At 61.3% G+C, this 226,188-nt stretch carries 220 protein-coding genes, 1 tRNA gene and 18 pseudogenes (2 of these 239 running past the window's edge); 103 read left to right on the forward strand and 136 right to left on the reverse strand.

Translation table 11 applies throughout. From position 1 onward, the window contains the following. The 3 genes in view from U0023_RS23670 to U0023_RS23680 are tightly spaced (at most 59 nt apart) and all read left to right on the forward strand, a layout consistent with a single transcriptional unit that may run on beyond the window. Positions 1-664: the 3' portion of a hypothetical protein gene (locus U0023_RS23670; RefSeq protein ID WP_009488619.1), read on the forward strand. Its footprint begins 26 nt before the window's first position; 664 of the gene's 690 nt are visible here — the last part of the coding sequence; its start codon lies beyond the left edge, outside the window; it ends in the stop codon at positions 662-664. 59 nt (positions 665-723) lie between these two features. Beyond that, entirely contained in the window at positions 724-2,673 is a 1,950-nt protein-coding gene (locus U0023_RS23675) for a LodA/GoxA family CTQ-dependent oxidase (RefSeq protein WP_245272817.1), read from the forward strand. After that, positions 2,674-3,786, forward strand: coding sequence for a tryptophan 7-halogenase (locus U0023_RS23680; protein ID WP_009488617.1), 1,113 nt, complete (start codon positions 2,674-2,676; stop codon positions 3,784-3,786). Between the two features lie 876 nt (positions 3,787-4,662). Here the strand turns inward: U0023_RS23680 and U0023_RS23685 are convergent. From U0023_RS23685 to U0023_RS23700, 4 genes are all read right to left on the reverse strand, one after another. Continuing rightward, on the reverse strand, positions 4,663-4,929 hold the full coding sequence (locus U0023_RS23685) for a hypothetical protein (RefSeq protein WP_009488616.1): 267 nt from the start codon (positions 4,927-4,929) through the stop codon (positions 4,663-4,665). Positions 4,930-5,004: 75 nt separating this feature from the next. Then, complete coding sequence (locus U0023_RS23690; protein ID WP_009488615.1) at positions 5,005-5,493, reverse strand: Hsp20 family protein; 489 nt, start codon at positions 5,491-5,493, stop codon at positions 5,005-5,007. Between the two features lie 314 nt (positions 5,494-5,807). Further along, positions 5,808-8,357, reverse strand: coding sequence for a PAS domain S-box protein (locus U0023_RS23695; protein WP_009488614.1), 2,550 nt, complete (start codon positions 8,355-8,357; stop codon positions 5,808-5,810). Positions 8,358-8,574: 217 nt separating this feature from the next. Next, a complete protein-coding gene (locus U0023_RS23700; RefSeq protein ID WP_322883825.1) occupies positions 8,575-9,432 on the reverse strand; it encodes a LysR substrate-binding domain-containing protein in 858 nt (285 codons plus the stop codon). A 112-nt stretch (positions 9,433-9,544) separates the two neighbouring features. On the opposite strand from U0023_RS23700, the gene pyrF reads away from it, so the two are divergent. The 8 genes and pseudogenes from pyrF to U0023_RS23740 all read left to right on the forward strand — a co-directional run. Continuing rightward, positions 9,545-10,471: an orotidine-5'-phosphate decarboxylase gene (pyrF, locus tag U0023_RS23705; protein ID WP_210160973.1), complete on the forward strand. Its 927-nt coding sequence runs from the start codon at positions 9,545-9,547 to the stop codon at positions 10,469-10,471. A gap of 129 nt (positions 10,472-10,600) precedes the next feature. Further along, positions 10,601-11,959: a metallophosphoesterase family protein gene (locus tag U0023_RS23710; RefSeq protein WP_009488611.1), complete on the forward strand. Its 1,359-nt coding sequence runs from the start codon at positions 10,601-10,603 to the stop codon at positions 11,957-11,959. A gap of 39 nt (positions 11,960-11,998) precedes the next feature. Beyond that, positions 11,999-12,814 (forward strand): inositol monophosphatase family protein, encoded by an 816-nt coding sequence (locus U0023_RS23715; protein WP_009488610.1) that lies wholly within the window; start codon positions 11,999-12,001, stop codon positions 12,812-12,814. Next, positions 12,811-13,410 (forward strand): hypothetical protein, encoded by a 600-nt coding sequence (locus tag U0023_RS23720; protein WP_009488609.1) that lies wholly within the window; start codon positions 12,811-12,813, stop codon positions 13,408-13,410. The genes U0023_RS23715 and U0023_RS23720 overlap by 4 nt, the downstream gene beginning before the upstream one ends. 184 nt (positions 13,411-13,594) lie before the next feature. After that, positions 13,595-14,440: a hypothetical protein gene (locus U0023_RS23725; RefSeq protein WP_009488608.1), complete on the forward strand. Its 846-nt coding sequence runs from the start codon at positions 13,595-13,597 to the stop codon at positions 14,438-14,440. A gap of 573 nt (positions 14,441-15,013) precedes the next feature. Beyond that, positions 15,014-15,235: pseudogene (locus U0023_RS23730) on the forward strand (IS6 family transposase); the annotation flags it as partial. 540 nt (positions 15,236-15,775) lie between these two features. After that, on the forward strand, positions 15,776-17,035 hold the full coding sequence (gene ltrA / locus U0023_RS23735; protein ID WP_009488605.1) for a group II intron reverse transcriptase/maturase: 1,260 nt from the start codon (positions 15,776-15,778) through the stop codon (positions 17,033-17,035). A 60-nt stretch (positions 17,036-17,095) separates the two neighbouring features. Continuing rightward, positions 17,096-17,548 (forward strand): annotated as a pseudogene (locus U0023_RS23740) (IS6 family transposase); the annotation flags it as partial. Here the strand turns inward: U0023_RS23740 and U0023_RS35605 are convergent. The 3 genes from U0023_RS35605 to U0023_RS23750 form a co-directional block, all read right to left on the reverse strand. Then, a complete protein-coding gene (locus tag U0023_RS35605; RefSeq protein ID WP_154660861.1) occupies positions 17,513-17,755 on the reverse strand; it encodes a GIY-YIG nuclease family protein in 243 nt (80 codons plus the stop codon). The pseudogene U0023_RS23740 and the gene U0023_RS35605 overlap by 36 nt on opposite strands. A 39-nt stretch (positions 17,756-17,794) precedes the next feature. After that, a complete protein-coding gene (locus tag U0023_RS23745) occupies positions 17,795-18,505 on the reverse strand; it encodes a hypothetical protein (RefSeq protein ID WP_009488603.1) in 711 nt (236 codons plus the stop codon). A gap of 339 nt (positions 18,506-18,844) precedes the next feature. Then, positions 18,845-20,311: a hemophore-related protein gene (locus tag U0023_RS23750; protein ID WP_009488601.1), complete on the reverse strand. Its 1,467-nt coding sequence runs from the start codon at positions 20,309-20,311 to the stop codon at positions 18,845-18,847. 438 nt (positions 20,312-20,749) lie between these two features. Here U0023_RS23750 and U0023_RS23755 point away from each other — a divergent pair, with 438 nt between their 5' ends. The 3 genes from U0023_RS23755 (at position 20,750) to U0023_RS23765 (ending at position 24,387) form a co-directional block, all read left to right on the forward strand. After that, positions 20,750-21,871 carry an AAA family ATPase gene (locus U0023_RS23755; protein WP_040637710.1) on the forward strand — a complete coding sequence of 374 codons (1,122 nt, stop codon included), beginning with the start codon at positions 20,750-20,752 and terminating at the stop codon, positions 21,869-21,871. Then, positions 21,864-24,107 carry a S8 family peptidase gene (locus U0023_RS23760; protein WP_009488595.1) on the forward strand — a complete coding sequence of 748 codons (2,244 nt, stop codon included), beginning with the start codon at positions 21,864-21,866 and terminating at the stop codon, positions 24,105-24,107. The genes U0023_RS23755 and U0023_RS23760 overlap by 8 nt, the downstream gene beginning before the upstream one ends. Positions 24,108-24,255: 148 nt before the next feature. Then, entirely contained in the window at positions 24,256-24,387 is a 132-nt protein-coding gene (locus U0023_RS23765) for a hypothetical protein (protein ID WP_280940633.1), read from the forward strand. Positions 24,388-24,428: 41 nt separating this feature from the next. Here the strand turns inward: U0023_RS23765 and U0023_RS23770 are convergent, their stop codons facing one another. The 4 genes from U0023_RS23770 to tnpA form a co-directional block, all read right to left on the reverse strand. Further along, positions 24,429-24,860 carry a type II toxin-antitoxin system VapC family toxin gene (locus U0023_RS23770; protein WP_009488593.1) on the reverse strand — a complete coding sequence of 144 codons (432 nt, stop codon included), beginning with the start codon at positions 24,858-24,860 and terminating at the stop codon, positions 24,429-24,431. A gap of 91 nt (positions 24,861-24,951) precedes the next feature. Beyond that, a complete protein-coding gene (tnpC, locus tag U0023_RS23775) occupies positions 24,952-26,514 on the reverse strand; it encodes an IS66 family transposase (RefSeq protein ID WP_009488592.1) in 1,563 nt (520 codons plus the stop codon). A gap of 61 nt (positions 26,515-26,575) precedes the next feature. Continuing rightward, entirely contained in the window at positions 26,576-26,929 is a 354-nt protein-coding gene (gene tnpB / locus U0023_RS23780) for an IS66 family insertion sequence element accessory protein TnpB (protein ID WP_009488591.1), read from the reverse strand. Then, positions 26,926-27,411 (reverse strand): IS66-like element accessory protein TnpA, encoded by a 486-nt coding sequence (gene tnpA, locus U0023_RS23785; RefSeq protein WP_009488590.1) that lies wholly within the window; start codon positions 27,409-27,411, stop codon positions 26,926-26,928. The genes tnpB and tnpA overlap by 4 nt, the downstream gene beginning before the upstream one ends. Positions 27,412-27,485: 74 nt before the next feature. On the opposite strand from tnpA, the gene U0023_RS23790 reads away from it, so the two are divergent. The 4 genes from U0023_RS23790 (at position 27,486) to U0023_RS23805 (ending at position 30,581) form a co-directional block, all read left to right on the forward strand. Beyond that, positions 27,486-28,196: an IS6 family transposase gene (locus U0023_RS23790; RefSeq protein WP_009488589.1), complete on the forward strand. Its 711-nt coding sequence runs from the start codon at positions 27,486-27,488 to the stop codon at positions 28,194-28,196. Positions 28,197-28,631: 435 nt separating this feature from the next. After that, the gene (locus U0023_RS23795; RefSeq protein WP_154660860.1) at positions 28,632-28,844 is read left to right on the forward strand and encodes a hypothetical protein; all 213 of its coding nucleotides are present in this window, start codon (positions 28,632-28,634) and stop codon (positions 28,842-28,844) included. A gap of 175 nt (positions 28,845-29,019) precedes the next feature. Then, a complete protein-coding gene (gene repC / locus U0023_RS23800; RefSeq protein ID WP_322883826.1) occupies positions 29,020-30,174 on the forward strand; it encodes a plasmid replication protein RepC in 1,155 nt (384 codons plus the stop codon). 155 nt (positions 30,175-30,329) lie between these two features. Beyond that, positions 30,330-30,581 (forward strand): WGR domain-containing protein, encoded by a 252-nt coding sequence (locus tag U0023_RS23805; protein ID WP_009488586.1) that lies wholly within the window; start codon positions 30,330-30,332, stop codon positions 30,579-30,581. A 30-nt stretch (positions 30,582-30,611) separates the two neighbouring features. Here U0023_RS23805 and U0023_RS23810 read toward each other — a convergent pair whose 3' ends face one another. Both U0023_RS23810 and U0023_RS23815 read right to left on the reverse strand, forming a co-directional pair. After that, entirely contained in the window at positions 30,612-30,815 is a 204-nt protein-coding gene (locus U0023_RS23810) for a hypothetical protein (protein ID WP_154660859.1), read from the reverse strand. Between the two features lie 508 nt (positions 30,816-31,323). Continuing rightward, positions 31,324-31,599: a hypothetical protein gene (locus U0023_RS23815; protein WP_009488480.1), complete on the reverse strand. Its 276-nt coding sequence runs from the start codon at positions 31,597-31,599 to the stop codon at positions 31,324-31,326. Between the two features lie 552 nt (positions 31,600-32,151). Here U0023_RS23815 and U0023_RS23820 point away from each other — a divergent pair. Then, positions 32,152-32,760, forward strand: coding sequence for an IS21 family transposase (locus U0023_RS23820; protein WP_009488479.1), 609 nt, complete (start codon positions 32,152-32,154; stop codon positions 32,758-32,760). A gap of 135 nt (positions 32,761-32,895) precedes the next feature. Then, positions 32,896-33,036, forward strand: coding sequence for a type II toxin-antitoxin system mRNA interferase toxin, RelE/StbE family (locus U0023_RS35610; protein WP_407667441.1), 141 nt, complete (start codon positions 32,896-32,898; stop codon positions 33,034-33,036). A 175-nt stretch (positions 33,037-33,211) separates the two neighbouring features. Here the strand turns inward: U0023_RS35610 and U0023_RS23830 are convergent, their stop codons facing one another. Both U0023_RS23830 and U0023_RS23835 read right to left on the reverse strand, forming a co-directional pair. After that, positions 33,212-34,864: a type IV secretion system DNA-binding domain-containing protein gene (locus tag U0023_RS23830; protein ID WP_322883827.1), complete on the reverse strand. Its 1,653-nt coding sequence runs from the start codon at positions 34,862-34,864 to the stop codon at positions 33,212-33,214. Positions 34,865-34,866: 2 nt separating this feature from the next. Then, positions 34,867-35,226 carry a hypothetical protein gene (locus U0023_RS23835; RefSeq protein ID WP_040638016.1) on the reverse strand — a complete coding sequence of 120 codons (360 nt, stop codon included), beginning with the start codon at positions 35,224-35,226 and terminating at the stop codon, positions 34,867-34,869. 156 nt (positions 35,227-35,382) lie between these two features. On the opposite strand from U0023_RS23835, the gene U0023_RS23840 reads away from it, so the two are divergent. Then, positions 35,383-38,004, forward strand: coding sequence for an AAA family ATPase (locus U0023_RS23840; RefSeq protein WP_322883828.1), 2,622 nt, complete (start codon positions 35,383-35,385; stop codon positions 38,002-38,004). A 255-nt stretch (positions 38,005-38,259) separates the two neighbouring features. Here U0023_RS23840 and U0023_RS23845 read toward each other — a convergent pair whose 3' ends face one another. From U0023_RS23845 to U0023_RS23885, 11 genes are all read right to left on the reverse strand, one after another. Then, complete coding sequence (locus U0023_RS23845) at positions 38,260-39,396, reverse strand: hypothetical protein (RefSeq protein ID WP_009488475.1); 1,137 nt, start codon at positions 39,394-39,396, stop codon at positions 38,260-38,262. A 414-nt stretch (positions 39,397-39,810) separates the two neighbouring features. Further along, complete coding sequence (locus tag U0023_RS23850; protein ID WP_009488473.1) at positions 39,811-40,761, reverse strand: nucleotidyl transferase AbiEii/AbiGii toxin family protein; 951 nt, start codon at positions 40,759-40,761, stop codon at positions 39,811-39,813. Beyond that, entirely contained in the window at positions 40,748-41,599 is an 852-nt protein-coding gene (locus tag U0023_RS23855; protein ID WP_009488472.1) for a type IV toxin-antitoxin system AbiEi family antitoxin domain-containing protein, read from the reverse strand. Before U0023_RS23855 ends, U0023_RS23850 begins: the two co-directional genes overlap by 14 nt. Before the next feature lie 172 nt (positions 41,600-41,771). Beyond that, positions 41,772-43,259, reverse strand: coding sequence for a peptidoglycan-binding domain-containing protein (locus U0023_RS35615; RefSeq protein ID WP_407667442.1), 1,488 nt, complete (start codon positions 43,257-43,259; stop codon positions 41,772-41,774). Between the two features lie 34 nt (positions 43,260-43,293). Further along, positions 43,294-43,464 carry a peptidoglycan-binding protein gene (locus U0023_RS23860; protein WP_195904126.1) on the reverse strand — a complete coding sequence of 57 codons (171 nt, stop codon included), beginning with the start codon at positions 43,462-43,464 and terminating at the stop codon, positions 43,294-43,296. A gap of 620 nt (positions 43,465-44,084) precedes the next feature. Continuing rightward, positions 44,085-45,146 carry a His-Xaa-Ser system radical SAM maturase HxsC gene (gene hxsC, locus U0023_RS23865; RefSeq protein WP_210160972.1) on the reverse strand — a complete coding sequence of 354 codons (1,062 nt, stop codon included), beginning with the start codon at positions 45,144-45,146 and terminating at the stop codon, positions 44,085-44,087. A gap of 118 nt (positions 45,147-45,264) precedes the next feature. Further along, positions 45,265-46,743: a His-Xaa-Ser system radical SAM maturase HxsB gene (hxsB, locus tag U0023_RS23870; RefSeq protein WP_009488468.1), complete on the reverse strand. Its 1,479-nt coding sequence runs from the start codon at positions 46,741-46,743 to the stop codon at positions 45,265-45,267. Next, positions 46,743-47,063, reverse strand: coding sequence for a His-Xaa-Ser system protein HxsD (gene hxsD, locus U0023_RS35620; protein WP_040637708.1), 321 nt, complete (start codon positions 47,061-47,063; stop codon positions 46,743-46,745). Before hxsD ends, hxsB begins: the two co-directional genes overlap by 1 nt. A 301-nt stretch (positions 47,064-47,364) precedes the next feature. Further along, entirely contained in the window at positions 47,365-47,625 is a 261-nt protein-coding gene (locus U0023_RS23875; protein WP_083861233.1) for an excalibur calcium-binding domain-containing protein, read from the reverse strand. Between the two features lie 61 nt (positions 47,626-47,686). Next, positions 47,687-47,944, reverse strand: a complete 258-nt coding sequence (locus tag U0023_RS23880) for a hypothetical protein (RefSeq protein WP_009488466.1) — start codon at positions 47,942-47,944, stop codon at positions 47,687-47,689. Beyond that, the gene (locus tag U0023_RS23885) at positions 47,941-48,840 is read right to left on the reverse strand and encodes a DNA/RNA non-specific endonuclease (protein ID WP_009488465.1); all 900 of its coding nucleotides are present in this window, start codon (positions 48,838-48,840) and stop codon (positions 47,941-47,943) included. Before U0023_RS23885 ends, U0023_RS23880 begins: the two co-directional genes overlap by 4 nt. 894 nt (positions 48,841-49,734) lie before the next feature. Between U0023_RS23885 and U0023_RS23890 the strand changes: the two genes are divergently transcribed. Then, entirely contained in the window at positions 49,735-50,142 is a 408-nt protein-coding gene (locus U0023_RS23890) for a site-specific integrase (protein WP_009488463.1), read from the forward strand. Then, complete coding sequence (locus tag U0023_RS23895) at positions 50,126-50,536, forward strand: tyrosine-type recombinase/integrase (protein WP_009488462.1); 411 nt, start codon at positions 50,126-50,128, stop codon at positions 50,534-50,536. The genes U0023_RS23890 and U0023_RS23895 overlap by 17 nt, the downstream gene beginning before the upstream one ends. Before the next feature lie 67 nt (positions 50,537-50,603). Here the strand turns inward: U0023_RS23895 and U0023_RS23900 are convergent, their stop codons facing one another. From U0023_RS23900 to msuE, 12 genes are all read right to left on the reverse strand, one after another. After that, a complete protein-coding gene (locus tag U0023_RS23900) occupies positions 50,604-51,038 on the reverse strand; it encodes a PACE efflux transporter (protein ID WP_009488460.1) in 435 nt (144 codons plus the stop codon). A 152-nt stretch (positions 51,039-51,190) separates the two neighbouring features. Next, complete coding sequence (locus U0023_RS23905; RefSeq protein ID WP_009488459.1) at positions 51,191-51,445, reverse strand: WGR domain-containing protein; 255 nt, start codon at positions 51,443-51,445, stop codon at positions 51,191-51,193. Positions 51,446-51,461: 16 nt separating this feature from the next. Continuing rightward, complete coding sequence (locus U0023_RS23910) at positions 51,462-52,151, reverse strand: hypothetical protein (RefSeq protein WP_009488458.1); 690 nt, start codon at positions 52,149-52,151, stop codon at positions 51,462-51,464. 305 nt (positions 52,152-52,456) lie between these two features. Further along, the gene (locus U0023_RS23915) at positions 52,457-53,287 is read right to left on the reverse strand and encodes a MetQ/NlpA family ABC transporter substrate-binding protein (protein WP_009488457.1); all 831 of its coding nucleotides are present in this window, start codon (positions 53,285-53,287) and stop codon (positions 52,457-52,459) included. A 44-nt stretch (positions 53,288-53,331) separates the two neighbouring features. Further along, positions 53,332-54,741 (reverse strand): LLM class flavin-dependent oxidoreductase, encoded by a 1,410-nt coding sequence (locus U0023_RS23920; RefSeq protein WP_009488456.1) that lies wholly within the window; start codon positions 54,739-54,741, stop codon positions 53,332-53,334. A gap of 40 nt (positions 54,742-54,781) precedes the next feature. After that, the gene (locus tag U0023_RS23925) at positions 54,782-55,354 is read right to left on the reverse strand and encodes a HupE/UreJ family protein (protein WP_009488455.1); all 573 of its coding nucleotides are present in this window, start codon (positions 55,352-55,354) and stop codon (positions 54,782-54,784) included. A 106-nt stretch (positions 55,355-55,460) separates the two neighbouring features. Next, a complete protein-coding gene (locus U0023_RS23930) occupies positions 55,461-55,991 on the reverse strand; it encodes a cupin domain-containing protein (RefSeq protein WP_322883829.1) in 531 nt (176 codons plus the stop codon). Between the two features lie 106 nt (positions 55,992-56,097). After that, complete coding sequence (locus U0023_RS23935) at positions 56,098-57,057, reverse strand: ABC transporter substrate-binding protein (protein ID WP_009488453.1); 960 nt, start codon at positions 57,055-57,057, stop codon at positions 56,098-56,100. A 12-nt stretch (positions 57,058-57,069) separates the two neighbouring features. Further along, entirely contained in the window at positions 57,070-58,173 is a 1,104-nt protein-coding gene (locus tag U0023_RS23940; protein ID WP_009488452.1) for an LLM class flavin-dependent oxidoreductase, read from the reverse strand. A gap of 15 nt (positions 58,174-58,188) precedes the next feature. After that, positions 58,189-59,040, reverse strand: coding sequence for an ABC transporter ATP-binding protein (locus U0023_RS23945; protein ID WP_009488451.1), 852 nt, complete (start codon positions 59,038-59,040; stop codon positions 58,189-58,191). Between the two features lie 4 nt (positions 59,041-59,044). After that, positions 59,045-59,851, reverse strand: coding sequence for an ABC transporter permease subunit (locus U0023_RS23950; protein WP_009488450.1), 807 nt, complete (start codon positions 59,849-59,851; stop codon positions 59,045-59,047). Next, complete coding sequence (gene msuE / locus U0023_RS23955) at positions 59,848-60,456, reverse strand: FMN reductase (RefSeq protein WP_009488449.1); 609 nt, start codon at positions 60,454-60,456, stop codon at positions 59,848-59,850. Before msuE ends, U0023_RS23950 begins: the two co-directional genes overlap by 4 nt. 253 nt (positions 60,457-60,709) lie before the next feature. On the opposite strand from msuE, the pseudogene U0023_RS35910 reads away from it, so the two are divergent. From U0023_RS35910 to nadC, 6 genes and pseudogenes are all read left to right on the forward strand, one after another. Next, positions 60,710-60,994 (forward strand): annotated as a pseudogene (locus U0023_RS35910) (helix-turn-helix domain-containing protein); the annotation flags it as partial. Next, a complete protein-coding gene (locus U0023_RS23965; RefSeq protein ID WP_245272828.1) occupies positions 60,976-61,719 on the forward strand; it encodes an IS630 family transposase in 744 nt (247 codons plus the stop codon). The pseudogene U0023_RS35910 and the gene U0023_RS23965, both read left to right, overlap by 19 nt. Before the next feature lie 486 nt (positions 61,720-62,205). Beyond that, the gene (locus U0023_RS23970; RefSeq protein WP_009488443.1) at positions 62,206-63,192 is read left to right on the forward strand and encodes an NUDIX hydrolase; all 987 of its coding nucleotides are present in this window, start codon (positions 62,206-62,208) and stop codon (positions 63,190-63,192) included. A gap of 158 nt (positions 63,193-63,350) precedes the next feature. Beyond that, a complete protein-coding gene (gene nadA / locus U0023_RS23975) occupies positions 63,351-64,343 on the forward strand; it encodes a quinolinate synthase NadA (protein WP_009488441.1) in 993 nt (330 codons plus the stop codon). A gap of 9 nt (positions 64,344-64,352) precedes the next feature. Next, on the forward strand, positions 64,353-65,948 hold the full coding sequence (locus U0023_RS23980) for an L-aspartate oxidase (protein WP_009488439.1): 1,596 nt from the start codon (positions 64,353-64,355) through the stop codon (positions 65,946-65,948). Further along, positions 65,945-66,820, forward strand: a complete 876-nt coding sequence (nadC, locus tag U0023_RS23985; RefSeq protein ID WP_009488437.1) for a carboxylating nicotinate-nucleotide diphosphorylase — start codon at positions 65,945-65,947, stop codon at positions 66,818-66,820. Before U0023_RS23980 ends, nadC begins: the two co-directional genes overlap by 4 nt. A gap of 305 nt (positions 66,821-67,125) precedes the next feature. Here nadC and U0023_RS23990 read toward each other — a convergent pair whose 3' ends face one another. From U0023_RS23990 to U0023_RS35635, 19 genes and pseudogenes are all read right to left on the reverse strand, one after another. Then, positions 67,126-67,257, reverse strand: a complete 132-nt coding sequence (locus U0023_RS23990; RefSeq protein ID WP_009488435.1) for a hypothetical protein — start codon at positions 67,255-67,257, stop codon at positions 67,126-67,128. A 276-nt stretch (positions 67,258-67,533) separates the two neighbouring features. Beyond that, on the reverse strand, positions 67,534-67,797 hold the full coding sequence (locus U0023_RS23995; RefSeq protein ID WP_009488433.1) for a hypothetical protein: 264 nt from the start codon (positions 67,795-67,797) through the stop codon (positions 67,534-67,536). Beyond that, positions 67,794-68,006 carry a hypothetical protein gene (locus U0023_RS24000; protein WP_009488431.1) on the reverse strand — a complete coding sequence of 71 codons (213 nt, stop codon included), beginning with the start codon at positions 68,004-68,006 and terminating at the stop codon, positions 67,794-67,796. Before U0023_RS24000 ends, U0023_RS23995 begins: the two co-directional genes overlap by 4 nt. Before the next feature lie 76 nt (positions 68,007-68,082). Next, a tRNA-Ile gene (locus U0023_RS24005) sits at positions 68,083-68,158 on the reverse strand. A gap of 59 nt (positions 68,159-68,217) precedes the next feature. Further along, positions 68,218-68,895, reverse strand: coding sequence for a CYTH domain-containing protein (locus U0023_RS24010; protein WP_009488429.1), 678 nt, complete (start codon positions 68,893-68,895; stop codon positions 68,218-68,220). Positions 68,896-69,134: 239 nt separating this feature from the next. Beyond that, entirely contained in the window at positions 69,135-69,266 is a 132-nt protein-coding gene (locus U0023_RS24015; RefSeq protein WP_009488427.1) for a hypothetical protein, read from the reverse strand. After that, entirely contained in the window at positions 69,263-69,892 is a 630-nt protein-coding gene (locus U0023_RS24020; RefSeq protein WP_052600395.1) for a hypothetical protein, read from the reverse strand. Before U0023_RS24020 ends, U0023_RS24015 begins: the two co-directional genes overlap by 4 nt. Continuing rightward, a complete protein-coding gene (locus U0023_RS24025; RefSeq protein WP_040637705.1) occupies positions 69,849-70,100 on the reverse strand; it encodes a hypothetical protein in 252 nt (83 codons plus the stop codon). Before U0023_RS24025 ends, U0023_RS24020 begins: the two co-directional genes overlap by 44 nt. Next, entirely contained in the window at positions 70,084-70,446 is a 363-nt protein-coding gene (locus U0023_RS24030; RefSeq protein WP_009488419.1) for an integration host factor subunit alpha, read from the reverse strand. Before U0023_RS24030 ends, U0023_RS24025 begins: the two co-directional genes overlap by 17 nt. 305 nt (positions 70,447-70,751) lie before the next feature. Continuing rightward, positions 70,752-71,033, reverse strand: coding sequence for a hypothetical protein (locus tag U0023_RS24035; protein ID WP_052600394.1), 282 nt, complete (start codon positions 71,031-71,033; stop codon positions 70,752-70,754). Positions 71,034-71,049: 16 nt separating this feature from the next. After that, positions 71,050-71,386 (reverse strand): annotated as a pseudogene (locus U0023_RS24040) (transposase); the annotation flags it as partial. Positions 71,387-71,490: 104 nt separating this feature from the next. Beyond that, a complete protein-coding gene (locus U0023_RS24045; RefSeq protein ID WP_009488415.1) occupies positions 71,491-72,138 on the reverse strand; it encodes an RraA family protein in 648 nt (215 codons plus the stop codon). Further along, positions 72,135-72,932, reverse strand: coding sequence for an HpcH/HpaI aldolase family protein (locus U0023_RS24050; protein WP_009488413.1), 798 nt, complete (start codon positions 72,930-72,932; stop codon positions 72,135-72,137). Before U0023_RS24050 ends, U0023_RS24045 begins: the two co-directional genes overlap by 4 nt. Before the next feature lie 11 nt (positions 72,933-72,943). After that, complete coding sequence (locus tag U0023_RS24055) at positions 72,944-73,774, reverse strand: carbon-nitrogen hydrolase family protein (protein ID WP_009488411.1); 831 nt, start codon at positions 73,772-73,774, stop codon at positions 72,944-72,946. Between the two features lie 61 nt (positions 73,775-73,835). Next, positions 73,836-74,834, reverse strand: coding sequence for a DctP family TRAP transporter solute-binding subunit (locus tag U0023_RS24060; RefSeq protein WP_009488409.1), 999 nt, complete (start codon positions 74,832-74,834; stop codon positions 73,836-73,838). A 38-nt stretch (positions 74,835-74,872) separates the two neighbouring features. Continuing rightward, the gene (locus U0023_RS24065) at positions 74,873-76,153 is read right to left on the reverse strand and encodes a TRAP transporter large permease subunit (protein WP_009488407.1); all 1,281 of its coding nucleotides are present in this window, start codon (positions 76,151-76,153) and stop codon (positions 74,873-74,875) included. Then, complete coding sequence (locus U0023_RS24070; RefSeq protein WP_009488405.1) at positions 76,150-76,731, reverse strand: TRAP transporter small permease; 582 nt, start codon at positions 76,729-76,731, stop codon at positions 76,150-76,152. The genes U0023_RS24065 and U0023_RS24070 overlap by 4 nt, the downstream gene beginning before the upstream one ends. Positions 76,732-76,920: 189 nt before the next feature. After that, complete coding sequence (locus U0023_RS24075) at positions 76,921-77,667, reverse strand: FadR/GntR family transcriptional regulator (protein WP_009488403.1); 747 nt, start codon at positions 77,665-77,667, stop codon at positions 76,921-76,923. Positions 77,668-78,015: 348 nt separating this feature from the next. Next, positions 78,016-78,462, reverse strand: coding sequence for an aldehyde dehydrogenase family protein (locus U0023_RS35635; protein ID WP_083861231.1), 447 nt, complete (start codon positions 78,460-78,462; stop codon positions 78,016-78,018). Positions 78,463-78,901: 439 nt separating this feature from the next. Between U0023_RS35635 and U0023_RS24080 the strand changes: the two genes are divergently transcribed. Continuing rightward, entirely contained in the window at positions 78,902-79,642 is a 741-nt protein-coding gene (locus U0023_RS24080) for a FadR/GntR family transcriptional regulator (protein WP_009488401.1), read from the forward strand. 75 nt (positions 79,643-79,717) lie between these two features. Then, positions 79,718-80,623, forward strand: coding sequence for a 5-dehydro-4-deoxyglucarate dehydratase (gene kdgD, locus U0023_RS24085; protein ID WP_009488399.1), 906 nt, complete (start codon positions 79,718-79,720; stop codon positions 80,621-80,623). Positions 80,624-80,670: 47 nt separating this feature from the next. Here the strand turns inward: kdgD and U0023_RS24090 are convergent, their stop codons facing one another. Next, positions 80,671-81,411 carry a FadR/GntR family transcriptional regulator gene (locus tag U0023_RS24090; protein ID WP_009488397.1) on the reverse strand — a complete coding sequence of 247 codons (741 nt, stop codon included), beginning with the start codon at positions 81,409-81,411 and terminating at the stop codon, positions 80,671-80,673. 443 nt (positions 81,412-81,854) lie between these two features. Here U0023_RS24090 and U0023_RS24095 point away from each other — a divergent pair, with 443 nt between their 5' ends. The 9 genes from U0023_RS24095 to U0023_RS24135 all read left to right on the forward strand — a co-directional run bounded on the left by U0023_RS24095 (position 81,855) and on the right by U0023_RS24135 (position 92,142). Beyond that, positions 81,855-82,322: a RidA family protein gene (locus U0023_RS24095; protein WP_009488395.1), complete on the forward strand. Its 468-nt coding sequence runs from the start codon at positions 81,855-81,857 to the stop codon at positions 82,320-82,322. Between the two features lie 56 nt (positions 82,323-82,378). Beyond that, complete coding sequence (locus tag U0023_RS24100; RefSeq protein WP_040637700.1) at positions 82,379-83,119, forward strand: amino acid ABC transporter ATP-binding protein; 741 nt, start codon at positions 82,379-82,381, stop codon at positions 83,117-83,119. Positions 83,120-83,160: 41 nt separating this feature from the next. Beyond that, the gene (locus tag U0023_RS24105) at positions 83,161-83,829 is read left to right on the forward strand and encodes an amino acid ABC transporter permease (protein ID WP_009488391.1); all 669 of its coding nucleotides are present in this window, start codon (positions 83,161-83,163) and stop codon (positions 83,827-83,829) included. 9 nt (positions 83,830-83,838) lie between these two features. Next, positions 83,839-84,489: an amino acid ABC transporter permease gene (locus tag U0023_RS24110; protein ID WP_009488389.1), complete on the forward strand. Its 651-nt coding sequence runs from the start codon at positions 83,839-83,841 to the stop codon at positions 84,487-84,489. Positions 84,490-84,589: 100 nt separating this feature from the next. Further along, positions 84,590-85,372: a transporter substrate-binding domain-containing protein gene (locus U0023_RS24115; protein ID WP_245272815.1), complete on the forward strand. Its 783-nt coding sequence runs from the start codon at positions 84,590-84,592 to the stop codon at positions 85,370-85,372. A gap of 185 nt (positions 85,373-85,557) precedes the next feature. After that, entirely contained in the window at positions 85,558-87,648 is a 2,091-nt protein-coding gene (locus U0023_RS24120) for a hydantoinase/oxoprolinase family protein (RefSeq protein ID WP_009488385.1), read from the forward strand. Positions 87,649-87,662: 14 nt separating this feature from the next. Then, entirely contained in the window at positions 87,663-89,300 is a 1,638-nt protein-coding gene (locus tag U0023_RS24125; RefSeq protein WP_009488383.1) for a hydantoinase B/oxoprolinase family protein, read from the forward strand. 92 nt (positions 89,301-89,392) lie between these two features. Further along, positions 89,393-90,943 (forward strand): aldehyde dehydrogenase (NADP(+)), encoded by a 1,551-nt coding sequence (locus U0023_RS24130; protein WP_052600392.1) that lies wholly within the window; start codon positions 89,393-89,395, stop codon positions 90,941-90,943. Continuing rightward, positions 90,940-92,142, forward strand: a complete 1,203-nt coding sequence (locus U0023_RS24135; RefSeq protein WP_009488379.1) for a pyridoxal phosphate-dependent aminotransferase — start codon at positions 90,940-90,942, stop codon at positions 92,140-92,142. The genes U0023_RS24130 and U0023_RS24135 overlap by 4 nt, the downstream gene beginning before the upstream one ends. Before the next feature lie 801 nt (positions 92,143-92,943). On the opposite strand, the pseudogene U0023_RS24140 reads toward U0023_RS24135, so the two are convergent. The 3 genes and pseudogenes from U0023_RS24140 to U0023_RS24150 all read right to left on the reverse strand — a co-directional run. Beyond that, positions 92,944-93,249, reverse strand: a pseudogene (locus tag U0023_RS24140) (transposase); the annotation flags it as partial. A gap of 415 nt (positions 93,250-93,664) precedes the next feature. Next, positions 93,665-96,637, reverse strand: coding sequence for a Tn3 family transposase (locus U0023_RS24145; RefSeq protein WP_009489589.1), 2,973 nt, complete (start codon positions 96,635-96,637; stop codon positions 93,665-93,667). 154 nt (positions 96,638-96,791) lie between these two features. Continuing rightward, entirely contained in the window at positions 96,792-97,112 is a 321-nt protein-coding gene (locus tag U0023_RS24150) for a helix-turn-helix domain-containing protein (protein ID WP_009489590.1), read from the reverse strand. Between the two features lie 126 nt (positions 97,113-97,238). Between U0023_RS24150 and U0023_RS24155 the strand changes: the two genes are divergently transcribed. The 4 genes from U0023_RS24155 (at position 97,239) to U0023_RS24170 (ending at position 99,125) form a co-directional block, all read left to right on the forward strand. Then, positions 97,239-97,781: a helix-turn-helix domain-containing protein gene (locus U0023_RS24155; RefSeq protein ID WP_009489591.1), complete on the forward strand. Its 543-nt coding sequence runs from the start codon at positions 97,239-97,241 to the stop codon at positions 97,779-97,781. 14 nt (positions 97,782-97,795) lie between these two features. Beyond that, the gene (locus U0023_RS24160) at positions 97,796-98,353 is read left to right on the forward strand and encodes a transposase (RefSeq protein ID WP_009489592.1); all 558 of its coding nucleotides are present in this window, start codon (positions 97,796-97,798) and stop codon (positions 98,351-98,353) included. An 85-nt stretch (positions 98,354-98,438) separates the two neighbouring features. Then, positions 98,439-98,693 (forward strand): hypothetical protein, encoded by a 255-nt coding sequence (locus U0023_RS24165; protein ID WP_040638032.1) that lies wholly within the window; start codon positions 98,439-98,441, stop codon positions 98,691-98,693. 171 nt (positions 98,694-98,864) lie between these two features. Further along, positions 98,865-99,125 (forward strand): SWIB/MDM2 domain-containing protein, encoded by a 261-nt coding sequence (locus tag U0023_RS24170; RefSeq protein ID WP_009489594.1) that lies wholly within the window; start codon positions 98,865-98,867, stop codon positions 99,123-99,125. A gap of 79 nt (positions 99,126-99,204) precedes the next feature. Here U0023_RS24170 and U0023_RS24175 read toward each other — a convergent pair whose 3' ends face one another. Both U0023_RS24175 and U0023_RS24180 read right to left on the reverse strand, forming a co-directional pair. Then, the gene (locus U0023_RS24175) at positions 99,205-99,675 is read right to left on the reverse strand and encodes an HU family DNA-binding protein (RefSeq protein ID WP_009489595.1); all 471 of its coding nucleotides are present in this window, start codon (positions 99,673-99,675) and stop codon (positions 99,205-99,207) included. A 254-nt stretch (positions 99,676-99,929) separates the two neighbouring features. After that, entirely contained in the window at positions 99,930-100,301 is a 372-nt protein-coding gene (locus U0023_RS24180; protein WP_009489596.1) for a hypothetical protein, read from the reverse strand. Between the two features lie 545 nt (positions 100,302-100,846). Here U0023_RS24180 and U0023_RS24185 point away from each other — a divergent pair. Next, a complete protein-coding gene (locus U0023_RS24185) occupies positions 100,847-101,833 on the forward strand; it encodes an IS481 family transposase (RefSeq protein ID WP_009488371.1) in 987 nt (328 codons plus the stop codon). 105 nt (positions 101,834-101,938) lie between these two features. On the opposite strand, the gene U0023_RS24190 is transcribed toward U0023_RS24185, so the two are convergent. Next, positions 101,939-103,144 carry an IS701 family transposase gene (locus U0023_RS24190; protein ID WP_009489597.1) on the reverse strand — a complete coding sequence of 402 codons (1,206 nt, stop codon included), beginning with the start codon at positions 103,142-103,144 and terminating at the stop codon, positions 101,939-101,941. 126 nt (positions 103,145-103,270) lie between these two features. Between U0023_RS24190 and U0023_RS24195 the strand changes: the two genes are divergently transcribed. Together U0023_RS24195 and U0023_RS24200 are read left to right on the forward strand one after the other, a co-directional pair. Next, positions 103,271-103,693: a helix-turn-helix domain-containing protein gene (locus U0023_RS24195; protein ID WP_009489598.1), complete on the forward strand. Its 423-nt coding sequence runs from the start codon at positions 103,271-103,273 to the stop codon at positions 103,691-103,693. Beyond that, the gene (locus tag U0023_RS24200) at positions 103,582-104,232 is read left to right on the forward strand and encodes an IS630 family transposase (protein WP_245272872.1); all 651 of its coding nucleotides are present in this window, start codon (positions 103,582-103,584) and stop codon (positions 104,230-104,232) included. The genes U0023_RS24195 and U0023_RS24200 overlap by 112 nt, the downstream gene beginning before the upstream one ends. A gap of 87 nt (positions 104,233-104,319) precedes the next feature. Here the strand turns inward: U0023_RS24200 and U0023_RS24205 are convergent, their stop codons facing one another. Then, entirely contained in the window at positions 104,320-105,015 is a 696-nt protein-coding gene (locus U0023_RS24205; protein ID WP_009489600.1) for a response regulator transcription factor, read from the reverse strand. 333 nt (positions 105,016-105,348) lie between these two features. Further along, positions 105,349-105,690: a hypothetical protein gene (locus U0023_RS24210; protein ID WP_009489601.1), complete on the reverse strand. Its 342-nt coding sequence runs from the start codon at positions 105,688-105,690 to the stop codon at positions 105,349-105,351. A 787-nt stretch (positions 105,691-106,477) separates the two neighbouring features. Between U0023_RS24210 and U0023_RS24215 the strand changes: the two genes are divergently transcribed. Then, positions 106,478-106,918 carry an acetyltransferase gene (locus tag U0023_RS24215; protein WP_009489603.1) on the forward strand — a complete coding sequence of 147 codons (441 nt, stop codon included), beginning with the start codon at positions 106,478-106,480 and terminating at the stop codon, positions 106,916-106,918. Positions 106,919-106,920: 2 nt separating this feature from the next. Here U0023_RS24215 and U0023_RS24220 read toward each other — a convergent pair whose 3' ends face one another. Further along, positions 106,921-107,199 (reverse strand): hypothetical protein, encoded by a 279-nt coding sequence (locus U0023_RS24220; RefSeq protein ID WP_040638035.1) that lies wholly within the window; start codon positions 107,197-107,199, stop codon positions 106,921-106,923. 721 nt (positions 107,200-107,920) lie between these two features. Between U0023_RS24220 and U0023_RS24225 the strand changes: the two genes are divergently transcribed. Then, entirely contained in the window at positions 107,921-108,157 is a 237-nt protein-coding gene (locus U0023_RS24225; protein WP_009489606.1) for a hypothetical protein, read from the forward strand. Between the two features lie 740 nt (positions 108,158-108,897). Then, positions 108,898-109,233 carry a DUF6894 family protein gene (locus tag U0023_RS24230; RefSeq protein ID WP_009489608.1) on the forward strand — a complete coding sequence of 112 codons (336 nt, stop codon included), beginning with the start codon at positions 108,898-108,900 and terminating at the stop codon, positions 109,231-109,233. A 74-nt stretch (positions 109,234-109,307) separates the two neighbouring features. On the opposite strand, the gene U0023_RS24235 is transcribed toward U0023_RS24230, so the two are convergent. From U0023_RS24235 to U0023_RS24260, 6 genes are all read right to left on the reverse strand, one after another. After that, positions 109,308-109,730 carry a hypothetical protein gene (locus tag U0023_RS24235; RefSeq protein WP_040638036.1) on the reverse strand — a complete coding sequence of 141 codons (423 nt, stop codon included), beginning with the start codon at positions 109,728-109,730 and terminating at the stop codon, positions 109,308-109,310. Positions 109,731-109,846: 116 nt separating this feature from the next. Then, complete coding sequence (locus U0023_RS24240; RefSeq protein ID WP_009489610.1) at positions 109,847-110,098, reverse strand: ParB N-terminal domain-containing protein; 252 nt, start codon at positions 110,096-110,098, stop codon at positions 109,847-109,849. 732 nt (positions 110,099-110,830) lie between these two features. Next, complete coding sequence (locus U0023_RS24245) at positions 110,831-111,877, reverse strand: IS630 family transposase (RefSeq protein ID WP_009488659.1); 1,047 nt, start codon at positions 111,875-111,877, stop codon at positions 110,831-110,833. Positions 111,878-112,104: 227 nt separating this feature from the next. Then, on the reverse strand, positions 112,105-112,707 hold the full coding sequence (locus tag U0023_RS24250) for a hypothetical protein (RefSeq protein ID WP_009488660.1): 603 nt from the start codon (positions 112,705-112,707) through the stop codon (positions 112,105-112,107). Between the two features lie 295 nt (positions 112,708-113,002). Further along, positions 113,003-113,569 carry a response regulator gene (locus tag U0023_RS24255; RefSeq protein WP_009488661.1) on the reverse strand — a complete coding sequence of 189 codons (567 nt, stop codon included), beginning with the start codon at positions 113,567-113,569 and terminating at the stop codon, positions 113,003-113,005. A gap of 367 nt (positions 113,570-113,936) precedes the next feature. Continuing rightward, on the reverse strand, positions 113,937-115,199 hold the full coding sequence (locus U0023_RS24260) for an IS256 family transposase (RefSeq protein WP_009488662.1): 1,263 nt from the start codon (positions 115,197-115,199) through the stop codon (positions 113,937-113,939). Positions 115,200-116,254: 1,055 nt separating this feature from the next. Here U0023_RS24260 and U0023_RS24265 point away from each other — a divergent pair. Continuing rightward, the gene (locus tag U0023_RS24265; protein ID WP_009488665.1) at positions 116,255-116,539 is read left to right on the forward strand and encodes a hypothetical protein; all 285 of its coding nucleotides are present in this window, start codon (positions 116,255-116,257) and stop codon (positions 116,537-116,539) included. A gap of 198 nt (positions 116,540-116,737) precedes the next feature. After that, positions 116,738-116,887, forward strand: coding sequence for a hypothetical protein (locus tag U0023_RS24270; RefSeq protein ID WP_245272819.1), 150 nt, complete (start codon positions 116,738-116,740; stop codon positions 116,885-116,887). A gap of 117 nt (positions 116,888-117,004) precedes the next feature. Here U0023_RS24270 and U0023_RS24275 read toward each other — a convergent pair. Further along, a pseudogene (locus U0023_RS24275) lies at positions 117,005-117,463 on the reverse strand (IS6 family transposase); the annotation flags it as partial. On the opposite strand from U0023_RS24275, the gene U0023_RS24280 reads away from it, so the two are divergent. After that, entirely contained in the window at positions 117,450-117,659 is a 210-nt protein-coding gene (locus U0023_RS24280) for a hypothetical protein (RefSeq protein WP_322883867.1), read from the forward strand. The pseudogene U0023_RS24275 and the gene U0023_RS24280 sit on opposite strands and share 14 nt — an antisense overlap. A 744-nt stretch (positions 117,660-118,403) precedes the next feature. Here the strand turns inward: U0023_RS24280 and U0023_RS24285 are convergent. Continuing rightward, positions 118,404-119,141 carry a sigma-70 family RNA polymerase sigma factor gene (locus U0023_RS24285; protein WP_009488670.1) on the reverse strand — a complete coding sequence of 246 codons (738 nt, stop codon included), beginning with the start codon at positions 119,139-119,141 and terminating at the stop codon, positions 118,404-118,406. Between the two features lie 440 nt (positions 119,142-119,581). Next, on the reverse strand, positions 119,582-119,953 hold the full coding sequence (locus U0023_RS24290) for a DUF6894 family protein (protein WP_154660869.1): 372 nt from the start codon (positions 119,951-119,953) through the stop codon (positions 119,582-119,584). Between the two features lie 516 nt (positions 119,954-120,469). Here U0023_RS24290 and U0023_RS24295 point away from each other — a divergent pair. The 3 genes from U0023_RS24295 to U0023_RS24305 all read left to right on the forward strand — a co-directional run bounded on the left by U0023_RS24295 (position 120,470) and on the right by U0023_RS24305 (position 121,524). Continuing rightward, positions 120,470-120,868 (forward strand): PRC-barrel domain-containing protein, encoded by a 399-nt coding sequence (locus U0023_RS24295; protein WP_009488674.1) that lies wholly within the window; start codon positions 120,470-120,472, stop codon positions 120,866-120,868. Positions 120,869-120,972: 104 nt separating this feature from the next. Beyond that, positions 120,973-121,191 carry a hypothetical protein gene (locus U0023_RS24300; RefSeq protein ID WP_009488675.1) on the forward strand — a complete coding sequence of 73 codons (219 nt, stop codon included), beginning with the start codon at positions 120,973-120,975 and terminating at the stop codon, positions 121,189-121,191. A gap of 33 nt (positions 121,192-121,224) precedes the next feature. Beyond that, entirely contained in the window at positions 121,225-121,524 is a 300-nt protein-coding gene (locus U0023_RS24305) for a DUF2188 domain-containing protein (protein ID WP_009488676.1), read from the forward strand. Between the two features lie 139 nt (positions 121,525-121,663). On the opposite strand, the gene U0023_RS24310 is transcribed toward U0023_RS24305, so the two are convergent. From U0023_RS24310 to U0023_RS24330, 5 genes are all read right to left on the reverse strand, one after another. Next, positions 121,664-121,873 (reverse strand): hypothetical protein, encoded by a 210-nt coding sequence (locus U0023_RS24310; protein WP_040637725.1) that lies wholly within the window; start codon positions 121,871-121,873, stop codon positions 121,664-121,666. A gap of 14 nt (positions 121,874-121,887) precedes the next feature. After that, positions 121,888-122,337 (reverse strand): hypothetical protein, encoded by a 450-nt coding sequence (locus U0023_RS24315; protein WP_009488678.1) that lies wholly within the window; start codon positions 122,335-122,337, stop codon positions 121,888-121,890. 148 nt (positions 122,338-122,485) lie between these two features. Continuing rightward, positions 122,486-122,722, reverse strand: coding sequence for a hypothetical protein (locus U0023_RS24320; RefSeq protein WP_245272820.1), 237 nt, complete (start codon positions 122,720-122,722; stop codon positions 122,486-122,488). A 682-nt stretch (positions 122,723-123,404) separates the two neighbouring features. Beyond that, positions 123,405-124,115 carry an IS6 family transposase gene (locus U0023_RS24325; protein ID WP_009488681.1) on the reverse strand — a complete coding sequence of 237 codons (711 nt, stop codon included), beginning with the start codon at positions 124,113-124,115 and terminating at the stop codon, positions 123,405-123,407. A gap of 186 nt (positions 124,116-124,301) precedes the next feature. Beyond that, complete coding sequence (locus tag U0023_RS24330; RefSeq protein WP_009488682.1) at positions 124,302-124,556, reverse strand: DUF2171 domain-containing protein; 255 nt, start codon at positions 124,554-124,556, stop codon at positions 124,302-124,304. 257 nt (positions 124,557-124,813) lie between these two features. On the opposite strand from U0023_RS24330, the pseudogene U0023_RS24335 reads away from it, so the two are divergent. Beyond that, positions 124,814-125,511, forward strand: a pseudogene (locus tag U0023_RS24335) (IS6 family transposase). 219 nt (positions 125,512-125,730) lie between these two features. Here the strand turns inward: U0023_RS24335 and U0023_RS24340 are convergent. From U0023_RS24340 to U0023_RS24400, 13 genes are all read right to left on the reverse strand, one after another. Next, positions 125,731-125,976, reverse strand: coding sequence for a hypothetical protein (locus U0023_RS24340; RefSeq protein WP_154660870.1), 246 nt, complete (start codon positions 125,974-125,976; stop codon positions 125,731-125,733). A gap of 409 nt (positions 125,977-126,385) precedes the next feature. Next, positions 126,386-126,664: a formate dehydrogenase subunit delta gene (locus U0023_RS24345; protein WP_009488685.1), complete on the reverse strand. Its 279-nt coding sequence runs from the start codon at positions 126,662-126,664 to the stop codon at positions 126,386-126,388. Then, positions 126,625-127,503, reverse strand: a complete 879-nt coding sequence (gene fdhD / locus U0023_RS24350; RefSeq protein WP_195904131.1) for a formate dehydrogenase accessory sulfurtransferase FdhD — start codon at positions 127,501-127,503, stop codon at positions 126,625-126,627. Before fdhD ends, U0023_RS24345 begins: the two co-directional genes overlap by 40 nt. Beyond that, positions 127,490-130,333, reverse strand: a complete 2,844-nt coding sequence (fdhF, locus tag U0023_RS24355) for a formate dehydrogenase subunit alpha (RefSeq protein ID WP_009488687.1) — start codon at positions 130,331-130,333, stop codon at positions 127,490-127,492. Before fdhF ends, fdhD begins: the two co-directional genes overlap by 14 nt. A gap of 12 nt (positions 130,334-130,345) precedes the next feature. Then, positions 130,346-131,902, reverse strand: a complete 1,557-nt coding sequence (locus U0023_RS24360) for a formate dehydrogenase beta subunit (protein WP_009488688.1) — start codon at positions 131,900-131,902, stop codon at positions 130,346-130,348. Then, positions 131,899-132,375, reverse strand: a complete 477-nt coding sequence (locus tag U0023_RS24365) for a formate dehydrogenase subunit gamma (RefSeq protein ID WP_009488689.1) — start codon at positions 132,373-132,375, stop codon at positions 131,899-131,901. Before U0023_RS24365 ends, U0023_RS24360 begins: the two co-directional genes overlap by 4 nt. A 145-nt stretch (positions 132,376-132,520) precedes the next feature. Beyond that, positions 132,521-133,105 (reverse strand): S-(hydroxymethyl)glutathione synthase, encoded by a 585-nt coding sequence (gene gfa, locus U0023_RS24370; RefSeq protein WP_009488690.1) that lies wholly within the window; start codon positions 133,103-133,105, stop codon positions 132,521-132,523. Positions 133,106-133,283: 178 nt separating this feature from the next. Next, positions 133,284-134,396: an S-(hydroxymethyl)glutathione dehydrogenase/class III alcohol dehydrogenase gene (locus U0023_RS24375; RefSeq protein WP_009488691.1), complete on the reverse strand. Its 1,113-nt coding sequence runs from the start codon at positions 134,394-134,396 to the stop codon at positions 133,284-133,286. Positions 134,397-134,533: 137 nt separating this feature from the next. Beyond that, the gene (locus U0023_RS24380; protein ID WP_009488692.1) at positions 134,534-134,896 is read right to left on the reverse strand and encodes a hypothetical protein; all 363 of its coding nucleotides are present in this window, start codon (positions 134,894-134,896) and stop codon (positions 134,534-134,536) included. Positions 134,897-135,010: 114 nt separating this feature from the next. Beyond that, positions 135,011-135,220 (reverse strand): hypothetical protein, encoded by a 210-nt coding sequence (locus U0023_RS24385; protein ID WP_009488693.1) that lies wholly within the window; start codon positions 135,218-135,220, stop codon positions 135,011-135,013. A gap of 139 nt (positions 135,221-135,359) precedes the next feature. Next, the gene (locus U0023_RS24390) at positions 135,360-136,100 is read right to left on the reverse strand and encodes an ABC transporter ATP-binding protein (RefSeq protein WP_009488694.1); all 741 of its coding nucleotides are present in this window, start codon (positions 136,098-136,100) and stop codon (positions 135,360-135,362) included. Then, on the reverse strand, positions 136,088-136,852 hold the full coding sequence (locus tag U0023_RS24395; RefSeq protein ID WP_009488695.1) for an ABC transporter permease: 765 nt from the start codon (positions 136,850-136,852) through the stop codon (positions 136,088-136,090). Before U0023_RS24395 ends, U0023_RS24390 begins: the two co-directional genes overlap by 13 nt. A 1-nt stretch (position 136,853) precedes the next feature. Next, positions 136,854-137,801: an ABC transporter substrate-binding protein gene (locus U0023_RS24400; protein ID WP_009488696.1), complete on the reverse strand. Its 948-nt coding sequence runs from the start codon at positions 137,799-137,801 to the stop codon at positions 136,854-136,856. A 288-nt stretch (positions 137,802-138,089) separates the two neighbouring features. Here U0023_RS24400 and U0023_RS24405 point away from each other — a divergent pair, with 288 nt between their 5' ends. From U0023_RS24405 to U0023_RS24415, 3 genes are read left to right on the forward strand one after another with little or no spacing between them, the layout of a single operon-like run. After that, positions 138,090-138,851, forward strand: a complete 762-nt coding sequence (locus U0023_RS24405) for an ABC transporter ATP-binding protein (protein ID WP_245272821.1) — start codon at positions 138,090-138,092, stop codon at positions 138,849-138,851. Beyond that, complete coding sequence (locus U0023_RS24410; protein ID WP_009488698.1) at positions 138,848-139,690, forward strand: ABC transporter permease; 843 nt, start codon at positions 138,848-138,850, stop codon at positions 139,688-139,690. The genes U0023_RS24405 and U0023_RS24410 overlap by 4 nt, the downstream gene beginning before the upstream one ends. Positions 139,691-139,705: 15 nt before the next feature. Further along, positions 139,706-140,305, forward strand: a complete 600-nt coding sequence (locus tag U0023_RS24415; RefSeq protein ID WP_009488699.1) for a hypothetical protein — start codon at positions 139,706-139,708, stop codon at positions 140,303-140,305. A gap of 141 nt (positions 140,306-140,446) precedes the next feature. On the opposite strand, the gene U0023_RS24420 is transcribed toward U0023_RS24415, so the two are convergent. The 6 genes from U0023_RS24420 to U0023_RS24445 all read right to left on the reverse strand — a co-directional run bounded on the left by U0023_RS24420 (position 140,447) and on the right by U0023_RS24445 (position 146,903). Beyond that, complete coding sequence (locus U0023_RS24420) at positions 140,447-141,301, reverse strand: substrate-binding domain-containing protein (RefSeq protein WP_009488700.1); 855 nt, start codon at positions 141,299-141,301, stop codon at positions 140,447-140,449. Then, entirely contained in the window at positions 141,270-141,740 is a 471-nt protein-coding gene (locus U0023_RS24425; protein WP_322883787.1) for a c-type cytochrome, methanol metabolism-related, read from the reverse strand. Before U0023_RS24425 ends, U0023_RS24420 begins: the two co-directional genes overlap by 32 nt. 171 nt (positions 141,741-141,911) lie before the next feature. After that, entirely contained in the window at positions 141,912-143,786 is a 1,875-nt protein-coding gene (locus U0023_RS24430) for a methanol/ethanol family PQQ-dependent dehydrogenase (protein WP_009488702.1), read from the reverse strand. Positions 143,787-144,100: 314 nt separating this feature from the next. Then, positions 144,101-144,403 carry a hypothetical protein gene (locus U0023_RS24435; protein ID WP_154660872.1) on the reverse strand — a complete coding sequence of 101 codons (303 nt, stop codon included), beginning with the start codon at positions 144,401-144,403 and terminating at the stop codon, positions 144,101-144,103. Positions 144,404-144,664: 261 nt separating this feature from the next. Beyond that, positions 144,665-145,612 carry a YVTN family beta-propeller repeat protein gene (locus tag U0023_RS24440; protein WP_245272830.1) on the reverse strand — a complete coding sequence of 316 codons (948 nt, stop codon included), beginning with the start codon at positions 145,610-145,612 and terminating at the stop codon, positions 144,665-144,667. Between the two features lie 61 nt (positions 145,613-145,673). After that, positions 145,674-146,903 carry an ABC transporter substrate-binding protein gene (locus tag U0023_RS24445; protein WP_009488705.1) on the reverse strand — a complete coding sequence of 410 codons (1,230 nt, stop codon included), beginning with the start codon at positions 146,901-146,903 and terminating at the stop codon, positions 145,674-145,676. 329 nt (positions 146,904-147,232) lie between these two features. Here U0023_RS24445 and U0023_RS24450 point away from each other — a divergent pair. The 3 genes and pseudogenes from U0023_RS24450 to U0023_RS24460 all read left to right on the forward strand — a co-directional run. Then, positions 147,233-147,373 (forward strand): annotated as a pseudogene (locus U0023_RS24450) (IS6 family transposase); the annotation flags it as partial. Positions 147,374-147,377: 4 nt separating this feature from the next. Then, positions 147,378-147,605 (forward strand): annotated as a pseudogene (locus U0023_RS24455) (IS5/IS1182 family transposase); the annotation flags it as partial. A 1,000-nt stretch (positions 147,606-148,605) separates the two neighbouring features. Beyond that, the gene (locus U0023_RS24460; RefSeq protein ID WP_009488708.1) at positions 148,606-149,574 is read left to right on the forward strand and encodes an IS5 family transposase; all 969 of its coding nucleotides are present in this window, start codon (positions 148,606-148,608) and stop codon (positions 149,572-149,574) included. A gap of 53 nt (positions 149,575-149,627) precedes the next feature. Here the strand turns inward: U0023_RS24460 and U0023_RS24465 are convergent. From U0023_RS24465 to U0023_RS24480, 4 genes and pseudogenes are all read right to left on the reverse strand, one after another. Continuing rightward, positions 149,628-149,777, reverse strand: a pseudogene (locus U0023_RS24465) (trehalase-like domain-containing protein); the annotation flags it as partial. A gap of 6 nt (positions 149,778-149,783) precedes the next feature. Then, positions 149,784-150,581, reverse strand: a complete 798-nt coding sequence (locus U0023_RS24470) for an SDR family oxidoreductase (protein ID WP_009488709.1) — start codon at positions 150,579-150,581, stop codon at positions 149,784-149,786. A gap of 136 nt (positions 150,582-150,717) precedes the next feature. Beyond that, positions 150,718-151,236, reverse strand: coding sequence for a DUF1612 domain-containing protein (locus U0023_RS24475; protein WP_245272822.1), 519 nt, complete (start codon positions 151,234-151,236; stop codon positions 150,718-150,720). Further along, positions 151,131-151,856 carry a hypothetical protein gene (locus U0023_RS24480; protein ID WP_009488711.1) on the reverse strand — a complete coding sequence of 242 codons (726 nt, stop codon included), beginning with the start codon at positions 151,854-151,856 and terminating at the stop codon, positions 151,131-151,133. The genes U0023_RS24475 and U0023_RS24480 overlap by 106 nt, the downstream gene beginning before the upstream one ends. Positions 151,857-152,280: 424 nt before the next feature. On the opposite strand from U0023_RS24480, the gene U0023_RS24485 reads away from it, so the two are divergent. The 3 genes from U0023_RS24485 (at position 152,281) to U0023_RS24495 (ending at position 153,904) form a co-directional block, all read left to right on the forward strand. After that, the gene (locus tag U0023_RS24485) at positions 152,281-152,493 is read left to right on the forward strand and encodes a hypothetical protein (protein ID WP_154660874.1); all 213 of its coding nucleotides are present in this window, start codon (positions 152,281-152,283) and stop codon (positions 152,491-152,493) included. A gap of 27 nt (positions 152,494-152,520) precedes the next feature. Then, positions 152,521-152,919, forward strand: coding sequence for a PIN domain-containing protein (locus U0023_RS24490; protein WP_322883858.1), 399 nt, complete (start codon positions 152,521-152,523; stop codon positions 152,917-152,919). A gap of 61 nt (positions 152,920-152,980) precedes the next feature. Next, entirely contained in the window at positions 152,981-153,904 is a 924-nt protein-coding gene (locus U0023_RS24495) for a recombinase family protein (protein ID WP_322883830.1), read from the forward strand. A gap of 155 nt (positions 153,905-154,059) precedes the next feature. Here U0023_RS24495 and U0023_RS24500 read toward each other — a convergent pair whose 3' ends face one another. Beyond that, entirely contained in the window at positions 154,060-155,151 is a 1,092-nt protein-coding gene (locus tag U0023_RS24500; RefSeq protein WP_009491971.1) for a P1 family peptidase, read from the reverse strand. A 1,522-nt stretch (positions 155,152-156,673) separates the two neighbouring features. Here U0023_RS24500 and repA point away from each other — a divergent pair. From repA to U0023_RS24520, 4 genes are all read left to right on the forward strand, one after another. Beyond that, a complete protein-coding gene (repA, locus tag U0023_RS24505; RefSeq protein WP_009491973.1) occupies positions 156,674-157,915 on the forward strand; it encodes a plasmid partitioning protein RepA in 1,242 nt (413 codons plus the stop codon). Further along, the gene (gene repB, locus U0023_RS24510; protein ID WP_009491975.1) at positions 157,915-159,069 is read left to right on the forward strand and encodes a plasmid partitioning protein RepB; all 1,155 of its coding nucleotides are present in this window, start codon (positions 157,915-157,917) and stop codon (positions 159,067-159,069) included. Before repA ends, repB begins: the two co-directional genes overlap by 1 nt. 615 nt (positions 159,070-159,684) lie before the next feature. Beyond that, on the forward strand, positions 159,685-160,824 hold the full coding sequence (locus tag U0023_RS24515) for an RHE_PE00001 family protein (protein WP_322883831.1): 1,140 nt from the start codon (positions 159,685-159,687) through the stop codon (positions 160,822-160,824). Positions 160,825-161,044: 220 nt separating this feature from the next. Further along, complete coding sequence (locus tag U0023_RS24520) at positions 161,045-162,067, forward strand: purine-nucleoside phosphorylase (RefSeq protein WP_009491979.1); 1,023 nt, start codon at positions 161,045-161,047, stop codon at positions 162,065-162,067. A 169-nt stretch (positions 162,068-162,236) separates the two neighbouring features. Here the strand turns inward: U0023_RS24520 and U0023_RS24525 are convergent, their stop codons facing one another. After that, complete coding sequence (locus U0023_RS24525; protein ID WP_009491981.1) at positions 162,237-162,461, reverse strand: DUF6894 family protein; 225 nt, start codon at positions 162,459-162,461, stop codon at positions 162,237-162,239. Between the two features lie 106 nt (positions 162,462-162,567). Continuing rightward, positions 162,568-163,752 carry an adenylate/guanylate cyclase domain-containing protein gene (locus U0023_RS24530; RefSeq protein ID WP_009491983.1) on the reverse strand — a complete coding sequence of 395 codons (1,185 nt, stop codon included), beginning with the start codon at positions 163,750-163,752 and terminating at the stop codon, positions 162,568-162,570. A gap of 459 nt (positions 163,753-164,211) precedes the next feature. Between U0023_RS24530 and U0023_RS24535 the strand changes: the two genes are divergently transcribed. Genes U0023_RS24535 through U0023_RS24545 form a run of 3 tightly spaced genes read left to right on the forward strand, consistent with a single transcriptional unit; the run spans position 164,212 to position 167,088 of the window. Next, complete coding sequence (locus U0023_RS24535) at positions 164,212-164,559, forward strand: HigA family addiction module antitoxin (protein WP_322883859.1); 348 nt, start codon at positions 164,212-164,214, stop codon at positions 164,557-164,559. Then, on the forward strand, positions 164,501-165,997 hold the full coding sequence (locus U0023_RS24540; RefSeq protein ID WP_009491987.1) for an ATPase domain-containing protein: 1,497 nt from the start codon (positions 164,501-164,503) through the stop codon (positions 165,995-165,997). Before U0023_RS24535 ends, U0023_RS24540 begins: the two co-directional genes overlap by 59 nt. Before the next feature lie 2 nt (positions 165,998-165,999). Next, positions 166,000-167,088 (forward strand): sensor histidine kinase, encoded by a 1,089-nt coding sequence (locus tag U0023_RS24545; protein ID WP_009491989.1) that lies wholly within the window; start codon positions 166,000-166,002, stop codon positions 167,086-167,088. 307 nt (positions 167,089-167,395) lie between these two features. Here U0023_RS24545 and U0023_RS35915 read toward each other — a convergent pair. Continuing rightward, positions 167,396-167,488 (reverse strand): annotated as a pseudogene (locus U0023_RS35915) (IS6 family transposase); the annotation flags it as partial. 339 nt (positions 167,489-167,827) lie between these two features. On the opposite strand from U0023_RS35915, the pseudogene U0023_RS24550 reads away from it, so the two are divergent. Together U0023_RS24550 and U0023_RS24555 are read left to right on the forward strand one after the other, a co-directional pair. Further along, a pseudogene (locus tag U0023_RS24550) lies at positions 167,828-168,076 on the forward strand (helix-turn-helix domain-containing protein); the annotation flags it as partial. Positions 168,077-168,275: 199 nt separating this feature from the next. Continuing rightward, a complete protein-coding gene (locus U0023_RS24555) occupies positions 168,276-168,833 on the forward strand; it encodes a transposase (protein WP_009491991.1) in 558 nt (185 codons plus the stop codon). Between the two features lie 17 nt (positions 168,834-168,850). Here the strand turns inward: U0023_RS24555 and U0023_RS24560 are convergent, their stop codons facing one another. After that, complete coding sequence (locus U0023_RS24560; RefSeq protein WP_245272943.1) at positions 168,851-169,867, reverse strand: AraC family transcriptional regulator; 1,017 nt, start codon at positions 169,865-169,867, stop codon at positions 168,851-168,853. A gap of 446 nt (positions 169,868-170,313) precedes the next feature. Here U0023_RS24560 and U0023_RS24565 point away from each other — a divergent pair, with 446 nt between their 5' ends. After that, complete coding sequence (locus tag U0023_RS24565) at positions 170,314-173,919, forward strand: autotransporter domain-containing protein (protein ID WP_322883832.1); 3,606 nt, start codon at positions 170,314-170,316, stop codon at positions 173,917-173,919. Positions 173,920-174,247: 328 nt separating this feature from the next. Here the strand turns inward: U0023_RS24565 and U0023_RS24570 are convergent, their stop codons facing one another. Beyond that, entirely contained in the window at positions 174,248-175,009 is a 762-nt protein-coding gene (locus tag U0023_RS24570; RefSeq protein ID WP_009491997.1) for an outer membrane protein, read from the reverse strand. Positions 175,010-175,528: 519 nt separating this feature from the next. Between U0023_RS24570 and U0023_RS24575 the strand changes: the two genes are divergently transcribed. Beyond that, positions 175,529-180,298 (forward strand): autotransporter domain-containing protein, encoded by a 4,770-nt coding sequence (locus tag U0023_RS24575; protein WP_195904189.1) that lies wholly within the window; start codon positions 175,529-175,531, stop codon positions 180,296-180,298. Positions 180,299-181,109: 811 nt separating this feature from the next. Here U0023_RS24575 and U0023_RS24580 read toward each other — a convergent pair. From U0023_RS24580 to U0023_RS24590, 3 genes and pseudogenes are all read right to left on the reverse strand, one after another. Further along, positions 181,110-181,679, reverse strand: a complete 570-nt coding sequence (locus U0023_RS24580; protein ID WP_009492003.1) for a diacylglycerol kinase catalytic domain-containing protein — start codon at positions 181,677-181,679, stop codon at positions 181,110-181,112. Between the two features lie 219 nt (positions 181,680-181,898). Continuing rightward, positions 181,899-182,456: a GNAT family N-acetyltransferase gene (locus tag U0023_RS24585; protein WP_009492005.1), complete on the reverse strand. Its 558-nt coding sequence runs from the start codon at positions 182,454-182,456 to the stop codon at positions 181,899-181,901. Between the two features lie 13 nt (positions 182,457-182,469). After that, a pseudogene (locus U0023_RS24590) lies at positions 182,470-183,267 on the reverse strand (class I SAM-dependent methyltransferase). 254 nt (positions 183,268-183,521) lie between these two features. Here U0023_RS24590 and U0023_RS24595 point away from each other — a divergent pair. The 7 genes and pseudogenes from U0023_RS24595 (at position 183,522) to U0023_RS24620 (ending at position 188,562) form a co-directional block, all read left to right on the forward strand. Then, positions 183,522-183,926: an NUDIX hydrolase gene (locus U0023_RS24595; RefSeq protein WP_052600545.1), complete on the forward strand. Its 405-nt coding sequence runs from the start codon at positions 183,522-183,524 to the stop codon at positions 183,924-183,926. Between the two features lie 220 nt (positions 183,927-184,146). Further along, complete coding sequence (locus tag U0023_RS24600) at positions 184,147-185,418, forward strand: class I tRNA ligase family protein (RefSeq protein WP_009492013.1); 1,272 nt, start codon at positions 184,147-184,149, stop codon at positions 185,416-185,418. A gap of 136 nt (positions 185,419-185,554) precedes the next feature. After that, positions 185,555-186,442: a protein-L-isoaspartate O-methyltransferase family protein gene (locus tag U0023_RS24605; protein WP_009492015.1), complete on the forward strand. Its 888-nt coding sequence runs from the start codon at positions 185,555-185,557 to the stop codon at positions 186,440-186,442. A 2-nt stretch (positions 186,443-186,444) separates the two neighbouring features. Beyond that, a complete protein-coding gene (locus U0023_RS24610) occupies positions 186,445-186,609 on the forward strand; it encodes a hypothetical protein (RefSeq protein WP_009492017.1) in 165 nt (54 codons plus the stop codon). 4 nt (positions 186,610-186,613) lie between these two features. Continuing rightward, positions 186,614-187,104 (forward strand): annotated as a pseudogene (locus U0023_RS35640) (carbon-nitrogen hydrolase family protein). A 60-nt stretch (positions 187,105-187,164) separates the two neighbouring features. Next, a complete protein-coding gene (gene aac(3), locus U0023_RS24615; RefSeq protein WP_009492021.1) occupies positions 187,165-187,998 on the forward strand; it encodes an aminoglycoside 3-N-acetyltransferase in 834 nt (277 codons plus the stop codon). After that, the gene (locus tag U0023_RS24620; protein ID WP_009492023.1) at positions 187,999-188,562 is read left to right on the forward strand and encodes an AAA family ATPase; all 564 of its coding nucleotides are present in this window, start codon (positions 187,999-188,001) and stop codon (positions 188,560-188,562) included. A 54-nt stretch (positions 188,563-188,616) separates the two neighbouring features. On the opposite strand, the gene U0023_RS24625 is transcribed toward U0023_RS24620, so the two are convergent. Together U0023_RS24625 and U0023_RS24630 are read right to left on the reverse strand one after the other, a co-directional pair. Beyond that, positions 188,617-189,075: a hypothetical protein gene (locus tag U0023_RS24625; RefSeq protein WP_009492025.1), complete on the reverse strand. Its 459-nt coding sequence runs from the start codon at positions 189,073-189,075 to the stop codon at positions 188,617-188,619. Between the two features lie 597 nt (positions 189,076-189,672). Next, on the reverse strand, positions 189,673-190,296 hold the full coding sequence (locus U0023_RS24630) for a TetR/AcrR family transcriptional regulator (protein ID WP_009492029.1): 624 nt from the start codon (positions 190,294-190,296) through the stop codon (positions 189,673-189,675). 78 nt (positions 190,297-190,374) lie between these two features. On the opposite strand from U0023_RS24630, the gene U0023_RS24635 reads away from it, so the two are divergent. Continuing rightward, complete coding sequence (locus tag U0023_RS24635) at positions 190,375-190,989, forward strand: NAD(P)H-dependent oxidoreductase (protein ID WP_009492031.1); 615 nt, start codon at positions 190,375-190,377, stop codon at positions 190,987-190,989. A gap of 343 nt (positions 190,990-191,332) precedes the next feature. Here the strand turns inward: U0023_RS24635 and U0023_RS24640 are convergent, their stop codons facing one another. From U0023_RS24640 to U0023_RS24660, 5 genes are all read right to left on the reverse strand, one after another. Continuing rightward, a complete protein-coding gene (locus tag U0023_RS24640; RefSeq protein WP_009492033.1) occupies positions 191,333-192,502 on the reverse strand; it encodes an ABC transporter permease in 1,170 nt (389 codons plus the stop codon). Further along, complete coding sequence (locus U0023_RS24645; protein WP_009492035.1) at positions 192,499-193,455, reverse strand: ABC transporter ATP-binding protein; 957 nt, start codon at positions 193,453-193,455, stop codon at positions 192,499-192,501. The genes U0023_RS24640 and U0023_RS24645 overlap by 4 nt, the downstream gene beginning before the upstream one ends. Next, entirely contained in the window at positions 193,452-194,441 is a 990-nt protein-coding gene (locus U0023_RS24650; protein WP_009492037.1) for an HlyD family secretion protein, read from the reverse strand. Before U0023_RS24650 ends, U0023_RS24645 begins: the two co-directional genes overlap by 4 nt. Then, positions 194,438-195,085, reverse strand: a complete 648-nt coding sequence (locus U0023_RS24655; protein WP_009492039.1) for a TetR/AcrR family transcriptional regulator — start codon at positions 195,083-195,085, stop codon at positions 194,438-194,440. The genes U0023_RS24650 and U0023_RS24655 overlap by 4 nt, the downstream gene beginning before the upstream one ends. A gap of 540 nt (positions 195,086-195,625) precedes the next feature. Continuing rightward, a complete protein-coding gene (locus U0023_RS24660) occupies positions 195,626-196,018 on the reverse strand; it encodes a hypothetical protein (RefSeq protein ID WP_009492041.1) in 393 nt (130 codons plus the stop codon). Positions 196,019-196,248: 230 nt separating this feature from the next. Between U0023_RS24660 and U0023_RS24665 the strand changes: the two are divergent. Together U0023_RS24665 and U0023_RS24670 are read left to right on the forward strand one after the other, a co-directional pair. After that, positions 196,249-196,539 (forward strand): annotated as a pseudogene (locus U0023_RS24665) (YrrC family ATP-dependent DNA helicase); the annotation flags it as partial. A gap of 17 nt (positions 196,540-196,556) precedes the next feature. Continuing rightward, entirely contained in the window at positions 196,557-196,787 is a 231-nt protein-coding gene (locus U0023_RS24670; protein ID WP_009492045.1) for a helix-turn-helix domain-containing protein, read from the forward strand. Between the two features lie 20 nt (positions 196,788-196,807). Here the strand turns inward: U0023_RS24670 and U0023_RS24675 are convergent, their stop codons facing one another. Beyond that, positions 196,808-198,883: an ATP-dependent helicase gene (locus tag U0023_RS24675; protein WP_040638793.1), complete on the reverse strand. Its 2,076-nt coding sequence runs from the start codon at positions 198,881-198,883 to the stop codon at positions 196,808-196,810. Between the two features lie 195 nt (positions 198,884-199,078). On the opposite strand from U0023_RS24675, the gene U0023_RS24680 reads away from it, so the two are divergent. Continuing rightward, positions 199,079-199,597, forward strand: a complete 519-nt coding sequence (locus tag U0023_RS24680) for a hypothetical protein (protein ID WP_009492049.1) — start codon at positions 199,079-199,081, stop codon at positions 199,595-199,597. 417 nt (positions 199,598-200,014) lie between these two features. Here U0023_RS24680 and U0023_RS24685 read toward each other — a convergent pair whose 3' ends face one another. The 3 genes from U0023_RS24685 to U0023_RS24695 form a co-directional block, all read right to left on the reverse strand. Further along, positions 200,015-201,241 (reverse strand): glycosyltransferase, encoded by a 1,227-nt coding sequence (locus tag U0023_RS24685; protein WP_009492051.1) that lies wholly within the window; start codon positions 201,239-201,241, stop codon positions 200,015-200,017. 205 nt (positions 201,242-201,446) lie between these two features. Continuing rightward, complete coding sequence (locus U0023_RS24690; protein ID WP_009492053.1) at positions 201,447-202,190, reverse strand: DUF72 domain-containing protein; 744 nt, start codon at positions 202,188-202,190, stop codon at positions 201,447-201,449. Positions 202,191-202,212: 22 nt separating this feature from the next. Further along, positions 202,213-202,401, reverse strand: coding sequence for a DUF3606 domain-containing protein (locus U0023_RS24695; protein WP_009492055.1), 189 nt, complete (start codon positions 202,399-202,401; stop codon positions 202,213-202,215). Between the two features lie 198 nt (positions 202,402-202,599). Between U0023_RS24695 and ku the strand changes: the two genes are divergently transcribed. The 3 genes from ku (at position 202,600) to U0023_RS24710 (ending at position 207,165) form a co-directional block, all read left to right on the forward strand. Further along, the gene (gene ku / locus U0023_RS24700) at positions 202,600-203,478 is read left to right on the forward strand and encodes a non-homologous end joining protein Ku (RefSeq protein WP_009492057.1); all 879 of its coding nucleotides are present in this window, start codon (positions 202,600-202,602) and stop codon (positions 203,476-203,478) included. A gap of 32 nt (positions 203,479-203,510) precedes the next feature. Further along, positions 203,511-206,090, forward strand: a complete 2,580-nt coding sequence (ligD, locus tag U0023_RS24705) for a DNA ligase D (protein WP_009492059.1) — start codon at positions 203,511-203,513, stop codon at positions 206,088-206,090. Between the two features lie 157 nt (positions 206,091-206,247). Next, the gene (locus tag U0023_RS24710; protein ID WP_009492061.1) at positions 206,248-207,165 is read left to right on the forward strand and encodes a helix-turn-helix domain-containing protein; all 918 of its coding nucleotides are present in this window, start codon (positions 206,248-206,250) and stop codon (positions 207,163-207,165) included. 315 nt (positions 207,166-207,480) lie between these two features. On the opposite strand, the pseudogene U0023_RS24715 reads toward U0023_RS24710, so the two are convergent. Further along, positions 207,481-207,951, reverse strand: a pseudogene (locus U0023_RS24715) (IS6 family transposase); the annotation flags it as partial. Between U0023_RS24715 and U0023_RS35920 the strand changes: the two are divergent. Beyond that, positions 207,951-208,232, forward strand: a pseudogene (locus U0023_RS35920) (DDE-type integrase/transposase/recombinase); the annotation flags it as partial. The pseudogenes U0023_RS24715 and U0023_RS35920 sit on opposite strands and share 1 nt — an antisense overlap. A gap of 315 nt (positions 208,233-208,547) precedes the next feature. On the opposite strand, the pseudogene U0023_RS24725 reads toward U0023_RS35920, so the two are convergent. After that, a pseudogene (locus tag U0023_RS24725) lies at positions 208,548-209,312 on the reverse strand (IS110 family RNA-guided transposase); the annotation flags it as partial. A 339-nt stretch (positions 209,313-209,651) separates the two neighbouring features. On the opposite strand from U0023_RS24725, the gene U0023_RS24730 reads away from it, so the two are divergent. From U0023_RS24730 to U0023_RS24740, 3 genes are read left to right on the forward strand one after another with little or no spacing between them, the layout of a single operon-like run. Next, positions 209,652-209,975 (forward strand): ArsR/SmtB family transcription factor, encoded by a 324-nt coding sequence (locus tag U0023_RS24730; protein ID WP_040638568.1) that lies wholly within the window; start codon positions 209,652-209,654, stop codon positions 209,973-209,975. Continuing rightward, complete coding sequence (locus tag U0023_RS24735) at positions 209,972-210,403, forward strand: SRPBCC family protein (RefSeq protein ID WP_009492069.1); 432 nt, start codon at positions 209,972-209,974, stop codon at positions 210,401-210,403. Before U0023_RS24730 ends, U0023_RS24735 begins: the two co-directional genes overlap by 4 nt. Positions 210,404-210,460: 57 nt before the next feature. Next, positions 210,461-210,688 carry a hypothetical protein gene (locus U0023_RS24740; RefSeq protein ID WP_009492071.1) on the forward strand — a complete coding sequence of 76 codons (228 nt, stop codon included), beginning with the start codon at positions 210,461-210,463 and terminating at the stop codon, positions 210,686-210,688. A gap of 880 nt (positions 210,689-211,568) precedes the next feature. Here U0023_RS24740 and U0023_RS24745 read toward each other — a convergent pair. Further along, entirely contained in the window at positions 211,569-212,597 is a 1,029-nt protein-coding gene (locus tag U0023_RS24745; RefSeq protein ID WP_009492075.1) for a GlxA family transcriptional regulator, read from the reverse strand. A gap of 100 nt (positions 212,598-212,697) precedes the next feature. Between U0023_RS24745 and U0023_RS24750 the strand changes: the two genes are divergently transcribed. Beyond that, positions 212,698-213,222 (forward strand): tautomerase family protein, encoded by a 525-nt coding sequence (locus U0023_RS24750; protein WP_009492077.1) that lies wholly within the window; start codon positions 212,698-212,700, stop codon positions 213,220-213,222. On the opposite strand, the gene U0023_RS24755 is transcribed toward U0023_RS24750, so the two are convergent. Then, positions 213,217-213,588 (reverse strand): MerR family transcriptional regulator, encoded by a 372-nt coding sequence (locus U0023_RS24755; RefSeq protein ID WP_245272944.1) that lies wholly within the window; start codon positions 213,586-213,588, stop codon positions 213,217-213,219. The genes U0023_RS24750 and U0023_RS24755 overlap by 6 nt on opposite strands. Positions 213,589-213,598: 10 nt before the next feature. Continuing rightward, positions 213,599-213,733, reverse strand: coding sequence for a MerR family transcriptional regulator (locus U0023_RS24760; RefSeq protein WP_245272945.1), 135 nt, complete (start codon positions 213,731-213,733; stop codon positions 213,599-213,601). 203 nt (positions 213,734-213,936) lie between these two features. Here U0023_RS24760 and U0023_RS24765 point away from each other — a divergent pair, with 203 nt between their 5' ends. From U0023_RS24765 to U0023_RS24775, 3 genes are read left to right on the forward strand one after another with little or no spacing between them, the layout of a single operon-like run. Then, on the forward strand, positions 213,937-214,506 hold the full coding sequence (locus tag U0023_RS24765; RefSeq protein WP_040638798.1) for a sigma-70 RNA polymerase sigma factor region 4 domain-containing protein: 570 nt from the start codon (positions 213,937-213,939) through the stop codon (positions 214,504-214,506). Then, a complete protein-coding gene (locus U0023_RS24770; protein WP_009492083.1) occupies positions 214,503-214,739 on the forward strand; it encodes a hypothetical protein in 237 nt (78 codons plus the stop codon). The genes U0023_RS24765 and U0023_RS24770 overlap by 4 nt, the downstream gene beginning before the upstream one ends. Beyond that, positions 214,726-215,610 carry a protein-L-isoaspartate O-methyltransferase family protein gene (locus tag U0023_RS24775; protein WP_009492085.1) on the forward strand — a complete coding sequence of 295 codons (885 nt, stop codon included), beginning with the start codon at positions 214,726-214,728 and terminating at the stop codon, positions 215,608-215,610. The genes U0023_RS24770 and U0023_RS24775 overlap by 14 nt, the downstream gene beginning before the upstream one ends. A 109-nt stretch (positions 215,611-215,719) precedes the next feature. On the opposite strand, the gene U0023_RS24780 is transcribed toward U0023_RS24775, so the two are convergent. The 4 genes from U0023_RS24780 to U0023_RS24795 form a co-directional block, all read right to left on the reverse strand. Further along, entirely contained in the window at positions 215,720-216,898 is a 1,179-nt protein-coding gene (locus tag U0023_RS24780) for an MFS transporter (protein WP_154661067.1), read from the reverse strand. A 175-nt stretch (positions 216,899-217,073) separates the two neighbouring features. Further along, a complete protein-coding gene (istB, locus tag U0023_RS24785) occupies positions 217,074-217,883 on the reverse strand; it encodes an IS21-like element helper ATPase IstB (protein ID WP_009492089.1) in 810 nt (269 codons plus the stop codon). Next, the gene (gene istA / locus U0023_RS24790; protein ID WP_085985156.1) at positions 217,880-219,391 is read right to left on the reverse strand and encodes an IS21 family transposase; all 1,512 of its coding nucleotides are present in this window, start codon (positions 219,389-219,391) and stop codon (positions 217,880-217,882) included. Before istA ends, istB begins: the two co-directional genes overlap by 4 nt. Before the next feature lie 251 nt (positions 219,392-219,642). After that, entirely contained in the window at positions 219,643-220,221 is a 579-nt protein-coding gene (locus U0023_RS24795; RefSeq protein WP_009492093.1) for an NADPH-dependent FMN reductase, read from the reverse strand. 79 nt (positions 220,222-220,300) lie between these two features. On the opposite strand from U0023_RS24795, the gene soxR reads away from it, so the two are divergent. After that, complete coding sequence (gene soxR / locus U0023_RS24800) at positions 220,301-220,762, forward strand: redox-sensitive transcriptional activator SoxR (protein WP_009492095.1); 462 nt, start codon at positions 220,301-220,303, stop codon at positions 220,760-220,762. Between the two features lie 310 nt (positions 220,763-221,072). Continuing rightward, the gene (locus U0023_RS24805) at positions 221,073-221,477 is read left to right on the forward strand and encodes a VOC family protein (RefSeq protein ID WP_009492097.1); all 405 of its coding nucleotides are present in this window, start codon (positions 221,073-221,075) and stop codon (positions 221,475-221,477) included. A 31-nt stretch (positions 221,478-221,508) separates the two neighbouring features. Here the strand turns inward: U0023_RS24805 and U0023_RS24810 are convergent, their stop codons facing one another. Next, positions 221,509-222,423 (reverse strand): LysR substrate-binding domain-containing protein, encoded by a 915-nt coding sequence (locus U0023_RS24810; protein ID WP_009492099.1) that lies wholly within the window; start codon positions 222,421-222,423, stop codon positions 221,509-221,511. A gap of 383 nt (positions 222,424-222,806) precedes the next feature. Here U0023_RS24810 and U0023_RS24815 point away from each other — a divergent pair, with 383 nt between their 5' ends. Then, positions 222,807-223,283 carry a DUF1275 family protein gene (locus U0023_RS24815; protein ID WP_009492101.1) on the forward strand — a complete coding sequence of 159 codons (477 nt, stop codon included), beginning with the start codon at positions 222,807-222,809 and terminating at the stop codon, positions 223,281-223,283. Between the two features lie 42 nt (positions 223,284-223,325). After that, entirely contained in the window at positions 223,326-224,306 is a 981-nt protein-coding gene (locus tag U0023_RS24820; protein WP_009492103.1) for a bile acid:sodium symporter family protein, read from the forward strand. A 365-nt stretch (positions 224,307-224,671) separates the two neighbouring features. Here the strand turns inward: U0023_RS24820 and nagA are convergent, their stop codons facing one another. Both nagA and U0023_RS24830 read right to left on the reverse strand, forming a co-directional pair. Continuing rightward, a complete protein-coding gene (nagA, locus tag U0023_RS24825; RefSeq protein ID WP_322883835.1) occupies positions 224,672-225,835 on the reverse strand; it encodes an N-acetylglucosamine-6-phosphate deacetylase in 1,164 nt (387 codons plus the stop codon). Then, on the reverse strand, positions 225,835-226,188 hold the 3' end of the coding sequence (locus U0023_RS24830; protein ID WP_407667436.1) for an SIS domain-containing protein. Its footprint extends 690 nt past the window's final position; 354 of the gene's 1,044 nt are visible here — the last part of the coding sequence; its start codon lies beyond the right edge, outside the window — the gene reads right to left on this strand; it ends in the stop codon at positions 225,835-225,837. The genes nagA and U0023_RS24830 overlap by 1 nt, the downstream gene beginning before the upstream one ends.

The following is a 226,188-nucleotide window of genomic DNA, read 5'->3' on the forward strand; positions in this document are numbered from 1 at the left end:
TATCCACGTGCTCGGCACGGTCGACCTGCAGCAGGGGACCGGTGAATTCCTCTATGTCAACCCTATCCGGGCCGGCGGGGTTCCGGCCGCCGGGGTGAATGCCGGCGCATCCGGATCGCCGGATTCCGCTGCACCTCCCCCGAGGCCGTTCGAACTGGTCGCGCAAAGCGCGCAAGGAAGAGAACTGGGGCGCTTCCGGCCTCCGATCCTGCTGCCGAGCGAGGCCGGGGACAACCCGACCGACGGAATGATCGACGTGGCTATCCCTTTCGTCGAGGGCATGCGGCGCCTCGTCCTTTTGTATGCCGGCAAGGAGGCTGCGGTTTTCGAGGCCGGCCCGCCTGCCGCCGTGGCGGCAGGCGGGCCGGCCTCAGGCCCTGCCATTGCAATGGGCGCTGCGCCGCTTGGCCACCCGGAGAAGCGCGAGATGACCGTGGAGGGCGTGTCTAAGGGGGAACCTGGGGTCAGCTACACCGTCCAGGTGCGTCCGGAGGGCCATCAGGCCTGGCAAACGATCGCCGTGGGCAAGAATTCGCCGGACTTCCAGCTCGATCGCAACCAGTTCCCGGGCGCAGCGAGCGCCTCCGTCCGCGTGCTACGCAGCACCGGCTTCGACAGCGAGGTCATAGACGAGAAGGAGGTAGATCTCCGCTTCGGCGAATAGGCAGCCTTCAGAGAGGACGAATCATGGCGGTGCAGGCTTCGGATGTCGAGTGGGTCGGTGTGTATCCCCCGATTGGCATTGCCCGGGTCGGAAACGCGCCGGGTGTCGACGACTACACGCTCGCCCCCGAGACCATCGGGGGCCTGCCGGATGCGCGCGGCGGCTACCAGACGGCGAACGGCGCGATCAAGCGCCAGGCCGCGCGCTTCCGCCTCTATGCGAAGCTGCGGTCGGGGGGCTTCGCCGAGCTGACTGCGGGCGAGGGAGTTTCGATCGAGTGGCGCGTTGAGGTCGCGAACCTCAAGGCGGGCTGGTACCAGTTCAAGCAAGCCATGGATCTGCCGCCGCCATTTGCCAAGTCAGCGCAGTGGCGTAATGCCGACCACCGTCCCCGCGCCGACCTGGACATCCGGCCGGTGCGGCGCGTCATCGGCGGTACGAATCTGAGTGGCCCCGCCTACAGGTTCGACGATGGGCAGTTCCTGGGCAGCTTCGTTCCCCTCGGCGAGTTGCGCACGGACGAGGCGGGCCGACTCCTCTTCCTCGGCGGCAGCGGCGTGTCCGCTTCCTTTCCGCCGGGGATGCGGCCCACTACCTTTGCCAACAACGACCGCTGGCACGACGACCTAGCCGATGGGCCCGTGCGCGCCCGCGTGACGATTGGCGGAACGACGTTCGAGGCGGAGCCCGGCTATGTGGTTGTGACTCCGCCCAACTATGCGCCGGGCCTCAGCGGCCTCGTGACCATGGACGACACGGTGCGCGAGACTTTCATGGCGCAGGGCTGGCTGCCGCGCCCGACTGAAACGAACTTCTCGGCTGACGTGTGGCCGATCTTCGAGCGCCTTACGCGGTTGCAATGGATCAATCACGGGCTATTTGTGGCTCACGGAATCGGCTCGCCACTCAATGCCGCGTCGCCTGAGGTCGTCACGCGCCTTGCCGACGCATCGGCCGAAAACCGCCCCTGGCGCGAGCGCGTCTTCGCCCTATTCCGCGCCCCAGGTCCGCTGGGTCCGGCGCCGCTTCTCCAATTGCCCTACATCTATGGCGACCTCTACGGCGAATCCGGGGAGGCCGTCCTTACCTTGCTTTCTGTGACGATGACAATGCATGAGCACCTGCGGCGCTGGAAAGAAGGCGACTTCGCTTCCGATTGGGCCGGCCCCCCGATCCCAGTTGACTTTGCCGGGCACACCCCCGAGGGGCAAGTTGCACAGCTCACGCGCGCGGGCCTCAGCGAGTGCCTGGGTGGGCCGTTCCACCCTGGCATCGAGATTTCCTGGCCGCTGCGCCGCCCTGAGCTTTGGGCGCTCCACCACCGGCCGGAGATCGCGGAGAGAGGGCTTTACCGACTTAATCTGATCGCGGAAGGAGAGGCCGTGCGCCAGGATTTCGGGGCGACACTCACGCCCGAGGTCTGCCTTGGGCCGGATGGGGCGACTGGAGCAGCTGGGCCGGGCGCGCTGACCCGGTGGTTGGGCGTGCCCTGGCAGACTGACGAGGCGTCTTGCAATTCCAGTGCCGACTACGAGCCCAGCACTTTCCTTTCCATGCCGAGTTTCTGGGGGGCGCGTGTGCCGGAGCAAGTGCTGAGCAGCGAGTCCTGGACCCGCGTGACTGAGGTGCCGGCCACGCCCGGGAACGCGGCCTTCTTACAACGCCTGAAGCATGCCTTCCACCGAGAGGACTGGCTGAGAGACGTTCGCGGGCGCACCTATTTCGAGCGAATCGACAACATGGTCCGTCTCTGGGCGACTCTGGGCGTGCTGGAGCCGAGGCCCACGCCGGACTGGCTAGTGCAGACCGGCTTTCCTACCGAGGTCCATCTCGAAACCGGGCGCGACGACGCCAATCCGGGAACCGACCAGAAACCGAAACTCGTAGCGATCATCGAGGCCCTTGCTGGCGACGTGACGCCGCCCACAATCGCGGCGCCTAGCGAGGGGCCGGCGGGGCCGCAGGTGCATGTGCCGCCCCGCCATCGGTTCCGACAGGGCGAGATCTGATTGGCGGAGGGCCGGGCACCACAGTGGGACGCGGCGGTCGTGGGCGCTGGAGCGGCCGGGCTGGCAGCGGCGGGAGAGCTGGCGCGGCTCGGCCGAAGTGTCGTCGTGCTCGATGGCGACGGGATGGTGCGGCGCAAGCCAGGAGAGGTGCTGACGCCCAATGCCGTGCCCTCGCTCGCAGCTCTCGGCCTTCTCGATGAGCTTGCCATTGATAACCAACTCGCCATGCCGCTCCTGTCGATCCAGCGGTCCTGGGCCGCAGAAACTGTTGAGCGGGACGACCTTCTAATGCATCCCGGTGGGCGCGGCTGGTCAATCGACCGGCTGCGCTTCGAGGCGCTGCTGGCGAGCCGGGCCGCCGCGGCTGGCGCCGTGCTGAGCAAGGGCATCCGGGTTGACGGGCTGGACGGTGTGGCCGGGCAGTGGAGACTCAGTGTGGGAGCGGCAGGCCGGGTCGAAGCGCGCTTCCTCGTGGATGCGAGCGGGCGCCCGGCCGTCCTGGCCCGCCGCCTGGGCGCGCGGCTGGGGCGACCGAAGCGCCTGCTGGCTATCCACGCCTTCTGCCGCCTCGCCGAGGAGGTTAGCGAGGCCGCGCATCTATCGGTGGCGGCGGCACCGGACGGATGGTGGTACGCGGTGGAGGTACCTCAGCGATCCTTCGCCTGCGGCTATCTTTTCGCCCCTAGTCTGTCCTCCTCCTCGGCTAGCGACCCGCGTCGCCGGCTGCTCCAGGCGTGCGCCGAGGCCGGGCCGTTTGCCCTACGGATCCAGCGAGTCGTCCAGCAAGGCGAAATCTGCCTTGTCGACGCGTCAAGCTCGCTTCTCGATAAGGCCGCCGGAGAGGGTTGGATCGCGGTGGGAGACGCGGCGGCGAGCTTCGATCCACTCGCCTCACAAGGACTCGCGAATGCCTTGGCATCGGGCCTGGCCGGCGGCCGCGCGGCGCACCGTGCTCTCTGTGGCGACAACTCTGCCCTGCCTGCCTACGCCGCTGCCATCCGCGCGACATGGCAGCACAGTCATGCGCGCCTCGTACCGATCTACTCCGCCGTTCGGCGCTGGCCTGAGGGCGGCTTCTGGACGTTCATGTCCACGCACGGCCATATAGTGTGAATCAGGAACGACCGTTGCTGGAAGGGCGATCTTCTCGACGCGCTCCCGCTCGCTCGGCCTGAACAAGGGGTCCCATGCACGTCTGCTTTAGAGAAAGTTCATGGCGCGTGTTCAAGACCGTAATTGGCACATTTGCGAAGTAGACTGAATGTCTGCTGACGAAAGGGACAACAGACATTCCCGAGGTGTTCGCATTCTCCTCGGATGAGCCATTACCGACTTTCGATGTTTGGTAGTGGGGAAAGCACGGATCCAATGGCTTTGGAGAGATGCAAGATCGTCCTCCACCCGGTCGTGGTGCCAGACCATACCGCCTGACAGGGTTTCCGTATCCAAGTGCCGGAGTGACCGACCTGCTGCGGGCTTCTCATCAGCGCCTCCGACATACCCAAAGATGATCAGGGCCCGCCATCGCTGGAGGGCCCTGGGTCGAGCACGGTGCTTGCTTGGGCGCTCTGGCATGAAGCCTTGAGCTCAGGCAGCAAGACAAAGCTCGTGCTGCTCGACCTGCGGGATGGGCATCGCCGGCGCTGCGGGATCTGGGCTCCATTCGATGTTCAGCAGGCAAGGCCGCTTTCACCTCCGGCAGACGCGGCGGCTCGCCTTCGGGCATGCCATCGGCGAGCGCCAGGTCGAGGAGGTACTCGTCCCAGGCCCAGCGCCACAGGATCTCACGCTTGCAATTAAGGGTGAGACGGGGATGACGCACCACGTCGTTGGGTGACGCGAACACGGACGCGGGGGTCACTAGGGCGCGATCCAGGTCGGGCAGGGCACGGACTTCGTGGCGACGAGCGTTGGCAGGGAGCCAAGGCAACCCGATGATGGCGCCTGGGGCGGGCGGGACGGAGGGTTCGGTTCTCATCCCACGCTCGGTCAACTATGACTGGTGTCCAGCGCCCTGAGGGCAGCAAGGATGTCGTCGATCACGACAACGGCGCCCGACCCGGGGATCTGCCGCCATCCAGGTCGGCCTTCGACCGAACAGGCGTCCGACGCCCATTCGGCCAGCAGGGCCCGCTTCTCGCCTCGCGACAGGAGGGCATGCCCGAGCACCTGCTGCGGATGCGTGAAAGGGTGACTGGATCTGTGACGGGAAAACGTAAGCTCGCTCGCGATGTCATCTCTGAAGGTGTGTTGCATGGATCCCTCCTGAATTCTGCCAAACGGTCCAGCCTCGGGCAGGAGGCGCCCGAGGCTACTTCGCTGCCGGCTCGCCTACGCGGCCTTGGTCTTCTGCGGTTCGTGCTCGATCTGCTTGGCGTTGTCCTGCGCCATCACAGGCTGATCGTTCGTGGCGATCTCGATCCGGCGCGGCTTCAAGGCTTCGGGCACCTCGCGCACCAGATCGACCGTGAGCAGCCCGTTCTCCAGGCTCGCACCCTTCACCTTCACGTGGTCGGCGAGGTTGAACGTCTGCTTGAAGGCTCGGGTGGCGATGCCGCGGTGCAGGTACTGCTTGTCCTCCTCGGCAGCCTTGTGTCCGGTCACCAGCAGGGCGGAGCCGTGCTGGGTAAGCTCGATCTCGTCCGGGGAGAACCCGGCCACCGCCATGGTGATCCGGTACTGGTCGTCGCCCACTTTCTCGATGTTGTAAGGCGGCCAGTTGGTCATGGGCTCGACGCGCGCGGACTGATCGAGCATGTCGAACAGGCGGTCGAACCCGACCGTGGAGCGGTACAGGGGGGAAATGTCGAAGGTTCTCATAGCCATATCCTCTTTGAGCAACATGGATCCGAGAGCGCCGGACACCGCCGGCGCCCGTGTGCCAAGCTCGTCTGAGCCTTGGCAGCCTTCGAGTTAGGAACAGGATTTTACGTCGTCAAGACCGCCAACTCTGCCAAAACAACGCGGTCAGCCGTCTTAAATCGTGGGATCACTCAGACTTGTAACGCGGCTCGATCGGGATCCTGCTGGGGCTGGAGCGCTGGGTCTCGCGTTCTTGGCTTTTGATGCGAGGAGGAAGATCCGAGTCCGGGCCGTGTCGGTTCATCCGGCAAAGAACGGCTTCTCTCATCGGTTCAACCCTCGCCATAAACTTCGCCCCTCGGGAAGCCGGAAGGCAAGGGCGCATCGATGATGCAGACGACCCCTGTGGGCCGGAACTCGTGCTGCACATGTCCCTGGAGTTCGCGGGCCAGCCCGTGGAGCAGAAGCCGCGATCCGAACCCGGCACGGGCCGGCGGCGTAACCGGTGGTCCGCCGATCTCCTCCCAATGGACGCGAAGACGATGAATTCCATCGCGGCCGGCTACCGCCCATTCCAATCGGACATGTCCGGTTGGGCTCGAAAGGGCGCCGTACTTTGAGGCGTTGGTGCAAAGCTCGTGCAGGGCCATCGCAAGTCCGAGAGCCATGAATGGAGGCACGCGAACGGCCGGACCACTGGTATGCACCCGTTCGGGATTCGCGCAATGGGGTGCCACGATTCTCGTCACGAGCTCATCCAGCCGGGCGCTCTCCCACCGCTCTTCGGTCAGGACGTTGTGGGCCGCCGAGAGCGTCAGCAGCCGCGCCTCAAACTGCCTGTACCCTGCGTTCGCGCGCTCGGACCGGAAGCTTTGATGCGCCAACGACTGCACAACGGCCAGAGTGTTCTTCACCCGGTGGTTCAGCTCATGGATGAGAAGCTGCTGTTGTTCGTCGGCTTTCCTGCGCTCGGTGACATCGCGAGCAATCTTCGACGCGCCGATCACGCGACCTGAGGCATCCTTGATCGGCGAGACCGCCAGCGAGATATCGACAAAGCTGCCATCCTTGCGGCGGCGGACTGTTTCGTAGGGCTCAACCCTTCTGCCCTCACGGATATGACCGAGGATGATCTCTTCCTCGACCAGGCGATCTGGCGGGAGCAGCATCGTGATCGATCGCCCTATGGCTTCATCCGCCTTGTATCCGAAAAGCTGCTGTGCGCCGTCGTTCCAGGTCTGGATGACGCCCGAGAGATCCTTGCTGACGATGGCGTCCTGCGAGGTGTTGACGATGGCGGCAAGCCGTTGGGCCAGTTCGTGACTACGCTTGCTCTCGGTAACGTCCACGAGCACATTGATGGCCCCGGTCAGGGCTCCGGAGGAGTCGAAAAGCGGTGTGGGATAGGGGATGAACGGGATGCGGGTTCCGTCTGGCCGCTCGGCCACAGCCTCCGCGCCTCGCACCGGCCGTCCCTCCCTGAGTGCGACCGCCATCGGACATTCGTCATGGGGCAGGGGCGTGCCGTCGGGCCAGAACAGCCGCCAGGTGACGCACCACTTGTCGCCGATCGCGGGGCGGCGGCCGGCAAAATCGACCGCTGCCGGATTGAAGTATGTAATCTGTCCTGCGGCGTCGGTGCTGTAGACTGCAACGGGAAGCGCGTCGAGAATTTCCCTGGTGCGGCGTTCGCTCTCTTCGAGCATCGTCTGAGCGCGGCGGCGCTCGGTCACATCCTGAACCACCCGCATGCCGTAGCGAAAGCGGCCATCCTCATCCCGAATGGCCGAACTCACGATCTCAACGATGACGACGGCCCCATCACGTCGGATGAAGCGCTTCTGAACGCTGTAGCGCTCGATCTCGCCCTGAACCAGGCGTGCATGAAGCTCGGCGTCCTCCCGCTTGTCGTCGGGATGAGTGATATCGAGGAAGGTTCGCGCCAGAAGCTCATCCTGCGCAAAGCCGGTGATTTGGACGAGGGCGTCGTTCACCCTGACGTATTGCCCCTGTTCGTCGACCTCTGCGAGCCCCACCGGGATGGACTGGTAGGTAACGCTGAGGCGCTCGCGCCCCTCCCGCAGGGCCCTCTTGGCCAGATGCTGCTCGGTCACGTCCACGGTAAAGCAGCGGGTATGGCTGAGCTGTCCATCCTCGAAGCGGCCGCTCGAAGTGATCTGGACATGCTTGATCGAGCCATCCTTGGCCCGCAGCCGGGCCCTGTAATTCTTGATGGTCTCGCCGCGTGCGAGCCGGTTCAGGATGTCCTGGATCGTATCCTGATCGACGTGGAACTCGGCAATGGGGCGGCCGATATACTCCTCGGCCGTGTAGCCGAGCAGGGCCAACTCGGCTTTGTTGGCCCGGATGATCCGACCATTGGAACCGACGACATGCAGGCCGAAGGCTCCGTTCTCGAAGAAATCGATGAGCTGATCGAATCCTTGGCTGAGTTCGAGTTCGGCTTTCCGTCGCGCGGTGATATTCTGAAGGCAGGCGATCGCCCCCACCACCGCGCCCGCGTCGGTACGGATCGGATCACAACTGACCGAGATCCAGAGACGGGTTCCGTCGGACCGTTCGACCGTCAGGTCACGATCTTTGACGGCGACTCCCGTCCGGAGAACCTCGGCAACAGGCGTCTCCGAGGGAGCCATGAGGCGGCCATCCGGCCAGAACCGGCGCTCCCAGCCGCAGAAATGGACCTGGTTCCCACTGCCAGATGGTGATTGGCCCCAAAGTTCGGCGGCTTTACCGTTGTACCGGAGAATGCGTCCGTCCACAGCGCATAGGTATGCAGGGGCCGGGAAGAGTTCGAGCCCTCTGTCGCTCAAGGTGAATATTGGGTCGACGGTCTCTGCCCCCTGTACCACACGTAACATTACATCCCCGCTAGATCCAACAGGGAGTAACACTTTGTTGCTAAGTTTGGTTCCATCCTGTCCAGCGGCGACCCTGCACTGAGCTTCGCGGAACATGCCGGAGATGCCGGCTCGATCGACGGCCCCATCACCGGTGAACCGCCCGCCCAGGCAAGCGCTCGATCCGCAAGCCGAACAGACCTCCGCACGATCCTGCTTTGATTGGCAGGGCATTCATTCATACAACGAGGCGCGAGAAGGTCCCAGTCTCGAATAAGGACGGCGGTGGCTGCTTTGAACGCCGGCCTTCGGCCAGAAGCCAAATCGCAAATCGATCCGCGATCGGATGTTTGGCAAGGGAGGGACGCAGAAAGGTGAATCGACTGGCAAGGGCTCTGAAGCCCCACGGCGCGATCAGACGGCCGCTTTCAATGTCGGCCTGTGCGAAGGCCCAAGCCGTCACGGCAACGCCGAGGCCACCGGCCACCGCTTCCAGCAGGTAGGAATTGTGCTCGAAGGAACGCTCAGCCGATGGCGGGAGCGCGAGGCCGACATCTGCGGCCCATTGGTCCCATCCCCCGGGGAACGTCTCGCTATGCAGCCGCGGCAGGCGAAGAACTTGCATCGGCGTGCCTCCTGCCGTTTCAAAAAGGGCGGGAGACAGCACGGGGCCAAAGGCATGGTCGAGAAAGGCCGTTGCTTTGAGCCCAGATGGAGCGGCGCCTTTATGGAGCCGGATCGCGGCCTGGACGCCGCTATCGCCAAACTCCACCGGTCCATCGTCTTCCACAATCCGGACCTGAATCTCCGGGTTTGATGCAACAAAATTCGCAAGGCGCGGAATAAGCCACTTCATTGCGAATGTGCCTGGTGACGAGATGATAAGGTCCTCGCTCGCGTCAGTTCCAGGCAGTGCCGCAGAAATCTGGTCGAAGGCCGCTGAAAGGCTGGCGGCGAGTTCACGTCCCGTCGGCGTGAAGGTGAGGTTGTGCCGCGGCCCTGTCAGCAGTTTCGCGCCCAACTGTTGTTCGAGTGCTTTGATCTGACGACTCACAGCGCCATGCGTGACGCAGAGTTCTTCTGCCGCGCGCACCATCGAACCGGCCCGGACAAAGGCCTCGAAAGCCTGCAGAGCCCTCAGAGAGGGAAGGCGACGTCTGACCATGTGACCTCAGCTCACAGCATGGGGCGGCTTAATCGATTGCCGAGTGAACGGCAAGGACAATAGAAGGCCTGATCATCTACACCGTCGCATCAGGGGAACTCAGTTCATGGCCAGCTTTGTTGAACGCTTTACTGATCTTGCAGGTCGTCGATCGCCGCTTTGCTTGGGCCTCGATCCGTCGGAGGAATTGCTCGGACAATGGGGCCTCGAGAATGATGCCGAGGGCCTGCGCAGGTTCTGTGGGACGGTGCTGGAGGCGGCGGGCGACCTCGTTGCAGTCGTCAAACCGCAGATGGGCTTCTTCGAACGCCTTGGTCCCAAAGGCTTGAACGAACTCGCTGTCGCGACCGCGCAGATCCGAAGTCAGGGTTCGCTCTGCCTGATCGATGCCAAGCGGGGCGACGTCGCCGGAACGATGGAAGGTTATGCGGTCGCCATGCTCGGTGCCGGGAGCGGTTTCGGTGGTGACGCGGTGACGGTCAGCGCCTATCTCGGGTTCGGAGCGTTGCAACCGATGTTCAGTCGCGCGATCACCTTGGGGGCGGGCGTGTTCGTGGTGGTGCAGTCCTCGAACCCGGACGGGCGGCTGCTCCAGGATGCCCGTCATCCGGACGGCCGCACAGTGGCGGAAGCCTTGGCCGACGACATCACGGCCTTCAACGCTTCCCAAGGGGCCGGTATCGGTGTGCTGGGCGCCGTGGTTGGTGCAACGATTGATCCGGCGGCGACGGCCATCATCGATCGTCTGCCGCAGGCTCTGATCCTTGCACCCGGCGTCGGAGCGCAAGGGGCTAACATGGCTGAGGTGGGCACTAAGTTTCGCAGCGCACAGGGACGCGTCCTCCCCTCGGTATCTCGCGCAATCCTTCGCCATGGCCCAAGCCTTGTCGGGCTGCGCGATGCGATCGAGCGCTATCGTGAGGCGGCCTGGTCAGCGTGCGATGCCGAGCCTTCCCTGGCGGTGTCGTGAGGGCATGCGCGCATAGTAGTTATTCGTGGATGAACATGAAGGCCGTCCGGCTGTTCGCGCCAGCAAGAACGGCTCTCACCCCATCGCACATAGTGGGTGTTTCGCTTTTACGTCAGGAGAGCTGAGGCAATGCCAATAGACGAAATCCCGGCTCTCTTGCCGCGCGCTCGAGGTCATCAGTTTGTCCTCTACGGCGACTCCTGCTCCGGCGTGCCCGGTGCCCTGTATGAAAGGACGTTCGCCTCCGTCAACGCAGTGATCCGGCGGCTGCGGCCACAGCCGGAATTCATCCTGTTCCCGGGCGACGAGATCATTGGCCTCACAGCCGATGCCGACGCGCTGCGGGCGCAATGGCGGTATTGGCTTGATCGCGAGATGAGCTGGCTCGACCGCGCGACCATCCCACTCTGGCACACCACGGGGAATCACACGACTTACGACACGATGAGCGAGAACGTGTTCCGGGAAGTGCTCGACCTGCCCCGGAACGGGCCGCCCGGGCAGGAGGGTCTGTCGTACTGGGTGCGCCGCGGTGACCTCCTGCTGGTCTTCGTTCATACACTCTGGACTGGCCTGGGCGGGGAGGGCCACGTCGAGACCGAGTGGCTGGAGGGCGTGCTGCGCCAGCATGCGGAGGCCCGGCACAAGCTGGTTCTGGGGCATCATCCGGTCTACCCCGTCAACGGGTTCTCAGGCCCTTATCAGCGCGAGATCGGTCCCGAGCATGCCGGCCGCTTCTGGGACATCCTGGTGGAGGCGGACGTGCTCGCCTACCTGTGCAGTCATATCCTGGCCTTCGACGTGCAGGTGCATCGGGGCGTGCTCCAGATCTGCACGGCAGGAGCGGGAACGGCGCACCGCATGCCCGAAGGCGTCGAGTATCTCCACTGCGTCCAGGCGGCTCTCGACGAACATGGACTGCGCTATCAAGTCCTCGATACGGACGGGACCGCGCGGGAACGATTGACATGGCCGATGGCACCGTTCACCGCCGAACGGTGGCGGGACCTTGCCAGAGGAGAGGGCCTTGCACCCATCACCGGACGACTGCAATCGGGCCGCAAGATCGAGTTGCGCTTGCGAGGCCGCACGGCAGCCGAGACGATCCGCTCGGCGCAGACGCTGCTATCCGCCTTCTCGCCGGGAAGCATCGCCCCGATCTGGATCGGGTTGCAGGGACCGCGGCACACCCTGACCCTGATCATGGGGCGCGAGCCGGGCCGGAGCCCGCATTACTTGATCGGTCCCAGCTTTCCAGCCGGCGAAAACTTCGACCTGCATCTCGCGATCAACCCCGACATCGGGCCGGGCGGTGTCCTGTACCGGCCTTGGGGCGAGGAGCGATGGACCTCGCTTGCGGCCGCCTCCGCGACAGGGCTGGAGACGCTGCAGTGGCCGGGCCGCTGGAGCGTCGGGCACGGTCAACATGGCGGCGAGGACCGACCTTTCGCCGGACCGGAGCTGACGGTTTCGTTCGCTATCGGCTAAAGGTTCGGCGAGTTGGTGACAGCACCCAGGGAGACTTCAATGCGCTCAGACGTGATGGACGAGGTGGCGACGATCCTGCGCCAAGCCGCTGCCGAGGCCATCCTGCCGCGCTACCGGAAACTGCTGGCAGGCGACGTCGAGGAGAAGACGCCCGGCGAGGTCGTGACCGTCGCTGACCGGGAGGCCGAGCAGATCATCAGCCCCAAACTCGCAGCGCTCCTTCCCGGCTCACGCGTCGTCGGAGAGGAGGCTGTCGCCTCGAATCCGTCTCTCATGGACGGGCTGGATGAGGGGCACGTCTGGCTCGTCGATCCGCTCGACGGGACCCCCAACTTCGTCGCCGGCTCAGCTGCCTTCTCCGTCATGGTCGCGCTTCTGCAGGATGGGCGGACGATGGCTTCGTGGCTCCTCGATCCGATGAGCGGCCAGCTGTCGGTGGCCTCTCGCGGCGATGGAGCCTTCATCGATGGTGTCCGGGTTCACACATCGACGGCATCTTTGACCGTCTCTGAATGCCGCGGCTCCGTGCTCACGCGGTTCCTGCCGGAGGAGATCAAGGAGCAGGTGGCGGTGGGATCGCCCGGGCTCGCTGAGGTGCTGCCAGGAGCCAAATGCGCCGGCGTCGACTATCCCTCGATCATCCGGGGCTCTCAGAACTTCCTGATGTTCTGGCGTCTCCTGCCCTGGGACCATGCCCGTGGAGCGTTCCTCGTCGAGGAAGCCGGAGGGCATGTCGCCCGCCTTGATGGATCGGAGTACTGGCCGTCGGATCAGCGGCCCGGCCTGCTCATCGGCCAGAACCGCGAGGTATGGGATGTCGTCAGGAGCACCCTCCTAAATGGACAAGGCGAGTGAGCGGGTCCTTCCATCCAGCGAGGAGCCTGCCGGACCTCGGCCTACCGACCGACCGCATGCCGGAGGCTGAGGTGGCCCTGCGCCTGGCCGAGTTCATCCTGTCGCTGCCGGGCTCGGGAGCTATGGCCAGCGTCGCGATCGACGGTGCCAGCATCAAGGTCGGGGACGCCGTCATCTTCGACATCGGGCGCTTCATGGCCGGCACCGGATGGGAGCCAATCAAGGAGCCGCAGGTCTGCCGGAACGCCTGGACAGGCGCGTATCGGCGCGGCGACAAGACCATCCGCGTCCACTCGCGGCCGGGCGAGGGTGACGTCGTCACCACGGTCGACGGCTGCCGCATCGTCGCCGAATGCAAGAAGGGCCCACTCATCCGAAAGCCCGGCAGCCCGGAGTATCCGCTCCTAACGGCAGCCCTCGGCCAAGCGCTTCTGTTCGAAGTCTCCGCCGACGACGTCGTGGTCGCGGCCGTGCCGGACACGCCTGTATTCCGCCGGCTGGCAGAGGTCTGGAGGATCCGTCCGCTCGTCAGACGGGTCGGTATCCGGATCGCCCTCGTAGCGCGTGACGGGGTGGTCTCGGGGCTCGATCTTTAGCCGGCACGGGAAGCCTCATGGCTGGTTCAGTCCTCAAGGCTGACTAACGCCGGCAGCGCTCGTCTAACCTCCGGCGGCCAGAGTTAGGCCCTTGCCTCTCTCCGACGAATCCGGCGTTAGTCAGCCCAGCTTGCTGCGATGGCGAAGCCGAGTGGACCGGGTGTTTGAGCTGGAACAGGAATCGATGATCAAGAGGGGCCTAGAGCGTCGGGTCGAGCGTCTGTTGTCGGGGGAACGTCGCCGGGACGACCTGCACGAACTGTACCTCGCATTGCGGGAAAACCGTGGGACCGGCGACAGCGTGCGGGAGATCGGTGACTTCGTGGCGCATCGCGCGGAGCGAAAGAAGGGCCCGGTGACACAGGTCGTACGGGACGTGTTCACAAGCGCCGACGTCTGGCTCGGGTCGCTTATGGGCAAGCCACGGTCCTGGGCCGATTTCAAGCCGGCCATCGAGGCCAACCTGCGCATTGCCTCGAACGAACAGGTCAACGCGCGTCTCGGGCTCACGCGGGAGGTCGCGAGATCGGCTGCCGTTCAGGCCATGAAAAAGATCGACAAGGTGCAGCCTCTCACCGAGCGGGAGGAGCGGGTCCTCCTATACTTCGGAGGAAGCTTCATTTGGAATCCCGCTTTCACCGACAAGACCGTCTTCGACGAGCTGAAGGCGGCCCTGATCGCGGCCGACCTGATGGACAAGGCGGACGAGCAGCGTCTGGAATCGATCAGATCGTACCTCACCCTCTACGTCATCGCTCTGATGCATGGATCGAGCATCGTATTCGGCCAGAACCGCAGAGCAGAACTCAGGGCGGGGTTCGACAACAAGCAAAGGTGCCTGGAGGTCAAGGCGATCCTGCAGCTTCAGGAGGCACTGGCGATCCCGAAACCCGTGATCATGCCGTTCTGTGTGTTCTGGACAGGTCTCACGCCGGAATCCCACTGCAGCGACCAGCTTGTCCGAAGCAGAGGTCTCTGGGAGGATCTCGTTGAAGTCGCCGACGATGGACGGTTGACCCAGGTCGATTGAAGCGAGCTCACCGCAGACTGGTTAGTCACTCGAATTTCGGGTCGTCGCGATGGCAGGCCAGGAGGATGGCAGAGCCGATAAGCCGCGTCTTCTGGCGCGATCCGACGAAAGGGCCGGGTGTAGGTCCAGTGCGGAATGGGACGGTCTTCTCGGGGACCGCGCATAAACTGTCACTTGCATGCTCCGGCCCGGAACCGAGCGGCCCGCGCGACTCGTCTGGCTCACGACGCCAGCGCCTCGCGCCCGCCCCTCAGGGGCTGTGCCGGGACGTAGACGAGCCGCCGGTGCCAGTCGCACCAACTGGATTCGTCAGCCGTTGGGGCTCCGCAACAGACGGCGTTGCGCGTGTCCTCCGAGACGATGAAGCGGCATTGCCGCGCTCGGATCCTGAGGAGTTTCGTGCGTTGTCTGGGGTCGGGCTCTTGCATGACGGGCACCTATGGCACGGCGGGGCGGATCAACGGAAGTCCCTGGTCGCGATCCGGATGGCGGGCACCTCGGAGGGATCCGTCGCAAACTTTTCGTTTCAGAGTTTCAGCTACGGTGACCATAGTCACAGGAGCGGAGACAGGGATGTTCAAAGGCAGGCATTTTGATTGGTCGGTGATCCTGCTCTGCGTCCGGTGGTATCTGGCTTACAACCTTAGCCTCCGAAATCTGGAGGAGATGATGGCCGAGCGGGGGATCTCCGTCGATCACGCGACCATTCACAGATGGATTGTGCGCTACTCGCCCGAATTGCTGAAGCGGTTCAATCGGTGCAAGCGAGCCGTCACCGGCAGGTGGCACGTCGATGGTGTGTCACGAACACATTTCTGAAGGAGGAGATGTGGAGCTGTACAAGAGATGAGGGTTGGCCCCTCGAGGTCTGCGGTCAGGTGCCGGCCTCAAACCCCTGCAAGCTGCGGCCGTCAAGAGCGACCGTGGTGAGCGTTGCAGCCAAAGGCGGGATCCTAATCCCGTCAGGTACGATCCGGAGAGGCGAGCGAAAGCGAACCGCTGATGACGTGTCGAAATGCCAAAGATGATGTCAAAACCGGGGGCTCGTCTACCTCCCGGGATCAGTTCGGGGGCTGTCCTGAAGACTGCCCGAGCGACATCCGGCATGTAGGCGGCGCGAAGCCGGATCAGGCTCTTGTATGGAACGTGAGAACCTGTCGCCCCGCTGCCAAGGGAGACGTCCAAGCGGTAAAACCCGCAAGGATCAGAGTACCGATGCGGGGCACAGGGGCGGAGCAGCCCGTAGTAGGGAGGAAGGTTCTGTAATGGGACTGGACCGAAGGGGCTGCAGTGTTCCGCCGCGGCGCAGAGCCAACCGGTAACGGGAGGAGCTCTGTGACCACGGCAAAGCCGTTTCCCATCCCGAAGCGGGAAGTCTGGGAGGCCTTCCAGAAGGTGAAGGCCAACCAGGGAGCGGCTGGCGTAGACGGACAGTCGATTGCGGAGTTCGAGGCTGATCTTGCGAACAACCTCTACCGGCTCTGGAATCGCCTGTCCTCAGGGAGCTACTTTCCTCCTCCGGTCAGACGGGTGGACCTTCCCAAGGGCGATGGACGGACCCGACCATTGGGCATTCCCACGGTCGGCGACAGGATCGCCCAGGAGGTGGTCAAACGGTATCTGGAGCCGATCCTGGAGCCTGTCTTCCATGACGACTCCTATGGATATCGCCCCGGCCGATCGGCGATCGATGCTCTCCGGCAGACCCGCCAGCGCTGCTGGCGGTTCGACTGGGTGCTCGATATCGATGTCCAGAGTTACTTCGACAGCATCGATTGGGAGCTGCTGCTCAAGGCGGTTCGTCATCATACGGACTGCCCATGGGTGCTGCTTTATATCGAGCGCTGGCTGAAGGCTCCGGTCCAGATGCAGGACGGTAGCATCGTCCCGCGCACGGCAGGCACGCCTCAGGGTGGGGTGATCAGCCCTGTCCTGGCGAACCTGTTCCTGCACTATGTGTTCGATGTCTGGATGGCGCGGAGCTTTCCGGCCATTCCGTTCGAGCGCTACGCGGACGACATTATCTGCCACTGCCGCAGCGAAGAGGAAGCTCGTACGCTGTGGAGGGCCCTGGAGGTCCGCTTTCGGACCTGCGGGCTGGTTCTTCATCCGGCGAAGACGAAGATCGTCTATTGCAAGGACACGAACCGGCGCGGCAACTATCCGGCCCAGTCGTTTGACTTCCTCGGCTATCGCTTTCGGCCGAGAAAGGCAGCCTGGCGTGGTGGTCTCTATGGCACGTCCTTCCTGCCTGCGGCCAGCCCGAAGGCGCTGAAGGCCATTCGGCAGACGATCCGAGGGTGGGCGTTCCACCATCGGACCGACAAATCCCTGGCGGATCTGGCGCGGATGTACCGACCGTACATCCAAGGCTGGATCAACTACTACAGTCACTTCTACAAGTCGGCACTGACTTGGACTTTGCATCGCATCGATGCCTTCCTGATCCGCTGGGCCTGCAACAAGTTCAAACGGTTGCGCCGGCGGCCCAAGGGCGCAAGGGAGTGGTTGGCGCGGGTGATCCGCGTCAATCCGCACCTGTTTGCGCACTGGCGCTTTCTGCATGGAAATGGCCGAACATCGGGAGCCGTATGACGCGAGAGTGTCACGTACGGTTCTAGGAGCGCGCGGGTGAGATTCCCCCGCGCGACTCGCCAGACGTATATCAAGGTGCGCGGGCGTTGGACGTATCTCTACCGGGCCATCGACAACCATGGCGACACGGTCGAGTTCTGGTTCAGCGAACGACGGGACCTCGTTGCTGCCAAACGGTTTCTGCGCAAGGCGCTCAAGCGGCACGGCCGACCCGAGCGGATCGTCATCGACGGCAGCCAGACCAATCGGGAAGCCATCCTGTCGTGTGATGCCGAGAGCCGGCTGCAGCCAATCAGGATCTGGCAGAGTGCCCACCTGAACAATCGCATCGAACAGGATCATCGCGCCATCAAACGCCGTGTGCGCCCCATGCTCGGCTTCAAATCCGTTGCCAGCGCCCGCGTGATCCTGGGCGGCATCGAGCTGATCCATATGATGCGCAAACAGCAGGCGAAATATGCCTGCAATCAGCGGCTGTCACTCGCCGAGCATTTCGAGCGGCTCGCTGCATGAGCGCGTAACGAAGACCTGCCATTGTCGCGTCCCTACTCCGGATTTGCGACGGAACCGCTTGTAGGCGATCGACATGCCTCTCGGGATGCCTGTTCCAAGCTCCCGCGCCCGTTGTTCGACGGTCCTTGTTGTGAATCCAACCTTGACGACAGTCCTGCCGTTCACGGTCATGTGTGGATCGAGAACGTATATCCAACCTGCTGTCATGCCTGCGGGACTTATCTCAAGATGCTTGAGGCAGCAATCCTATGCGACTCCCGCTTTCGGTCCTCTTGCGGCCGGAAGTCTGTCGTTCTCATCCACGATCATTTGAATTCTAGCGAACCATTCCCGTCCCAGTTGCTGCTCCTTCTTTGGGTCAGGCCCATGTTGGTTCACATTGAAGGAAATCTCTCGCACGGGCTTCTCCATATCACGGACGTGGATGCGAAGAACCATACGTTGGAGCACCTTTGTTGATACCGAAGTGGTCTTTCCGCCAGTCCCGCCGACAATGGCACCTGCAACGCCAAAGGCGGCACCGCCCACAAGAGCGCCCGTGATGCTCCGCGAGGAAGAGGTCTTGATGATCTCGCCCTCCCCAATGTCGAGCTCGGCACCGAAAACGTCCTCGTAGTCGAACACAGACCAACCCATCGGGCTACCGATCGCCAACTGGCGTCCTTTCGGATCGACCGCCAATAAGCCATGATCCTTCGTGCCGAGGTACGGTTGTGCCGGGAAGCCTTCCGGCACAAGTGTTACTTTCCGACGCTGCTCCTCCTGCGCCTTGAGCGCACGTTGGCCTTCGGGGCTCTTCGACCACTTGCGCCTCTCGTTGAGAGCCCAGACGATGAGAGCCGTGATCAGGCCAGCAATTCCAATCAGCGTCCACACGATCCACGGCGTGCTGGTGATCGTGTTCCAGAACCATCTGGCGACAATGAGGATGACGACGAGGAGAATGGCTAAAGGCATGACAAATCTAGGAAAACTGACACGGGTTCCTCACCCTATCAATCGGGGCTTTCTTGGGCCTGTGGTCATTCCTTCCCTTTACCCAGGTGCAGTGGAGTCGCTTATGATGCAGGCTCATTGGGTTGACCCTGCGACTGCGGAAACCCGTCAGCGCAATAAACCTTGCCCGCCCCTGCGCCGGCTCGCATGATTCAAGGATGGAAACTTAATTTGGAGGCCTGATGACCCAGACACCGCACAATCTTCGATGCCTAGCTCAAATCGGGATCTGTGATGGCGATCTGGTTGGTTTCCACATCCGCCATTTAGAATTACGCCGCCTGAGTCTGAGTGCTCCGATCAAGCCACCGATCTTCCCTGTTCATCTCTGGTGAAGCGTAAAATTATTGTCTGAGAAGCCAGAACGCTACCCTCTGGAGTGATCGAATGGTGATCCCCTTCCTTGAAGAAATGTTGCGTGATTCCAGCAAACGTTTCCGGCGGAAGGGGGTACTTCGCATTCGGGTTATGGAAGATTTGCAGCTCATCTGACCAGAATTCGGTGTAGTTCTGATCACTAACCTCCACCTGGAACGGAATCCCCACAATCGCATTAGGATCCGGGTTGAACCGGTATCCGACCCGGAGATATCGGTGACCAGGTGGTGCAAATCCGGCCACGACACCCATCCGGTCGAATTTTGCTAATGTTCCAGCATTGGAGAATAGGACCGCCGAAACATTCTCTGCCCCAGGAAGATCGAAGAAGCCTGACGGAACGGTCTTGTTCCCGTACCGGTGCTCTGGATTTTTCGTTGCCCTGACTACAAGCTTACCTTCAATTACTTCCCAATCTACACGATGACCATAGAGATACGGCCACAACGCAGAGTGCGTGTAGCTCATCGATCCGGGTTCTTCCATTGACCCAGGCTTATGAAAATCCGCCACGGCCAGGATGAAGGGTTTGTTGGCTGTTTCCCCGCGGTCCCAATAACTCTCGCCAGCCTTGTTCTTCTTGTTCAACTTACTCGTCAGACTGGATCCGAATTTCATCGGCATGTAGTGAGCGAGAAACTCTCGCAGTTCATCCGCTGTTTGTGGGTCGGGGTGCTGCGATAGTGGTCCAGCCGTTGAGGGGGACACCACAGTCGCCTCGGCCGTGAACGCAACGCCGGGAGCACTGCAAAGGAAGTCAGGTGCTTCAGGCTGCTCAATATCGAAACCCAGCTCGCGGAATGCGGCCCATAAATAGAGTTCCCAGAGGCGCTGATCGAACTGCTGAAACTGGAACTCATGTACAAAGTGAGGGTCCGTGGGAGCCAACCAAGGTCCAAGCTCCTTGAAGACAGCTCGCGCAGGTGTCCGCGCTGGATCATCACGGAGAATTTTGAAGAAGGGATGAAGCTTTGCTTCGTCTTCTCCAACTGCCACCCTCAAGAGATCAAACGGCTCGTTGGGCTCATCGCCTTGATAGCCAACGTCCTCGATGTTCCCATTCTCAATCGTCTGCGCGATGCTCTCCCGCACACGCTCAATGGCCAGCTGTTCGCTGGTGAAACTTACATCGACCTTGATACACCGGAAACGGCCGACCCGGTCGCGAGCTAAGAGCATCCACCCATAGTCATTGTCGATACGATCGCGGAATACTAAGCCGAGCACCCGTTCCTCATGGTCCGACCAATAAGAGCGCTCCTCGGAGATAATCCGCGTGGGAGCCATGCGAGCCCCAAGAGCATACAGGTTGAAACGAGCAGGGTTGAGCGGCTTGCTCAGAACGTCTCTCTTGGCTCGTGCTTGAGCTTTTCGCTTCGCCTCACCCATGGCTGCCACCTGCCCTTTTCTTCCTAGAAAATAAAATTGGGCGGCAAGCAATCCAAATGCTTACCTGTCGCCTGTACCTGACGGATCACGAGTCCTTGATCGTCGTGTTCGGATTCGCCTTCCCATGCTTCGTAGTGACAAAGCGGCCAGAACTCGCGCTGCGGTAAGTGCCGCCCGTCGATCCCCCACCACGAGTTTCTCTCACTGTGGTTGATGGACTGCGCTTACCGTGCGTCGCCGTCACAAAACGACCGCTGATCGCACTGCGATAGCTGCCCCCGCCACCCTTTCCCTTTGCCATTCTCATTCCTTCCTTCGATATTTGATTTCCATTCAACCCATACTAAGGCTACCTGTTCCGCATTTTAGTTGTCAATATGACAAAATTCGTTTACAAAAGCAGTCAGTCCATTATCGTCCCATTGCCAGAGGCCGTTCGTGTCACCAGAAACACGCCACTTGATAGAGCTTACCGATGCAGCATTGGCTGCCGATTACACCCGTGTCAGGCGGGCGGCGAATGCGATTGCTCGCGAACTGGCTGAAGGTGGAGATCTCGAAGCTGCGCACGAGTTGCGATCGCTCCTCCGCAAGAAGGGCGTGCCTCTCAGAGCCTCTGGCTATGTGGAGCAACTTCCGGTCGACACAAAGTCACGGCTGCCTCTTGTCGAGGAACAGGGGTGGCCAAGTACGCCAATCCTTCTAAACCGCACGGCGGGGGCGACGCTACAAGATTTCATATCAGACGTGCACCATGTCGAGGAGTTAAGCCGCCAGGGCCTCTCTTCGCGCCTATGCCTTCTACTCTCAGGACCTCCAGGCACAGGTAAGTCACTCTTGGCTGGGCACGTTGCCTCCGCGCTGAAGCGTCCATTGTACGTTGTCCGGCTCGATAGCATGATTTCGTCCCTCCTGGGGGATACTGCCAAGAATGTTCGGGCCATCTTCGACTTTGCGCCCGCAAAGGGTGCCGTCCTGTTCCTCGACGAAATGGATGCGGTAGCAAAGTTGCGTGACGATCGTCATGAGCTTGGAGAATTGAAGCGTGTCGTGAACACGGTGCTGCAGGGTCTCGATGCCCTTGACGACCGAACCGTCGTGATCGGTGCAACGAACCACCCGCAACTGCTTGATCGTGCGATCTGGCGGCGGTTTCCCTATAAAATTAGCCTCGGCTTCCCTGACCGAGATGTCCGAACGGAAATGTGGCGCCACTTTCTGTTCTCCGATCAGCAGCACGAAGCCGCACAGCATTTGGCAGAGATCTCGGATGGTCTTTCTGGTGCTGATATCGAAACGATCGCACACACCGCGCGTAGGCACTCTGTACTAACCAAGCGAGAAATCGACTTGGCGGGCGTGGCTGAAGCAGTTGTCAACAGTGAGTCCGGAGTTCCGATGCTTCCTCCCCGAGAAATGCTTTCTCCAGACGCCAGGCGGGATCTTGCATTGCGTCTGAGTGCGAAAGGTCTCAACGCTCCAAAAATTGCGGAACTTCTTGGTGTCACGAGACAATGGGCTCTCAAGCTCCTGAAGAATGAGGAGAGGGGCGATGGCTGAAAACCAAGGACAACCTCTCCTTCGACCAGCATTGCGCTTAATGATCGAACCTGTACCGGATCCCGTAGAGGGCCGCGGCAAAGGTAGAACAACAACCAAGCTGGACCGACTTGAGGAGCAGCAGGAACGCTTGGTGAGACGGCTGCAGCAGCTTGACCGGCGTCGGGAAAATCTCACTCTCCACGGAGGCAAAACTCTTCTGATCGTTCGCATGTTTGACGACTCCCTCGCGCAAACACACACGCCCACAGATCTATTTGACTTAGAAGCCGGCTGCCGCTTTGTGGCACCTCGCTCTGACGGTTATCTCGTCGAGGTAGAGGTTGCAAAGCTGCAGGTGCTCGCAAGGCGAGTCGCCCAAGCACCCAATTGGGCTGTGAAAGCCGACATTTCTCGAGTTGAGACAATCAGGAGATTTCAACAACGCGAGGTACTGAGAGGGAGAACACTCGACCAGCTCTGGGACCGGGCGATGGAGGATGAGTCCGGACGCTACTTCCTGATGTGGCTGCGACCCTACCACGATGACGAGGCGCGAGAAGAACTCCTCAAGTCATTCCAACGTCTGACTCAAGACCGCGTGATAGTACCGGTCCTGAGTGCACCTCAGCCTGAGGCACCTGTGGAGCCTCAGCGCGGCATCGCGAGTGGGGCCCGGTTACGAACGACGAGCATCACAAGAGCAATGGGCAACTACCGGCGAACCCGTGGCGTAGGGCGGGCTGTCGTGAAACTTGCGAGCCAATCCGACCTGTTACGTCTTGTCGCCTCGGGAACGGTATTTCGACTCGACCCGGTGCGGCCTGTTCGGGTGACTTCCGGTCAGCCCGGGGTGACAGCGATGCAGGTTCCAGTGCTACATGATGCGCCCGTCGTCGCCGTGATTGATGGAGGCTTGCACGATCCCGCCTACAAGGCAGCCGAAGCATGGTCCATGCCGCCGATCGTACCTGATCATGAGGCAGATCAGATGCACGGTAACGCTATCAGCTCGCTTATCGTCCATGGGCATGAGTTAAACAGTCATCTTGATCTGCCCGCTCTTGGTGCTCGGGTTGGCACTGCCCAAGCTGTGCCCCATCGCTCCAGCAACACCTTGATGAAGCCAGATGATCTGCTTGATATGCTGCAAGCTATGGCTGCCCGGCACCGCGAGGCACGGGTTTGGAACATGTCGCTGAACCTCGATGAGCTCGAAGATGAGCCCGAGCAGATGAGCGATCTTGGACATCAACTTGCGGGGCTGGCCCGGGCAGCCGGCGTTCTGCCGGTCGTCTCGATTGGAAACATTTCTGGTCAGAATGATGTTCTTTTGCCACCAGCGGACTGCGAGGCAGCACTCACGGTCGGCGGCCGTTTGGCTACCCGCAAAGGGGGCGTGGGGGCACACTGCCCAAGATGCTGCCAAGGACCTGGGCCTGAAGGTATGTTGAAGCCCGAAGTATCTTGGTTCTCGCGCCTAAGCGTGCTTGGAAATCAGCAGATGGTTGGCAGCAGCTTCGCAACAGCCATGGTGAGCGTGCTCGCGGCACACACGTTTGACCGTCTGCGGTCCCCTACCCCCGATCTCGTCCGGGCCCTCCTGATCAATCGTAGCGAACTTGATGGACACGACCCGAGGCTCGGCTGGGGCACCCCTTACGATGGAACGCCACCGTGGGAGTGTGCGCCTGGAACGGTGACAATGACCTGGCAGGCTACCCTCTTGCCCGGGTTGGAGTATCACTGGGACGGCATCCCGATTCCAGCTGAAATGTTAGATGGTGATCGAATAATGTGTGGAGCGACACTGACCGCTGTGCTCGAACCCTTGGTCTCCCCGTTTGCTGGGCCAAACTACTTCTCGACCCGCGTCGAGGTCGCCCTGCAGCACATGGGTGCGAATGGCAAGTGGCAAAACCTCCTTGGCACGATGAAGGAATCGACACTCGCCGAACATGATGCTCGGAATGACCTGAAGAAGTGGCATCCAGTTCGTCACGTCAAGAAGAACAAATTCAACAAAGGGGTCGGCGGCGGAGAGTTGCGGTTGCGAGCGCGTCTTTACACACGCGACCTTTATCAGCCCGGTCTTCCGAACCGAACAAACATGGCACCACAGAACGTTGCTTTTGTTCTGACGCTGAAAAGCCCAACCGCTGCTTCAACGATTTATGATTCCACCGTTCGCAATCTCGGAAGCTTCGTGGAAAGCGCCGTGTTCGAGCAGGACGTGACAGTCGTGAACGAGGTATAAATAGATTAGAGTGAGGGCATTGATCCGACAGTCGGCGGTCGATTAGGAGCTCAGTATTAAAATTCCTACCCTGCATCACAGGGTTACTGCTGGCAATGTCAGCGACAATCCTGTCATTCCACAAAAAGTCAGAAGCACCAAGCACCCGTTGGATCAGAGAGTTTCCGATGTCGATGGCTTTTACTTCAGCGGATCTCTGACCAAGGGCGGCACCACCCTGCAGTCCATCATGATCGAGACTTTAGAACTCGATGCGGTCGAGATTGCGACGATTTCGTAGTGTATCCCTCATTGAGGTTGAGATCGAAGCAGGCTCAGACGTCAATAGTGGACGAACATGCCTCGCTTGGCGATCTGCTGGATAACATCAAACTCGTCCCGATTCGATGTTAGAACAGGGATACCTTCCTTCGCTGCCGACAGATAGATCAGCGCATCGTTCAGGCACTCCTTGCGCTGATGCGGCTGATACCCCTGAGTCCGAGCCAAGATTCCTGCTATCAGCCCAGCCTCGATCCAAGTCTGCTCGTCGGGTTTTCTTATGCGCGTCTCCGGAATGCTCGCGATTAAGCCAGCATACTGCCTCCGGGAGGCATCCCAATCAGGACTTGCCGGATTGTAGTTGCCAACACCGATAGCAACTTCGCCCAAACAGATGCTTGAATGCCAAAGCAAGCCGTTAAGTAGGAGGCTCTGGGCAGCAGGAGGGAGCCGGCCAGCGGACGGGTTGATATACACATTCGTATCCGGCATCAGAACAGCCCTTGCCCCTGTGGCGTAGGTAAGCGGGGCGTGATGGCCGCGGGCTGGGACCGGATCGTGTCCACTAATGGCCAAGTGGACACTAAGACCGTGGTGTCCAGTTCCATGGAAGGAGTTCATCGACCCTGTTGGCGGGGTGATCAGCGATGCGCTCAATGGCGTCAGCAAGATAGGCTTGCGGGTTGATGCCGTTCATTTTGCAGGTTTCGACAATGGTGTAGATGACCGCTGCGCGATCGCCACCGGCATCGGAACCGCTGAAGAGATAGTTCTTCCGGCCCAGCGCCAAAGGTCTGATGGCTCGCTCAGCGGCATTGTTGCTCATCTCAAGCCGCCCGTCAGTGGCGTAAACCGTCAGCGCCTTCCAGCGGGATGTCATATAGCGGATCGCCTTGGCGAGTTCGCTTTTGCCGCTGATGCGCGCAAGCGTCGTGTCGAGATGGCGTTTCAGGATCTCCAGAAGAGGGACCGACCGGGCCAGGCGTGCAGCGAGCCGCGTTTCTGGATCCAAGCCGTTGATCCCGGCTTCGACCGCAAACAGGTCGGAGATGAGGTCCAAGGCCCGTTCCGCCGAAGGCGAGCGATTGCGGAGGAACTCGTTGTACAGATAGCGGCGTGCGTGGGCCCAACAGGCCACCTGGATCAGGCGCGTGTCGCCGGTGAGTGGATGGCCAACATAGAGCTTGTCGAAGCCGGCATAGGCATCGGCATGCAGGAAGCCACGGCATGGCGACAACAGGTGCTGGGCACGCTCCCCTTTGCGATCCGGAGAATAGGCATAGAACGCCGCGGGCGGCACGGCCGATCCCCAGGGACGTTCATCGCGCACAACCGTCCACAGCCTGCCGGTCTTGGTCTGGCCGCGTCCAGGGTCGAGGACCGGAATGGGGGTATCGTCAGCATGCACCGTTTCGCCGGCACGGGCATGGGTTCCGATCCTTTCGCTCAAGATCTGAAGCAGAGCCGCCATTGCCCCGACCCAGCCGGCCAGCGTTGAGCGATCGAGATCGACGCCTTCGCGCGCATAGATGTCACTCTGGCGATGCAGGGGAAGATGATCGCAATACTTGGAGACCAGTACATGAGCCAGGAGGTTGGGACCGGGTCGCCCACGTTCGATCGGCAGCGATGGCATCGGCGCCTGAACGATCGTCTCGCAGGTGCGGCAGCTCAACTTCGGGCGAAGGTGGACGACACGTTTGAAGTGCGAGGGCACATATTCCAGCACCTCACGTTCATCCGTGCCGATCGTGCTGAAGATGCTTCCGCCGCAATTCGGGCAGGTGCAGTCCGGCTCGTGCACGATTGTCTCACACGGCAGATGGGCCGGTAAGGGCTTGCGGCCCAGAGACGACTTTGCCGTCGCGCCAGCCGATGGTGAGGATGCAATGGGCCGCGCTGCCGTCCGCTCGATGTCGGTGTGGGCCTCGCTCTCCTCTAGATCGGCAATCGCCAGTTCCAGTTGCTCGATGAGATGGTCGAGTTTCTCCGAGGAGCGGCCGAAGCGGGCGCGCTTCAGGCTCGCGAGCTGCGCCTTGAGCTTCTCGATATAGAGGTTCTTGGCATAAAGCTCCGCCTGCAACTGCGCGGTCAAAGCGCGCAACGCCTCCAGTTCGGCCAGCACATCGGGAGCAGCAAGAGACATATGTTTCTCTAGCACAAACGGCCCGATGCAGCTACGTTTTATATGTAAATACAGTATGTTATCAGGCCATCGTCGGCTTTGGCGGACGCTCGGGCATCAGCGTGCGCCGCCAATCCATCCCTTCGACGAGAAGAGCCAGTTGTGCCGCCGACATTTGCAGGACGCCATCGACGAGCGACCGCCAGACGAACTTGCCCTGTTCCAATCGCTTGGCAAAAAGGCACAGCCCGGTTCCATCCCAGTAGAGAGCTTTCAAATAGTCGCCTCGTTTCCCGCGGAAGAGGAACAGATGGCCGGAATAGGGATCGGCGTTCATCCTGTTGACGACCTCCGCGGACAGACCGTCGAACCCACGGCGCATGTCGACCGGCTGGCAGGCCAGATACACCTTCGTTCCCGCAGCGATCTGGATCACGACTTCGCACCGAGGGCCGAAAGAACCCGCCGCAGCGCCCGCTCGTTGACAAAGGCGTCAACCCGAACACGCGCACCGTTTGGCAGGTCGATCTCAATCACGCCAGGCCGCTCCTCCAGCATCGGCGTTCTGGCCGACCGCTCGGCTCTCGGCTGTGGCAAGCTCTCCGCCGGAGTGGCGTCCAGCGGGCGAAGCGCCGGCATCGTGATCGCGGGCCCTTCATCGTCGCACGTCCCGAAGACCCCGATCGGAATGAACTCATTGTGCGATGAAGCCTCCGGGAGAAGCACCAGAGAAGCCGGACGGGGCCCCAGTTTGCCTGCTTCTGCAGCCCGGATCCAACCGAAAAGCTGATTGTTGTTGACGCCGCGCCGACGGGCCACCTCCGCGACAGCGGTTCCCGGGAGCCTGGCCTCCTCGACAAGCCGCCACTTCTCCTCCGTGGTCCAACTGCGTCGACGACGAGGCTCCATCTCTGACATGCATGCCGCCTAAGTGTCCGCTGCAATCTTCGTGGACACTTATCTCATCCTGATCGCCGCTTCGGTAGGCGGCCATGACGCCACGCTTACAGCCTGTCAGCTACAAGCGCCATCGGTTCCCACCTCAGATCATCGCTCATGCAGTCTGGTTGTACTTCAGATTCCCATTGAGCTTGCGGCTAGTCGAGGAGATGCTGCTCGAGCGCGGCATCGTCGTGTCCTACGAGACAATCCGCCGGTGGGGCAAGAAGTTCGGACCGGAGTATGCCCGGCGCCTTCGGCGCAAGCAGCCACGCCCGACTGACATTTGGCACCTGGATGAAATGGGCGTCAGCATCGCTGGCAGGAAACACTGGCTCTGGCGGGCTGTTGATCAGGACGGCTATGTGCTCGATGAGATCGTCCAAACGCGGCGCAATACCAAGGCGGCCAAGCGCTTGCTGACTCGGCTGATGAGGAAACAAGGCGGCCTACCGCGTCGGCTGATCACCGACAAGCTGGGATTCTATGCAGCCGCCCGGGGTCAGCTCATGCCAAGCGTTGAACACCGCTCCCATAAGGGCCTTAACAATCGTGCGGAGAACTCTCATCTGCCCTTACGTCGACGAGAGCGGGTGATGCAGGGGTTCCGGGTACCAGGAGGCTTGCAGCAGTTCGCCAGTGTCTTTTCGGCTGCCCGCAATCTCTTCGTTCCACCCCGCACCCGCCGCTCCACCCTTGCCACCCATCTTCACCGCCTCAGCGCCACGGCGGAATGGAAAAGCGCGGCTGGGGTCGCCGCTTGAGCCTATAAGACGGCCATAATCGCCTCAGTCCGCCCAGGGCCAGTTACCGTGACAACACCGACGCGCGAGCAAGCACCCAATACTGCTGAACAAGAAGAGCCCGGTAGAATCTAAGCGAAATAATCAGGAGCCTTAGTCGTCTCCTTTACAGTTCTTGACCACATTTAGGCATCCGCGCTCGAATCATAATGCCGGACGGCGAATTGAGGTTCGTGCCGAATATTGGGCGATCTCGAATCAAGTGAGTAACTTGGAATCGTCTGGAACCGGGCTTTTACATGCGAATTGATTCGGCCTTTTCGGCTAAATGATTCTAGCTAAAGAAGTTTCCACCGCTGAATCGATCTATTGTGAATGGATTCTTGACGCGCGACTCCACAGCCAACTCAGAATCGGGCATCACTCGTATCGCTACGAGTATCATGGATGATCGAAATGGCTGATCAAGCGAGCCGCGAGCGCGCCCAACGTCTCCGCCAGATCCGTCGGGAAAGGGGGGACCGGGAGATGAACGTCTGGATCCCTCACAACGTCGGAGTTGCGATTGACCGAGCCGTTGCGACCGGACGCTATCCATCACGCCAGGTCGCGATCGCCCATGTGCTCGAAGCAGCCTTTGTCCAAAAGGAGCCAGACAAGGTGACGTAAACCCGGCAAAGCAAAAGGCCCACGAAGCTGGAAACTTCGAGGGCCTTTGGAGACCACCGCGAGGGTGGGCCTAAGAATGGTGTCGCAACCTCCTTATGCCATCCCGCCAATCTGAGTGTCAAGAGACATCGGTTTCGGTGAACGCTCCCGCTTTGCCCTCAACATGGAGGGTACGATGCAGCTTGCATCGTCAGGAGGCCGGCGGCTGAGACATGCCGCTCTGGCTGCGAGAGAACTTGCGCTCGAACCCGGGCGCACGGTGACGCGAAAAGAGTTATCTGCGGCAGCTCGTGAGGCTGCCAAGGCCCTAGAATTGCGGAACGGTCCCCGATCGGTCCTCTCAGAGCTCGTCGCTTGCTGGGGCGAGCAGGAATGGGAGCGGCTGCTGGTCTGGCCGTCCAACGACTATCTTATGAGCAGGACCGGCCTCTCCGAGCGCTCCATCCGGTATGCGTTCAAGGTCCTAATTGATCAGCAGCTCATCGTCCCGAAGGAATCTCCGAACGGAAAGCGCTATGCGGTCAAAGACTTGGCTGGAGAGCTGGTCGACGCCTTTGGCTTCGACCTGACCCCCGTTTATGCCAGGCGAGGGGATTGGGCTGAGCGTCTGATCGAGATGAGGCAGGCCCGCGAAGTTCGGAAACGAGCTTTCGACGAGATCACCATCGCCAGGCGGGCCGCCGAGGAGGCACTGAGGGCGTTGGCCGAGCATTATCCCGATCTCGATCGCTCCGACCTGGAAGAACACGTCAAAGGCCTGAAAGCCCGAACCCCTGTGCGCAGCACGAAGGCTATGCCGCACGCGATCCTTGATGAGTGGACAGCCCTGAGGATGGTGTGCGAGCAAGCTTTCTTAAAAGCGGGCAATGGCGGCAAAAGCTGCCGCCACACTTATAACAACAACGGATCTCCTAGTGAGCCTTGTAACAAGGGCTTTCCGAAGAAAGCTGAGGCGGTTCGTTCAACCGAACAAACCCCGGAGCACCTATCACCGGAATTGATCCTTGAGGCTTGCCCGACCTTGAGCGACTACGGCCAACCGGTGCGGGATCTGGCCGACATCGTCTCGGCCGGGCGCTACCTGAGGGCCTCTCTCGGGGCGCATGAGAGCGCCTGGGCCGAGGCCGTGGAGGAGATCGGCACCGTCAGGGCGGCGATCGCCGTGATCTACACCCTGCAGCTCTACGAGGCCGATGTGGCCAAAAACGGTGGCGAGAGCCGGATCAAGAACCCGGGCGGCTACTTCCGCGCGCTCACCCGCATGGTCAAAGCCGGCAAGATCGACCTCGCCGTCGAGCTCCTCGCCATGCGGAGGCGAAGAATGGCCTAGGGAGAGGATCCATGCGCGGCGAGGCGACGACGGGCCAGCGTGCCTGGGGGCAGGGAGCGGCAAGGGCCGGGTGCATCACGGGTGTGAATCGTTGGTGCGCAAAGGATTCAGGACTTTGATTGGACCTTGCCTCTGGGCCCGCGCAACACTGGCGCATGGCTCACGACACGATCCAGTATCTCGTCCTGCGCCGGTGCGACCCACGCTGCAACATGGCCCGCTACTATGTCCTGTCGATCGAGCCCAGCCTGTTTGGGGATGCTGCCTTGATCCGGGAATGGGGCCGCCTTGGCCGATCAGGCCAGCGCAGGGTCGAGCTCTACGAAAACCGGTCCTGTGCCATGGAGGCCCTCGAGACCCGGCTCCGGCGCAAGCGGCGCCGTGGCTATCTGCTCCAAGGCGGGTAGAGCAGAGGTCCCGGGGATCCTGGGTCGGCCTCAGCGCAGGATCTTGAGCAGTTCTTCTACAGCTTCAGCCTCCTTGAGACTGCCTCTCTCGTACTGGCGCAGCACGTCCCTGATCTGAGCGCGCTTTGACCGTGAGTTGCCAACCTGCTCATCGTGTGCGGCTGCTTGCCTTTGGATCACAGGCGGAAATGCAGGCTTGCGGAAGTAGATCTGAGCTTTTTGCAGCAGTCTCATGGTCAGCATTCGTCGTCGATGGCTCTGATGAGCGATACGGGAGCTCTTGAGGCTGGCCCGTTGCCTTGTATCCTTAGCAACCGGCAGGGTTGAGGAAGACAGACTTTGGTAGAAGGATGAGGAGCGAGCAGGTCGCACTTCGGCCACTGGGTCGGTGTGATCAGAGCTTCGACAGTGCCCGTCGCTGACAGGAGCGGAGGGGTGCTGGGAGGATTACAGCGGATGGATGAGAGTTTCTCGCCGACCATTTTCCTCTATGGCATGGCTCTTGTGCTGGCTGTGGGAAAGGCGTTCACGCTGACGATCTGGCGGACCCTTCCGAAACCCAGACCAGGTCTGAGGCAAGAGATGGTGCAGGCCTGGGAGAACCGCAGGCTCCGGAAACAGGCTGTAGCGAGTCAGGTTCAGCATCCTGGCAAAGAACCGACGGCGGGCGAGCCACTGAAATCTCCCGAGGCGGCTGAAAGGGAGCCACACGCCCCAATGCCCGCATCCATAGACCGGTAGCTTACTTCCGAGCCGCCATGAGGTCATGGGTGAGGACAGTGAGCTTGCCGATCAGTGATGCCATATCGCTTGGATCACATGACCATTGGGTGCCGATCGCCGCTCCATCAGAGGAGACCGACACGACGGCGAGCGAGCGCAGCTTGCCCTCGCGGGCCAGCCGCAGATGCTCCTGCAGGAGGTCGAGCATCGAAGCTGTGTTCTCGTCGACCGGCGGTGTGTTGACCGGGCGGAGCTTGGCCACCGGTCGCCGTTCGCCAGCTTGCTTGTCGCTCATGATGCACCCCTCAATAATTCGCAGGCTCTTGCAGACCTCTCATCGAGAATGGGCAATAGACATAAACCGAGTGTCAACACTAGGCCGACATAGTGGAAACATCGGCCGTGTCGTATTTCGACAACAGTGCTGAATAAGCTTAGCCAATACGATAGGCCGCTGTGCGGACGAGGGGCTTCTACAATCGTGGATCTGCGGTCAGCAATTGCGCGCGTGTTGGCAGATGGGTGACGGCATGCAGATTCCGATTTCATTCGGCCATGGATTCCGAGATGAAGACGGCCACCATTCCGATCATTGTCCGGCCAGGGGCTGAGCCAGCATCGAGGAGTGTTCCCAGGGTCCGCCGATCAGGCATGAAGGCTTCATTGTTGCGAACAAGGAGCGGCCATGCCGGCAAAGAGAAGGCTGACTATGAGAGCCATACGTCACATCCTGCGCCTGCGCGCCAGCGGCGAGAGCGACCGGTCGATCGGATAATCCGTCGGAGCCGCCCGCTCCACTGCCCAGGACACCCTTAAATGGGCCAAGGCCGCCGGGCTGACCTGGCCCTTGCCCGCAGATCTCACCGACACCCTCCTCGAGGAGCGCCTGTTCGCCAGGAGCGGCGTCAAGACCGGCCTGCGCCGGCGCCCCGAGCCGGACTGGGCTCCTCTCGCCAGGGAGATGAAGCGCCCGGGCGTCACGATGACTATCCTGCACGAGGAGTACAGGGCCGCCTGCCCTGAGGGCTACGGCTACTCGCGCTTCTGCGACCTGATGCGCGAGGTCGAGCGCCGCCTGTCGCCGACCATGCGCCGGAACCACGTGGCCGGCGACAAGGTGTTCGTCGACTACTCGGGCACGAAGCTGCCCAGAGTCGATCCTGCCACCGGCGAGGTGCGCCATGCCGAGATCTTCGTGGCGGTGCTCGGCGCCTCCAACTTCACCTACGCCGAGGCGACCTGGACGCAACAGTTGCCGGATTGGATCGAGGCCCATCTGCGGATGTTCCGCTTTTTTGGCGGCGTGCCGAAGCTCATCGTGCCGAACAATCTCAAAAGCGGCGTGGTGCCGAACGCCAAGACGCGCGCCGCCTTGGCGGAAGGCCGCTCCGGCACGCTGACCCGCTATGGGACCGTCGGGGCGATGATGGCGGACCTCGATGCCTCGGACGATTAGGATCACGACGGCGTACAAGAAGGATTTCAAGCGGGAGAGCAAAGTCGAACCCCAAAAACTGGCCCCAGGTGCTGACCGACGTTCTCAGCGTCCTCGTTATCGACCGCGCTCTCGATTCGAAATAAGGATCATCCGCTGACCGGCGAGTGGAAGGATTACCGGGATTGTCACGTCAGGCCGGACTTGGTGCTGATCTACCGCAAGGGAGACCGCGATCCGGACGAGCCTGAGCTGATCCTGGCGCGGCTGGGGTCGCATTCCGAACTGTTTTCGTGAGAGGCGGGGCAGGAGAGGGGTTCGTAACGCCGATCACAGGCGGCGCGAGGTTATTCGTCCGGCAAGGGTTCAACTGGCTTATGTCCCTGCACCCCTGGTCTCATCGTGCCCCGATCTGCAGCAGCAGTTGCAACGGGCGCGTTCCACCGGAACGCGCCCGGTCTTTGTTAGATCGTCAGCCCTGCTGCGGCCAGATGCGCACGGTCGGGAGGTTCTGGCTGAACTTCACATAGCCATGGCCCCTAGCGAGGCCGGAGATTTGCTCCGGCATCACGGCGCGCTTGACGCGGGTGTGCACGATCTCAGTCTCGCTGCGGCTTTCCTTGGCGAAGAACGCGGCCTCGTCCTTGGCCTGCGCGCCGCGCTGCAGGCGCGTCTCCTCGATCTCGACGTCGCCGAGCGTCTTCGAGGACCACTCGGCGAGGCGATGGTCGGAGGCGCGCATGATGACGCGGTTGCTCAAGGAGGCGAGCACCGTATCGGCTCCGGCCTCGCCATAGAGCTCGACCAGTTGCGTGCGGCTTTGGACTCCGACCAGGATGCGCACGCCCTTCTTGCGCAGGCGCGAGACCGCATCGCGGAAGCGGCCTAGGGCGCCGAGCGAGTCCATCTCGTCGATGACGATCCAGACCGGCGGGGCGTCGTCAGGCCGTTCCAGGCCGGCCGTCACCAGGATGTCGGCCCAGGTGGCAAGCAGAGTCTTATGGGCTGCGATGTTGGTCGCGTCATAGGGCAGCCAGAGCCAGCGCGTGTCCTCAGCTATGAAGTGGCGCAGGGAGAAGTCGCCACCCTTCATGTACTTCCAGCCGGAGACGAAGGGCACGAGAGTTGAACGCACTGAGGCGAGGAAGGCCTTGTTGTCATCGCTGCAATGGGCGGCTGCCGCCGTGCCTTCGAGAGCGATTGCAAGCTCCGTCCGGTCGGCGACGGTGCACAGGCGCAGCAGTTCGGCATTGGAGGATTGCGCCCCGACATTGTGCCCGAGATTGGCGAGCAGATCGCGGGCGAAGTTGCGCCAATCGGCGCTCGCCCCAAAGCCCTCAGGAACGACGGAGGCGGCGAGCAGTTCCCAGTCGTGCGGGGCGCGGATCTCGTTGCGCAGGTCCCAGCCCGGCGAAGCATCCTCGGCGGGCGAGAGCGAGACCGCCTTGACACTTGGAAACTGCCGCCGGAAGGCGCCACCATGATCAAAGCAGATCACCCGGTCGCCGCGCTTTGCGAGGTCATGCAAGGTCTGGGCGATGAGAAAGGATTTGCCGGAGCCGGAGGAGCCGGTAATCAGGGTGTGTTCGGTCTCGACGAAATGCGGCATAGGAAGCCCGCCGACGCGGATCATGTCCTGCTCATGGGCGGTCGTGACGATCTTGGCCCAGGGCTTTTTGGCCAGGCGCTCGATGTGCCGGACCTTCATGCCCTTGGGCGAGCCGTAGGCGATCAATTCCGCAGCCCCGTAGGCCATGTCGTTGAGGACGCGGGCCCCACGCAGACGGCGCTCGGAATAACGCTGCTTGCCCTTGAACAGGCCGAGGCGCTTAAGACCGGCGTATGCGCCGACGGCGATGAGGGCTTCGAGGACGCCAGCGCCGATCATCGGCCCCCGGATCGGATCGATGAAGCCGAACTTGTTCACGACTCCGAAGGCCCAATCGATGGTAGCCCAGGGGCGGGCGATCAGGGCCGGGATCGCCTCCCAGCGCCACAGGAAAGCGTCATAGACGACGGCGAAGAGAGCGAAGTAGAGGCAAAAGATCACGCCAAGCGCCAGGACGAGGCCGATCCAGAACGGAGCCATGGATTCGCCGGGAGAAGGTTTGGTCGCTTCCGCCATAGTCAGCCTCCGATCTCAGCGAGCAGATCGGCCATCACGGCGCGGTCGCGGTCATTGAGGTAATCAAACAGAGATTCCCGCAGCAGAGCGGCCAGGCGCGGATCGCCCTTGGCGTGCAGGACCCAGCCGCCCAGAATCACCTTCTGCTGGGTTTCGATCTTGCGGCGCTTTTCGGCAAGGGCCGCGGTCTTTTGGGCCAGGCGCAGCTCAGCCAGATCGAGCGAGAGGCGGCGCAGGCGCAGCTTCTCGGCGGGGGTTGCAGTTTTGGCCTTCGACTTGTCCCGCAGCCTCTCGATCTCGGCGAGAATGCCAACGGCTGGATCAGCCGTCTTTGCCGCCCCAGACGGAGCAGCGTTATTCACTTCGATACTCATCGTTTGTTGTCAGTCCCCTTTGAATGACGGGGAGGCTGATATTGACGCCAGCCAAGCTTGGCAATAGGCTCCGAAGGAGTTTCAGACGCAATATACAAAATGCTTGTGCATTTTGTGCGCTCTCCGAGGGGTATGACATCCCGCATGGCCATCGAGTTTGCCTCCGTCGCGATTGTACGTGCCGGCTCCGGCTCTGCCGTGGGCCTATCGCATTACATCGATCGCTCGAACGGACGCGATCGAGTCAACGGCACGAGCTATTGCTTCGATGGCAAGGACGTCGACGTGCTGGCGCGGGGGCTGATGGTTCCCGAGACTGCACCGGACTGGGCGTTCGATACGAATGCCTTGTGGAACGCCGCAACGGAGCGTGAATTGGTGCGGGACCGCAAGACCGGCGAGCTGCGGTTTTCGCGCCACGGCGAGCCGCAGGTGGCCAAGTCCTACGTGCTCGCGCTGCCAAAGGAATTGTCGGCCGAGGACAACCGCGCGCTGCTGCAATCCTGGCTCGATCGGAAGTTCGCCCAAGCAGGTGTCGCGGTACAATGGGCAATCCACCGCGATCATGGCGAGAACGGCAACGTGCATGCGCATGTTCTGGTCTCGACGCGCCGGCTTGGACCTGACGGATTCGGGGCCAAGGCGCGCGAGCTCAATCCGGAATTTGCGCGCGCGCCCGGGCTTCAAAAGGGCTTTATTGCGGAGACCGGTGCGCTGACACGGGAGTGGCGATCGTTCCAGGATGAATTCTTCCGGGCGCGCGGGCTGGCGCTCACCGTCGATCCGTCGCGGATGACACCGCAATTGCATCTCGGGGCCGCGTTTCGAACCGAGACCTCGGCACTGCACCAGGCCAATGCGGCGCGGGCGGAAAAAGAACGGGAGAACGCGCGCCGGCCGGAGCGAGTTTTGGCCCACCTGACGGCGCGCGCCGCCACGTTCACGGCGCGCGATCTCGACACGTATTTGACGAAGTCCAGCCTGCCGGCCCAGGAGATTGAGACCGCACGTGCCGCGGTACTCGGCCACGTCGATCTGGTGCATCTCGATGAGCGGCAATCTGGACGCGACGGGCAGGTGCTGGTCAGTGAGCGCTTCACCACCAAGGCGGTGTTGGAACAGGAGCGCGGCATCCTCGCCGATGCCGGTGCGCTGACCCGGCAATCCGCGCATCCAGTGCCCGCGCGGGCGATGAAGGCCGCGCGGTCGTCGCGAACGCTTGATGGTGAGCAGGAGCGGGCATTGGTTTATGCGACGCAAGGGCAGGGGCTTGCCGTCATCCGCGGCCGGGCCGGCACGGGCAAGTCCTACACCATGGCGGCGATCCGGGAGGCGCATGAGAGCAGTGGCTACCGAGTGATCGGGCTGGCCCCCACCAACACGGTGGCAGCCGACATGCGCAAAGACGGTTTTGGCGAAGGCCGCACGGTGGCCTCCGAGATGCTGCGGCAGGAGCGCGGCCGTGAGACCTGGGATGCGCGCACGGTGGTGATCGTGGACGAAATGGGCATGCTCTCGCACCGAGATATGGAGCGGGTCCTGTCACATGCGCGCGAGACCGGGGCAAAGGTGATCGGGCTTGGCGACGAGCGGCAACTGGCGAGCGTCGAGCGCGGCGGCATGTTCGCTCTGGTGGCGGAGGAGGCGAGGGCGGTTGAACTGACCCAAGTGCGCCGGCAGCGGCACGAGTGGCAGCGCCAGGCGAGTGCGGCGGCGGCGCGGGGTGATCTGTCGGCGACGGTGCGGGCCTACAGCGAACGCGGGGCGGTGCGCTGGTCCTCCGATCTGGTGCAGGCGCGCGCTGATCTGGTTCGTGATTGGACGGAGGTGGTGCGCACGCAAGGCCCGACCCAGCCGCTGCCCTTTGTCTACGCCGCGACCAATGACGCGGTGGATGCGCTGAACCGGGATCTGCGCCAGGCGCGCATCGCGCTCGGCCAGATTGATGAGGAGGCCGGCCGCACCTTTGCGACCGAGAAGGGCGAGCGGCAGCTGGAAACCGTGGTCAGCCCCGGCGACCGGGTCACGTTCCACGCCACCGTGCGTGATCGGGCGGCAAATCTTGAGCTGCGCAATGGGGAGGGCGGGGTTGTGACCCGCATCCAGGACAGTCGGCTCACGGTGCATCTAGACGGCGGTCGGGCCGTGACCTTTGACGCCGTGAAGCACCGCGGCTGGGGCTTGGGCTATGCCGGCACGGTGTACAAGGGGCAGGGCAAGACACAAAGGGAGGTCATGACCCTCTACGATCATGCCCATGCCTGGCGGCGGGAAGCGAGCTATGTGGCGCTGACCCGGCACGCGCAGGACCTGAAGGTCTATGCCAGTCAGGATCTGGCGCGAGATGAGGTGGCCTTGGGGCGGCAGATGGAGCGCGGGGGCGGCAAGGCGGCCGCCATGTCCTACGACCTCGCGCAGATGCCGCCGCTCACTCGGAACTCGGAGATCGCGTCAGAGCGAGTGCGGGAGCCGGTCACAGCCGAGGACCGGCAGCGGCGGATGGAGGAGGCGCGGATGAGAGCTCAGGGCGAGGCCGGCCGCGCCATGACGCCAGAGGAGCGCCGGGCGGCAATGGACGAGATCCGGACGCGCAGCGGTGGCGAGCGGGTCTTAAGTGCCGACGAGCGGCAGGCGCGCATGGCTCAGGCCCGCCAGGAGCAGGAGGCCCGCCAACGGGCTGCCCGGGAGCAAAGCCGGAGCCAGGAGGCCGATCGCGCACCCGCTCGCGACCGTGGCCGCGAGGACGATCACCAGTTGAAACGGTGAGGAGCTGGCAAAAAATTGCTCTGCCCGGTGGTTAGAGCAATTCGCTAAGGACCAACCCTCATTTCCAACACGGTTCAAAGCATCTGGCCGAGTGGAATGACGGGACGCCTGTCCGAAAAATGGTGCACGCTTCGGACGCGGCAATAACTTGCCGTGGCAGGAGAACCGCTTTGGGTCGACTGCAGACCGCATAGCAACGGCCTGCTGGTGATCAGACCGTTCTAGACCTACTGCACCGTTACAAGCGAGAGAACATCAAGATTTCTGTCTGTTCTGCGCGATGCTTAGGCGCAGCGAGGCGCTGCCACCAGTGACATTCGGCTGATCGAAGTTTAGGTTACCGAGCTTCCAAGATTGAAGGATCACGGAACTGCTACCGATGGACTTTGGCTTCACGCCGCCCTCAGTGGTACGCTCGATCGTCAGAGCCCTGCCGCTCCAATCGAGGAGGAGGCGGTCCTTGGGTTCAAACCCTATCCGGTCCCACAACTCACGAGGTAGGCGGATAGAGGTGTAGAACCGGTCCGGGCGCTTGGCGTCTGCAATGGACTTCACCACGACAGGAGCGGAGGTGGCCTGATCCGCTTTCTGTTTGACCTGCTTAGTGCCCTGCTGCTGCTTTGCAGGCGTTCGTGCCTCGATTGCCGGTACCGGTGTCGGCTCGGCACTAACGGCTTGCATCCGCTCGGGGTTCGCCTCAGCCTCTGCCACAGACTGCTGATCGGTGGCAGCATGCGGGAGATGCGGGATCGTTTGGATCGCACTGGCAACCTGCCGTAGACCGCCCAAGAGGCCCTCGGTCGATTCAACGAGGGCGGGGGCCAAACGTGCGATGGCATCGATCTGCTGATTGCCAAGGATCACAAGTTGGCTCACCTGGTCAGCCAGGCATTGCACCGCTGATCGCAAGCCTGTCAGGTCTGCCGCCATGCTGGTGAGGGTCTGTTCGACCTCTGGCGAAAGAGCCGGCGTGGGCTGTGTTGGCTGCGGCGCCTTCGGCGTGGAGTATTGAGGCAGTTTGTTCTCCTTGGGGCGGAAGACCTCGGCGGCCAGTTCCTCCGGCTTGCCCAAGTGCCGGGCCAGGATGTCGGCCGTCTCCTGGTAGCGTTTGTCCGAGGCTTTGCCCTCGCGACGCGGGGGAGGCGATTGCATCTCCTGAGTGTGGCGCGGGCTGGCTAAGCAGGCTGGGCAGACATCAAAGGAGGAAGTACGGCCGAGCAGCCAACCGCGATCGCTGAAGTACCTCTTGACCGCTTCATTGCTGGTGGGCTTAGAGGCTTCATAAATGTCTGTCCTGGCACATTCCGAGCAGCGGATGGCGAAGCGGAATTTCGAGGGAGCGCCGCCGCAACGTGTAATCTGCGGCTCGAACTGACGTGCGATGCCGGGCATCTAGCAAATCCTGATGGTTAGAAAAGGTCTTCAGGCGGAGGACGCGGTGTGCTGATCTCTCCGCCCCGATAAGCAAAGTGTGGGAATTGGCAGGGGATTATCATCTGTCCCGCCAAATGCCAACCGGTCAGTTCGGGTATGCCGTATCCGTGGGGAGGCAACAGCATGGGCACACTTCCAAGCTTACCTGCAGCCGCTATTATCATGGGAGGGCCGGTATCGAGTATCCTTGTGCCGACTGATATGGACACGGCGGACGCTGACATGACCGAGACATTCCAGGGCCGGACCATTGCCGGCCGAGGCGACGCCGAGAGTATCGCCATCTAATCGAGCATGAGCAGACCTGGCAGCATCAACTGGAGCGCTCGATGGATGGGAGACCGCAGCTTCCCTCGAAGCTTGCAGCGCTGATCACTCAGATCGGCCTCCAGAAATATTGACAGATTCCTCAGCCAATAGCTGCTCAAGCTGCGTCACCAGCGCGCCACGTTTCTCTGCACTGAGCTTGTCCAGATTATGCTGCCGCCATTTGACAGCAGGAAGATCCTTGGCTCCATCTACCCCGAGTAGCTCCCATTCGGGTTTGCCTCGCTCAAACGAGAGAAGGAAGCGGCGGTGGGCATCGGGCATGCCGCTGACGACAGTTTCAATCATCGTCTCTCTCACCTCAATCAAATCGTTAATGGTTACAGAGGTCACTGTCATGCCATCGAAACCACGACTAAATTCATGAGCAATGTCCTTTCGAGGCGGCGCCAAAACCTCTGCCATCGGTCGGTCATGGCTCAGTAGATAGACAATGAAGGCAGTACGCAGTTCCTCCGTGATGCCTTCGTTCGCCAGCAGATCGCGAACATCGAACAGATCGCGCGGGTGCTGGCGGTCGAACGCGGCCACAAGTTTGCCAGCATAAAGATCAGCGAACGACACGACCTGGATTTCGGCGAACCCGAACGTGTCCTCGACGGTCGACGATACCCCCCTGATCTCAGGCTCGTAGACGCAGCCCCGCAAGACGGGCGTCACCTCGATTTTAATCTGTGCTCCAGCTGTTTGTACCGTGAGCTTGGTAACGATCCCCTCACCGACATTAACTACTTCATTAACGTGGACGCCTTTCAGGTTCCGCCTAATGCGGTGGGCAATCCGTTTCATGGCGGCATTGATTGCCGCCAGGGATTCGGGCCGGCCCGCCACCGGCAGATAGGTCAGATCAATATCGACGGACAGGCGCGGGAGGTCACGAACGAAGAGATTGATTGCAGTCCCGCCCTTCAGGGCAAAGCAGTCTTCCTCTGCGACAAAGGGAATGATCGAAACCAGCAGGGCGACCTGACGGCGGTATGGTTCAGCTGGGAGCATAAAGATCGTCCGGTACGGTGATTTGGTAAACGGGATCGAGCTTGCCGCCCTTGACGAGCATGCGCTTGCCAGTTCCGAGATCAACCTTAGAGCGGTCGATGTGCTTCAGCCAGGCATGCTGATGGCGGTCGGCGAAGAAGAAGAACAGGCGCTTCACTTTGATGCTGCGGCAGTCGGTGAGCAGCGTTTCAAGGCGCCGGGGGCTCAAGGTACGCAGCCCCTCCACCAGCATGTCGACCTGATGGAAGCTCTCATCCTTGGGCAACTCGTCCAGAAGCTCGAACAAGGCCCGCTCTGGCGTCGATAACGTTAAGGGCCAATTCCATTGCCCCCAAGGCAGCCGGTTCAGGGTGCCATGCAGGCTTTCATTGCCGGAATCGACATTGGTTTCGACATCCGAGTCGCGGCTGGTGAGCCCTTTCGTCACCGGGTCGGACTTGAACAGAGTCTGTGTCTTGTGGAACCGGAAGGTTTCTTTCAGAGGAAGCTTGTTCAGCCACCCAGGCGGCGGTTCGCGCCCGTATAGGTGTATCGTCCGCAGACCCTCGGCAGAAACATAATGACTGAAGCCCTGTAAATCGAGTGCGGTGCGGCCGCCGACGATGAGGGGCTGTTGCAGAAGGACTTGCAGCGATATGACCACCTGCTGCCAGGAAAGGTTGCCCCAAGGCCGCTTGTAGGTGCCCCTGGCAGGCTGCTCGAGCCAGCCGGCCGAAACATACTGGCTGCGAAGGCTGCTGGAATAACCGTGGCGTTCCATCCAAGCGGCGTCGACCAACAGCCCCTCGGGCAAAGTTTTATCCAGCCGGTTTAACTTCCCTTGCTTTTGCTGAGTCATACTAAGCAAATTAGCATAAATTCAAACCAAGCCGCAAGTTCGTATTTGTTATAATTTCCTAAGTCAGACTGTGGAAACTAGACGCTCTTTAAACCAGGATGATCGTTGCCAACCGCTATTATAAGTGAGCGGTGTTTGGCGTGTATGTGATTTTATATCATATACTTGGCCATTACGAGCATCGGTCGAATGAGGTTGGGACAATGGTCGAAGTGCCTACGATCGATCGATCAATTAATCTCTGACCAGTAACTCGAAGCGAGATTTTTGAAGCGAGGTCACGTCCATTTAAATGGCACAGGGCATGTCCGGACCAATCTGTGTTGGATCGAACGAACCGCTCCTGCAACTCGCATATCATTGATCCTACCACCACACCTTTGGCTGAAACGACCATCTTTTGTGGATTCATCTCTGCAGAGCAGGAGGTGCCCACAACTGACCATTCACCAAATGGCGTATCACTGGCCGGTGTTGGACGTGCTTGACGTAGAGAAGCCTCGACGCTGCTATCCCATACATCATCGTCTGAAAGCCCATTTGCAGCTTTAAAGTCTTGTAGAGCCGAGCGGGAAACGAGTCCCCAGATCCCCTCTGGCTGATACCGATAGTAGCCTAGCTCTGATAGTCTTGCCTGAATCAGGTTTGCATCAGACGGATTGAGAGGGTGCAGCGCCATTCCTATGGCAGGCGCGAAAGGGCGGTACAACCCTTCTGTCTCAGTTGCTGGATCTGGTGAGACGTACCACTGTGCTGCTGCCGCGGACATACTATCGAAGAGCGCCATTTGGCTCGGAAGGTCCCATTCATCAGTGCGGGGGAGGCCATTGGCTACTTTGAAATCACGCAGTGCAATACGTGATCGAGGCCCCCAAACCCCGTCGATTACCGACGTTTTCAGGAACCCACGCTCCTTTAGTCGAAGCTGAACTTCCACTGCAACTTCGAGCCGGGCCAGATCTCGTAGGGTCTCTGCAGAGCTCGTTGGTCTAACGGTGAGCATCAATGGAGAATTAGATGGGAGGGGCGATGATGGCTGCATCTTGGCACCATCTCCTACCGCTGGAGTTCCTTGCACAGGAGCGGGCGGCCGGGAAGTTGCTATAGCAGGGTTATCGAGCGGAGATGCTTGAGGCGGTCGCCCCTCTCGATTCTGCGGTCCACTGGATTGTCCAGTAGCACGTCTAACAGCGGCCGATTCTCGCTCAACGCATGACTTCCAGAGTTGAGGACCATGGCTTCTAGGGCAAGTCTGATCAATCCATTGACGCGCCTCGGCAGACAAATCGGAGATGTTTGGCAGAGATGAAGAGAGAGCTGCCACTTGCCGTTCGGCACAGCTTCTCCAGAGCTGAGGTCCATGGCTGACAGGACAGGTTTGCATCACCCATTTTTGCATTTCCGGCGCCAATGCACTTACTGCAGGCCATCCTGGCGCGCGGAGGGCGACAATCTGCCGATTGACGCAGGACATCCATAACGAGGGTCCGTGGGAGCGGGGACAGGTCTGCTCAACCCAGCTCCGGTTGTCCGGATCCAGCGCCGACAAGTCGTCTGCAGTGGTTTGTGCTCTGGCCTGCCCACCGAACGACACGAGGGTGAGGATTAGAAGCAGGCGAACGGATTTCATAAGTTCTGCGTCTCTTAGGGACTCTGACATGTTCGCCAGAGTGAATGACACTGGTTTCCCGGTTTCAGTAAACGATTCCGAGCCGCGCCAGCGTCTCGTTGTCCATGTAACCCGTCGCCCGAAGCTGTTGCGCAACTTGAAAAGCTCGGATGGCTGATTGCGTGTCAGCAGATAGCCGGCCGTCGATCGGGCCATAGTAATAGCCGCGCGCGCGCAACTCGACTTGGACACGCATCACCATCACTTCTGCCGCTACAGGTCGCGAAGCGACCGTTCCGGGAGGAGTAGCATTGCTGTTGCCGGGAGCAGGCTGGGACGGAGCCACGCCACTGATAGGCGGGGCCAATGGACGGATCGCGGACCCAGCTCCACCCCCTGGGCTCGGTGGCGGCTTGGGAATGTATAGCCCAGGCACTGTAGTCGTCTGGCCTGCTCCGGAGGAACTGACCGACGGTGCAGACCCTCCGCTCGCGGGAGGCGCACTATACGGGTTTGAAGCCGGAGGGGAGTAGACCGGCGGTGGGCTGTAGGTTGGCGCAGGCGGCGGACTATAGGTAGGCGGAGGTGAGTAGCTGTAGCCTCCTCCGGAGCCCGAATAGTGGCTGCTGTGGCTGCTATGGCTTGAGTGACTGCGATGGCTCGAATGGCTGCGATGGCCAGCGTAGAGTTGCCGGCCATCAATATAGTTTGGGCGCTCGAATGTGAGTGGGCGCCCTTGGGAACCTGGGTCTGATCCCGCAACCCCCTCCGGCAATGCCGTCAATGCCGCGTCCGCTGGTGACCAGACCGTTGCAACTGCCGTCGCCGGCATTGCCCACGCAAGAACGTTCTTGATGAATGCAGTCCAATTGCGCTTCATGCGATTGCCTTAGATTCGATGGCCTGGATGCCCTTGCTGCGCCAGCCATCGCCAGCAGAACGAAAGAACCCGCAGCAGGCCCCCCGCAACGTGCAACTTTGACACTCCGGGGCGAAAACATTCTTCCAATCAGAGATGCTCTGACGGGCAAAGGGACGCGCCTGATCCGGGAGCAGGCAGAGAGGGATATTGTAGATCGACACGGCCATTCCCCGGCGCCACAAGTATGCTGAGACCTGGCTTAACGTGTTGGCATACTCGAGCGGGTCGATCCAGAGTACGTCGCGATTAGAGCGAGCATATCCCATAGGTTCAAGACCCATGAAAGCCACATGTTCGGCAAACGGTAGGTTCCGGTACAAATACTCGGCCAGTTCTTGAAGCCGGTAGGTCGTCTGACGATGCAGAACACAGCGGACCTCGATCCGATGGCCGCGCTCCGCAAGGTTGTGGAGGCCGTTCACCGTTTCGTCGAAGGCACCATCGGCTTGAACAACATAATCGTGGTCGGTTGCATTGTCGGCATACACCGGGACTGCCCATACGACCTGACCAGCTGATTGATCAAACAAACGGACGAAGGCGCGATCCGCGAAGAGCCGTCCGTTGGTGAGTATGTGCAGAACCGTGTTTGGCAGAAATTGCTTCGCCGCTCTTAGAACTTTGGCAAGACCTTCGCCAAGGAGGCACGGCTCCCCGCCCGTAATCCCGAGAACAGGCAGGTCACGATCGATCAGCTGAAGCAGGTCGATCATCTCGCCAATCCGCCAGCTGTCATCTTCCTCTCGGGGCGGCTGGCTGCACATAAGGCATCGGCTGTTGCACCGTTCTGTTGCGAACAGTGTGTTGGCGTTCGCACCGCGGCGGTAGAGAACGTTCACTTGTCCAGTTGGATGGACCCGTACCACATCCCCCGGAGCGACAACTGCAGGCATCGTGAGCGAGTGAAGCGTTGGAAGCGGTGATGCAAGGCTGTCGCCTGCGCCAAGAACGGCGCCGGCTCCAATCGCCACCAGCGCATTGTGGTCAACTCCATCGAGGTCACGCAGATCGATCATTACCTGCGGGAGTGGGAAATCTTGGCGGAGTGCCTCGGCTAAGGAGAGCACCTTATACAGAGCCGAAGCCCCTTGGCCGGAGACCGTGCCTCTCGTGTGAAGGGGAAGGGCCATGACACTATGTTGCCTTGGCTGTGGAGAGGGCGCCATGAACCCAATCGTCAAAAATCCGGAGCGTGTCGGGGGCGCCTTCGGCAAGATGGCCGAAGAGGATTTTGAAGAGGCCCATGTGCCGCTGGCAGTGTTCACTCTCGGCTCGATGTCCGACAGGATCTCCGTGGCGGGAGAGCGAACCTGCCGGATCAGGACCACAGTACGGCACGAATGCACAATCGGAACAGCCAGGTAGCGTCTCGGCAAGACCGGACGCTGCAAGGAGCTCCATCGCGGGAGACCGCATGAGCGTTTGGTAGCTATCAGTCACTGATCCGAGGCGCAGGCTGTTGTTGCCAACCTCTTTAAGCATGCGCCCCTCGTCGGATGCGTACACGCCGCCGTCGTAATTATATACTAGTGTTCCGAAGCCGCTGCCGACTGGAGAGCGCAGATCTACATAGGTCGTTGGGAATGGTGTCAGGATGCTAGAGAGCAAAATCTTGGCGTACGCCTCCTCAATGAGGTACCCGTGCCTGTTTATCTCCAGGACGTAGCCTAGCGCGGCCTTATAGAATCCCAGGTAATCCTGAACTGTGTACCCGAGCCGCCGCTCTGACTTCTTTGCAAATCCGTAGGGGCTGAGGGGCCGCAGGAAGATTGATCGGAAACCGAGCCGCACATACTCATCAACGATCTCCCTCGGCCGTTCCAGGCTGCGGCGGGTGAGGGTGGTGATTGCAGATAGACTTTCGTCTCCAAGAACCTGACGTGCGCGCTGAAGGCCCTGGACCGTCAATGCGTGGGCGTCTCCGTTTGGGAGCGGCCGGTTTGCATTATGAAGGTCTGTGGGACCATCCAGGGAGGTCGAAACCTGGAAGTCATGGATGCGCATGAACTCCAGAACTTCATCCGTCAGGTGATGCAGTGTGGACGTGATCGAGAATACGATCTGGCGCCGCTCTTGGACATTTCGGGCTTGGATGAGTTCGACAATGTGGCGAATGACAGGGAAGGCGAGAAGCGGCTCTCCGCCTTGGAATTCGACGGTAAGATGTTGGGAGGGGCTATCGAAAAGGCGGTCCACGGCTGCTGTGGCAGTCTCGAAAGACATGTCATAGCGGCCGCTCGAGTGCAATCGGCGCGAAACTTGGCAGTAGTGGCAGCCATGATCGCAACCAAGCGTCACGACAAAGATGTGCAGAGACGGGCCGCCACGAAGAAAGGACTTCCTCGTGCGCAGTTTCGTTGCCAGAAGGCGAACAGCCGTTTCTGGAGAGGCCTTGTAGAGAAGGTGCTTCGCCTCAAGACTTCTCAGAATGCCAGTGTCGCCAAGTGGCTCTCGGCGAGCGAACGTTGAGAATGTACTGGAATCGAGGACGTGGAAATCTCCAGCCTCCGAGGTCACAAGAATCTTTCCGGTATCAAGACGGGTGAACCTGAAGGGGAGGTGGCCATAGTTCCCTGGTGGAGAAGCTGCTTGTATAGGGCGATGCTCGCTCATCAGGGCTTAGTCCCCAAGGTTTCGCTGAACGCCGTTTTCCAGATACGATCACGCAGATCAGTGGTCCGGCTCTCGATATCCACCCGGAGGCTGAAATCGATCAGTGCCGATCGCAGCCTCGAAGCGAGGCGTGATCCAGATTGGCCATCGCGCGACTTTAGGGTTAGCCGAATGCGACCCTCATCAGTCGTGACAATATCAATCTCGGCTTCCGGGGAGAGCCAATAGCAGGCTCTCAGAACTGCCTCACGGGGATGGACCTTTGGGTCAACCTCGATGATGTACATCTCGGTAATGGGCTCAGAGATAGGAAGGGACATCGGAACGGGAACTACTGCGTCAACCAACGCGGGCGGGAGGAAAGTTGATATAATACGGTAATGCACAGTTAGTAAAGTATTGGCGTTCTGATGCGACAATGAGAATTGCCATTTAAATTAGTCCTCATGATACATTCTAGAGAAAGTCACGCGTCCCCTCGGGCAAGATCCTCTCCGCTTGTATTTTTCGCACAATCAAGTTTACAAGCTTGATATGTGCAGGACTCTAAGCAGCATTATTGCTCGGCGCCTGTGCTCCCCAACCTAAATGCCCCAGGGGCCGTATCCGATATCGTATCGGTCAGCAGCCTATCTTCTTCTTGATAGTCTCAACCTGAGAAAGAGAACGGCACACATTCTCACAAGGAATGCCGTCATTATCTCCATCGGCGCGGCTATAGCCTCCGCACCACATCTCAACGGCTTCCTCGCAGGTGCTGACTGCTTTACAGCTTCTGCGCTGCGCCATCAGGATCTCTTTGACGCGTTCAATGCTTGTAGGAGGCGTCCCCAGACCGAGGCTTCCAACAGCTCCTGCGGTTCCGTCGAGGCCAAAAATCATGAAACCCGCAAGAACGAGCGTCGAAAGCCTACATCTCATCTGTGCCCCACTTTAGTTCGATCTATGCAAACGGGTTCTTGACCTGCTGAGGTGCCTCAGCTGGGCCGCTCTCATCGGGCAGTTCCTTGTCTTGCCCTAGCGTCTTCACGATAGCATCGACAACCGACTTCAATGCCTTGGCTTTCTCGAGCCCAGCCTTATCGCGAGTTACATCCACGGAGCCATACAAGGCGACTTTGTCAGTGCCATTCTCAACAGTGAAATCGCCAATGTTTAGCGACGCACTATCGTCAGCAAAGGGCTGGAACTTCTTGGTCATGGGCGGCGTCCGAATTGATCGATAGCATCAAGAATGTCTCCAACGAAGCCGTCTGTCGAAGGTCGAGGGGAGGGCACCTGTGTGTTCTCCTCAGCAGAGGGCCTCGCGACGCTTCTTGCACCCCCTCTCGGGCGCCTCAGTTGCGGAACAGGCAGGCTGGTCGCGGTTTGCTTCACAGAGGCGGGCAACTGTGGGAATGCGTCTATGCCGGAGAGTTGTTGCAACTCGGCCAAGGAGATAATCCTGTAGTCGTTCCCGGGCTGATTAGGGACGAGATAGGCTCCCGCGATGTTGCTTTGAGGATCATAGATGGCCTTTGCGATGTGAGTGGGCACCAGAACACGCCCTTTCAGAGCCTGCAGGTTCTCCCCTTGGAAGATGGGGCCGGTCACAACATAGACTTCGCGGCGCTCCGAATAGTCCCGCACAGCCCGTTCAATGCTCTCCCACAGGTTACGGTTGTTCTCGGAGTTCTGCGGGACCATGTTGGCCAAGGAAAAGGACTCATCCATGCCTTGGGGTGTGGTCATGTCGCCCGCTGGAGCCATGTGCCCACGGTCAAAGCCACTGCGAACGTAGTCCGAGAGTTCCGCCCGCTCGTTTGGTGGGAGATTGGGATCCGCGTGGAAGTTGTTTAACCGGTTGAGCGCCCGGGCCCCTTTGGCCCGCCTGGGGGTCAGATGCTCAGCCACCCAAAGCGAGGTACGGGTGAGTCCAGAATGCAGAAGGGCAAATTCCGTGTAACAGATCTGGCGGGTTTTCGGGGCGAGTTTCGGATTGGTGAGTGTCGGCTCGGCGCCGCCAAAGAAGTGCTGGGGACAGGCCGCTGCGACAGCAGGGGAAGCGAGGAAGAGTGCCCCGAGGAGGAAAGCAAAGAAGTGGTTGGGCGATCTCACAGCGTTCTCTTGAGGCGGGCGAGGCTGGAAAGGAGTTTCGCAGGTCCGTTCCACACGATCAAAGCGAGCGTCTTAAAGGGCGACGCTTTGGTTTGATTCACGAGAGTGCCCCTGAAGCGTGGTGGACGATGAAGGCCATACTTCCTTAGCTCGGCATCACTCAGGAGCCGACGGGGCCGTTGTCGTGAGCGCGGTCTAAGAGGGTTCTCCTGGAGCAATCGGCAAACCTCTGGCGTTCGATCTTACTCTTCTTAGGCGGTAGGATTCCTACTTCAAGCTATCCTTGAGCGCATTTCGTGCCGAGCGGATGCTCTGGACCCACCGAAGAAAAGCCCGCAGGACAAACCCGCGGGCAAGCGGATCAACGGAGTGAAGCCCCATAGGGCTCTCTGCGCCCAGTATGCTGCAGTGTAGCAATCCGGCGCAGTCTAGCGTGCGCCTAGCAGTAGCCGCTGCGGCCGCCCTGCTTGCAGCCAGCCGCACGGCCACCACAGTTAGAACCGTCCTTGGCCGTGTCATAGGAATTCGTACAGGCTTTCGCTGACGAGATGGAGGCGAGCGGCGAGAGAACGAAAGCAGCGCCGAAAGCAAAGGCGATAAGGAGCTTCATAGGAATATTGCCTGATCCAGAATTAAGTAGAGCGAGGGAAGGCAGGTCATGAGAACCTGCCGTGAGCATACGATCCCATGTGGACTTGCCACATTCAAGCCACAATCTTTGCTGGAGCGGTGAGACTTTGGAGTAGCCATAGGACTTCGCGCTATGTTGCGTTAGGCCTTGATGGACCCGTGTAACGACCTTTACATAATGAGATAACATTTCGCATAAGGATAGTTTTGACAAGAAGTCCGTAACTGGTGCTGTGCCAAGGTCCTCGCGATCAGGAGGATCGCATGCGGACCAATCAGCGGCTGGCACAGCTCTGGCTCGACGCCCTTGCAACGGAACTCGGAGCATCGGCCGGTACCATCGACACCTACACCGATGATCTCAACTGCTACCTTGGCTGGCTGGATGAGAACAGCCTCCGTCTCGACGATGTCGGCTTGGAGCATGTTCGAGATTATATCGCCGCGCTCGATGGGCGCGGCTACGCCGGATCGACCATGGCCCGCAGGATCACGGTGGCGCGCGGCTTGCACAAGTTCCTGATCGCCGAGGAACTCGGCTCCCGAGACCCCACAAGCAATCTCTCGACCATGAAGCGAGCTCGGAAGCTACCCTTCGTCCTCTCTATCGCCGAGACGGAAGCAATGCTGGAGACCGCCCACAGGCTTGCGGCCGATGGTGCCCTTGCATGAGCGGGCGATCGAGGCCGTCAGCCAATGGCAGAAGCTGGCCCGCGCGTATTCTGGTGGGGCGTCCTCCCCCTGGCTGTTTCATTCGGTGCGCAATGGCACCAAGGCTCTGACGCGTCAGGCGGCCCTGCTCGAGATCAAGGAGGCGGCCGTGGCGGCCGGGCTGGCGAGCCCGGAGCGGGTGTCGCCGCATGTGCTGCGCCATGCCTTTGCCACCCACATGCACTCCGGCGGCACAGACCTGCGCGTACTACAGGAGCTGCTCGGCCATTCCGGCATCGAGACCACCCAGATCTACACCCACCTCGACACCTCCCGCCTCCACCACATGGTTCGCGACCTCCACCCGCTCAATGAGGAGGAGCATCCAATAGTCGCCCGAGCAGTTGGAGCATGATGCGGGTGATTGTTGTGGCAGCGTCAGACGACCAGGTGACCGATACCGCCGCTCCCATGCATAACGCTTATGCGACCTTCAGTTTTTGCCATTCTGGCAACGGGAAAAGGCGGTCATAAGCCCAATTGAACACGAATGCATAGCCCATGTAGAAAAGGGCGAAGGACACATCCATCAGGAAGGCCCGCCATAGACTGATGCTGAGATACCAGGCGAAAAGCGGTAACAGGACGAACAGAAGCCCGACCTCAAACATGATCGCATGCAGCACACGGATCAGAGTGGTCTTCCTGGTGCTTTCCCGCAGCCGTTGCATGACGTGGTCGAAGCCAACGTTATAGAAGTAATTCCAGAGCGTTGCGATAGTCGCGCCAACGAGCCCCACCACCCCAATGTCATGCATGGGCATGTGAAACGCCCAGGCACCAAGTGGTGTGATAAGGGCCAGGCCAATGATTTCAAAGCTGATTGCGTGACGAATGCGGTCGCGTGCGGTTCGCATGTTGCTCCCCAAACGGGTCAAAGTTCGGGTCGTCCCGAACGATTGGCCCAGTGTCTGGGGGAGGTCGTCCTCTCTTGCTCCTCCATATAGGTGGGCAGGCCCACTCTCGGCAAGAGGCAGGAGATTTCAACTGAGAACTGACCATGACGGGATCAAAGGTCTGTATAGCCCTTTTGCCGCTGGGCTGCGGCCCAAGCGTCCAAAGCCTGAGCGGCCTCGGCTTCATCGGGAAAGATCTCAACGTTCTCTTGCCCTTTGGAGCCCACAAAGCCCCAGTTGCGCACCAGCCGGATTGTGCCGAACAGGTCCCGTTCGATCATCAGGCTGAAGAAGCGTGCCCTTCCCTGCTCCATGTCACGCCGATAGAGCACCAGGTGGTGCCGTATGGGCGATCGGACGTCAGGCATCGATCTCGCCGGTCTCTTACTTGGGGTTGCCCTTCGGGAGTGTCTTCTCAATTTCGCGCATCATCGCTTCCTCGATTTCGTCGAGGTTGACCTTGACGGTATTGCCGCTGGTCTGCCCCTTGGCCCGGGTCACCGGGACCTGCTTGGTCTTGGGCTGGGTGATGGCTATCTGCGCCTGGGCCGGGAAGCGGCCCTCCAAGGTATCGATTAGGCTATTGAGCGCCACGTCGGACAGTGGAATCTCTGGAGTCTCATCGAGCCCACGGAAGGCGATGGATTGATTTGTGTAGCGCCGATCCGCCGTCACCTCAGGCCCGAACCATTCGAGCGGATGAAAGCCCCTCGCCTCTCCGTCTGAGGCAAATTCCACGGTAACGAGATGCAGGACACGAGGCCGGATGATCTCATCCATCAGAACGTTACTTTCGCCGATCGACAGCACGGTTCGGGTGTAGTCCACCTCGCCGGCGCACGCGTCGAGCAGCGCGTGAGCATGGCCAACTGGGATCTCGGTCTCCTCATCGGCCTCACCGTCAGGGCCGAGCGTCCTGAGGATCAGCAGGCCTCTATCCTCTTCAAGGCGAACCCAGGACGAGCGATCCCGCTGTTCTGGAAAGAAGCCCTCAACGTGGCGCAGCCCACCTCTTTCGCGCCGGATCAGGCGGGCGAAGGACGGGGTGAGGAGAAAGCGACGGTGAACAGTCATGAAACCCAAGGAATGTCAGGGATCAAGGGAGCTGCTCATTCGTACATGGCAGAGGCAAGGGGAGGCAACCACGAACCTGCAATATGGTTTCCGCCAAGCTTGCCAACAACGCGAACGAGGCGCTCACAAATGAGAACGCCCTGACAGAGTTAGCCGTGCGGAGCTCACTGTCAGGGCGCTACTTGTGGTGCCGGTTGCAACACCACGGCAGCACTCTGTATCAAGAAGGATGGATATTCAACCACACGCCGTGCACAAGTCCGAATGCCCTGGCGAGACGCTGAGCACCACTGGTCGTTTTCCTGTCACCAGACCGGCACAAAGAATTTGCCATACTTCTGGGCGATGTAGTCCTTCACCTCAGGCGAGCGGTAGATCGCAATGAACTTCGCGATCTCCGGGTCATCCTTCCGATCCGCCCGTGCGACGAACTGCAGGGCGTAATGCGCATCGCCGAACCCATCGGCGATCAACGCTTTATCAGGGTTGCCGCCCGACAGCAGCAGATAGCTGATGCTGACCTGACCTAGGGTCACGTCATCGAGGGCCCGCGGCAATTGCGCGGCTTCCAGTTCCCGGAAGCGGAGGTTCTTGGTGTTGGAGACGATATCGAGAACTGTCGCAGCATCACCCACCCCAGGCTTGAGGCTAATGAGGCCCGCCTTCTGCAGCAGCTGCAGGCCGCGCGCGCCATTCACCGGATCATTGGCAATCGCCACGACGGCATTATCGGGAACCTGGTCAAAGCTCGTGACCTTGTTCGAGAACAGGCCCACCGGCATCACGTACGTCGGTGCAATCGGCGCAAGCTTGTACCCACGCCCCTTGATGGCGGCGTTGAGGAAAGGAAGGTGTTGAAACAGATTGGTGTCGATGTCGCCATTCGCTAGCGCTTCGTTCGGCGTTACCCAGTCAGAAAACTCCACCACCTGAACATCAAGGCCCTGCTGCCGGGCCCGCTCAGCGGCAAAGTTCATGATGTCCGCCACCGGCCCGCCGCTCGTTCCCACCTTCAACGGCTTGGCCAAGGCGGTGCTGGGATCTGATGCCAGAAGCATGAGGCCGACGATGCCGGCAAGAAGGGTGCCAAAGCTGCGGCGTGAGATGGTGCGGTATCGTGTGAGTGATAGGATCATAGGTGGACGTCCTCCGTTCAAGAGTTGAAACGACGCAAGCAGCCCTACTCAGCGGCTGGAGTCACGGTTTGAGAGGGAGTCGCTGAAGAACCAGACGCGCGGAACGACGCGCCTGGATGGCTCCCGGCGAGCCGTGCCCGGCCGTGGCCAAAGAGCTTCTCGCGCAAGGTTCCCTCCGCATAATCGCGCTTGTAGATGCCTCTCTCCTGCAGGAGCGGCACCACCAGATCGACGAAGTCTTCCGGCCCTTCAGGCGTGACCACCCGGCTTAAGTTGAACCCGTCGATGTCAGTATCCTCGACCCAGCTCTGCAACTCATCGGCAATCTCCTCGGCCGAGCCGATGAGCGGCGCGTTGCGGCTGCCGAGGCCCTTCTCGCCGAAGATCTTGCGCAGCGTCCATGTCTCGCTGCTGTCGACCGTGAAGGCCCGCAGGATGGAGTTCGTTGCATCGTTTGCCTCATGGCGGAGCGGCTCATCAGGGTCATAGCGGGAGAAGTCTACGCCCGTGATGCTGGAGAAGTGCGACAGCGCCCCCTCGATGCTGGCGTAGCGATGGTACTCCTCAACCTTCTCCTCGGCTTCCTTGCGGGTCCGCCCGACCACCACGGCGCGTCCGAGAAACACCAGGATGTCAGCGGGATCCCACCCCTGCGCCTCTGCCCGCCGCCGGAGGTCGGCAACGGTCGCGCGGGTGTTCTCCTTCGTCGGACCTGCGAGGAACACGCATTCGGCGTGCTTTGCGGCAAAGTCCTTGCCCCGGGACGACGCGCCGGCCTGATAAAGGACAGGCGTGCGCTGCGGCGATGGCTCCGAGAGGTGAATGGCATCCACCCGATAATGCCGGCCTGTATGCTGAACCCGGTGAACCTTGCGTGGCTCGGCATAGATCCTGCGCTCGCGGTCACGCAATACCGCGTCATCCTCCCAGCTGCCTTCCCACAGCTTGTAGACGACCTCCATGTACTCCTCGGCCGTCTCGTACCGGTCGTCATGCTTCGCCTGCTTGGCCAGGCCCATGCCGCGCGCGGCACTGTCGAGATAGCCGGTGACAATGTTCCAGCCGATCCGCCCGCGCGTGAGATGATCGAGCGTCGACATGCGGCGGGCGAAAAGATATGGCGGCTCGTAGGTGAGGTTGCATGTCACGCCGAAGCCGATGTGCTTTGTGACGGCGGCCATGGCGGGCACAACCAGGAGGGGATCGTTGACCGGCACCTGAACCGCATGGGCAATCGACGGATCAGGGCTGCCCTTGAAGACGTCATAGACCCCGACGATGTCTGCGAGAAAGATCCCGTCGAACTTGCCGCGCTCGGCTGTGCGGGCGAGATCCTGCCAGTATTCGAGCGTGTTGTAGGCTGTCGACCGATCCCGCGGGTGAGCCCACATGCCTTGTTGGATATGGCCGACGCAGTTCATGTCGAAGGCGTTGAGCCGGATCTGCTTTGTCATTTTGAGATATCTTCCGACACTGGGGAATGATCGTCTGAACTCAAACGAAGAACAGAGCCACTCCGGCCAGAGCGACGCCGCCTCCAAAGATGCGGCTCATGGCCGGCACTCTCCGGACGGCGCTTTGCAGGCCGAGGCCGCAGCCGAGAAGGAGCGCGCTGGCAGACAAGAACCCAACCCCATAGTCGACGGCGCTCATGGCTGGTGCGATCTCAGTACCGTGGGCATAGCCATGGAAGATCCCGAAGATCCCGCAGGCGCCGGCGGCGAGAACTATGGACGGTTGCAGGTTGAGCAGCACGGCAAGACCCAGTCCCAGAACTGATGCCGTGATCCCAAGCTCGATCATTGGAACCTCGGATCCCATCAGGGCAGCGCAGAAGCCGAGGGCCATGGCGCCCAGGAAGCTCGCTGGTAGTCCAAGGATCGCCCGCCGGCCGAGGCTCCCGGCCCAAAGCCCAATTGCGGCCATGGCCAGCACATGATCGAACCCGCTGAAGGGATGAGCAAACCCGGACGTAATGCTGGTGGCTGTACCATGACCTGTATGGGCCCATGCTTCGGAGGAGGACAGAGTGGCGAGAACAAGCGCAGCGAGAGCGTATCGTTTCATACTGGATCCAATTGCGAGAAGACATAGTCGGGTGGCGCTCCCCGAGCAGACGTCGCGGAGGGCCAGCGGGTTGAGTTCAGGCTTCGAACTGACCTGCAATCAGGTGTTACGGATGCTTGTGGATGGGATCGACCCAGTACACTTCCTCCGGCTGCTCGACCGGATCGACATCGGTGATGTTGACAACCACCGCCTCGTTGTCGGAGCGCACGAGCACGCATTCGAGCGGCTCGTCCGGGCTGGCATTGATCTCTTGATGCGGCACGAAGGGTGGGACATAGATGAAATCTCCCGGCCCGGCCTCGGCCACAAACTCGAGGTGATCGCCCCACCGCATGCGGGCCTTGCCGCGCACAACGTAGATCACGCTCTCCAGTTCGCCGTGATGGTGCACGCCCGTCTTGGCATTCGGCTGGATCGAGACCGTGCCGGCCCAGATCTTCTGGGCTCCCACACGTGCATGATTGATCGCGGCCTGCCGGAACATTCCGGGGGTCTGGGCGGTGTTGGCATCGAGCTGGTCACCCTTGATCACGCGGACGCCTTCGTGCTTCCAGCGCTCGTGCTCGTGCTCGTGCTCGTGCTCGTGCTCGTGGTGGGAGTGATCGTCATGTTCGTGGTGGTGATCTGCGCTCATGGAACTTTGACTCAAAGTGGTTTGATATACAGGCAAGCCCCGGCCTCTGATCTCAGGCTGGGGCTGATGGATCGTAGTATGACGAACGTGAGCTTGGGGATCGCCTCTACTGTGCCGCGGCTTCCTGAGTGCCGCTGAGCACCGCCGCATTGAACGATGGATCAAGCACATCGGCCGCCTTGAGAGGCTTCGGGATCAGGGCATTGCGGACATAGAGGTCGATGGTCTGCTGCTCGGCCGCCTCGACCGCGGCATCGATCGGCACCGGACGAGCATTCGCTCCCGAGAACCAGCGCAGCGGGATCTCCTTCGGCAAGCCGATCAGCTTCGCCCAGGATGCCGCATAAGACTCCCGGTTGGCCGACTCCCATACGCGTGCCTTGGCCAGGCGGCGGACAAAGTCCTCAAGCTCGCTGCGCTTGGTGCGGATCGCCTCGACATGGGCGGCCTGGAAGCCGAGCCCAGGCGTGATGCCCTGCCCGTCACGCACGATGCGGGCTTCGCCCGACAGAACGAGCTGTGAGGTGTACGGCTCCCAGGTCGACCAGGCATCCAGGCTACCACTGGTCAGCGCCGCCTTGGCCTCCGCTGGCAGGAGGAAGCTCAAAGTCACGTCCGTCTTGGCCAGATTGGCATCCTCGAGGGCTGCCAGCACCAGCTGATGGCCGATCGAGCCGCGGCCGGTGCCAATGCGCTTGCCTTTGAGATCAGCAAAGGTCTTCACGGGAGAGTCCGGGCGCACCAGAACGGCCAGACCGCCCTGGTCGGACCGGGTTGCCAGGATGGCCTTGATCGGGGCGCCGGAGGCCGCCGCGAAGGTGAAAGGCGCATCACCCACGATGCCGGTGTCGATGGCCTCGGCGTTGAGGGCCTCCAGCAGAGGAGCTGCCGCCGGAAACTCGCTCCATTCGAGCTTGTAGGGCAGATCCTTGAGCACGCCGGCGGCTTCCATCAGGGCGCGGGAGCCCCCGCGCTGGTCGCCCACCTTCAGGACGGTTTCAGCCCAGGCGGGCCCCCACGACAGGGCAAGAGCGGCCGCAGCAGCCAGAAGAGATATGCGTTTCATGAGAGTTCTCCTTTATTCGGCCGCCACAGCGCGCTGGCTGGACCGCTCATTGAGCAGGCGGCGGAAGGCCGGGATCAGATCGCGGCCGTACTGAACCGCGTCCTCGAGAGGCTCGAAGCCGCGGATGAGGAAGGTGGTGACGCCAAGATCGTAGTAGTCGAGCAGCGCATCGGCGACCTGCTCGCCCGTGCCGACCAGGGCGGTGGAGTTGCCCTGAGCCCCAGTGACGGCCGCAATGGCGGTGTAGAGGCGCTTGTCGAGGCGATCGCCCTGGGCGGCTGCCGCAAGCAGCCGGCGTGCCCCTTCGTTTGGCGGCGGGGCCGCGGCACCCAGCCCCTTGGCCGTCCGCACCGCCTTGATGCGCTCGAGAAGCGCTTCCGCCCGGGCCCAGGCGCGGTCTTCCGTCTCGGCCAGGATCGGCCGGAACGAGAGACTGAAGCGCACATGGTGCTCGCGCCCGTGCCGGGCTGCGGCCGCGCGGACGCGTGCGATGGTCTCACGCACCTGGGCGTGCGTCTCGCCCCAGAGGGCATAAACATCCGCGTGCTTGCCGGCCACTTCGATGGCCGCATCGGACGAGCCGCCAAAGTACACCGGCAGATGCGGCGTCTGGACCGGCTTCACGGTCGAGAAGGCGCGTTCGAAGCGGTAGTACTGCCCGGCATAGTCGAACGGTGTCTCGCTGGTCCAAGACGCTTTGACCACATCGAGATACTCGCTCGTGCGGGCGTAGCGCTCATCCTTTGTCAGAAAGTCGCCGTCCTGCCGGAGCTCCTGGTCATTGCCGCCCGTGATGATGTGAACCCCGGCCCGGCCGTTGGTGAGATGATCGAGGGTGGCCAACTGGCGAGCAGCCACCGTCGGCGCAGTGAACCCCGGCCGATGCGCGATCATCAGGTGAATGCGCTCGGTGACAGAGGCGGCATAAGCCGCAATGTGCTGGCTTTCCGGTGAGGTCGAGTGGAACGCCACGAGGAAACGGTCGAAGCCGCCGTATTCCTGCGCCTGGGCCAGAGCCCGGATGTAGTCGCGGTCGATGACGGGTGCCTTGGCGGGATGGGCTTCCGACTCGTAATGCGTGCCGACAAAGCCGATGAACTCGACGTCCTTGCTCATGATGGTCTCCTGTTTCTACGATCGGGCGAGGGCGTCAGCCGAGGCGGCCCAGACGACATCGTCCAGCCGCACACCAGAGGCCGCGGGCGCTCGGGGCCTGACGGGGGTGATCGTCTCTTCACCCGGCTCATCCGCGCTCTCGTCTTCGACGCCGAGTTCGCGCAGGAGGCGCGAGCGCAAGGTGGCGAAGGCCGGCTGCGCATGACGGCGCGGGCGTTCCAGGTTGACGTGCAGATCGAAGCCGATGCGGCCCTGGTCCAGCACCAGCACCCGGTCGGCGAGCAGCAGCGCCTCGTCCACGTCGTGGGTCACGAGAAGAACGGCTGGCCGATGGGCCCGCCAGAGCGAGGCGACCAACCCTTGGGTCTTGAGCCGGGTGAGCGCATCCAGGGCCGCAAAGGGCTCATCGAGCAACAGCAGTTTCGGTTCCCGCACCAGAGCCCGGGCGAGTGCGGCGCGCTGAGCCTCGCCGCCGGACAACGTCAGGGGCCAGGCCTCAAGCCGATGGCTCAATCCTACTTCGGATAAGGCGGCAATCGCACGCTCGCGGGCGTCAGGTGTGCGCAATCCCAGCGCCACATTGGCCCACACCCTCTTCCACGGGATGAGACGCGGCTCCTGGAACACCACGGCCCGCTCTGCCGGCACTGTGACGGTTCCGGCCGGAGCCTCGTCGAGGCCGGCCAGGGTCCGCAGGAGCGTCGACTTGCCCGAGCCGGAGCGGCCGAGCAGAGCCACGAACTCCCCGGTCCGGATGGTCAGGTCGAGACCATCAAGGATGTTGGGGCCGCGGCCGAAGGAGCGCACGAGGTTCGAGACATGCACCACCGGGTGCTGCCGCGCCGCCAGAGCAGGATGAGCGTTCATGGGATCAGTCCTTCAGGAAGCTGGGTCGCCAGGCGAGCACCCGACGCTCGAGAACACGGACGATCTGATCGGCGCTCAGCCCCAGGATGGCGTAGACGATCAGGCCCACGAGAATGATGTCGGTGCGCAGGAAGTCGCGGGCGGTCATGACCAGGAAGCCGATGCCGGAATCCGCGTTGATCTGTTCGGCCACCACGAGGCTGAGCCAGGCGACGCCGAGCGCATAGCGAAGCCCAACCAGGGCCGACGGCAGGGCTCCTGGCAGCACGATGTGGAACACCTGCTCGCGCCGGGTCAGGCCCAGGGTGCCGCCAGCCTCGATCAATTTGGCGTCGACGCCGCGGATGCCGGCAAAGAGCGTGAGGTAGATCGGGAACATCGTGCCCAGGGCGACAAGCGCGATCTTCGGTGTCTCGCCGATGCCGAACCACAGGATGAACAGCGGCACGAGCGCCAGAAACGGCAATGTTCTGAGCATCTGCAGGGTGGCATCGAGTAGGTCCTCGCCGCGCCGGGAGAGGCCAGCAATGAGGGCGAACGTGGTGCCCACCACGATGCCGATGCCCAGCCCTGTTGCTACCCGGCCCAGGGACACCAGGAGGTGCCGGGGCAACTCGCCGGAGGTGATCAGCTCGGCAAACGTGCCGGCGATCATCACGGGTGAAGCGAGCGTGCGGGTCGGAATCAGGCCGGCACTGGCTGCGACCTGCCACAGGACGACGACGAGAAGCGGAGGGAGATACCGGCGATAGCGCAGCCATCGGTCTGAGCCGGTGCTCGCCGCAGTCGTGGAGGCGACAGCCGCACTCATCGGGCTGCTCCTCGGCGAACAATCTGAAGATTGATCGGAGCCCGCGATGAAACCGTCTCGGTCTTGGGAGCCTCAGCCCCGATCAGGCCTGCGAGCTGTTGCGCGGCAGTGCTCACCCGCTCCCGGACGCCGGCCTCGTCCAGTTGCCCGTCGACGAAGTCGGCATCGCTCGCGTAGACGGCTGTCGGGACAGTCAGAGCCTCAAAGAAGCCGAAGAGCGGCCGCAGGGCGTGTTCCACCACCAGTGCATGGCGCGCGCCACCTCCGGTGGCGGTGAGCAGCACGGGCTTGCCGATCAAGGCGCGGGGATCAACCAGATCAAAGGCATGCTTGAACAAGCCCGTGTAAGCACTTTTGTACACCGGTGTGCCGACGATCAGCGCATCGGCTTGCTCGATAGCATCGATAATGTGAGCCGCCGGCAGGGTCAGGTCCTGGCGCTGGAGAGCGGCACCCAGGCCCGGACCAGCGTCGGACAGGTCGAAGATCTCGAGGCGTGCCGGTCGATGGCTGTTCACCTCGGCGGCGACCATCTCGACGAGGCTGCGGGTCTTGGAGGGACGACGCGGGCTGCCGGAAAAGCCAACAATGCGGGGCAGACTCATGGCACAAGTTCTCCTTCCGCCGGCAGAAAGCCGCGACGTTGATCAATCAGGGTCGGGAGGAGCGCAGCGTTGAAGGAGGCCTCGTGGACCGCCACCTCACCGTACGTGCGCAGGGGTGAGGTGAAGCTAAGCAGGTTTCAGCGGGGTGGCCATCGGATGCTGGATGTGATTCCATCTTCTTGTTTGGTTTGGAATGCGGATCATGGCAGGCAAATCCCCTGTTGTCGCAAGCGCCGCGCAGCGGCGTGAGCTCATGGCTCTGAGCCACTCGCGGGATCGGGGCGAGGCCGACCGGGCGCGGGCGCTCCTGCTGACCCTGGCCGGCTGGACGAGCCCGCGGATCGCCGAGGCCTTCGGCGTGCGCGAGGATACGGTGCGGCTCTGGCGCAGCGCTTTCATGACGGGTGGGGTCGACGCGCTGCGGCGCTCCGTTGCCCCGGGGCCGGCTCCAGTCAAGGCCGAGCAGGCGCTCGCGGTGGCCGAGGCGGTTTTGTCGGGACCAGTGGCGGATCGCCCCAACTGGACCTTGCCGCGGCTGGCCGACGAGATCGAGAAACGCTCCGGCGTGCGCATCTCGCGCTCACGGCTCTCCGTCGTGCTGCGCCAAAAGGGGCTTTCCGCTGGCGCCGGCCGCGCCACACCCTGAAGGGCCGCCAGGATGCCGACGCCGTGGATCGCGCTGGCCTGCGCCGCAAGCTCCTGAAGGCGCAGGCCGAGGCCGGCGACATCGTGCTCTTGTTCGGCGATGAGTCTGAGGCGCTCACCCATCCCTATTTGGCTCATGCCTGGGCCAAGAAGGGCGCGGATCTGCGCATTCCCGCGCCCGGACAAGCCGCCAAGGTGGCGATGCTCGGGGTGCTCGACTGGGCGCCGCGCGACCTGATCGTGCGTACCAGCCGGAGCAAGCGCAGTGCCGACTTCATCGCGCTTCTGGACCAGATTGACAGGCAGTATGGCCCGATGCCCGGCCGTGCGCAGAAGCCGATCGTGCTCGTCCTCGACAACGGCCCGATCCACACCAGCAAGGCAACGCGCGCTGCCCTCGCTGAGCGGGCCTCCTGGCTCACGGTCGAATGGCTGCCAAAGTACGCCCCCGAACTCAACGACATCGAGGAGCTCTGGCGCGATCTCAAGCAGCATCATCTTGCTCACCAGACTTTCTCAGGGCCGGAAAGCCTCGATGCCGCCATTCACCAGGCCACCATGAAACTCAATCGCGAGCGAAATCGCCATCCGTTGCCCAACCACCGAATCGCTGCTTAGGAGGCTTCTGGGATCGCTATGACCCTGGAGCTAGAAGTCGTCATGCCTTCAACCTTCCTTCAATAAAGCTTGCGATGCGGTTGCCCTACGACCGGGTGAGTATCCAATGCTGATTGACTGCGGGGCCCGGTTCAACACTGTCCTGTGATGACAGAAAGGGTCGCTTCAAAACCGCAACCTGTCAATGGGAACGTTCTTTCTTTAGAACGGACGATATGACGATAAGCTTCTACCCAAGTGGCTGCTAAGAGAAGAAACCAACTGCCGAAGCGCGAAATTGGTCCTATAGTGCTGCGGCGCAGCCGTGACGGAGGCCTGGTTGTTCGTTTTATCGCACAGATTTGCCCAGAATTTGCGAGACCGCAGTCGAGTCAGAAGCGATCAGGAGGATTCAGAAACGATACGGGCGGTTGGTAGGGCAACGCACGGCTGATATGTTACAAAGGGTTTGGTTGAACCCGTCACTCTGTGTCTTGTCGAGTATCCATGGCGTCCGCACCCTTCTCCCGGCGACTCAAGACTGCGTCCAAGTCTCTTCCTGAGTTGTCTGTCGATCTCAGCGCCGTGATTATGGCGGCCACGCCAGAGGAGCCTCGGGTGCTCACCGTCCACTTCGACCCGCAGCAGATCGATGCCCTGCCCTCCGGCCCCCTGCAGTCACAGCATCGCACCCTCGAGATGGGCTTGCGGACGTGGGTGGCCGAACAGACCCAGCTGACCCTCGGCTATGTCGAGCAGCTTTATACCTTCGGCGACAGGGACCGGGCGGAGGCCGATGTCCAGGGTGAGGGGCATTCCCTGTCGATTGCCTATCTGGCACTCGTGCGGGAGGCCCGCCCCGCAGGATTAGCTCATGCGGCCTGGCGCGACTGGTACTCTTTTCTCCCCTGGGAGGATTGGCGGGATGGGCGCCCAAAGGCGCTCGATTTGATTGAGCCGAGGCTGAAGGTCTGGGCCAAGGCTGGCGGCAAATCCCTCCGTTCGTTTCGCGAGGAGCGGATCGAACTCACGTTCGGGTTTGAGGCTAAAGACTGGACGGATGAGCGGGTACTGGAGCGCTACGAACTCTTGTTCGAGGCGAGGCTCGTTCCTGAAGCCCTCCGCGACGCACAAGTATCCGGGTCCTCTAAGGTGCGGTTCGCGCACGGTCAGCCGATGGCGCTCGACCATCGCCGCATTCTGGCGACAGCCATCGGACGCCTGCGGGCCAAGATTAGGTACCGGCCAGTGATCTTCGAGCTGATGCCGGCGTCCTTCACCCTGCTCGACCTCCAGAAGACAGTGGAAGCGCTGTCCGGTGTCCGGCTGCATAAGCAGAACTTCCGCCGGTTGGTGGAGATGCAGGGCTTGGTGGAGGAAACCGGAGAGATTTTGGCCGACACAGGCGGGCGCCCGGCCCGGCTGGTGCGCTTCCGGCGCGCGGTCCTGGTCGAACGTCCAGCGCCCGGCGTGCGCCTGCCCCGCCTGAGATGAGGCATCTGTTTCGGCAGATTGTGGGTTGACGCGAGCTTATACTCCCGCCTAGCATAAGTCATATGCCGGCTACCCAGCCGGCTTTCCTACACGCATAAATGCTCATTTAGAGCATTTATGCGTTCTACTAATGCTCTAAATGAGCATAGGAGGCTGCCATGGCCAGCGCTGCTTCGTTTGCGTCTCTGCCCCTGCCTGAGCTCTACGCCCGCGTACGGCATCACGTCCCGGCCATGGAATGGCCTGTATTCGCCCGTGACATCGAAGCCATCCTTACACTCAAGCGCCAGCACAATGCAGTCATCCTGGCGCACAACTACCAGACGCCGGAGATCTTCCACACGGTGGCCGATATCGTCGGTGACAGCCTGGCCCTGGCGCGTGAGGCGGTGAACACTGACGCGGATGTGATTGTGCTCGCGGGTGTGCACTTCATGGCGGAGACCGCCAAACTGCTCAATCCGGACAAGACGGTGCTCATTCCGGACGCTGAGGCCGGCTGCTCGCTCGCCGAGTCGATCACGGCCGAGGACGTGCGTCGCTTAAGGTCGCGCTATCCGGGCGTGCCGGTGGTCACCTATATCAACACGTCTGCGGCTGTGAAGGCGGAGTCGGATATCTGCTGCACGTCGGGCAATGCCAAGAAGGTCATCGAGTCGCTTGGGGTTGATCGCGTGATCATGCTGCCGGACGAGTTCCTGGCTCAGAATACAGCCACTCAGGTGCTCGGCATTGAGATCATCACCTGGGCAGGGCACTGCGAGGTGCATGAGCGCTTCACCCCTGAGGACATCCGTGCCGTGCGCGAGAGCTACCCGGACGTGGTCGTGCTCGCCCACCCTGAAGCGCCGCCCGAGGTGGTGGCGGGGGCCGACTATGCCGGATCGACGGCTGGCATGGCTGACTTCGTCGGCGAGAAGCGCCCGGCCCGGGTCGCCCTCGTGACCGAATGCTCGATGAGCGACAACGTGGCGGCTCTCTATCCCGAGGTCGAGTTCGTGCGGCCCTGCAACCTGTGCCCGCACATGAAGCGCATTACCCTGCCCAAGATCCGCCGGGCTCTGGAGCGGCGTCAGCATGAGGTTACCATTGATCCGGCGGTAGCCGAGCGGGCGCGGCTGGCGGTCGAGCGCATGCTCGCTGTGCGCTGAGGATCGATCATGACCACCACCAATTCACTTGACCACGTTGTGGTTGTGGGTGGCGGCATCGCGGGATTGTCGACAGCCCTTCATCTGGCACCGCTGCCCGTGACCCTGCTTGTGGCATCGCCACTTGGACAGCAAGCCTCTACACCCCTCGCTCAGGGTGGAATAGCCGCCGCCCTCGGAGCAGACGACCACCCTCTCCTGCACGCCGCCGACACTCTTCAGGCGAGTGCCGGTCTCGGCGATCCTGGCGTTGCAGCGCGCGTCGCAGGCGCCGCTCCTTCCTGCATCGAATGGCTGGTTGCTCAGAGCGCCTCCTTTGATCGAACCACGTCGGATGAGCTAATCCTTGGGCTCGAGGCCGCCCACTCACGCCGGCGGATCGTGCATGCCCAGGGAGACCAAACCGGCAAAAGTGCTCTGGACGCGCTCATCCTTGCTGTCAGGAACTCCCCCTCGATTCAGATCCTAGAGGACCACCGCGTCACGGATCTGGCGCTGGATGCAAATGGTGCAGTGGCCGGCGTGTTCTGTGCCCCTTGGGGATCCGATGGCAGCGATGAGCCTGTACTGATCCCCGGCCGTGCCGTGGTGCTGGCGACAGGCGGGATCGGCGGTCTCTACGCCTATACCACCAATCCCCTGAGTGCCCGAGGAGCGGGACTGGCGCTGGCAGCCCGTGCGGGAGCTGTCCTACGCGATCTCGAGTTTGTTCAGTTCCATCCCACAGCCATCGCAGCCGGTCGTGATCCGATGCCGCTCGCGACCGAGGCTCTGCGTGGCGAAGGGGCGGTGCTCGTCAACAGTCGCGGTGAGCGCTTCATGCAAGGCATCCCCGGAGCTGAGCTGGCACCGCGCGATGTGGTAGCGCGAGCGATCTTCGCCCAGATCTGCGCCGGTGAACGCGTGCTCCTCGACACGCGACATGTGCTTGGGGGCAGCATCGCCAGCAAATTCCCCGGCGTGACAGACCTGTGCCAGGCCGCCGGCCTCGATCCGGTGCGTGATCCCATTCCGGTGCGCCCGGCTGCCCATTTCCATATGGGCGGGATCAAGGTGGATCATCAGGGCCGCAGCTCGGTTGAAGGACTCTGGGCCTGCGGCGAAGTCGCCTCAACCGGCCTGCACGGGGCGAACCGGCTGGCGAGCAACTCTCTGCTTGAAGCGCTGGCCTATGCGGGGTGGATTGCTGACGACATCAAGAGCCGAGCGCGACGCTCGTTGGCGGCCCAGTCCCCCTCACCTTCTCTCACTCTGCAGCCATCCGACTCTAGTGATCAGCCATCTCCGCTTCTCCCGCAGGTCCGATCGCAAATGGACCGGCAGGTTGGCGTGTTCCGCGAAGCGGCAGGGCTGACGGAGGCGATCTATCAGCTCCGAAGACTGGTTTGCGAGGCGCAATCAACGGACGAGCGCGATGCCGCGTTGGTCAGCCTGATGATCGCGGTCTCGGCGTACAGTCGACGGGAGAGCCGGGGGGCTCATCAGCGGCTGGACCACCCGGCCCAAATGCCTGAACAGCATACTGAGATCACCCTCGATTCAGCGCTGCGCATCGCAGCCCAGATCGACAGCGAAACCACTGCACCTGCCAGGAGAGTCGCATGAAGCCGTTCCTTGCCGCACCGAACACCCTCGCCCCGCTTCCGCGCCTGCTGGTGGAGCCGATCGTGCGCGCGGCATTGCTCGAGGATCTCGGCCGGGCGGGCGACATCACGACCGATGCCGTCATTCCCGCAGACGCCAGGTTGCGCGGCGCCATCGTGGCCCGGGAGCCCGGTGTGGTCGCAGGCATCGATGCGGCGCTGCTTGCGTTCACCTTGATCGACCCTGACGTCACGGTCGCCATCGAACGCTCCGATGGCAGCCGGGTTGATCGAGGAGAGGCTGTTCTGCGGGTGGAGGGGCCAGCGCGGAGCATTCTCTCGGCGGAGCGTGTGGCGCTCAATCTGCTCTGTCGGCTGTCGGGGATCGCAACGGCGACCGCAACTCTCGTCGACGCGGTCCAGCCCCATGGCCATGCGCGGATCGTCTGCACGCGCAAAACCACCCCGGGGCTGCGCTCGCTGGAGAAGCACGCTGTTCGGGCGGGTGGAGGAATCAACCATCGCTTTGGGCTGGATGATGCCGTTCTCATCAAGGACAACCACATCGCTATTGCCGGAGGTGTCCGGCCGGCGCTGGAGCGGGCCCGTGCCAGTGTGGGGCATCTCGTCAAGATCGAGATCGAGGTCGACACTCTCGACCAGCTGGACGAGGTGCTGCAGGTCGGAGCCGACGCGATCCTGCTCGACAATATGAGCCCGGGCACGCTGGCCGAGGCCGTTCGGCGCGTGAACGGGCGAGCCATCACGGAAGCCTCGGGGCGGGTCACGATGGCAACGGCACCTGCAATCGCCGCGTCAGGCGTGGATCTGATCTCGACGGGCTGGATCACGCACAGCGCCCCTATCCTTGATCTTGGTCTAGACGTGGCCTGAGGCAGCTTGCTCTTGGAATACACTGGCATGATCCGGCCTGTGGTGAGGCTAAAATGCACCAGCGAAGCGATCAACTCTCCAACACAATGCATAACCCGCCCCAACAGCGCTGCGGCAGCGCGCTTAGGCTCGAATGATCAGCGGTGAATGGGCTTTCGCCCTGCTCTGACTCGGAGTCTTGCCGACACAGAGAAGCGCCTGGCAATGAGCCAATGCGATCCTCTTGGAGGAAGATTGGCCCCAAGTCATTTCTTCAATGACGGAACGACCAAGCCACATGACCGATACTTTTGTATTCTGTGACCTCAAAGACCGGCCAGCAGCAGGCTCAGACCGATCAAGGCGGCAAAGGAGACGACAAACCGCATGGCGGCCTGTGTGAAGGTCGGGGCGTGCGCCGGAGCAAAGATAGGCGCTGCAACCTCTGTCGGCGGCATGATGAAGACCTCAATGAATTCGGCGCGTTATGAAGGAATGGTGGAGAAGGCGATCAAATCGTGTCGCTCGGCCACGCTATGTGTCCGATTTCGGCGCGGATGTCTGTAGCCGGCAGGTCACACGGCGGGCCGTGATGCGCCTGATCCGAAGATCTTCGAAAGCAGCATTGCCGATCAGTCGGAACGGCCTACATCCAAGATGTGCGTCATTCCCTTGGCACACCAGCGCCCCGGTCGAGGTTTCAGACAGCGCCTCAACTGGGGCGCTTCTTTCTCTCACACACCCTGAGGCGCGGTGCCTCGGTTGTTCGTCCTCACGGCTGGTTGGCCGAGCCAGGCGCACAGCTCTTCCAAAGACGGAAAGCTATGCTCAACCTCTCGGAATGGCGCAGGCCGCCTGCTCCGCGGCAGCTCCTCGAGTAGCTCGGCCGTCCAGGTGTACGGCTGGCGCAAGCCGCTTCTCACCACGCTGGCCACGATGGTGTCGCCGAGGAGAAGGTCATAGGCGCCGGGCGCCAACTGGATCAGGCTGTAGGTCATTGCGGGCTCTCGTCCGTGGCAAGCTGGCGATCGATCCACTCGCGGGCCTTGGCCAACGCCGTCTCGCGCTCTGGGGCCATGATCAGGGTCGGCTGCCGGTCGGGCCATTCCACAAGGGCCATCCAGTCAAGGCCGTTCGGGCTGAGGCGGATGGAAAAGCCGTGATGGTCGATGAGGGTGGTGTCCTGAGGAGAGAGACCAGTTATCATGGGGTGGAGGGGGGTCTGTTGTGCGGGAGTGATATCTGGGAGGGGCAGCACACCTTTGGGGTGCTGCGGTGATATATGGTGGGCCTGGAGGGACTTGAACCCCCAACCAGACCGTTATGAGCGGCCGGCTCTGACCATTGAGCTACAGGCCCCACCGTCACCCTGTGGATGCGATCTCTCTCATAGGGGGTCAAAGGTTTCCTGGAAAGCATCAGCGCCTCGGCGGCTGCAGCGAGCGGGCGAGGTCGCGGATCACGCTGTCCTCAATGGTGAGCCCATAGCGTTCGTCTTCGTCCTCGGCATCGAAGGCGAACCCGGATGAGGCTGGCGCCCGAGACTGCCGTATCGGGTGTGGTTCGGTTTCCTGATCCGCATGATCCAGGGCATCGAGCAGGGAATGGAGAGCCGCATTCGACGCCTCCCCTTCAGGCCCGGAGGGCAGCCCGTCGACGGCAATGGCACGCAGCCGGTAGCTCGGATCAGCCGAGACCTCGGGACCGAACCAGGCCGGCGGCTGGAATTCCCCTGCTTCCTTGTCGTGCTTGAACGCCACGCTGACCAGATCGAGCGGTCCCGGCGTGACGAAACGCTGGAGGACGGCAACATGATCGCCGAGATCGACGACGATGCTCAGGTACTCGATCTGTCCTGCGGTCAAGCCGAGCAGGGCTTCGGCCTGCGCCGGGGAAATCTCAGTCGCCTCCTCGCGCGGACCGTTCGCGGAATGCGAGGCAAGGACCAGATGGCCGGTATCGCCTGTCACCTGCACATGCATGCTGCGGGTGGAGTGTTCAGGAAAATAGCCCTGCCGGACGAGCTTGCCTGCCCTCTCCCGCTCGATCAGCCGAGCCAGACCAGAGGCCAGCAGAAAGACACGGGTGGAACTCATTGGTGGGCCTCTCATCATCGGGCGGTAGCGCCAAGGTAGGTTTTGGGCACAGGCCAGGAAAGGCAACCCACGTCTCTCGCTGAGACCGTCCAAGAGTTCACGGTGGTCTCCTGACCTCTGGCAGCCCACGGCATCCCCTCACCTCACCTGTTCTCGGCGATCTGGCGTCTGATCAGCTTGTGCGCCGCGGCGATCAAGGTTTCGCGATCGCCCGCCAGCAGGATCGTCGGCCGCTGGCCCTACCGTGCGATAAACGAAACCCAGCCAGTCTGCGTCGGCCCGAACCGGATCCGATGCTCCAGGAATTGCACCTCCTCGATCAGGTCAGGATCGGACAGGGCCTGAGACGCCAGATCGAGTTGCGACGTCATCGCTCGCGCCTCACCGTTGGCAGGGCCGACCTCTCGGCCCTCTGATCACGAGCCCGCGGCCAGAGCGCTGGCTCGGGGGCAGCCGAGACGAGCTCCGAGAGGTAGGCCTCCTTCACGAGCGCCAGCGCCGGTCCGGAGCCGCTGCGGATCAGGGCGACCTGCTCCAGAATGATCTCAGGCTGTGGCTGGATGGCCGCAGTCAGGATGCGACGGATCGGGCGCAGCGGCGCGACAACAGTTCCGAAGGGGATCTCTGTCGCATTCAGGGCCTCGTTCATGGTCGCTGTCAGGCGTTGCGGCACGAACCAGTTCCCGGCCCTGGCGAGCGGCAGCGTGCCGCGCATCAGCCGGACCTGCCGGTAGTGAATGGTTTCGCCGGGATCGAGCGCAAGAGCTGGCAGAACGTCCTCGGGAACGATTGCCGGTGCAAAGCGCTGACGGACATCGACGGTGATCGGTCCGTCCGAGAGGCCATGCTCTTCGCACCAAGCCAGAAGTGTTTCGTTGCCGTTGCACCGGCGATAAGACGCGTGTTGAGCGCCCAGATGAGGGCATTCGGATCCGCCGTGCCTGTCATGACGGTCACGTCCTCTGCCCGCTGGCGGTGGCCTGCCGACCGATCGCATGTGAGACCAGCTCCAGCTCATGAACGACGCCGCCGAGCGCTCCGACAGCTAATTCGTCGACGACAAGCATGTCGGTGTCGGGCGCCCCATCGGTCGAGACGACGAAGGGGACCTGGCGAAGCGCACTCATCGCAATCCCGCTCAACCAGCCACAGACGGCACTGGTTGAGCGGCTCCCCATCAGCTCGGGCTCAAGAAGCGGCTTCATGCTGCTCGTTCGCTGAGCGCAGCACCTGCCTGGATGCGCGGCGACGCTGCGGGGCAGTGTGGTTCAGCTTTGCCTTCAGGATAGGCGAAGCGGTGAAGAGAATGACCCGGCGGGGCTCAATCGGCACCTCGACGCCGTTTTTGGGATTGCGCCCCATACGCTGCGCCTTGTCGCGCAAGGTCAAGACGCCGAACGAGGACAGTTTAACGTTCTCGCCCTCTGCCAGCGCGGTGCAGATCGTCCCAAGAACCTGACCGACCAGCTCTGCGGCATGGTCTTTCGTGACGATGCCCTTTTGGTACACGGCCTCCGCCAAATCGGCGCGGGTCAAGGTCTTGCCTGCCATCGGCACATCTCGATCGGGTTGAAAAAGGGGCTGCCGTTACCAGCAGCCCGAGGTTGGGAGGAAGACATTCCTCAGAGGAGCGAGGACACGGGGCAGTGTCTCGCGTAAGTGACTTAGCATTAAGGATGTAGAATTGAAGGCTTGTTGCGTGAGTGTAATCGATTTCGTAATTTTATTCTGCGATTCGCTTGAGACCTGTGTCTGGAAGGCCACAGGTTGGCAATGGCTGGACCACTCACGACTACGCTGCGGGCGAGCGGATCGAGCGTTGAGGCCATGCTCTCAGGATCAATCAGGCGGTGAATTCAGATCTCGCAAGCGCTACGAGCGAACGCGCTACGCCCGAAATTGCTTTTCACCACAGGGTCGCCGAGCCATGCGCACACCCCTTCCAAGGTTGGAAAGCTATGTTCGATCTCTTTGAAGGGAGCCGGACGCTTGCCGACGGGCAGATCTTCGAGCAGTTCGGCCGTCCAGATCGTATCCGTGGTCCGGTAGCCGGATCTGACAACGCTACCCATCAGTTCGCCGTCCAGGAGGAGATCGTAGGCGCCCGGCGCAAGTTGAACGAGGCTGTAGGTCATCATGTGCTCTTAGCAGACTGAAGTGAAACCTCATTCGCGCATCTCCGCGAAGATGCCGATGGCTTCTTTAACACATCACGTTCCATGCGCGTGCGGTCGTGCTCACGTCGGAGCCGCCCGATCTCCGCCGTCTGGTCGGCTGGAGAGGCCATGGGAGAGGCACTGGGCGATAGGGTTCTGGTACCAGCCCTGGATCGAGGAGGACCACCATTCACAACCGCCCGCCAGTTGCGCAGCATGGAGGGAGAAATCCCCAGTTCTGTTGCGATCTGCATCAGCGGTCGACCGCGGCTCTCCAGAAGTGCAACAGCCTCTCGTTTGAACTCCGGAGTGAAATCCCGTCTCGTCTTCGTCATCGAACGCCCCCCGCTCCCTCAGGAGCTTAGCAGAGGTGTCCATCAACGAGAGGGAAAATCAATTGACCAGCCCCCGGATAAGGGAACGGTGCCGTTGGATCCGACTACAGCGCCCGGTTGAGCTCGCCGAGCGAATGCCGCTCGGCGAGCTTTACCCTCCACCCAATCTCGCGGTGCTCGTCGGCCATGGCGCGCGCAACCAATTTATCGAGATTTGGATTATGCCCGTCCAGCCGCAGGATACCGTTGGCGTCACCGAAGAGAATGTCGCCGGAGGAGATGACACTGCCACCGATGGTGACGGAGCCAAACAGTTCACCGCCAGGCTGGTTCATGACGCGGGCGGTGATGACATTCGTGCCGCGCGCATAGATCGGCATCCCGATTTCCCGCAGTTCCTCAATGTCCGTCACCACGCCGTCCACGACCACGCCCGCGGCGCCCGCGTGGTGGGCCGCCAGTGCCACCATCTCGCCGACACAGGCGATGTGGTGATCGCCTTGCCGGTCGATGACCAAGATGTCTCCTCGGCGAAGCGCTTCTAGCGCGCGGAACACCGGCGTGCTGTCAGGGAGGGGCTGGCGCACCGTGAGTGCACGGCCGACCATGCGCCTGACCGGCACCAAGGCACGGATCTGAGGCGACAGTGCACCGCCGGAGACATGATGGCCAAGGGTGGCGGGCTGCACGTGGGCAAGCCTCGCGAACAGCTCCGCGTCGTCGGTGGCGGGATTGCGCGGGTGTTCGATCATGCTCTGTCCTTTCGGATTGCAGATGCGACCCCAACGGCGTCAATGCAGCCCTGGTGCAGGAACATGAGGTCGTTTCCCATGAGCAGCATGTCGCCGCCCTCGTCTGCCAGTTCCGCCGCCTGTTCGGCCGTAGCCGGGGCGCAGGGCAGCATGACCTTGATGTCCCTGGAGTGGCACTTGGCGATGAGTTCGCGCATGGCGGCTCGCACCTCAGGCTGGCGCATGGAGTAATCGACATCGATCCCGCGCGAGAGGGCATAGTCCGCCGGTCCGAAATGCACGGCGTCAATGCCAGGAACGTCCAGGATCGCGTCGATCTCGTCGAAAAACTCGAAGCTCTCAGCCATGGGGATGACGAGTGTCTCGTCGTTCTCCCGGCGTATGTAGTCCGGCCACGAAAAGCCGGGACCGCCGTAGCTCGCCGTCCGCACGGAGCTGTCGCCGCCACGCCGACCAAGCGGTGGGAACTTTGTCGCCTGGATGATGCTGTGCATCTGCGCAGCGCTGTGGACCTGCGGCACGATCACGCCGCTGGCGCCTGCTTCCAGAACCTTGCGTAGGCCCGTAGGGTTACTGTCGGGCACACGCACCAGGGGTGCAATGCGCGCAGCATGCGCCGCCAGAATCATCCGCTCCAGCGGCAGATCGGCTCCCAAAAGCGTGTGCTCGCTGTCGATAAAGACGAAGTCGAGCCCCCTGAGGCCAGCAATCTCCACCGCCGCTGGCGCGCCGGAGTAGACATTGATGCCGAAGGAGAGCCGGGAGGCGGCGAGCTTCTGCCTGAGGTTGTCCATCGTTTGAGAGCTCATATTACTGAAGGAAGCGCGCAGATACGATAATCTTGCGGACGGCGATCACGGAAGGGATGGACTTCGTAGATGCCCGGATCGCGGATGATCGACTTCACCCGCGCGCGCTCAATTTCAATGTCGCAATAGAAGATGCCGTCGCTCATGCCGGCGTTGATGATCTGCTTGCCGTCCGGCCCGATCACATGACTCGATCCCATAAAGGGCATGCCGTTGTCGACATCGTTACGGTTAGCTGCGAGGAGGAACACGAAGTTCTCTGCCGCGCGGACCGTGGTGAAGATGTCTGGCAGGATGCGCGCAGCCTCGGGCCAGGCAGCGGGCACCACGATCAGGTCGGCGCCTTCCAGTGCCAGCGTGCGGGTTACTTCAGGGAAGCGGACTTCGTAGCAGATAGCCATGCCAATACGGCCGATCGGCGTATCGAACACGGAAGGCGTGCTTTCCGCTGGGATGTCGACGAAGCGGTCGCCAATCATGAAGGGCAGATGCATCTTGTGATGCAGGCCGATAATGCCATTGGGACCGATCAGGGCGGAGGTGTTGTAAGCGTGCTCGCCCTTGACTTGGTAGAAGCCCACGACGATCAGGATGCCGGTGTCGCGCCCCACAGCAACGATCGGCTCGAGGTCGCCTCGCTCGATATCGATGGACGCCTTGCGGAGGCTGTCCCGATCGTCGAACGAGCCGCCCGTCAGGAAGCATTCAGGAAATGCGATGAGTCGCGCCCCGCCCGCTGCGGCCTCGCGGGCTTTGGCGGCGACGAGCCTTGTCGTGGCAGCGGTATCGCCTGGAATCGGCGAGAACTGGGCGAAGGAGATCTTCATATCGTGCTTCCGGTTGGTGGTTGGACTGCGCGCGCGCTGAGCCGCGCGCAGCAGTCTGCGATCAGTCGAGCTTGAAGCCGACGGCGTCGAAGACCGTCGTGGTTATGTCGGGATCGAAGGTCTGAGCGTATTTGGCGATGACGGGCTTAACGGCCTGTTTCATGTTCTCCATCTCGGCCGGGCTAACATCGCTCACGACGTTGCCCGCAGCGCGAATCTTGTCGAGCGCGACGGTCTGCGCATCGCGCGAGATTTTGCGCTGCTCAATCGCAGTCTCACGCGCTACGTCGATAATAAGGGCCTGCTCATCCTTGTTCAGCTTGTCCCAGAAGGGTTTGCCGATGAGCACGATCTGCGGGTTGTAGTTGTGGCGGGTAACAGTGATGTACTTCTGGACTTCGTAATACTTGGAGCCCAGCATGAAGGGAGCCGTGGTCTCCTGGCCGTCCACGGCACCAGTTTCCAGTGCGGAGTAAAGTTCGCTGATCCCCATGGGCGTTGGGTTCGTACCCAGTGCGGACCACATGTCTACCAAGAGCGGGTTCTGCTGCACGCGGATCTTGAGGCCTGACATGTCCTTGAGGCCCTTTACCTCGCGGCGGTTGTTGGACAAAAGGCGGAAGCCCTGCTCCCAGAACGCCAAGCCGATGACATTGTGGGCCGGGAGCTTGTCGGTCAGCTTCTTGCCGACATCACCGTCGAGCAGGCGGTCCATGACCCCCACGTCCTGATAGATGAACGGCAGGTCGAGGATGCCGAAATCCTTTTCCTGCGAGATCATGTTGCCCGCATTCCAGACCATCATCTCGATGACGCCGCCTTGGAGCGAGGACAGCACCTGCACGTCCCCGCCCAGGACGCCGTTGGCGAAAACCTTGGCCTTGAGCTTATTACCGCTGCGCTCGGCTAACTTCTTGGCGAAGATATGCATGCCAAGGACCGGCGGCGTACCCTCCTGGCCGGTCGCCGCGAACTTGATCATGCGGCTGTTGTATTCCTGGGCATGGGCGGTTCCGCCCAGGAGTGCCAGAGAAAGAAGAATTCCTACGATTTTTTTCATGTCACAACCTCTGGTGTTTGATGTCAGGCTTATAGAGTTCAGTGCGAAATCCACTGGGCCGGTACTGTGACCAGCTCGGGGAAGATGACGAGAAGGAACAGCACCGCGAGCTGCGCCAGGAAGAACGGCATCGTCCCCCGAACCAGTTCGTCGTAATCGAGCTTGCCGACAGCGCAGACTACGTTCAACACCGTGCCGACCGGTGGCGTGATGAGGCCGATGGCACCGTTGATCATGAACATTACACCGAAGTAAATCGGATCGACTCCCGCCTTGGCGACCACCGGGACGAGGATCGGTCCCAGCAGAAGAATCGTCGGGGTCAAGTCCATGGCCGTGCCGACAAGAATGATGATGAGCATCAGCACGAAGACCAGCAGGCGCGGGCTTTCCATGAAGGGGCCAATCATCTCTACGATCTGGCCGGGGATGTCGGCGATGGCGATCATCCAGGCTGGAATGGCGGCGGCGGCGACCAGGAACATGACGCCCGCCGAAACCTTACCCGCTCGCAGTACTAGGGCGGGAAGATCGGATATTTTAAGTTCGCGGTAGACGAAGAGCGACACGAACAGCGCATAGGTCGCTGCGACGGCGGCCGCCTCCGTGGGAGTGACGACCCCGAAGCGCAGACCCACCACGATGATGACCGGCAGCATCAAGGCCCACAGGCTGTCGACGAAGGCGGTGCCCTTCTCACGTAAGTTCGCCCTAGGGGCCGGCGCCACATTCTCGTTGCGGGCGACGAAGAACCAAGTCACGGCGAGGGCGACGGCAATCATCAGACCGGGCATGATGCCGGCGAGGAACAGCTTGCTGATGGACAGGTTGGTGGCGACGCCGAAAACGATGAAGCCGATGCTGGGCGGGATGATCGGTCCGATGATCGCCGAGGAGGCGATGAGGCCGCCCGCGCGTGCTCGGTTATGGCCGGCGGCGATCATCATGGGCAACAGCAGGGCGGACAGCGAGGCGGCATCGGCTAACGCGGAGCCGGAGAGGCTCGACAGCAGCACGCCCGCGAAGATCGCCACAAATCCGAGGCCGCCACGGCGATGGCCAACGAGGCTCTGCGCAAGCGCGATAATACGTCGGGACAGGCCGCCTTCGTTCATCATCTCGCCCGCCAGGATAAAAAGCGGAACCGCTATCATGGCGAAACTGTCGACGGAGTTGATGATATTCTGTGCCAGGATCTGACCGTCGAACAGGTCCATCTGCCACATGAGCGCGGCGCCGGTGATGATGAGTGCGTACGCAATGGGCGCGCCGATCGCAATCATCAGCAGCAGGGTAGAGGAGAACAGTGCAATCGTCATTTCGAACCGACTTTCGCAACGGTGAGATGGGTTTTGTTGCCAAGGTCGGTGGCCACGCGGTCGGCTTCGGCTTCATCTTCGCCAGCGCTGACGACGAGGTCCGCGTCGTTGAGGCGTCCGGTCAGCAGAAGCGCGAGTTGTGTGACGAGGAATAGACCACTGGCTACCGCGAAGAGCACGCCGGCGGCATAAAGGACCGCAATGGGAAGGCGCGTTGCCGGCGAATAGACGTGCAGGTTAATCATCATCTGCGTCCAGCTTCCGGTCAGGAGCAGCCAAGTCGCATAGATCATGATGATATGGATGAGGCCGAAACATAGGCGGCGCAGCAACACCGGCAGCCGCCGGACGAGCATGTCGACGCCGATGTGCTCGTGGTCGTAGAGCACGAGGATGGACCCAATGAAGGTCATCCAGGCGAACAGAAGGCCAGACATGCCGTCCGACAAAAAGATGCCTGAATTGAAGACATAGCGAAGGAAAACATTCGCCGTGACGAGGATCAGGATACTCGTCAAGCTGAAAATGACCATCCATTCGAGCAAGCGCAGATAAAATGTCTTGAGCGTATGCGCCATATACCATCCTCCGTTGGTCCAACCGGGGTGGTCGCCTGACGGTATCAAGGTTGCACCGAACGCATAGCCTCGACTGTCCATCTGCGATTTCGTGGCACGCTCCGTTTACCGGAATCTGCTTGACCACACCTCCACCGATGCCAGAGTCCTAGTCAGTTGTATGAGGACTGTCAACTGATGATATCACAGTTACGCGATGTTCAGCTGACGGTATCGTTCGAGGCTTCCTGCAAGGTGAAAGCGCATGGCGTCCCGCGCTCCAAGCACGTCGCCCCGGCCGATCGCTTGGGCGATGCGGTCGTGCTCTTCGGTCATCTTGGTGAGATACTCGCGTGTGATCTTGGGGATTGTGGCGTGGATCAGCTGACTGCGCGGGATGATGACGGGGCCCACGAAGTCCATGAATCGCGGCATGTAGGAGTTACCGGACGCCACCGCGATGGCCCTGTGGAAATCGAAGTCGAGCTGGCGCGGATTGTGATTGAAGGCTTCTGGATTGGACATGGCCTGAAGACAATCAAAGATCTTCGTCAGGTCCATTTCGTTGTGGCGCTGCGCCGCGAGGCCGGCGGCCTCAACCTCGACCCCGATGCGCAGTTCAAGGATCTCGATAATTTCTGACAGCTCACCGGCCGACTCTGGTGGGATGCGGAGCGTGACGCTGCCCTGCCCGGCAACGAAGACGCCAATCCCCTGGCGGGACATCAGCAGTCCTTCGGAGCGCAGATGCGCGATTGCCTCACGCACCACAGTCCGGCTGACGTTGTAGATATCGCAAAGCTCGGCTTCGATGGGAATCTTGCTGCCAAGGGAATACTCGCCGGAGCTGATACGCTCAGCGATGTCTTTCGCTACAACACTTGCCAGACTGTCACGCCGCTGTCTCAAATCAGCCCTCATTCGGTTAATCATATTATGACTGATATAATAGCTCATACGGAAAGATGGCCGCAAGGGGCTTGGGCGGCCTTCACGCTGATGTAGCACTCCGCGTCGCCGGAGTCCTGCTCACGCGAGCCGTAGGACCAATCCTTGCGCCCACCAAAGGGCAGGTACAAGTCGCCGGCGGCAGGTTGGTCATGCCTGGTTCGGCGATGTGCTTGAAGTGGGAGATGTACTTCAGGCTGGTGGTGATACCAGATGACAGGCTGAAGGGCGTGTCGCTGGCAATCGTGAGGGGCTCCTTATAGCCCTGACGCGGATGGCGCCGGCCGCGGGCCCGAAGGTCTCCACGCGCCTGATACGCATGGCGTTGGTGGCCTTGGTGAACAGCGTCGGCTGCAGCTAGAAGCCGGGACCCCGCGTCCGATGCCCTCGCCGCCAAAGGCGAACCTGGCGCCTTCCTTGCGGCCGATCTCGATGCAGTTGGTGTCCTGCTTCAGCGGGGTCGCGTCGATCACCAGCCGATGTGCGTGCCAGTCTTTGACACGTCGTCCACCACCAAGCCTTGAGACCTTCGATCATGGCCGCAACGAACCTGTCCTGAATGCCATCGGTGACGATGGAGCGCGAGCGGGCTGTACAGTGCCGCACCGCGGAGAAGAAAGCCGAGTTGACCGAGGCTTCTAAGGCGACGCCAAGGCCCGCGCGGTCGAGCGCGATAGAAGGGTTCTTGCCGCCCCATCTTGAGCTGGAACCTGGGGTTGTGTTCAATGGGGGCACCAGCCGCGCGCTTGCCCTGTCGACGGAGCCGGTGAAGACAACGGCGTGGACATCCCGGCTGTTGAGCATGGGCCAGCCGACGATCGCCCAGGAGTTGCCTGCACGAGCCCGGCCAGCTTGCTCCCCCGGTGTTGCCGTCGCAGGTGCAGACGCGATCTTCCAGGTAGTGATGGCAATGAGGACGTTTCATGGTAGGTCGATCCCGACCGCACCCACCAGCTCGTGGATGATCTCAATGCCGCAAATCACCTTCAGGATTGCCCCGGCGATTCGGTTCACCTTTCATTCTGCAACCGATCCCGATCAACCCGATAGAATTGCGGAGTATCAGCAAGGCACTACGAATTGATAACCCAGAACCTCGCCTATATCTCAAATCTGGAAGACTTGTCACTCACATTTATCATCCTGTTATGATAGGTTTAAGGCCCGTTCGGGAGATAACTGCTCATTGCGGGAAAATTCACCTCCCTCAACGGCTCAGGAAAATTAAGGACCACCCTCAAGAATGACAAGGCTGTCAAGCTTCAAAAGCCTCCATCATAGAGACGGTACGCTGACGCGGCGCGTCACCGATACCTTAAGGGAAGGTATTCTTGCGGGCAATCCGCCGCCAGGCGACAAGCTCCCGAGTGAGGCTCGCTTGATCGAAACCTTCAACGTCAGCCGAACCGTCATTCGGGAAGCCCTCTCCACACTGAGAGAAGAAGGTTTGGTTGAACCGCGGCAGGGAGCCGGCGTCTTCGTTCTAGGTCCGGAGGAAGCCGCTGGACCAGCGCTGCAGGGAATTGACCCAGAACGGATCTCTTCCGTCGTTGAAGGGCTAGAACTGAGGACGGCTATTGAAGTCGAGGCGGCTTATCTGGCTGCCACACGCTGCTCTCCCCTGCAGGAAGAAACAATTATTCAGCGCCACTACGAAGTGGGCGAATGCATCAAGGCTGGGCGCTCTACGATAGAGGCGGATTTCGCGCTGCACCTTGCCATTGTCGAAGCAAGCAACAACCGGCGCTTTGTTGATCTTCTCAAGATGCTCGGACACGAGATGATTCCGCGCTCGGTGTTCGACAAAGGCGAGGATACGACACCTGTACCATACCTTGAGCGCTTGCACGAGGAGCACCGTCGAATCGTCAGTGCCATCTCGAACCGGGACAACATCGGCGCTCGCGAGGCGATGCGAGATCACTTGGCTGGAAGTCAGAAGCGATACCGGGCGCTTCTGAATGATAGGGGCAGAGGCCTGTAATTACCTGTGTTGACATATCATGATAAATTTGCGAGTACATGTCATGACAATTACGTCTGACGTGGGTGAATTCCAATGGAATATAACGAGTTAAAGCAGGTTCTTGGATCAGGGCTCCTGTCATTCCCGGTGACACACTTCACCGAAACAGGGCAGTTCAACCGAAAGAGCTATGAGGAACATGTCGGCTGGCTCTCAGGTTTTGAAGCCGCAGCCCTGTTCGCCGCCGGTGGTACCGGCGAATTCTTCTCCTTGACCCCCGAAGAGGTTCCACAGGTTGTAAAGGCTGCCAAGGCAGCTGCCGGGAGCACACCGATCGTTGCTGGATGTGGTTATGGAACGGAAATCGCCGTCTCCATCACAAGAGCCGTAGAGGCTGCTGGCGCCGACGGCATATTGCTGCTCCCTCACTATCTGATCGACGCTCCGCAGGAGGGGCTCTACCGCCATATCAAGGCTGTATGCCAAGCCACGGGCATTGGGGTTATGGTCTATAACCGCGACAACTCCGTTCTGCAGGCTGATACCCTGGCGCGGCTGTGCGACGAATGCCCGAACCTCGTCGGCTTCAAGGATGGTGTTGGGGAAATCGGCCTCGTCCGTCAGATCACCGCCAAAATGGGAGACCGCCTGACGTATCTCGGCGGGATGCCGACAGCCGAGCTCTTTGCTGAAGCCTATCTCGGCGCAGGCTTCACGACCTACTCGTCGGCTGTCTTCAACTTCGTGCCTGGCCTTGCGGTTGAGTTTTACAAGGCCCTGCGCGCCGGCGAGCGGGCAAAGTGCGAGAAGATCCTTCTGGAGTTCTTCTACCCATTCATGGCAATCCGAAACCGCTCCAAAGGCTATGCCGTAGCTGCAGTCAAGGCAGGAGTTCGCCTTCAGGGCTTCGATGCCGGTCCCGTGCGGGCGCCCTTGAGCGATCTTTCTGCCGCAGAAGTAGACATGATGGCCACTCTCATTTCGCCGTACCGACGCTGATCGCGCAGCCGGCTTGCGTGGCGCAGCTCATAGGGCGCGCCACGCTATCAAGCATCCGAAGCTATGTTACTGAGAGGGGACTGCGTGCTGTCAGCGAATCCCCGATACCGACGGTGGCTGCGCGCGAGATGTGCTCTCATGGCCTCTCGGGCCTGCTCGGCATCGCCAGCACTGATTGCTTCACAGATGGCTCGATGCTCGACAAGTGTATGTCGTATATAGTCGCTCGTGATGAGAGCGGGGTTCATAGCTCGCGAAAAAGCGGGCTGCGGCATGATCTTCAGGCTCATGACACTAAAGAACTCGATGAAAGCCCCGTTGTTTGTTGCCTCTGCAATCGACCGATGAAACACAAAGTCCAGTTGATCGAGAAGCTCCTCATCCTCCAATGAGGCCTCGAACTGCTTTAGTGCATCCCAGATCTTGGCTTCTTGGGCCCAGGAGTGACGCGTTGCCGCCAGCCCTGCCGCATGGACCTCGAATGCCATTCGCAGCTCGAGAAGGTCCATGAAGGAGGTCTGTATGTCAGCCAGAGGGGTAAGGAACGACGCGGCTTCCTCAGCCTTTGTCGGTTCCTGAAGCTCGCATACGAATACTCCTACCCCGTGTTGCGCCTTAAGCAAACCGTCTGATCGAAGCACTGCCACTGCTTCCCGGATAACTGTACGGCTAACTCCGAGTTCGGCGCCCAGTTCATTGAGGGTCGGAAGCTTGTCGCCAGGCTTTAGGCTACCGCTGGCAATCCGCGCCTTCAGTGCCTGAATCGTTCGCGCTGTCAGCGTATTCACCGTGCGTACACTCCCAAGGACTTTTTCAGGGTTCTCTTCACAAATACTAGTCTGCCGATTGGAATACAAGATCATATCTCTTGCTACGTGATCGTATCTCATCGGACGACAAAGCCACGTTCTGCCTGCAGTGGCAATCAGCATCGACCAAAGGCTAAGCCAGATATCCCTTTAAAATAGGTAAGAAGCAGCGGCCCAAACATCCGGCTATCTCAGCGGCATCAACAAGGCGCACAATCAAGCTACTGATTATAAAGGGAAATTACGAATCATATCGCTATATGTCGGCTGTGAAATTATCACCTACTTAAAACTTGACACGTGGTACGATTTCTATGAACTTGTCACTATAACTAGACGGCCGAGCGACCACACATCCCTTCGGCACCAGTTCGACGGGCAGTCCGGATCGGCCGCACACCCAAAAAGAGGGATTGGTCACGATGGCGACTATTGCAGCGCGATTAAGAGAACTCGGCATTGCTCTACCGAGCCTCACAGCCCCGAGCGGAACCTATGTTCCGTATCGTATCAGCGGATCAACGATCTACATTTCTGGACAGGTTCCAAGGGTTGAAGGTGTAGACCGTTATCTTGGTGTTGTCGGCGAGACAATGCAGGTCGATGAAGCCTATCAGGCTGCGCGAGTCTGCGCCCTGAACGTCCTGGCGCGGCTCAGCGCTGCTTTGGATGGTGATCTCGATCGCGTGTCCGCCTGCTTGCAGGTGCGCGGCTTCGTCAACGCTACGCCCACGTTCAAGGATCATCCGGCAGTCATCGACGGTGCATCCGATCTTTTCGTAGAGATCTTTGGTGAGAAGGGCCGCCATAGCCGTACCGCACTGGGGGCGGGATCCCTGCCCCGCGGCTTTGCTGTCGAGGTCGATGCTATTTTTGAGGCAAAATCATGAGTGTGGCCCAAAGCCTGAATACCCGTCCGCATTGTGGTCCCCAAAACGAGAAGAGCATGACCGACAAAAGTATCGTCATGAATGCCGTCAATAAATGGTATGGCAGTCTTCATGTCCTGAAGAACATTGATTTAACTGTTGATCGTGGCGAGCATATTGTCGTTTGCGGGCCATCAGGATCCGGCAAATCCACCATGATTCGCTGCATCAACTACCTTGAAGAAATCCAAAGCGGCTCGATCGAAGTCAACGGCACCCAGCTCGGCCACAAAGGCGGCAATGCCGATCATATCCGTCGCGAGGTCGGAATGGTCTTCCAGCAGTTCAATCTCTTTCCACACTTGACGGTGCTTGAGAATTGCATGCTAGCGCCGCGGCGTGTTCGAAAACACTCCTCTGCCGAAGCCAAAGATCAAGCCATGCGCTATCTCGAACGTGTTCATATTGCGGAGCAGGCACATAAATATCCTGCACAGCTCTCAGGCGGGCAGCAGCAACGCGTGGCCATTGCACGGGCGCTCTGCATGGATCCCAAGATTATGCTGTTCGATGAACCGACATCGGCTCTTGATCCGGAAATGGTTAAGGAAGTGCTCGACACCATGGTTTCGCTTGCCGACGACGGGATTACTATGATCTGCGTAACGCACGAGATGGGTTTCGCCAAAGCAGTTGCTCACCGTGTCGTCTTTATGGACCGCGGCGAGATTATCGAGAGCGGCCGGCCAACGGAGTTCTTCAGCAATCCTTCCCATGAGCGCACGAGGGCCTTCCTCGGACAAATCCTCAATCATTAACGCAGGACGGTCGTTCAACTCGGTACGGCAGGGGACCGCTCATGCAGTATACCTTTGACTTCTCACCTGTTCTGGCAGCTTGGCCATTATTGCTGAACGGGGCGATACAAACCCTCAAGATCTCGGCCATCTCGATGACGCTTGGGATGAGTCTGGGAATCATCATCGTGTCAATGCGGATGGGGACTTCGAACGCGATACGTACCTTCGCGATCGGCTATATTGAACTCATCCGCAATACACCGCTTCTCGTACAGGTCTTCTTCGTCTATTTCGGCCTCCCCTCGATTGGCGTACAGATGTCGGCAGAGGAGGCCGCAATCCTTGCTCTTACCCTGAATTGCGCTGCCTATGCTGCGGAGATCGTCCGAGGCGGAGTGGAATCAATCCGAAAGGGACAGGTGGAGGCAGGACGCGCCCTAGGCCTCCATACGCTGGATGTTTACCGCTTTGTCGTTTTCAGGCCTGCAATACGGGCGGTCTACCCCGCACTGTGCAGTCAGTTCGTCCTTCTCATGCTCAACTCGAGTCTCGTGGCGAGCGTATCAGCGGAAGAGCTGACCTATGTGGGACAGATAATCGATTCGCAAACGTTCCGAAGTTTCGAAGTCTACTTCGTGCTCGGTGCAATCTACCTCGCGCTCGCGCAAATCCTTTCCATCGCTCTGCAAGCAATCGGCAGATCCTACTTCTCCTATCCCGTCAAGTGAGGCACTGCGATGATCCGTGAATTTGGTTTCGCAGAATTCCTGTTTATCTTGGAAGGCGCACGCTGGACAGTTCTACTTTCCTTGTTGGCCTTTACCTTCGGCGGCGCAGGGGGTCTGGCAGTTGCGCTCGCTCGGACGAGCAAGTCGAAGCTGCTCCGGCGTCTCATGGCGACCTACATTCAGATCTTCCAAGGCACGCCACTTTTGATCCAGCTCTTCTTTGTCTACTTCGGCCTCCCTCTCCTTGGCCTAAAAGTCGACGTGTGGATCGCCGTGACCGTTGGTCTTTCACTCCACACCAGCGCTTTCCTCGGTGAGATATGGCGCGGCAGCATCGAGGCTGTCGCTCCTGGACAGACGGAAGCAGCTCGGGCCCTGGGGCTTGGCTATGTCTCTCTCGTGAAAGACGTGGTTCTCCCACAAGCATTCCGGATCGGCCTCCCTGCAACAATTGGATTTCTCGTCAATCTGGTCAAAGGCACTGCGCTTACCGCTTTGATCGGCCTCACTGAACTGACACGCTCAGGGCAACTGATGTCCAATATCACCTTTCAACCGCTGCAAGTGTACGGGGCGGTCGGGCTCGTATACTTCATCATCTGTCTTCCCCTGACCTATTTCAGCGCAACATTTGAGAAGCGATTGAACGCCAACCGTTAACCTCGTTGCGCAGACGACAACAACCAGAGGTATGAACATGTTCAGAGCAATATCCGCTTTCAAACGTCGACAGATAGTAGCAGGCTTCATGGGGATTTTCATGGCGACGGCGCCGATTGTCGGTCCCGCGCAGGCAATTACCCCGCAGGAGATCAAGGCGAAAGGCACCGCGGTCATCGGTGTTCAGATGGACCAGTTCCCCTGGGGCTTCGTGAACGAGAATAGCAAAAACGAAGGTTTCGACATCGACGTCGCAAACATGATCGCGAGCGAGCTAGGGGTCAAAGCCGAGTTCGTCCGGATTACTGGGCAGAACCGAATTCCCTCTCTTGTCGGAGGAATGGTAGATTTTCTAGTCCCCTCCATGACCATCACTGAGGAACGCGCAAAGGTCGTTCAGTATGCGATCCCATACTCTGCAAACGACATCACAGTTTGGGGCAAAAAAAACGCGCAGATCAGAGGAAATGACGATCTCGGCAAGTTCGTGATCGGCGTTAATCGCGGCAGCGCTTTTGAGCCCCTTCTCGTCAAGGTCGCGCCGCCTAACACTCGGATCAAGCGTTATGATGACGACGCAACAACGGTTCAAGCTCTGTTGTCGGGCCAGGTTGATGCGATTCTAGGGAGTGTCACGTACGGGCTGGTCATCGAGAAGACTGGCCGCGGGAACGACTACGAACGGAAGTACAAGGTCGCCGACAACCTTCAAGGCATGGCAGTCCGCAAGGGCGACCAGGAGATGCTGGACTTCCTGAACGACTTTGTCGCCCGCCGCACTGCGGACGGATCCCTCGACGCTCTTTACAAGAAATGGATCGGCGTTGAGCGGCCAAAGCTGCCGACGACTCTCCCAGGCGTCGATTTTACAGGCAAGCGGTAGAACCATCGAGCCTTCGCGCGGGATGATGCTCCTGGGCGAAGGCAGCTAGAGAAACGGCTCAGTCAACCGGCTTCGCCCCTGCACGCTCCGCAGGCAGGGCTAGGTAAGCGCGTGCCCGCGTTGGGCACATTTCGCCGGACGAGAGCGGCGCACATTCAACTTCTCCCTCGGAGGATAGCAGCAAGATGGCAAAAGATGGTAAGCAGATAAGGGTTGGTGTCGATATCGGCGGAACCTTTACCGATGTTGCGATGGAGGTCGGTGACGCACTCCACTCTGTGAAGATCCTAACGGATTATTCGTTCCCCGAAAACGCGATCGTCAAAGGCATCCATCAGGTCGCCGATCTCGCAGGGGTGGGACTGTCGCATATCGACACGATCATCCACGGAACGACACTCGCAACCAATGCCCTTATCGAGCGTCGCGGAGCCAAGACAGCCTTTATCACCACCAAAGGCTTCCGCGACGTGATCGAGATGCGAACTGAGAGTCGGTTCGAACAATACGACCTCAACATCGTCCTTCCGGCTCCTCTTGTTCCAAGAGACGAGCGCTTCGTTCTTGACGAGCGGATCGGTGCGGATGGATGTGTACTAAGGCCACTTCAGGAGACAGAAGTCGACGCCCTCTGCAAGAGAATTGCTGCCGATGGCTACGAGAGCGTAGCCATCGGCTTCATTCACTCCTACCTGAATGGCACACATGAGCGCTTCGTTCGTGACCGACTACTCGCCACTAAGCCGGATATTTCCGTCTCGATATCCTGCGAAGTCTCGCCGCAGATGCGTGAGTTCCAGCGCTTCAACACTGTCTGCGTCAACGCGTTTGTCAAGCCGCTGATGGCATCCTACCTCAACCGACTGGTTGGTCGGCTGAGAGAAGAAGGCGCGCAATGCCCCGTTTTCATGATTCACTCGGGGGGCGGCATCATCAGTGTGGAGAGCGCGATTGAGTTCCCAGTCAGGCTGCTAGAGTCCGGACCAGCTGGGGGAGCCATTTTCGCAGCACATATTGCCTCTGCGTACTCCCTGGATCAGGTTGTCTCATATGACATGGGAGGAACGACAGCGAAGATCTGCTTGATCGAAAAGCAGACGCCACGAACCTCCAGAACGTTCGAGGTGGCACGGACCTACCGCTTCAAGAAAGGTAGCGGAATGCCGATCTCAATTCCTGTTATCGAAATGGTTGAGATCGGCGCAGGTGGCGGCTCTATTGCGACAGTTGATTCTATGCGGCAGATCAGGGTTGGCCCTCACAGCGCCGGGTCTGAACCAGGCCCGGCCTGCTATGGACGGGGTGGCGAGAAACCGACAGTGACCGATGCCGACCTCCTCCTTGGAAGGCTTGACCCGGACGATTTCGCAGGGGGAGCCATTAGGCTGTCCCGTATCGCTTCGGAGGCTGCCGTTCATCAGGACGTGGCCAGCCATATTGGTGCTGATGCAACGACCGCCGCCTATGGATTGAGTGAGGTAGTCGACGAGAACATGAGCAATGCCGCACGCATGCACGCGGTCGAGAATGGCAAGGAACTGTCGGACTTCACCATGATTGCCTTCGGCGGCGCAGCACCATTACATGCTGCACGTCTTTGCGAGAAGCTTGGCATCGATCAGCTGGTCATCCCGCCAGGTGCAGGCGTCGGCTCCGCCATTGGCTTCCTGCGAGCCCCCTTCGGCTTTGAGTCGGTACGCAGTGCCTATAGCCGCCTCAGTCGCTTTGATGCCAAAGCCATCAATGCGGTCATTCGTGAACTGGTGGAGGAAGCGACATCATTTGTCCGCTCGGGTGCGCCAGATGCCCAACCTGACCTGGAGTGCACCGCGTACATGCGTTATGTGGGTCAGGGATGGGAAGTCCCGGTAACGATCGAGGTTCGCGATTACGCTGATCCCGATGCCGCCCTCTTCCGCACTCTCTTTGATGAATGCTACGAGCGCTTCTTCGGCCGCGTCATCGATGGTCTCGACGTTGAGATCGTCAGCTGGTCGTTGCGCGCGAGCTCCGAAGCCATCGCGCCAGCGCGCATCGCATGGACTGAAAAGCAGCGCCAAGCCATTGTCCGCGAGCAGCGAGAGATCTTTGACGCTCAAGACGGACGCTTTCAGCAGGCATCGGTTGTTGTTCGCAGCGAAATGGCTCCCGGCGACTGGATCTCTGGCCCCGCTGTGATCACCGAACGGGAAACCTCGACAATTGTTACAGCAAGCCGTGAAGCGATCATGCAAGCCGACGGGTGCGTCTTGCTACGTGCCAAGAACGCGGCTTGAGCGGGAGATTTATCATGACCAACAATCTACTCTCCGACGTCCATATGCAAATCATGTGGAACCGCCTCATCTCGGTAGTTGAAGAGCAAGCCGTAACTCTGATACGGACTGCCTTCAGCACCAGTGTCCGTGAGTCAGGCGACCTTTCGGCAGGCGTGTTCAATCGCTCTGGACATATGATCGCTCAAGCTGTAACCGGCACCCCTGGCCACGTTAATGCCATGGCTGAGGCAGTTGGCCATTTCATCAATGACATTGGGCGCGAAAACCTCTTCGAGGGGGATGTCTACATCACGAACGACCCCTGGAAGGGAACAGGCCATCTTCATGATTTTACAGTAGTCTCTCCCAGCTTCCGCAATGGTCAGCTCATCGGCTTCTTCGCTTGCACCGCGCACGTGGTGGACGTAGGCGGGCGGGGATTCGGTCCTGATGCAAACGAGGTCTATGAAGAGGGCATCTTCGTGCCCATCATGAAGTTCGCGGAACGTGGCGTAGTCAACAAGGACCTCGTCAACATTCTGCGCAACAATGTTCGCGAAAGTCATCAAGTCGTCGGCGACGTCTACTCGCTTGCGGCTTGCAATGAAGTCGGGCATCGCCGCCTGATGGATATGATGGATGAGTTCCGTCTGGATGACCTGGAAGAACTCGCAAAGTTCGTCTTTGAGCGCAGCTATAAAGCTACACTAGAGCGATTGGCCGCGCTGCCCCATGGCAGCTATTTCAATGTGATGCGCGTCGACGGATACGGATCCCCCATCGACATCGCAGTTCGGCTCGATGTTGCCCGTGATCATATCCTCGCTGACTTCGAAGGCACCTCACCTCCTAGCCCGAAAGGCATTAACTGCCCTCTCATCTATTCGACCGCCTATGCGTGCTATGGGCTGAAATGCTCCTTGGCGCCCGATATCCCTAACAACCATGCGTCTCTTTTGCCGTTCAAGGTCGTAGCGCCCGAGAACTGCATTCTCAACGCGCAGCATCCCGCGCCAGTATCTGTGCGCCATGTCCTCGGCCATTTGGTTCCTGATGCGGTGCTCGGAGCAGTCCACAAGATGCTCCCAGGGAGGGTCCCGGCCGAGGGTTCTGGCGCCCTCTGGAATCTTCATGTCAGCGCTCGTCCGCTCCAAGGCGACAGGGCTCCTGCAGACGGCGGCCAGCGTGCAGAGGTTCTGCTCTTTAACAGCGGGGGAGCTGGTGCGCGGGCGCACCTTGACGGCCTCAATGCAACCGCATTCCCAAGCGGCGTCCACTCGATGTCCATTGAAGCAACCGAACATGTTGGCCCAGTCATCTTCTGGCGTAAGGAGCTGCGGGATGGATCCGGTGGAGCAGGGCAATATCGCGGGGGGCTTGGTCAGGTGGTGGAGATCTCCCCCACCGAAGGACACGAGATCTACTTCAACGCGATGTTCGATCGTGTCCAGCACCCACCTCGCGGTCGGGAAGGCGGTGAAGACGGCGCAGCAGGTGCGGTTCTCCTCGACGACGGGACCGTGCTCGCCGCCAAAGGACGTCAGCACGTGCCGTCCGGACGGCGCTTGATCCTCCAGCTACCGGGAGGTGGCGGATACGGACCGGCGGAAAAACGTGCCCCGAATGCGGTCAAACGCGACAGGGACAACGACTACGTCGTCAATTCCTGACGCGAGCCAGGCATTTCCGTTGCCCCTCTGAGGCATCTGAGGGCCAACGGATGTTCGTTTGCAGGAGGCATAGCAGTCAAAAGATGGGCACAATGAGCTATACACCGCATGGGAAACATCTGGTCGCCGGCGAATGGCTCTCGAGCGAAGCGACGACCATGTCGAATCCGACGAGTGGTTCCGGGTATCGCTTCTCGTCGGGAACACCTTCTCAAGTATCGGCTGCCTGCGATGCCGCGGAGGAGGCCTTCTGGATCTATGGCTACTCAAGCCGCGAGGAACGAGCAGCTTTCCTGATCGCGATGGCTGATGAGATCGAAGCACGGAGCGATCTCATTCCCCATATTGGTGCGGCGGAGACAGGATTGCCGTTTGCACGCCTGGTCAATGAGCTCGGTCGCACGACCGGACAGCTCCGGCTGTTTGCCCGGCACATTCTCAAGGGTGACTATCTCGACCGGCGGTATGATGAAGCCCTGCCTGAGCGCAAGCCGTTACCACGACCCGACCTAAGAATGGTCCAACGACCGATCGGGCCCGTTGCTGTTTTTGGAGCTTCGAATTTTCCACTCGCGTTCTCGACTGCGGGTGGGGACACAGCTGCCGCACTTGCAGCCGGCTGCCCCGTCGTTTTCAACGGCCACTCGGCTCACCCGGGCACGGGCGAGATTGTCGCTGAAGCGATCGATGCTGCGCGCCGCAAGTTAGGCGTCCACCCTGGCGTGTTTTCGTTCATCCAATGCGGGACTCATGAAAGCGGTGCCGCGCTTGTTCAGAACCCCAATATCAAGGCCGTGGGGTTCACAGGTTCACTTAGAGGCGGGCGTGCCCTCTTTAACCTTTGTGCGGCAAGGCCAGAACCTATCCCTTTCTTTGGCGAGCTGGGCTCTGTGAATCCTGTCTTCGTCCTGCCTGAGGCATTGAGGGTTCGAGGTAATGCGATTGGTGCGAGTTGGGCGGAGTCGCTGGTAATCGGCGCGGGCCAGTTCTGCACCAATCCCGGGATCACCTTTGTCCGCGAGGGTGAAGGCAGTGAGGCTTTCATGAGATCTGTTTCCGAGAAACTGTCCGTCACTGCACCACAAGTTATGCTGACGACTGGTATCGCCAAGGCCTACCGCGATGGTCGGGACCGCATCGCATCCGTTCCTGGAGTGCGAGAGGTGTTCGGTCAAAGATGTGGAGACCGACTTGCAGCACCGTTTCTCTTTGAGACATCCGCAGAAGTCTGGCTCGAAAACCGTGCATTGGGCGAGGAGGTGTTCGGGCCGCTCGGGTTGGTGGTCCGAGTGCGAGATAGCGACGTCATGTTAACTGCTGCGAAGCGCCTGGAAGGGCAGCTGACTGCGACGGTTCACCTAGAGGCCGATGATCTTGAATTGGGATCCAAGCTCCTGCCGATTCTTGAGCGGAAAGCGGGCCGTGTGTTGGCGAATGGCTTCCCGACAGGAGTGGAGGTCGCAGACGCAATGGTGCATGGGGGCCCCTATCCAGCCTCGACCAACTTCGGGGCTACATCTGTTGGAACCCTGTCCATTCGTCGCTTCCTCCGCCCAGTCTGCTATCAGAATATTCCGGAGGCACTCCTGCCTGCGGACCTCCGCAGTTCTGCACCCAATACACCTGCAAGGGCCATTCAATGAATTATGAGAACAGACGCGCCAGCGGTATTCAATCATCCCCGAGCATGGCAATCGCTATGGCGGCAAAGAAGCTACAAGCGGAAGGGCGCGACATCATTGATCTCTCCCTCGGCGAGCCGGACTTCGAGCCACCACAGCACGTTATGGATGCCGCTTCTTCAGCGATCCGATCTGGCAGGATCCGCTATGGTGCTGCGGCTGGAACGGAGGCTCTGCGTAGCGCCATCCTAGACAAGCTCAGCCGCGACAACGACCTAGCCTACGCGCTTGATGAAATAACCGTAGGCAATGGTGCCAAGCAAATCCTATTTAGTGCCTTCCTGGCTACCTTAGAGGAAGGCGACGAGGTCGTGATACCGACCCCGTGCTGGGTTTCGTATGGCGATATCGTCTCATTGCATGGCGGCAAACCGGTTTACGTATCCTGTGGTCAGAGCAATGGGTTCAAACTTTCCGCCGAGCAGCTGGAGAAGTCCATCACGCCTCGTACCCGCTGGCTGATGCTGAACTCCCCGTCCAATCCGACGGGGGCAATCTACTCCCTCGCCGAATATAGAGAACTGGAGCAGGTGCTGGCCTGCCATCCCCAGATCCTTGTACTGGCTGATGAAATCTATGAACATATTCTTCTGAACGATACTCCCTTCATATCTTTCGGGACTGCCTGTCCAGAGCTGCGCGATCGCACACTAATCGTCAATGGTGTATCCAAAGCCTATGCCATGACTGGCTGGCGAGTCGGGTACGCTGCAGGCCCACGGCCCCTCGTGGCGAGCATCAACAAAATTCAATCCCAAAGTGTGACTTCGGTATGTGGCGTTGCTCAAGCCGCCGCCACAGCGGCGCTCAATGGCGATCAAGCCTTTGTTGCACATGCAGCTGCCACCTTCCGGCGCCGTTCCAACCTGGTTACGGAAGGACTTTCACGGATCCGCGAAATCGATTTCGTGCCTCCCGATGGAGCCTTCTACGCATTCCTGGGTGTTAAGAGCATTCTTGGCCGGAAAACAGGGGCTTACACTGTACTGGACAATGACACGGCCGTAGCAGCCTATCTGCTGAATGAGTTTGGAGTGTCCAGCGTACCTGGAGTGGCATTTGGGTGTCCATCGTTCATTCGGCTTACTATCGCAGCCTCCGATGAGAATTTGCAAGCTGCGTGCAGCAGGATCACCAAGATGATTGCATCACTCAGTTGAAGGGGATTGCGGGTTAGTTTGAACCCAAATGCTCGGAAAAAGTTGTCCTCGGGACAGACCAGTTTGACGGGTCAAGACCAGTGTTCCCACAAGGTCGTGTTCAGTCGCCCAGACTGCGGGTGTTTCTTGATTTCCTTCTGAGGCGACTGAAGGACTTATGACAATCATTATCGGTGGCCACCGCCCGCAGCGGCATTGCCACATATCACGCGCGTTTTGTTCTACTCGGAGGCTGCTTTGCGGAAGAGTGCGCCCCTTGCTTCGGTTCCTCGCGCAAAGGGGATCGGGGAGTGCACGAAGTACTCCTCGTCTAATTTGTAGTCCGAGTTGCACGACGCATGCACCTTCCGGGTTACCAACCGGATCGAGTACTTCCTTCTGTTTCCTTGACCAAGATTTGCTGCGGCGGGATGTGGTCAACGTTCACGGCTTCGGGCCCGTCGAGCGACTTGCCACATGGGTAACAATGGGGGTTCTGATGAGGTCGTCTAATCGCGGGCTGTTTTGCAAGTAGTTTTTCAGAAACTTACGAGCTCGACACTGGGATCAGGGTCGAGGGAAGCTAAGGAGAGGTCGGTCCAAGCGGATCATAGGCGCGCCACGTGAGCGTGTGCCGGGAGCAGGGTCGTCTTCGCGGTTCACAGATGTCGCCGCACGATGGCGCTTCGCGGGAGGAGCCTTCCCATGTGGACGACGCACTCGGCTGCATCAGCGGTGCATCCCATCAGGCGGAATGGTTCGGCCCACGTCCCGGTAGGGACGTCTCAGCGCGCTCAGAGGCTGAACGCGATCCTCAATCCATCAAGTCGCTGCGCCAACAGTCCGGTCGAAGAAGGTGCCGGTCTTGAGCATCGCGTGCATGATGACCGCCAACTTTCGGGCGACCGCAACGGCGGCTCGCTTAAAGCCGACCCGCTCCCGGAGCTTGAGGCCCCAGGTCCGCAGGCCGCTCTCGGCCGAGCTACGGGTCAGGATGACAGTTGCCGCCTCAAACAGAAGCCCCCGCACCTGGCGATCGCCCCGGCGGGGGGTATGGCCATCATAGTCGACCTCGCCCGACTGATAGCGTCGGGTGGTCAGGCCCAACCAGGCGCCAACGGAACGGGACCGCTGTAAGCATACGATGAGGGCCGCAGGGTAAAGGATCAGGCACCGGACAGCTTGGAGTCGGTTCTGTCGCTCTGATCCTTGATCATCTCGCGGTGCAGATTCCGATTTTATTCGGCCAGGGATTCCGAGATGAAGCCGGCCACCATTCCGATCATTGTCCGGCCAGGGGCTGAGCCAGCATCGAGGAGTGTTCCCAGGGTCCTCCGATCAGGCATGAAGGCTCCTTTGTTGCGAACAAGGAGCGGCCATGCCGGCAAAGAGAAGGCTGACCATGAGAGCCATACGTCACATCCTGCGCCTGCACGCCAGCGGCGAGAGCGACCGGTCGATCGGACGGTCCGTCGGAGCCGCCCGCTCCACCGTCCAAGATACCCTCAAAGGGGTCATCGCAGAATCTTCCCGGAATCCTACGCTAAGCCGCTTCGAGGAAAGGTGAGCGTGGATTCCGCAGCGGACGGAAGTGCCCGGTAAGAGGCTCGGTCGGCCAGACATAGTCCCCATTGAAGCTGATGTGCTCCCAGCCGAGCGGTGCGATATGGGCCAGGAGCTCATCCGGCAGGTGCTCGCCACCGGCGCGGCGCTCGTCAACGGCTCGGCTGAGATAAACCGTGTTCCAGAGGATGATGGCCGCGATCGTCAGGTTGAGCCCAGAGGCGCGGTAGCGCTGGTTCTCAAAGGTTCGGTCCCGGAGCTCGCCATGGCGATGGAAGAACAGAGCTCGAGCCAAAGCGTTACGAGCCTCGCCCTTGTTGAGACCAGCATTGGTGCGCCGGCGCAGGGCTGGGTCTGAGATCCAGTCCAACGTAAACAATGTGCGTTCCAAACGACCGATCTCGCGGAGAGCTTTCGCGAGAGCGTTCTGGCGTGGGTAGGCGGCGAGCCGACGCATCAGCGTCGAGGGTGCAACCGTGCCTGCCCGGATTGAGACCGCCATTCGCAAGACTTCGTCCCAGTTCTCCCTGATGCACTGGAGGTTGATTGAACCTCCAATCATCGCGCCGAGGCTGCTGTAATCAGCCCGGTCGCCGGCGACATAGAGGCGGCGATCGGCAAGATCCCGGATCCGTGGAGCAAACCGGAAGCCGAGAAGATGGCACAGGCCAAACACGTGCTCGGTAACGCCGCCGGTATCGGTGTAGTGCTCCCGGATCGCGAGCGTGCTCTCGTGATGCAATAGGCCGTCCAGAACATGGAGTGCTTCGCTGGCGTTGGCGGCAATCACCTGAGTGTGGAAAGGCGCGAACCGATCGGAGATGAACGTGTAGAACTTCGCTCCCGGCTCCGAGCCGTAGCGGGCATTGTGATCGGCGCGGCCTTGCCCATGCCCACCGGCTCGGAAGAACTGCCCATCCGAGGATGAAGTGGCACCATCACCCCAGACGACAGTGAAGGGCTGAGCATGGATGGCATTGACCAGGGCAGCCAGGCCGGCTTGATACGTCTCGTCCCGGATATGCCACTCCGCCGTCCAGAGCAGATGAGAATGGCTGAAGAGGCCGGAGCTTCGCGCCATCCGCGCCAGTCCCAGATTGGTCGCATCCGCCAGAATGGCCGTCTTGAGCGCGACTGGATTCTCCGGAGGCGCCCCGGATCGAAGATGGCTGAACCGGTCCGCAAAATTCGTCCAGCCGTGGACCTCGGCGAGAAGGTCTGTGATCCGCAGGCGGGGAAGCATGCTGTAGAGCCGCCGGGCGATATCATCAGCACCACTATTGTGCTGGCGGATCGGGCTGATCGAAAGCCCGGTCGATGAGATGACCGCCTCAGAGAGTTCGCCGGCCTCAGCCTGCGCTCCAACCTCGCGAAGCCGCCGATCCAGCGTGGCACAGCGCTCCTCACGCCAAGCCTGGAAGCTGTCAGGGATCGCAAGACCAAGTTCACCACTCTGACGACGGGTGGCAAATGCAGTTTGAGGCAACAGGAAGTCGTCGAACGCCCGGTAGGACCGGCTCCCTTCCACCCAGACATCGCCAGCCCGCAGCCGGTCCCGAAGGGCGACGATGACACCGATCTCCCAGGTCCGCCGGTCGACAGAGGCGCCTTTCCCAACGAGTTTTCGCCAGGCAGGTGTCATAAAGGCGGTCGGGACTCGAGCCGGGAGCCTGCGCTGGCCGGAGGCGTAAAGGGTCCGCAGGAGTTCGACTGCGGTAAGCAGGGGATCTGATGCCTTCCACGAATGGAACGTGAAGGTCCGAAGGATCATTTTGCCAACCCGGTGAATGCCGGGATAGTGGTCAATGACCTCCGCCATGTTATCCTGCCGGGTGTCTCCTATCGTCTGATCAATCTCACCCACCAACGTCTCAAGCCCGCGCCAGCCGATGGTTTGCTCGACCGCCATAAGCGGATCGGCTCCTCTCGCCCGAGCTTTCAGCATGGCCTTGGCCATATCGATCAGCGCCCGGGCGGCACTGTCAATTGTCTTCGCTCGGCTAACAACCTGCTCCTTGTGCTGGCGATCGGCCTTGCGGAACACGCTGCCAATCATCTTGTCGAACATCGTGATTGCAGCATCGGTCAGCTCGGCTTCCATCTCGCGGGCGAAGACCACCAGAGATGCAAGCCGCCGCTCACTTTCCAGACGAGACAGATGCTGAGCGCTGAGGATGGCTGTCTCCCGGGCAATCCCCGCGTAGCGGGCCCGGTGAACGCGCCGCTCGCGATCCGGCTCGACGCCCAGCGAGCGTACGACCCCTAGTCGCTCCACAATCGAGGCGAGATTCTTCTGAGTTGGCGCCTCTGGCCAATCCCGGAGCCAGGCCAGAGGCGTCCTCCTTTGGTCCTCAGCCACCTCGATCAGATCATTCAGCCTCGCTCTGACAGTGGAGGTCAGGCCATCAACCAATGATCGATAGGCCCGCTTACGGACTTGCGCGCGAGCTGTGAGGGCAATCCGCTCGAGTTCTGTGGCAGCAGGTAGGACAACAAGGTTTTCTCGCAGATATGAGACCATGGCGCCAACGATGGCGTCGCCGCGATCGGTCCCGATCGCCTCTTCGCGGGCAATCCGCGTGATCGTTGGCTCGTCATCATGCCGGAAGGGCCGCAAGCCGAGATAAGCGTAGAGTTCGTTCAGGTGCTCCCAGCGAGTTGCTTCACGCTGCCCGTAAACCAGGAAGGCAGATGGGTTGACCTGGAGTTGATGGGCAATGAAGGCCAGCATGTCCTTGGGAGGCATTTCCGACGGACTGAGTACGCGGCCAGGGTAGCGCAGGTAGGCGAGATGGACGGCAAAGCCGAGCCGGTTTGCATCCCGGCGTCTTTGCCGGATCAGCGCCAGATCTTCCATCGAGAACGTGTAATGGCGAACGATTGAGGCGACATCTGACGGTGGGTCGAACAGCGTGGCGCGGGATTGCGGAGAGAGGATTTCGTGCTTCTTCATGGCGGGCGAGTCGGGTGACAAGGCCTCGCCGTGTTGCACATTCCTGTTGCCAAACCGCTTCTATCAAGCCGAGCTCGCGCAAGAGACTTTCACACGGATCATGTGTTTCAACGTTGCAGATGCACAGGACGAACTCTGCCAATCACCCATCTGCTCAGAGCACTGGATGCCTGCTGAATGTCCTATGCAGCCTGTGACGCTCCCAAACTCTTAGCGTAGGATTCCGGGAAGATTCTGCGATGACCCCGGCCAGGCCGGAAAGACCTTCCGCCTGATAACGCGCTAACCAGCGCCGCACCGTCTCCTCGTGCTGGCGCACGATACCAGCGATCTCGGCCGCAACCAGATGACGCTCGGCCGAGAGCAGGATCATCAGGGCACGAATGCGCACCCGCGGATCAGGACTGATGTGATAAAGCTGATCAAGCTCGCTCAGCTGCTCTGGGCTAAGCGCATCCAGGCAAATGGGGTGCATGGCGGCCTCCCGGCTGCTCCCACACCCCAACATACCACAGAACTTCCAACGCTGTACTTAGTGGTGCATCCGGCATGTTCAGGGGGTATAATCGCGGCTTGCTGGCCTGCGGGCGGGAGGTGACCCATGACACCGATCTGCTTACGGGATTTGACCGTTGAGGAGTGTGCACGGGTCCAGACTTTGGCTCACGCGCGCACCGCTCCGGCTCAGATGGTGCAACGGGCTCAAATCATCTGGCGCGCCCGTCACGGCGAGAGCGCATCCGCCATTGCCTCTCGCCTGGGCCTGGATGTCGAGACGGTGCGAAGGCGCATCCACCGCTTCAATGCAGAAGGAGTGGAGGCCCTGAAGGATCGGCATCGCTCCGGCCGCCCGCCCACCTATCCGCCTGAGCAAGCCGCCACCGTGATCGCCACGGCGCTGATCAAGCCAGAGACGCTCGGGCTGCCGTTTGCCGCCTGGACGCTCGACCGACTGGCCGCCTACCTGCACGAGGTCAAAGGCATTGCGATGCAGCGCAGCCGCATCGACGAGATCCTGCTCCAGGAGGGCTTGCGCTGGCACAAGCATGAGACCTGGTTCGGCGAGCGGGTCGATCCGGCCTTCGCGGAAAAAAGGGGGCGATCGAAACGCTCTACACCGCACCGCCTGCGGGCAGTTGGGTAGTCTGTCTCGACGAAATGGGACCGGTGAGCGCGAAGAGCTATGCCGGCCATGCCCTGGTGCAGAACCGGACGCGACCAGCCGAGCGGGCGAGACAGGAGATCGACTACGGCCGGCGCGCCAAGGGCTACATCTTCGGGGCGTTTCGCCCTGCGACGGGTGAGGCCTTCACCCATCCCTATCCCGGACGCGGCGGCACGCACTGGGCCGACTTTCTCGACCACGTTGAGAACTGGATCCCGCGCACGACCCAGCGGATCTACGCGATCATGGATAATCTGAGCTCCCACCGCACCACCGACGTGCTGCTGTTCCTGCTGGCGCATCCGCGTTGGGAGATGGTGTTCCAGCCCAAGTACGCGGCTTATCTCAACCTGATCGAGCCCTGGTGGAAAATCCTGCGCTCCCTCGCATTAGCGGGTCGGCGCTTCGAGAGCTGGGAGGAGATCGTCGATGCGGTTCACTGCTCTACAGTCTACTGGAATGCACACCGCCATCCCTTTGTCTGGGGCAAACGCCGTCGGCATCGGCCTCGCCGCTCGCCCGGCATTGCCCTCCTGCCGAAGGCGGCATGACTTACCGGATGCACCACTTAGGTGGAAAGGCCCAGAGACAAGACCAATTGCGCTACAAGGTATCGACTATATGACGAAACCAACCATGCAAGTCGAAGACGAGACTGGAGACACTGGTCAGGCCAGCACGCCTCACCTCGATAGGCTTGAAAAGTTGGCTCATGCGGCAGCCACCGCGGCCCAGGCGAAGCAATGGCGGGCACACAAGAACGGCATGCAGCAGCAGGATGAACCCTCAGACGTGCGCAACCTCAGTCATGATGCGCAAGCGAGAGCCCGCGCCGAAGAAGCGATGCGCCTGATGATGGCGAAGCCACAAAGCAAACGCCGGAGCCGGTGACGATCAGTTTGGCATCAATCATCGTGGGCAGCTCCATAACCATTCCAAAGCAGGCATTGATTGCGGTCGTCCTCTAGGATGTTTGAATTGAGAGTCTGTTGGGCTCGCGCTCACCATGGTCGCGCCACGTCGCCCCGAGATGGCGGACCATCACAACAAAGGAGTATCAAAATGGCAGATAAGAAGCCAAATCCGGCGCTGATGAAGCCGGTTCAGCCCTCGAATGAACTCGTGGCGGTGGTCGGGTCCTCGCCACTGCCCCGTACGGAAGTGGTGAGCAAAGTGTGGGATTACATCAAGTCCAACAATTTGCAGAACCCTGAAAACAAACGGGAACTCCTCGCGGATGAGAAGCTTCAGGCTGTATTCGACGGCAAGAGCAAGGTCAGCATGTTCGAGATGAACAAGCACTTCGCTCAGCATCTCTCCTGAGCAGACGCAACAACAGGCCCACCCCGCCAGCGTGCCGGCGGAGTGGGTGTCGCTTCAGCCATCCGCTTCCAGCTAATGGCTAGACAGCCTCCTTGAGCTCCTTCGCGGGCCGAAAGGCGATCTTCTTGGAGGCTTTGATCTTGATCGGCTCGCCGGTCTGCGGGTTGCGACCGGTGCGGGCGGCGCGCTTGCGCACCTGAAGAATGCCGAGACCGCTCAGGCGGATCTTGTCGCCCTTCTTCAAGCTCTTGGCGATCATCTCGATCACTTGCGTCAGCATTTCGTTGGCCTGGCGCTTGGGAAGCTCGTGCACTTCCGACAGTTGCTCGGCAATGTGGCGCAGGGTCAGGATCGCGCCAGCTGAGGTGCCAGTGGATTTCTTTGCGACCTTGGGGGCTGCCTTGGCTGACGCCTTCGGTGCTGCGGCCTTCGTAGGCCTCTTGGCAACGGCGTCGGCAGTTTTGGCCGTCTTAGTCGGTTCTGCTTTCGATGCGGCCGCTTTGCGGGCCGGCGCCTTCTTGGCTGTCGTCTTGGTTGCTGCTTTCGCCATGGGTGAGATCCTTCTGATGCGCGAGCAATCTTGCAGTCAGTCGATGGGCAAAGGGTTTGCCGCCCAAGATTGAAATCACCAGAAGGCCGCAGCCTCAATAGCCATGACGGAACGAATTCACAGGATCTTGGGCCAGCACAGGATCCCGTGACTGATTGCGCAACAGGACAAAACGGACGAGCAACTCCTGTGACGGGAAGCGCAGGCGACTGGGTTCCGGCCCATTGAGGACTGAAGTGGAACCCGGGCTTGGATCAGGCGGCAAGAAAGAGCTCGTTCTGTCGCCAAGCGGCGCAAACTCGTCGTCCATTCGGGCGTGCGGTCGCGATGCGCTCCTGGAAGCGGACTTGGGCTTCCTTGAGCAGACGGCGTTTTCGGGCGAAGGGCTGAGAGGCCCTGGCGGTGTCGTTCACAACAGCCGCAGCCGCCGCGTACAAATCAGTTGTTGCGGCATCCAGGCCAGGATCTCGCTCGAACAACACCACAAGGCTCGCCAGGTGCTGTCTGAGGAGCGTCTGCAGTTCGCGGAGGTAGGGTAGCTCTCCTCCGAACTCGATGGCCTTCACAGTTGGCGAGATCAGGGCCAACTTCTCTTCAATTGTGTCGGTGAGTCGTAGCTCCGCCATGAGCAACCGTCTCCAGGTCAGAGGAAGCCCGCCCAGCCCTTGAAGCACGTAGGAAAGCATGCGCCTTCATGGTTAACCAACGGTTTCAAGCGAGAAAGGAAGGCGGCACCACAAAGGCTTGGCGCCAATTCATCGCACTGTGCTCAGGCACACTTGCCTGAGCATGGTCTGCAATCATCTTCCTCGGACGGTACCGACGCCTATCATATGCGCCCTCGTAGGAGGTCTGGTGCTCGGCCTTCAGCCAGGGTGCTCCCATATCGACAGCTGTTGACGCTGATCAGGCGCTGGGTAGGATGGCGGTATGGTGTTGCAACCGGCATCGCACGCGCCCCGACTGGAGTTTGGAAAAGGCTTCAGTTGGGGCGTTCTCAGTCCGACAAGTCGCGATGGCGCCACAGATCGGAGTAAGGAAACGGGCTCCACAGAGACGCTAATTGTTTGGTGGCGGAACGTTGTTGGGATCAGGTGCGTTGGGCGATTGAGAACTATACTTGGCGCTTCGATGGCTCGCGGCGGCCGCCGCGTCCTTGGTGGAGGATCTGATGCACTCCCTTCATCCGCAAGCCCGCACCACCCCAGCTGTTCGCCAGGAGATCGCCCGCTCGCGCGAGCCCACCGGCGTGCTGGCGCAGCGCTTCAGCGTCAGCACCGAGACCATCCGCAAATGGCGCAAACGTGGGGCGCAGGACTGCCAGGACCACTCCAGCCGGCCGCACAAGCTGCCGTGGAAGGCCACGGACGAGGAGCGGGCGATCGTCTGTGCCCTGCGCCAGGCCACTGGCTTTCCGCTCGATGACCTGACCTTTATCGTCACGCACTTCCTGCCGCATCTCAACCGCGATGCCGTCTACCGCATCCTCAAGGCGGAAGGTCTGGGCCGCCTGCCGCCGGCGCAGCAGCGCAAGCGCAAGAGCGGCACGTTCAAGGACTACGATCTCGGCTTCATCCACATGGACATCAAACACCTGCCGAAGCTGCGGACCGCCAATGGCGAGAGCCGCAAGCGCTTTCTCTATGTCGCCATCGACCGCTGCTCGCGCTGGGTGCACCTGGCGGTCAAAGACGACGAGCTGACCACCAGCGCGGTCGCTTTCCTGACCGAGGCGGTGCGCGCCTTCCCGTTCAAGATCACACACGTGCTGACCGATCGCGGCTCGTGCTTCACCGCCGATGGCTTCGAGGACGCCTGCCGGAAGCTGAAGGTGGAGCATCGCACGACCAAGCCGTACACGCCGCAAACCAACGGTCTCGTGGAGCGCTTCAACGGCCGCGTTCAGCGCGAGGTGCTGGGCATTACCATCGACAGCCACCGGGATCTGGAGACGCTGCTCAAGGGCTTCAACCAAGCCTACAACCGGAGACGTCAGCGCGTGCTCAAGGGGCGAACACCAGATGAGGTCGTGCACAGCCGCCTGGTTGCTGAGCCCAAGCTGGCCAACCGGCGCTACAAGCCACCCGATTCAGACGCGTTGCCGCCCGCCCTCCAGGTCGTTGCTGACGCCAAGGAGGTCTCGCATCCAGACAACTAATACTACAGCCGGGTTTCACGTCGGCGTCGGGTGCGCTTGCGCCAGTGACATTCGCAAGCGCGCTGCTGATGCCGCCGGCGCCAGACCGACCAATGCTCGACGGCCTCAACCGAAGGCGGCTGCTCCCACACCAAGTGCCAGAGCAGACGCCGCACCTCCGGCACGGTGAGCGGCAACAGCCCCGCGGCTTGCGCGACGGGGGCTTCTCCCCCCGATGGCGTGCCGGCGCACCACAGTGAGATAGGCATGTGCCAGCATCGATAATGTGATGTGTCGGTGCCAGCCCGTCCACGAGCGGACCTCGTACTCGTCCAGACCGGTCTCGCCCTTGGCTTCCTCAAAGCAGCTCTCGATCCGCCAGCGCTGGCCCGCAATCCGCACCAGTTCGGCCAGCGCCGTCTCCTCCGGCGAACGGGTGAGATAGAACGTGAACTGATAGGGGCGTCCCTTCCGGCGCCGGATCAGCAGCCCGGTCTTCCAGCCCGGCACCGGCGGTGTGCGATACGGCAGATAGGCCCAGTCATACAGCCGCGGGCCCTTGGCCCCATCACCCGCACTCAGGCGTTTCCAGCCCCGGGCCGGCACATCCTCAAGCCAGTCCTCAACGTGCTTAAGCCCGAGCCGCTGGGCCGAGGTCACGGCCAGCACGTAGCCGCGCCCGTGCGCCTCGATCAAGCGCCGCGTCTGATGGTCGGCGCCGTACACGCAGTCGCCGGCCACCCACCGGCAGGGCACGCCGGCCGCAAAGGCCCGCTTCAACATCGCTTGCCCGAGCTTCGGCTTGGTGGTGAAGCCGATCTCCTCCGGCACGCCTGCTTCCGCGCGCCGGGCCGCATCGAAGGCCCAGGTCTCGGGCAGGTACAGCGCCCGGTCGATCAGCGCATGGCCATGCCGGCTGGCATAGGCGAGGAATACTCCAATCTGGCTGTTCTCGATGCGGCCGGCGGTGCCGGAGTACTGGCGTTTGACGCCGGCCGACTTGTCGCCCTTCTTGAGAAAGCCGGTCTCATCCAGCACCAGCACGGCGTCAGGATCGCCGAGATGCTCGACCACATAAGCCTGCAGGTCGTCGCGGACCGCATCGGCATCCCAGTGCATGCGTGACAGGAAATCCTGCACGCCATCGGGGCTGGCATCGCCTGCGGCTTCCGCCAGGTGCCAGCCGTTCTTGCGCTCGAGCGGCGCAAGCAGGCCCTGCAAATAGGCGCGGGCTCGTCGGCGCGGCTCGACCCGGCTGAACCGGGGAGCAAGGCGGCTGCACAGATCATCCAACTGATCGGCCCAACGATGGACCTCGCTTGTGCGCGTCATGGCCTGACACCTCCGTGTCAAAGACAACGCACAAACCCGGCTGTAGTACTAAAGCGCTTTTGATCTGGCCTTGAATCCATTGTAGTGGTCTGTGCGTTGACTGGGATATGGCCCAGGAGGCGAGCCATGTCCCAGGCCTATTCCGCGGATTTGCGTGAGCGCGTTCTGGTCGCCTGCGAACGCGGCGACCTTCCTCAGGTCGAGATCGCCCGCCGCTTCCAGGTTTGCCCGGCCACCGTGTCGAACTGGCGCCGCCAAGAACGCGAGGAAGGCCGGCGGGCTGCGAAGCCGCACAGCGGCGGCGTGCCCTCGCGCCTGGATGCGGCGGTTCTCGAGGTGCTGCGTCAGCTCGTGATCGAGGACAATGACGCACTGCTGCGCGAGTACCGTGAGCGCCTGGCTGAGCGAACGGGCGTGACGGTGTGCTTGGCGGTGATCTGCGAGGCGCTCAAGCGCCTCAAGCTGCGTCCGAAAAAAAGACCCTTCGGGCGGCCGAGCAGGAGCGGCCCGAGGTTGCTGCCGAGCGTGAGGCTTACCGCCAGCAGATGAGCGCCCTTCCTGTCGAACGCTTGGTGTTCCTGGATGAGAGCGGGGTAACGACTAAGATGGCCCGCACTCATGCCAGAGCCCCGCGCGGGCAGCGGGCGTCCGGCTCGATCCCGCTGGGCTCCTGGCAGCGGCTGACGGTCTTGGGTGCGCTCGCCTGTGAGGGCCTGGTTGCCACGATGAGCATCGAGGCCTCGACTTCTACCTCCGTGTTACTCGCCTATCTCGAGCAGATCCTGGTACCGGCTCTCAAACGCACCAAGCCGGATGCCATTCTGGTGATGGACAACCTGCGCCCGCACCACGCCATCGAAGTGCAGGACCTGCTCGATCGGGCTGGGATTGGACTGCTGTACCTGCCGCGCTACTCGCCCGAGTTCAACCCGATCGAGCACGCCTGGGCCAAGGTGAAAGAGCGGCTCAAGGCCAAAGCCGCACGCACTCTCGAAGCCTTGGAAGCAGAGCTCAAACCCGCCCTCGACAGCATCACCGCAAAAGATGCCCGAGGCTGGATCAGGCATGCCGGCTATGCTCTACACTGAAACCAAAAGCGCTTTAGAATCCAGAAAACCTGCAATCCGCTGACAGAACGCAGGACAGCGGATGTGGGAGGGGCGTGGACCTGAGACTTAGCTTGCCAACTTGACGAGCTGCGGCTCCCGCAGCATGTAGCCGCGGCCCCAGACCGTCTCGATGTAGTCCCTGTCACCTGAAGCCTCCGCGAGCTTCTTGCGCAGCTTGCAGATGAACACGTCGATGATCTTGATCTCCGGTTCATCCATTCCGCTATACAGATGATTGAGGAGCATCTCTTTGGTCAGCGTGTTGCCCTGGCGCTGAGCCAGGAACGCCAGGATCTTGTACTCGGTGCCGGTCAGGTTCACCCGGCGGCCTGCGATCTCAGCCTGTTGAGCCCGAGGGTTGATCGTCAGATCGCCGCATTGAAGGACGGCTTCGGTCTGGTCGGACGAGCGGCGGATGATGGCCTGCATGCGGGCGATGAGTTCATCCTTATGAAATGGCTTGGTGAGGTAATCATCGGCGCCATAGCCGAGGCCGCTGACCTTGTTCTGGATACCGTCCAGGCCTGAGAGGATCAGGACAGGCGTGCTCACCTTGGCCAGCCGCAGCTGTCGCAGGACATCATAGCCTGACATGTCCGGGAGGTTGAGATCGAGCAGGATGATGTCGTAATCGGGGAGTTGGCCGAGATTGATGCCGTGCTCGCCTAGATCGGCCACGGAGATTTGGACGTTGAGGCGCTGGAGCATGAGCTCAATACTCTGAGTGACAGAGATGTCATCCTCAATCAGCAACACCCGCATCTCACCACCTCCCAGAGACCTCAGCTAATGTGAGGGAAGTATGCTCAACGAGGAGTTAACGCCGGTGGTACATCGACGCTTTCACTGCGCCGGCTCAGTTCCAGGGTTCAAGAATTTAGTCGGGTAAATGATTCTGCTTGCAAACCTGCGACAGGAGGTCTGTAACCGGTGCCGTGGCAGGATCCTCTCACAGGAGGATCTCATACTGCTACCTTGTCTAGCTGAATGAGAACAGCTTCGGCTTGGACGATATCGATCGTGAGCAGATTTGGCTCCACAGTTCGTTCTATCAAGGAAGATCAGGCGCTGTAACGATCCCAGGAAGACGTTTGATCATCGATTCCGGCACTTTGGGCATGGGCGGCCGATCATACCTCGCGCCACATCATCCCCGCCATCGTCGAAGGCGGAAGCGTGGATCACGTAGCCTTCCGCTTCCACCCAGGCGATTATGAACGAGGGTGTCAGCGCAGCGCCGGAGCCGTCGAACATTGCGACACGGTCCTTATGCAAGGTGAAAGCAATCTTTCTGATCCGCGGCAGATCCACCACGGCGTTGGGGTATCGCGGAATAAAATCGACCGGCTCACGCAGATACTCTGTGTCGCCATAGGTCCAGTCGAACTGCGCGTTGTGCAGCAGGTGCCGCATCAGGGCGAAGCGCTCCGGTGTCATGCCGCCGGCTCCATCTGGTCGATGTTGCACTGGTAGACAGTGAAGGTGATCGCGACGATCAACGGGTTCTTCGACACCAACTGCGGTCTAATCTAGGTCACATATCCGAACGGCGGGTCGGCGACGTCAGATTCGACCCCTTATGCCTCGGCATCAGCCCGGTTGAGGTTCTGCAGTGGCTTCAACTTCACATCGGCGACGATCAGCGTCAAGCGCGAGGCTCAGCGGGCATGTGGATAGAGAGGCACGGCTTCTCTCCAGCCTAGATCAAGGACATTCCCACCGGGCATAGCGCCGCTAACCATGGTCCTGATTAGGCCAGAAGCGCGCTGAAGGCTCCACCCGAGAAAGGCAATTGCTCCCCAACTACGCGTGGTTAATCTCCGATCCTCACACCGTGCTGAGGCTACCTCACCAGAAGTAGGAGATGCTGTAAGCAATAAAGCCCCCTACGACGACAACAGCCGCTGTCTTCCAATGCTTCTGGATGTGTTCATGAAGTGTCATTTCTAATCCTTTAAATCGGTCTTCGTTTCTTGTCATTCATCGCGAGTTTAACCATGCTAATTATGCTTGTCAGCTGTGTCGCAATGTTTGACCGAGGACAGAAAAATATAGAGGATCTCACATTCACTCACGCAGTGAGACGCTCGATCTGCTCAGCTAACGACAATTGCTGCTTGCCGGATTATGCTGCCTGCCCCTTCTAAGTTACTCGAATCAAACTTGCGGACACTGCGATTTTGACCTAGGTCGCGCGTGAGAAGCTTATAGCAGGACAAGTCCGATGAGCTCTGTTCGACCAGCGCGCCTCAGCGACACGGATACCCTTTTCGCAATCTGGCTTCGGGCGGTGCGGGCGACGCATCTCTTCCTGAGCGAGGCTGACATCGATTTCTACTCCGGGCTCGTCCGCACTGAGTACCTGCCCCAAGCCCTCCTCTGGGTCGCAGTTGATGATGAAGACCGGCCTCTCGGCTTCATGGGTATGACAGAGGACAAGATCGATGCCCTGTTTGTCGCGCCGGAGCAGCATGGCAAAGGAGTGGGGCGTGCGCTCGTCGCGTATGCGCGCCAGATGGCGCCGAATCTGTCCGTTGACGTCAACGAGCAGAATGAGGGCGCGCGGTCCTTCTACCGGCGGATGGGATTTCGGGAGGTAGGCCGATCCGAGCGGGATGATCGCGGCCGTGCCTTTCCCATCGTCCATTTGATCCTGGAAGACTAGGCTCAGGCTCTTGCCCGGGCTGCCAATGTCCTGCGCCACTCCATGGCAGCCGCTTGTCTGCGCCACCTGATCACCGGCACCAGGACAGTCGCCAAGAGCATCACGACGGCTGATCCGATCCACGGAAGCAACTCGGGTGATGCAATGAGGGTTTGCAACTCCAACAGAACATTGGTTGCAGGTTGGAGCATCTCGAACAGATTGATCATCGTCGCCTTGGTTCTGTCTGCATTTTCAGGTGGATTTGCACCTTCAGTCTCCAGAGCAGCCAAGGCGGTCAATCTGCATCCTTCGCTGCGTTGAAGATGATGCCTGCCCACCTCCGCATGTGTGCTCGCCCCATCAGCCACGATGAGAGTGGTATGGTTAACGACGGATTAAGGACGCCTCTCCCAGTTCGATTGGATCATCATCCTCAACAACATCCATGCTCATGTCCGTGTTTCCACATCTGAGCAACGCGAGGTGTAGGTTCGGCTCCAGCTTGTGCTGGAGGCAGCGGCGGTTCGCCTATGCCAGGCTGCCGGCTCCCAGCCCAATAAAGCAACAATACTCCTTATGAAACCGATGTCGTTGCTTCTTCCCTCTGAGAGGCGGTTGGGCCTGCCTCAACCAGACGCGCGAACTCGGACCACGTGCTGTCGGTCGCATCAAGCACCCTTTGGATCGTCTCGGCACTGGGCCAGTGTGGCCGCCCGTGCCCGTCGACCCGCTTGGACCGGTTGAAGGCTGTGGCGTCCATACCGGCAGATTTGGCCAGCCCGAAGGTGCTCAGCCCAGCGCGGTGGGCCATGACATCGATGGCGTCCCAGACTCTCTGGTGGCTGTCCATACGTTCATTCCATCCTGCCCCCGGCGTGGAAGGTCCTGCACGTGCAGGCGAAGGGGGTAACGCATCCCTCCTCAAGCTCGGAATAGCCATCATTGGCAAGGCCATCGGGCTCATCACCTTCCGGTCACACTCGGCCGCCATCATCCCTCTGTGTGGCAGGGAGAGCTTTCATGGCGGCAGAGCGCTTTTCAGACGAGGAAATCACCGCTCGAGCCCAGCGGCTCGCCGATGAACAGGGGCCGGGCTGGGAGCAGATCCTCGCTGACGAGCGGGCCGGCAAGGACACTGCGGAACTCCGGTACTGGCGCGGGCTTGCCCTGCAGCAGCTCGAGGCTGAGCAGCCCACCTTCCCGCCGACCGTCCTGGAGGTTGAGGACAGCTCACCGAAGACAGTCGGTCTTGATTAAGCGAAGTTGGGACGCCGGAGCTACCTACCACGGCCGCCGCAGGAACACCGACAACAGGCTGTTGGCCGTCACCGGCCCCAAGACCGAGGCCCCGTTCATCGGGAGAATTCATAACGATATACCAATGATACTGGAGTAGCATTGCAGTCCGAGTGTCGCTAGCCGCTTTGGGCGAAATGGTCGTGAACATGTCATTCAATGGCGTTAGTGATCTCGGGCTGGGGCAGGTCTGCCGCGGACTGCGACTTCGTTGTGCGGAACTGAAAGCGACCGCTAAGGCTTAACGGCAGTGGTTTAATGCGCCGGGGGCCACATGACAGAAGATGAAATAGAGGCGGTTGCAGCCGAGCTTGCAAGAGCAGGGGGCCTGTCCTGGCATGCGGGGAATGAGCAGGGTCCTCTGAAACTCGTCATGAGCCGGTACCGCGACCGAGCCCGTCTCGTCATTGCTGCGCTCGAACGCGTGCGGGCAGCCAAGCAAAACATCGCTCCTGCACCAGATGCCGGTGAGCCGCTCGATACAGGCGCAATCGTCATCTCTGAAGACTCTTTGTCCGATCGTCTCGCCGCTGGCAGTCTCGTCCTGTACCGACCTCCAGGCGACCGGAGAACCTACCCGTGCCGGGTTGAGAGCGTGGAAGGAGGCCGCGCTTACCTCGTTCCCGCACTCCCGACCTGTACCGGCTGGGTGGAACTCGACACTGTCTCATACCCAGCAATCCAGTAAGGCGGGCCAACCCGTGACAACCATCATCAAGAACAAGCCGATGTCGCCTGAGGGCCTTGGCGCCACCATACCGTCAGCGGATTCCTGGCACGAGGCCTCGCCGGCTCGGCCAGTTCCAGCCCGCTACTACTTCAACCTCACGGATGGCGATGACCGGATTCCTGATGAAGAGGGCATCGTGGCGTCCAGCATCCAGGCGGCGGTGGTCTCCGCCCTGGAAGCTGTCGAGGAGCTTCGTGCCCAGATGCCCACAAGGTCCGGCGAGTGGCGGGGATGGCGCCTGGAGATCGTGGATGTCTCTGGACGGGCCATCCAAGTGATCCCTCTGGATTTACTCTCGGCTCATTGATCAAATCTGGGACGAACTGCCGTAATGGCTATGCCCAGATCTTGAACAGCAATGAGCCCCTGCCCTTCAGGCTCTCACTGCCCATAAGTCCTTTTGAACTCTGCCGTGAGCGTGCGCTCGAGCTCCCGTGTCAAAGGAATCGGGTTAGCGCGGTTCCAGGCGCGCTGATGCCGCTGAATGAAGCGCTTCCGGGTGCGCTTGACCTCGCTTGGAAGGTGAGCCGCCAGAGGTACGAAGCTGCGACGCAGCTGAAGCTCCGTTCTCTTCCTGGACGGCAGAGCAGCCTCCACGGCTTGGGCCGTGGCGATATCGTCCGGTGTTGGATCTGGATAGCGTGACATTGCATCCTCCTCGATTTGGAGGAAGGCCTGGTGCTGCGCTGCGTAGTAGTATTTCAAGCCTGGGGTATGTTCCAGCAGGTACGCCTCGCATGCCTCATCCCAGTCTTCCTGCCTGTGCCTCGTCAGCGGAGCCTGTTTGCCCGGATCGTTCGTCATGGAGTGATAGCCTTTCCAACGTTTGTTTGACCAGGTGGAGGAGGCAAATTGCGGCGGGATGAGACAGTTCTCTCCACCTCTAAAGCGCATGCCGGATCAACTCTCATCGCCGCGGCTCAGCGCCGACGAGCCTGCACCAAGTAGGCTGGAACGGTTGTCTCTCCGAGAGCTTTGCACGCCTCCAAACGATGCAGTCCCTCGACGAGGACAAACCGCTGACCGTCAGGCCGCACGAGAATAGGGGTCTCCTGCCCCTTTTCCATCATGCTCTCGGCCAAAGCCTCAACGTTCTGTGCGTCCAGGGTTTGTCGGCGCTTCACAGGCACATAGACATCGTGGATCGAAAGGGTCTGCTTCTTCAATACCATCCCGACTGCTCCTGCGTTGGGTTCATGCCTGATGGAAGCTTAGGCGCGGCGAGTCAGCTTGCCTAGCGACATACATCTCCAGGATCGTTCAAGCTCATCCCACAGTCATGGGAAGGCAACGGTAATGAAGACTGCTGATAAGCACAGGTTCAGACAGATTTCATGATTCAGCTGTGACGATACCGAATGTCCACCCCATTCCTAGTGAGACGGCCGGTACAAGGTTGTTGGGGAAAGACGTATCGCAGGGGCATCGCCCATGCTCATCGTCGAAGATGTCGAAGCGGCTACAAAACTCGCTCAAGGCTGTTTTGTGAAACCGAGGCTGTCGGAACGGGTTAGCGTCGCTTCTTAAGCGCTTTTCGTGCCCCTCGTTCCGTGATCCGTTGTGAGGGTGCGAACGGATCATGACCAAGGCGTTTCTGAAACCCCTCCAACGTCTGCTCTCTGGCCAGGATTTGCCGTAGCTCTTCGAGAGCAGGGTGCAGGGCATGGTCGGCGTCGGGCTTCGTCTTGCTCATGCGCGATGCCGTTTGCTGGAGGCGCAAGATCTCTTGCGAAGATAAGGCGAACCGGCTCGTCACGACGCCAAACAAGTTCCCGCTAAAATCCTAACAAATTCTTTATCTTCTTTGTTGTCGCTCACTATCATCATGAAGTGGAGGACGGGTCTTTATGAGCATGAGACTGCCCGCGAGAATCGAGCGCAATCCCTATTTATTGATCCGGTCCTCATTGTCTTGAGCATGCGGCGTAGCGGACGGGTTTGTGGCTGAAATAGCTTCGGACGCGCCGGGGCGATTTCGAGAGGCGACGCATATGGCTGACCGTTGCCCGCTTGAGCTGCTGTTTGCTGCGCGCGGGCGCCTGGCGGGTGACAACCTGCTTCAGGTCGGCGTTCAGGCACTCCTCCGGGTTCAGCTCCGGGCTGTAAGCCGGCAGGTAGAAGACCTCGATCTTCGCCCGATGCGCGGTAAGCCAGTCGCGGACCCGGGCGGCGCGATGCACCCGCAGCCGGTCCAGGATCAGGAACACCTTGCGCTTTGCCTCGCGGATCAGGCGTTGCAGGAAACGGATCAAGATTGCGGCATTCACCGCCGCGTCGACAATCATCCAGCGCAAGGCGCCGCGATTGCTCACCGCCGCGATCAGGCTCAGCCCGGCGCGCCGATGGCAGACCCGGATCACCGGCGTCCGGCCCCGGGGCGCATAGCCGCGGCCGCGCACGTCGTCGGCGCGCAGACCGGTTTCGTCACCCCAGAAGATGGTGCCCCGCGCCTGCCGGGCCGCCGCGACGATGGCCGGGTACTCCCGCCGCAGCCAGTGCCGCACCGCGGCCGGGTTCTGCTCGTACGCCCGCCGGAGCGGCTTCTGCGCGGTGAAGCCCCAGCGCGCCAGATACTTGCCCACGGTTCGCACGGCCAGCGCAATCCCACAGCGCTGCCAGATCACCGCACGCACCGCCGCCCGGCTCCACAGGGCGAACGGCAGGTCCAGTTCGTCCGGGGTGTGCCGGCAGATCAGGCGCTGAATCTCGGCCTCCTGGGCGGCATCCAGCAGCCGTTGCTCATCCGGCTTGCGCCCGCGTGGCTTGCTCACCAGCCCCTGCGCGCCCTCGGCCGCAAACCGCTGGCAGATGTCGAAGACCCCGGTTGGCGACAGCCCAACCTGGGCCGCGATCGCCCGGTAGGTCAGCCCGCGCTCCCGGAGCCCAATGACTTGCCGCCGGCGCTCCTCTTGAGCCGCCGCCGGCAGCTTGCGCATGTCCACGTGCTTCATGCTGATGAAGCTGGAGCCAACCAAGACCCTTTCAAGACAATGAGGACCGGCTCAATAATGTAAGTTGCAACCGATGCCGTACTAGGATTTTCACACAGGAGGATCTCACGCGTGCAAGGCTGCATGAGGTGCCTGTTCAGTTGTGACTCAATTTTAGACAGCCAGACAGTTTGGCACCTCCTCCCTGCGGTTGGGCGGAGAGCTGGCCATGGCCGCTGGGATGTTATCTACCGCCCTGGCGTCTGCGCAGACTTCACGAGCTGGCGCAAGGCCGCTGTATCCGGTTCACTGACAACAATCAACTCTTTGCCGCGGGGCTTCTCAGCTGGTTTTCGGGCAACCGAGGATGAAATACCAACGGCGGCAACCTGCGGATTGCGAGGCTGCTTCTCTAGCGGCTTTCCTGAGACTGCTTTGTCCTTGTGGATCGCGCTGGTTTTCTCGCCGATGGCCTCTGTCCGGGATACGTCACGGGTGGCGTCATTGGGTTGGAGGTTTGCACCTTTGGCATCAGCCCTGACGGGGGGATACTCCCCCTGAGCCTGCTCGTGAGACTGGGACAGCTGGTTGATCTCGCGCCGAGCTGCGGCAAGATCTGCACGGAGCTGGGCCATCTCGGAGAGTGACACTCGAGCCTTCGTCTGCTCGGCAACAAGCTGGGTCTGCGTGGCCTGCAGGCTTGTGACCTGATCACGAAACTGGTGTTCGACCGCAGCCGACGTGTGCCCAACGATGGCAAACGAGGTCCATCCTGCGGCGGCGGACAGGCTGAGGGCCAGGATTAGACCGCGGTGTGCGTTCAACAGACGTGGCGCAGACTCTTGGAACATGGGCGCCTCCCGCATACGGAAGATGACTGAAATTCAGCGCCGCTCATTCGGGCCCACGGTTGCGGCGACAAAGAGGCTGAAATGGATTACCTCGGGCCGCCGGCCGCCACGAACCAGGTGACTTTGTTGTCTTAGTTAAGGCCGAATTAAAAGACGGAGAGGTGATGAATAGCCCGCTCGGAGCGATCCCTGATTGCCCGGCATGGTAGCGCAGAGCGCCGTCCCGCTCTGGCGCCTTGGCTGAAAGCTCGACCCTCTCGGCCGGAGTGCCTTCATCCAAACTGTTTATGCAGGCTCAAGCTGCTCGAGCGATCTCAGGGGAGTTCACCAGACGCGAGGTTTCATCACTGCCCAGGCTTGTCAGTGCCTCAAGAACCCGCATCGGAGCTGTCGCTGGAATCAACAGCGCATCGATGGAGGGGCATTCGGCCTCCGCGATCGCCTCGGACAGGAGGATCACCGGCCGGTCTGGGCGGTGCCGATGAAACTCATCGGCCAGGAGCCATCCATCGACAAGCCCGGGAAGGCTTATCTTCGTTACAAGCCAGTCGATTTGAGCGCGCTGCTGACAAAGTGATAGGAGACCCACATTTCCAGTCGGAACAGCGAGGACTTGGAAGCCGCCAGTCCGGAGAATCCCCTCCAGCAACTCGCGTGTGATCGGGTCATTGTCGACGACAAGAACGGTAGCTGAGGCTAGCATCTTTGGAGCATCGCGTATTACTTGGGAGACCGGCCGATATTCTGCCGACTTGGTTGATGCTTCCTTAAACTGTCGTGGCGAACGGGTAGGTGCGCCAAGCTGCCATGCCTGATCCTCGACGGTCCGACCGATTCCAGGCAGGGCACCGATCAATGGCATTGTACAAAATAAGCCTATGATCGTTCGAGGGTCGATCTACGCTGGTTTCGACTGAGACATCCAAGCGAGCAGGATGTGCACGCTGAGGCAGGCCTGAGACAGTGTCCTACCGACCCCTAGCCTTCCGGCTGCTCCCGGCGTGTGAGCCGGTCCACGAGTTCTGCCAGCCGAGCCGGGAGGTGTGTCTCAACCGCTCCATAGGTGAGCCGCAGCCGCTCCCCAAGCTGCTGAAGGTCATTAGAGGCCAGCGATTGATCGAACGTGGAGTGAGTTGGGATTGAAAACGTGACTTCCGGGGCATCGGGCAGCGGCGCGAGGGCTGTAGAAATTGGAGTGGCGCAGTCTCCAGCATGCTTAGGATATGGGGTTAAGCAGCAACGTCAATCATCTCCTGGCTCGATGAGATTTTGGGAAGCGTCTTCCAGCCATCGACCTTGCGCATCGTGATCTGGCCGGACGCCAGCAGCGCCCAGAACAGCATGGCCGCGGTCGCCGCTGAAGGCAGCACCGTCTGGGTCTTGATCCGCCGCTTGAACTCCTCATGCAGCCGCTCGATCGCATTGGTGGTTCGGGCCGACTTCCACTGCGAGGGCGGCAGCTTTGTGAACGCAAACAGTGCCTCGCCGGCCTCCTCCAGGCTGTCGGCCACCGCCGGATGCCGCAGCTGCCATTTGCGAACAAAGGCTTTGCGCCGCTCCTTCATCTCCTCGGCCGTGGCGGCATAGATCATATCCGTGTAATCGGCCGTGATCTCCTCATGCAGCCGCTTGGGCGCATGGGCGAGCAGATTGCGGTGCTTATGCACCGTGCAGCGCTGCAGCGGGACCCCCTCCCACACCGCCGCGAGCGCCTGCTCCAGGCCCGGCGCGCCATCCACAATGACAAAGGCCGGCCGGCGCAGCTGGCGTGCCACGAGGTCGTCGAGCACCGCACGCCAGGCGGCCGTGGTCTCCCCGCCCATGTTCTTGACCGCCAGCAGCACCTTCTGGCCATCCTCGCGCACCCCGATCACCACCAGCAGCGAAATCGAGGTCGCCTTCCTGTCGAGCCGGACCCGCACCACCGTGCCGTCGAGGATCAGCCGCACGATCGGCTCGTCGGCGAGCGAGCGCTGGTTCCAGGCTTGCCAGTCGGTCTGCACCTTGCGCCAGACCCGGCTGACCGTGTCCTTGCCGATGGCTCCGCCGAACAGGGCGGCTAAGGCCCGGCGGACCCGCCGGGTGTTGGTGCCGGCCAGATACGCTGAGGCAATCAGCGCATCGGCGGCCTTGGTGCGCCGCTGATAAGCCCGAAGGGTTGCGCTTCTCCACTCAGTGGTGCGGCCATCCTCGGTACGCAAGCGCGCTCGCGGCACCGAAATCTCTGTCTGGCCAAAGGTGCCGGTCAGGCTGCGGCAGCGGCTGCCATGGCGATAGCCGTGAGTGGAGGCGGGTGGTGCGGGACGCTCCTTGCGGCCATAGCGCGGCCGGCCCAGAGCCGCCTCGAGTTCCGCCTGAATGAGGGCTTCGATCCAGCCCCGCACCCGCTCGCGCACGCCGGTCTCGATCGGGTCGATCCAATCGTCGAAAAGCCGGGCTTGCGGCTGGCCGGCAGGATGCGCAGCATCTGTCTTGCTGATAAGGTCCGTCATGGCGTGGTCTCCCACGGGACCGGAGCGCTCCAACGCCCGAATCCCGCTGTGTGGGTTGCAGCACCCGGAGACTACGCCACCCTCAAAAGTCTACCACCTCCCGGACGGCACCGGGCATCGATCGGGAGCAGGGCTTGCATTGAGACACTCTCGTTGGTGGCAGGACTGTGCCGCTGAATGCCCCTATGTGCTTGCCCTCGTTCAGGGTCCCTTGCTGGCAGAGCAGCGGCATAATGTGGCAAATGTACGGACAGAAGGTCGTGAGTGTCTTGGCTCCAACCCCTCGCCTGTTCTACGTGAAAGGTAAAATTCCCTATTCGACAGGTTTCCAGCAGGGTCTCTCGGGTCAACGCCGGCAAACGGAGGATGGCGACTGGGAGGCTACCCCCTGGATCAAGGATGTGCGCTGGATCGCCACAATCTGCTCCACTGAAAAGCGTCTCTTGCGCATGACAAACCTCCCTGAGCCCTCAAGGAAATTTGCCGACCAGACTAACAGAGCGGCTGGACCACTTCGTCCGTGTCACCTCAGTTACATCGCCAACTCCATGAGTTGCGACAAACCAACATAAGTTAACAAAAGCTTGCCCTACTGTCGGCTTCCCGACAGACGGATTACCTCCGAATCAGCATAGTCTTGTTGAGATAAGCAAGAACTGCGGGGGCGCTATACGGTCGTCAGCACATTGCCAGTCATCCTCCGAAGAAGAGGTGGCGGCATGGCTGCGCACTTGGGTGTCTCAATGAAGCGTGAGAAACAAAAGCTTCTGCCGAGTAAGCGTCGGCATGTCATCCGCCTTGAGCGCCAACTCGCAGCTGTCGAAGCACAAATTGCACGCCTTGAACAAGATCGGCACTTGGGCCTCGCGGAGCAGGATCATTTCTTTCTTTGGAAGCGGCCCTCACTCTTTGTGTCGTGGCGTCCACAGGTGCTCCACTAATCTCCCAATCATCATGACATGATCCTGCCGACGTGCCGATCCTCGCAAGAAATCTCACCAACTCCAACAGCGAGGCGGAGCTATGACAAGAGCAACAGGAACCGGAGGAATGTGATGTTTGCTAACACGCTCAAACACCTGACTTCAGAACAGTCTCAACGGCCTACAGAGACTTACTCCCCAGACATTCTGCCTCTGATGCAGTCGCTGTTAGGGAGCTTGGCCGACATCGATTTTGAGTTCCAGAACGACCGTGAAACGATCCTGCAGAGCACAATCGAAGAACCTCTGAAACACAGGGCCATTGCCACCCTCAAAGAGCGTCATCACGAACGGCGCGCTCCTTATGTGAGAGAACTCGATGAGCTAGAGCGGCAAATTCAAATGACCTTTACATAGAAGTGTAGTTAGTATGGAAAGCCGCACCGAGGGCCTCTCTGCTTCGGGTATGGCTGATGCGCAGCAGCAAGGTGCTGGCAGACGGGCAGATAGCTCACTTGTCTGCAGGTTATGCAGCGTGCGAAGGCAGCAGGATTGGCACATGACACCAGTTATGACCTTCCGGTGACGCAGGAAGACCTCGCGGATGCGATTAGAATGTCAATGGTTCACGTCAACCGTACCCTCATGGTTCTTCGCGCGGCAGGGGCAGTGGAATTCCAAAGCGGCAAGCTGACCGTGAGTGACAGGGACGAGCTGGTCGAGATAGCGGAGTTGGACGCGGGCTGCTCGCACCATCACCAGTAACTCACGCATTCCAATGATCTGCGAGCCGCTGGTTGCATGTCGCAGCAATAGCGGGACTGTCAACTTGACGCCCGGTGGGCAGAGCTGCGGCGAGTGCAGTCATCGAGCCAGTCTAAATCAGCCGACGAGGGCAGCACCGGTCGCATCGCGCCATGAATTGAAGGCGCAATCGCGGGTCACGCGATACTCATTGGCAGAAAGACGGTGACGGTGGACCTGGAAGTGGTTGTGGATCGGAGTGTGAATAGATAGAAATTGTTGGGCATGCTGGACTGATTTGAACCGCCGCATGTGGCGCTCACGTCGTCGGCTGGGTTGGTGCGAGACTTCGCAGCGATTATTCAGGTATCGACTCTGCCGATGTTCGACAGCCGGAAGGATCTCGCGTTTGGCCGCAGCATAGGAGGCGAGTTTGCCCGTCACGATGACCCTCGGCACATAGCACAAGCCCTTAAGCAGCTTGCAAATGAAACGCTTGGCCGCCTTCTTGTTGTGCCGGCTCTGCACCAGCACGTCGAGCACGTTGCCGTGCTGATCAACAGCCCGCCAGAGGTAGTGCAGTTTGCCGCCGCGCTTCCTGGTCTCCCCATCGTCCCGTGGCGGCGACCCCGAACTCGTCATTGAGTTAGAGGATGGTTTCAGGCTCGTCCTAACAGCCAGCTTCGAGCAGATTGAAGACATGGCGGATGTTCTGGACGCTGCCGGTCCTGAAGAGAAGAGCGTCCTGAATCAGCTGCCAGCTTTTGTGCGAAAGGGCAGTTCCGCCGGTTGACCCGAGCTGACGGACTGATGCGCGCGATAGGTCACCTCTCGCGCGCATCAGTCCGGAGTGTACCTTAGCCTGCTCCAGTGCCCCCGATGTCGGAGCATCCCTTCTGGCTCTCGATGAATTCGATCTTGGCGTCGACAAGATCAGCCAGAGCGCTGTCCGGGGTCAGGACCCGCAAATCCATGGACGCCTGTTTAAGCTCAGTTAAGGTCGCTCCATCCAGCAATGTTCGTTCTGCAATGTGTGATGCTTCTGCGTAAGACATCCTTAAAACCTTTGACTCTTGTATGAACTGGCATTTGACGCCCGGAAGGAGACCTTCGGACGTTCCGTCGCGGGTCACTTGAGGGCGCAAATGCCCTCTGGAACCCATTTCCAATGGTGAACGTCGGCAAGGAGACGAGGTGCTATATGATCCTCTGAACGTCTCCAGTTACCGTGACATCGTTTGCGCGTGTCTGGCCTAGGAACTGCGCGCTTGTCTTTGATATTCCGTCTATGAGGGTCTGCCGCCCTTCGTGGATCCCAGGTCGGTGAGCAGGATCATGCCATCCGGTCCATGCGCGACCCATTGGCAGTGACTGGCATAGTCGAGGCCTAGGTCAAACGCATCGCCTCGCTGCCCCAAGCTGAGGACCCACCAGTGCCGCAGCTTTTGGAGAGGCACACCCTCCCCTTCGGTCTTGCCCAGCCCTCGTACAAGATGGCGTACGATATGGCGGGCGATGCTCTCGGCCGGGTCGGTGCTCACGATTGGCGACCAGTGCGGCTTTGCAGGGATTGCCCCTGCATGAGTTCTTCAGGTGCATAGCCCAGAAGTTCGGCAAGCCGAAGCCGAGCTCGGTTGACTCGGCTCTTGATCGTCCCAATCGGGATCCCGCTGACCGTCGCGGCCTCTTCGTATGTAAGCCCGTGAGCGCCGACGAGAAGCAACGCCTCACGCTGGTCGGGAGCAAGTTTCGGTAACGCATTCTGCAGATCTTGGAGGTTGAGCCCGTCCATTTGCCCCGGAGCGATGGTCAACTGTGCAGCGTAGGCTCCATCCGGATCGGCAACCTCACGACTGCGCCTGCGATAGTCGGTGTAGTAGCCGTTGCGCAAGATCGTGAAGAGCCACGCGTTCAGGTTCGTGCCCGGCTGGAAGAGAGCCCGCTTGCTCAAGGCCTGAAGCATGGTGGCTTGCACGAGATCATCGGCGCGATCTGGACTTTTCGTCAGGGAGATTGCGAAGGCACGCAGGATCGGTTGTGCTTCCACGATCCCATCCCGAAACTCTGATAGCTGCGCCTCTGTCCTGAGTGCAAGGTGGCAGTCGATCGTGGCCGCCAAGATCCTGAGCGACTCCGGCACGGGCCAAGGGCCCATCGCTTCATCCGCCAACCGCAGCTGCTGCCCCAAATGATCCTGGATATCCCCCGCTAGTGCCGGCCGATAGCCTGGCAATGCGATGGCGCTCTGCGATGTGGGAGAAGGATTGCTGGGCATGTTGCACTCCGCGACAGACGGCGGGAGCGCGCGATGTCTCTCAGCCGCCAGCGCCTAGGGCCATTTACCAGCGGTACTGACAAACGTGGGGTTGGTCAGCGCGAGCTACAAGGCAAAAGTGATTGAAATCGACAACCCGGCTGACGGACTCGACAATGTCCGTGCGTGACAGCGACACCATGGCCCGCCTATGTGGCATGAGCCTGGAGTTCAGATCAGTCGCGATCAGAGTTTTGATCCGGCGAGGGAATATCCCGGTCGCCGTAGCCACGCCGCCCGTTGAGTTTTACCTTTGGGAACGGTGCGGGACGATCTTCGAGCATCCTGACGGCTTTCCAAACCGAGTTCACAACTCTCTGAGTGAGGCTGAGAGGGCGCTTGCCCATGACGGGTTCGTCTCCTTCTACCTAACTGCACAACGGCAGTCGCTTCGCACACAATTAGTCGTTTGCCTTTCGGTCGAGGACTTGAGAGAACGCGACTGTCAGCACCGTTTGATTGGCCTTGTCCATGACCTCGACGCACCAGCTTCGCCGGTTCTCGCCGATCTGATCACCTTCCGTGATCATGCCGCGCACCTTGGCCATGGCAGCATCTCGCGCCGCCTGAAGGTCAGGATACTTTTCTCCTTCAGGATCGTCGACCAAGCCGTCTTCAGTCCTGAGGTTGAAGTAGTACAGAGCCGTTTCCGCCCTTGGCTCGGGAGCCTGCGGCGGCTTGTGGGAGGGGTAACCGGAGCAAGGCGGGCCGCCCTCATCGTCCCGCCGCTTGAGATCGTCGCGCTGGCTCGGGTGCTTTGGAGCCTTGCTCATGCCGAAAGGGTTAAGACGAGCAGCAGGCTTTTTGATGTCGGACGGCAAGAGTGCTGCGGTCTCTTATGCCCTGCCACTGGGCCGCCACGACTTAGATCGTGCGGGTTGATGTCAGCATCCGGTGCAGATCCCCTTCGAGACCTCTCTCAACTTGCGATCCCTGGCGCGCTCCGCGGCTTCGGCCTTTTGTCGAGCCTTGGCTGCCAATGCGGCCGATTCCTCAGCCGTATATGGTCGCGACGGGGTGGCTTTTAGACTTCGTGCCTCAGGCGCGGCCCTGTCCTGGGCCATGACCCCCGAAGATAACACCGACAAGGCAAGCAGGGCCGTAACGATCGTAACTCGCATGGGAGCGCTCCTCGAGGAGCGTATCGGCGGCTCCAAGCCTGGATATAGGAGCGGCGACCTGGATCCCCAGTCCTTGGGCGGCGATGTGAGCTAATTTTTAGAAGCCCCCGAATAAGCCATTATCCTGGCTGATGGTTCATCGCGACCTCTGGTCGAGAGAAACCTTTCATGCACATTTCTGCACCCCTCCTTGTCGCTACGCTCTGCCTGACAAGCCTAGCCCACGCTCAGAGCACCCCGCCTGCCTCCGGCGCGCCTCAGTTCATCACGATTGGCAGCGATGCCATCCTGAGTTCGCGGCTCATCGGCCTGAATGTTCAAACCGCGAGTGGCGAGGGTATGGGCAAGATCGAAGACATCGTCTTCGAGGGCGGTGAGATTATGGGGGTCGTGTTGTCCGTGGGAGAGATTCTGGGAGGCGGCCCGCGCTACGTGGCCGTGGACCCCTCTGGGATCTCGATCCGGTATGTGGAAGGCGATCACATGTGGCAGGCGACCATGAACGCCACTCTCGATCAGCTTAAATCAGCTCCAGAGTTCCGTTACGAAGGCAAATGGAAACGATAACGGGTTCCGGCATGACGCTTGCAAGCTTCCTCTGAGGAGGCGGACGACGAGACCCGATGCCACGACGCCTATCCATATTCATTCAGTGGGGTGGAATTCGCGCAATGTTCATCATTGAGTTCTTTCGGGTCCGTGAAGGAGACGGTGCGCATGCCACCTTGGACCGGGTGGAACATGATACGGCCGATCTGGACGACGCCAAGGTCAGAGCGCAATCGCTGTTCGACACCCTGAACATGCCGCAAAAGCCCGATGCCTTGCGGATCATGGATCAGGATGGCGATGAGGTGTTCTTCTGGAGCCCGAAGCCTCACGGCAGGTGAGAGGGGCACCCTCAGCAGGCACTGAGGCTTGGAATGGGGAACTGCTTCATCGAATATTCTGTTCTGCTCGATAAGGACTTACAGGAGAACAGCAATGACAAAGTCCGCTATGAAGTTGTGGAGCACGATGGTGGGTGGGCCTTAAAAGTTGGGGACGTCCTCTCAGGGCGTTACGCCGGCCATGATGAGGCTCGAGAGGCGGCCGAGCGAGCCGCTGCCGAACAGAGGCTCCCTGGCGAAACCGAAGACATTGAATATCAGGATAAGGCACGCGACTGGCATGAGGAAGTCGCTCAGGGGAAGAACCGACCAGAGACAGATGTCACCGGTTGAACGGCACGAAGCATTGCTGAACTTAGGAGCCTGAGGTCCAAGGACATTATTCCCTCGTCAAAACTGCTGCAGCACTGAGGTGAAAACCATGAACGGGAGCCGTCTGTGGCCCCTTTGCAAGGCGTTGACTGGTCCACTCTTAGGCTGATTCCAGATCAGCAAAGGCGGGGTGGTTGATCCCATCTAGCCGGCCGAAGCCTGCCTCCAGGTACCACTGCCCGGGAGCCACCTCGTTCGCATCCGAGAGGCGCACCAGCACTGCCACCAGCCGCTGCTTCCCATCGAGGACCAGCGTGCCTTCCTCGTCAAAGCCGGTCGCAACGCGCATGGGCTGAAGGGTGAGGGTCACTCGACTTCGGCCATTTACGCTGGATAGCAGAGTGTCGCTGTCAATCGGTTCAGAACATCGATTTGGGATTTTGTCATGTTGGCGGGCCGGCGTGACACATTGGAAACCGCGGCGACCCAGAGCGAGCGTCGGACGGCCGCCAGAGCATCGCTGACGGTGATCGTGCGCTTGTCGTACCAGGCGGCACACCGTGGGCGAGCCAAGCGCCGAAGGGCGGGATCATCGGTCCAGAGGCTCACCAGCGAGAACAGTCCCAGCAGGGCTGGTGTCGTGCGGGCGATCGCCTTGTCCGACCATTGCCGTTGCGTCTCCATCCCCAGATGTCGGCGAGCCTCGGCAAAGGTCCCTTCGGTGCTCCAGCGCCGCACAAACCAGCGCACGATCGCAAGAGACTCGGTCTCGAGGTCCGTGCACAGAAACGCCTGAGGCTTGAGCAGGCGATCAGGCGTTCGCCACCGCCGCACCAACCGTCGACACAGACCCGCTGCCACGCCGTCTATGTTAAGTTTCGCCGAGACGCTCCTCTTTCGGCGGAATAACAACGTTCATCTTTGCTTTTCAGGAAAGGGCGCCGCGTCGGAGAAGGTCCTGTCAGAATTGTTTAAACCCGGTTCAGCCTCGGTCGAGGGCATCCAGTATGAGCCGCCGGTGAACGTGCCACTGCTCGAGGGTCTGCTCCAGGCTCCGGAGGAACTCCTCGGCAAGAGCGGTGTCCCGGCCTTGCCGTATCATCTGCTCGATCAGAATGATCTGGTCCGCCACACGCCTCTCGCCATCCGCGATGTCCTGATCAGCCTTGGCAAGATCTTCAAGTTCTTTTTGCTTGTCGACCATGGCGATGGTCATCATGCATCCGATCGCGTGCGATTAACATAGGTTAAATCCTGTCAGAGGTGATACCTCAAGCAAGCCTCAAGCAAGATTGTGCAGAATTCCCGAAAGGCCCCTGAAGTTGCCCTCGAGGGTATTCAGAAGACCCTGTCGGCACATCCCGGCGTGAGACGGTACCGATCCGGGTGGAGCAAGGGCCCGGACCGGTGGCTCAAGCAGCCACAAGACGAACAACCAGCGCGTATCTCGGGCGACCGTTTAAATGGAACCGTACTCCGGACCACACATTGGAAGGTTCACGGGCCGAGCTGATCGCCTGTATGGCCGATTTTCCGGACAGGCGGTGTCCTGCCGAGGCCTTGGGTGCATCCAGAGTTGGACATCTCCGTCTCAGCCGATCGCTAGGAACGGGACTGCCCCTCAAAGCCAATCAGGAGCCGACACATGTCGAAGACCGTCACGTGCCTTTATCAGGATCAACAGAAAGCCAGCGCGATCGTCAGCCGCCTTGAGCAGGCCGGTCTTTCGCGTGGTGACATCAGCTTCTACTCGACGCCCTCGGACAACCTCATCGACGATCTGGAAAGTGACGGTGTGCCGCGCACCGACGCTCATGCCTATGCCGAAGGCGTGCGCCGCGGCGGGTCCGGCACCGTCAAGTTACCGGAGAAGGATCGACCAATCCTTGTTCGAGGCTGGATCAGGCGACAGCCACGGCGCCGGTTATCTCGGACCAGGCCTGGAACGCCCGAGCGCGGGCAAAGCGACGATCAGCGGCACCGGTGTTAGCAGGGTGGCGGAAGAAGTTTGCAACCTGATCGTGGACTGAGAGGAAGCGCTGCGCCTGCCCGGCTGACTTGAAGCGCTTCATGATGCGCTCCCGTCGTCGGGTTGGTTGATGGCTGTTTTCCGCTCGATTATTTAAGCCCTTGTGCTGCCGATGCTCGACACCCGGCATGATCTCTCGCTTGGCCGCGCCGTAGCTTGCGAGTTTATCGGTGATCATCACGCGTGGCGTGATACCTTGCTTCTTGAGCAGCTTGCGCAGCAGACGCTTGGCCGCTTTCGCATTGCGGCGGCTCTGGACCAAAATATCGAGAACGATCCCATGCTGATCGACCGCGCGCCAGAGCCAGTGCTTTCGGCCGGCGATGCTGATCACTACCTCATCGAGGTGCCACTTGTCTCCGGCTGCGGGAAGACGGCGGCGGATCTGGTTGGCAAAATCCTGGCCGAACTTCAGCGCCCACTGCCGGACCGTCTCATGGCTGACCAAGATGCCTCGGGCGGCGAGCATCTCCTCGACCATTCGGAGGCTGAGCGGGAATCGAAAGTACAACCAGACGGCATGGCTGATCACTTCAGCCGGAAAGCGGTGACGGGCATAGCGGGGGTGATGGGTCGAGTTCATCCCTCCTATATGCCTCTATCGGGTCACCCGCTGGTTAACCTGACGGTTCCGTCCGTACAGCCTGAGAGGATGCGAGACTGAGTACCCAGGCGATGAGTTCAGCCCGGCGGCTCGTCCGCATAGTGCGGTCACTGCACTGAGGTGGCTCTTTACGGCCGGGCGGCCGGCGGGTGGCTGTGGCCGAACTCAGGCGGAGCGATCCGCCTCCTGTTCGAAGGTGACGGCCACGTCCGCATTGGCAGACAGACGCACCCTGTCGCCCTCGATGTCTGCCACCAGAGCCAGCGGAACGGTATGATGGTGCCCCTTGTGGGAGCCCTCGCCGCTGTCCTTCCGTGTTAGCTTGATGTGGTCGCCCTCGACCCGATCGACCGTTCCGACGTGGACGCCGTCAGCGCCGATCACCTCCATGTGCTCCCGAATCCTGCTGACATCGGTCATGACTTTCTCCCGTCGATGATGGGAGCACAACGCATGATGACGGATTTGGATGCCGCCGCAAGCTCGATCGAGTTCCGCCTTGGCCTTTCCCTCCCAGCTCCCCAGGCTAGCTTCGCGCCAGGACGGGTCGAGCACCAGCGCGTCGAGGCCGAGAACGACCGCTGTCTCCGAGTCGCCGGAGATCGGACGAATAGACGGCTCCGTTGCATTAACCCCGGCCGTATAATGAGGGGGCGGTTTGTTGAGGAGCCGTCCTGTTGTCTCTGTTCAAGCGCCGTCGCTTTCCGGTCACGATCATCCTGTTGTGCGTGCGCTGGTACTGCAAGTACGGCATCAGCTATCGCGATCTCGCCGAGATGATGCGGAACGCGGTGTCGCTGTTGATCCATCCACGATCTTCCGTTGGGTTCAGCGCTACGCGCCAGAGATCGAGAAGCGGATCCGACCCTACCAGGGACCCCGCTCCGGCTCCTGGAGAGTGGACGAGACCTACGTCCGCGTCGGGGGCAGCTGGAAATACTTGTTTCGCGCAGTCGACAAGCACGGTCGGTTGATCGCCTCCATGCTGTCCGATCGTCGGAATACCAACGCCGCTTACCGCTTCCTGCATAAGGCCATAAAGGCGATGAGCCACTCCCCACTGTCCTCCATCACCACGGACAAACTGACGTCGTATCCCAAGGCCATCCAGCGCCTGCAAAACGACGAGCTGTTGCCGAAAGGTGTGGTACACCGCACCTCGAAATATCTGAATAACATCCTCGGGGCAGACCACGGTGCGCTCAAGCGCGTCATCCGCCCAACGCGCGGCTTCCAGACGATGAGAGCCGCCGCCGCGACCCTGACGGGTTTTGAAATCATACGTATGATCCGCCGCGGTCATTGCATCCAGCGGAAACGTCAGGCAACAGGCGAAGTCCGTCTGGTCCATCAGCTCTTTGGTTTTGCTGCCTGAGCGGCCCGTTAAACTGGGTCCGTTATGCCGCTTTCAAGTTACTGCAACGGTGCCCCTTCGCCTGCCATTGAACTCTCCTGGAACAAATCTCACGTAGCACTGCCCTACCCTCACCCGCCTCTGCCGAATGCCGTACCCTACTAGCCCGAAGCCGTGATCACGGAACGTCACGTTTGATCGGATGATAGAATGTGGACGCGGGAGGCTGGTTGCAGACTGTCAGGACCTATCCAGCTTGGCCTTGCGGCAACTGACCCGCGCGCCAGGAACGGTCTTCCCACCGACGCTTGGTTCGAGGACGATGTCATGCTCCGGTCCGACGAGGCTCCAGATCTCCGCGTCCGCGCCAGGGCAGAGGTCTCTGAGTGCCGCAATCATCTTCGCAGGCGCGTACCAGAGTTCGAAAGCCGTCTGGTAAGGCTGCGGTGTGATCGTGGCGAGGAGTTGACCGTCCCGCCAACGCACGCGGACGTCCCATGTGGAAGGCGCATGCTCTATCAGATCTCGGGAAAGGGCTGCCGCCGCCCTGTCTTCGACTGCCCCGGCAGGCAGACCAAGGCAGATTGCTGCAAAGAGTGCGAGTAAGGATAGCTGGACCATGTCTGTTTCCTCCCGCTCACGCGAGATGCATCTGCGGGCGGACGCACAAGAGGAATGCGCTCGGCATGTCGGTCAGCCTGCTAGCGAACCATGGCACCGCTGTGACGCCGCGATTGCCCACTTCCCTCCTGTTGGCCTCGCATTCTCGATGGTACCTGACAATGACACGCCAGCAAGGAGGGCTGACAGCCGACGTCGCCATAATGGCCAGTTCTCGGCTAACATGCACGCCATGGACGCCCGCCGCGACAAGGGATGCTGACTGGCGAAGGCATCATCCAGCATCGCTACCCAATTCCCCTACCGTCTCCGGGCCAGCAACTTCCTTTTCGATCGGGTTCCTTCCTGACGGGGCATCAACCATCGCTTTTAAGACAAGCGGATCGAGTTTTCCATCATCCTGCCCCGCGTGGGATAGAAGCGCTCTACGCATGCTCGGCGTCCAGAAAGCGACGAGATGGTCATGGATACCCTTGAGTGCCTGCGCTTCCGGATAAGACCGGAAGAAGCTGGCTATCTGATTCGCCATTCGGATGAGCTTCTCGATGTCCATGCCCAACCATCCTCACCGAGTATGCGTTCCCGACCATGGAAGACGGTCACGGAATTGTGCCGTGCAATGGCAACGAGGGACATATCAAGATGTCGGGCTCGTTCCAGAGCCAGTAACGTCGGAGCCGAAATCGCGACCAATGTTCTCGCCCCAAACACAGCGACCTTCTCGACCAGTTCGAAGGAAGAGCGGCTCGTGGCAATCACGAAGCCGCTGTCATGCTTCGTGCCACGACGGCATAGCGTACCGATGAGATTGTCGAGGGCATTGTGACGGCCGACATGCTCGCGCACGCAGACAAGCGTCCCATTCGTGTCAGCCCAGGCTGCTCCATAAACCGTACGAGTTCGTTCATTCAGCAACTGCTCTCTGTCGAGCGCTCTCAACGTCGCTCGAATGGCTCCGGGGGAAACTCTCGGTGCAGGTCCATTGCGGAAGCGCGCTTGGGGGAGCGCGTCGAGATCATCGATTCCGCACAAGCCGCAGCCGGTCCGCCACGACAGCACGCGCCTATGGGCCAGATGTTCGTGAAGTCCGTTGGGTGTAAGATCGATAGCGACCCTCAAGCCCCTCTCATCGGGTACGATGCGAGTTCCGCGAATATCGCCAGGGGCTTGAATGACACCCTCCGTCAGGCTGAAGCCCACGGCGAAGTCGTCCAGGTCGGATGGCGTCGCTATCATGACGGCGAATGGAATGCCGCCGTACACGAAGTTGACCGGCACCTCCGAGGGAATCGCGCGTATGCTGCAATCAGGATCGACTATCCCAAAGCGGAGAACGGTAGCTGGCGCGTCCACTGCCTCGAGGATCTGCAAGTTGTCTTCATTCAGCAGCATTGGCATTCGGGCCGATGCGTTTGAGTGCAACATCCTCTTCATAAAACCGGGCCTGCCAGTCGGATTGACGGTTCGTGCGGCGCACCTGCACCGCCGTGACCTTGTACTCCGGACAGTTCGTCGCCCAGTCGGAGTAATCGGTCGTGATCACGTTCGCCCCTGTCTTCGCGTGGTGGAACGTCGTGTAAACGACCCCTGGCTGCATGCGTTCGCTGATCTGGGCACGCAAGGCGATGTCACCGGAGCGGCTCTCAAGGGACACGAGATCGCCCTCGACGATCCCCCGGCTCTCCGCGTCGAATGGGTGGATCTCGAGCACGTCCTCCTCATGCCAGCGACTGTTCTCCGTGCGCCTCGTCTGCGCCCCGACATTGTACTGCGACAGGATACGGCCCGTTGTCAGGATCAGCGGGAACCGCGGGCCCGTACGTTCCTCGGTCGGCACGAAGTCCGTGATCATGAACTTGCCTTTGCCCCGGACGAACCGATCCACATGCATCATCGGCGTTCCTGCCGGCGCAGTCTCGTTGCACGGCCATTGGATCGATCCCAGGGCCTCGAGCTTGTCGTAGGAGACGCCTGCGAAGGTCGGCGTGAGACGGGCGATCTCGTCCATGATCTCGCTTGGATGCGAGTATCGCATCGGATATCCAAGGGCATTCGACAGTTCCATCGTAACTTCCCAGTCTGCCAACCCACACACCGGCGGCATCACCTTCCGCACGCGGTTGATGCGCCTCTCCGCATTGGTGAAGGTTCCGTCCTTTTCGAGGAAGGAGGAGCCGGGCAGGAAGACATGGGCGTATTTCGCGGTCTCGTTCAGGAAGATGTCCTGGATCACCACGAACTCCATGGCCCTCAGGCCAGCGGTCACGTGCTGCGTGTCCGGATCGGACTGGGCGATGTCCTCACCCTGGATGTAGAGAGCCTTGAACGACCCGGACACCGCCTCGTCGAGCATGTTCGGAATGCGCAGGCCGGGCTCGCCCGAAAGGCCTACCCCCCAGAAGGCCTCGAACATCTGCCGCGTCGCATCATCCGAGACGTGCCGATAGCCCGAGAACTCATGCGGGAACGAGCCCATGTCGCAGGAGCCCTGGACGTTGTTTTGCCCGCGCAGCGGGTTCACGCCGCAGCCGGGCCTCCCAATGTTGCCGGTCGCCATCGCGATGTTCGCCATGCCCATCACCATGGTCGAGCCCTGGCTGTGCTCGGTGACGCCGAGCCCGTAGTAGATCGCGCTCCTGCCACCCTTGGCGTAGAGCCTGGCGGCGTGTCGCACGTCGGCGGCGGGAACGCCCATGACGTCCGCAACGGCCTCGGGAGAATGACGCTCGTCGGCGATGAAACGGGCCCAGGATTCGAAGGCGTCAAGCTCGCACCGCTCGCGAACGTAGTCCTCGTCGACCAGTCCCTCCGTCACGATCACATGCGCGAGCGCGTTGATCATCGCTACGTTGGTGCCGGGCTTCAGGGGCAGGTGATAGTCGGCCTCGATGTGAGGCGATCTCACGAGGTCGATCCGGCGCGGATCGATGACGATGAGACGGGCACCCTCCCGCAGACGGCGCTTCATGCGGGAGGCGAAGACAGGATGGCCGTCGGTCGGATTGGCCCCGATCACGACGATGACGTCAGCCTGGTCCACGGATGCGAAGTCATGCGTGCCGGCCGAGGTGCCGAGCGTCGTCTTGAGCCCGTAACCGGTCGGCGAGTGGCAGACGCGGGCGCAGGTATCGACGTTGTTGTTGCCGAAGCCGGCGCGGACGAGCTTCTGGACGAGGAATGTCTCCTCGTTCGTGCACCGGGAAGAGGTGATGCCGCCGATGGAATCGCGGCCGTATTTCGTCTGGATGCGCCTGAACTCGCTGGCGGCGTGCCCGATCGCCTCCTGCCATGACACCTCGCGCCACGGGTCGGTGATCCTCTCACGGATCATGGGCCTGGTGATGCGGTCCTTATGCGTGGCATAGCCCCAGGCGAACCGCCCCTTGACGCAGGAATGTCCCTCGTTCGCCCTGCCGTGTTTGTACGGAACCATGCGCACGACCGTCGTGCCCTTCATCTCGGCCTTGAAGGTGCAGCCGACGCCGCAATAGGCGCAGGTGGTGATGACCGAATGCTCGGGCGCTCCGAGATCGATCACGTTCTTCTCATTGAGCGTGGCCGTCGGGCAGGCCTGCACGCAGGCGCCGCACGACACGCACTCGGACCCGAAGAAGTCCATCCCGCCGGGCGAGACGCGCGAGTCGAACCCTCTTCCCTCGATCGTCAGGGCGAAGGTGCCTTGCACCTCCTCGCATGCCCGGACGCAACGGGAGCAGACGATGCACTTGGAGTCCTCGAAGGTGAAATACGGATTGGACGCATCCTTCGGCGCATCAAGATGGTTGGCCCCGTCATAGCCATACCGGACCTCGCGTAGACCGACGGCACCAGCCATGTCCTGGAGTTCGCAATCGCCGTTGGCGGAACAGGTCAGGCAGTCGAGAGGGTGATCGGAGATATAGAGTTCCATGACGCCGCGCCGCAGATCGGCCAGCCTCGGCGTCTGGGTGTAGACGATCATGCCTTCCTCAGCCGGCGTGGTGCAGGAGGCGGGCGTACCGCGCCGACCTTCGATCTCGACCAGGCACAGGCGGCACGAGCCGAAGGGCTCAAGCGAATCCGTCGCGCACAGCTTCGGGATCGTCGTGCCGGCCCTCATGGCCGCGGCCATGACGGAGGTGCCTGCCGGAACGGAGACGGGCTGTCCGTCGATGGTCAGCGTGACCGCCTTCTCCGTCCTGCGGATCGGCGTGCCGTAGTCGACTTCCTTGATCAGGACCATGACCGCTCTCCGTCACTCGGCGGCCGCGACAACCTGCGGCGCCCTGTCGAAATCCTCGGGAAAATGGGTCAGCGCGCTCATCACCGGCAGCGGGGTCAATCCTCCCATGGCGCAGAGCGAGGCATCGGTCATGAGGGCGCAGAGATCCTCGAGAACCTCGAAGTTCTTCTCGGGCTCAATGCCGGCGATGATCCGGTCCATGACCTCGACACCCCGTACCGCGCCGACGCGGCAGGGCGTGCACTTTCCGCAACTCTCGGCGGCGCAGAACTCGAAGGCGAAGCGGGCCTGTCGTGACAGATCGACGGTGTCGTCGAACACGACGATGCCACCGTGGCCGAGAAGTCCCTTCTCCGCAGCGAGCGTCTCATAGTCCAGGGGGAGGTCCAGCATGGATGCCGGGAAGTAGGCCCCCAGAGGTCCTCCGACCTGTACGGCTTTGAGGGGACGCCCCGTCGCGGTTCCACCGCCGAAGTCCTCGACGATCTCACGCAGGGTAGCTCCGAAAGCGAGCTCGATGAGGCCACCGCGCGTGACGTTGCCGGCGAGCTGGATCGGCAGCGTGCCGCGCGAACGTCCCATGCCGAAATCCGCATAGGCCTGGAAACCGTTGGCCATGATCCACGGCACGGTTGCGAGAGAGAGCGTGTTGTTGATGAGAGTCGGCTTGCCGAAGAGCCCTGCGACCGCCGGCAGAGGGGGCTTTGCCCGCACCATGCCGCGCTTGCCCTCGAGGCTGTCCAGGAGTGACGTCTCCTCGCCGCAGATGTAGGCCCCCGCTCCAAGCCGCGATTCCAGGATGAAGGCACGGCCGGATCCCAACACGGATGGGCCGAGATAGCCAGCCTTCGTGGCGACCTCGATCGCTTCCGTCATGGTCCGGTAGGCGTGCGGATATTCCGACCGGATGTAGATGAAGCCCTTGGTCGCGCCGACGGCGAGACCGGCGATGGTCATGCCTTCGATCAGGGAGAAAGGATCTCCCTCCATGAGCATCCGGTCGCCGAAGGTGCCGCTGTCACCCTCGTCCGCATTGCAGACGACGTACTTGCGGTCGGCTTGCGCATGAAGGACCGTGTCCCACTTGATTCCGGTCGGGAACCCGGCCCCGCCCCGCCCGCGCAATCCGGAAAGCTTGATCTCGTCCACGATGGCCTGCGGTTCCAGGGTCAGCGCGCGTCGAAGGCCGGCATAACCGCCATGGGCCTCGTAGTCCTCGACGGACAACGGGTCGACGATCCCGCATCGCGCGAACGTCAGCCGCTGCTGCCGGGCGAGGTAGGGCTGGTCCTCCAGGCGCTCGAGGCGCAAGGGATGCTCCCCGCCCGACAGGAAGTCGGCATCGAACAGGCTGCCCAGGTCCGTGGGGCTGATCGGCCCGTAGGCAATACGTCCTGCGGGGGTCTCGACCTCGACCAGGGGTTCCAGCCAGAACAGGCCACGGGATCCGGTCGCCACGATCTCCAGGTCCGAGCCTCGAACGCCGGCCTCATCCACGATCAACCTGGCGATCCGTGCCGCGCCGAGGGACAGCGAGGCGGCATCACGCGAGATGAAGACTCTGGTCATGTTCCCCGAGCCTCCCGGACGACGCCGTCGAGCCGTTTCCGGTCCAGCCTTCCGATGGGTTCACCGTCATAGAGCGCCGATGGGGCGCAGGCACACAGCCCAAGACAATAGACCGCTTCGACGGTCAAGGCGCCATCAGACGTGGTTCCGCCCCACTCAATCCCGAGCTCATCCAGCAGGTCGCGTGCGAGCTGCGGGCCGCTCATGGACTGACAGGCTTCCGCACGGCACAGCTTGAGGATGTGCTCACCTGCGGGCTCGCGGCGAAAATCATGATAGAAGCTGACGGTCCCGTGGATCTCGGCCCGGGACAGGTTCAGGTCCGAGGCCACAAGGCCTATGGCATCCTCGGGAATATGCCCGAACTCGTCCAGGAGGGCATGGAGGATCGGCAGCACCGGGCCTTCCAGAGAACCATGCGCTGCGATGATCTCTCGCGCGCGAACTTGATCCCACTCGCGGAACCTCGGCATTTCCTCACCCAGGTATTATTGGTTCTGCCGAGACTGCTCGCCTTGCACGTGGGATGCAACCGGGATTTTCGGAGGGGCAGGCAGCCGGGTGACCGCGCGGCCCATGAGGCCGCGCGGTCACCCTCGTCCGGCAGTGTCCTGTCCGTCAGGCGGCTACGGCCGCCTGCTTGGCCTTGGCCGTATGGGCAGCAATGAGGTCCATCAGCTCCGGCGACAGGCAGTCGTACGGCTCCAGCCCGAGTTCCCTCAGCCGCGCGCGGATCTGCGGCATCTGGGCCGGGTCGACGCCCGACTCGATGACCGAAGACACGAAGGCGGCGAACTTCGGTTCCGACCAGCCCTTCTGGGGCGAGAGCTCCGTGTGAATGAAATCCAAGCCATAGAATGGATGGTTCTTGTTCTCGATGCGGCCATACATGTGGACGCCGCATACCTTACAGGCATGCCGCTGGATCGTCGCGGAGGTATCGACGACCTGCAACTTGTCCGCGTTCGCCGTTACGGTCACGTTATCGCGAGGCACGACGGCGACCATGGCGAAGGTGGCACCGCTTGGCTTCCAGCACTTGGTGCAGCCGCAAAGATGGTTGTGGGCGCTATCACCCTTGATCTCCACGACGACCGGATCGCTGGTGCACTTGCAGACGAGCCTGCCTCCGGCGTAGTTCTGCTCGCCCTTGGTTATGCCATTGTCGACGGCTGGGTGGATCGAGAGAGTTGCATTCTGCATTGGACGCTCCTTTCCCCATTGAGTCCGTTCGGTTAGCCGACACAGCCCGGTACACTTGATGCCATGCTACGAGAGCTGAGCCGGATCCTTTGTCAGATCACGCGACAAAGCACGCTACTAAGCACGCAGTTACCTCGGATCGATCTGCAGCGAGACCGTGAACTCGGCAACGACCTCATCAGTACACGATCACGGAGCGGATCGACTTGCCCTCGTGCATGAGGTCGAAGGCGGTGTTGATCTCGTCGAGCGGCATCGTGTGGGTGATCAGATCGTCGATGTTGATCTTGCCCTCCATGTACCAGTCGACGATCTTCGGCACGTCCGTGCGCCCGCGCGCGCCGCCGAAGGCCGTGCCCTTCCAGACGCGGCCGGTTACGAGCTGGAACGGACGGGTGGCGATCTCCTTGCCGGCTTCCGCCACGCCGATGATGATGCTCTCGCCCCAGCCGCGATGGCAGCATTCGAGCGCCTGGCGCATCACGTCCGTGTTGCCGGTGGCATCGAAGGAGAAGTCCGCGCCGCCGCCCGTCAGATCGACGATGGCCTGCACGACCTTGTCGTTGCCGATCTCCTTCGGGTTGATGAAGTCGGTCATGCCGAACTTCCTGGCCATCTCGGCCTTGGCCGGATTGATGTCGACGCCGATGATCTTGTCGGCGCCGACCATGCGCGCGCCCTGGATCACGTTGAGGCCGATGCCGCCGAGGCCGAACACCACCACGTTGGCGCCGGGCCACACCTTCGCCGTGTAGATCACCGCGCCGATGCCCGTGGTGACGCCGCAGCCGATATAGCAGATCTTGTCGAAGGGCGCGTCCTCGCGCACCTTGGCGAGCGCGATCTCCGGCAGAACGGTGAAGTTCGCGAAGGTCGAGCAACCCATGTAGTGGAACACCGTCTCGCCATCGCAGCGGAAGCGGCTCGTGCCGTCGGGCATGACGCCCTGGCCCTGCGTGGCCCGGATGGCGGTGCAGAGATTGGTGCGGCGCGACAGGCAGGATTTGCAGTTGCGGCACTCGGGCGTGTAGAGCGGGATCACGTGATCGCCGACTTTCAGCGTCGTCACGCCGGGGCCGACCTCGCGCACGATGCCCGCGCCCTCGTGGCCCAGGATCGCCGGGAACTTGCCTTCGGAATCAAGGCCCGAGAGCGTATAGGCGTCGGTGTGGCAGACGCCCGTCGCCATCACCTCCACGAGCACCTCGCCGGCCTTGGGACCTTCGAGGCGGATGGTTTCGATGGTGAGCGGCTTGCCAGCCTCCCATGCCACAGCGGCCCTGGTTTCCATGGCGTTTCCCCTTCCGTAGATCTGCTCCGAGCATTCGAGTAGGGAATGCCCAAGTTTATAGCGTAAAGTGGAGTTTCAAGCCACTGTGATGATGCCTCCCGGCGCTGCGTCGGAATTACTAAAAAGGGTCATCGGATTCAGGGGAAGCATTCCACTTCGGCCTCTGCCTGCGCGCGACGAAGGTCGGCGATGAGATCCCGCATGAAGGGGTTAGTGCGAAACAACTCTGCTCCTTCGCCGGGCCGCTGGCCTACGCTGAGGACAGTCTCTGCCTGGACATAGCGGTCATACGGGAAGATCGAGGCGATGACATCGATGGAGCATGAGCACCGCTCCAGCGCGAGTCGCGTTCCTCCGTTGGCTTCCATGCAGGCAAAGACATAGTCGGCGCGGGCACTGGTCGGATAGTCATTGATGCCCTCGTCCTGTGCCCAGGCCGAGCTGGTCACCAAAAGCCCAAGAACGAGACTGCACCTCGAGACGGCATTCGCGCATGGCATGCGGCACTCCCCCGTGAGATGTGAACGGAGCATATCAAACACTCCGATGCGGGTGAACGCCGTCGGTTGCGGCTACATCCATGCATCATGCAGCAGAATGCGAGTATATTTTCCTCAGATCGTGCGGGTCTCATCCATACCATCGGGGACGCACCTCCAGCGGGCGACCCGCCAACCGGGATGCGTGTTGGTCCACTCCGCCATCCTGGGCTGCGCGCCCATCATGCAGCCAAGGTCGCTGACGGGATCAAAGGCGAAGCTGAACCGCTCCTCCTTGCAGGTATCGGGGGACGCGATAAGGCAGACAAGGAAAACCAACGCCATAGCCAATTCCTATTCATCGGATGGCCAGCGCCGTTCGCGCCAGCGGGCCCGGAGTCCTCAACATCGGCGCGGCAGGATAGTTCATGCTGAGCATTGCGGTCGGCGGGCGAGACCTCCGATCTTGCCCACGTCGCACAGTCTAGCAGAATCGTTGGGGTTGCGCCAGAAAACGGCCTCGAAACGCCTCGATGGCGCCCTTGTCCTGGCGCTCACCCTGGCTCAGTTCAACGGGAATATCCCTGACTGCCTGGATGGGCGAGCCTGCAAGGACGACAATCCGGCTCGCCATCCGGATGGCATCCCGGCTGTCGTGGGTGACGAAAAGGACCGTAGCCGATCTCTGGGCCAGCATCCCGATCAAGAGATCACGCAACCGATCCGCTGTCGGCTCGTCCAACGATGTGAAGGGCTCGTCCATCAGCAGGAGGTCAGGCTCGATGGCAAAAGCCCGCGCGAGCGCGACGCGGCGCTGCATGCCGAGAGACAGGCGCTCAGGATAGACATCCTGGGTGTCAGACATCCCCATGCTCGCGAGGAGATCGAGTGCCGTTCTCCGCGCGGCCTCCGTGGACGGAAGCGGAAGGAGGATGTTCTCGAGCACCGTCCGCCAGGGCAGCAGGCGTGGCGTCTGGAAAACGTAAGCCATCCGCGGCTTTGCCACGTCGTCGAACCCGATCCGGCCGGAATACTCCGTGTCCAAGCCGGAGATCATGTTCAGCAACGTGGTCTTGCCGATCCCGGATGGCCCGAGCAGGCAGACGAACTCCCCCGGATCGACCGACAGATGGAAACCCTCGAAGATTCGACGCACCGGAGCGCCGCCCAACGGGAGATAGCTCTTGTGTGCGATCTCAATCTCGAGCCCGGTCATCGCCGCCATCGGTTCAGCCTCCGCTCCCAAGGCTGGAGGATAAGCAGCTCGATCATCTGGATGACGGCGACGAACGCAAGGGCATAGGCCAGGATCGTGGAGACATCGAAGAGCTGGAACGCCGAACCGATGACGAAGCCCACCCCGCTGCTGCGGCCGAGCAGTTCGACCACGAGAACAATCTTCCACACGAGCGCCAGACCCGAACGGATGGCACCCATGAAGTAGGGAGTGAGTTGAGGCAGGACCACGTGCCGCAAGGTCTTCCATTGGCCGATCTCGTAAGCGGACGCCATTTCGAGGAGATCGCAGTCCAGCGCCCGACCGCCTTCGCGCAAGGTAACGGCCACGTTGGGGATCTTGTTGATCGCAACCGCGGTGATCGCAGCCGCCTCGGTCAGGCCCAGCCAGACGTAGCAGAGAACGATGACGACGAGGGCGGGCAAGTTCAGGAAGAGGATCAGCCAGGGGTCGAAAAAGCGGTTCAGCAGCAGGACGCGTCCGAGTGCAATGCCGATGGCCGTCCCGATCGTCATCGCAAGGACGAAACTCGCGAGGACCCGTGCGAGGGTGATGCCGATATTAACGAAGAGGGAGCCCTCGAGCGCGGCCTCGACCATCGTTGCGCCGACCCGGCCCGGTCCCGGCAGCAGACGTGGATCGGCGAAGGATGCTGCGCCCTGCCACACGACGACCAGGACGACGATTGACAGTGCCGACCATTCAATGCGCGTCGAACGCCTGGCCAGTTGCGTCCTCATTCTAGGCTTTCGGTACCCAGAACAGCGAAGAATCAAAGCGCGTCCTGGGGCCGACCAGTTCCGGTCCTCCGAGCTCGCTGAGAATTCCGAACAGTCGCTCCGCGGATTGGGTCTCGGCCGTCCCCCATGGTGTCGGGATGCCTGCCCTGAAGTACTCCTTCAACCGTTCGAACTCGGCATCGGATCCGATGCCCATGGCAGGCCTGAGCCGCTCCCACGCGGCGTCATCGGTCTTGAGGATCTGGTTCGCGCCGGATACGGCGCGGAAGAACCCTGCCACCTGCTCCGGTTTGGTGCTCAAGAGCGCCTCACGCCAGACGAACCCGACCAGTGGAGGCGAAGGTGTCACTCCCAACTCTGTCAGGACATCGATCATGTCGACCAGGGGATGATAACCTGCTGCATCGAGACGGGCCGCGAAATTCCAGAACGTCAGCACGCCATCGAGGCGTCCGAGCCTCAGTTGCTCGGACAAAAGCGGCGGAGCGCCATAGACCGGCTCGGCGCTATCCGCGAGATCGGCATGGAGTTTGTTCCGGGAGTAGGCCCGCAGCAGGAGCCAGCTCTTGTCGAGCGCGCTGCCGGCCACCCCGAGGCGCTTTCCCTTGAGGTCCGCGAGAGACGCGATCCCCTTGTCCCTGGGCACCATCAGCGCGCCCAAGGCGTTCGAGTACGGCCGGAAACGGAGGCCGTCGCCCTCGGCACGCTGGCGCATCGCCCAGAGCCAGTCGCTGACGATCATGTCGACGGAGCCGGCCTGGAGAGCAACTGTCAAAGCCTGATTGGAGGCGAGCTCAAGTCGCTCGATCCTCACCCCTTCCCTGGTGTCGATCTTGTTCGCGGCAATGGTGTCGAGGAGCCAGTTAACGGTCCCGAACTTGAGCGAACCGACCTTGAGGGGTTCCGAGGTCTGAGCCATTCCGTGCCGCGCCAACGGCATGACAGCCATCGTGGCAAAGCCTCCAAGGAGCACACGCCGAAGTGGATCCATCGGAATCTCCGAGCCTCAAACGGCGTGCCTGACCACATCATCGGAGACGATCATCTGGATGGCGGCCAGAGCAAGCGACGAGAGCCTCGAAGACTACGCCGAGCGGGGCAGCATCTCAAGATCAATGCTCACGCCGAAACCTGTCCTTGCGGGTATGAGCGCCTATTTGACGTCGACAGGACGGGGATGCTGAAATCCCTCGCTCGAGGGACCGAAATGTTCCTCACTGGACCAGAAACGGGTTTGATGATGCAGCCCGCACTCCGTATCAATGGCGTGAGCCACACCTTTGGCACACGGACCGCGCTCGATCGCGTGAGCCTGACGGTACCTGCCGGCTCGTTCACCGCCCTGCTGGGCTTGAACGGCGCCGGCAAGACGACCCTTTTCTCGCTCGTGACACGCCTCTACGACAGCACGTCCGGTCAGATCGAGGTTTTCGGCTTCGACGTCCGGCGGGAGGCACCCGCAGCCCTGTCCCGGCTCGGGATCGTGTTTCAAGCGCGTACCCTCGACCTCGACCTGACCGTCCGACAGAGCTTGCTCTACCACGCCGCGTTGCACGGCATTGGTCGGAGACAAGCAGGCGTGCGGGCTGCCGAAGTCCTGGAGAAGTTCACGCTTGTCGACCGCATCGACGACAAGGTCCGCAACCTCTCCGGCGGGCAGATGCGTCGGCTTGAGATCGCCCGCGCGCTGATCCACAATCCGGCGCTCCTCCTTCTCGACGAGCCGACGGTTGGCCTTGACGTCGAAGCGCGCCAGGATCTCATCGGGGAGGTGCGACGCCTCGTGGCCGAAGGACGGGGCATACTCTGGGCGACACATTTGCTGGACGAGATCCAGATGTCCGACCGCCTCGTCGTGCTCCACAAGGGGCGCGTCCTCTCAGAAGGATCCGTGCAGGAGGTGCTGGCCCAGGCAGGCAGCCCCGATCTGCAAGTGGCCTTCATCAGCCTCGTTAACGCCTCCGGAACGAAAGCTGCCGGGCAGGAGGCCGCCGAATGACTGGCCGGGAAAGGACAAGCGCACTTTCACCGAGCGGCTACGCAACCTGCTTCGCCGGGATTGTGTGGCGGGAGGCCCTGAGGTTCTTCAGCCAGAGAGGGCGCTTCCTCTCGGCGCTGGTCCGGCCTCTCGTCTGGCTGTTCATTTTCGCGGCCGGACTTCGGTCGGTGCTCGGCGTCTCGATCATCCCGCCTTACGAGACATACGTGCTGTATGAGGTCTACGTAACGCCCGGCCTCGTCGCGATGATCCAGCTCTTCAACGGGCTGCAATCCTCGCTTTCGATGGTCTATGACCGCGAGGTCGGCGCCATGCGGATCCTACTGGTCAGCCCCTATCCGCGCTGGTTCCTACTCCTCTCGAAGCTCGCTGCCGGCGTCTTCACCTCCATTCTGCAAGTCTATGCCTTCCTCTTCGTCGCGTATCTGTGGGAGGTCGAGGCTCCCGTCATGGGATATTTTACGCTCTTGCCGACCCTGGTGGTGACTGGCCTGATGCTGGGAGCCATGGGGCTCCTTCTCTCCTCCCTTTTCCGGCAGCTCGAGAACTTCGCCAGCGTCATGAACTTCGTGATATTCCCAATGTTCTTCGCCTCCTCGGCGCTCTACCCGCTTTGGCGCATCCAGGAGTCGAGCCCGCTCCTCTACGAGCTGTGCCGGCTCAACCCATTCACTTATGCGGTTGAGGCGATCCGCTTCGCGCTTTACGGGCAATTCGACATGACCTCATTGGCGATCGTCACGGGTGTCGCCGTTGCCTTCCTCATCATGTCGCTGTTTGCGTATAATCCTTCCAAAGGCCTCATAGCCCGGCGCGGGGCGCCGGCCATGGCCGACTAGGTGCTGGAGGAGCCCATGCCCTTTCGCTGGAGTGGCGGAGCTGGTCTCGTCATCGTCGGCATGCTATCCGTGGAAACGGCGGTGGCAGCCGAAGCCGACTGGCCGTGTGTGCAGCGTCGTGTCGTGGACCTGAGTGTCGCCCAGGTGTGGGCCGGTCCGGAGGTCGATCCACAGTCGAGCCATTGGCGTGACGATCAGGACGTCGCTTCCCTGGCCCGGTCCCTTGCGTCACGTCGGACGAGACTCGACCAGGCGAGCGCTATGATCGAGCACTTCAGCAGTGCCGCTGGACCGGCGAAGGATGCAAGGCTCACGTTGCTCTTCGCCGGGGTCTTCGAACTCATCAACACCGAGAGGAGGCGCATCATCAACGGCATCGAGCGGTATGCCCGCAAGCAGAAGTCGCTGGCCGACCAGATCAGCGAGACAAGCCGCATCCTCAGTCAGGACAGCAGTCCCCCCACGGAGCGAACGGCCCTCGAGCAGAAGCTCCAATGGGACACGAGGATCTACGATGACCGCAACCAGGCCCTGACCTATGTCTGCGACAGCCCAGTCATTCTGGAACAGCGGGTCTATTCCCTTTCGCAGGAAATCTCAAGCCATCTCAACTGACCATGGGCGTGAGCATCGGACCCGAAAGTGGACCCGCTTTTAGGATCGATTCCGATGCTCCCCGCTTGGACGAGCCCACCGTTCGATGCGGAAAACCGAACCGACTTTTCGCTGACGCGGCCCTCCGGCCCGCACGATGCGCTAGGGACTGGCGATAGGTTTGTCCTGCTCATCGAGCAAAGGCACTCCGTATTGCAGGAGAATGGACTGGATCTCCGCCCGATGGGCGTCGAGAAAATCGTTGAGGCGATGCTTCCATTCGGTCTCACCGTGCCGCAGGCCGAGCGTGATTCTGTATGTCATCGGAACTGACTTGGCCTCGTTCAGGAGAGGGGCGACTGCGAGGGGCATGCCGGACTTCCTGACATAGTACCCCGCGATCGGCCCCCATAGGATTCCTGCGTCGATCTCGCCTGCCTTGATGTCACGGAGCATTTCCTCGGCCGGTGACTCGTAGCGACGGTCTACCATCAGGGCGTAGGGGCGCGCATGCGCCATCAGCCCGTTCGTCGCCATGATCGTGGCCGGAGGAGCTCCCGCGACGATGCCGAGGCGCTTGTCCTTGAGGCGGTCATCGTTCAGCGACGCGACGCCGTCCAAGCTTCCGCCCTTCGGATAGATCAATGACCAGGCGGACTTGTAGTACGGATTGGTGTTCTGGATGACCTCGCCCGCAGCCACGTAGCCCATCACGAGATCGCAGCGCTTGGCGCCCAGGGTGTTACGCACGAAGCCCGTCACCTGCGGAAACCATGTGTATTCGAGCGGAAGCCTGAGGTCGGCGGCGAGAAGCTCGGCAATCTTGTTTTCGAACCCCTCGCCGGCCTCGTTCGAGAAGGGCATGTTGGCCGGATCCGCGCAAACGCGCAAAGCCGTCCTCGACACGAGATCCGCCGGCTGTGCGGCAGCCGGGCTCAACGTTGTGAGGAAAGCAGCCAGCGAGATGCCGGCTGCCGCGATCAGATCAGCCGCCGCGTCCGAGACATGAATCTTCATTTTGGGTCGCCTGTTTGGGTTTGTCTTCCCGCTTCGCCGGGCGTCCACGAGGGACGGCATCGTCCGCCCGCGCTTTCAGGTAGATGTAGAGGTCGTCGATGTAGCACATGACATTCACGTTCTGGGCGAATGACGGCATGACTTGGTTCTCTGCGACGCCGACCTTCTGGCGTCCATTGACCACTACGTCCATGAACTGCTCGTAGGTCATGGTCTTGAGCGAGTGCGCCAGTGCCGGCGCATAGCTGCTTCCTTGCCCATCCGGGCCATGGCAGGTGTGGCAATCGGCATGATAGCGCCGGTAGCCGCTGTAGGTATACCAGTCCACGGTGCCGTCCGACCCCACATTATAGGTCGGCGTGCCTTCGGCGGTCATGTACTTGCCATCCTCACCCTTCTTTGCCGTCTCCTCGGAGTGAAGAGTGAGTGGTGAGAACATGGTCATCGTCGTCACGGCAAAAGCTGCAACCCTGCCCCACCTACAGTTCTTTGCCATCTTTCAATCCCTCTCACGTCAGCCTTCGGGTTCGTCCAGCGGCGTTTTGAGCTGAGAACGCCTAGCATCGACCCGCGATGCTAGGCGCCTCATTCTCAGCCGAGCTCTCTGGCTTCATTGCGCCGGCAATGCGAACACCGTGAGCGTGCCGCCGAGCGTGGTGTAGTTGGAAAGCGCCGCATAGCCACCGACCGCGCCGAGGCCGGCCGTTTCGATGGCCCGGTTGCCCTTCTCCTCGCGGCCGGGATTGACGGCGGTCTGCCAAGCTCCGGCCCCCTGCTCGCCCATCAGGCCAGCGGCGAGACCGATGCCGGCCCATCCACCGACGCCGGAGAGGACGGCAACATACTGCCTTCCGTTGTGCTCATAGGTCGTCACGTTGCCGATGATGCCGGACGGGGTCTTGAACTTGTAGAGTTCCTTGCCCGTCTGGGCATCGACGGCCTTCAGGTAGCCTTCGAGCGTACCGTAGAAGACCACATCCCCTGATGTCGCCAGGGCACCTGACCAGACCGAGAACGGCTCCTTGTTCGACCAAGCGATCTTTCCCGTCCTGGCATCCCACGCGATGAAGTTCCCCATGTTAGTCTCGCCCTGAGGCGGGAACATGGACAGGATCGCGCCAACATAGGGCTGACCTGCCGTGTAGTTCACCCGGAACGGCTCGTAGTCCATGCAGACGTGATTGGTTGGGACGTAGAAAAGACCCGTCCGCGGCGAGAACGCCGCCGGCTGCTGGTCCTTCGAGCCGAGCGCGGCAGGACAGACGTGCTTCGTATTGACGTCCTCTCCCTGCTGTTGGGTCGAGTACTGTGACACCACCAGCGGGCGCCCATAGTTCGGACTGTTCTTGTCCATCTCGACCTTGGAGACCCAGTTGACGGCCGGATCGTACTTCTCCGCGACAAGGAGCTCCCCATTGGTGCGGTCCAGGGTGTAGGCGAGCCCGTTCCGGTCGAAGTGAACCAGGAGCTTGCGCGGACGTCCGCCGACCTCCTGGTCGACCAGGATCATCTCGTTCACGCCGTCGTAGTCCCACTCGTCATGGGGCGTCATCTGGTAGAACCAGCGGGCCATGCCGGTATCCGCATCGCGGGCCATGATGGTCATCGACCACTTGTTGTCGCCTGGGCGCTGCTTCGGATTCCAGGTGGAGGGGTTGGCGGTCCCGTAGTACACGAGGTTCGTCTCGGGATCATAGGAGTACCATCCCCAGGTCGTCGATCCGCCGACCTTCCACTGCTCTCCCTGCCAGGTCTTGAGGCTGGAATCCTTGCCGATCGGCTTCCCAAGATGGGTCGTCTTGTCCGGATCGACCAGCATCTCGTTGTCTGGTCCGGTGGAATAGGCGCGCCAGACCTGCTTGCCTGTCTTCATGTCATAGGCCGTCACGTGACCGCGCACACCAAATTCACCACCCGAGATGCCGACAAGCACCTTGTCCTTCACGGGCATGACGGTCGCCGTGTTGGTTTCCCCCTTCTTTGGGTCGCCGTTCTTGACGGACCAGGCCACCTCACCGGTCTTCGCATCCAGCGCGACAAGTGTCGTGTCTGCCTGATGCAGGAAGATCTTTCCGTCCGCGTAGGCGAGGCCGCGATAGACCGTATCGCAGCACATGACCGGAATAACGGTGGGATCCTGCTTCGGCTCGTACTTCCAGAGGATCTTGCCGTCATTGTTCAGGTCGAGAGCAAAGACGTTGTTCGGGAACGGGGTGTGGACATACATCACGTCCCCGATCACGAGCGGCCCGCCCTCATGCCCACGGAGGACCCCGGTCGAGAAGGTCCAGACAGGCTGGAGCTTACTGGCATTATCCTTCGTGATCTGATTGAGCTTGGAAAAGCGGGTGTTCGCGTAGTCACCCGTTTGGATGGCCCACTGCTTCGAATCCTGGGTCATCTTGATCAGGTCTTCGTTGGCGATTGCCGGCGCAAAGGCCGACGCCGTGCCGAGCAGCACGGTCGCAAGCACAACTCGTCGCATTTGTTTCCTCCCAATGCACGCATTATGCCAAGACGCGGCCGACATCATGCCGACCGCTCACGCGGCGCACTCATGGGATCATTCGGCTTCGGTGACGCGTAGCTGCCACATACGGCGTCGGACCAGGTTTAGCGTGAGCTTCGCCTGGCTGGCGTCGGACGGCGCAGCGAACGCCAGCCCGGTTTGACCGAAGATTAACCTAATGTAGAATAATTCTCAGGGTTAAGCAATTTCCTGCTTTCGGTCATCATATCGCTTGCATGCAAGTTATATGCGCGACTTCAATTTGGAGAATTGCTCTTATTCGGCCTGGATCACTTCGGCGCGAAGAGCCTGTCGGCCTCCTGCACCGCACTCATGCAATCGGTCTCCTTACCGTCACGGTCAAAGGTGCGGGCCCGGTCGAGTGCTGCCATCGCCTGGCGCACGTTATCCGATCCAGAAGCATTTCCTGCGCCCTGCGCCACCTGCGCACTCGTCGGTTGGCCCTGCGTCTGGGCGCGGGTATCCGCGGGGGACGTCGCGCGGCCCTGTGTGACGGCATTCATCGCGGGCGTTGCCTCGGTTTTGGGGAGCTCCCCCGCCTTCGGCACCTGGATGGTGCCGGTTGAATTCACCGCCCCTCCCTGCGTCGCCTGGGAGCCGCTTGGATTGATCGGACCGGAGCCAGCATCTCGGCTGGCCATCTGCTTTGAGACGCTGTCTATGCGTTCGGCACAGGGCCCAGCCCATGCAGCTCCGACGCTGGCTCCTAAGGCAATTACACCAACAACAATGAAAGTGTTCGCCATCATGTGCGCTCCTCCCTCAAAGGAATTGCACGACATGACAATGGACCTCTTGCCGAGGCGGTTCCATCAGCAAAGGGGGTATCCCTTTCACTTCGGTCCTACCGCTACGCCCCAAGGATAGCCGCCAACCTTGACGCTCTTCAGCACCTTCGCGGCGTCCACGTCGATGATCGAGATGTCGCTGGAGATCCCGTTCGTCGAGATCAGGAGCCGCTCATCTGGAGTCATCGCGAGCTGCCAGACACGCTGACCGACAAGCAGGTACTTCTCGACCTCCATGGTCTCCGCATTGATCACCGCTACCCTGTTGGCGGGCCCCAACGCGACGAACGCCCGCCTGCCATCTCTGGTCAGCCGAACGCCGACCGGTTGGATTGCCTCCTTCGAAATACCCGGGATCGAGAAGCCGATCTTCTTGATGACCTTGCGGCTAGCGGGATCGATCACGCTCACTGTCCCGCCGACTTCCGATGATACCCAAAGTCTGTTGCCGTCAGCGGAAAATTCGGCGACCCGCGGCCGGGCATCGACCAACACGTTGCCGACGATCTTGTGGCTCGCCGTATCGATGAAGTGAGCCATATTCGTGGTCTCGGACGTGTTCACGAGGACCGCCCCGTCCGGACTGATCCCCATCCCCTCCGGCTCCACGCCGACGGGGATCTCGGCAAGCACCTGGTTGGACGCCACGTCAACCACCGTGACCATGTTGTCGTCCTCGTTGGCGATGTAGAGCGGGTTACCCTTCGGGTGCAGGATGAAGAGCTCGGGGTCCGGGCCGGATCTGAGATTACGCACCACCTTCCCGGTCGCCGTGTCCACCACGTCGATGCGGTTGTCGTCGCTCGCGCAGACGTAGAGCCATTTGCCGTCGGGGCTCAGGGTGACGCCTCGCGGACGGCGTCCGACCTTCCAGGTCGCGACCACAGCCAGCTTGTCCGAGTCGATCACCGAAACGGTGTTGTCCTTCTCGTTCGAGACATAGATCGTATAGGCGCTCGCGTCGGCCGCGACACCCAGCCAGACAACCCCCATGACTGCAAGCACTGTCCTTTGGCCGACGAAATCCCACGACATGGCAATCCTCCCGGTTATGTCATTGAAGCTTGCAGGCGGTCTCTGGCTGATCGAAGCCCAGGGTGTCGAGCGGCGTACGCTGGTGAAGGAAGCCCTGCTCGGGAGCCACCGACACGAGGAAGCGCGGCTGCACGAGGAGAAGAGGCTGGCGGAGTTGCTGGTCCCAAGGCCTGAAGCTCAGCGAGACACCCTTGTAGGCCGGGAGGCTGAAATCGGCTCCGCGGATGAACCCCCTCACGACGGTGGGATCGGTCGCCTTCGTCTGGGTCACGGCCTCGCCAACCGTCCTGACGGCCATCCAGACCTGGTAGTCGAGCGGCCGCATCAGGCGATCGGACGCGCGCCGGAAGCGGGTCTGAGCCTGCGCCGCCCCCCAGACCTCGAATGTCGGATGCCATGTGGTGGCGGTCAGTCCCTGGGTGCCCATGACGAGCTTCGGATCCCACGTCCGAAAGGCGAGATAGTCGCCGAAGTCCCCAGCCTCGTCGGCGACGATGGCGACGTCGTAATCGAGGTTCTGTGTGAAGGTCAGGGCCCCTGCCGTGGTCGGACTGTCGGCCTTCGCACGGGCCAGCGGACCGAACTCCCATGGCTTCTCCGCCGCGATCGCCAGCCCGAACTTGCGGGCGGATCGTTTCATGGCTTCGGCGTACATCTTGTCCCCGGGCTGGGGCCCGACGATCAGGAACAGCCGACGCCACCGTTTGAAGGCGAGGAACTGGCTAAGGGCGTCCGTCAACATGGCCCGGCTTGGTACCACGTGGAACACATTGGATCGGCAATCGGCACCCCGCAGCCGGTCGTCGGTGGCGCTGACATTGAACAGTACCACGTTCTCGCCCTTGAGCGCGTCGGCAATCGCCAGGAGTTCGTCGGCCGGGAGATTGAGCACCAGGTATCCCACGCCACGCGTCACGAGCACCCGCGCTGCGGCAACCGGGTCCTGTCCCTCCTCGAGCGTCTCCTCATCGAGAACGTAACGATGGCCCGTGAACTGCCCGGTCGTGTTGTTGTCGCGAACCGCCAGGCGTCCTCCTGCGAGACCCTCATCCTCGGGCGCAGGATCGAATTCGTACAAAGGAGGCGGAGGCAGCTGACGGGTGATCAGCCCGATATGGATATCGGTGGGATCCGGCGTCTGCGCCCACGCGGGGAGGATGGGTGAGGTGATGGCGACGAAGACGCTAAGGATCCACGGGAAGAATGGCCAATGGACCCACAAGCTTTGACTTGAGCGAAGCAGTACCATGGTATGGTGCCCTGTTCACACGAGGCCGAAGTGCATAGCCGTGAAAACGCAGTACCTGACGCACGACCGCTTCGGCTGGTGAGAAAGATTATTGCACAATGGCTCCGCTGAACAAGGCGGGTCTGTCAGCCGGAGTGACGGGTTGTCACCCTTGGCAATTGCTGGGTAGCGTTCTGCGGCCTCGATCATGGCCTTCGGGAAACTCTCTTCCCACCTTTCCTGACCCACTCGATGTCCTTGGGGTAAATCGGATGGTCGAGGTTGAAACGCGGATTTCAGGGTACCGTCAAATTAACCCAAGAGTGACCGGATCGCGGCACATCTGAGGGATGAAACCGTCCTGCCGTACTCACTATGCCCGCCACCGCTTTCCGGCTGAGGTGATCAGCCAGGCCATGCGGCTCTATTTTCGGTTTCCTCTCAGTCTGCGCATGGTCGAGGAGATGCTTGCTGCCCGAGGGATTGAGGTCAGGCCCGATCGCTTCGGTCACGGCTGATGGCGCGTATGATGGTGAACCCGTCTACCGCATCATCGCCGAGCGAGATCCTGCCCCTGCGGTGATCATGCCACCGCTGTCAACAGCAGTGCCGAGCAGCACGGCCGAGACGGCGCCGACGCCGCGGGATCGGCAGCTTCGGATGATCCAGGAGCGTGGTCGGCGGGGCTGGCAAAAGGCGTTGAACCACCGCCGTCGAGCCCTAAAACAGGGTTGAAGCTTCGCCTAGCCCAACTGAGGTCAGCCTGAGCAGCCAACCTCAGCGGAAATTCAGCACAGCCAGCATTTGAACCTTACCAGCCACCCTCATAGTATTCCCGATTGGGGCTGCGCCTGTAGACACGAGGATAAGGCTCCTCAACGTAATCGTATCTACGATAACTGCGAGACGGGCGGTAATAGTCTTGAGCATAGCCTCTGCGCCGATAGGAACGCCCATCGCCGTAGTAAGCTCCATCGGGACTGTAATAGCCGCGGCCATAGGGCCCAGCGACCATGCCATTTCGCCACGTCCCTGTACTCTCTCCTGCCTGGACAGGATGAGACCAGACAGTGACAACTCCTGATAGCATCAAAGCTGCCAACCCTGTCTTCACGAGCCCAGCATAATGCATTTTAATCTCCGCAAAGGGGGATGTGTTCATAATAACACCAAGCAACGGGGCTTCGTTCCTGTTGTCAGCTAGGACTATTCCACTTCTTGAATGAACTTCTTCTGAATAGATTCAACCCATAACATTAATGAACGAGGACATCAGGCGCGACTAGCTGCCATTCATTACCGGAGGAAAGACTTGGTGGGTTGACCTACCGGAGATCCGGATAGACACTGAGTTTGGGCTGGGAGTTCATTGGTCCTCCCTGACACTCAGGCTCCTTAGCGGGGCCTTTTCTTTGCCCACACGTCACATTATGGCCACGGTTAGCTTTAGGCTCTGGTTCAGACAGCCAGGAGCCTTGCCATGCAACTTGCTCTGCGGACGGTGCGGAACCTCAGCCTCTTGCTGTTTTTGCTGGGGGCTACTGCTTTGGTCGCGTCAATCCTACTTGCCGTGTCCTATGCCGCAAGCGTGGTGGCCTCGGCTCTGATGTCCCCCTGAGTTCCTGATTAATTCCGTCAAGGGGCGTTATTGCACGAATAGGCGAGTTGGTAACTGGAACCGGGCGACATAGGAGGACTGCGCCCCTCTTATCGGACACCTGCCGTGCCGTTCAAAGCCAATGCCGCCCGCCGGCATCGCATCCCCAAGCAGCGGTACCGGGTAACGAACTGGGCCGAGTACGACGCCGCCCTGCGTCAGTGGGGAAGCCTGACGGTCTGGTTTTCTGCGGAAGCCATTGCCGCCTGGCGGGCCGAGCCCCGCACGACACGCGGTGGTCAGCCCCACTATTCGGCTTTGGCGATCCAGACAGCGTTGACGCTGTCAGCCGTGTTTCGGTTGGCGCTGCGTCAGACCGAGGGGCTAATCGGCTCGATCCTCCAACTCCTAGGCCTGGGTCTGGCGGTGCCGGATCACTCGACCCTGAGCCGTCGCGCCGAGACTCTGGAGGTGCCAAAACCCTGTCCAGGTTCCAGAGGACCTGTGCACCTGCTGGTCGACAGCACGGGCCTGCGGCTGTGCGGACCCGGCGAGTGGCTGACCGAGAGGCACGGCACCCGGAGACGCCGATCCTGGCGCAAACTGCACATCGGGGTCGATGCCGAGACCGGGCAGATCCTCGCCTCCGAGCTGACGCCCCATGATGTCGACGATGGCTCACAGGTCGAGCCCCTGCTCGACCAGATCACAGAGCCACTCGCCTCCTTCATCGGCGAAGGAGCCTATGATCAGACTGGCATCTATAGCACCGTCGCCCAGCGTCATCCTGATGCTGACGTGATCATTCCACCTCGATCAACAGCGGTACCGAGCGAGATGGCCGAGAGCACTCCGACCCAGCGCGACCGGCATCTCCACAGCATCGCGGAGCATGGACGCACGGGTTGGCAGACGAGGTCCGGGTACACGCGTCGGGCCCTGGTCGAGGCCGCCATCAGCCGGCTGAAACGAGTGATCGGGGATGCGCTACGCTCGCGGACGGATCGGCGTCGCCTGACGGAGGTGGCCATCGCCATTGCTGCCCTGAACCGCATGCTTGAGCTTGGACGCCCGAAGTTCGTCCGCATCACCTAAACTGAAGGCATGCGATGGGCGGAGTGCGTTCACAAACCGACCCGTGCAACACGGTCAAGCAGAGCGGCAAACAGTGTCGGACTGTCGAACCGAGGCCAGCAGAGAAAATCGATCGACCCGTCCATGCCTAACAGCGCGAGCGAGCGCAGGTCGCCGACGACACCGTAGTTCTCAATGAGCTGTTGGGTGGTTGCGGAACTCACGGGCGGCTATCCGTTGTCCGCGAAGCCCGGGTACAGGGTCATGCCGCCATCGACGAAGAGGGTTGTGCCGGTGACATAGTCGCTCTCGTCAGACGCGAGCCACACGGCTGCGCGGGCGACATCCTCCGGCTCGCCGATACGGCCGTAGGGGATCAAAGTGAGAAGCCTCCGGAGCGCTTCCTCTGTCTCCCAGGCGTCCTTGTTGATCGGGGTCCGGATTGCTCCCGGGGCTATGGAATTCACCCGGATGCGGTCAGGCGCGACCTCCTGGGCCAGGCTCTTCATCATCAGCATGATGCCGCCCTTGGATGCGGCATAGTTCACGTGCCCTGCCCAGGGGATCACCTCATGGACCGAGGACATGCAGATGATCTTACCGCGAGCCTTCGACAGATCGGGTCGTTCGTCCTGTGCCAAGAACTGCCGCACGGCACCGCGGCAGGAGAGGAATTGCCCGGTAAGGTTGACGTCGATGACACGCCGCCAATCCTCGAGTGAGAGATCCCGGAACGGCGCATCTTTCTGGAGACCCGAGTTCGCCACGAGGATGTCCAGCCGGCCGAACCGCTCGACGGTGGTAGCAATCATCTGTTCGACAGCACCCTCATCTGAGACATCGGCCTTGATGGCGAAAGCCTCGCCACCGGACGCTCTGATGTCTGATGCGATGGCCTCAGCTGCCTCGCGACCAGAGTGATAGTTGATGGCGACTTTGGCGCCAGCGGCCGCGAACGCTTGTGACACTGCAGCGCCGATGCCGGACGAGCCGCCCGTCACCAGAGCGGATTGAACTTTCAACACCATCGCTTCTCCTGCAGCTGCGCCCGGCGGATGACACAGAGACCGTTCGTGAACACGTCTCTGGCCCATCGGTTCCGGAGAACGGATCAGTCAAATCTGAGTGAAGCCGTTTGCGTTTACGGGCGGGAACAACCAGGCCTTACACGATACCCCAAGCGCGGTAGCGGGTTCGGCCGGTGAGCTCGCGCGGCAGGGCGCCCCCGAGCTGGGTCAGCATCAGGTCGACCGCTTTGGGCGTGACCTTCAGCAGTTTGGCCGCGAGCGGCCCCGTCACCAGCGGGCGTGACAGGAACAACTCGACCAACCCCGGCAGCTTCGAGTTGCTGCGGCACTCCTTGGTGACCCGGCTCATCAGCTCGCGGGCGAGGACGAGCCGGTCAAGGTCCTTGTGGGCGAGGCTCAGCGCCTCCTCCAGCACCTGGCAGAAGCCCTCCAGCTTCGCCTGAGCCCCTTCCCTGCCCTGCGGCCGGAACTTCGACTGCTTGAACCCGGCGGCCAGCGGCAGCAGATGGCTCGTCAGACCTCGGGCGCGCAAGATGGCGGCGGCCATAATCAGCCCGAGCCACGGCAGGCGGGTGTAGAGGTTGAGATCGAGCCACGCGTTCCACGCCACCGCGGCTGCGGCGATGGCTGGCCACGAGCTGGTGCGCTTGACCACGTCAAGCCACAGGTCCTCGGCCTCGGCTTCATCCTGATCCGGGTCATAGACCAGATGCGAGCGGCTGTCCGCAGCGGGGTCTCGCCAGCAAGCACCTGGTTGGTGCGATCCAGCAGGGCATCGATCTCGGCAAAATGCGCCTTCCACAGATCAGCATCGTTGGCATAGAGCAGATACGCCTCCTCATCGTCCGGGTTCGGCTTCCTGACCTTCGAGCGCACGCTGGTGTCCTCGGCCACACCGCCGAGACCGCGCAGGGCGGCCAAGCCGTCAATGGAGACCGGCCACGGTGCCTTCCTGGCCGTGGCGGTACGCCGCGCGCGCAGGGCGGCCGCGGCCCGGGTGAGCTCGTGGGTCGGATGGCGCACGTCCATGCCGGCATCGTGCAGCACCAGGTCGCCGACATCGACGAGGTGTCCGTCGAGAAGGAGAGCGCGCACGGCCTCCGTCATGTCGCAGCGCGACTGCCAACCGGCAGCCAGGCCGGAGGCCTCCAGGCGGGCATCGAAGCGGAGAATGGCGATCGTGAGCTGCTCCAGACGACCGGCGATGCTCTCCCACGGCAGTTCCAGCACCGGAAGGGCAGGCGCGTCCAGACGCTCCAGGTCAGTGAATTCCATCGGATTGCCCCCTCGCCCTGTCCGGCCAGCCACGCTTGCGCCCCCCAAGCTAAGTGATTGATCTAAGAAGCTATAGCTTAGCCGAGAGAAGCGAAGCAAGGTTTGGCTACGACGTAGGGTGAGACATTCCAGCATTCTGCAAAGCGGCATCCGCCCAGTTCAGGAGAGGTGTGTCGAGCGAGCCGTTCTGGAGGCGCTTCCGCGAGCCTTGATAGCACTGAAGGGCTCGAAAAGCCCTTAGTTTAAGCCATTTTGGCAGGCTGGTGGGAAGTCCTTCCTTCCCGGGCTGGTTAACAAAATGGCTTGAGAAACGTTTGCAAACGATCGTTAGTACGCGCCTTGTGAAATTGTACAAATCGGCTTCGCGTCGCTTGAAAACGCCGCCCTACGTGTTTACATACATTGCATGGCACATGTGATAACAATGAGAGAACTCCAAAAACTGTCGGCGGCTTCGATCGAGCGGCTGCCAGGTGCTGTCCCTGTGCAGAGCGATGGGCGAACCGTTGCTCTGCTCGTCCCGCTGCGTCCCGCTTCCGAAGCGGCCCGGGCACGGTTTCGTCAGGCGCTGGCACAGGCGCAATCCCAACGCTCTCCCGAGGAGCAGGCTGCCCTTGACCGCGAGTTCGGTCCTTGAGCCGACCGCGGCGTTCCAGCCGCCTTGGTGGTCGACGCCAATATCCTTGTAGCCGCGGTCCTGGGGTCAATGACCGGTGCACACCTAGACCTGATCTCAGGACGGCGGAGCCTGCTCACCAGCGAAGAAGCCTTTGATGAGGCCTATCGGGTCATCGGGCATGTCAGGCCCAGCGATCTCGCCGTTCTGGAAAGCCTGCTTGATCTCGTGACCATTATCGCCCGTGAGGACGTCGCCGACGAGGATAGGACAGCAGCTGCAACGGCGCTCAGCAACGGGCCGGCGTCCCGTAACGGCAGCGTCACCGATGCCCACTTGCTGGCTTTGGCCTGGACCTTGGATGCTGACCTGTGGAGCCACGATCGTGATTTCGCGGGGACCGGCTGGCCCTCGTGGTCGACCGCCAACTTGTTGTCAGCCGTATAAGCTTCGCACGTCATCCTCTCGATCGTAAGCCCGAGAACCGAACCGAGATGAGTGCCCCCTGATGGCCCCCTCCCCTGCCCCGAAACGGCGCCTGATCGGCTATGCCCGCGTGTCGACCGACGACCAGATGACGGACGCCCAGCTCATCGAGCTCGAGGCGGCCGGCTGCGGGCTAATCCATCAGGAGCAGGGCTCCGGGGCGTCCCGGGCCCGTCCGGTTCTTGCTCAACTGCTCAAGGGGATCCGGGCTGGTGACGTGCTCGTCGTCGTGCGCCTCGACCGGCTGGCGCGTTCGGTGAGCCATCTGCTCGAGGTCATTGAGGGGCTCGAGAAGAAGGGCGCGCATTTCAAATCGCTCCAGGATCCGATCGATACGTCGACACCCCAGGGCATGTTCTCGCTGCAAGTGCTCGGTGCGGTGGCGCAGCTCGAGCGATCGCTGATCTCCGAGCGCACCAAGGCCGGGCTACGGGCCGCCAAAGCCCGCGGGAAGGTTCTCGGCAGCCCCGGGGTTCGCGAACACCGCCCGGAAACGGTCCGCCGACTGACACTTGCCCGAGAGAAGCGGTATCTCGACCCCCTCATTGCCTCGGCCGATCGCTGGATGCCCACGGTGAAGCGCATGCGGCCGGGCCAGCCGTGGTCCGACGTCGTTCAGGTTCTGAATGGATGGGGCCAAGATTGGACGGAGGAGCGCCTTCGGCGTGCCGTTCGAAAACTGGTCTCGCAGCGCATGGCCGATCCGGCGTTGCTTCAGAAGTCCCCTCCCCGCCCCTCTGCGGACCGGCTCATGACGCTGATCGCTGGCATTGCCATGGCCGATCCGGGTCTGTCGCTGCGGGATATTGCTGTGCAACTCGAACGCATGCGCGAGCGAAACCCACGAGGCGGGACAAAATGGAACGCCTCTTCCGTCAAGCAGCAGCTTGATCGCGCACGAAGCGCTGGGCTGGTTCTGCCGACGCCACTGCAAAACGTAAAGTAGCTCCTCGCCGAAGGATGGTGTGACCCAACGAGGCTCAATGGAAAGCGGGGTTACCCTCAGTGGGTCACGGCTGATGGGAACCAATAGCAACTATGTTCGAATGCGGCCCTGTGGTTCCCCTCCTCTTTTCCCGAGATCTGGCCTGAAGGTTCTGTTCACCCCTTCACATAGTCTCTGTGGGCTGGCAACTGATGTTCGGTCAGGCTCTCGGCTTGAACCACCGCACGGGCCACTGCATGGGCCATCACGGTAGCAGCAATCGCGCCGATTGCGGACACGTCAGCCCGGACGGACGAGGCCTTACCCGTCGATAGTGCGAAGATCGTGTCACCATCTGACATCGTGTGAACCGGATTGATGCTGCGGGCAAAACCATCATGCGCCATCTGAGCAATCTTGCTCATCTCGGTCTTGTTGAACGGCACGTTGGTGGCCACTGCCCCGATTGTTGTATTGCTGCCAGGTGAGATCACGACGCGGTAGCCGCCCATAATAGCTGCCATGGTATCGCGGAAGCCCTGCCCCTCCTCTCGCCTGGCGCCGGCAAGGATCTGGCGGGTATCGGGATGGTAGATATCGCCTACGGCATTCACAGCTGCAATGGCGCCGACCACGACGTCAGTCCCCGGAACTCGATGGCTAGCCGTTCCGAGACCTCCCTTCATTGCAAAGGCAGACCCAAACATCTTGCCGACGGTTGCTCCTGCTCCTGCGCCGACATTGCCCTCTGCCACCGCGCTGGATGCTGCTGCGAGGGCGGCTTGGTAACCGGCCTCGGCGTCTGGACGAATGGTGAAATCGCCAACGCCGAGGTCCATCAGAATGGCAGCGGGCACAATCGGAACCACGCCCGCGCGCAACTTGAACCCGAGCTTGCGCTCTTCCAAATAACGCATCACGCCGGTGGCAGCTTCCAGACCGTAAGCGCTGCCGCCCGATAGAAGGATAGCTTGGACCTGCTGGACGGCGTTGGTCGGGTCAAGCAAGTCAGTTTCACGAGTACCAGGGGCGGATCCTCGTACGTCTACGCCGCCCACAGCGCCGTCCTCGCACAGGATGACCGTGCAGCCGGTAGGCCGGCGGGTGAGGGTGTGATGGCCGACCTTGATCCCAGGAACGTCCGTAATGGAGCCTCCCATGAAGGCCAGACCGGATGCCTCAGTAGCGTTAGAGGCGTTCGCTGGACGGGCGAGGAGAGGGGCGGCTGAAAGCGCTAGCATGGATTGGGCGAAGATTCTACGTTTCATCACGACCTCACGATCTACGCTCGAGTGCCACCCTTCAGTCGAACCTCGTGCTGGAGGGGCAATGAACCAGGGGAAGATCGGCACCCAGGGGAGAGCGCCGATTGGATGCTATGAGGTTCGTTAGGTAAAGCCCTACCTTCTACCAGATCGGGCGACATAGCCCCGCCTCTCCTTTAGATGCAGCCAAACCTCAAAAGCTTCGATCGAGCTATCCTCTATGTCATGCAGCTCAATCTTTCGCTACCCAGCGACCCCGGTTCTGCCTCATGAACGGATGAAGGCGATATCACCAAACACACTTGCCTCGATGGAGGGTATATATAGCCGGGCCATGTTGGCACGCGGGTCGCAGCGGTCCAGTACCAGATATTGGGTCTTGTCGTGAGGCATACCCTAGTGTCACGAGGGCCTTGGGGCCGTCCAATTCAAAGGTGGAATTGATTATATCGGATGGGGTCACAACGGTGATGAATCTCGACAGATGATCAGCAGTGCTGCCAGATCTAGAGGATCCTACCCAAGGTGAGTGATCAAGGAAACCGAGTACTCGTGAAGGGCAGGCGGCTATTGGAATGTACGGCGACCTATCCTGTACCTTTATCCACGTTGCAAGGCCGACAATGACCACCACCAAGGAGTAAGGTAGTGGATGTGGCATTCTATGAATGAGGGCGATTCACGCTGCCCTTTCATTTCTTTGCACCTGCAAAGTTCCTGCCTTTGGATAACTTCAAGAATGCTCGAACGGCCGCGGTCGGAGGTTAGGACGGCCTTACTAGCCAGTCCGACCGAAGGGATTGCTGACCATTGGAGAACGGCATTGCCATCAGCCATCTCAAAAGTATCTGATGTCAACCAAGTATACTGAGCTTATGGGAGCACCTCCACAGGTCGCTGAGGCTCGGACAAATTCATCCGCTTGCAATTCAATGAGCTGGGAACAGCTATCGCCGATGCTTTGCAGCTGCAAAGATCCTTGGTTTCACTGATAAAGTCAGTCCAATCGTTAGTGCATGCCTTGCCTTATCTAAGGATGCCTCCCATGACGGGACGATCCTCGATCCAGCAATTTAGCTAGATACAAGACTGGATCCGGCGATCTCAAAAACTGCTCAGCCACCCTAGAAGGGGCAGAAATCCTCTCAGAGATACTTTCGAGAGAGCAGTCCAGTCCCGGACGACTGGACCATCGGCATAGGCTGCCGTCCAAATCAGGCCAGTTTCGAATCTCACTGCACATTTTGAAAACCTCAATCCAGATAGAAGCATCCGAACTATGCTCTGAATGCTCGGCCCTTTATCTGGGCTAACGCCGAATCGTAGTTTGCAGCAGGTACACTGCAAACCGGACTTTGCAGCTGCAAAGTGGGCTGCCCCTCCCTGTACGAGGAGCGGAATGAACGGGAAATTGCATCCTTTTGGGCTAAACCAGCTCCGCGTTAACCAATCATTTAGACTTCACGGGCTTTGCTCACGGCAGATGCTGCTTCAGCGGCAAATTTCCGTAACTAGGAGAGTTGACGTGGCCGTCCCTCAACTAAGACTGAATGAATCTCAGGTCGAGACACAGGCAACTCCACAACAGCCGAAAGTGGACGACAACTACATCTTAATGCATGCCAAAGAGCTCTCCGAGTCGCTCCACCAACAGCGATTGGCGCTCTATCCCCCAGTGGCCCAAAAGTCTCTTCGCAAGTTTACCTCAGGGGAAGCGGCAAAGCTTATTGGCGTCGACGACGGCTATCTGCGCCAGCTCGCTTTGGACGGGAAGGGCCCTGAGGCCGAGACGCTCCCAAACGGGAGGCGCATGTATTCCCTTGATGATATTAATGTTCTCCGCGGGTACCTCGACGAGAATGCTCGCGGTGGCCGGCGATACATTAAGCACCGGTCCGGCAAAGAGCATCTTCAGGTCATCTCCTGCGTCAACTTCAAGGGTGGTAGCGCGAAGACAACCAGTGCGGCGCACCTTGCGCAGTATCTTGCGTTAAGTGGTTACCGAGTATTGGCGATTGATCTTGATCCTCAAGCTAGCCTCTCCGCGCTACATGGCTACCAGCCTGAGTTCGACGTTGGCCCAAACGCAACTATATACGGCTCGATCCGTTATGACGATGAAGCTCGCCACCCAAGTGAGGTTATCCGTCAAACCTACATCTCAGGACTCGATATTATCCCGGGGAACCTTGAGCTGATGGAGTTTGAGCACGAGACACCAAAGGCGCTCGCCAACCGTCGCCCGGGTGAAACTAAGTTTTTCTCACGCCTTACAATCGCTTTGAACGAGGTTGCGGATGACTACGATGTCGTGGTGATCGATTGCCCGCCGCAACTCGGATTCCTCACACTGGCAGCTTTGAGCGCATCCACGTCGCTCATAGTGACGGTGCATCCGCAGATGCTCGATGTGATGTCCATGTCACAATTTTTGACGATGACGGCAGATCTCTTGGGTGTCGTGAAGAATTTCGGAGGCACGGTTGAATACGACTGGATGAAGTATCTCATCACTCGTTATGAGCCAGGTGACGGTCCACAAAGCGGCATGGTGGAATACTTGCGGGGCCTTTTCCCAGAAGCAGTTCTTGAGAACCCAATGTTAAAGAGCACAGCGATCGCAGACGCCGGCATCAATAAGCAAACCATCTACGAGGTGTCCCGCGAGAGGTTCACTAAATCGACGTACGACCGAGCAATGGATGCCATGAACAACGTCAACGCCGAAATCGAAGGCCTTATTCGAAAGACTTGGGGGAGAGCATAATGAGCAAGAAGAATTCTGTTCTTAGCAGGCTCATGCCCACGCCCCAGTCGGAGCCTGAAGCCCTTCAGTTGCCATCTCAATTCCCGAACCTCGTGACTGAGGATCGCCACGAGGGTGGGAAGCCCATGATCCGAAGTGCAGAGTCCTCCCAGTCGGAAGCAGAGCAGTTAGCTGGTTCTGTGGCTTCGCTGGCAGCAGCACTTTCAGTTGATGGTAACGCTAGCGACCAACCTGCGCCCACCAAGAAGAAAGAGTGGGGGATTAATCGAGCTGCGGGAAGTGCACTTGGAAAGCTGAGTGAAGCTTTCGCAGTCGAGAATGAGCTCAAGGCTGTCAAGGATCAGATGGAGACCGGTCAAACGATCATCGAGATCGATCCTCAGGTTCTGGAAGCTTCGTTTGTTCAGGATCGGATGGAGAGCACTGACGAAGCCATTGCAGGGCTCGCAGAGCAAATCAAAGAAAAGGGACAACTCGTTCCTATCCTCGTCCGTCCGCATCCGAACGTTCCTGACCGTTACCAGATCGCTTACGGCCACCGCCGCGTAAAAGCCGCGGAACGGCTTGGCATCAAGGTCCGGGCCACGGTCCGAAAGATGACAGACGAAGAGCTGATCATTGCTCAAGGTCAGGAAAACAACGCCCGCCTTGATCTGACCTTCATCGAAAAGGCGCGCTTCGTTGTCGCCCTTGAGAGCCGAGGCTTCAAACGAAAGATCATTCGAGACGCACTCTCGGTCAATGAGGGAGATCTCTCATCCCTTATTGCGGTCGGCTCTCGGATTCCCTTGGATATCATCGAAGCAATCGGACCTGCACCAGGGATCGGTCGACCCCGCTGGCGGACTCTTATGGACCTCCTCCAGGACGCCACTCGCATCAAGCGCGGTCGACAAATCTTGGCTGAAACCGACGTTCGGGACCTAAATTCTGACGCTCGCTTCCGCGCCCTCGTTGATCGCCTCCAGAAGAAGGAACAGCCCAAACCTCAATCCTGGGAAGATCCTCACGGCCGCCGACTTGTAAGCATCGTCTTTTCAGAGACGAAGTGCACGCTCCAGATTGATCAGCGTCCTGAGCCGGACTTTGCTAGGTTCCTAACTTCAAAGCTAACTGACATATATCGGGAATTCGAGGCTCAGAAAAGCAAGTAACGCTACCTCGCTATGGAGCCGGCCGCTAATCCGCTCTTAGAAAACAAGCTAGGCTATCGGGAGATCTTTGCATCTGCAAAGATCCCTAATCCTTCCCAAACGCACCCACACTATCTGGTGTGAAAAAGCAGGAGCCGCTTGTACGACTTCCATCCGTCAATGCCAGATTATCTCTGCGAAAGAGGTTGCCGGATTCTCAGGATCTCTGCAGTCTGTGGATTGGCCAAGCTACAGCGTTTGGTTAGTATTTCAACCTGAAGACCCTAGAGGGGAGGGGAGCGGTACAACGAGCCTCATATAGGGTAACTGCTGTACAAAGATTGGAGTACCATTAACTGAACGGTTGATGTCGCCGCCAGACTGCTTTTTGAGGGCTGCCGTAGTCGTACTTTCTTAGTCAGTTGCGGGGAATTTGCTCCGCGGGGCGGTCAGAAGCGGCCAAGATTGGCCTAGATCGGCCGATTTAGGGCTCAAACAGCCCAGAATGCCCATTTTCAGGCCGGTTCGCCTAATCATGGCAAGCTGTAGCCAAGTCGCTGGACGCTACCGTTGTTGAAGTAGACTCTTTCTCCTACAAGAGCTTAGATACTGCGAAACTAGTGATGGGGGCTGCTGGTGCGCTTGAGTTTGACCGACGAAGGACCGGAACGGTCCGCGATCGCCATTCCCGAATTACCGTGGGAGACAATTGCGGGTCGTCTGGAGCAGCTCACGATTGCCATTCTCCGCTTCGATGCTCGGTTGGAGGCTTCCGGCCTTTCGGCGGGGTGGCAATCCCGGTGCGATATGACCGAAGCGGTCCGAGCCCTCATGCTCGATGGCCATCTCGTCGACGTCGGCGATCTCGTCCTTCACGACGCCGGAATGGACGTGCGCAGCCCGACGCACGAACTCACCCGAGCCGCGGCGGCCCTCAGATCTCGACGGACGGCAATGGCTCGAAAAGCGCCCTGGCCGGTTTCGTTCGACGGATTGGCCGCTCTGAGGGGTGTCGGCGGGATCGGCTCGGAAGCGACGGCATCGAAACGCAGGCGGCCTGATCCCGACGATGACGAGGCTTATCCGGCCTTTGCCAATGATGCCGACCCTTGGCAGGCGCATTTCGCTGAAATCGACGCCGTGTTGGATCGCACCACGAGGGTCCTGGCCGGTGAAACTCCGCTGCCGAAGAGCCGGTCGCACTTGGTGTACGACCCGGATCAGGACGAGGCCGAAGCCGAGGACTTGTGGCTCGACCTCGTTAAACGGACCTCCCATTGGCCGGCGATTGCGACAGCGGCCGTCGCTTGGAACTCCTGGTTGGATCTCAACCTCTATACCCGCTTGCCGTGGCTCGGGCTGACAATGGCCGCCTCTATCCTGAGAGCGCGAGGGCTCACGAACCATCTCTTGCCACTGGCCGCCGGCTTCAAGAAGTCGAGGTTCCGTCCACAGGGCAGGGAAGGGGCCAAGGAGAAACTCGACGGCTTTTGCAGTGTCGTCGAGGAGGCACTCGAGATCGCGAACAAGGATCTGGAGAGGCTAATTCTGGCCAAAGAATTGATGGGACGGGTCACAGCCAAGACACGCTCGAACTCGAAGCTGCCGGAACTGGTCGATCTGTTCCTGTCCCGCCCATTGGTGACCGTGCCACTCGGCGCGAAATTGCTGAAGGTCACCCCAAAGGCAGTGGACCTCATGCTGCATCAACTGGGTGGGGCCCTCCCACGGGAGCTCACTGGCCGGACCCGTTACCGAGCATGGGGCATCGTGTAGTGTCCGTCGGATCATCCAGGCCGCATCTCGACCTCTGATCGCAGCTCGCCAGACCGGCCCGTAGTGCGGCCATGTGACTACAGGAATCATCCCCTCGCGCGCCCCCTCTGAACGGACGGCACGGCGCTGACCAAAGATTAGCCATCTGCCCATTCTTCGCTCTTGGAGCGTGCTGGCGACCGGCCTATCCCGGGCCCGTCTCTTGCTAAGGATTGTTGCGATGCTAGTCCCTAAAATGCTCCAGGTTGCCGCGACGGCAGCGATCTCGCTCATGGTCAGCGCCGGATCGCCTGCCCTGGCTGATGAGCCGATCAAGGTAAAGGTGTTGATCGGCGCGATGTTCGAAATCGGGGAAAACACCGGTGACCGGGCCGGCGAGTTCCAGCATTGGTATGAGCGCTACTTCAGCCAGAGCAAGCCCATTCCCGTGAAGGGAGCCCTGAGCCCTGTGTACTGCAATGATGATGGGGTCTGCGGGTCGGTCCTCGGCATGGGGAAGGTCGCCTCGTCCTCGTCGATCCAGGCGATCATCTTGAGCCCGCAGTTCGACATGTCAGAAGCCTATTTCATTGTCAGCGGCGTGGCCGGTACCCCGCCCGAGCGCGGCACCATTGCGGACGTCAGCTGGGCCACCTGGCTGGTCGACTACGACCTCGGCCATCGCTGGGCTCCAGAGGAAGGGGAACCGGGTGCCCCGACCTTCATGCCGCGCAAAGGCTACGAGAAGGTCCGGCTGTTCCAGCTCAATCCCGATCTCGTCGGCTGGGCGATGCAGCTGACGGGCAAGATCAATCTCAAGGACTCGGAGTCAGCACGATCCTACCGGATGCGCTATCCGCAGGAGGCCGCTCAAAGAGCGCCGGCCGTGAAGACCGGCACGCATATGACCGGGGACACGTTCTTCCATGGCCCGGGCATGTCAGCCCAGGCGCAGTACATCGCCAAGCTCTATGGCGCAGATGATTACCTGATCACCGAGATGGAGGCAGCGGCCATCGCGCAGGTCGTCCAGCGGACGTTGGGCGATCATCGGCTCCTGAGCCTCCGCGGTGCCGTGAACTTCGACCAGGGCAACCCGAACGAGACCACGCTCGAGCATCTCGATCCTGCGCCCGGCCAGACGGCGGGTGGGTTTGCCGAGACGGTGGACAACATTGCTGCGGTGGGGAGCCGGATGGTGGATCATATCGTGGCGCACTGGCCCGAGTGGCAGAAGGGCGTGCCGCCATTGCCGCGACAGTAACACTTGGCACGGGTCGGTCCTTAGCCGGACTTCTGCATTCTCAGCGTGAGCGGACCTTCGTGCGGTCCGCTCAACGGTAAACTTTGACCCGTTGCTGACTATCCGGCTGGTGCCGTAGGAACCGGGCAGCCCATTGTTTGAAGCTTGGTTGGATATGTTGCTTGCAGGTTTAGAAGGGCGCTTCCAACCGCAATATCGCAGACTCTTGGCCCGCCTCCTCCACAATCTCGACCATCAGAGTTTCCTGTCGAAGGTTGCGGGGCAAATAGGCGCGAAAGCGCTTGGCCACCCGGTGAGCCTCGTGACAGGCTGTCTCCAAATTTGCGAAATGGTGGATCTCGAACTCCTGCGCAAAGCAGATGCCGCTCGATGCATTGAAGACGTAGCGTGGCATGGTCTCTCCCTCGGGCCAGCGTTGTTCTGCGACCATTCCGGAGGTTTCGCCATCACCCAAGTTAACGGGCAGGCGTCATCTTGCGCTGCATCTCCTCGCCAATCGCTCAATCGGCCCCTAAACCTCTGCTGGGTGTGGCCAACTCGAAGACTGCCTGCGCGTCTGGGATCCCCGGCAGTGTGAACGTTCCAAGCCACCGTGTGGTGGCCGCCGGAAAGCAGGCCGCCACCTCCCGCGAACACACAGCGACACAGTTCGCGTTCTTGGCAACCGCCTCCAGCCGGCAGACAAAGTTGACTGTGGGACCCACGACGGTGAAGTCCAGTCGATCCGGGCTGCCGATATTGCCGTAGATCACAGAGCCGGCGTGTAGGCAGCCGACAAATCGCAGGTCTGCGATCTGCTCCGCTTGGAGCAAGGCCGCCTCCAGAGCCCGACGCGCGCGGCCACTCGCCTTCTCAAGTCCACTGCCCTCGACCGGAAAGATGGACAGCACACCATCGCCCATGAACTTCAGCACATCCCCGCCCTCGGCCCGCACCGCGGTGACCACTATCTCTTGGTATTGGCCAAGGCGCTCCAGAAGCTCATGGGGAGGCAACTGCTCCGAGAGAAGGGTGTATCCACGTAGATCGGTCAGCAGCACGGCGGCTTCGATCGCAATCTGATCACCGCGACGAATGGCGCCAGCGGCAATGCGCTGGGCAGGGCCATCGCCCAGGTAGGTTCGCAGCAGGCTCTCGGCTGAGCGACGCATCGCGGCGGGCTCCAGCGCCGCTGCTATAAAGGGACTAAGGTCCTCGATCAGCGCCGTGGCTGCTTGGCTGAACCCATCTGGGGCATCGGTGGTGAATGCAGCCCCTTGCACCGAGCCGTCCCCATAGACGATCGGGAGTGCCAGATAATCGGTGCTACCATCCGCAGCAAGCTCGAAGAGCACCGGATGGTCCCGGATGGGATCGAGGTCGCGCAGGGAGCGGTAGAAACGAGTCCGCGTCCTAATCACATGTTCGAACGGACTGCCAGTGAATGCGCCTGTTGCCAGGACACTGCGCGGGACGGTGTACTCTTCGGCTCCAGTTTCTCGCATCCAGATCACCCCCCAGGCTCCGATCAGCGGATTGATCAGCCGCTGCCCGACCCGCACACGCCAGAGCGGGATCCCTGCGCCTGTAAGTCGTTCGCAGGCTTGGGCAACGATCTCGACTGGGGAGAGAAACACGCGTGCCGTGCCCACCAACCAAGTGGCGAATTTGAGGACATCGAGGTCGGAAAACCGCTGATGTGGCATGGCGTATCCCACCTGTGCCCCGCCGATGCCGATGGATGCAGCAAACTCGCTCGGAGCGCTCCTGACAAGTATCCGGCCAGACGCGAACCGACACAACACTGCCTAACAGCAGCGCGTGGCACTCCTGAGACGCTAGCGCATGGTCCGCTTCGGCGATCATCGGCCCACGTTCGTTGAGCGGCCGGAAGGTGAAATTTTGACCCCAAGCCGACTTTTAGCCGGAAACCCTTGGCGGCATGCCACTAATCAGGCTGGCATACCCACTGCGGGTCCAGCCATTTAGCCCTGCCTCTTCGAGGACCGCGGCACCTACATTCCCAGAAGCTGCCCAGCGGTACAGGGCTTCCCTCTTGTTTTCCGGGAACTGTCCTCCATAACGCTACAATCAGCCTCACCGAAAGCAGGATCATGGCTTCACCCCGCGACGCCTGCCCTCGGACTCCGCCCCATCCCGGTGGGATGCTGCGGGACCAGGTTCTGCCCGGCCTCGGCCTCTCCGTGAGCCAGGCCGCCCGCGAGCTTCGTGTCGCCCGCCAGACCCTCCACCGCGTTCTCGCCGGAACGGCGGCGGTCAGCCCCGAGATGGCCACCCGCCTGGCGCGTCTGTCGGGCACCGCCCCGCAGTTCTGGCTCGATCTCCAGCAGCGGTATGACCTCTGGCATGCCGAGCAGGCGCTGGCTGGGGTGCTGACGCTGATCCCAACCCACTCTCTGCCGCCGGCCGTTCAAGCCGAGATCGGACTTCGTCATGACCGCGCAACCCAAGTCCCTCCCGAAAGCGCAGATCGGGGTCGAGGGCCTCGATGACATCCTCGCCGGCGGCCTCGCTCCAGGCCATGTCTATCTCCTGGAGGGCAGCCCCGGCACTGGCAAGACCACCATCGCACTCCAGTTCCTGCTGGCAGGTGCGAAGGCTGGCGAGACAGGCCTCTACATCACCATGTCCGAGACGGAAGCTGAGTTGCGCGACGGCGCGGCGTCGCACGGCTGGTCCTTGGACGACGCCATCCACGTATTCGAACTCGTGCCACCGGAAAACCTGCTCGACGACGAGCACCAGCAGAGCCTGCTCTACTCCTCCGACCTGGAGCTTGGGGAGACCACCAAGGCGGTGTTCGAGGCCATCGACCGGGCCAAGCCGGTGCGCATCGTGCTCGACAGCCTGTCCGAGATCCGGCTGCTGGCTCAGAGCTCCCTGCGCTACCGCCGCCAGATCCTGGCGATGAAGCACTACTTCGCCAAGCAGGGCGCCACTGTCCTGATGCTGGATGACCTGACCACCGACACCAACGACAAGACCGTCCATAGCCTGGCCCATGGGGTCATTCGCCTGGAGGAGATGACCCCGACTTACGGGGCCGAACGACGCCGTCTGCGGGTGATCAAGTATCGCGGCCAGAGCTTCCGGGGCGGCTTTCATGACTTCACGATTGTCGAGGGCGGCGTCCAGGTCTTTCCGCGGCTGATCTCCAGCGAGCACAAGACCGGCTTTGCCCGCACCGTGCTCACCAGCGGCATCGCGGAACTCGACGCCCTGCTGGGCGGCGGGATTGAGAAGGGCTCCAGCACCCTGGTGATGGGACCCGCCGGATCCGGCAAATCGCTGCTTGCGGTGCAGTTCGCGGTCTCGGCCGTTCAGCGGGGCGAAAAGGCCGCCTTGTTCCTCTTCGACGAGGAACTCAGCCTTTTGCTCGACCGCACCAGGCTGATGGGGCTTGACCTTGAGGGGATGTGCGCAGCCGGCAACCTGTTCATCGAGCAGCTCGACGCCGCCGAACTCTCGCCGGGCGAGTTCACGCACCAGGTGCGTACCAGGGTGGATCGGCAGGGCGTCAAGACGATCGTGATCGACAGCCTCAATGGCTATCAGTCCGCCATGCCGGAAGAGCAGTTCCTGATCCTGCACATGCATGAGCTGCTGCAATACCTTAACCGGCAGGGCGCCTCGACGTTCCTGCTCGTGGCCCAGCACGGGCTGGTGGGCGACATGCAGGCTCCGGTTGACGTCACCTATCTGGCCGACACGGTGATCCTGCTGCGCTACTTCGAGGCCTTCGGTCAGGTGCGGCGGGCTCTGTCCGTCATCAAGAAGCGCTTCGGCTCGCATGAGAACACCATCCGCGAGATCCGGGTCGACAGCCGCGGGATTGCTGTCGGCGAGCCCCTCAGAGCCTTCCAGGGTGTGCTGCGCGGTGTGCCGGTGATGGTGGAGGGGGACCGCGCCGCTCTGCTGGAAGACCGTTGAGCATGGATACCTTGTCTTATCCCTACGCGATGCGGGCTCTCATCCTGGCGCCGCACGGACGGGATGCGGCGGTTGCCGGCGACATTCTGCACGCGGTCGGGATCGCGGCTGAGGTCTGCCCGAACCTGCCAGCTCTGGTTCGGGAGCTTGAACGTGGGGCTGGCTTTGCGCTCATCACCGACGAGGCCTTCCGTACTGCCGACCTGACGGATCTGTCCCGCTGGCTGGCCGACCAGCCCGCCTGGTCCGACTTTGCCTTCGTGCTGCTGACGCGGCGCGGGGGCGGGGTCGAGCGTAATCCTGCCTTGGAGCGCCTCACCGAGATCCTCGGCAACGTGACCTTCCTGGAGCGCCCCTTCCATGCCGGAACCCTGGTCAGTCTGGCCCGGACGGCCCTGCGCGGCCGGGAGCGGCAATACGAGGCCCGCGCCCGCCTGGCCGAAATGCACACGGCGGAAAAGCGCCTGACGGCAGCGCTCGACCAGGCCAGGCGTGCCGCCGAGCACCAGACGTTGCTCATCGGCGAACTGAACCACCGCGTGAAGAACACCCTGGCCACAGTGCAGTCCATCGTCATGCAAACCCTGCGCACGAACGTCACCTCGGAGGACGCGAAAGAGGCCATTCAGATGCGGCTGCTCGCCCTGTCACGGGCGCACGATGTGCTCACCCGCGAGAGCTGGGAGGGCGCCGACCTGATCGAAGTCGTCACGCGAGCGCTTGAGCCGTACCAGACCTCGAACGAGGACCGGCTCCACATTGCCGGTCCGCATGTGCGGCTCACCCCTCGCATGTCATTGGCCCTCGCCATGGCGTTGCATGAACTGGCCACCAACGCGGTCAAGTATGGGGCTCTGTCGAACAAGGCCGGCATCGTTGAGGTGTCTTGGACCGTGCAAAACGGGGCTGCGCCGCCCCGGCTGAGCTTGCGCTGGACGGAAAGTGGCGGTCCGCCGGTGAAGGCTCCGTCGCGGCGCGGCTTCGGCTCGCGTCTGATCGAGCGCAGCCTGGCGCAGGATCTCGACGGTCAAGTCGAGATCGCCTTTGACCCGACAGGAGTCGTGTGCACGGTCGATGCCCCAGTCGCGTAGAGCGTAGCTTCATGTCGACCGGTAATCTTCAGCGACATCGCCTCTCAGCGGGCGTCAGGGCTCAATAAGCTCGGAAGGTCTCCTAATGTGGCACATCTCGGAAGAAGCATTTTGGTCAGCTCATGAGGCGGTAAGCCGACCTTCATTTCATTCGCTGTTCGTCACTCTTTGACCCGAAGGAAACCTTCGAATCCGGCAGATGAGGATGGCTCGGCTGGCTCGCGCTGTGCGGACCTGGAGCGCCACGTCAGTGAAAGGCGGATCCGGTTTTCGCTCGCACAGGCCGCTGGTTCCGCTCAAACGCGGCGCGGCGCGGCGTCTTGCGCCTGAGGCGGCGAGCATCGTCTGGGCCGAATTTGAGCGCCCACGGGCGAACTGTCTCGTAGGAGAGGAGAATGCCGCCCAACGACTGAGGCGATGGACTGAGTTGGGAGCCGGTAACGCTTGTAGCTGACCGCATGGGGCATGCCGCCGCTCTCAAGCCACAAGCCGCTGCCCAAAAGACCCCAAATGACCCTGTGACACCACCGCGGCACTGCCTCCGGAACAATGCCGGTCTGTCTTAGTGGTGCATCCGGCAGGTAGAGGGGTATAATGGCCTCTCCCGCTGATCCAGTAGCGGAGGCGACCCAGGGCACCTGTCTGCTTACGGGACTTAACCGCTGACGAGTTCGCAACCATCAAGCGCCTGGCTCACTCCCACACCGCTCCGGCCCAACGCGTACAGCGTGCCCAGATCATCTGGCGCGCCAGTCGCGGCGAGAGCGCCTCGGCGATTGCAACTCGCGTGGGTCTTGAGGGCGAGACCGTGCGCAAGCGCATTCGCCGTTTCAATGCGGAAGGACTGGAAGCGCTCAAGGACCGATACCGCTCAGGCCGCCGGCCAACCTACACACCCGAGCAGATGGCCACCGTCATCGCTACGGCGCTCACGAAACCAGAGACCCTCGGCCTGCCGTTTGCCGCCTGGACCTTGGATCGGCTGGCCGCTTACCTGCACGAGCACAAAGGGATCGCGATGCAGCGCAGCCGCATCGACGAGATCCTGCTCCACGAGGGCTTGCGCTGGCACAAGCACGAGACCTGGTTCGGCGAGCGGGTCGATCCGGCCTTCGCCGAAAAAGGGGACGATCGAAACGCTCTATACCAAGCCACCTGCGGGCAGTTGTGTGATCTGCCTGGACGAGATGGGGCCGGTGAGCGCCAAGAGCTATGCCGGCCATGCCCTGGTGCAGAATCGGACGCGACCAGCCGAGCGGGCGAGACAGGAGATCGACTATGGCCGGCGCGCCAAGGGTTATGTCTTCGGGGCCTTCTGTCCCGCGACGGGCGAGGCCTTCACGCATCCGTATCTAGGACGGGGCGGCGCGTATTGGGTTGACTTCCTGGAGCACGTTGAAACCTGGATCCCGCGCACGACCGAGCGGATCTACGCGATCCTGGATAACCTGAGTTCGCATCGCACCACGGACGTGCTGCTGTTCCTGCTCGCCCATCCGCGCTGGGAGATGGTGTTCCAGCCCAAATACGCCGCTTATCTCAATCTGATCGAACCCTGGTGGAAGATCCTGCGCTCCCTGGCATTAGCAGGTCGGCGGTTTCAGAGCTGGAACGAGATCGTCGCTGCGGTCCACGGCGCCACCGTCTCCTGGAATGCGCACCGCCATCCCTTCGTCTGGGGTAAACGCCGCCGGCATCGACCGCGCCGCTCACCCGGCATCGCCCTGCTGCCCAAGGCAGCATGACTTACCGGATGCACCACTTAGCCGGCGAGGGGTAGCACGATACTTAGAGCCTGCGCCCCTCCTGCGTGCTTCCACGGCGGCTGATGGTAGAACTCATAGCCGCCATTCCCATCAGGCAGGAACATTTCACCTGAGGTCTGAAGCCACGCCAGACTCACCGTCTCAAAGGCATGGAAGATCTCGGCATACGGCCCCTCGTGCCGGTAGGACACGTATCGACCCGCCTGGAACTCGAGCTCCTGCAGGGCGCTCTCACTCACATCGATTCCGCGATCGATCACCGCGCAGTCGTACCGGATCATTTCGCCCGGCGTGATCAACGGCGTATCCAGGATGACCCCGACAGCCTCAGCCTGATCAAGTGGATAGCCGATCTGTTCCAGATAGGCAGCGAACCGCCGCCAATGATCCTCCACCTGTGCGTAGGGGCCATGGAAACGCAGTGCCAGCAGGCGCAGCGAGGGGCGGGTTCCGACCGAGACCTGTGGCAGGCGGGCCAAGTGCGCCTGTGACGGCTGCGGCCGCGCCTGTTGGGCAAGAGCACGGTATTGGGACGGCGCAATGCTGAACTGGCGCTGGAACGCCCGGATGAACGCCTCGTGGCTGGCATAGCCGGCGTTGAAGGCGATGCGGGTGATCGGCTCATCGCTCATTTGCAGGTTCATGGCAGCTCGGTCGAGCCGGGTCCGACGCAGGTAGGCACTTGGGGACTCGCCCATAAAGGCCTGAAAATAACGCTGGAAATGAAAAGGGGTCAGGCCAACATGAGCCGCCACGTCAGTCAGGGTCATCTCGCGGGCAGGCGTGAGCTCGATCAGGCGCACGGCGCGGGCAATCCGCGGATCGTCGAGCATCCTGGGCAAAGCTCTTCTGCGGGCCGGCAACGACGGCGCCCCAGCTGGCGGCGGATCATAGATCAGGTGTGGTGAAGTGCTGTTTTGCCCCTCGGCCTGTGTCGGACCGGATAACGTTCCTGACATTGCGAACCCCATCAAATTTTCACAGCCGGCGTGCGCCACCGCAAGTTTGATCAAGTCAGGCCTGCCCAGAAAGGCTAAGCCTTCAGTTCCGGAATCTATTCCACAGAAGACGTTGCATAGGCGCGGTGGGATTTCAACCGGGGGCAGCTGAGATGCAGTGGGGAGCAGGATTGCAGCAACGCAGTGTACATGAACCGGCGATGGCCGCCGCAAGAGACTTTGATCTTAGATCAACCCTGTCATTGATCGTGAGACAAGGCTCACTCCAGCGCCGTGAGAAATCTTGGATTCGGTCGACCGAGGGAGGAAGTGCACGCCAACCCAACACCTTACCGACGCTTCTGGCTTCGGTCTCAACTCTCGCTTTGTTGCTACTTCCTATCTCGGCTCAGGCGCAAGCAGTCATCGATGATGGCGACACAGTTACAACTCCCGGCCCGTATCCTAACCCATGGATCGTCTCGGGAGGTATATCGGTCGGCCAACGTTCCAGTGGGACCTTGATCATTCAATCTGGCGGCCGGGTCGAAAGCTGGGACAGCGCGATCGCCGAGAACGCAGGCTCCTCGGGCACGGTGACCGTGAGCGGTGCCGGCGCAAACTGGACTCTGACCAACGGCACGGGCTGGCCCTTGATCGGCGAACTCGCGATTGGCAAAGGGGGCTCAGGCAGCCTCACCATCGAAAACGGTGGTACCGTCAACAGCGGAAGTGCCAACCTCGGTTTCCAATCTGGAGCATCCGGAACAGCGACGGTGACCGGGCCTGGCTCATACTGGGACAGTGGTTCTCTCAATATCGGCCGGTTGGGGGGAACGGGCACCCTCTCGATCGCAGACGGCGGCCAAGTGATCAGTGGCTTCAGTTCGATCGGCTTGTCAGCTGGTGCATTCGGTACGGTAAGGGTCAGCGGCGCCAACTCCCTATGGCACAGCGGCATGGGGCTTTATGTTGGCGAGGCCGGCACGGGTTCGTTGACCATCGAGAATGGCGGTAGGGTCAGCAGTTGGTTCGTCCATATGGGTTTCAGCGCCGGCTCCTCAGGCACGGTGACCGTGAGCGGGGCCAATTCGCAATGGATCAGTTACAGCGATCTCAATGTTGGCGTGAATGGTTTCGGCCGCCTGACCGTCGAGAATGGTGGCACGGTCGAGGCTGCAGTGAGCTCGATTGGCTATCAAGCAGGGGCTGTCGGTACCGTCACGGTCACAGACGCCAACTCCCGATGGACCATCGGCGGTGATCTCACCGTTGGCAGAAGCGGCGACGGAACGCTGGCCATCCAGAATGGTGGAGTGGTCAGCACAGCAACCACGTGGATCGGCTCGGATACCGGAGGGAGTGGAACAGTATCGGTCAAGGGCACCGCAGCGGCGCGCGGTGCTCTCGAGACGAGCCAAATCCGAAAAGGCTCTGGAACCGCTACATTGACGATCGACGGAGGCGTGCTGCGGGCGACAGCCGATCAGGCAGACTTCCTGTCCGGGTTCTCATCAGGAGATATCACCATTGATGACGGAGGAGCCGTCTTCGACACGAACGGCTTCGACATTGGTGTCTCGGCTCCCTTGGAGGGCCCTGGCGGGCTGATCAAACACGGGGCCGGAACTTTGACCTTCTCTGGCCCCAATACCTACTCAGGCGGCACAACCGTCGTCGCTGGCGAAATCATAGCTACCACTACCGGCGCTCTCGGCACCGGGCCAGCGACGGTGACCGGTGCTGGCTCGGCGCTAACCTTCAACGGCTCCGGTGTGAGCGCCGCAGCCTTGCCGATCACGCTGAACGACTCCGCGCAGCTCAATTTCCAGAATGGCGCAAACGCAGGGTCCGCTCAGATCGAGATCGCACCTGATGCAACGCCGTCCTTCGGTGGCGGTGTTCGGTTTGCGGGTGGATCCTCGGCCGGGAATACAACGATGACCAATGCGCTCGGATCAGGCTATGTCGGGATATACTTCTACGACACCAGCACGGCCGGATCAGCCACCATCACTAATCGCAATGGCGCGATCACTCGCTTCTATAATACCTCGAGCGCGGGATCAGCTCGGATTGTGAACGAGGACAACGGCGCAACCTTCCTTTCGGGCCAGAGCACGGCTGGCACAGCCACCATCATCAATCGCGCTACTGGGGCGCTGTACTTCACCGGCTCCGCAACCGCCGCCGCGGCGGGGGTCATCAACGAAGCCGGTGGCAGGGTTGACCTTGCCGGTCTATTTGCAGCCGGTACAGCCATTGGCTCTCTCTCAGGGGCTGGCGATGTCTCGCTGGCGCAGGCGAACCTCACAGTGGGCGGCCTCAATCGGAATGACACCATCTCCGGTGTCATCTCTGGCACCGGAACACTGACCAAGGCCGGATCGGGGGTGCTCGAACTGACGGGCTCCAGCACTCTTTCAGGGCCGACCTTGGTCAGGGAGGGGCGTCTGGCAGTGAATGGCTCTCTCGCCAGCTCTCCCGTGACGATCGCCGATGGTGCTTACCTTTCAGGTAAAGGCACGGTGGGCGGCATAATCGCCCAGAGTGGTGCCACGATTGCTCCTGGTAACTCCATCGGTACATTGAACGTCTCCGGAAATGTGAACCTCACAGAAGGCTCAAATTACCAAGTCGAGATCAACGCCGCCGGTCAGAGCGACTGGATCGTCGCCACGGGTGCAGCGGCGCTCTCCGGCGGAACGGTGCGGGTGCTGCCGGACCAAGGCACGGGCTACAAGGCCGATAGCCCCTATAGCATCCTGAGCGCTCAAGGTGGTGTGAACGGTGTTTTCACAGGCCCCGTGGGAGGTGAGTTCGCCTTTGTCACGCCGACTCTGCACTATAGCCACGACACCGTGACCCTGACGCTGGTGCGTAAGGTCCAGCCACAACCGCCGGAACCGCCGACCCCACCACATCCGCCGAAGCCTCCTGAACCGCCACCCCCACTTGCGTTCCATTCGGTGGCCGACACCAAGAACCAATACACCACTGCCGATGGCGTGGAGGCTCTGGGCGCTGGCAACCGTCTCTACGACATCATCCTCGGTGCCAGCGCTGCCGGCGCGCGGCAAGCCTTTGATGCCCTCTCCGGCGAAGCGCATGCTTCCGCTCTGTCGGTGGCGTACGAGGATGGCCGCTTGGTACGTGAGGCAATCCTGACCCGCCTGCGCGAGCCGCTGGACTCCGGCCTGCCAACCTTCGCGCAGGGCTCTTACGCAGCAGCCTATGTGGCGGACAGCCCGCAGGCGCCACCGCCGGTCACCGTCACACCATCCTTTGATCCGAGCCGGTCTGCCCTGTGGGGTGAAGGCTTCGGCTCCTGGGGCAAGATCGGCGGCAACGGCAATGCCGCGGGCCTCGAAACCTCCACCGGTGGGTTCATCCTCGGCGCCGACGCGCAGGTGGCGGAAGCCTTCCGTCTCGGTCTGGCCGGTGGCTTCACCCGCACCACCTTCGACATCGACGGCCGGCTCTCGTCGGGCAGCAACGAGAGCGTCTTTGCAGCACTCTACGGCTCGTCCTCCTGGGGAGCGCTCAGCCTGCGGCTGGGCGCGGCTTATGCCTGGCACGACATCGATGTGAACCGCACCGTCCGCTTTCCCGGCTTTGCTGGCGCGATCGACACGTCCTACGATGGTTGGACCGCACAGGCCTTTGGCGAGGTGGGCTACCGGATGGGCCTAGGCCCGGTGCAGCTGGAGCCGTTCGTTGGAGCCTCGGTGTTGCGGCTGCACACCGACGCCTTCCAGGAGGAGGGCGGGCCCGCAGCGCTCACCGGCTCCGCCCGGGATCAGGATCTGGCCACCACGACGCTGGGCCTGCGGGCCGAGGCCCGCCTGAGCGACACGGTCCCGCTGATCGTGCGCGGTCTCATCGGCTGGCGCCATGCCTATGGCGACGTTGAGCCAGAAGCGCTCCTCGCCTTCAGCGGCGGTGCCACAGCCTTCACGGTGGCGGGCACGCCGATCGACCGCAATGCGCTGGTGGCGGAGGCTGGGCTCGACTGGCAAGCCTCGGACACGATTAGCCTTGGGATTGCCTACTCCGGTCAGGTCGGTAAGCGGATCCAGGAGCATGCCCTCAAAGGCAATCTCGTCTGGCGCTTCAACTCCTATTGATCCGCCCAGAGAATGGCGTTTGGGGTGATAGAAACCTCATGGATCTTACTGCCGTACAAGTGCGGTGCCGCAAAACAGCCGTTGGCTAGGAGGCCTCAGCTTCGTGGCGAACGTCTGATTGAGGCAATAGCTTCGAGATCGAATCTGTTCTTCGATGGAGTGCCTCGCCACACCCATGCGCGAGCAACCTGATCCTCCTTTCAAGCACTCCGTGCAGCGGCGCCTCGAAAGGGACTATCCATGTCTCATGAGCGGGTTCCCATCTAAACCAGCCAGCAAAAAGCCCGGGTTTCCCCGGGCTCTTCGTTGATCGCAGGTACGATGAATCTCAGTAGGTGCCGAATTTGTAGCTGAGGCCCACGCGAACCGTGTGGAACTCAGGATCCTGCTCGGCCGTGCCACCCTGGATGAGAGCCGTCGAGTTGTTCTCAACATCCTCGAACTTGGTGTAACGGTACTCGACGCGAGCTGTCAGGTTATTGGTGAAGGCGTACTCAATACCAGCTCCGAGGGTCCAGCCCCACTCGGTATCATCAAAGGACTCAGAGTACACGCCGGGAACAACGCCGAAGCCCGCCGGGATCGTTGCGCTGTAGGTGTTCTCGATATTGGCGAACGCCAGACCACCGGTGATGTAGACAAGGGCACGATCGAAGGCCACACCCGCGCGAGCGCGGAGCGAACCCTGGAAGTTGATCTCGCTCTGCACTGAAGCCGAGGCTCCTGGGAAAGCCGGAGACGTGACGGTCAGATCACCGTCGATGCCAGCGGCTTCGATATCGCCCTCGACGCCGAGCACGAACGAGCCGATCTGATAGTTGAAGCCCGCGTGGACACCACCAACGAAGCCGTCCGCATTGAAGTCCGTGGCAATGCCGCCGAGATTAACCGGCACGCCGCCAAAGAACACCGAGGTCTCGTCTTCACCCCAGGCATAGCCAGCCTGTGCGCCGACGTAAAAGCCCGTCCAGGTAAAGACAGGAACCGCGGTCACAACCGGAGCCGGAGTATGACGTGAAGGCAGATCAGCAGCCGAAGCAGCAGCTGTAAGAGCGACCAAAGCGGTCGCAGAGAGAAGCAGGTTTTTCATTGCAGGATGCCCCTAGATAGAGAAGATATTCATAGCATCCTGGGCTAAATTGTCTGTCACTTTCGAGCCACAACGAGCAAAGGAAGAGCCATTGGTTCGAGCCACATCTCAGCTGCACGGAGTGCGCCACCGCAAGTTTGATCAAGACAGCCCCGCCTGAAACAGGTAACGGTGCGGTCGCGGAATCTTTTCCGAAGGCGTTGCTAAGGCGTGGTGGAATTTCAACCGGGGGCAGTTGAGATGCGGTGGAGAGCAGAATCGCTGAACTCTGGAGCGAGTCAGTCAGCAACGGAGATCTTAAGAGACCTTCGTCTCAGCTGCACTGGTGCATGTGCACCCGCGGCTGTCATGCGCCCGACGTCCCGGATCTCCGGCCAAGCCGAGACCCAGCTTCTGCACGGTAGGAACGCACGTCATTCTTATGCCCATCCGAGTGTCCTTCTCGCCTCGGTGTCGGCGTTCACCTTGCTGCTGTCCGTTTCTGCGGTCGAAGCACAAACCGTAATTGACAATGGTTCGGTGGTCACAGTCCCAGGAACCACACCAAGTCCGTGGACGCTGACTGATGCCCTCTATGTCGGCGATACGGGGATCGGCACCCTGCAGGTCGAGACGGGCGGCCAAGTCACCGCACCAACAGTTCGCATCGGCAACGACGTTGGCTCGGACGGTGCCGTGACGGTCTCAGGGCCCGGAGCCTCGCTGAGCGTGGATACAACCGTTAGGGTGGGGCACGCGGGAATCGGTTCTCTGACCATCACAAATGGTGGGACGATCACAAGCGAGGGCGTCTTTCTAGGGTCGGTGACAGGTTCAAATGGAACGGTGGTCCTGCGCGACGAAGGTTCGCGCTGGGACTCCAGCGGCTTCTATGTCGGTTCGGAAGGTTCCGGCTCTCTGAGAATCGAGGCAGGCGCCGACCTTTTTACCTCGTCGCAGGTGATGGTCGGTAGAAACGGCTCGGGGACCGCTGTCGTGAGCGGACCCGGGTCGACCTGGTCGATGTCTGGCCTAAAGGTGGGCGGGATCGCAGCGGGCACACTGACGGTCAGCGACGGAGGCAGTATCACCAGCACCGGTCAGGCCATCATCGGAGGAGGCAGCCAGCAAAGCAGCGTGACCGTCACCGGCGCCGGATCCCAATGGGACGCCAACATCATATTCCTCGGTAGCGATAACCGCGGCATGCTCACCGTGAGCGAAGGCGCTTCCGCCACGGCAGCGGACACTTTCGTCGGGACCATCACTCCAGGAAGCATGATCCTGACCGGGCACGGCTCTTCACTGACCAGTACGATCCTGAGCGTCGGCTATGGGGCCACGGGCACACTGCGGGTGGAGGACGGCGGCACCCTTACCACCAACTCGACGATCATTGGCGGGTGGGCCGGCATATCAGGCTTCGCGACCGTGACAGGGCTCGGATCGGCGTGGCATCTCCAGGGACAACTCTTGCTCGGGGAGCCTGGCCGCGGCGCATTGGCGATCGAGAATGGCGGAACCCTCGCGAGTCTGTCGGCAATAATCGGTAATGCGACTGGTGCAACAGGAACCGTCACCGTTACCGGGGGTGACTCAACCTGGATCAACAGCGGTACCCTCAGTATCGGAGAATCCGGCACTGGTACGCTGACAGTCAATGACGGCGCCGCCGTGACGGCTAATACGACACGGCTGGGGCAGAATGGAACTGGTCAAGGGGCTCTGACTCTCGCTGGCACTGCCGCAGCGCGTGGGCAACTGATAACCGACCAAGTTGCGAGGGGCAGCGGCATGGGAACGTTGACCTTCAACGGCGGCCTCCTCATGGCCACCGCTGACCGGGCCGATTTTCTCGCGGGCTTTGACGCCGACGACGTAACCATCGCGGCTGGTGGCGCCTTTCTGGACAGCAACGGCCACATCATAGGCACAGCAGTGGCGTTCAACGGCACTGGTGATCTCATCAAGACGGGTGCAGGCACGCTCACCCTATCTGGCGCCAACACCTACTCGGGCATGACCCGCGTCGACGGCGGCACTCTCGTAGCCCAAGGCGGATCTGCCACCCCCGATGACTCCGCTGTAATTGTCGGAGCAGGCACCTACCGGGTTGAGGATGATGAAACGATCGGCTCTCTGTCTGGTACTGGCGCTGTCTTTGTTGCAAACGGGAAGATGCTGACCACTGGCGCCAACAATCAGAATGCAACTTTTGCAGGGTCGTTGACGGGCGATGGATCTCTTGAGGTGGTCGGCGCCGGCACGTTCACGATGACCGGCACGAGCAGTCTCGGCGGCAATCTCACAATCTGCTGCTCCCGCGTCGACATGCAGGGCAATGCCATGATCGGCGGCGACGCCACCGTGCTGGGCGGCATGCTGGTCGTGGGCGGCTCGCTCGCCAGCACCGGCCTCCAAGTGCAGTCGGGCGCCACTCTTACCGGTTCAGGCAGTCTGATCGGAGGCGTGATAGTAGCCGACGGCGGTACGCTGGCGGGTACAAGCGGTCAGACCCTCAGTATGGGCAGCCTGGCTCTGGCCGCCGGCGCCAATCTCAAGGTTGAGCTCAACGCTGATAGCGCCAATCCTCTCTTCGACGTTGCGGGCGATCTCTCTCTGAACGGCCGCCTCACCATCGCCGAGAGCTCGGATCTGTCGGCGGCAACCAGCTATGACCTGTTTCACCATAGCGGAGCGCTGACCAACTCGCCGCTGGTCCTCACTACGACTCCCATCGGCTACAAGCTCTCAAACTTTGGACTTGAAAGCAGTTCCGGGAAGGTCACGCTGAACCTGATCGATGCAGCGGGCCAGCAGTACTGGACCCAAGGGTCAGGTCTATGGACCAGCACTGGCTGGAGCAATCCGGATGGTAGTCTGCTCACCCTGTGGGGAGGCGACACGGCCGTCTTCCAAGGCAGCGGCGGAACTCTCACGATAGACGGGACGCAGAGTTTCTCTGCTCTGCGTTTCGAGGCGGACGACTACAACATTATGCCTGGCACAGGCGGAGCCCTGACCATTGCAGGGCCACGAGGAGACGTGCGGGTGGATGGTGGTTACACCGCAACCATCGCCACCCCGATTGAGGGCGCAGGACAGTTCGCCAAGGGTGGCGCCGGAACTTTGATCCTATCCGGCATCAACACCTACCAGGGCGGCACCTGGCTCGCCGCCGGAACGCTCGGGATCAGCTCGGATGCCAATCTGGGCGATGCTGCCGGTGGGCTCGCGATCGAAGGCGGCGCAACGCTGCGGACGTTGGCAGATCTGACCGCCGCGCGCGCCGTCAGCCTTGGAGCCGGTGGCGGTGTTCTCGACACCGATGGGCATGTGGTGACCCTATCCGGTCCAATTGAGGGGGTCGGCTCGCTGACCAAGCGTGGCAATGGCACGCTCACCTTGAAGGGTCTGAACACGTATGCGGGCGGAACCGCAGTCAACGCTGGTACGCTCCTCGGCACTGCCAAGAGCTTCGGCTCTGGACCCATCACCAATGACGCCACCCTAGTGGTTGATCAGGCTGCAGACGCGACCCTCGCCAATGCCATTAACGGCACGGGCCATCTGATTAAGACCGGGGTCGGCCAGCTGGAGCTGACGGGAGCCAGTACCCTGTCGGGACCGACCTCTGTAGAGGCCGGACGTCTGGCGGTGAACGGCTTCCTTGCTTCTTCGCCGGTGACTGTGCAGACCAACGCCGTTCTCTCCGGGACTGGCATGGTGGGGGAAATCCTCGCTCAGGGCGGCTCCATAATCGCTCCTGGCAACTCGATCGGCACGCTGTCCGTGAACGGCGATGTCGGCTTTGCAGCCGGTTCGACCTATGCGGTGGAGATCAATGCTGCTGGCCTGTCCGACCGCATCAATGCTCAGGGAAAGGCTGTTCTCTCCGGAGGCACTGTGCAGGTTCTACCGGACCAGGGCACCGGCTATGTGGCCAACAGCCCATACACGATCCTCACGGCCCGGGGCGGCGTGAATGGCACGTTCACACGCACAACCGGCGGAGAGTTCGCCTTCGTGACGCCCACCCTGGGCTACACGGCCGATGCCGTCACTCTGACCTTGGTCCGAAAGACGGATCCCACAGATCCGACGGAACCACCTGATCCCAATAGCCCGAAACCGCCGCAGTCGGTGGCCTTTCATTCGGTGGCGGTGACGGAGAACCAGTACCGTACCGCCGATGGCGTCGAGGCTCTGCGAGAAGGCAATCGCCTGTTCGACGCGGTGATCGGCGCCAGTGTCGCTGGCGCCCGGCAGGCGTTTGATGCGCTCTCGGGCGAGGCGCATGCCTCCGCCGCCGCTGTGGCCTATGGCGATGCCGCACAGGTGCAGAACAGCATCCTCACCCACCTGCGCCAGCCGCTGACCTCCCGCCTGCCCACCTTCGTGCAGGGCTCCTACACGGCCGCTTACGCGGCCGATGCTCCCGGGACAACTCCGCAGCCCGTGGCAGTGGTGCCCGCGTTCGATCCCCGTCGCTTTGCCCTGTGGGGCGAGGGCTTCGGCTCCTGGGGCAAGATCGGCGGCAACGGCAATGCCGCGGGCCTCGAAACCTCCACCGGTGGGTTCATCCTCGGCGCCGACGCGCAGGTGGCGGAAGCCTTCCGTCTCGGTCTGGCCGGTGGCTTCACCCGCACCACCTTCGACATCGACGGCCGGCTCTCGTCGGGCAGCAACGAGAGCGTCTTTGCAGCACTCTACGGCTCGTCCTCCTGGGGAGCGCTCAGCCTGCGGCTGGGCGCGGCTTATGCCTGGCACGACATCGATGTGAACCGCACCGTCCGCTTTCCCGGCTTTGCTGGCGCGATCGACACGTCCTACGATGGTTGGACCGCACAGGCCTTTGGCGAGGTGGGCTACCGGATGGGCCTAGGCCCGGTGCAGCTGGAGCCGTTCGTTGGAGCCTCGGTGTTGCGGCTGCACACCGACGCCTTCCAGGAGGAGGGCGGGCCCGCAGCGCTCACCGGCTCCGCCCGGGATCAGGATCTGGCCACCACGACGCTGGGCCTGCGGGCCGAGGCCCGCCTGAGCGACACGGTCCCGCTGATCGTGCGCGGTCTCATCGGCTGGCGCCATGCCTATGGCGACGTTGAGCCAGAAGCGCTCCTCGCCTTCAGCGGCGGTGCCACAGCCTTCACGGTGGCGGGCACGCCGATCGACCGCAATGCGCTGGTGGCGGAGGCTGGGCTCGACTGGCAAGCCTCGGACACGATTAGCCTTGGGATTGCCTACTCCGGTCAGGTCGGTAAGCGGATCCAGGAGCATGCCCTCAAGGGTAACTTCACCTGGAGGTTCTAAGCCTTCACCGCCTCTTGTAACGACGAGCCCCGCTGAAGCCATTCAGCGGGGTTTCTTATGTCGGATGCGCATTAGTAAGGATCCCGTATCCATGCTGGGAGCCACAATGATCCAGATTGGGAGAGCAGAGTTCTCCACCCAACTGAATGAGGCAGCCGGCCAGGACCATCCTTGACCCAATCCCCGGAAAGCAGGTCATGATTGATACCTCGGAGCGTCCGCAGGAGACGCAAGGGTCTTGCAACCCCTCGAGCTGCCGCCAAATGAATCGAGCTTGGCCTGAGAGGCCTTTGCTGCTAGGATTTCTGTCATGATCAACCGCGTCGCCCTCCTTGCCGCAAATTTCATGTACCTGAGAGGGTGCACGGGATGGCTGTTGCGCTGATGCGTGTGTGATCATTCCGAGGACCCTCCCGAGGCGGGTAGGGTCCTAGGCTTCTGCTCTCCTCATCTCAACTGTGGAGAGCAAGCATGGACACAACTCCCCCTTCCCCGAAACACAAACCCACCCGCTCTCTGGCCGTTCTCTCGGTCAGAAGCATCGCCTGCCGGATGGTCCGCGTCCTCGGATGGGGCAAGCCATTCACTGATCGAGAGGCTCTGCAGAGCCTCAAGCATCTCAATGGTCGTGAACTGCACGACATTGGCATGTGGCGAGAGCCTGAACGCCGGACCGACACTTGGTGGCGAATGACCCCACCGCCTTGAGCGCCGCGGGCTTCTCTAGACTCAAGGGGGTTTTAAAACCCCTTGAGTTCCATAAGGTCCCGTTCCGCGAAATTCGACATCGACTTCCGCCACTTTGCAGCGTCTATCTGGCTCCGTATGCGGAGGCTGGATCAAGTCGGGCCTGCAAGTTGCGTTCATGAGGGTGCGCCTCAGGGTCAAAAAGCAGGGTCAGACTATGCTCTTCGCTTTTGGTAATTCTGACCCGATGGATTGCCGGCTCGTCGTGAATGTCTGTCTCTAACCGAACCGGGTGATGACCGGGGTCGATCACCTCAATTTCTATGACAGCATCATCCTCGAGCACGGCATGAGCCCACCCGGAGGCGGGGCTGAGAGCTAATCCGATGAGTACGAGCAGCCTGGAGCTCAGAGGCAAGCTAGGGCTACCCGCCGAGCGGTTGTAGGCGGTGCTGCCCACTGGGGTGGCGACCAAAGTCCCGTCGCCAATGACAGGGCGCGGACGCTCTATTCCATTCACAGTCAGGAGCAGTTTCGCTGACTGCCTGGTCTGCCGCACCAGGGTAATCTCGTTGATCCCGAACGCTGTCCTGACCCGCCCAGCGGCATCCGTACTTCCTGCTCGCAGGGGGGAGAGCTGAATGCTCGTTGCTGCCTGAATGCGCTTGGGGAGGTCCTCGACCCGAAAAGGCATTCGCCAGAAACCCAACAGAGTCTTCGTGCCTCATGGCGAAAACAGGCTTGGTGGATCCCTTCAGCACAGTGTGGAGCGCATGGAGAGCAATGCCATCTCCGCCGATGGGAACAACGCAGTCTGCCTCAGTAAGGTCAGACTGACCATACTCATCCGTAAGCTGCTTTAAGGCTCGTTGGGCTGCTGGCTTGGGCGAGGCCACGAACATGATCCGTATCGTCATGGGATGACCCTACCTGCTGTGAACTCATGTTCTAGGAGGCCCATGATGACATCGTCATGCCACTGGCCGTCGACGAAGGCGGCTTCACGCTCACGCCCCTCAATCTGAAAGCCACACTTTTGGTAAGCGCGGATCGCCCTGGTGTTGTAGGCGAGCACCCGGACACCGATCCGGTGGAGTTTCAGATCGTGGAAGGCATGGCCCAGGACCAGCATTATCGCCTGGGTGCCGAGTCCTTTGCCGAGGCACTGGGGGTCCAGGATTCCAATGGCCAGCGAGGCGCGCCGATCCTGCCTATCGATCCGGTCCAGGCGGACCTCTCCGATCAGCCGGTCCGTCGCGATCACCCACGCTCTGGGATGATCCATGAGGGTCTGAACCCACCTCGCGGCGCTCTCCGGAGTGGGAGGCCGAACGGCATCCTGGCTGACGCCGAACATTTCCACGATGTCCGGGTCATTGCCCAGCCTCAAGCGAGCCTCGACATCGCTGCTCTGAGCTTTGCGAAGGGTGATGCCTCTGCCTTCTAAGACAGGAATGGGCTCAAGCTGCATGGAGGCACCTTGATCAGTCCGTTTTTCTACTGAGAAACAACCCGGCTTCCTTTGCGACCTCAAGAACGCCCTTACCTTCCTCAAAGGCACGGGCAATGGCTTCCCGGAACTCGGTGAGTTGGGCCTCGCTGGCGCCGTCACCGGGCGGATAGGACGTGAGCGCCAGGAAGACATCCTCCGGCTCCGTGATACGCAGCCGAGCGGGGTGTTGCGCCATGGTGACATTTCCGAATTGGGACTACATCAACCGTTCGGCGGTTTCGAAGCCGAAGGCCGCGGCCGCCGGATCTGACGGGGGACTGCCGAACACGGTTGTCAGCTCATACATCCTGCGCATGTTGCCGGCGCCATTGGTTGTCACCGCCAGGAAACCTCCGGGCTTCAGCACGCGATACATCTCCGCGATACCCTTTGCCGGATCCGGCAAGTGGTACAGCATATGCATGGCGATCACTGCATCGAAGGATCCATCATCGAATGGGAGGACGGATGCGTCGGCTTGCTGGCCTTGGACTGATCTGAAGGTCAACGGTTTGCACCGTTGGGCTGCTTCCTCGACCATGCCGGGGGATAGATCTGCAAGGGTGAGATCAAGGGCTTCCAGTAAGCCATTGGCCGTTGCAGACCAGAACCAGCCCGGTCCGCAGCCGACGTCGAGGATGCGGTCTCCCGCTTCGAGCGGCAACTTCCCTGCGACCCACGGAAACCAGCCGACCTCGGCGATGGTGTACTTTGAGTTGATCCGCGCCCGGGCAGCAAGCTTTTGGCTATCGCTGTACTGTTGGGCCATGACCGAGGTGATTGACGACATGCTTCCTTCTCCTGCCCAGGCGGATATCCGCCGGTCATGCAAAGCTTAGATGCCCCAGGGGACTGTTCCACGAACCAGACACATTAGCAATTCAGTCCTGTCGCGATAGGATGATGAGGATTTAGCATGTTCCGAGGGGCTAGTTTCACGCGCCATCAGGTCGGTCTTCCCCGAATAACAGGGGCCCGGAGCTTACGATTCCTTGACCTGCGATAGGAGAGGTTGTGCACTGTCCCACCGTACCAAAGGCGTTCGTGTATCTCACGCGCGGCGAGCGCGACCTCCTGCTGGTCTCCCATCCGATGCACCCGGAAGCGGGTCTCCAGGTGCCGGCCGGAACCGTGGAGCCGGGCGAGGATCCTGAGGAGGCCGCCAGACGTGAGCTGCCCGAGGAGAGCGGGCTGAGCGCCTTCCGGATCGAGCGCTACCTCGGCGAGCACACCTACGACATGCGCCCGTTCGGCAGGGAGCAAGTTCACCGCCGCTTCTTCTTCCACGCGGTCCTGATAGGCGAGGCACCGGAGCGCTGGCGGCATGAGGAGCGTCACGCAGGCCCGGCGCCGATCCCCCTCGAGTTCTTCTGGTGGGATCTCGGCGCCGGTCGGCCGGATCTCATCGCCGGGCATGGCAAGATGCTCCGACATCTTCTGGATGGGTGAGGCAGGGGCAGCAGGAGAGGTCCGCCGGACTCCATGAGGAATGCGCCTGGGATGTTGACCCTGATCGGAACCGTTATTACTTTAGACCCATGATCGCATTCGCCCACACTCTGCGACTTCGCCTCCCGGTCGTTCCGACGGCCGGGTCTTTCGTCGTTTCCGCGAAGTAACCTGGGCGACGCTCCTCTCGCGCGTTCGCCCGAACGCAGAGAGTTGAGCCATGAAAGCCGACTTCTACTGTGCCGTGATGTTCCCGTACCCGTCCGCGGCGGGGCTGCATCTGGGGCACTACTACAACTACGCCATCATCGATTCCTACTGCCGCTGGCTGAGGCACCGCGGCACGAGCGTCTTCCAGCCCTTCGGCTACGACGCCTTCGGGCTGCCGGCCGAGAACTACGCCCGCAAGGTCGGACGCAACCCGGCGGATGTGACCTACGAGAACATCGCGCAGTTCCGGCGGCAGATGGATCGCATGAACACCTGTTTCGAGGAGCGCCTGATCACCTGTGAGCCGTCCTACGTGAAATGGACGCAGTGGATCTTCACGCGCCTGCGCGAGCGGGGACTGGCCTACAAGGCCTGGGGCGAGGTGAACTGGTGCCCGTCCTGCGAGACCGTGCTGGCCAACGAGCAGGTCATCGATGGCCACTGCGAGCGCTGCGCCAGCGCGGTCGAGCGCGGTGAGATGAACCAATGGTACTTCCGGATCACGGACTACCGGGATCGCCTGATCGCCGGCCTGGATCGGATCGACATGCCGGATTCCACCAAGCGGATGCAGCGGGCGTGGCTGGCCGATCTGAGGGACTGGTGCGTCTCGCGCCAGCGGACATGGGGATGCCCGATCCCGATCGAGGGTGAGACGGACACCCTGGACGGGTTCGTGGACTCCTCGTTCTACTACCTGCGCTACCTGACCGACAGCGACACCGAGTTCCTGCCGGACGGTTGCTACCAGCCCGTGGACCTCTATGTCGGCGGGGCCGAGCACGCCTGCATGCACCTGATCTACACCCGGTTCATCCACATGGTGCTGTTCGACTTAGGTGTCGTCCCGCAGGAGGAGCCCTTCCGTAAGGTGATCCACCAGGGTGTCATCAGGAAGGACGGGGCGAAGATGTCGAAGTCCAAGGGGAATGCCGTTAGCCCCGACGACTACGATCCCGACGAGCTGCGGCTGTACCTGATGTTCATCGGCCCCTATTCCGAGGGCGGGGAGTGGTCCGACGAGCACATCACCGGGCAGCGCCGGTTCCTGTCACGGATGCGGCGGTGGCTGGAGAGCCGGGGATCCGACCGCATCGACCTGTCGGCCTTCGAGGAGCAGGTCGACCAGGACGTGCGGGCCTTCAAGTTCAACAAGGTCGTCAGCGGGTTCATGGAGTTCTACAACCGCCACAAGCACCTGCGACCGGACGAGGACACGGCCCAAGGGATCGAGGAGGTGCTGCGCGTCTTCGCACCGGGATTCCGAGCGGGCACGCAGTAGGCGGGTGGCGGGTGCCGCTCACGGTCCGATCCCTTCGACGACCCTGATCATCATAGGGGCGTTGCGCCCTTTCCAAGTACCAGTCCTGCCTCTAGGTTTTCCGTCCTACGGAATATGAGACGGGAAGGATCACGGGATGACTGTCTCGGAGCTCGACATCGTCAGACGCGCCTATGCCCGCCAGATGGTCGGGCTGCTCGGCAGCCCCAACGAGCGGCTGGAGCATGCCTTCGCGTCTGTTGCCCGTGAGCGCTTCCTCGGCAACGAGCCCTGGCTGATCCTGCATCGTCCGGACGGTGGATACGTGACTCTGCCCTCCAATGATCCCGTCTATTCCTACCAGGACGCGTTGTTCGCCCTCGCGCGGGAGCGGGGGGTGAATAACGGAAGCCCTTCGCTGCATGCACAGATGATCCATGCCCTCGATCCGGCCGTCGGGAGCACGATTGCGCATATTGGGGCTGGGTCAGGCTACTACAGCGCTATCCTGGCCGAGTTGGTCGGCCCCTCCGGCAGGGTGATAGCGGTCGAGTACGATCCGGATCTTGCCGAGCAGGCGCGGGCCAATCTTGCGGCATGGCCAAACGTTGAGATCGTTCAAGGCGATGGCGCTCTCTGTCCGCAAGGCAACGTGGATGGGATATACGTGAACTTTGCCGTCGAACGGCCGGCCGACCCGTGGATCGAGCACCTGCGTCCGAAGGGACGCTTGGTGTTCCCCATCGGGGTCGCGGGGCGGCCGCGATCACCGGGGGGCCCACGGCACACCCTGCGCGGCCGAGTCCTGCTCGTGGTGAAGAACGGGTCCGAGCATTCGGTCGAAATCATCAGTCCGGCCACCTTCGTCTGCGCGGAAGGCCAGCTTGCGGTCAACGAGGATGAGAGGGAGCGGCTTGCGGCTGCGTTCAATGGCGGTGGGGCCGAGTTCGTGAAGACGCTCGTCTGGAAGAAGCCCGTTGATCCATCGCGATGCTGGTACGCGGCGGCCGATTGGGCGCTCTCCTACGATCCGCCGCGGGAGTGACCATGCCGGCCCGGTATGTTCTCAAGGGCGTGAAAGGAAATGAGCGCACCTCGAACCTGTTCGCATATAGCGACCCGGATCTGCCCTTGGCACCAGGTGTGATCGACACATTGTCGGCCTTTATCGTCGGGACCTCGCCTACACAGGCGATCAAGGCGGTCCCATAACGCCATGGTTTCTCTACGTGTTGCAGCCTTCCAGCGCCGGCCGCTTTCTAATGATGTGAGTGGGGTCTTGTCCCAGCTCACGGAGGATCTGGAGGGGGGCCGCCAGCAAGAGGTTAACCTCGCTCTGTTTCCTGAATGCTATCTCCAAGGGTACGCCCCGGATCGGGAGACCATCGTTGCGCGCTCACTCACCTTAGACAACTCTGAGATCAGGGATGTTCTATCGGCGCTGGAGAGATACCCGACTACGATCATCCTCGGGCTGATCCAACGGCGAGGAGCCTCATTCCTCAACTCGGCCCTCGTGATCCGGGAGGGCGATTGCTGGGGACTTACGCCAAGACACATCCGAATGAACCTAGGTTTGATGCCGGATCGGATTATCCGGTCTTCGCCATCCATGATTGGATGTTTGGCATCAATATCTGCAACGACGCCAACTTTCCCGAGGCGTCCTTGAACGTCAGCCGCATGTCGTCCGAATTGAGAAACTGACACTCTAGTGCATTGTTCCTGCTGTCGTATGAGATTGTTGACGGCGTTCAAGGGGCTAACATGGCGAGCAGAACGTCGATCACAACAGAGCTTCGTCGCCTCGGCATGAGCGGTGGTGACGTGCTGATGGTGCATGCGTCGCTCAAGAAAATCGGCCCTGTGGTCGGCGGTGCGCACGCGATTGTCGGCGCGCTCTGCCATGCGGTGGCTCCAGCCGGGACCCTGATGGGCTATGCTTCCTGGGATCGCTCTCCTTATGGTGAGACCCTCAATGGGGCCCAGCTCGATGAAGAGATGCGTCACAATTGGCCGCCATTCAAACCTGACACTGCGAGAGTCTATCCTGGTTTCAGCTTGCTCAATCAGTTCCTCGTCGACACGCCCGGTGCGCTGAGAAGCGCGCATCCCGACGCATCGACGGTTGCCGTCGGTCCTCACGCCGCTGAACTCATCGAGCCTCACAGGCTCGGCCAGGCATTCGGCCCTGGATCGCCTCTTGAGCGCTTCGTCAAGCGGGAAGGGAAGGTCCTCATGTTCGGTGCACCACTCGACTCGGTCACCGTGCTGCACTACGCCGAAGCCATCGCGGACATCCCCACAAAACGGCGGGTCACTTACGAGATGCCGCTCCTCGGTCCAAATGGTCAGACGGTCTGGGAACGGGCAGAAGACTTCGACTCAAGCGGAATCCTGGATTGCTTCGCCAACGATGGTGAGATGGACGCTGTCGAGACGATCGCAAGGGCTTACGTCGCGTTGAGAAGGCATCAAGAGGGCAGGGTGGCGAACGCGCACTGCTACCTGCTCGACGCGCAGGACATCGTCTCGTTCGGCGCCAGCTATCTTGAGCAGCGGTTTGCCGGCTGGGCCGGCACGCCTGTGGAGGGGTCTTGAATGATCATCTGGCTGAATGGCCCATTCGGTTCTGGGAAGACGACGCTTGCTCAGAAGCTCCGCGAGCGGAAACCAAACCTGCTGTTGTTCGATCCTGAGGAAATCGGTTTCATCGTCAAGACAATGGTTCCCCAAGCTCCGAGCGGAGATTATCAGGACCTGCCGCTATGGCGGGGAATGACCGCCGCAGCGCTTATTGAGATTCGGAAGCATTACAGTCAAGACATCCTCGTGCCGATGACACTCGTCAGTCCCGATTACCTTGACGAGCTGCTCGGTGGTCTCAGGCGACGTGGTGAGGACGTCCTTCATGTCTTCCTCACCATTGATGAAGCGGTTCTGCGTGAGCGCATTGAACGCCAGATCATGGCTTCTGATCGCGCCCGGAATGAGCGGATCCGGGACTGGCGCTTGGCTCAGGTCAATCGTTGCTTGGCCGCACGGGAGATTATGCCGGATGGCACCCGGTTTCTGGACACCGGGCTCGACACGCCGGAAGTGTTGGCTGACAAGGTCCTGGGCTGGCTCGGAGCCGACGGCCACATTCCATCGGGGTCGGATTGAACCCGTGGGCATCGGCGTCCGGGGCGGGACAGCTATGGATGCGGTGAGCTGCGCTTACTCGCAGATTCTGGTTCTGCGGATTGTGACGTCACCGTAGGCGTCGATCCGCTTCCTTAAAACAACGCGACACTCATCCACGGGCGCAGGGATACCGACAATTCTCTCCTGGTATACAGGTGGTGGCAGGACCGGCTGCTCAGAGACGATCGGGACATTCCGGGGAGGGACCAAGGCAGGCCCCTCATAACCATCGCTATACTCCAGAGGGACAATCGGCGGTGGCCGCTGTGGCACCAGGACCGGCCCTTCATATTCACCAACAAAGCGCTGCTCGATCACCCGCCGGTCAATGACCCTGTGCTCGACCAGTCGGGCGTTATACGTTTCCTCCACCGCGAGCCGACGCTGGACTGCCGGGCGCTCCAGAACCGCCTCTTGATCCTCGAAGTATGGGGGGAGATCTGCGGCGACGGCAGCCGCTATACTCACCAGAGACGATCCACCGAGCACCATTGCAGCCAAGCCTATGCCGTGAGCGAGGCGGAAATGTCCTTAATTCTCGGAACTTTGGACGGTCAGGAGAGAATCCGCTGCCGCTCAGTATGCCAACAGCGGATAGCGAATTTGATCGCCTTTGAAGCACCGCCGACCTGGCAAATGGCTTCGGCGGCTGCGAGAAAGTCGTCCCTGTAGGTCCGGCGTGTGTAGATGGCGGAGTGGGTTTCGGACTGGCTAAACCCGGCTAGGCCCATTGCCTTTTGCAAACGCGGGAGAGGTCGATTGATCATAGGAGGTCTCCTGATCCAGATTTTTTGGGGTTTCGTCCTGGTCAATGGATCTCGAGATCACCGGATCAGATTGGTTTTGAATTTATCCTGCGTTCTTCAGATAGGGGCGGGCGTAGAGGTACCATAGGATGGCTCAGGCAGATCTCGACCTATTTGTATGTCCTGAGGTTCAGTTTCGAGTTTGCCTCGCACTTTTCCTGGAAAACCCATTGATCTGCCTCACCCCCAGAAGGGCGGATCTTATCCTCTGGTTGGGTGGATATGAAGCGGACGTTGGAGGAGCCCTGCGCTTTTCTGGAGTTGAGCCGAAGCGGCCCTTAGCTCAATGCCCGGAGCTTCGGCTGACGATTGACATGATCGTCTCGAAAAGCTCGTCCTGTGCCTGTCGCGCCGTAATCTCGCCGGTCACAGCGGCATGGGACAGGGCGTCGGCGGCCCCAAGCATCGCCCAGAAGGCGGCCTGCGCAATACCTCGCGGCCCAGTGGAAGCGGCCAGCGCTCTGCGGCACCTTTCAATGAAGGCCACCTGGTACTCCCGTTTCACCGCTTCCATCGCCGGCGAGCCCGCTAAGGCGGCCAGAACACCCGGCATCTCGCGCCCCTGCGTGAGGACGCATTCGACATAGGAGGTGGCAATAACCCTGGCTGTCGCTTCCAACGTCGGCTCGCTGGACCCAAGCGCTGCGTCGAAGATGGCCGTCTGTCGGGTGTCGAAATCCCTGTAGAGCGCGATCAGCAGGCCGTCGCGCGTGCCAAAATGATCATAGACGACTGGCTTCGTGACATCAGCCTCATCCGATAGCCTCGGGAGGGTCAAGGCGTCCGTGCCCTCCTCGCGCACCAGCCGCCAGGCCACATCCAGAAGTTGGCGATGCCGCTCCTGCCGGGATAATCGGCGGCGCGGCCTGAGCTTGGAGGCGGGTTCTCTCGTGTGGGCAGTTGACATGCTTATATACCATGCGTAACTTACGAAAAGTATATTATGTTTGGCTCTGAGCCGCAATCATTGACCAGGAGTGTTGCTATGCACGCCCTCATCGTCGTTGCGCATCCCGATCCCAACTCACTCACCCATAGTGTCGCCGGCCATCTTGCCGAGGGCGTGGCCTCCTCCGGTCATACGTTCGAAATCGCGGATCTTGCGGCGGAAGGCTTCGATCCGAGGTTCACCGCAGCCGACGTCGCTCTCTTTCGCAGGGAGGCGCCACCCCCTGGTGATGTTGCCGCCGAGCAGGCGAGGATTGATCGGGCTGACGCGCTCGTGCTGGCCTACCCCGTCTATTGGTGGTCAATGCCTGGGCTGCTCAAGGGATGGATCGATCGTGTGTTTGCCAATGGCTGGGCCTACGATGAGGGCTCGGATGGCAAGATTGTAAAGAAGCTTCGCCACCTTCAGGTCCACCTCGTTGCCATTGGTGGCGCCGATCTGCGAACTTATGCCCGTCACGGCTACTTTGGCGCCATGAGAACACAGATCGATCACGGGATCTTTGATTACTGCGGCGCACGTGTTGGGACGTCGGAGCTCCTGGTTCCAGCGGAAACGCAGGATCCCCGTTCTCATCCGGATGCTGCATATGCCATCGGCTGCAACCTCTTCAAGGCGTCGGAGCGACGCGAGGCTCCCGAGGCGGCATAAGCGCGTAGCTCGCGGGGCTGCCGACCCACCACGAACGCGATCTCGTTGCCCCCAGCAGCATCAGCCCCTCCAGCGTGGTTGGAGCCGCCAGGCCTCTGGCCGCTTGCACATCGTCCCCCGGCTTAAGGCACGCAACTTCTGAAGGTCGGGAAACGACACATTCGCGAACTAGGCCGAAGGTCTGTTGAGGAAGGGGACAGCAGACCTTCCTGGGTCGTGGGCAACTTCCTTAGATAACCCCAAGGAGACATTCCGGCTCAGCTATCCGCATAGACGTTACGGACCCCACGCGCACACACTCGGCCCATACTCAGGGCTTGCGACACAGCCCCAATCGAGAAGCTCAGTCGAGCGTCTGCCGAAACCGCAGAACGGCGATGATCATCGCCGCCAGTGTGAAGGCGGCGAGCGCCAGCACGTCGACCTGAAGATCCATAAAGCCAGCCCCTTTCAGCATGACGCCGCGCACGATGCGCAGGTAGTGGGTCAGGGGCAGGATCTCGCCGATGGTCTGCGCCCACACCGGCATGCCGCGGAACGGGAACATAAATCCTGAGAGCAGCATGTTCGGAAGAAAGAAGAAGAACGACATCTGCATCGCCTGGAGCTGGCTCGTGGCGATGGTCGAGAAGGTGTAGCCCACTGACAGGTTGGCCAGGATGAACAACAGCGTCAGCGCTACGAGAACCGGGAGGCTGCCGATGATGGGCACGCCGAAGAGAATCTTGGCGGCCCCGAGGATCAACCCCGCCTGCATGCTGCCAATTGCCAGGTAAGGGCCAATCTTTCCCAGCATGATCTCGACGGGGCGGATCGGCATGGCAAGCAGGCTCTCCATAGTGCCGCGCTCAACCTCCCGCGTGACCGAGAGCGCCGTGAAGATCAGCATGGTCAGCGTCAGGATTGTGCCCATGAGGCCGGGTACAATGTTGAGGCGTGTCTCGCCGGCCGGGTTGTAGCGGCGGTGAATGCGTAATTCGTAGGGCAGGGGCTTCGGCGCGAGATTAGCCACCGATCCGGTGAGCTCGCGAGAGAAGACGCTCGATGATAGACCCTGTAAGGCCGACACCGCGCCTCCGGCCGCCACGGGGTCGCTCGCATCCGCGATCACCAGCACGGCGGGGCGTTCGCCGCGGATCAGGTCGCGGCCGAAATGGGCCGGGATCTGCACGCCGAACTGGACCCGGCCCGACAGGATGAGATGATCGAGCTCCTCCTCGCTCGCAGCGCTCGCCTGGATGTCGAAATATTCGCTCACCTGCATGGCCGCCAGAAAGGAGCGTGCAAAAGAGCTCTCGTCCTGAATCAGTACTGCGGTCGGCAGGTGTTTGGGGTCGGTATTGATGGCGTAGCCGAACAGGAAGAGCTGGAAGAGCGGGATGAAGATCATTGTCGCAAACGTAATGCGGTCGCGACGAAGCTGCAGCAGCTCCTTGATGAAGGCGGCGTAGATGCGTTCCATCGAAGCCTGGAGGCCCTGCGTGTGCCGCGGGATGGCCGCTCCGACGCTCATGCGAAATTATCCTTCGTGCGACTCATCAGGTCGATGAACACATCCTCGAGACTTGCATGGCCTGGGGTCCAGACCTGTGGTCCGCTCTCCCGCAGGTCATGTGTCGCCGCGTCGAGCCGTTTCGCATCGCGTCCGCTCACGTGCAGCGCCGTACCAAAGGGCGCCACCATGTCGACGCCGGGGAGAGACTTCAGGTGCTCGGCCAGGCCCGCGAGCTCTGGACCCGTGACATTGTAGGTGGTCAGGTGCGCGTTCGCGATCACCTCATCGACCGAGCCCTGCGTGAGCAGGTCCCCATAGGCGATGTAGGCAATCTCGTGGCAGCGCTCGGCTTCGTCCATGTAGTGGGTTGAGACCAGCACCGTGATGCCCTCATGGGCCAGCGTGTGGATCTCATCCCAAAAGTCACGGCGGGCCTTCGGATCGACGCCGGCGGTCGGTTCATCGAGCAACAGGAGTTGTGGGCCCGGCAAGATGCAGGCACCAAGCGCCAAGCGCTGCTTCCAGCCCCCCGACAATTCACCCGCGAGCTGCTCGGCGCGGTTCTCGAGCCCGAGCCGGCGGATCGCGCCGCCAGCCGCCGCGTGCGGATCGGCGATGTTGTAGACACGAGCAACGAATTCGAGATTTTCGCGGATCGAGAGATCGGCATAGAGGGAGAAACGCTGGGTCATGTAGCCCACGTGGCGTTTGATCTCGACCGACTGCGTGCGGATGTCATAGCCCAAGCAGATGCCACGCCCGTCGTCCGGCGTCAGCAGCCCGCAGAGCATACGCAGCGTGGTGGTCTTGCCGCTGCCGTTGGGGCCAAGAAAGCCGTAGATCAGCCCGCGACGGACCTGCATGGATAGATTTCGCACCACAGTCCGGCCACCGAAAGATTTGGTGAGCCCATGCACGTCGATGACGACGTCGGACGAGCTCGCGGACAGGGCGGCCGGGCCGGTGCTCATGATCCTGCCTCCGTCTCGATTGGCGTGACAGTCACAGGCAGGCCGATCGGCAATTCGGCACCGTCGACGGGGCGCGCCTCAACCCGGAAAACAAGCTTGGCGCGCTCCTCCTCGCTGAAGACAATAGGCGGAGTGAACTCGGCCTCGCGGGCGATGAAGCTGATCCGTGCCTGGAGGCGCGTTGGGCAGCTGTCGCATGAGAGACCAACGAAGGTGCCCAGCGCAAGGGTGGAGAGGCGCGGCTCCGGAACGTAGAAGCGAATGCGCCGGTTCTCCGGCGGCAGCAGCGCGAGGACCGGTTGACTGGCACTCACCGTTTCGCCAGCGCGGAAATAGACGTCCTGGACCTGGGCTGCGGCGGGCGCGACCACCTGGCGACGGGCGAGGCGTGTCTCGGCTTGGCGGAGAGCCGCCTCAGCAGCCTGTACGGAAGCTTCGGCGGCCCTGATCTCGGCGGTACGGCCAGTGATCTGTCCAGCCTCAATTTGGCGCTGCGCCTCTTCCACGGCAGCCTTGTCGCGCTCGAAGGCGGTGCGGGCCTGATCGAACTGGGCCTTAGAGGCGATGCCACGCTCGAAGAGAGTATGTTGCCGGTCGAGCTCGGCTTGTGAGAGGCTGAGCTGCGCTTGTGCCCGCCCCTCTTGGGCCTTCAGAATTGCGATCTGCTCCGGGCGCTGCAGAGCAGTCTGGAGATCGGCCAACTGGGCTCTGGCCTGATGCAGCCGCGCCTCGGCTTCGTTGCGCTGAGCAATCTGCATGGAGGATTCGAGCCTGAAGAGCAGTTGGCCTTGCGTGACCCGGTCGGCGGAATCGACCGCAAGCTGTTCGATGCGCCCGCCGTCTTCCGGCGCCATGAAGATCAAGTAGCCTTCGACGTAGCCCTGAAAGCCGGTGTCGCTCGCCTGTGGGCGCAGCAGGAACCAAGCACTGGCCCCGCCCGCCAGGAGCAGGACCGCAAGAGTAGCGATGGCCAGCCTGCGTTTCATGACGAGGGATCTTTCAGCGCCTTCATCATGAGAGCGAGATGCGCCTCCAGCATCGCGCCAACATCGATCGGCTCAAGTCGCTGGAACAAACTCGTCCAGAGAAGCGCCACCAGCCCCGGCGCGATGGCAAGCTGGGGAAACCGCACGAGCTCGTCCGAGCGGAACTCGCCGCGGGCGACGCCGCGCTCGGCAATGGTGCGCAGAAGTCCCAGACCGCGGCTGATGACCTCGCGATGATAGATTTCCGCGAGTTCGGGGAAGCGGGACGCCTCCCGCAGCAGCAGGCGCACGATATCGCCCCGACGGGTGCCAAGCACCTCCTGGTGCAGGAAGGCAAAGAGGGCCTTGAGTTGCTCCTCGGCTGGGATGTCGAGGGCGAGGACCTTTTGCTCGATTGTTGCGATCGCTCCACCGATTCCGGATTGTGCCAGTGCCTCGAATAGCGCCTGCTTGGATGGCACGTAGAGGTAAATCGTGCCCTTGGCGACGCCGGCCCGGGCGGCCACGTCGTCGAGGCGGGCTTCTGCGAAACCATTGTCCAGGAAGACGTCGAGCGCGGCGTCGAGGATCGCCTGAAGCTTCGCTCGGCGCTCGCTCTCGCTTCGGGCGGGGGTATTCTTGAAAGCATGCCGCTTCGTCGCCATTGCCTACCGTCTCGCTTATGACTGACTGGTCAGTCATTTTACTCCGTCCGCAGTTCTGTGTCGAGGCGTAAGCTCGCTGGGTGGGAAGAGCCCAACGAGCGACTGCGGAATGTCTCTTCTTGGCGATGTTGAAAAATTCTCGGGTGCTGCTTCGTCTGCCTATACGTGGCGCCTGAGGGGCCGATCAGACTGTGAATCAGCACCGAATGCAGACCCTTTAGCCATTTGCAGTTAGGCATATGACGTCGCTAGCGAATTCATGGCGTCAGCGGGGTCATCGTCGGCGCCGATCGTAACCCCGCTGGATTTCTGGGTTGGGTCGCTCAACCAAGGCGTTGCGCTTCCCCAAGCAGGGGTCGAAGCTTCGGTGCCGATTCACAGGCAGCCAAACGCTGATTGGATCAGGGGCCTTGCGCCTGCCCCGCGATTTACCTGGGTTGGGCTTTGATGTCTTCGCCATGCCATCGATATGGATGCTCGTGAGGCAACGATCCAGGAGCTATTCCGGGAGAACCGTAGACCAGCCTGCCTCTCCGATCATCAGGACAGCAAGGGCTGTGGTGATCCCCGGAGGTCTGCCTGAGCGCCCAGTCTGCTCGACGACTGGACCTTCGCTCCAGCCTTCAGCCTTGCGTTCTCGACCCGGAGCGCATCGACCTTCTCCACATGCTCCCGGTTGGCGCGGGTCAGTTCTTTGATTTCACCCTTCAGGTCCGCGATCTCAGCTTTCAGTTCTTCACGCTCGGCGGTAAGGCCATCCTCGTGTCTAGCCTGGGCCTGGAACTCACGAATTTGCTGCTTCTGATCCGCAACCTTCTCTTGCAGCGTCCTGATCTGCTGCTCAGCTTTCGCGAGCAGTCGCTTCAGGTCCTTTACCTGCTGCTCGGCCTCACCGGGTTCGGTGAGCTTTCGGTCTGAGCCGGTGCGAATCATGATCTGGTGGACCTTTCTTGATCTATGCCTCAGAAAGAACAAACATAGAACCTATATCAGGGTCAAGTCACGCTTTGACCTCCTGCATCTTCCTTCGAGTTTGCTGCGAGCCGTCCGAGAGATCGGTTTTGACAGCCTTGGTAGGGATAGGGGCGGAGAAGCTCCATCTCGTCAGCAGCGCCATCCAGCGATAAAGTCGAAGAGGCTGGGAATTACTCCTGGCAGGCACCATGAACCAGATGTTCCGACCCGCACAGGCCGACCAGCGACCTGCCCTGGAGACCCTCGCGGGCTCAGTCGAGCGCGTCACCTTCCACAATGCGGACAATGGCTTTGCCGTCCTGAAGGTGCATACGCGGGGCAAACGTGACCTTGTGACAGTCGTGGGCCATACCCCGGCGGTGTCGGCCGGGGAGTGGATCACGGCAAGCGGACTATGGATCAGCGACCGCACGCACGGCCTCCAGTTCAAGGCCGAGGTTCTGAAGACCACCCCGCCGACTGGGGCAGAGGGCATTGAGAATTTGTGGAAGGGCCGATGCTCGTTTGCGAGTTGATGGGCCGGGTGATCGCGAGGATGTGCTCCGGCTCCAAACTGCCGGGGCTGCTCGATCTCTCTCTGTCCCGCCCGTTGGTGACGGTGCCGCTCGGCGTCAAACTGCTGAAGGTCACCCCAAAAGCAGTGGACCTCATGCTGCAGCAGTTAGGCGGGGCCCTTCTGCGGGAACTCACGGGCCGGACCCGCTATCGAGCGTGGGGCATCGTCTAACAGCCGCCGACATCAGTTCTCTAGCGCCACATTCCCCGCATCTTGGCTCCAATGTCGATGCGAACGTCTCTGGTGAACGATGGTCCGGTTGGTTGTTCCGGTGCGACCAGCGGCCATGATCTCTTCTCAAACTGTTTCAGGAGGGCGCTTGGAATGAATCGGGTGCGGGCGGCATAAACATGACGATCACCCGTGGCGGGTTGTTGATGGGTGAAGAACCGCTGCGGCACAACGAGGTGTAGACTGTCCTTGGCCCGCGTCATGGCGACGTAGAGAACCCGCCGCTCCTCCTCGATCTCCGCCGTGGTGCCGGTACCGAGATCGGACGGGATGCAGCCATCGACCACGTTCAGCACGAACACCGACTTCCATTCCTGGCCCTTGGCGGAATGGATGGTCGACAGGATCAGGTAGTCCTCATCGCGCAGAGGCACTCCAGCCTGATCGCTCGTGGCATCCGGCGGATCGAGTGTAAGCTCGGTCAGGAAGCGCTCGCGGGAGGTATAGCCTCCTGCAATCTGCTCCAACTGGATCAGGTCGGCTTTGCGGGTCGCGGCATCATCGTGCATACGCTCGAGGTGGGGCTCGTACCAGGTTCGCGCCTGTTCGAGTTCCGCCGGCCATCCTGGGGTGCCCGCGCGAAGCTGTGCAATCGTGTCGACAAACCGGTGCCACTCGTCTCCTGCCCGGGGCGGGGAAGGCACTTCCAGCAGCGCTCCGATCGGATCGGCGGCGTCATGCATGCGATCGAGCACGCGCTGAGCCGAGGTCGGCCCGACGCCGGGCAGAAGCTGCATCAGCCGGAAGCCGGCGACCCGATCGCGTGGGTTCTGGACGAAGCGCAGCATCGCCAGCACGTCCTTGACGTGGGCGGCGTCAAGGAACTTGAGGCCCCCGAACTTCACGAAGGGGACGTTACGGCGGGTCAGCTCCACCTCCAGCGGTCCACTGTGATGGGAGGTGCGAAACAGCACCGCCTGCTGCTTGAGACTCATCCCGTTCTCGCGGTTCGCCAGCACCTGCTCGACCACGTAGCGGGCCTGATCGCCCTCGTCGCGCACGGCCACCAGCTGCGGCCGCTCGGCAGAGGTTCGGTCTGTCCAGAGGTTCTTGGTGAAGCGCTCCGAGGCGAGCTCGATCACCGCATTGGCCGCGGCCAGGATCGGCTGGGAGGAGCGGTAGTTGCGGTCGAGGGTGACGATCTCAGCTGGCGGACTGAACTGCGCCGGGAAATCCAGGATGTTGCGGACGGTCGCAGCGCGGAAGGAATAGATCGACTGGGCATCGTCTCCAACAACCGTCAGCCCCTGGCCGTCGGGCTTGAGGGCGAGCAGGATCGAGGACTGCAGCCGGTTCGTGTCCTGGTACTCGTCGACGAGGACATGATCAAAGCGCCCACCCAGTTCGGCTGCGATCGAGGGTTCGGCGGCCATCTGGGACCAGTAGAGCAGAAGGTCGTCGTAATCGAGCACGTTCTGGCGCTGTTTGGCCTCGACATAGGACGCAAACAACTGCCGCAACTCGGTGGTCCAGCCGGCGCACCATGGATACGAGGCTCGCAGCACCTCCTCGAGGGCCGTCTCGGCGTTCACGCAACGGGAGTAGATCGCCAGACAGGTGCCTTTGGCGGGAAAGCGGCTCTCCGTCGAGGAGAACCCGCGTTCGTGCCGGACGAGGTTCATCAGGTCAGCCGAGTCCTCGCGGTCATGGATCGTGAAGGCAGGGTCGAGACCGATTTCGGGCGCGTAGTCGCGCAGGAGCCTAGCGCCGATGCCGTGGAACGTGCCGGCCCAGGTGAGGGCGTCGGTCATCACGCCAGCGCTCTGTCCCAGAACCTGGCTCGCGATCCGCTCGACCCGGCGCGCCATCTCGGCGGCGGCCCGACGGGAGAAGGTCAGCAGGAGGATGCGGCGGGGATCGGCGCCGTTGACGATCAGATGCGCCACCCGGTGGGCCAAGGTGTTGGTCTTGCCCGATCCTGCCCCGGCAATCACCAAGAGCGGGCGCGGCGAGGGCGGAGCCCTCCCGTCGTTGACACCATGTTCCACTGCCCGCCGCTGCTGTGGGTTGAGTTTGTCGAGATAACCGCCCGAAATGGACACTGACGAATCGCCCCCTGCTTCTTCTCGGACGATTGATCCTTGTTTCTGGTTTTGTTCGCAAGGGAAGATGGGCTGCTCCCGATCCAAATCCTGTTGGGAGGGGTGTGATCTTCGGAACGGCAGACAAGTTTGGTAAGGGACTGCAGATTACCGTGCAGCGGCGTCGTTCCTAGGGCCGGAGAAAGAGCCATGAGAGGCATTCTGCTTGCCGCGGTTGCGATTGTCTTTGCCCCCGCCGCAACTCTGGCTGACGGACTGAGCCTCGCAGGTTCCCTGTGGCAATGCACCCGCGCCTCTGACCGATCTCAGTTCGTCATCACCTTCTATCCGGGTGGTGGTGTCGGGGGAGGGGAGTTCGAGAACGACGAGGTGAGCCCCTACATCTTCGATTCCTCCCGAACCAAACCGGGCCAATGGCCGGGCCAGTGGAGGCAGACAGGCCGGCGCTTCACCTGGGCGTTCCCCGATCAGAGCATGCGGATCGACGGGAGCTTTTCAGGCCCGGGGCGGGCCACTGCGCGGCTCAGGGGCACCGAGACCTCGTCGGGAGAACGCTCGGCGATCACCTGTACCGCCCTGTCCAAGCTGCCAAAGATCGGGGAGGGGTTGGTCATTCCCAAGAACGGTCGGTTCATCAACCTGGATCGGGAAGAAGGCGAACTGAAGGTGCCAGCGGGGATCTCGCTGCAGGAGCCAGGAGGACGCTAGGAGTTACGATCGCGGTGAGCAGAGCTCAGTCGCATCTCGGTGCTCGGCCGAGCGACTTCGGCATTTCGATGTGATGGTCTCCAGTCCTACAACTGTGGCGAGCCTGCGACACAATGTTCGCCCTGATCCGCTTGCCAATTGTATTTCAGTCCTTATATCAGGCTTACCCCAGCGGACATCGTATGTGGACTTCGTGAGCGACGGGCGTCACCGTGTGCTCCGATGAGACCGTGCCGGACGGATGTACTCCAGCACGAGCTGTTCCTGCGCTTGTCTGACGATGCGAGCGCCCGTCTGGTACCCCATTAGCCCAGGCCCGTAGTGCGCGAGGCGGAGGTGCGAAGGCACCCTGTCCGTACGCCCCGGAGCCTGGGCTTTTCCATTTTCTGTCAGGTCCTGATGAGAGCAGCGCGAGCCCTACTGATATTCCCCTCGGATCGCAGCAATCAGCATTTCGGCGGCGAGTACCGCCCCATTACCGCGGATCGTCATAGCGATTGCGAACGCTCTCTCGCGAGTATCCGCCGCTAATGCCGTCCTGAGCGGGACAAAGAGCGACCCGGCACTCGGAATCGGGCCATCGTGCGCAGCACCAATGCCGAGTCCGATGACACGACTGGCCCAAAAGGGCTGGTCGGCGACTTGAGGCACCACCACCTGAGGCGCGCCAGCGCGGGCAGCTGCCGTGGTCGTTCCGGCGCCGCCATGGTGCACGACGGCGGCGACCCGGGCGAAGAGCGCCTGCTGGTTCACCTCGCCGACAACGAAGCAGTCTCCCTGATCATCGATCAACGCGAGATTGGCCCAGCCCTGGGCGAGGATCACGCGCCGGCCTTGTGCCCGGACTGCTTCGATGGCCACGCGAGCAGGGTCCTCCGCCGCGTGCATAGCCATGCTGCCGAAGCCGACATAAACCGGAGGCTCTCCAGAAGCGAGAAATGCCTCCAACTCGGCTGGGAGCTGACGGGTGTCCGGCAGGATCCACGCCCCTGTCTGCACCGCATCGGTAAGGTCAGCCGGACGCCATGGGCCGAGAACCGGGTCTGATGCCAGCCATGGCCGGTGTGTGAAGACATGGTCGCGGACATTGTCGAAGGTCGGCAGGCCGATTGCGGCGCGGTGAGTGTTGACCGATTCACCGAAGAGCGCGTTCTTCGCCTGGGCGTTGAACGCCCACAGAGCCAGATTGTCGGTCAGTTCCGGCGGGTGCGGCCAGCCGGGGTATTCCATGGGTGGGTGGTGCGGCGAGGGCACCATGAGCGGGCAAAAGGCCGCCCAGCTAAAATGGATCCCCTGCGTTTCAGCCACGGCCTGCGCCGCTGCTACCGACGGGAACAAGCCGGTCGCCACAATGGCATCGCAGCCCTCGGCCGCCTTCGCAATCGCCTCATATTGGGCCGGCACCATCTTGGCCGCCAGCTGGCGCAGGCGCAGGCCGGACTGCTTCGCCTCCTCAATCCATTGGCGCACCGGCATGAAGGCCGGTGCTAGCGGCACGTCCTCTCGTTCCAGCAGATCGACGAATTCCGCGTCAGTCGGAGCAGATATCACTGCCTCCACGCCCATCGACTGCAAGGCCAGGCCAAGTGCCACCAGCGGCTGGACATCCCCACGTGACCCATAGGTCGACAACAGTACACGCATTTTCTCTGCTCCCTCATGTGTGATCGAGGGCCGCGTTTATGGAGTACGACCGGGGGCTTGCCGCAAGCCGGGGGTCCGCTACAAAACAATAATGGAAGGGCGTGACCGCTCTTCCATAGCCCTTCAAGCTATAGACGAACGTGCGCTAGGCAATGCTGCGACCGCGTGGAAAGTCGCCCGCGGCGAACTAACGATCGTCAGACGCCTAGGACTGAAGAAGCTTCGATGTGCTAAGGGCAACGCCGGTCGCAGCAAAAGCAGCCGTATTGTCGAAGATGCACCATGCTGCTCGGCTGGCCTCTACATGGTCCCGAAGGGTCTTGACAGTTTCTGCGATGACGTCTTGTGAGTAAGCCGAGTAGTACATCTTGGGCGACCCATGCAGGCGGTAGTAGACCAGCCCAGTCCAGCCGCCCGGAGTACCGGCACTCGGATGAGGTTTGGGATCGGCCGCCACCCGTGCGATCCGGTGCTCCACAAGGAAGGCGTCGACATCGGCCGTGAACCATGAGGCGTGCCGCGGCTCCCAAACGAGATCTCCGGCGAAGGACTCTCGAAGCCTCTCAACGAATGATCGAACGTCCGCAGGGGCGAACTTCAGGCTCGGAGGAAGCTGGATGAGGATCGGTCCGAGCTTGTGCCCGAGTCCGGCGATTTCTTCCAGAAAGCGCTGCAACGGCTCGTCAAAATCGCGCAGACGGGCTTCATGGGTGATCGTCTTCGGCATTTTCACGGCAAAGCGGAAGTGCTCCGGGACATCACCGGCCCAGCGCTGATACGTCGACACGCGGTGCGGACGATAAAACGAGGAGTTGATCTCGACGCTGTCAAACCGGCTCGCATAGCGCACGAGATGGCTGCCCTCACTTGGGAAAGCGTCATCGTACTGCTTCGGGATCGCCCAGGCGGCGGTCCCAACAAAGATGCGGTGTTCACTCCTACCCAACATCAGGGCACCGGGCTGCCAGGAGTCAGCCTCGCTTGAGCTTTCCAGCCGCTGCGTCGAGCTTCTCGCGGCTATTCCCGTGCTCTTTGACCAACTCTTCGGCCTGCGCAACACTGATGCCGTGTTTCCGGGCAAAGTAGCCGACCTCGTATTCTTCTCCGCCGGCGACCCGGCCTCGGTCGGCACCGCCGCGATTGGCTTTGTCATCAGACATTTTGTTACTCCTTACACAACAACCACGTTTCAAAAATGCGCCACGATGGAGAGTGGTTTCCTGGGCCGTTAACCGGCCCCGAGACTCCTGTGGAGAACTCGGAACGAGTCATTTCGGGGCGACGTTGCTGACTCGTGACGGTACCGGGCAAGGTTGCCAGACCCGCCACACAGTAGCGTATCGCTGGGAGTTCTACCCATGGCTGAACGGACGGTTTGGAAAGGTCACATCAAGCTCTCTCTCGTGTCCTGCGCGGTCGGCCTCTATCCCTCCACCTCCTCAGGCGGCAAGATCCGCTTCAACACTCTCAACCGTAAAACCGGCAACCGCGTGAAGCGTCAGTTCATCGACAGCGAGACCGAGGAAGTGGTCGAGAGTGAAGACCAGGTCAAAGGATTCGTGGTCGGGAAGGGCAGCTACATCCAGGTCGAGGACGAAGAACTCGACGCCCTGAAGCTGGAAAGCACCCACACCATCGACATCGAGAGCTTTGTGCCGCGCGAGGAGGTCGACGAGCGCTTCCTCGACACCGCCTACTATATCGCCCCGGCCGATAAGGTGTCCAACGAAGCCTTTTGCGTCATTCGTGATGCCATCCGCGACAAAGGCATGGCTGGCATTGCCCGCATTGTGCTGGCGCGGCGTGAGCGCATGATCCTGCTTGAACCGCTAGATGAAGGACTTGTCGGAACAACACTGCACGCAGCTGATGAAGTGCGTAACGAGGACAAAGTGTTCGATGAGATCAGTGAGGTCAAGTATCCCAAGGAGATGAAGGATCTCGCTGCTCACATCATCGACAGCAAGGCGGCCCACTTCGATCCGAAGCAATTCGATGATCGTTATGAGGAAGCGGTCGCGGAGTTGTTGAAGTCAAAGCAGGCCGGCAAGCCGCTGAAAGAGGAGCCGTCCGAGAAGCCCTCGAACGTTGTCAATCTGATGGATGCGTTTAAGCGCAGCGTCTCGGCCGAGAAGGCAGGGTCCGCTGGCAAGAAATCTGCTCCGGCGAAGAAAGCCGCGGCAAAGAAGGCGCCGAAAAAGCCCGCACCCAAGGCTAAGGCGCGCAAGGCCGGGTGACCCTGACGTCCCGTGTTGCGTAGGAGAGTATCATGGTCGCGGTCCCACCTCGTCTGAAAACCAGGAAGGCCCCGTCGCGAAGCCGGGCCACCACGAAAAGAGCCTCCGGTTCGCTCGCCACCTACCGGGCGAAACGCGACTTCTCTATCACGAGCGAACCCAAGGCGGCGAGAGCCAAGTCCCAGGGCAACCGCTTTGTGGTGCAGAAACATGATGCTCGCCGCTTGCACTATGACCTGCGGCTGGAGCTTGATGGGGTTCTCAAAAGCTGGGCGGTGACGAGAGGACCGAGCCTGGTCCCGGGCGAGAGGCGCCTCTCGGTGCATACCGAGGATCATCCCCTGAAGTACATCGATTTCGAGGGCGTCATTCCGGCTGGCCAGTATGGCGGCGGGACGATGATCGTCTGGGATCAGGGCCGCTGGATTCCGGAAGGCGATCCGCATGCCGATTATGCCCGTGGTCGTTTGACGTTCACCCTTGAGGGCGACCGTCTCAAGGGCAAGTGGCACCTCGTGCGGACCCGCGGCAAACCGGGCGAGAAGAATGAGCAGTGGCTGCTGCTCAAGTCCGACGATGAGGCTGCTCGGACCAGTGAAGATCCGGACATTTTGGCGCAGGAGACGACTTCGCTCAAATCAGGCCGGAGCATTGAGGAACTGGCTGCCCAGGGCGCCATCCGGGTCGATCATGCTGCACGCGAAAAGGTGGCCAGATCCAAGCCGCAGAAATCGCGACGACCCTTGAAGGTCAAAGGTGCAAAGAAGGGTATTCTGCCAGCCTTTGTCGAACCGGCATTGGCACAATTGGTTGAGAGTGCCCCAAGAGGTGGCACCTGGCTTCACGAGATCAAGCTCGATGGCTATCGCATGCAGGCCCGCATCGATGCAGGCCAGGTCCAACTTCTGACCCGCAAGGGCCTCGACTGGACTGCGAAGTTCAAACCAATCGCAAATGCCCTCAAAGAATTGAAGATCCCCTCAGCATTGCTTGACGGCGAAATCGTCGTGGAGGATGAGGCAGGTGTAGCAAGCTTCTCGGCGCTCCAGCAGGAGCTAAAGGGCGGGAAAGGCGAGCGCTTCGTCTACTATGTCTTCGATCTGCTTTATCTCGACGGAGAGGACCTGAGGAAGGCGACACTGGCAGACCGCAAGGCGGTCTTGCGGCTCCTGCTTGATGACCTGCCTCAGGGTGGCGCCATCCGCTTCAGTGAACATCTTGAGGAGGATGGCGCAACTCTCGTGCGGCACGCGTGCCGGATGGGTCTGGAGGGGATCATCTCCAAGCGCGCCGATCAGCCCTACAGATCGGGACGAGGCGACGACTGGGTCAAGTCGAAGTGCACGCAGCGCCAGGAACTGGTGATCGCCGGCTACCTGCCATCAAGCGCGAGCAAGAAGGCTGTGGGCTCGCTCGTCATGGGGGTCTATGAGGCTGGCAAGCTTATCCCTGTCGGTCGCGTCGGCACCGGCTTCACATCGGAGGTCGCGGGCGCACTCTACAAGACCCTCACGTCGATCGAGATCAAGGCCTCGCCCTTTGCCAAGAAGCTCCCTGCCACCGCAAGCCGTGGGGTGAAATGGGTGAACCCGGAACTGGTTGCTGAGGTGGAGTTCCGCGGGTGGACCCATGACGGCATGATCCGGCAAGGCTCCTTCCAAGGGCTGCGCGAGGACAAGGATCCGCGGGACGTCGTGCGGGAGACAACAGTGCAGGGCTCTCGCGACACAAGCCCTGGTGCTGCGATCCTTGAGAAGGCCCATCTCACGCATCCAGACCGCGTGCTGTGGGAGGACGAAGGGATCACCAAGCTCGGGCTCGCAGAGTTCTATACGGAGATCTCCGATTGGATCCTGCCGCACATCGTGAACCGGCCGCTGTCGCTCCTGCGCTGCCCAGGCGGATCGCAGAAGGAGTGCTTTTTCCAGAAGCACGCCTGGGCGGGCCTTGATGAGGACCTGATCCAGCGGGTCCGCGTCGGAGAGGATGAGGCTGTTGCGATCCAGGATCTGTCCGGGCTTTTCGCCTTGGTGCAAGCCGGCGTTCTTGAGATTCACCCATGGGGCTCAACGCTGAAGAACCCGGAGAAACCCGATCGGCTTGTCTTCGACCTGGATCCAGGGGAGGGCGTCAGCTGGGATGGGGTCGTACAAGGCGCAATCGACGTGCGTGATCATCTGCAGGGTATTAGCCTTGAGAGCTTCGTCAAAACCTCTGGAGGCAAAGGTCTGCACGTTGTCGTGCCGCTCCGCCCAAAAGCTTCCTGGGAGGAGGCCAAAGAGTTCGCTGATAGCGTCGCAGCAGCCATGACGAAGGCAAGCCCGGCTCTCTACACGGATACTATGGCGAAGCGGGCCAGGACGGGCCGGATCTTCATCGATTACCTGCGGAATGGGCGGGGGGCGACAGCCGTGGCGCCCTATTCTACCCGAGCCAGGGCTGGCGCTCCGGTGTCCACGCCAGTGACGTGGGAGGAACTGTCGACGATCCGCAGCGGCAATCAATATCGAATCAGCAATCTGGCCGCGCGCTTGCTTCATCTTCAGGATGACCCTTGGGGCGAGTTTGGAAACATCGACCAAGTGATCCCGAAATCCGGGACACGTTCTTAGGCAACACGGGCCTGTTCAGCACAGGTCAGGCAATACATCGTGAAGCAAAAGCCCGAGGACGTTATTTGCGCCGTCCCGCCGTTGCGAGATCCTCAACGAGCCTTTAACAAGCCAAAATCCAACAGGCCTTCTGCTACAATGTTATGAAAGTCGTTCGATGCAGGACAGGATTGAGGTCAACCACTACGGCTCCCGCTTCAGGGACCATTGGAAGGTCCGTGAAGGAACCTTGGTCTCAACGTCCTTGCCGAAGTCGACAGGCGTGACGATCGCCAGGGTTACCGCCGGGGCGAATTACGGTCTCGTCCAACCTGTTCCCGCCCAAGACGGATTTGCACTATCACTCGAACTCAAGAACTTCGAACGAGGAGAACTTTGGCTCGATGGGCGCAAGCGCAAGCAGGAGCAGCTATGGGAAAATTACAGTGTCTTCTATGATCTGCGGCATGACGTCGAGGCCCATCTAGAAGATCCGTTTGATTTCATCCAATTCCACGTCACGCGGGCCTTCCTGGACGAGCTAGCGGGCAACCACGGCGTCTCCCCAATCGGAGACTTGACCTTTCAGACAGGCACTGGCGTCGACGATCCCATTATCGCAAGCCTCAGCAAGATCCTCTTGCCTGCTCTCGACAGGTCGCACGAAGTGAGCCTTCTGTTCGTGGATCACATCACCATGGCGCTCTGTGCTCACATCAGTCAACAGTACGGGGGGGGCTTTGCGCCGTTGGAGGCCGATCGTGGAGGGCTCGCTCCACGGCAGCTCCGCCGGGCACAAGAGCTCATCGACAGCAGTCTCACCGGTGATATCTCTATGTCAGAGATCGCGCAGCAATGTATGCTGACGCCGAGCTATTTCAGTCGGCAGTTCAAGCGTTCGACCGGTTTAACGCCTGTTCAATGGCTGCAGAGACGCCGCGTAGAGACAGCGAAAGCCATGTTGTGTGATCCGAAGCTCTCGCTTGCGGATATCGCTGTGGCCTGTGGCTTTGCGGATCAAAGCCATCTTACCCGCGTTTTCGGCCAGCTAACGGGCTCAACCCCGAAGGCTTGGCGCAAACAAGCTAGCCTTTAGAGAGAGCGACTGACACGAGAGCGGCTGCACAGTCCAGTGATATGAGACGCAACGCTTGGTACTCGCGAGCTTACGGGATCGTGCAGCCGCCATCAAAAATCCAGCCCCTTTTCCAAGGCTCCCACTGGAAGTGGGAAACCTCATATGGATCGGTTTCGATGGACACCCGCTTCACATGATGAACGGCGAGAGAGTCAGATTGAAGTCTGAGGGTTGAGTTTCGCAGATCCGTGTCGTCGTCGGCAGGAGTGCTTGACCCGCCTCCGTCGCAAATCTGGGGTAGGGACGAGAAAGGAGCCGGTCTTCCTGATATGCTCATGCGGCGAGCAGGTGAAACTGCTCCGCGAGGGACGGCTGCCGATTGCAGGCATACTTCGCCTGCTGCTTGCGCATCATGTGGATCATCTCGATCCCACCGAGGATCACACGGGCAGTGGCCATGGACTGGAAGCCCAGCATCGGCCGCCCCCGCCTCTTGATGGCGCGGTGATCCTGCTCAATGCGATTGTTCAGGTAGGCACTTCGCCGGATCCGGATCGGCTTCAGCTCGCGCCTTGACCGGTCCTGAAGCCGGCTTTCCGGATCGCAGGCCAGGATCGCCTCGCGGTTGGTCTGGCTGCCGTCGATCACGATCCGCTCGGGCCGGCTATGCCGCTTGAGTGCTTTGCGCAGAACCCGTTTGGCCGCAGTGAGGTTTCGCTGGGCACTGAACCAGAATTCGATCGTGTCGCCATTGCTGTCGATGGCTCGATAGAGATATTTCCATTCGCCTCGGACTTTGATGTACATGCATTCGAGTAAAGGGCAAATTGGTCTACCTGTACCGTGCCGTTGATGCAGCCGGACAGACCATCGACTTTCTGCTCTCACCCAGGCGGGATGCAGCGGCCGCCCGGCGGTTCTTCCGCAAGGCTTTGGGACAGCCGCATACGGGCAATCCGCGGGCCATCACGGTCGACAAGAACGCCGCTTATCCGATTGCAGTGAAAGCCATGAAACGGGCCGGAGAACTCTGGCGTTGCGCCAAACTCCGGCAGGTGAAATTTCTCACGGATGTATTTGACAAGCCGTTTTCGATAGCAGACAGCTCTTTTGTCTTTCGCCACTGCCCTGCAGTCGTTCGCGTCCAACCGCTCACTGTTGATTGGAGTGCGCCAGGGCCTGACGAGAGGCGCGCTGGGGCTGCCTGGATTGCAAGAGCGCAGACGGCTCGGGCCTACCGGCGAGTGGATTGGCAGGGCTGGTTTTGCTATAGTTGACAGGCTCGGGTGACCCCGGAGCGAAGAGCAGGGCGTGAGGTTGCAACCCTGCCGCGCAGCTTAGGATCGTCGCACCTCATTGGCGGCACCCGAGCACCCTTTCGGCGCTCGCTGTTTCCAGGTGGCCACCGACTTGCCGCGCTTGTTCCTGATACGGACGAAGAAAGCCCGCAGTGGGCCAGGTACGCCGGAGATCACCCAAGCGGCTTCAACCAGCATTGACCGGGCGTGCGCCCGACCCTGCCTGCTGATGCGGCCATGATAGGCGGGCTTGTCGCCGGACTGCCGCACCTTCGGATTGAGGCCGAAGTAGCTCACCAGCTTTTGCGGCGAGGAGAAGCGTGTGATGTCGCCGATCGCCGCCAGCACGCTCATGGCCACCGTGGCATTCACCCCCGTGATCGTCATCAAGCGCCTGACCTGTGGATCATCAAGGGCCTTCTGGGCGAGGCTCTTGTCCAGCTCCGCGAGCTCGGCCCCAAGCCGATCCAGTTCACCGGCATGGCGCAGCACGACACGACGCTGATCCTCGGCGAGCGGGAGGGCCTCCAACCAGGCCCTCCCGCGTTTCGAGAACAGGCTGCCTTGATAGGGTGGGATCAGGTGAGCATGCAGAACCGAGTGGATCCGGTTCTTGAGGCGGGTCATCTGCGCGACCAGTTGGGTGCGTTCTGCCGAGACACGGCGGCGGGCCTCGGTCTCCTCGTCCGGCATCCAGACTTCGGGCAGGAACCCGCTGGCATGGAGCTTCGCCAGCACGCGAGCATCAATCTTGTCGGTCTTGACCTTGGCCCAGGCGATCGCCCGCACCAGGTTGGGATTGGCAATCACCACCCGTGCCACGAACGGCGACAGCAGGCGCACGATGGCGCTGGTGTTGCCGTCGGCTCGATCGTGCCAGCGTTCAGATACTTTTTGATGGTGTTGCGAGACAGGCCAGTCCGCCGTGCGTTCTCCCGGATCGGCAGCTTCTCCCGGAAGGTCATCAACTCCGCTTGGGTGCCGCTGAAGCGGATCAGAAAATGCGACGTGCTCGTGCTAGACCTATAGCAGAGCCATCCCATCTCGAGACCGACACGCGGTAATCTGGTGGCGCCTGTTCCCGAAAGCCGGATCCATGAACCTCATCAACCGATGGCAAGTGACTGTGACTCCCTGTTGACGCTTGACTCATTCATAACTCGTCGGTTATGGATAAGTTAGATAGCCGAATGGTTATGAATTCCGATGCCATCACCGCACGATGTCCTTTTCAGAGCGCTCGCCGATCCAACCCGGCGGGCCATTTTCGAGCGGCTATGCCGCGACGGAGACCAGACGGTGGCGGCCCTGACCGCCCACGCTGGTGTTTCGCAGCCTGCCGTCTCAAAGCATCTCGGCGTCCTGAAGCAGGCTGGCTTGGTGCGTGACCGCCACCAGGGTCGTCAAACGCACTACAGCGCACTAGCGGGTGCCTTGGCCCCGCTGATCGATTGGACAAGCCAGATGGCCGGCTTCTGGCAAAGCCGGTTCGACGATCTTGAAGACTTGCTAAAGAGGATGGACCAATGAACGAAATAGTGACCGAGACGCGCTCGGTGGTTGTCGAGCGGGAGATCCCTCATCCGTCGGAGAAGATCTGGCGTGCACTCACCCAGCCGCACCTGATCGCGGAGTGGCTCATGAAGAATGACTTTGCGCCTGCCGTGGGCCACCGGTTTAATCTTCGTGGAGACTGGGGCGGGGCGCTGGATTGCGAGGTCCTGGCCATCGAGCCAAACAGCCTGCTGTCCTACACCTGGAATTTCACGCACGACGATCCGGCCTTCGATCTGCGAAGCGTTGTGACCTTCACTTTGACCCCAACGAGCACCGGAACGCTTTTGCGCATGGAGCAGGTGGGCTTCCGGCCGGAGCAGAAGCAGGCCTACGGGGGGGCCCGGGCCGGGTGGCCGGGGTTCTTCGCGAACCTGGAGCAGGTCTTGGCGCGCATCGATTGAAAGCCGCTGCCGAGCGGATCAGGTGATCCGCTCGGCTCATGTTTGGAGGAAAGCACAATGAATTGGAACACATGGGTTCGGCAGGGGCACCGCTGGCTGTCGCTCGCCTTTACGGTTACCGTCGTCGCAAACTTCGTTGCCATGGCGCTGGGAGAGCCTCCTGCCTTAGTGGTCTATGCGCCGCTGCTCCCGCTCTTCCTGCTCTTATTCACCGGTCTCTACATGTTCGTGTTGCCATATGCCGTCAGGAGGAAAACTAGACGACAGCTTGCCGAACAGGGGTGACCAAATTACTGGTAAGTCCGGAACACCGCCGGATGAGCTACGGACCAGGAGTGTCTCCGTATGGAGGGAATTCACACCGTGTGAACGTTCGCCGCCGGTACTCCTGAGACGTCGCCACTCGGTTCGCTTCGGCGCTTGGGAGTTTACATTCGCTGCGCGGCCGCAAAGTGGAGGATTGACCTCTGTATGGACCGGCCGTGCGTTGCAAGAGGCTTTGTAGATGGTGACGTTGGTCTTGCGACGCACGGCTGGTCCCGAAGGGGCACGGGGCGGATGCAAATTCGGTGTCCGCTGCGGCACTTGAGATCAACTCCGCATTTGCACCAAGCCAGCCCAAGACCGTTGCGGCCAGTATTTCGGGAGTGTAGCGCCTCGTGTCGAGGAAGCGGGTGCCGTCTGGCATTGCGTCCTGTGCAGCCAAGCAGCGATTGACCTGGGTCAAGCGCCACTCCCGGACCTGCTCATTCCGGGCGCGATTGGGAGACATCGTCTGGAGTTCAATCCGCTGACGCAAAACTTTTGTATCGACGGAGAGGAAAACATGAAGGACGTCCTCACCAGACCGAGCTGATGCAGACAAACTGCTGAACCGCCTAGGGTGAGCAGACTCTAGGTGCATTCCATAAAGGGCCTGCGCGAAATTACCTTATAGCAGCCATCTAAAAATGTCAGGGCCCTGCCATGTAGGAATGTCAGTTCCAGTTCCCCCTCCCTGCGCATGGGAGGGTCAGGGCCATGACGGTAATCAGCATGAGGACTGGGAACTGTATCGGCTGCGTGTGGTGACGGATCTGATCGCGGACCGCCGGACCGCAACGAAGGCTGCCACCCAACTCCATCTAACCGAGCGCCCGGTGTAGCGCCTGCTCCGCCGCTTCCTTCAGGACTGTGCCGCACTTGAGGTGTTCCGGCTCGCGTGCCGCGCAAATCGGCGTTGGTACTCGCGCGGAGTCAGTCCGGTCTTGCGCTTGAAGAGCTCGCGAAATGTGCTGAGATCGCCATAGCCGATACGTTGGCTCACGCCTTCAAGGCTGGCGTGGCCCGCCTCGAGCAACCGCTTGGCGACTTCGATACGGAGGGACTGGAGATATTCCAGGGGCGTGTCACCCACTGCTTGCTTGAAACGTCGGTTGAGGGTCCGTTCGCTGACGGCAAGATAAGCTGCGAGTTCGGACAGCCGAAACCCGTGTTGAAGTGTTGCCTCCATCCGGATCTGAGCGCGGGCGACAAGGCGATCGGAGTGTCCATGCTCGTCGAGCAACGTCGCATATGATGCCTGCGACACACGATTGGTGTCAATCAACAGGGCCTTGGCGGTCGTCGTGGCCAAATTGGCATCGCCGATCATCTCGACGAGGCGCAGGGCCAGGTTGAGAAAGGATGTCACAGCGCCGGTACAGAGAACGCGATCCTGTTCGGTCATAACTTCATTGGCTCGAAGTTCAACCCTTGGGTACCGCCGGGCGAAGTCCGTAGCCCGATCCCAGTGGGTAGTGGCAATACGGCCATCAAGTAGTCCCGCTTCGGCCAGCAGATAACTGCCGGTGCAATAGGAAGCTACCACCGCGCCCGCTGCGTGTTGCCGCCGCAGTGCAGACGACAGTGCGTGCAGTTGCTCGCGCCGGGAGACAAACTCCTCCATGTCGGCGACGAACGGTGCGGTCACCAGAATTGCGTCGGCCCGCCCGCGGGCATCGATCCTCCCGTCGACCGCTACGGTTTGACCCGAAGCACTATGCACCGGTTTGCCATTAAGAGATTCCACACGCCACCGGATCGGCTGGAACGGCTGGCGACGGTTCACAGGGCTCTTGGCGGCAATGCGGTTAGCTGCTGCGAAGACGTCGATTGGACCAGATACGCCCGAGGCCAGGACACCATCATATACCCAGATACGGATCATTCTCATCTATGTCTGATCTTCCTCCAAAGATGGCGATCCTGCCAATTTCTGGCGGGCCTGTGAAGACCTAAACTGGACGTATCGAAATGGCGAATGGAGTTTAGGGATGCCGATGCTCGATGCATTTATTCCGGAAGGCGCGTTGTCGCCCGCCGCGGAAGCACGGTTGCTGCAGGAGGTCACGGACCTCTTGATGCAGCACGAGGGGATTGATCCGGCGAACGAGAAGGCGCGGGCGGTGAGCCTCATCTTCCTGCATAGGCCGGTAGTGTATGTCGCGGGAGCGCTGACGACCTCGCCGCGCTATCGATTCATCCCTTCCGTGATGGAAGGCCTCTACGATGACAAGCGGAGAAGCGCGATCGTGCGCGAGATCACTGAAGCAGTGTCTCGGGCGGAGGGAGCGACGTTCGAAGACGTCGCACCGCGCGTTTGGGTGTTCCCTACCGAGATCGCAGACGGCCGCTGGGGTGGTCGTGGCGTGATCCGCCGGCTTCCGGAATTCCTCGCCTATGCGCTCGGCGACGAGGCGAGCGCCGATGGAGCCCGTCGCCTGGCCGAGCGGCGCCGGCAAGAGGCGGTGGCTGTTCTTGAGGCCGCGCGAGGCGCTGCAGCCACTGAGGCGTCATAAAGCGGCGAGTCGCGTCTTGCCGCTGCCCAAGGGGCCGGTGATGAAGGTCAGCGGCTGGATGTCGCGCAGCTCAAACCGTTCGCCGCCCCACGGCCACGGCAGATTGACTGCCATGCTGAGACTGGGGGAGCCGCTCAGGCCCGAGAGCTCTCCGGCCGTAGGCACATGGCCTTGAGCAAGGTCGACCCGGAGCTTGCGGATCTTTTTGATTGCGCCGTTCGTCTGACGAACTTGCTCCTCAAGCCGCTCTTGATGGGCTGCCAGGGCTGGCTCCAGATCTCGCGGGTTGGCACCCAACACGTGCGCCACCTGGGCGAGGCTTAGGCCAAGCGTCCGCAACGCCGCGATGTCGGCGGAGCGGGCCATCTCGCCAGGATCATAGGCCCGCCACTCGGTGCCGAGCGGATCGGGCGACCAAGTCGCGCTGCTCATAGAGGCGCAGAGCCTTGGTGGAGACGCCGAGCCGCTTGGCCGCTTCGGAAGGGCTGAAGAATTGGGCGGAAGAGCTCACGACGCACCTCAGTTTTGCTAACCGCTCCTCTTATCGAGGCTGCCCCAGGGGACAGATCAAGAGGATGCTCGCGCATATTTCGTCCTATCGCTTATGGACGACGTGTTGGAATTATTTGCGCGCCCGTGTCCGCGGTCCCCTTTCACGCGCGCATAGTAGGTTAGGCAGGCCAACAGCTGATCCAGGACATGCAGAGCCATAACGTGAACCGTGCTGAAGAGGCTGAAGAGGCGGCAGCGGACCTTGCCCGTGCGATCCAAGTCCTGTCGGAAGGGGATCTGCTTCGCCTCAAGGCGCTCGCCCGGCTCAGAGCCCGCAGCCTCCCAGGGGTCGAATGGGCGGACGTGCTCAACGAAACCATCATGCGCGCGCTCAGTGGCACGCGCCGGTGGCCACCTGGGGTGCCAATCATTAGCTTTCTGGCCTGGGCGATGCGAAGCGTCTGTGACGAATATTGGCGGAAGGCGCGACGGGAACGAAGCGTCATCGTCAGCATCGAGGTGAGCAGTGGTGGCTGGCCGCCCGATCAGGCCGACGACGCGCCCGACGCCGATCCCGAGCGCACCGCGGCTGCCGTCCAGATGCTAGCCGTTCTCGATGCCTTGTTCGCCCAGGATGAAACTGCCCTCAAGATCATTGCCGGGCTGGAGGATGGTCTGTCAGCGGCAGAGATCCGCCTTCGATATGGCTTGTCCGAGACGGAATACGACAGCGCGCGCAAACGCATGAGACGGACCTTGCTGCGCCATAACTTGAAAGGTTGGGAGCGATGAAGCGCCTCAGACCAGAGCAAAAGCTCGATCATGTCCTTGCCGATCTCGCTCAGGACATCGTCGACGCTGGCGATCCAGAACTCAGGCAGGCGGCCTCCGGCCGGTCTCTGCGAGCCACGCTCACGGAGATCCGGTCCATCGTTCAGGCGGCCGTCGCGCGTTGCGAGACGCTGCCCAACGCCGTCCCGACACAGGATGACACCATCGAGGACCAAGCTGATGACCGAGAATGAGCTTTCAATCGTCCGGCGTGCCTATGCCAAGCAGATCATGGCGGCCGACTGGCCGGTGGTCAGTCAACAGGTGGAGGATGCCTTTGCGGCCGTTCCGCGGGAGCATTTCCTAGGTCCGGGTCCCTGGCCGATCTTCCGCTTCTGGCAGAACGGTTATATGACCACGCCCAGCGCCGATCCGGTCTATCTCTACACCAACGACCTCGTCGGCATCGCCCCGGAGCGGCACATCAACAATGGCCAACCGTCCTTACACGCTCATCTCCTCGCCTGTGCGGCACCCAACGAGGGCGAACATGTCGTCCATGTCGGGGCCGGACTCGGCTACTACTCCGCGATCATGGCCGAGATGATTGGGCCCTCCGGGCAGGTGACCGCGATCGAGTACGAGCTGGATCTGGCGGCTCGGGCGAGGGAGAATCTCTCCCGCTATGCCAACGTCTCTGTAATCCAGGGAGATGGGGCCTCTGTGCCCTTCGAGCCGGCCGACGTGATCTACGTCAATGCCGGCACAACGAAGCCCGCCGACATCTGGCTCGACCGGCTCCGGGACGGCGGCAGGCTCATCCTGCCGCTGACGACCGACAAAAGCTTCCGATCGGCCGAACCCGGTCCGATCAGCCGCCGCGGCGCGGTCTTCCTCATCACACGCCGAGGACCGGATTTCCTGGCCCGCTGGGTGTCGCCGGTCGCGATCTATCCCTGCGCCGGCCTGCGGGATGAGGCCTCGGAGCATGCCCTGGCCGCAGCCTTCGAGAAGGGCGACTGGAAGCGGGTGACAGGATTGCGCCGCACAGCCAATCTTCCGGAAGAGCAGTGTTGGCTTCGGGCTCAGGGCTGGAGCCTCACCTACGAGGAGCCCGTCGCGTGAGGCGAATAGCACGGCATTCAACAGCATTGGATGCGCGTCACGAGGCGCGGCTTGCAGGGCTGCGCGCTCACCCACCCGGACAACCGTAAGCCTCTCATCGAGGTATGCTTCATTTCCTTCGACACCGGTCCAGGTCCTGAGTGCTGACGAGTCGTTCGTCCGTTCCCCGAAGGAGAATGCGCATCCTCACCGCCAAGAGGACCGCCAGCAGCGATGCGAGCCCGAGAAGAAGGCCCATGTCACGGAAGGCCGCGCTATAGCCGAACCAGCCGACCCAAGGCTGGCTGGCCAGCGGTGACAGGAATTGCCCTAGAAAGATGCTGGCCGTCAGCCCGCCTGCGACCCGCCCGCGAACCGACGGTGGGGCGAGCGTCATGGCACCCGCCATGAGGCCCGGCATGACGCAGCCCATGCCCGCCCCCGTCGCGACGAGTCCAGTCAGGACGAAGGCATGGGACGCCGCGGCCGCAATGATGCCGTAGCCCACAGCCATGAGACCGAAGCCGAGACCGAACCCTCCGAGGATCCCGATCCGGTTCCGGAGATAGCCGTAGCCCAGCGAGGCTGCCGCGATCGCAAGATTGAAGACGCCGAGCGTCATCCCTACGACACCGGGCGAGGTGACGCCGAGAGCGTAAAGATGAAAAGGGAGCTGGGTAGGGATCAGATAGAAGATCAGGCTGTTGAAGGCCGCTGCCAGAAACAGAACCGCGATCGGCAGCCAGGGGAGCGCTGCTGCCGGCTCCGCCGCCATCATCTGGCCTGTGCGCCTCGGTTCGGCGAGGCAGACCACGACGGCGGGAAGCACGATGAAGGCAAGCCCATAGATCGCGAAGGGGGCCCGCCAGCCCGCTTCGGACAGGAGGCCTCCGGCGCTCATGAACACCAAGCCGCCCACACCTGTGAAGGCCGCCTGTAAACCTATGAAGCGATCACGGGCCGGTCCAGCATAAAGATCCCCGATGAGGGCTGTTGTGGCCGTCATGATCCCGGCCACGGCCGCCCCTAGCACGGCTCGTCCGAAGAGCAGCCCGTGCAACGTGTCGAGGACAAGACCGGACATGCCGGCGAAGCCATAAAGAAGAATGGCACAGACCAGGACACGCCAGCGTCCGAAGCAGTCCGTGAGGCTGCCTGCCACCGGCGCCACGCAGGCGATGACGAGAGCCGGCATGGTGATCAGGAGCCGCGTCAGCAAGGCTGCGTTCTCTGTGCCCGCGAACGCCGCCTCTATGGCAGGAAGCCCCGGCGAGATTGCCGTCGCGGCCATGATCGTGAGAGCGCTCACGCACAGCAGCGTGACCGCGGATCCACGCGGGCGGGGAGGTCGCCCCTATTGCGCGACAATCTGGATTGGAAGTGCGCGACGATCAGGATGGTGATTGGCTGTCGCGGCGGGCATAATGATTGTCGCGCCGCGACACAGATGCAAGCGCTTTCTTGATTGTCGCTGCGAGCGTCAATCAGGATGAGGTCTTGATTGTCGCGCGTGTCGGCGGGCGTCCCGGTCCGCGTTTACGCTCGATGGCGGTTCGGCGGCGATAGCTCTCGACATTCATCTCAAAGATCGTCGCGTGGTGAATCAAACGATCCACCGCGGCGAGTGTCATCGCCTGATCCGGAAAGATCTTCCCCCATTCGCCGAAGGGCTGATTGGCCGTAATCAAAAGTGAGCGACGCTCGTACCGGGCGCCGATGAGTTCAAAGATGACGCTGGTTTCTGCCTGATCCTTGCTGACATAGGCGAGGTCATCCAGGATCAGCAGATGGTACTTGTCGAGTTTGGCAATCGCCGCCTCGAGCTGAAGATCCCGCCGTGCTGTCTGGAGCTTCTGCACCAGATCGGTGGTGCGGGTGAACAGCACCCGCCAGCCATTCTCCACCAGGGCCAGGCCCAGGGCTGCCGCCAGATGCGATTTGCCCCCGCCCGGCGGGCCGAACATCAACAGATTGGCGCCTTTCTCGAGCCAACTGTCGCCGGCCGCCAGCGCCATCACCTGGGCCTTGCTGATCATCGGCACCGCGGAGAAGTCGAAGCTGTCGAGGGTCTTGCCGGGCGGCAGCCGGGCCTCATCGAGATGGCGCTGGATGCGCCGGCTGGCGCGCTCGGCCATCTCGTGCTCGGCCAGAGCCGCCAGGAAGCGGGCCGCCGGCCAGCCCTCCTTGTCGGCGCGGGCGGCGAAATCCGGCCAGATCGTCTTGATCGCCGGAAGCCGCAGATCGTTGAGCGCCAGGGTCAGGCGACCGGCATCAATCGCATTAGGGCTCGTCATGCGACCTCTCCCTGATGCCCGCGGGCGAGTTCCTCGTAGGCACTGAGCGGCGCATAGGAGACCACGATGTCGGGCACGGCACCGGCATCCGGACTGAACAGCGCGCGCAAGCTCTTGAGATCCGGCAGCCGGCCGGCCGTCAGATCCGCATCGAGGCGCGCGGCGAGGTCGGCCTCGCAGGCGCGCTCATGCGCCAAGGCCAGCAGATCGACCATGGTGCGGCAGGCGGTCCGGGTGGGAAGCTTGGCGCACATCGCCTCGAACGCCCGGGCATAGGCTTGCCGGGGGAAGAGCTGATCGCGGTAGACCAGCCCCATCAGGGCCATGGGCTTGCGCCGCAGCGAGTGGATCACGTGCCGGTAATCAACCACATGCCCGTGCCGGCCGTTGGGATGGGCCCGCCCGCGCGGCAGCGTCATCTGGTGCGTGCCGCCGAGATAGACCTCGAGCCGATCATCAAACAGGCGCACCCGCAGCCGATGGCCGATCAGGCGCGAGGGCACGCTGTAGAACACCTTGCGCAGCACGAAGCCGCTGGTCGAGGTCACCGTGACGATGGCATCCTCGTAAGCGGCGGTGCGTCGGTCCGGCAGTTCCTGAAGGGCAGCGCGCTCGACCTCAATCCGTGGGGCATTGCGGGCATTGCGGCGCCCGACCACCTCGTCGACGAAGCGGCGGTAGGCATAAAGATCGGCGAAGTCGCGTGAGCCGCGCAGCAGCAGAGCATCCTCGATCACCTTCTTGAGGTGGCCGTGCACGCTCTCGATGGCGCCGTTCTCGTGGGCAATTCCGGCATTGTTGCGGCTCGGCTCCATGCCGTAATGGGTGCACAGGGCATCATAGCGCCGGGTCAGATCCTCGCGGGCGTCGCGATCCAGATTGCGGAAGGCCGCCGAGAGACTGTCGCTGCGGTGCTCGCGTGGGGCGCCACCCAAGGCCCAGAGGGCATTCTGCAGCCCCTCGGCGAGTGCGACATAGCTTTCGCCGCCGAGCACCACGTGGGCATGCTCGAAGCCGGAATAGGCGAGCCGGAAGTGATAGAGCCGGTGCTCGAGGGGCTGGCCGGCAAGGGTGATGGCCAGATCGGCCATGTCGGTGAAGTCGGACAGGCCCATGCGCCCGGGCTCGTGCACCTGGCGGAAGATGACCTCCTGCTCGGGACCATGCAGGGCACGCCAGGATCGGACGCGGCGCTCGAGGGTGCGGCGGATGCCGGGGCCGAGGTCGGGATGGCGGCGCACGATCTCCTCGAAGAGGGCCACGGGGCGCAGGCTCGGGGCGGCTTGGAGCAGCGGGACGATCTCGCTGTCCCAGACACCCGCGAGCGGATCGGGGCGTCGGCGCCCGCGCGGGGCTTTCCTGTGGGAGGGCAGCCGCGGGTCCTTGTCGATGCGGGAGGCGGTGGAGGGACTGAAGCCGGCCTTGGCAGCGGCGATCGGGGCGGTGTTGGTTTGGCGAAACTTCATGTACAGCCTCATCTGGCAGTCGGTGATATGGCGGCCGGGCAAAGGGTGGATTCCTCATTGGCGTGAAGACATCCAATCCTTAGCCGGTCGGCCGCGACTGCCAGACGGTGTGGTCCTGACGGATCACACCGTCGCCGCTCTCGCCCCCCTTAAGAAGCGACAGCGGCCTCGCATCTCATCCTGATTGCCGATCAACTGCCACCCTGATCGCCGCGCGGCACGCCCCGGATCGGAGAGGCCAACCGATGTGGTGCGGGCAGCAGAGTGCTCCAGCCGGGAGGGATTCACAACCTTCATGCCGCCATCTCGCCGTACGGGGCAGCCCGACGGGCCTCGCGCAGGACGAAAGCCCACCAGCGCAGGCGCGACGCCATGGTGGCCATGGCGCTTCGGGCATCGTCAGCGTCGATCAGCCGACCGTCGGCGTCGAAACGGTGCCAGGGATTGGCGAAGCTCACGCAGTCCCGGATCGTGACGGCATGAAGTTCGGCGAAGACCAGGCGCAACTGCTCGACCGCGCGCAGACCTCCGGAGATCCCCCCATAGGACACGAAGGCCACGGGCTTGGCCTGCCACTCGCGATGGGCCGAGTCGATCAGGAACTTGAGCGGGGCCGGATAGCCATGGTTGTACTCAGGCGTGACGACGATGAAGGCGTCGGCATTGCCAAGCCGCTTCCTGAGCTCCGCAAGGGCTGGGTCGTCGCTCGGCCCGTGACGGGCAGGCAGGTCCAGCTCGGCTGGGTCGATCAGGTCGAGGAGGAAGTCGTTGCGGCTCCAAATCTCGTTGGCGGCCCAGGTCGCGACCCTGTCGCAGAAGCGGCCTTCGCGCGTGCTGCCGTAGATCAGGGCCAGCTTGATCGGATCGTTCATGTGTTCAGGGCTCCATGCTTGCCAGTGACGGAGGCCCAGTGCTACGACCTCAACTAAGGTTGAGGTCAAGGAGCTTTTCATGGGCAGGGTGACACCGGAGACGTCCCACCGGGAACTGACCGTGGGCGAGGTCGCGGCCCGGAGTGGGGTAGCCGTGTCCACCCTCCACTTCTACGAGGCCAAGGGCCTGATCCGGAGCACCCGCAACCAGGGCAATCAACGGCGCTATCCGCGCGAAGTGCTGCGGCGAGTGGCGATCATCAAGGTGGCGCAGCGCACGGGCATTCCGCTGGCCGAAATCCGCGAGGCGCTGTCGACCCTTCCGCAGGGGCGCACCCCCACGGCGACTGACTGGAGCCGGCTCTCGGCCCAGTGGAAGGCCGATCTGGACGCGCGCATCGCCCGGCTCACACGACTACGCGACCAGCTCAACGACTGCATCGGTTGTGGGTGCCTCTCGACAGCGGCATGCCCACTGCGCAATCCGTTCGACGAGCTCTCGGAGCAAGGGGCGGGACCACGGCTCCTGGATCCTACATAGGGGTTGGTGATGCCTGCTGCCGAATGGCGAACCGGTCGTTCAGGCAAATGGCATTGTTCCAAATCTGTGAATCAGCGTCGAATGCTGTCCCCACTCTAACCGCCATTCAGTGCATAATGCTGCTAGCGACTTCATAGCACCGGCGGATTTACCATCGCGCCGATCGTGACCCGATCAAGTTTCCAATTTTTTTCGTCAAACCAAGGCATTACGCTTCTCTCACGAAGGGTCAAAGTTCGGTGCTGCCTCACACTCGGAGGCAATGGAAAGCGCCCGATCAAAGGCGGATGTTTGACAAAGGGAGATCAGGTTGAAGCAGAGCATCGCGCATATCGCTCTCGTGGTTCGAGACTACGACGAAGCCATCGACTTTTACGTCAACAAGCTTCGGTTTGAGCTGGTTGAGGACACGTACCAGCCGGAGCAGGACAAGCGTTGGGTTGTCGTACGCCCTCAAGGCGATGGAACGACGTCCTTGCTTCTGGCACGCGCCTCCACTCCCCACGAGGAGACATTCATCGGCAACCAGGCTGGCGGTCGCGTTTTCCTGTTCCTTCGGACTGAGGACTTTCAGAGGGACTATGCCGCGATGGTTGAGCAGGGCATCAAGTTCGTTCGCGAGCCAAAGGAGGCTCCCTACGGCACCGTCGCAGTGTTCGGGGATCTGTACGGCAATCTGTGGGATCTTGTTCAATTCACGGACGGCCGGGACTGAGGACCCAGCAGACCGGCTCAATCGGGCCGACTTATGGTGCAGAAACAAGACCTGCTTCTGGCGCTGCCCTGCTGGCGAGCTCTCCTTTCAACCAGTCGCGGAATGCCCTCACTGCCCGTGTCGGAGGTGCCGACAAGGAGGTCACAAACCAATATGCGATCCCGGTGGCGTAGCGATCCGGGAACGGAGCGGACAGGCGACCCATGGCGATGGCATCGCAGGCCAGCGTCTCCCAGCCGAGGAAGACACCCTGGCCCGCCACCGCCGCGTCCAGGCAAAGCGAGGCGTCCGAGAAGACGGGGCCGTCGCCAAGGATCGTCTCATCGAGACCATTGGGGCCAAGCCAGGCGTCCCAGCCAAACATCGGGGTTGGTTCGCGGATGATCGGAACATGGGCAAGATCGCGGGGATGGCGCAGCCGCTCGGCAAGGACCGGGCTGCACACCGGGAACACGAGCTGGTCAAGCAGTTGCTCGGCCCTGACATTCGGCCAGTTGCCGCGGCCAACCCGGATGCACACGTCCACATCCGACGCGTTTGGATCCACCAGGGCAACGTCCGCGTCGATGCGAATGCGGATGTTGGGATGGAGGTCACGGAAGCGCTGGAGGCGCCACACCAGCCACTTGCTGGCGAAGACGGGAGCAACCGAAACGGTGAGAACGCCCTCGCGCCGACGGTCGCCGAGGGCGAGGCCGGCGGAGATCTCTGCGAAGCCCGCGCTGAGGTAACGCAGCACTTCCTCTCCAAAAGGTGTTGGCCTCAGCCCCTTGGGGTGGCGCTCGAACACCGGGCGGCCGAACTGCTCCTCGGCCTTGAGCACCTGCTGGCTCACCGCCCCGATGGTGACGCCAAGTTCCCCGGCCGCTGCCCGCAGGCTACCCAGGCGCCCGGCGGCCTCAAGGGCACGCAGCCCATTCAGGTGAAAGCGGTTCAGGTTCTGCATATAGCTTTCCTACACTCCGGTGCAGGAAAACGCGATTTCTTGCGTGAGGCAAGTGGCCCAGACTGTAGGCATGCTTAACCTAATCGCACTCACCAAACGGCTTAAGAGCTCCTGAGGTTTCGAGAGGAACCTCCCGGCTGGGAAACAGAACGAGAGAGAGATCCGTACTCTCATCCCATTCTGCAACGCATGACATCCGACGAACTCGCCGACCTGCCGTTCGAGCGAGACATTCCGCTGGCAAGCTCCGGCCAGGGGCCAATTCGGCTTCCTTGGCCAAAGCGGCACGATGAAGCTTCGCTCCCTCCTCCGATACAGGGTTCTAGCAGCAGACGGTGATGGTTGGGGCTCGCTGTTAGTGCTAACAACCGAGGCATGGCCTGTTGCTGGAGGCGCTCCTGCTCGCGGCAGCGGTTGGTCTGGCCAGCTCCGGATGGACCATCTCGGCCGCAATCCTCCCAGTCGTGGCCGCGATGGGCGTGCAGAACACCGCCCTGCACCCGATGAATGGTGTGCGGCTGGGCGTGACCTTCATCACCGGCACGCTGGTGAGCCTGGGGCAGGCGTTGGGTCAGACCCTGACCGGCAGGGCGCAGCCACGACAATTGGGAGGCCACGCCCTGCTGTGGTGTGCTTTGACCACAGGGGCCGCGGCCGGCGCGACCCTGCACGGCGCCTTGGGCCCTGTGGCCCTGTTTGTTCCGGCCATTCTGGTCACCGGCCTGGCAATGCTCAGTGCGCTGGCGGTGCTGGGAGCCGAATCCCGACGAGGGGGTCCTCCGCAAACATCTTCATCGCCGCCGGTCCGGCACCGCGTCGATCCACGCCAGGACCGCCCATCCGTGTGGCCTTACTACTGAGGCTTCCCGCAAGCAAACCCGACATCTCAACTGGAACCGACAATGCGCAAGATCGACCCATTTTTCCTGCTGATCATGGCGGCCGTCGCCGTGGCTAGCGTCCTTCCTGCGCAGGGTGCCAGCGCCGAGATCCTCGACACCCTGGGGATCATGGGCATCGCGTTGCTGTTCTTCGTGCACGGCGCGGCCCTCCCGCGGGCGGTGGTGATCCAGGGACTCGTGCAATGGCGGCTGCACCTCTTCATCTTCGCCATCACGTTCGTCGTGTTCCCAGTGGCCGTGCTGCCATTCGGCGTGCTGCCGTCGGAGTGGATGCCGGCGGACCTGCTGTTGGGCTTTCTCTACCTGGCGGCGCTGCCGTCGGCGGTGTCATCCTCAATCGCATTCACCGCCATGGCCAGGGGCAACGTACCGACGGCCATCTGCAGCTCCGCAGCGTCGAATGTCTTCGGCCTGCTGCTAACGCCGGTATCGCTCTCGCTGCTCACCCGGATGTCGGTCAAGGGCAGCTTCGACCTCACTACAGCCCTGGGCGACGTGATCCTTCAGCTTCTGGTCCCCTTCGCGGCTGGCCAGATCGCGCGGCCATGGCTGGCCGGCATCATGGCTCGGCACGAGTCTCGGATCGGCCAGCTTGACCAGGGTGTCATCCTGCTGATTGTCTACGCGGCGTTCTCGCAGTCGGTGATCGACGGCCTGTGGTCACGGCTTCCGCCGGCCAGCTTAGCCCTAACAGCGGTGCTGTGCTTGGTGCTGCTGACGTTGGTGCTGGTCGTTACGGCCTTCATCGCCCGCCGGATCGGCTTCTCCCGGAGCGACGAGATTGCGGCGGTGTTCTGCGGCTCCAAGAAGAGTCTGGCCTCAGGTCTGCCGCTGGCGAAGGTCTTGTTCGCGACTGCTCCAGGCTTCGGCATGATCGTGCTGCCGATCATGTTCTACAACCAGATCCAGATCTTGGTCGGGGCGGTCCTGGCGCGCTGGTACGCTCAGCGCATCGCTGCCGCATGCAACCCGGCGGAATGACTGTGAGACGAAGGCCGATCCTGTTTCGCTGATATGCCACCAACATCTATTTCGACCCGGGCGCTAGGCTCCACAACAATCGTGCGAGGCCCAACCCTGCTCTGGTGAAGCAAGAGATGCTTTAGTGATCTGATCCGACCGCACGATTTATCCTAGGGAGAGCAGCACGTGCATAGTAAAGACAAAGCATTGACTCTTGCTTCGATGATCTGGAGTGAGCGGCTGTTTTGGAATTGCACATCCGGATTTAGATCAGATGGGCGCGCAGATTTTCCTTTGTGTGAGATGTACGCCTTCTTTGATCCTATTTGCGGGAATCGAAGAACAAGCCATGTGGAAATAGCGACAGGGCTGCTCTGTCCCTGTTAATCATTGCGGAGAACAAATGGGGCGTTGACCAGAGCCTCGCCCCTGATCCAAGTCTGCTGCACCTGCAGGCTCCCATCGAGGAGAAGGAGATCGGCGCGATAGCCTGGTGCGATGCGGCCCAGTTCGTGATCGAGGCGCAGGAACTGCGCCGGAATCAATGAGGCCATGCGCAGCACGTCCGGCAGGCCGAGGCCGAGCCGTTGCACGCTGTTGCGTACGGCGCCCGCCATGTCGAGGTCGGAGCCCGCGAGCGTTCCGTCCTTGGTGGTGAGCCTGCCGTCCCGGCGGTAGATGGTGCGGCCGTGCAGGTCGAAGCTGATGAGATCGGTGCCGGTCACCGACATGGCGTCGGTCACGAGCATCATCCGCTCCGTGCCCTTGGCCGCGATGGCCACGCGCAGAGCGGCATCGCTCACATGGTGCCCGTCGACGATGAGACCGCACCATGTGTCCGGGCTGTCGAGCGCCGCGCCCACCGGGCCCGGATCGCGCCCGGCCATGGGCGGCATGGCGTTGTAGAGATGGGTGAAGCCGCGCAGGCCATGGCGCGCCGCTTCCACGATGGTCGCGTAGTCGCCCGCCGTGTGCCCGGCGCAGACCAGCACGCCCGCTGCCGCCAGACGCGCAATCGCCGCCAGGCCGGTGCGCTCGGGCGCCAGCGTCACGAGGGTGCGGCCCTCGGTGAGAGACGTCAGGATCGCGATGTCCTCATCCTCCATGGGGCGAATGAAGGCGGGGTTGTGCACGCCCTTGCGCTCGGGGCTGATGAAGGGGCCTTCGAGATGGATGCCGAGAACGCCGGGAACGCGCGCCGCGAGCGCCGCGCGCATGGCCTCCACGGCCTCCGCCATGGTCTCTCGCGTATCAGTAATGAAGGTCGGCAGAAGGCCTGTCGTGCCGTAGGCGCGGTGCGCCTCGGCAATCGTCCGGATGCCCTCGACACTGCGGACATCGTTGTAGAGCACGCCGCCGCCGCCATTGACCTGCACGTCGATGAAGCCGGGCGCGAGCAACCCCTCGATGCGCTGACGTTCGATCCCGGCGCCGAGATCCCGTTCATGGGGCAGGCCGATGATGCGGCCGTTCCCGATCACGACGGCGCGGCCGTCGAGCATGTGCGCGCCGTCGAAGACGCGGGCTCCCACGAGGGCGATCGGCATCACACGGTCTCCGTCACCTTGCGCAGGCGCGGCGGGCTGTCGGGATCGCGGCCGCGCGCCAGCGCAATGGCATTCACGAGGGGATAGAAGCTCTGGATGAGGGCAATGGGGGCAAGATAGGGATGCGCATCCTCGCCCCCCGGCAGCGTGACGCCTGCGGGACCTTCGGCGGCGCCGGCGACGATCACCGGGACGCCCTGCTCGTTCAGCTTCGTGACCAGATCGTTCACGCCGATCAAGGTCTCGTCCCGCTGGCTCAGGACCAAGATCGGGAAGTGATTGCCCGCGAGCGTCCAGGGGCCGTGCATCAGCTCGGCGGCGCTCATCGCCTCGGCGTGCACGCCGGAGGTTTC

Source organism: Microvirga lotononidis, assembly GCF_034627025.1.
Classification (GTDB): domain Bacteria; phylum Pseudomonadota; class Alphaproteobacteria; order Rhizobiales; family Beijerinckiaceae; genus Microvirga; species Microvirga lotononidis.

Excerpts from the sequence above, each read along its gene's own strand:
- U0023_RS23685 (WP_009488616.1), bottom strand. The coding sequence starts at position 4,929 with ATGCAACACACCTTCAGAGATGACATCGCGAGCGAGCTTACGTTTTCC.
- U0023_RS23690 (WP_009488615.1), bottom strand. The coding sequence starts at position 5,493 with ATGAGAACCTTCGACATTTCCCCCCTGTACCGCTCCACGGTCGGGTTC.
- U0023_RS23695 (WP_009488614.1), bottom strand. The coding sequence starts at position 8,357 with ATGTTACGTGTGGTACAGGGGGCAGAGACCGTCGACCCAATATTCACC.
- U0023_RS23700 (WP_322883825.1), bottom strand. The coding sequence starts at position 9,432 with ATGGTGCGCGCGGCAGAAGAACTCTGCGTCACGCATGGCGCTGTGAGT.
- U0023_RS23710 (WP_009488611.1), top strand. The coding sequence starts at position 10,601 with ATGCCAATAGACGAAATCCCGGCTCTCTTGCCGCGCGCTCGAGGTCAT.
- U0023_RS23715 (WP_009488610.1), top strand. The coding sequence starts at position 11,999 with ATGCGCTCAGACGTGATGGACGAGGTGGCGACGATCCTGCGCCAAGCC.
- U0023_RS23725 (WP_009488608.1), top strand. The coding sequence starts at position 13,595 with ATGATCAAGAGGGGCCTAGAGCGTCGGGTCGAGCGTCTGTTGTCGGGG.
- U0023_RS35605 (WP_154660861.1), bottom strand. The coding sequence starts at position 17,755 with ATGACAGCAGGTTGGATATACGTTCTCGATCCACACATGACCGTGAAC.
- U0023_RS23745 (WP_009488603.1), bottom strand. The coding sequence starts at position 18,505 with ATGCCTTTAGCCATTCTCCTCGTCGTCATCCTCATTGTCGCCAGATGG.
- U0023_RS23750 (WP_009488601.1), bottom strand. The coding sequence starts at position 20,311 with ATGGGTGAGGCGAAGCGAAAAGCTCAAGCACGAGCCAAGAGAGACGTT.
- U0023_RS23760 (WP_009488595.1), top strand. The coding sequence starts at position 21,864 with ATGGCTGAAAACCAAGGACAACCTCTCCTTCGACCAGCATTGCGCTTA.
- U0023_RS23770 (WP_009488593.1), bottom strand. The coding sequence starts at position 24,860 with ATGCCGGATACGAATGTGTATATCAACCCGTCCGCTGGCCGGCTCCCT.
- tnpC (WP_009488592.1), bottom strand. The coding sequence starts at position 26,514 with ATGTCTCTTGCTGCTCCCGATGTGCTGGCCGAACTGGAGGCGTTGCGC.
- tnpA (WP_009488590.1), bottom strand. The coding sequence starts at position 27,411 with ATGTCAGAGATGGAGCCTCGTCGTCGACGCAGTTGGACCACGGAGGAG.
- U0023_RS23790 (WP_009488589.1), top strand. The coding sequence starts at position 27,486 with ATGACGCCACGCTTACAGCCTGTCAGCTACAAGCGCCATCGGTTCCCA.
- U0023_RS23795 (WP_154660860.1), top strand. The coding sequence starts at position 28,632 with ATGGCTGATCAAGCGAGCCGCGAGCGCGCCCAACGTCTCCGCCAGATC.
- repC (WP_322883826.1), top strand. The coding sequence starts at position 29,020 with ATGCAGCTTGCATCGTCAGGAGGCCGGCGGCTGAGACATGCCGCTCTG.
- U0023_RS23805 (WP_009488586.1), top strand. The coding sequence starts at position 30,330 with ATGGCTCACGACACGATCCAGTATCTCGTCCTGCGCCGGTGCGACCCA.
- U0023_RS23810 (WP_154660859.1), bottom strand. The coding sequence starts at position 30,815 with ATGAGACTGCTGCAAAAAGCTCAGATCTACTTCCGCAAGCCTGCATTT.
- U0023_RS23815 (WP_009488480.1), bottom strand. The coding sequence starts at position 31,599 with ATGAGCGACAAGCAAGCTGGCGAACGGCGACCGGTGGCCAAGCTCCGC.
- U0023_RS23830 (WP_322883827.1), bottom strand. The coding sequence starts at position 34,864 with ATGGCGGAAGCGACCAAACCTTCTCCCGGCGAATCCATGGCTCCGTTC.
- U0023_RS23840 (WP_322883828.1), top strand. The coding sequence starts at position 35,383 with ATGGCCATCGAGTTTGCCTCCGTCGCGATTGTACGTGCCGGCTCCGGC.
- U0023_RS23845 (WP_009488475.1), bottom strand. The coding sequence starts at position 39,396 with ATGCCCGGCATCGCACGTCAGTTCGAGCCGCAGATTACACGTTGCGGC.
- U0023_RS23850 (WP_009488473.1), bottom strand. The coding sequence starts at position 40,761 with ATGCTCCCAGCTGAACCATACCGCCGTCAGGTCGCCCTGCTGGTTTCG.
- U0023_RS23855 (WP_009488472.1), bottom strand. The coding sequence starts at position 41,599 with ATGACTCAGCAAAAGCAAGGGAAGTTAAACCGGCTGGATAAAACTTTG.
- U0023_RS35615 (WP_407667442.1), bottom strand. The coding sequence starts at position 43,259 with ATGTCAGAGTCCCTAAGAGACGCAGAACTTATGAAATCCGTTCGCCTG.
- U0023_RS23860 (WP_195904126.1), bottom strand. The coding sequence starts at position 43,464 with ATGCGTGTCCAAGTCGAGTTGCGCGCGCGCGGCTATTACTATGGCCCG.
- hxsC (WP_210160972.1), bottom strand. The coding sequence starts at position 45,146 with ATGATCGATCTGCGTGACCTCGATGGAGTTGACCACAATGCGCTGGTG.
- hxsB (WP_009488468.1), bottom strand. The coding sequence starts at position 46,743 with ATGAGCGAGCATCGCCCTATACAAGCAGCTTCTCCACCAGGGAACTAT.
- hxsD (WP_040637708.1), bottom strand. The coding sequence starts at position 47,063 with ATGTCCCTTCCTATCTCTGAGCCCATTACCGAGATGTACATCATCGAG.
- U0023_RS23875 (WP_083861233.1), bottom strand. The coding sequence starts at position 47,625 with ATGATTTTTGGCCTCGACGGAACCGCAGGAGCTGTTGGAAGCCTCGGT.
- U0023_RS23880 (WP_009488466.1), bottom strand. The coding sequence starts at position 47,944 with ATGACCAAGAAGTTCCAGCCCTTTGCTGACGATAGTGCGTCGCTAAAC.
- U0023_RS23890 (WP_009488463.1), top strand. The coding sequence starts at position 49,735 with ATGCGGACCAATCAGCGGCTGGCACAGCTCTGGCTCGACGCCCTTGCA.
- U0023_RS23895 (WP_009488462.1), top strand. The coding sequence starts at position 50,126 with ATGGTGCCCTTGCATGAGCGGGCGATCGAGGCCGTCAGCCAATGGCAG.
- U0023_RS23900 (WP_009488460.1), bottom strand. The coding sequence starts at position 51,038 with ATGCGAACCGCACGCGACCGCATTCGTCACGCAATCAGCTTTGAAATC.
- U0023_RS23905 (WP_009488459.1), bottom strand. The coding sequence starts at position 51,445 with ATGCCTGACGTCCGATCGCCCATACGGCACCACCTGGTGCTCTATCGG.
- U0023_RS23910 (WP_009488458.1), bottom strand. The coding sequence starts at position 52,151 with ATGACTGTTCACCGTCGCTTTCTCCTCACCCCGTCCTTCGCCCGCCTG.
- U0023_RS23915 (WP_009488457.1), bottom strand. The coding sequence starts at position 53,287 with ATGATCCTATCACTCACACGATACCGCACCATCTCACGCCGCAGCTTT.
- U0023_RS23920 (WP_009488456.1), bottom strand. The coding sequence starts at position 54,741 with ATGACAAAGCAGATCCGGCTCAACGCCTTCGACATGAACTGCGTCGGC.
- U0023_RS23925 (WP_009488455.1), bottom strand. The coding sequence starts at position 55,354 with ATGAAACGATACGCTCTCGCTGCGCTTGTTCTCGCCACTCTGTCCTCC.
- U0023_RS23930 (WP_322883829.1), bottom strand. The coding sequence starts at position 55,991 with ATGAGCGCAGATCACCACCACGAACATGACGATCACTCCCACCACGAG.
- U0023_RS23935 (WP_009488453.1), bottom strand. The coding sequence starts at position 57,057 with ATGAAACGCATATCTCTTCTGGCTGCTGCGGCCGCTCTTGCCCTGTCG.
- U0023_RS23940 (WP_009488452.1), bottom strand. The coding sequence starts at position 58,173 with ATGAGCAAGGACGTCGAGTTCATCGGCTTTGTCGGCACGCATTACGAG.
- U0023_RS23945 (WP_009488451.1), bottom strand. The coding sequence starts at position 59,040 with ATGAACGCTCATCCTGCTCTGGCGGCGCGGCAGCACCCGGTGGTGCAT.
- U0023_RS23950 (WP_009488450.1), bottom strand. The coding sequence starts at position 59,851 with ATGAGTGCGGCTGTCGCCTCCACGACTGCGGCGAGCACCGGCTCAGAC.
- msuE (WP_009488449.1), bottom strand. The coding sequence starts at position 60,456 with ATGAGTCTGCCCCGCATTGTTGGCTTTTCCGGCAGCCCGCGTCGTCCC.
- U0023_RS23970 (WP_009488443.1), top strand. The coding sequence starts at position 62,206 with ATGGCGTCCGCACCCTTCTCCCGGCGACTCAAGACTGCGTCCAAGTCT.
- nadA (WP_009488441.1), top strand. The coding sequence starts at position 63,351 with ATGGCCAGCGCTGCTTCGTTTGCGTCTCTGCCCCTGCCTGAGCTCTAC.
- U0023_RS23980 (WP_009488439.1), top strand. The coding sequence starts at position 64,353 with ATGACCACCACCAATTCACTTGACCACGTTGTGGTTGTGGGTGGCGGC.
- nadC (WP_009488437.1), top strand. The coding sequence starts at position 65,945 with ATGAAGCCGTTCCTTGCCGCACCGAACACCCTCGCCCCGCTTCCGCGC.
- U0023_RS23990 (WP_009488435.1), bottom strand. The coding sequence starts at position 67,257 with ATGCCGCCGACAGAGGTTGCAGCGCCTATCTTTGCTCCGGCGCACGCC.
- U0023_RS23995 (WP_009488433.1), bottom strand. The coding sequence starts at position 67,797 with ATGACCTACAGCCTGATCCAGTTGGCGCCCGGCGCCTATGACCTTCTC.
- U0023_RS24000 (WP_009488431.1), bottom strand. The coding sequence starts at position 68,006 with ATGATAACTGGTCTCTCTCCTCAGGACACCACCCTCATCGACCATCAC.
- U0023_RS24010 (WP_009488429.1), bottom strand. The coding sequence starts at position 68,895 with ATGAGTTCCACCCGTGTCTTTCTGCTGGCCTCTGGTCTGGCTCGGCTG.
- U0023_RS24015 (WP_009488427.1), bottom strand. The coding sequence starts at position 69,266 with ATGACGTCGCAACTCGATCTGGCGTCTCAGGCCCTGTCCGATCCTGAC.
- U0023_RS24020 (WP_052600395.1), bottom strand. The coding sequence starts at position 69,892 with ATGCGATCGGTCGGCAGGCCACCGCCAGCGGGCAGAGGACGTGACCGT.
- U0023_RS24025 (WP_040637705.1), bottom strand. The coding sequence starts at position 70,100 with ATGAAGCCGCTTCTTGAGCCCGAGCTGATGGGGAGCCGCTCAACCAGT.
- U0023_RS24030 (WP_009488419.1), bottom strand. The coding sequence starts at position 70,446 with ATGGCAGGCAAGACCTTGACCCGCGCCGATTTGGCGGAGGCCGTGTAC.
- U0023_RS24035 (WP_052600394.1), bottom strand. The coding sequence starts at position 71,033 with ATGATGACCTACAGCCTCGTTCAACTTGCGCCGGGCGCCTACGATCTC.
- U0023_RS24045 (WP_009488415.1), bottom strand. The coding sequence starts at position 72,138 with ATGATCGAACACCCGCGCAATCCCGCCACCGACGACGCGGAGCTGTTC.
- U0023_RS24050 (WP_009488413.1), bottom strand. The coding sequence starts at position 72,932 with ATGGACAACCTCAGGCAGAAGCTCGCCGCCTCCCGGCTCTCCTTCGGC.
- U0023_RS24055 (WP_009488411.1), bottom strand. The coding sequence starts at position 73,774 with ATGAAGATCTCCTTCGCCCAGTTCTCGCCGATTCCAGGCGATACCGCT.
- U0023_RS24060 (WP_009488409.1), bottom strand. The coding sequence starts at position 74,834 with ATGAAAAAAATCGTAGGAATTCTTCTTTCTCTGGCACTCCTGGGCGGA.
- U0023_RS24065 (WP_009488407.1), bottom strand. The coding sequence starts at position 76,153 with ATGACGATTGCACTGTTCTCCTCTACCCTGCTGCTGATGATTGCGATC.
- U0023_RS24070 (WP_009488405.1), bottom strand. The coding sequence starts at position 76,731 with ATGGCGCATACGCTCAAGACATTTTATCTGCGCTTGCTCGAATGGATG.
- U0023_RS24075 (WP_009488403.1), bottom strand. The coding sequence starts at position 77,667 with ATGAGCTATTATATCAGTCATAATATGATTAACCGAATGAGGGCTGAT.
- U0023_RS35635 (WP_083861231.1), bottom strand. The coding sequence starts at position 78,462 with ATGCTCAACAGCCGGGATGTCCACGCCGTTGTCTTCACCGGCTCCGTC.
- U0023_RS24080 (WP_009488401.1), top strand. The coding sequence starts at position 78,902 with ATGACAAGGCTGTCAAGCTTCAAAAGCCTCCATCATAGAGACGGTACG.
- kdgD (WP_009488399.1), top strand. The coding sequence starts at position 79,718 with ATGGAATATAACGAGTTAAAGCAGGTTCTTGGATCAGGGCTCCTGTCA.
- U0023_RS24095 (WP_009488395.1), top strand. The coding sequence starts at position 81,855 with ATGGCGACTATTGCAGCGCGATTAAGAGAACTCGGCATTGCTCTACCG.
- U0023_RS24100 (WP_040637700.1), top strand. The coding sequence starts at position 82,379 with ATGACCGACAAAAGTATCGTCATGAATGCCGTCAATAAATGGTATGGC.
- U0023_RS24105 (WP_009488391.1), top strand. The coding sequence starts at position 83,161 with ATGCAGTATACCTTTGACTTCTCACCTGTTCTGGCAGCTTGGCCATTA.
- U0023_RS24110 (WP_009488389.1), top strand. The coding sequence starts at position 83,839 with ATGATCCGTGAATTTGGTTTCGCAGAATTCCTGTTTATCTTGGAAGGC.
- U0023_RS24115 (WP_245272815.1), top strand. The coding sequence starts at position 84,590 with ATGGCGACGGCGCCGATTGTCGGTCCCGCGCAGGCAATTACCCCGCAG.
- U0023_RS24120 (WP_009488385.1), top strand. The coding sequence starts at position 85,558 with ATGGCAAAAGATGGTAAGCAGATAAGGGTTGGTGTCGATATCGGCGGA.
- U0023_RS24125 (WP_009488383.1), top strand. The coding sequence starts at position 87,663 with ATGACCAACAATCTACTCTCCGACGTCCATATGCAAATCATGTGGAAC.
- U0023_RS24130 (WP_052600392.1), top strand. The coding sequence starts at position 89,393 with ATGAGCTATACACCGCATGGGAAACATCTGGTCGCCGGCGAATGGCTC.
- U0023_RS24135 (WP_009488379.1), top strand. The coding sequence starts at position 90,940 with ATGAATTATGAGAACAGACGCGCCAGCGGTATTCAATCATCCCCGAGC.
- U0023_RS24145 (WP_009489589.1), bottom strand. The coding sequence starts at position 96,637 with ATGAAGAAGCACGAAATCCTCTCTCCGCAATCCCGCGCCACGCTGTTC.
- U0023_RS24150 (WP_009489590.1), bottom strand. The coding sequence starts at position 97,112 with ATGCACCCCATTTGCCTGGATGCGCTTAGCCCAGAGCAGCTGAGCGAG.
- U0023_RS24155 (WP_009489591.1), top strand. The coding sequence starts at position 97,239 with ATGACACCGATCTGCTTACGGGATTTGACCGTTGAGGAGTGTGCACGG.
- U0023_RS24160 (WP_009489592.1), top strand. The coding sequence starts at position 97,796 with ATGGGACCGGTGAGCGCGAAGAGCTATGCCGGCCATGCCCTGGTGCAG.
- U0023_RS24165 (WP_040638032.1), top strand. The coding sequence starts at position 98,439 with ATGCAAGTCGAAGACGAGACTGGAGACACTGGTCAGGCCAGCACGCCT.
- U0023_RS24170 (WP_009489594.1), top strand. The coding sequence starts at position 98,865 with ATGGCAGATAAGAAGCCAAATCCGGCGCTGATGAAGCCGGTTCAGCCC.
- U0023_RS24175 (WP_009489595.1), bottom strand. The coding sequence starts at position 99,675 with ATGGCGAAAGCAGCAACCAAGACGACAGCCAAGAAGGCGCCGGCCCGC.
- U0023_RS24180 (WP_009489596.1), bottom strand. The coding sequence starts at position 100,301 with ATGGCGGAGCTACGACTCACCGACACAATTGAAGAGAAGTTGGCCCTG.
- U0023_RS24185 (WP_009488371.1), top strand. The coding sequence starts at position 100,847 with ATGCACTCCCTTCATCCGCAAGCCCGCACCACCCCAGCTGTTCGCCAG.
- U0023_RS24190 (WP_009489597.1), bottom strand. The coding sequence starts at position 103,144 with ATGACGCGCACAAGCGAGGTCCATCGTTGGGCCGATCAGTTGGATGAT.
- U0023_RS24195 (WP_009489598.1), top strand. The coding sequence starts at position 103,271 with ATGTCCCAGGCCTATTCCGCGGATTTGCGTGAGCGCGTTCTGGTCGCC.
- U0023_RS24205 (WP_009489600.1), bottom strand. The coding sequence starts at position 105,015 with ATGCGGGTGTTGCTGATTGAGGATGACATCTCTGTCACTCAGAGTATT.
- U0023_RS24210 (WP_009489601.1), bottom strand. The coding sequence starts at position 105,690 with ATGACACCGGAGCGCTTCGCCCTGATGCGGCACCTGCTGCACAACGCG.
- U0023_RS24215 (WP_009489603.1), top strand. The coding sequence starts at position 106,478 with ATGAGCTCTGTTCGACCAGCGCGCCTCAGCGACACGGATACCCTTTTC.
- U0023_RS24225 (WP_009489606.1), top strand. The coding sequence starts at position 107,921 with ATGGCGGCAGAGCGCTTTTCAGACGAGGAAATCACCGCTCGAGCCCAG.
- U0023_RS24235 (WP_040638036.1), bottom strand. The coding sequence starts at position 109,730 with ATGACGAACGATCCGGGCAAACAGGCTCCGCTGACGAGGCACAGGCAG.
- U0023_RS24240 (WP_009489610.1), bottom strand. The coding sequence starts at position 110,098 with ATGGTATTGAAGAAGCAGACCCTTTCGATCCACGATGTCTATGTGCCT.
- U0023_RS24245 (WP_009488659.1), bottom strand. The coding sequence starts at position 111,877 with ATGAAGCACGTGGACATGCGCAAGCTGCCGGCGGCGGCTCAAGAGGAG.
- U0023_RS24250 (WP_009488660.1), bottom strand. The coding sequence starts at position 112,707 with ATGTTCCAAGAGTCTGCGCCACGTCTGTTGAACGCACACCGCGGTCTA.
- U0023_RS24255 (WP_009488661.1), bottom strand. The coding sequence starts at position 113,569 with ATGCCATTGATCGGTGCCCTGCCTGGAATCGGTCGGACCGTCGAGGAT.
- U0023_RS24260 (WP_009488662.1), bottom strand. The coding sequence starts at position 115,199 with ATGACGGACCTTATCAGCAAGACAGATGCTGCGCATCCTGCCGGCCAG.
- U0023_RS24265 (WP_009488665.1), top strand. The coding sequence starts at position 116,255 with ATGTTTGCTAACACGCTCAAACACCTGACTTCAGAACAGTCTCAACGG.
- U0023_RS24270 (WP_245272819.1), top strand. The coding sequence starts at position 116,738 with ATGTCAATGGTTCACGTCAACCGTACCCTCATGGTTCTTCGCGCGGCA.
- U0023_RS24285 (WP_009488670.1), bottom strand. The coding sequence starts at position 119,141 with ATGCCCAGCAATCCTTCTCCCACATCGCAGAGCGCCATCGCATTGCCA.
- U0023_RS24290 (WP_154660869.1), bottom strand. The coding sequence starts at position 119,953 with ATGAGCAAGGCTCCAAAGCACCCGAGCCAGCGCGACGATCTCAAGCGG.
- U0023_RS24295 (WP_009488674.1), top strand. The coding sequence starts at position 120,470 with ATGCACATTTCTGCACCCCTCCTTGTCGCTACGCTCTGCCTGACAAGC.
- U0023_RS24300 (WP_009488675.1), top strand. The coding sequence starts at position 120,973 with ATGTTCATCATTGAGTTCTTTCGGGTCCGTGAAGGAGACGGTGCGCAT.
- U0023_RS24305 (WP_009488676.1), top strand. The coding sequence starts at position 121,225 with ATGGGGAACTGCTTCATCGAATATTCTGTTCTGCTCGATAAGGACTTA.
- U0023_RS24320 (WP_245272820.1), bottom strand. The coding sequence starts at position 122,722 with ATGATGACCATCGCCATGGTCGACAAGCAAAAAGAACTTGAAGATCTT.
- U0023_RS24325 (WP_009488681.1), bottom strand. The coding sequence starts at position 124,115 with ATGAACTCGACCCATCACCCCCGCTATGCCCGTCACCGCTTTCCGGCT.
- U0023_RS24330 (WP_009488682.1), bottom strand. The coding sequence starts at position 124,556 with ATGACCGATGTCAGCAGGATTCGGGAGCACATGGAGGTGATCGGCGCT.
- U0023_RS24345 (WP_009488685.1), bottom strand. The coding sequence starts at position 126,664 with ATGGACATCGAGAAGCTCATCCGAATGGCGAATCAGATAGCCAGCTTC.
- fdhD (WP_195904131.1), bottom strand. The coding sequence starts at position 127,503 with ATGCTGCTGAATGAAGACAACTTGCAGATCCTCGAGGCAGTGGACGCG.
- fdhF (WP_009488687.1), bottom strand. The coding sequence starts at position 130,333 with ATGGTCCTGATCAAGGAAGTCGACTACGGCACGCCGATCCGCAGGACG.
- U0023_RS24360 (WP_009488688.1), bottom strand. The coding sequence starts at position 131,902 with ATGACCAGAGTCTTCATCTCGCGTGATGCCGCCTCGCTGTCCCTCGGC.
- U0023_RS24365 (WP_009488689.1), bottom strand. The coding sequence starts at position 132,375 with ATGCCGAGGTTCCGCGAGTGGGATCAAGTTCGCGCGCGAGAGATCATC.
- gfa (WP_009488690.1), bottom strand. The coding sequence starts at position 133,105 with ATGCAGAATGCAACTCTCTCGATCCACCCAGCCGTCGACAATGGCATA.
- U0023_RS24375 (WP_009488691.1), bottom strand. The coding sequence starts at position 134,396 with ATGGAAACCAGGGCCGCTGTGGCATGGGAGGCTGGCAAGCCGCTCACC.
- U0023_RS24380 (WP_009488692.1), bottom strand. The coding sequence starts at position 134,896 with ATGCCATGCGCGAATGCCGTCTCGAGGTGCAGTCTCGTTCTTGGGCTT.
- U0023_RS24385 (WP_009488693.1), bottom strand. The coding sequence starts at position 135,220 with ATGGCGTTGGTTTTCCTTGTCTGCCTTATCGCGTCCCCCGATACCTGC.
- U0023_RS24390 (WP_009488694.1), bottom strand. The coding sequence starts at position 136,100 with ATGGCGGCGATGACCGGGCTCGAGATTGAGATCGCACACAAGAGCTAT.
- U0023_RS24395 (WP_009488695.1), bottom strand. The coding sequence starts at position 136,852 with ATGAGGACGCAACTGGCCAGGCGTTCGACGCGCATTGAATGGTCGGCA.
- U0023_RS24400 (WP_009488696.1), bottom strand. The coding sequence starts at position 137,801 with ATGGCTGTCATGCCGTTGGCGCGGCACGGAATGGCTCAGACCTCGGAA.
- U0023_RS24405 (WP_245272821.1), top strand. The coding sequence starts at position 138,090 with ATGATGCAGCCCGCACTCCGTATCAATGGCGTGAGCCACACCTTTGGC.
- U0023_RS24410 (WP_009488698.1), top strand. The coding sequence starts at position 138,848 with ATGACTGGCCGGGAAAGGACAAGCGCACTTTCACCGAGCGGCTACGCA.
- U0023_RS24415 (WP_009488699.1), top strand. The coding sequence starts at position 139,706 with ATGCCCTTTCGCTGGAGTGGCGGAGCTGGTCTCGTCATCGTCGGCATG.
- U0023_RS24420 (WP_009488700.1), bottom strand. The coding sequence starts at position 141,301 with ATGAAGATTCATGTCTCGGACGCGGCGGCTGATCTGATCGCGGCAGCC.
- U0023_RS24425 (WP_322883787.1), bottom strand. The coding sequence starts at position 141,740 with ATGTTCTCACCACTCACTCTTCACTCCGAGGAGACGGCAAAGAAGGGT.
- U0023_RS24430 (WP_009488702.1), bottom strand. The coding sequence starts at position 143,786 with ATGCGACGAGTTGTGCTTGCGACCGTGCTGCTCGGCACGGCGTCGGCC.
- U0023_RS24440 (WP_245272830.1), bottom strand. The coding sequence starts at position 145,612 with ATGGGGGTTGTCTGGCTGGGTGTCGCGGCCGACGCGAGCGCCTATACG.
- U0023_RS24445 (WP_009488705.1), bottom strand. The coding sequence starts at position 146,903 with ATGGTACTGCTTCGCTCAAGTCAAAGCTTGTGGGTCCATTGGCCATTC.
- U0023_RS24470 (WP_009488709.1), bottom strand. The coding sequence starts at position 150,581 with ATGGTGTTGAAAGTTCAATCCGCTCTGGTGACGGGCGGCTCGTCCGGC.
- U0023_RS24480 (WP_009488711.1), bottom strand. The coding sequence starts at position 151,856 with ATGGAATTCACTGACCTGGAGCGTCTGGACGCGCCTGCCCTTCCGGTG.
- U0023_RS24485 (WP_154660874.1), top strand. The coding sequence starts at position 152,281 with ATGAGAGAACTCCAAAAACTGTCGGCGGCTTCGATCGAGCGGCTGCCA.
- U0023_RS24495 (WP_322883830.1), top strand. The coding sequence starts at position 152,981 with ATGGCCCCCTCCCCTGCCCCGAAACGGCGCCTGATCGGCTATGCCCGC.
- U0023_RS24500 (WP_009491971.1), bottom strand. The coding sequence starts at position 155,151 with ATGAAACGTAGAATCTTCGCCCAATCCATGCTAGCGCTTTCAGCCGCC.
- repB (WP_009491975.1), top strand. The coding sequence starts at position 157,915 with ATGAGCAAGAAGAATTCTGTTCTTAGCAGGCTCATGCCCACGCCCCAG.
- U0023_RS24520 (WP_009491979.1), top strand. The coding sequence starts at position 161,045 with ATGCTAGTCCCTAAAATGCTCCAGGTTGCCGCGACGGCAGCGATCTCG.
- U0023_RS24525 (WP_009491981.1), bottom strand. The coding sequence starts at position 162,461 with ATGCCACGCTACGTCTTCAATGCATCGAGCGGCATCTGCTTTGCGCAG.
- U0023_RS24530 (WP_009491983.1), bottom strand. The coding sequence starts at position 163,752 with ATGCCACATCAGCGGTTTTCCGACCTCGATGTCCTCAAATTCGCCACT.
- U0023_RS24535 (WP_322883859.1), top strand. The coding sequence starts at position 164,212 with ATGCTGCGGGACCAGGTTCTGCCCGGCCTCGGCCTCTCCGTGAGCCAG.
- U0023_RS24540 (WP_009491987.1), top strand. The coding sequence starts at position 164,501 with ATGACCGCGCAACCCAAGTCCCTCCCGAAAGCGCAGATCGGGGTCGAG.
- U0023_RS24545 (WP_009491989.1), top strand. The coding sequence starts at position 166,000 with ATGGATACCTTGTCTTATCCCTACGCGATGCGGGCTCTCATCCTGGCG.
- U0023_RS24555 (WP_009491991.1), top strand. The coding sequence starts at position 168,276 with ATGGGGCCGGTGAGCGCCAAGAGCTATGCCGGCCATGCCCTGGTGCAG.
- U0023_RS24570 (WP_009491997.1), bottom strand. The coding sequence starts at position 175,009 with ATGAAAAACCTGCTTCTCTCTGCGACCGCTTTGGTCGCTCTTACAGCT.
- U0023_RS24580 (WP_009492003.1), bottom strand. The coding sequence starts at position 181,679 with ATGCCTTTTCGGGTCGAGGACCTCCCCAAGCGCATTCAGGCAGCAACG.
- U0023_RS24585 (WP_009492005.1), bottom strand. The coding sequence starts at position 182,456 with ATGCAGCTTGAGCCCATTCCTGTCTTAGAAGGCAGAGGCATCACCCTT.
- U0023_RS24600 (WP_009492013.1), top strand. The coding sequence starts at position 184,147 with ATGAAAGCCGACTTCTACTGTGCCGTGATGTTCCCGTACCCGTCCGCG.
- U0023_RS24605 (WP_009492015.1), top strand. The coding sequence starts at position 185,555 with ATGACTGTCTCGGAGCTCGACATCGTCAGACGCGCCTATGCCCGCCAG.
- U0023_RS24610 (WP_009492017.1), top strand. The coding sequence starts at position 186,445 with ATGCCGGCCCGGTATGTTCTCAAGGGCGTGAAAGGAAATGAGCGCACC.
- U0023_RS24620 (WP_009492023.1), top strand. The coding sequence starts at position 187,999 with ATGATCATCTGGCTGAATGGCCCATTCGGTTCTGGGAAGACGACGCTT.
- U0023_RS24625 (WP_009492025.1), bottom strand. The coding sequence starts at position 189,075 with ATGGTGCTCGGTGGATCGTCTCTGGTGAGTATAGCGGCTGCCGTCGCC.
- U0023_RS24630 (WP_009492029.1), bottom strand. The coding sequence starts at position 190,296 with ATGTCAACTGCCCACACGAGAGAACCCGCCTCCAAGCTCAGGCCGCGC.
- U0023_RS24635 (WP_009492031.1), top strand. The coding sequence starts at position 190,375 with ATGCACGCCCTCATCGTCGTTGCGCATCCCGATCCCAACTCACTCACC.
- U0023_RS24640 (WP_009492033.1), bottom strand. The coding sequence starts at position 192,502 with ATGAGCGTCGGAGCGGCCATCCCGCGGCACACGCAGGGCCTCCAGGCT.
- U0023_RS24645 (WP_009492035.1), bottom strand. The coding sequence starts at position 193,455 with ATGAGCACCGGCCCGGCCGCCCTGTCCGCGAGCTCGTCCGACGTCGTC.
- U0023_RS24650 (WP_009492037.1), bottom strand. The coding sequence starts at position 194,441 with ATGAAACGCAGGCTGGCCATCGCTACTCTTGCGGTCCTGCTCCTGGCG.
- U0023_RS24655 (WP_009492039.1), bottom strand. The coding sequence starts at position 195,085 with ATGGCGACGAAGCGGCATGCTTTCAAGAATACCCCCGCCCGAAGCGAG.
- U0023_RS24660 (WP_009492041.1), bottom strand. The coding sequence starts at position 196,018 with ATGATTCGCACCGGCTCAGACCGAAAGCTCACCGAACCCGGTGAGGCC.
- U0023_RS24670 (WP_009492045.1), top strand. The coding sequence starts at position 196,557 with ATGCTCGTTTGCGAGTTGATGGGCCGGGTGATCGCGAGGATGTGCTCC.
- U0023_RS24680 (WP_009492049.1), top strand. The coding sequence starts at position 199,079 with ATGAGAGGCATTCTGCTTGCCGCGGTTGCGATTGTCTTTGCCCCCGCC.
- U0023_RS24685 (WP_009492051.1), bottom strand. The coding sequence starts at position 201,241 with ATGCGTGTACTGTTGTCGACCTATGGGTCACGTGGGGATGTCCAGCCG.
- U0023_RS24690 (WP_009492053.1), bottom strand. The coding sequence starts at position 202,190 with ATGTTGGGTAGGAGTGAACACCGCATCTTTGTTGGGACCGCCGCCTGG.
- U0023_RS24695 (WP_009492055.1), bottom strand. The coding sequence starts at position 202,401 with ATGTCTGATGACAAAGCCAATCGCGGCGGTGCCGACCGAGGCCGGGTC.
- ku (WP_009492057.1), top strand. The coding sequence starts at position 202,600 with ATGGCTGAACGGACGGTTTGGAAAGGTCACATCAAGCTCTCTCTCGTG.
- ligD (WP_009492059.1), top strand. The coding sequence starts at position 203,511 with ATGGTCGCGGTCCCACCTCGTCTGAAAACCAGGAAGGCCCCGTCGCGA.
- U0023_RS24710 (WP_009492061.1), top strand. The coding sequence starts at position 206,248 with ATGCAGGACAGGATTGAGGTCAACCACTACGGCTCCCGCTTCAGGGAC.
- U0023_RS24730 (WP_040638568.1), top strand. The coding sequence starts at position 209,652 with ATGCCATCACCGCACGATGTCCTTTTCAGAGCGCTCGCCGATCCAACC.
- U0023_RS24735 (WP_009492069.1), top strand. The coding sequence starts at position 209,972 with ATGAACGAAATAGTGACCGAGACGCGCTCGGTGGTTGTCGAGCGGGAG.
- U0023_RS24740 (WP_009492071.1), top strand. The coding sequence starts at position 210,461 with ATGAATTGGAACACATGGGTTCGGCAGGGGCACCGCTGGCTGTCGCTC.
- U0023_RS24745 (WP_009492075.1), bottom strand. The coding sequence starts at position 212,597 with ATGAGAATGATCCGTATCTGGGTATATGATGGTGTCCTGGCCTCGGGC.
- U0023_RS24750 (WP_009492077.1), top strand. The coding sequence starts at position 212,698 with ATGCCGATGCTCGATGCATTTATTCCGGAAGGCGCGTTGTCGCCCGCC.
- U0023_RS24755 (WP_245272944.1), bottom strand. The coding sequence starts at position 213,588 with ATGGCCCGCTCCGCCGACATCGCGGCGTTGCGGACGCTTGGCCTAAGC.
- U0023_RS24770 (WP_009492083.1), top strand. The coding sequence starts at position 214,503 with ATGAAGCGCCTCAGACCAGAGCAAAAGCTCGATCATGTCCTTGCCGAT.
- U0023_RS24775 (WP_009492085.1), top strand. The coding sequence starts at position 214,726 with ATGACCGAGAATGAGCTTTCAATCGTCCGGCGTGCCTATGCCAAGCAG.
- istB (WP_009492089.1), bottom strand. The coding sequence starts at position 217,883 with ATGACGAGCCCTAATGCGATTGATGCCGGTCGCCTGACCCTGGCGCTC.
- U0023_RS24795 (WP_009492093.1), bottom strand. The coding sequence starts at position 220,221 with ATGAACGATCCGATCAAGCTGGCCCTGATCTACGGCAGCACGCGCGAA.
- soxR (WP_009492095.1), top strand. The coding sequence starts at position 220,301 with ATGGGCAGGGTGACACCGGAGACGTCCCACCGGGAACTGACCGTGGGC.
- U0023_RS24810 (WP_009492099.1), bottom strand. The coding sequence starts at position 222,423 with ATGCAGAACCTGAACCGCTTTCACCTGAATGGGCTGCGTGCCCTTGAG.
- U0023_RS24820 (WP_009492103.1), top strand. The coding sequence starts at position 223,326 with ATGCGCAAGATCGACCCATTTTTCCTGCTGATCATGGCGGCCGTCGCC.
- nagA (WP_322883835.1), bottom strand. The coding sequence starts at position 225,835 with ATGCCGATCGCCCTCGTGGGAGCCCGCGTCTTCGACGGCGCGCACATG.